General features: G+C 59.5%; 226 protein-coding genes, 4 tRNA genes and 1 pseudogene (2 of these 231 cut by a window edge). 87 read left to right on the forward strand and 144 right to left on the reverse strand.

What is annotated here, in order from left to right; all coding sequences use genetic code 11:
- Both ACG74X_RS07780 and ilvN read left to right on the forward strand, forming a co-directional pair.
- Positions 1-1,010 carry the 3' portion of an acetolactate synthase 3 large subunit gene (locus tag ACG74X_RS07780; protein WP_411233775.1) on the forward strand. Its footprint begins 745 nt before the window's first position, so only the last 1,010 of its 1,755 coding nucleotides appear in the window; its start codon lies off the left edge, out of view; its stop codon occupies positions 1,008-1,010.
- A gap of 247 nt (positions 1,011-1,257) precedes the next feature.
- Positions 1,258-1,818: an acetolactate synthase small subunit gene (gene ilvN / locus ACG74X_RS07785; RefSeq protein ID WP_411233777.1), complete on the forward strand. Its 561-nt coding sequence runs from the start codon at positions 1,258-1,260 to the stop codon at positions 1,816-1,818.
- A gap of 48 nt (positions 1,819-1,866) precedes the next feature.
- On the opposite strand, the gene ACG74X_RS07790 is transcribed toward ilvN, so the two are convergent.
- Entirely contained in the window at positions 1,867-2,238 is a 372-nt protein-coding gene (locus ACG74X_RS07790) for a hypothetical protein (protein ID WP_411233779.1), read from the reverse strand.
- Between the two features lie 259 nt (positions 2,239-2,497).
- Between ACG74X_RS07790 and ACG74X_RS07795 the strand changes: the two genes are divergently transcribed.
- The 3 genes from ACG74X_RS07795 to ACG74X_RS07805 all read left to right on the forward strand — a co-directional run bounded on the left by ACG74X_RS07795 (position 2,498) and on the right by ACG74X_RS07805 (position 4,748).
- Complete coding sequence (locus ACG74X_RS07795) at positions 2,498-3,292, forward strand: helix-turn-helix domain-containing protein (RefSeq protein WP_411233780.1); 795 nt, start codon at positions 2,498-2,500, stop codon at positions 3,290-3,292.
- A 98-nt stretch (positions 3,293-3,390) separates the two neighbouring features.
- Entirely contained in the window at positions 3,391-4,539 is a 1,149-nt protein-coding gene (locus tag ACG74X_RS07800) for an aromatic ring-hydroxylating oxygenase subunit alpha (RefSeq protein WP_411233782.1), read from the forward strand.
- Complete coding sequence (locus tag ACG74X_RS07805) at positions 4,536-4,748, forward strand: hypothetical protein (protein WP_411233784.1); 213 nt, start codon at positions 4,536-4,538, stop codon at positions 4,746-4,748. The genes ACG74X_RS07800 and ACG74X_RS07805 overlap by 4 nt, the downstream gene beginning before the upstream one ends.
- Before the next feature lie 12 nt (positions 4,749-4,760).
- Here the strand turns inward: ACG74X_RS07805 and ACG74X_RS07810 are convergent, their stop codons facing one another.
- The 5 genes from ACG74X_RS07810 to ACG74X_RS07830 form a co-directional block, all read right to left on the reverse strand.
- On the reverse strand, positions 4,761-5,552 hold the full coding sequence (locus ACG74X_RS07810; protein ID WP_411234193.1) for a DUF2189 domain-containing protein: 792 nt from the start codon (positions 5,550-5,552) through the stop codon (positions 4,761-4,763).
- Positions 5,553-5,677: 125 nt separating this feature from the next.
- A complete protein-coding gene (gene prfB / locus ACG74X_RS07815; protein WP_411234195.1) occupies positions 5,678-6,802 on the reverse strand; it encodes a peptide chain release factor 2 in 1,125 nt (374 codons plus the stop codon).
- 97 nt (positions 6,803-6,899) lie between these two features.
- The gene (locus ACG74X_RS07820; protein ID WP_411233785.1) at positions 6,900-9,452 is read right to left on the reverse strand and encodes a penicillin-binding protein 1A; all 2,553 of its coding nucleotides are present in this window, start codon (positions 9,450-9,452) and stop codon (positions 6,900-6,902) included.
- 113 nt (positions 9,453-9,565) lie between these two features.
- The gene (locus ACG74X_RS07825) at positions 9,566-10,783 is read right to left on the reverse strand and encodes an N-acetylmuramoyl-L-alanine amidase (RefSeq protein ID WP_411233786.1); all 1,218 of its coding nucleotides are present in this window, start codon (positions 10,781-10,783) and stop codon (positions 9,566-9,568) included.
- A gap of 76 nt (positions 10,784-10,859) precedes the next feature.
- Positions 10,860-12,014, reverse strand: a complete 1,155-nt coding sequence (locus ACG74X_RS07830; protein WP_411233788.1) for a pyridoxal phosphate-dependent aminotransferase — start codon at positions 12,012-12,014, stop codon at positions 10,860-10,862.
- 57 nt (positions 12,015-12,071) lie between these two features.
- On the opposite strand from ACG74X_RS07830, the gene ACG74X_RS07835 reads away from it, so the two are divergent.
- Together ACG74X_RS07835 and ACG74X_RS07840 are read left to right on the forward strand one after the other, a co-directional pair.
- A complete protein-coding gene (locus tag ACG74X_RS07835) occupies positions 12,072-13,409 on the forward strand; it encodes a M48 family metalloprotease (RefSeq protein ID WP_411233789.1) in 1,338 nt (445 codons plus the stop codon).
- 22 nt (positions 13,410-13,431) lie between these two features.
- Positions 13,432-14,190 (forward strand): DsbA family protein, encoded by a 759-nt coding sequence (locus ACG74X_RS07840; protein WP_411233791.1) that lies wholly within the window; start codon positions 13,432-13,434, stop codon positions 14,188-14,190.
- Here the strand turns inward: ACG74X_RS07840 and ACG74X_RS07845 are convergent.
- The 5 genes from ACG74X_RS07845 to hemA form a co-directional block, all read right to left on the reverse strand.
- The gene (locus tag ACG74X_RS07845; protein WP_411233793.1) at positions 14,187-14,723 is read right to left on the reverse strand and encodes a GIY-YIG nuclease family protein; all 537 of its coding nucleotides are present in this window, start codon (positions 14,721-14,723) and stop codon (positions 14,187-14,189) included. The two genes, ACG74X_RS07840 and ACG74X_RS07845, sit on opposite strands and share 4 nt — an antisense overlap.
- Positions 14,723-15,868: a DNA cytosine methyltransferase gene (locus ACG74X_RS07850; protein ID WP_411233795.1), complete on the reverse strand. Its 1,146-nt coding sequence runs from the start codon at positions 15,866-15,868 to the stop codon at positions 14,723-14,725. The genes ACG74X_RS07845 and ACG74X_RS07850 overlap by 1 nt, the downstream gene beginning before the upstream one ends.
- 60 nt (positions 15,869-15,928) lie before the next feature.
- The gene (ispG, locus tag ACG74X_RS07855) at positions 15,929-17,059 is read right to left on the reverse strand and encodes a flavodoxin-dependent (E)-4-hydroxy-3-methylbut-2-enyl-diphosphate synthase (protein WP_411233797.1); all 1,131 of its coding nucleotides are present in this window, start codon (positions 17,057-17,059) and stop codon (positions 15,929-15,931) included.
- 109 nt (positions 17,060-17,168) lie between these two features.
- Positions 17,169-18,677 carry a helix-turn-helix domain-containing protein gene (locus ACG74X_RS07860; protein WP_411233799.1) on the reverse strand — a complete coding sequence of 503 codons (1,509 nt, stop codon included), beginning with the start codon at positions 18,675-18,677 and terminating at the stop codon, positions 17,169-17,171.
- A 219-nt stretch (positions 18,678-18,896) separates the two neighbouring features.
- The gene (hemA, locus tag ACG74X_RS07865) at positions 18,897-20,120 is read right to left on the reverse strand and encodes a 5-aminolevulinate synthase (protein ID WP_411233801.1); all 1,224 of its coding nucleotides are present in this window, start codon (positions 20,118-20,120) and stop codon (positions 18,897-18,899) included.
- A 284-nt stretch (positions 20,121-20,404) separates the two neighbouring features.
- Between hemA and ACG74X_RS07870 the strand changes: the two genes are divergently transcribed.
- The 3 genes from ACG74X_RS07870 (at position 20,405) to ACG74X_RS07880 (ending at position 23,322) form a co-directional block, all read left to right on the forward strand.
- Positions 20,405-21,781 carry a M20/M25/M40 family metallo-hydrolase gene (locus ACG74X_RS07870; protein ID WP_411233803.1) on the forward strand — a complete coding sequence of 459 codons (1,377 nt, stop codon included), beginning with the start codon at positions 20,405-20,407 and terminating at the stop codon, positions 21,779-21,781.
- 129 nt (positions 21,782-21,910) lie between these two features.
- Positions 21,911-22,465 carry a hypothetical protein gene (locus ACG74X_RS07875; protein WP_411233804.1) on the forward strand — a complete coding sequence of 185 codons (555 nt, stop codon included), beginning with the start codon at positions 21,911-21,913 and terminating at the stop codon, positions 22,463-22,465.
- Positions 22,462-23,322 (forward strand): alpha/beta fold hydrolase, encoded by an 861-nt coding sequence (locus ACG74X_RS07880; RefSeq protein WP_411233806.1) that lies wholly within the window; start codon positions 22,462-22,464, stop codon positions 23,320-23,322. The genes ACG74X_RS07875 and ACG74X_RS07880 overlap by 4 nt, the downstream gene beginning before the upstream one ends.
- 15 nt (positions 23,323-23,337) lie before the next feature.
- Here ACG74X_RS07880 and ACG74X_RS07885 read toward each other — a convergent pair.
- Both ACG74X_RS07885 and ACG74X_RS07890 read right to left on the reverse strand, forming a co-directional pair.
- Positions 23,338-23,414: transfer RNA gene (locus ACG74X_RS07885), tRNA-Asp, on the reverse strand.
- Positions 23,415-23,441: 27 nt separating this feature from the next.
- Positions 23,442-23,518: transfer RNA gene (locus ACG74X_RS07890), tRNA-Asp, on the reverse strand.
- Between the two features lie 571 nt (positions 23,519-24,089).
- Between ACG74X_RS07890 and ACG74X_RS07895 the strand changes: the two genes are divergently transcribed.
- Positions 24,090-24,830, forward strand: coding sequence for a LytTR family DNA-binding domain-containing protein (locus tag ACG74X_RS07895; RefSeq protein WP_411233807.1), 741 nt, complete (start codon positions 24,090-24,092; stop codon positions 24,828-24,830).
- Between the two features lie 54 nt (positions 24,831-24,884).
- On the opposite strand, the gene ACG74X_RS07900 is transcribed toward ACG74X_RS07895, so the two are convergent.
- From ACG74X_RS07900 to tgt, 6 genes are all read right to left on the reverse strand, one after another.
- Positions 24,885-24,960 (reverse strand) — tRNA-Val (locus ACG74X_RS07900).
- 161 nt (positions 24,961-25,121) lie between these two features.
- Positions 25,122-25,196, reverse strand: a tRNA-Val gene (locus ACG74X_RS07905).
- A gap of 19 nt (positions 25,197-25,215) precedes the next feature.
- The gene (locus ACG74X_RS07910) at positions 25,216-25,608 is read right to left on the reverse strand and encodes an HU family DNA-binding protein (RefSeq protein WP_411233809.1); all 393 of its coding nucleotides are present in this window, start codon (positions 25,606-25,608) and stop codon (positions 25,216-25,218) included.
- 229 nt (positions 25,609-25,837) lie between these two features.
- The gene (gene lon / locus ACG74X_RS07915; RefSeq protein WP_411233811.1) at positions 25,838-28,249 is read right to left on the reverse strand and encodes an endopeptidase La; all 2,412 of its coding nucleotides are present in this window, start codon (positions 28,247-28,249) and stop codon (positions 25,838-25,840) included.
- A 275-nt stretch (positions 28,250-28,524) separates the two neighbouring features.
- Positions 28,525-29,619: a PRC-barrel domain-containing protein gene (locus tag ACG74X_RS07920; protein WP_411233813.1), complete on the reverse strand. Its 1,095-nt coding sequence runs from the start codon at positions 29,617-29,619 to the stop codon at positions 28,525-28,527.
- Positions 29,620-29,742: 123 nt separating this feature from the next.
- On the reverse strand, positions 29,743-30,870 hold the full coding sequence (gene tgt / locus ACG74X_RS07925) for a tRNA guanosine(34) transglycosylase Tgt (protein WP_411233815.1): 1,128 nt from the start codon (positions 30,868-30,870) through the stop codon (positions 29,743-29,745).
- 99 nt (positions 30,871-30,969) lie between these two features.
- Between tgt and ACG74X_RS07930 the strand changes: the two genes are divergently transcribed.
- The 3 genes from ACG74X_RS07930 to tpiA all read left to right on the forward strand — a co-directional run bounded on the left by ACG74X_RS07930 (position 30,970) and on the right by tpiA (position 32,711).
- Positions 30,970-31,332: an SUF system Fe-S cluster assembly protein gene (locus ACG74X_RS07930; protein WP_411234197.1), complete on the forward strand. Its 363-nt coding sequence runs from the start codon at positions 30,970-30,972 to the stop codon at positions 31,330-31,332.
- Positions 31,333-31,360: 28 nt separating this feature from the next.
- Positions 31,361-31,759: a HesB/IscA family protein gene (locus tag ACG74X_RS07935; RefSeq protein ID WP_411233816.1), complete on the forward strand. Its 399-nt coding sequence runs from the start codon at positions 31,361-31,363 to the stop codon at positions 31,757-31,759.
- A gap of 211 nt (positions 31,760-31,970) precedes the next feature.
- Positions 31,971-32,711, forward strand: coding sequence for a triose-phosphate isomerase (tpiA, locus tag ACG74X_RS07940; RefSeq protein WP_411233818.1), 741 nt, complete (start codon positions 31,971-31,973; stop codon positions 32,709-32,711).
- A 150-nt stretch (positions 32,712-32,861) separates the two neighbouring features.
- Here the strand turns inward: tpiA and ACG74X_RS07945 are convergent, their stop codons facing one another.
- The 6 genes from ACG74X_RS07945 to ACG74X_RS07970 all read right to left on the reverse strand — a co-directional run bounded on the left by ACG74X_RS07945 (position 32,862) and on the right by ACG74X_RS07970 (position 39,858).
- Positions 32,862-34,238 carry a TRAP transporter large permease gene (locus ACG74X_RS07945; RefSeq protein WP_411233819.1) on the reverse strand — a complete coding sequence of 459 codons (1,377 nt, stop codon included), beginning with the start codon at positions 34,236-34,238 and terminating at the stop codon, positions 32,862-32,864.
- 3 nt (positions 34,239-34,241) lie between these two features.
- The gene (locus ACG74X_RS07950; protein ID WP_411233821.1) at positions 34,242-34,931 is read right to left on the reverse strand and encodes a TRAP transporter small permease; all 690 of its coding nucleotides are present in this window, start codon (positions 34,929-34,931) and stop codon (positions 34,242-34,244) included.
- Positions 34,932-35,006: 75 nt separating this feature from the next.
- Entirely contained in the window at positions 35,007-36,011 is a 1,005-nt protein-coding gene (locus ACG74X_RS07955) for a DctP family TRAP transporter solute-binding subunit (RefSeq protein ID WP_411233823.1), read from the reverse strand.
- Between the two features lie 283 nt (positions 36,012-36,294).
- On the reverse strand, positions 36,295-37,518 hold the full coding sequence (locus tag ACG74X_RS07960) for a sigma-54-dependent transcriptional regulator (RefSeq protein ID WP_411233825.1): 1,224 nt from the start codon (positions 37,516-37,518) through the stop codon (positions 36,295-36,297).
- Positions 37,515-39,263 (reverse strand): ATP-binding protein, encoded by a 1,749-nt coding sequence (locus ACG74X_RS07965; protein WP_411233827.1) that lies wholly within the window; start codon positions 39,261-39,263, stop codon positions 37,515-37,517. The genes ACG74X_RS07960 and ACG74X_RS07965 overlap by 4 nt, the downstream gene beginning before the upstream one ends.
- Before the next feature lie 139 nt (positions 39,264-39,402).
- Positions 39,403-39,858, reverse strand: a complete 456-nt coding sequence (locus ACG74X_RS07970) for an Lrp/AsnC family transcriptional regulator (protein ID WP_411233828.1) — start codon at positions 39,856-39,858, stop codon at positions 39,403-39,405.
- Positions 39,859-40,006: 148 nt separating this feature from the next.
- Here ACG74X_RS07970 and cobA point away from each other — a divergent pair, with 148 nt between their 5' ends.
- The 6 genes from cobA (at position 40,007) to ACG74X_RS08000 (ending at position 44,894) form a co-directional block, all read left to right on the forward strand.
- A complete protein-coding gene (gene cobA, locus ACG74X_RS07975; RefSeq protein WP_411233830.1) occupies positions 40,007-40,789 on the forward strand; it encodes a uroporphyrinogen-III C-methyltransferase in 783 nt (260 codons plus the stop codon).
- The gene (locus ACG74X_RS07980) at positions 40,789-41,091 is read left to right on the forward strand and encodes a DUF2849 domain-containing protein (RefSeq protein ID WP_411233832.1); all 303 of its coding nucleotides are present in this window, start codon (positions 40,789-40,791) and stop codon (positions 41,089-41,091) included. Before cobA ends, ACG74X_RS07980 begins: the two co-directional genes overlap by 1 nt.
- A complete protein-coding gene (locus tag ACG74X_RS07985; RefSeq protein WP_411233833.1) occupies positions 41,091-42,764 on the forward strand; it encodes a nitrite/sulfite reductase in 1,674 nt (557 codons plus the stop codon). Before ACG74X_RS07980 ends, ACG74X_RS07985 begins: the two co-directional genes overlap by 1 nt.
- Positions 42,764-43,531, forward strand: coding sequence for a phosphoadenylyl-sulfate reductase (locus tag ACG74X_RS07990; protein WP_411233835.1), 768 nt, complete (start codon positions 42,764-42,766; stop codon positions 43,529-43,531). Before ACG74X_RS07985 ends, ACG74X_RS07990 begins: the two co-directional genes overlap by 1 nt.
- The gene (locus ACG74X_RS07995; protein WP_411233836.1) at positions 43,528-43,923 is read left to right on the forward strand and encodes a DUF934 domain-containing protein; all 396 of its coding nucleotides are present in this window, start codon (positions 43,528-43,530) and stop codon (positions 43,921-43,923) included. Before ACG74X_RS07990 ends, ACG74X_RS07995 begins: the two co-directional genes overlap by 4 nt.
- Before the next feature lie 110 nt (positions 43,924-44,033).
- On the forward strand, positions 44,034-44,894 hold the full coding sequence (locus tag ACG74X_RS08000; RefSeq protein ID WP_411233838.1) for a ferredoxin--NADP reductase: 861 nt from the start codon (positions 44,034-44,036) through the stop codon (positions 44,892-44,894).
- 68 nt (positions 44,895-44,962) lie between these two features.
- On the opposite strand, the gene ACG74X_RS08005 is transcribed toward ACG74X_RS08000, so the two are convergent.
- On the reverse strand, positions 44,963-45,763 hold the full coding sequence (locus tag ACG74X_RS08005) for a hypothetical protein (protein WP_411233839.1): 801 nt from the start codon (positions 45,761-45,763) through the stop codon (positions 44,963-44,965).
- A gap of 204 nt (positions 45,764-45,967) precedes the next feature.
- Between ACG74X_RS08005 and infC the strand changes: the two genes are divergently transcribed.
- Positions 45,968-46,513 carry a translation initiation factor IF-3 gene (infC, locus tag ACG74X_RS08010; RefSeq protein ID WP_411234198.1) on the forward strand — a complete coding sequence of 182 codons (546 nt, stop codon included), beginning with the start codon at positions 45,968-45,970 and terminating at the stop codon, positions 46,511-46,513.
- Positions 46,514-46,625: 112 nt separating this feature from the next.
- Here the strand turns inward: infC and ACG74X_RS08015 are convergent, their stop codons facing one another.
- The 4 genes from ACG74X_RS08015 to dksA all read right to left on the reverse strand — a co-directional run bounded on the left by ACG74X_RS08015 (position 46,626) and on the right by dksA (position 50,346).
- Complete coding sequence (locus ACG74X_RS08015) at positions 46,626-47,624, reverse strand: molybdopterin-binding protein (RefSeq protein WP_411233840.1); 999 nt, start codon at positions 47,622-47,624, stop codon at positions 46,626-46,628.
- Positions 47,621-48,589: an XdhC family protein gene (locus tag ACG74X_RS08020; protein ID WP_411233842.1), complete on the reverse strand. Its 969-nt coding sequence runs from the start codon at positions 48,587-48,589 to the stop codon at positions 47,621-47,623. Before ACG74X_RS08020 ends, ACG74X_RS08015 begins: the two co-directional genes overlap by 4 nt.
- Before the next feature lie 78 nt (positions 48,590-48,667).
- The gene (locus ACG74X_RS08025) at positions 48,668-49,849 is read right to left on the reverse strand and encodes an FAD-dependent oxidoreductase (RefSeq protein WP_411233844.1); all 1,182 of its coding nucleotides are present in this window, start codon (positions 49,847-49,849) and stop codon (positions 48,668-48,670) included.
- Between the two features lie 74 nt (positions 49,850-49,923).
- Positions 49,924-50,346, reverse strand: a complete 423-nt coding sequence (dksA, locus tag ACG74X_RS08030) for an RNA polymerase-binding protein DksA (RefSeq protein ID WP_411233845.1) — start codon at positions 50,344-50,346, stop codon at positions 49,924-49,926.
- A 166-nt stretch (positions 50,347-50,512) separates the two neighbouring features.
- Between dksA and ACG74X_RS08035 the strand changes: the two genes are divergently transcribed.
- Entirely contained in the window at positions 50,513-51,355 is an 843-nt protein-coding gene (locus ACG74X_RS08035; RefSeq protein ID WP_411233847.1) for an AAA family ATPase, read from the forward strand.
- 33 nt (positions 51,356-51,388) lie between these two features.
- Here ACG74X_RS08035 and ACG74X_RS08040 read toward each other — a convergent pair whose 3' ends face one another.
- Positions 51,389-52,504, reverse strand: a complete 1,116-nt coding sequence (locus tag ACG74X_RS08040) for a class I SAM-dependent RNA methyltransferase (RefSeq protein ID WP_411233848.1) — start codon at positions 52,502-52,504, stop codon at positions 51,389-51,391.
- A 284-nt stretch (positions 52,505-52,788) separates the two neighbouring features.
- On the opposite strand from ACG74X_RS08040, the gene ACG74X_RS08045 reads away from it, so the two are divergent.
- Genes ACG74X_RS08045 through ACG74X_RS08075 form a run of 7 tightly spaced genes read left to right on the forward strand, consistent with a single transcriptional unit; the run spans position 52,789 to position 57,730 of the window.
- Entirely contained in the window at positions 52,789-53,241 is a 453-nt protein-coding gene (locus ACG74X_RS08045; protein ID WP_411233849.1) for a GNAT family N-acetyltransferase, read from the forward strand.
- Positions 53,242-53,244: 3 nt separating this feature from the next.
- Positions 53,245-54,615 (forward strand): DUF2927 domain-containing protein, encoded by a 1,371-nt coding sequence (locus ACG74X_RS08050; RefSeq protein ID WP_411233851.1) that lies wholly within the window; start codon positions 53,245-53,247, stop codon positions 54,613-54,615.
- Positions 54,612-54,779 (forward strand): apolipoprotein acyltransferase, encoded by a 168-nt coding sequence (locus ACG74X_RS08055; protein WP_411233853.1) that lies wholly within the window; start codon positions 54,612-54,614, stop codon positions 54,777-54,779. Before ACG74X_RS08050 ends, ACG74X_RS08055 begins: the two co-directional genes overlap by 4 nt.
- Before the next feature lie 57 nt (positions 54,780-54,836).
- On the forward strand, positions 54,837-56,021 hold the full coding sequence (locus ACG74X_RS08060) for a vWA domain-containing protein (RefSeq protein ID WP_411233854.1): 1,185 nt from the start codon (positions 54,837-54,839) through the stop codon (positions 56,019-56,021).
- Positions 56,018-56,386, forward strand: a complete 369-nt coding sequence (locus ACG74X_RS08065) for a hypothetical protein (RefSeq protein WP_411233855.1) — start codon at positions 56,018-56,020, stop codon at positions 56,384-56,386. Before ACG74X_RS08060 ends, ACG74X_RS08065 begins: the two co-directional genes overlap by 4 nt.
- On the forward strand, positions 56,383-56,991 hold the full coding sequence (locus ACG74X_RS08070; RefSeq protein WP_411233857.1) for a DedA family protein: 609 nt from the start codon (positions 56,383-56,385) through the stop codon (positions 56,989-56,991). The genes ACG74X_RS08065 and ACG74X_RS08070 overlap by 4 nt, the downstream gene beginning before the upstream one ends.
- A 46-nt stretch (positions 56,992-57,037) precedes the next feature.
- Positions 57,038-57,730 (forward strand): M48 family metalloprotease, encoded by a 693-nt coding sequence (locus ACG74X_RS08075; protein ID WP_411233858.1) that lies wholly within the window; start codon positions 57,038-57,040, stop codon positions 57,728-57,730.
- A 22-nt stretch (positions 57,731-57,752) separates the two neighbouring features.
- Here ACG74X_RS08075 and ACG74X_RS08080 read toward each other — a convergent pair whose 3' ends face one another.
- Together ACG74X_RS08080 and ACG74X_RS08085 are read right to left on the reverse strand one after the other, a co-directional pair.
- A complete protein-coding gene (locus ACG74X_RS08080; RefSeq protein WP_411233860.1) occupies positions 57,753-58,898 on the reverse strand; it encodes a hypothetical protein in 1,146 nt (381 codons plus the stop codon).
- A gap of 3 nt (positions 58,899-58,901) precedes the next feature.
- Positions 58,902-59,681, reverse strand: coding sequence for an SDR family oxidoreductase (locus ACG74X_RS08085; RefSeq protein WP_411233862.1), 780 nt, complete (start codon positions 59,679-59,681; stop codon positions 58,902-58,904).
- Between the two features lie 137 nt (positions 59,682-59,818).
- Here ACG74X_RS08085 and ACG74X_RS08090 point away from each other — a divergent pair, with 137 nt between their 5' ends.
- The 4 genes from ACG74X_RS08090 (at position 59,819) to ACG74X_RS08105 (ending at position 65,515) form a co-directional block, all read left to right on the forward strand.
- Complete coding sequence (locus tag ACG74X_RS08090; RefSeq protein ID WP_411233863.1) at positions 59,819-60,301, forward strand: hypothetical protein; 483 nt, start codon at positions 59,819-59,821, stop codon at positions 60,299-60,301.
- Positions 60,302-60,364: 63 nt separating this feature from the next.
- Entirely contained in the window at positions 60,365-61,972 is a 1,608-nt protein-coding gene (locus tag ACG74X_RS08095) for a peptide chain release factor 3 (protein WP_411233865.1), read from the forward strand.
- 55 nt (positions 61,973-62,027) lie between these two features.
- Entirely contained in the window at positions 62,028-63,794 is a 1,767-nt protein-coding gene (locus ACG74X_RS08100) for a glycosyltransferase family 2 protein (RefSeq protein ID WP_411233867.1), read from the forward strand.
- Positions 63,795-64,018: 224 nt separating this feature from the next.
- Positions 64,019-65,515: a DEAD/DEAH box helicase gene (locus ACG74X_RS08105; protein WP_411233869.1), complete on the forward strand. Its 1,497-nt coding sequence runs from the start codon at positions 64,019-64,021 to the stop codon at positions 65,513-65,515.
- A 46-nt stretch (positions 65,516-65,561) separates the two neighbouring features.
- On the opposite strand, the gene gph is transcribed toward ACG74X_RS08105, so the two are convergent.
- The 37 genes from gph to ACG74X_RS08290 form a co-directional block, all read right to left on the reverse strand.
- A complete protein-coding gene (gene gph, locus ACG74X_RS08110; protein ID WP_411233871.1) occupies positions 65,562-66,215 on the reverse strand; it encodes a phosphoglycolate phosphatase in 654 nt (217 codons plus the stop codon).
- Positions 66,215-67,882: a ribonuclease J gene (locus ACG74X_RS08115; protein ID WP_411233873.1), complete on the reverse strand. Its 1,668-nt coding sequence runs from the start codon at positions 67,880-67,882 to the stop codon at positions 66,215-66,217. Before ACG74X_RS08115 ends, gph begins: the two co-directional genes overlap by 1 nt.
- A gap of 3 nt (positions 67,883-67,885) precedes the next feature.
- Positions 67,886-68,659: a type III pantothenate kinase gene (locus tag ACG74X_RS08120; protein ID WP_411233875.1), complete on the reverse strand. Its 774-nt coding sequence runs from the start codon at positions 68,657-68,659 to the stop codon at positions 67,886-67,888.
- 15 nt (positions 68,660-68,674) lie between these two features.
- Positions 68,675-69,409 (reverse strand): biotin--[acetyl-CoA-carboxylase] ligase, encoded by a 735-nt coding sequence (locus tag ACG74X_RS08125; protein ID WP_411233876.1) that lies wholly within the window; start codon positions 69,407-69,409, stop codon positions 68,675-68,677.
- A gap of 126 nt (positions 69,410-69,535) precedes the next feature.
- Positions 69,536-70,978 (reverse strand): NADH-quinone oxidoreductase subunit NuoN, encoded by a 1,443-nt coding sequence (nuoN, locus tag ACG74X_RS08130; protein WP_411233877.1) that lies wholly within the window; start codon positions 70,976-70,978, stop codon positions 69,536-69,538.
- An 11-nt stretch (positions 70,979-70,989) separates the two neighbouring features.
- Positions 70,990-72,534, reverse strand: a complete 1,545-nt coding sequence (locus tag ACG74X_RS08135; RefSeq protein ID WP_411233878.1) for an NADH-quinone oxidoreductase subunit M — start codon at positions 72,532-72,534, stop codon at positions 70,990-70,992.
- On the reverse strand, positions 72,534-74,606 hold the full coding sequence (nuoL, locus tag ACG74X_RS08140; protein WP_411233880.1) for an NADH-quinone oxidoreductase subunit L: 2,073 nt from the start codon (positions 74,604-74,606) through the stop codon (positions 72,534-72,536). The genes ACG74X_RS08135 and nuoL overlap by 1 nt, the downstream gene beginning before the upstream one ends.
- Positions 74,607-74,610: 4 nt before the next feature.
- Complete coding sequence (gene nuoK, locus ACG74X_RS08145; protein ID WP_072777106.1) at positions 74,611-74,916, reverse strand: NADH-quinone oxidoreductase subunit NuoK; 306 nt, start codon at positions 74,914-74,916, stop codon at positions 74,611-74,613.
- Positions 74,917-75,001: 85 nt separating this feature from the next.
- Positions 75,002-75,604: an NADH-quinone oxidoreductase subunit J gene (locus tag ACG74X_RS08150; RefSeq protein WP_411233881.1), complete on the reverse strand. Its 603-nt coding sequence runs from the start codon at positions 75,602-75,604 to the stop codon at positions 75,002-75,004.
- Positions 75,601-76,011, reverse strand: a complete 411-nt coding sequence (locus tag ACG74X_RS08155; RefSeq protein ID WP_411233882.1) for a carboxymuconolactone decarboxylase family protein — start codon at positions 76,009-76,011, stop codon at positions 75,601-75,603. The genes ACG74X_RS08150 and ACG74X_RS08155 overlap by 4 nt, the downstream gene beginning before the upstream one ends.
- 73 nt (positions 76,012-76,084) lie before the next feature.
- Positions 76,085-76,579: an NADH-quinone oxidoreductase subunit NuoI gene (gene nuoI / locus ACG74X_RS08160; protein WP_411233883.1), complete on the reverse strand. Its 495-nt coding sequence runs from the start codon at positions 76,577-76,579 to the stop codon at positions 76,085-76,087.
- An 11-nt stretch (positions 76,580-76,590) separates the two neighbouring features.
- Positions 76,591-77,619: an NADH-quinone oxidoreductase subunit NuoH gene (gene nuoH / locus ACG74X_RS08165; protein ID WP_411233884.1), complete on the reverse strand. Its 1,029-nt coding sequence runs from the start codon at positions 77,617-77,619 to the stop codon at positions 76,591-76,593.
- A 7-nt stretch (positions 77,620-77,626) separates the two neighbouring features.
- On the reverse strand, positions 77,627-78,028 hold the full coding sequence (locus tag ACG74X_RS08170) for a hypothetical protein (protein ID WP_411233885.1): 402 nt from the start codon (positions 78,026-78,028) through the stop codon (positions 77,627-77,629).
- 5 nt (positions 78,029-78,033) lie between these two features.
- Positions 78,034-80,052: an NADH-quinone oxidoreductase subunit NuoG gene (nuoG, locus tag ACG74X_RS08175; RefSeq protein WP_411233886.1), complete on the reverse strand. Its 2,019-nt coding sequence runs from the start codon at positions 80,050-80,052 to the stop codon at positions 78,034-78,036.
- Positions 80,053-80,248: 196 nt separating this feature from the next.
- Positions 80,249-80,644 (reverse strand): DUF5333 domain-containing protein, encoded by a 396-nt coding sequence (locus ACG74X_RS08180; RefSeq protein ID WP_411233887.1) that lies wholly within the window; start codon positions 80,642-80,644, stop codon positions 80,249-80,251.
- An 88-nt stretch (positions 80,645-80,732) separates the two neighbouring features.
- On the reverse strand, positions 80,733-81,065 hold the full coding sequence (locus ACG74X_RS08185; protein WP_411233889.1) for a hypothetical protein: 333 nt from the start codon (positions 81,063-81,065) through the stop codon (positions 80,733-80,735).
- A gap of 161 nt (positions 81,066-81,226) precedes the next feature.
- Positions 81,227-82,525: an NADH-quinone oxidoreductase subunit NuoF gene (gene nuoF, locus ACG74X_RS08190; RefSeq protein WP_411233890.1), complete on the reverse strand. Its 1,299-nt coding sequence runs from the start codon at positions 82,523-82,525 to the stop codon at positions 81,227-81,229.
- 4 nt (positions 82,526-82,529) lie between these two features.
- Positions 82,530-82,748, reverse strand: a complete 219-nt coding sequence (locus tag ACG74X_RS08195) for a DUF5337 domain-containing protein (protein WP_411233891.1) — start codon at positions 82,746-82,748, stop codon at positions 82,530-82,532.
- A gap of 19 nt (positions 82,749-82,767) precedes the next feature.
- A complete protein-coding gene (locus ACG74X_RS08200) occupies positions 82,768-83,592 on the reverse strand; it encodes an endonuclease (protein WP_411233893.1) in 825 nt (274 codons plus the stop codon).
- A 57-nt stretch (positions 83,593-83,649) separates the two neighbouring features.
- Positions 83,650-84,861 carry an NADH-quinone oxidoreductase subunit E gene (locus ACG74X_RS08205; protein WP_411233894.1) on the reverse strand — a complete coding sequence of 404 codons (1,212 nt, stop codon included), beginning with the start codon at positions 84,859-84,861 and terminating at the stop codon, positions 83,650-83,652.
- A gap of 10 nt (positions 84,862-84,871) precedes the next feature.
- On the reverse strand, positions 84,872-85,183 hold the full coding sequence (locus ACG74X_RS08210) for a hypothetical protein (RefSeq protein ID WP_411233895.1): 312 nt from the start codon (positions 85,181-85,183) through the stop codon (positions 84,872-84,874).
- Positions 85,180-85,467: a hypothetical protein gene (locus ACG74X_RS08215; protein ID WP_411233897.1), complete on the reverse strand. Its 288-nt coding sequence runs from the start codon at positions 85,465-85,467 to the stop codon at positions 85,180-85,182. Before ACG74X_RS08215 ends, ACG74X_RS08210 begins: the two co-directional genes overlap by 4 nt.
- Positions 85,464-86,693 (reverse strand): NADH-quinone oxidoreductase subunit D, encoded by a 1,230-nt coding sequence (locus ACG74X_RS08220; RefSeq protein WP_411234200.1) that lies wholly within the window; start codon positions 86,691-86,693, stop codon positions 85,464-85,466. Before ACG74X_RS08220 ends, ACG74X_RS08215 begins: the two co-directional genes overlap by 4 nt.
- The gene (locus ACG74X_RS08225; RefSeq protein ID WP_411233898.1) at positions 86,693-87,121 is read right to left on the reverse strand and encodes a GFA family protein; all 429 of its coding nucleotides are present in this window, start codon (positions 87,119-87,121) and stop codon (positions 86,693-86,695) included. Before ACG74X_RS08225 ends, ACG74X_RS08220 begins: the two co-directional genes overlap by 1 nt.
- Positions 87,121-87,732, reverse strand: coding sequence for an NADH-quinone oxidoreductase subunit C (locus ACG74X_RS08230; protein WP_411233899.1), 612 nt, complete (start codon positions 87,730-87,732; stop codon positions 87,121-87,123). The genes ACG74X_RS08225 and ACG74X_RS08230 overlap by 1 nt, the downstream gene beginning before the upstream one ends.
- Before the next feature lie 21 nt (positions 87,733-87,753).
- Positions 87,754-88,278, reverse strand: a complete 525-nt coding sequence (locus ACG74X_RS08235) for a NuoB/complex I 20 kDa subunit family protein (protein ID WP_411234202.1) — start codon at positions 88,276-88,278, stop codon at positions 87,754-87,756.
- Entirely contained in the window at positions 88,278-88,643 is a 366-nt protein-coding gene (locus ACG74X_RS08240; RefSeq protein ID WP_411233900.1) for an NADH-quinone oxidoreductase subunit A, read from the reverse strand. Before ACG74X_RS08240 ends, ACG74X_RS08235 begins: the two co-directional genes overlap by 1 nt.
- A gap of 251 nt (positions 88,644-88,894) precedes the next feature.
- Entirely contained in the window at positions 88,895-89,278 is a 384-nt protein-coding gene (locus tag ACG74X_RS08245) for a hypothetical protein (RefSeq protein WP_411233901.1), read from the reverse strand.
- A complete protein-coding gene (locus ACG74X_RS08250; RefSeq protein WP_411233902.1) occupies positions 89,275-90,051 on the reverse strand; it encodes a crotonase/enoyl-CoA hydratase family protein in 777 nt (258 codons plus the stop codon). The genes ACG74X_RS08245 and ACG74X_RS08250 overlap by 4 nt, the downstream gene beginning before the upstream one ends.
- Positions 90,048-90,905: a hydroxymethylglutaryl-CoA lyase gene (locus tag ACG74X_RS08255; RefSeq protein ID WP_411234204.1), complete on the reverse strand. Its 858-nt coding sequence runs from the start codon at positions 90,903-90,905 to the stop codon at positions 90,048-90,050. The genes ACG74X_RS08250 and ACG74X_RS08255 overlap by 4 nt, the downstream gene beginning before the upstream one ends.
- Before the next feature lie 2 nt (positions 90,906-90,907).
- A complete protein-coding gene (locus tag ACG74X_RS08260; RefSeq protein ID WP_411233903.1) occupies positions 90,908-91,576 on the reverse strand; it encodes a glutathione S-transferase family protein in 669 nt (222 codons plus the stop codon).
- Entirely contained in the window at positions 91,573-93,522 is a 1,950-nt protein-coding gene (locus ACG74X_RS08265) for an acetyl/propionyl/methylcrotonyl-CoA carboxylase subunit alpha (protein WP_411233904.1), read from the reverse strand. Before ACG74X_RS08265 ends, ACG74X_RS08260 begins: the two co-directional genes overlap by 4 nt.
- 66 nt (positions 93,523-93,588) lie before the next feature.
- On the reverse strand, positions 93,589-95,193 hold the full coding sequence (locus tag ACG74X_RS08270; protein WP_411233905.1) for a carboxyl transferase domain-containing protein: 1,605 nt from the start codon (positions 95,191-95,193) through the stop codon (positions 93,589-93,591).
- A 1-nt stretch (position 95,194) separates the two neighbouring features.
- Complete coding sequence (locus ACG74X_RS08275; protein ID WP_411233906.1) at positions 95,195-95,683, reverse strand: lysozyme inhibitor LprI family protein; 489 nt, start codon at positions 95,681-95,683, stop codon at positions 95,195-95,197.
- Positions 95,680-97,242 (reverse strand): AMP-binding protein, encoded by a 1,563-nt coding sequence (locus tag ACG74X_RS08280; RefSeq protein ID WP_411233907.1) that lies wholly within the window; start codon positions 97,240-97,242, stop codon positions 95,680-95,682. The genes ACG74X_RS08275 and ACG74X_RS08280 overlap by 4 nt, the downstream gene beginning before the upstream one ends.
- A complete protein-coding gene (locus ACG74X_RS08285; RefSeq protein WP_411233908.1) occupies positions 97,239-97,538 on the reverse strand; it encodes a hypothetical protein in 300 nt (99 codons plus the stop codon). Before ACG74X_RS08285 ends, ACG74X_RS08280 begins: the two co-directional genes overlap by 4 nt.
- A gap of 4 nt (positions 97,539-97,542) precedes the next feature.
- Positions 97,543-98,706, reverse strand: a complete 1,164-nt coding sequence (locus tag ACG74X_RS08290; RefSeq protein ID WP_411233909.1) for an isovaleryl-CoA dehydrogenase — start codon at positions 98,704-98,706, stop codon at positions 97,543-97,545.
- 141 nt (positions 98,707-98,847) lie between these two features.
- Here ACG74X_RS08290 and ACG74X_RS08295 point away from each other — a divergent pair, with 141 nt between their 5' ends.
- Both ACG74X_RS08295 and ACG74X_RS08300 read left to right on the forward strand, forming a co-directional pair.
- Entirely contained in the window at positions 98,848-99,318 is a 471-nt protein-coding gene (locus ACG74X_RS08295; RefSeq protein ID WP_411233910.1) for a pyridoxamine 5'-phosphate oxidase family protein, read from the forward strand.
- Positions 99,319-99,327: 9 nt separating this feature from the next.
- Entirely contained in the window at positions 99,328-99,783 is a 456-nt protein-coding gene (locus tag ACG74X_RS08300) for a CreA family protein (protein ID WP_411233912.1), read from the forward strand.
- Positions 99,784-99,870: 87 nt separating this feature from the next.
- On the opposite strand, the gene ACG74X_RS08305 is transcribed toward ACG74X_RS08300, so the two are convergent.
- On the reverse strand, positions 99,871-100,533 hold the full coding sequence (locus tag ACG74X_RS08305; RefSeq protein ID WP_411233913.1) for an HAD-IA family hydrolase: 663 nt from the start codon (positions 100,531-100,533) through the stop codon (positions 99,871-99,873).
- Between the two features lie 105 nt (positions 100,534-100,638).
- On the opposite strand from ACG74X_RS08305, the gene glmU reads away from it, so the two are divergent.
- Together glmU and glmS are read left to right on the forward strand one after the other, a co-directional pair.
- Positions 100,639-101,988, forward strand: a complete 1,350-nt coding sequence (gene glmU, locus ACG74X_RS08310) for a bifunctional UDP-N-acetylglucosamine diphosphorylase/glucosamine-1-phosphate N-acetyltransferase GlmU (RefSeq protein WP_411233914.1) — start codon at positions 100,639-100,641, stop codon at positions 101,986-101,988.
- A 4-nt stretch (positions 101,989-101,992) separates the two neighbouring features.
- A complete protein-coding gene (glmS, locus tag ACG74X_RS08315; protein ID WP_411233916.1) occupies positions 101,993-103,810 on the forward strand; it encodes a glutamine--fructose-6-phosphate transaminase (isomerizing) in 1,818 nt (605 codons plus the stop codon).
- A gap of 88 nt (positions 103,811-103,898) precedes the next feature.
- On the opposite strand, the gene ACG74X_RS08320 is transcribed toward glmS, so the two are convergent.
- Positions 103,899-104,390, reverse strand: a complete 492-nt coding sequence (locus ACG74X_RS08320) for a hypothetical protein (RefSeq protein WP_411233917.1) — start codon at positions 104,388-104,390, stop codon at positions 103,899-103,901.
- 80 nt (positions 104,391-104,470) lie between these two features.
- Between ACG74X_RS08320 and moaA the strand changes: the two genes are divergently transcribed.
- Positions 104,471-105,475: a GTP 3',8-cyclase MoaA gene (gene moaA, locus ACG74X_RS08325; protein ID WP_411233919.1), complete on the forward strand. Its 1,005-nt coding sequence runs from the start codon at positions 104,471-104,473 to the stop codon at positions 105,473-105,475.
- A 281-nt stretch (positions 105,476-105,756) separates the two neighbouring features.
- Here the strand turns inward: moaA and ACG74X_RS08330 are convergent, their stop codons facing one another.
- Positions 105,757-106,812, reverse strand: coding sequence for an anhydro-N-acetylmuramic acid kinase (locus ACG74X_RS08330; RefSeq protein WP_411234206.1), 1,056 nt, complete (start codon positions 106,810-106,812; stop codon positions 105,757-105,759).
- 95 nt (positions 106,813-106,907) lie between these two features.
- Here ACG74X_RS08330 and tyrS point away from each other — a divergent pair, with 95 nt between their 5' ends.
- Together tyrS and ACG74X_RS08340 are read left to right on the forward strand one after the other, a co-directional pair.
- Positions 106,908-108,158, forward strand: a complete 1,251-nt coding sequence (gene tyrS / locus ACG74X_RS08335; protein WP_411233921.1) for a tyrosine--tRNA ligase — start codon at positions 106,908-106,910, stop codon at positions 108,156-108,158.
- A 97-nt stretch (positions 108,159-108,255) separates the two neighbouring features.
- Positions 108,256-109,080 carry a GNAT family N-acetyltransferase gene (locus ACG74X_RS08340; protein ID WP_411233922.1) on the forward strand — a complete coding sequence of 275 codons (825 nt, stop codon included), beginning with the start codon at positions 108,256-108,258 and terminating at the stop codon, positions 109,078-109,080.
- Between the two features lie 166 nt (positions 109,081-109,246).
- Here ACG74X_RS08340 and ACG74X_RS08345 read toward each other — a convergent pair whose 3' ends face one another.
- Positions 109,247-109,795: a peptidylprolyl isomerase gene (locus ACG74X_RS08345; RefSeq protein WP_411233924.1), complete on the reverse strand. Its 549-nt coding sequence runs from the start codon at positions 109,793-109,795 to the stop codon at positions 109,247-109,249.
- Positions 109,788-110,294 carry a peptidylprolyl isomerase gene (locus ACG74X_RS08350; protein ID WP_411233926.1) on the reverse strand — a complete coding sequence of 169 codons (507 nt, stop codon included), beginning with the start codon at positions 110,292-110,294 and terminating at the stop codon, positions 109,788-109,790. The genes ACG74X_RS08345 and ACG74X_RS08350 overlap by 8 nt, the downstream gene beginning before the upstream one ends.
- A 126-nt stretch (positions 110,295-110,420) precedes the next feature.
- Between ACG74X_RS08350 and ACG74X_RS08355 the strand changes: the two genes are divergently transcribed.
- Positions 110,421-111,599 carry a phosphoglycerate kinase gene (locus ACG74X_RS08355; RefSeq protein ID WP_411233928.1) on the forward strand — a complete coding sequence of 393 codons (1,179 nt, stop codon included), beginning with the start codon at positions 110,421-110,423 and terminating at the stop codon, positions 111,597-111,599.
- A gap of 148 nt (positions 111,600-111,747) precedes the next feature.
- The gene (locus ACG74X_RS08360) at positions 111,748-112,050 is read left to right on the forward strand and encodes an FtsB family cell division protein (RefSeq protein WP_411234208.1); all 303 of its coding nucleotides are present in this window, start codon (positions 111,748-111,750) and stop codon (positions 112,048-112,050) included.
- A gap of 107 nt (positions 112,051-112,157) precedes the next feature.
- On the opposite strand, the gene ACG74X_RS08365 is transcribed toward ACG74X_RS08360, so the two are convergent.
- Positions 112,158-113,924, reverse strand: coding sequence for a type I secretion protein (locus ACG74X_RS08365; RefSeq protein WP_411233930.1), 1,767 nt, complete (start codon positions 113,922-113,924; stop codon positions 112,158-112,160).
- Positions 113,925-114,204: 280 nt separating this feature from the next.
- Between ACG74X_RS08365 and pdhA the strand changes: the two genes are divergently transcribed.
- The 4 genes from pdhA to ACG74X_RS08385 are packed head-to-tail and all read left to right on the forward strand — an operon-like array spanning position 114,205 to position 118,215.
- Positions 114,205-115,218 carry a pyruvate dehydrogenase (acetyl-transferring) E1 component subunit alpha gene (gene pdhA, locus ACG74X_RS08370; protein ID WP_411233932.1) on the forward strand — a complete coding sequence of 338 codons (1,014 nt, stop codon included), beginning with the start codon at positions 114,205-114,207 and terminating at the stop codon, positions 115,216-115,218.
- A complete protein-coding gene (locus ACG74X_RS08375; RefSeq protein WP_411233933.1) occupies positions 115,218-116,600 on the forward strand; it encodes a pyruvate dehydrogenase complex E1 component subunit beta in 1,383 nt (460 codons plus the stop codon). Before pdhA ends, ACG74X_RS08375 begins: the two co-directional genes overlap by 1 nt.
- Complete coding sequence (locus ACG74X_RS08380; protein WP_411233935.1) at positions 116,597-116,917, forward strand: hypothetical protein; 321 nt, start codon at positions 116,597-116,599, stop codon at positions 116,915-116,917. Before ACG74X_RS08375 ends, ACG74X_RS08380 begins: the two co-directional genes overlap by 4 nt.
- An 11-nt stretch (positions 116,918-116,928) precedes the next feature.
- On the forward strand, positions 116,929-118,215 hold the full coding sequence (locus tag ACG74X_RS08385) for a pyruvate dehydrogenase complex dihydrolipoamide acetyltransferase (protein WP_411233937.1): 1,287 nt from the start codon (positions 116,929-116,931) through the stop codon (positions 118,213-118,215).
- 80 nt (positions 118,216-118,295) lie between these two features.
- Here ACG74X_RS08385 and cysE read toward each other — a convergent pair whose 3' ends face one another.
- Positions 118,296-119,105, reverse strand: coding sequence for a serine O-acetyltransferase (cysE, locus tag ACG74X_RS08390; protein ID WP_411233939.1), 810 nt, complete (start codon positions 119,103-119,105; stop codon positions 118,296-118,298).
- 85 nt (positions 119,106-119,190) lie between these two features.
- Between cysE and ACG74X_RS08395 the strand changes: the two genes are divergently transcribed.
- Positions 119,191-119,529, forward strand: a complete 339-nt coding sequence (locus tag ACG74X_RS08395) for a TraR/DksA family transcriptional regulator (RefSeq protein WP_411233941.1) — start codon at positions 119,191-119,193, stop codon at positions 119,527-119,529.
- Between the two features lie 274 nt (positions 119,530-119,803).
- Here ACG74X_RS08395 and ACG74X_RS08400 read toward each other — a convergent pair whose 3' ends face one another.
- The 21 genes from ACG74X_RS08400 to ACG74X_RS08500 form a co-directional block, all read right to left on the reverse strand.
- Positions 119,804-123,712: a glycoside hydrolase/phage tail family protein gene (locus ACG74X_RS08400; RefSeq protein WP_411233943.1), complete on the reverse strand. Its 3,909-nt coding sequence runs from the start codon at positions 123,710-123,712 to the stop codon at positions 119,804-119,806.
- A gap of 5 nt (positions 123,713-123,717) precedes the next feature.
- Positions 123,718-124,161 (reverse strand): peptidase, encoded by a 444-nt coding sequence (locus ACG74X_RS08405; RefSeq protein WP_411233945.1) that lies wholly within the window; start codon positions 124,159-124,161, stop codon positions 123,718-123,720.
- The gene (locus tag ACG74X_RS08410) at positions 124,158-125,045 is read right to left on the reverse strand and encodes a DUF2163 domain-containing protein (protein WP_411233946.1); all 888 of its coding nucleotides are present in this window, start codon (positions 125,043-125,045) and stop codon (positions 124,158-124,160) included. Before ACG74X_RS08410 ends, ACG74X_RS08405 begins: the two co-directional genes overlap by 4 nt.
- Entirely contained in the window at positions 125,045-125,677 is a 633-nt protein-coding gene (locus ACG74X_RS08415) for a TIGR02217 family protein (protein ID WP_411233948.1), read from the reverse strand. Before ACG74X_RS08415 ends, ACG74X_RS08410 begins: the two co-directional genes overlap by 1 nt.
- A gap of 13 nt (positions 125,678-125,690) precedes the next feature.
- The gene (locus ACG74X_RS08420; protein WP_411233950.1) at positions 125,691-126,341 is read right to left on the reverse strand and encodes a phage tail tape measure protein; all 651 of its coding nucleotides are present in this window, start codon (positions 126,339-126,341) and stop codon (positions 125,691-125,693) included.
- Positions 126,328-126,537 carry a rcc01693 family protein gene (locus ACG74X_RS08425; RefSeq protein WP_411233952.1) on the reverse strand — a complete coding sequence of 70 codons (210 nt, stop codon included), beginning with the start codon at positions 126,535-126,537 and terminating at the stop codon, positions 126,328-126,330. The genes ACG74X_RS08420 and ACG74X_RS08425 overlap by 14 nt, the downstream gene beginning before the upstream one ends.
- Positions 126,534-126,854 carry a gene transfer agent family protein gene (locus tag ACG74X_RS08430; RefSeq protein ID WP_411233954.1) on the reverse strand — a complete coding sequence of 107 codons (321 nt, stop codon included), beginning with the start codon at positions 126,852-126,854 and terminating at the stop codon, positions 126,534-126,536. The genes ACG74X_RS08425 and ACG74X_RS08430 overlap by 4 nt, the downstream gene beginning before the upstream one ends.
- A 3-nt stretch (positions 126,855-126,857) precedes the next feature.
- Complete coding sequence (locus ACG74X_RS08435) at positions 126,858-127,274, reverse strand: phage major tail protein, TP901-1 family (protein ID WP_411233956.1); 417 nt, start codon at positions 127,272-127,274, stop codon at positions 126,858-126,860.
- A 36-nt stretch (positions 127,275-127,310) separates the two neighbouring features.
- Positions 127,311-127,721, reverse strand: coding sequence for a DUF3168 domain-containing protein (locus ACG74X_RS08440; RefSeq protein ID WP_411233957.1), 411 nt, complete (start codon positions 127,719-127,721; stop codon positions 127,311-127,313).
- Complete coding sequence (locus tag ACG74X_RS08445; RefSeq protein WP_411233958.1) at positions 127,718-128,053, reverse strand: head-tail adaptor protein; 336 nt, start codon at positions 128,051-128,053, stop codon at positions 127,718-127,720. The genes ACG74X_RS08440 and ACG74X_RS08445 overlap by 4 nt, the downstream gene beginning before the upstream one ends.
- Positions 128,050-128,643: a head-tail connector protein gene (locus ACG74X_RS08450; RefSeq protein ID WP_411233960.1), complete on the reverse strand. Its 594-nt coding sequence runs from the start codon at positions 128,641-128,643 to the stop codon at positions 128,050-128,052. The genes ACG74X_RS08445 and ACG74X_RS08450 overlap by 4 nt, the downstream gene beginning before the upstream one ends.
- Before the next feature lie 170 nt (positions 128,644-128,813).
- Complete coding sequence (locus tag ACG74X_RS08455; protein WP_411233961.1) at positions 128,814-129,995, reverse strand: phage major capsid protein; 1,182 nt, start codon at positions 129,993-129,995, stop codon at positions 128,814-128,816.
- A 28-nt stretch (positions 129,996-130,023) separates the two neighbouring features.
- Complete coding sequence (locus tag ACG74X_RS08460; RefSeq protein ID WP_411233963.1) at positions 130,024-130,566, reverse strand: HK97 family phage prohead protease; 543 nt, start codon at positions 130,564-130,566, stop codon at positions 130,024-130,026.
- 11 nt (positions 130,567-130,577) lie between these two features.
- On the reverse strand, positions 130,578-130,805 hold the full coding sequence (locus tag ACG74X_RS08465) for a hypothetical protein (RefSeq protein ID WP_411233965.1): 228 nt from the start codon (positions 130,803-130,805) through the stop codon (positions 130,578-130,580).
- Positions 130,798-131,970: a phage portal protein gene (locus ACG74X_RS08470; RefSeq protein ID WP_411234210.1), complete on the reverse strand. Its 1,173-nt coding sequence runs from the start codon at positions 131,968-131,970 to the stop codon at positions 130,798-130,800. The genes ACG74X_RS08465 and ACG74X_RS08470 overlap by 8 nt, the downstream gene beginning before the upstream one ends.
- Positions 131,971-132,238: 268 nt before the next feature.
- Complete coding sequence (locus ACG74X_RS08475; RefSeq protein WP_411234211.1) at positions 132,239-133,459, reverse strand: DNA-packaging protein; 1,221 nt, start codon at positions 133,457-133,459, stop codon at positions 132,239-132,241.
- Between the two features lie 21 nt (positions 133,460-133,480).
- The gene (locus ACG74X_RS08480; RefSeq protein WP_411233967.1) at positions 133,481-133,663 is read right to left on the reverse strand and encodes a hypothetical protein; all 183 of its coding nucleotides are present in this window, start codon (positions 133,661-133,663) and stop codon (positions 133,481-133,483) included.
- A gap of 453 nt (positions 133,664-134,116) precedes the next feature.
- A complete protein-coding gene (locus ACG74X_RS08485; RefSeq protein WP_411233969.1) occupies positions 134,117-134,860 on the reverse strand; it encodes a sulfite exporter TauE/SafE family protein in 744 nt (247 codons plus the stop codon).
- A gap of 25 nt (positions 134,861-134,885) precedes the next feature.
- Positions 134,886-136,046 (reverse strand): endolytic transglycosylase MltG, encoded by a 1,161-nt coding sequence (gene mltG / locus ACG74X_RS08490; protein ID WP_411233970.1) that lies wholly within the window; start codon positions 136,044-136,046, stop codon positions 134,886-134,888.
- Positions 136,047-136,049: 3 nt separating this feature from the next.
- Complete coding sequence (fabF, locus tag ACG74X_RS08495) at positions 136,050-137,312, reverse strand: beta-ketoacyl-ACP synthase II (protein ID WP_411233972.1); 1,263 nt, start codon at positions 137,310-137,312, stop codon at positions 136,050-136,052.
- Between the two features lie 181 nt (positions 137,313-137,493).
- On the reverse strand, positions 137,494-138,300 hold the full coding sequence (locus ACG74X_RS08500) for a glycosyl transferase (RefSeq protein ID WP_411233974.1): 807 nt from the start codon (positions 138,298-138,300) through the stop codon (positions 137,494-137,496).
- Between the two features lie 208 nt (positions 138,301-138,508).
- On the opposite strand from ACG74X_RS08500, the gene rsgA reads away from it, so the two are divergent.
- Positions 138,509-139,543: a ribosome small subunit-dependent GTPase A gene (rsgA, locus tag ACG74X_RS08505; protein ID WP_411233976.1), complete on the forward strand. Its 1,035-nt coding sequence runs from the start codon at positions 138,509-138,511 to the stop codon at positions 139,541-139,543.
- 62 nt (positions 139,544-139,605) lie between these two features.
- On the opposite strand, the gene ACG74X_RS08510 is transcribed toward rsgA, so the two are convergent.
- Positions 139,606-140,769: a M20 aminoacylase family protein gene (locus tag ACG74X_RS08510; RefSeq protein ID WP_411233978.1), complete on the reverse strand. Its 1,164-nt coding sequence runs from the start codon at positions 140,767-140,769 to the stop codon at positions 139,606-139,608.
- 481 nt (positions 140,770-141,250) lie between these two features.
- On the opposite strand from ACG74X_RS08510, the gene ACG74X_RS08515 reads away from it, so the two are divergent.
- Entirely contained in the window at positions 141,251-142,309 is a 1,059-nt protein-coding gene (locus ACG74X_RS08515; protein WP_411233980.1) for a YeeE/YedE family protein, read from the forward strand.
- A gap of 2 nt (positions 142,310-142,311) precedes the next feature.
- Here ACG74X_RS08515 and ACG74X_RS08520 read toward each other — a convergent pair whose 3' ends face one another.
- From ACG74X_RS08520 to scpA, 5 genes and pseudogenes are all read right to left on the reverse strand, one after another.
- A complete protein-coding gene (locus ACG74X_RS08520) occupies positions 142,312-142,692 on the reverse strand; it encodes a hypothetical protein (RefSeq protein ID WP_411233982.1) in 381 nt (126 codons plus the stop codon).
- A 31-nt stretch (positions 142,693-142,723) separates the two neighbouring features.
- Entirely contained in the window at positions 142,724-143,758 is a 1,035-nt protein-coding gene (locus tag ACG74X_RS08525) for an endonuclease/exonuclease/phosphatase family protein (protein WP_411234213.1), read from the reverse strand.
- The gene (locus tag ACG74X_RS08530; protein ID WP_411233984.1) at positions 143,758-144,441 is read right to left on the reverse strand and encodes a TerB family tellurite resistance protein; all 684 of its coding nucleotides are present in this window, start codon (positions 144,439-144,441) and stop codon (positions 143,758-143,760) included. Before ACG74X_RS08530 ends, ACG74X_RS08525 begins: the two co-directional genes overlap by 1 nt.
- 82 nt (positions 144,442-144,523) lie before the next feature.
- Positions 144,524-145,125: pseudogene (locus ACG74X_RS08535) on the reverse strand (VOC family protein).
- A 95-nt stretch (positions 145,126-145,220) separates the two neighbouring features.
- Positions 145,221-147,350 carry a methylmalonyl-CoA mutase gene (gene scpA / locus ACG74X_RS08540; protein ID WP_411233986.1) on the reverse strand — a complete coding sequence of 710 codons (2,130 nt, stop codon included), beginning with the start codon at positions 147,348-147,350 and terminating at the stop codon, positions 145,221-145,223.
- 290 nt (positions 147,351-147,640) lie between these two features.
- On the opposite strand from scpA, the gene ACG74X_RS08545 reads away from it, so the two are divergent.
- Entirely contained in the window at positions 147,641-148,108 is a 468-nt protein-coding gene (locus tag ACG74X_RS08545) for a DUF4174 domain-containing protein (protein WP_411233988.1), read from the forward strand.
- Positions 148,109-148,270: 162 nt separating this feature from the next.
- On the opposite strand, the gene ACG74X_RS08550 is transcribed toward ACG74X_RS08545, so the two are convergent.
- From ACG74X_RS08550 to ACG74X_RS08580, 7 genes are all read right to left on the reverse strand, one after another.
- Positions 148,271-149,173 (reverse strand): restriction endonuclease, encoded by a 903-nt coding sequence (locus tag ACG74X_RS08550; RefSeq protein WP_411233990.1) that lies wholly within the window; start codon positions 149,171-149,173, stop codon positions 148,271-148,273.
- Between the two features lie 5 nt (positions 149,174-149,178).
- On the reverse strand, positions 149,179-151,179 hold the full coding sequence (locus ACG74X_RS08555; RefSeq protein ID WP_411233992.1) for an acetyl-CoA carboxylase biotin carboxylase subunit: 2,001 nt from the start codon (positions 151,177-151,179) through the stop codon (positions 149,179-149,181).
- A gap of 123 nt (positions 151,180-151,302) precedes the next feature.
- Positions 151,303-151,518, reverse strand: a complete 216-nt coding sequence (locus ACG74X_RS08560) for a hypothetical protein (RefSeq protein ID WP_411233994.1) — start codon at positions 151,516-151,518, stop codon at positions 151,303-151,305.
- A 337-nt stretch (positions 151,519-151,855) separates the two neighbouring features.
- Positions 151,856-152,215 (reverse strand): hypothetical protein, encoded by a 360-nt coding sequence (locus tag ACG74X_RS08565; protein WP_411233996.1) that lies wholly within the window; start codon positions 152,213-152,215, stop codon positions 151,856-151,858.
- Between the two features lie 60 nt (positions 152,216-152,275).
- Complete coding sequence (locus ACG74X_RS08570) at positions 152,276-152,422, reverse strand: hypothetical protein (RefSeq protein ID WP_411233998.1); 147 nt, start codon at positions 152,420-152,422, stop codon at positions 152,276-152,278.
- Positions 152,423-152,636: 214 nt separating this feature from the next.
- Positions 152,637-153,362 (reverse strand): DUF6497 family protein, encoded by a 726-nt coding sequence (locus ACG74X_RS08575; RefSeq protein WP_411234000.1) that lies wholly within the window; start codon positions 153,360-153,362, stop codon positions 152,637-152,639.
- Between the two features lie 43 nt (positions 153,363-153,405).
- Positions 153,406-154,938: an acyl-CoA carboxylase subunit beta gene (locus tag ACG74X_RS08580; RefSeq protein ID WP_411234002.1), complete on the reverse strand. Its 1,533-nt coding sequence runs from the start codon at positions 154,936-154,938 to the stop codon at positions 153,406-153,408.
- A gap of 175 nt (positions 154,939-155,113) precedes the next feature.
- Here ACG74X_RS08580 and ACG74X_RS08585 point away from each other — a divergent pair, with 175 nt between their 5' ends.
- Positions 155,114-156,340 carry a multidrug effflux MFS transporter gene (locus ACG74X_RS08585; protein WP_411234004.1) on the forward strand — a complete coding sequence of 409 codons (1,227 nt, stop codon included), beginning with the start codon at positions 155,114-155,116 and terminating at the stop codon, positions 156,338-156,340.
- Positions 156,341-156,389: 49 nt separating this feature from the next.
- Positions 156,390-157,787, forward strand: a complete 1,398-nt coding sequence (locus tag ACG74X_RS08590; protein ID WP_411234006.1) for a helix-turn-helix domain-containing protein — start codon at positions 156,390-156,392, stop codon at positions 157,785-157,787.
- A 77-nt stretch (positions 157,788-157,864) separates the two neighbouring features.
- Here the strand turns inward: ACG74X_RS08590 and ACG74X_RS08595 are convergent, their stop codons facing one another.
- From ACG74X_RS08595 to gatC, 4 genes are read right to left on the reverse strand one after another with little or no spacing between them, the layout of a single operon-like run.
- Positions 157,865-158,479: an N-acetylmuramoyl-L-alanine amidase gene (locus tag ACG74X_RS08595; RefSeq protein ID WP_411234215.1), complete on the reverse strand. Its 615-nt coding sequence runs from the start codon at positions 158,477-158,479 to the stop codon at positions 157,865-157,867.
- 59 nt (positions 158,480-158,538) lie between these two features.
- A complete protein-coding gene (locus tag ACG74X_RS08600) occupies positions 158,539-159,246 on the reverse strand; it encodes a hypothetical protein (protein WP_411234008.1) in 708 nt (235 codons plus the stop codon).
- 29 nt (positions 159,247-159,275) lie between these two features.
- Positions 159,276-160,760 carry an Asp-tRNA(Asn)/Glu-tRNA(Gln) amidotransferase subunit GatA gene (gatA, locus tag ACG74X_RS08605; RefSeq protein ID WP_411234010.1) on the reverse strand — a complete coding sequence of 495 codons (1,485 nt, stop codon included), beginning with the start codon at positions 160,758-160,760 and terminating at the stop codon, positions 159,276-159,278.
- Positions 160,760-161,047 carry an Asp-tRNA(Asn)/Glu-tRNA(Gln) amidotransferase subunit GatC gene (gatC, locus tag ACG74X_RS08610; RefSeq protein ID WP_411234012.1) on the reverse strand — a complete coding sequence of 96 codons (288 nt, stop codon included), beginning with the start codon at positions 161,045-161,047 and terminating at the stop codon, positions 160,760-160,762. The genes gatA and gatC overlap by 1 nt, the downstream gene beginning before the upstream one ends.
- Positions 161,048-161,238: 191 nt before the next feature.
- Here gatC and ACG74X_RS08615 point away from each other — a divergent pair, with 191 nt between their 5' ends.
- A complete protein-coding gene (locus ACG74X_RS08615) occupies positions 161,239-162,540 on the forward strand; it encodes a Hint domain-containing protein (protein WP_411234014.1) in 1,302 nt (433 codons plus the stop codon).
- Here ACG74X_RS08615 and bchJ read toward each other — a convergent pair.
- Complete coding sequence (gene bchJ, locus ACG74X_RS08620; RefSeq protein ID WP_411234016.1) at positions 162,435-163,034, reverse strand: bacteriochlorophyll 4-vinyl reductase; 600 nt, start codon at positions 163,032-163,034, stop codon at positions 162,435-162,437. The genes ACG74X_RS08615 and bchJ overlap by 106 nt on opposite strands.
- Positions 163,027-164,691, reverse strand: a complete 1,665-nt coding sequence (bchE, locus tag ACG74X_RS08625; RefSeq protein WP_411234018.1) for a magnesium-protoporphyrin IX monomethyl ester anaerobic oxidative cyclase — start codon at positions 164,689-164,691, stop codon at positions 163,027-163,029. The genes bchJ and bchE overlap by 8 nt, the downstream gene beginning before the upstream one ends.
- Positions 164,692-164,832: 141 nt before the next feature.
- Here bchE and ACG74X_RS08630 point away from each other — a divergent pair, with 141 nt between their 5' ends.
- Positions 164,833-165,525, forward strand: a complete 693-nt coding sequence (locus ACG74X_RS08630; protein ID WP_411234020.1) for a metal-dependent hydrolase — start codon at positions 164,833-164,835, stop codon at positions 165,523-165,525.
- 56 nt (positions 165,526-165,581) lie between these two features.
- On the opposite strand, the gene ACG74X_RS08635 is transcribed toward ACG74X_RS08630, so the two are convergent.
- Positions 165,582-166,871, reverse strand: coding sequence for an O-acetylhomoserine aminocarboxypropyltransferase/cysteine synthase family protein (locus ACG74X_RS08635; protein WP_411234022.1), 1,290 nt, complete (start codon positions 166,869-166,871; stop codon positions 165,582-165,584).
- Between the two features lie 230 nt (positions 166,872-167,101).
- On the opposite strand from ACG74X_RS08635, the gene ACG74X_RS08640 reads away from it, so the two are divergent.
- Complete coding sequence (locus ACG74X_RS08640; protein WP_411234217.1) at positions 167,102-168,091, forward strand: NAD(P)H-quinone oxidoreductase; 990 nt, start codon at positions 167,102-167,104, stop codon at positions 168,089-168,091.
- On the opposite strand, the gene glpK is transcribed toward ACG74X_RS08640, so the two are convergent.
- Together glpK and glpD are read right to left on the reverse strand one after the other, a co-directional pair.
- Positions 168,088-169,584: a glycerol kinase GlpK gene (glpK, locus tag ACG74X_RS08645; RefSeq protein WP_411234024.1), complete on the reverse strand. Its 1,497-nt coding sequence runs from the start codon at positions 169,582-169,584 to the stop codon at positions 168,088-168,090. The genes ACG74X_RS08640 and glpK overlap by 4 nt on opposite strands.
- 156 nt (positions 169,585-169,740) lie before the next feature.
- Positions 169,741-171,342, reverse strand: coding sequence for a glycerol-3-phosphate dehydrogenase (glpD, locus tag ACG74X_RS08650; protein ID WP_411234026.1), 1,602 nt, complete (start codon positions 171,340-171,342; stop codon positions 169,741-169,743).
- A 238-nt stretch (positions 171,343-171,580) separates the two neighbouring features.
- Between glpD and ACG74X_RS08655 the strand changes: the two genes are divergently transcribed.
- Positions 171,581-172,348, forward strand: coding sequence for a DeoR/GlpR family DNA-binding transcription regulator (locus ACG74X_RS08655; protein ID WP_411234028.1), 768 nt, complete (start codon positions 171,581-171,583; stop codon positions 172,346-172,348).
- A 23-nt stretch (positions 172,349-172,371) separates the two neighbouring features.
- Here ACG74X_RS08655 and ACG74X_RS08660 read toward each other — a convergent pair whose 3' ends face one another.
- Positions 172,372-173,394, reverse strand: coding sequence for a substrate-binding domain-containing protein (locus ACG74X_RS08660; protein ID WP_411234030.1), 1,023 nt, complete (start codon positions 173,392-173,394; stop codon positions 172,372-172,374).
- A gap of 146 nt (positions 173,395-173,540) precedes the next feature.
- On the opposite strand from ACG74X_RS08660, the gene ACG74X_RS08665 reads away from it, so the two are divergent.
- The 10 genes from ACG74X_RS08665 to ACG74X_RS08710 all read left to right on the forward strand — a co-directional run bounded on the left by ACG74X_RS08665 (position 173,541) and on the right by ACG74X_RS08710 (position 182,106).
- The gene (locus tag ACG74X_RS08665; RefSeq protein ID WP_411234032.1) at positions 173,541-173,726 is read left to right on the forward strand and encodes a hypothetical protein; all 186 of its coding nucleotides are present in this window, start codon (positions 173,541-173,543) and stop codon (positions 173,724-173,726) included.
- Between the two features lie 22 nt (positions 173,727-173,748).
- On the forward strand, positions 173,749-174,897 hold the full coding sequence (locus ACG74X_RS08670; RefSeq protein WP_411234034.1) for a TRAP transporter substrate-binding protein: 1,149 nt from the start codon (positions 173,749-173,751) through the stop codon (positions 174,895-174,897).
- A 110-nt stretch (positions 174,898-175,007) separates the two neighbouring features.
- A complete protein-coding gene (locus tag ACG74X_RS08675; RefSeq protein ID WP_411234036.1) occupies positions 175,008-175,520 on the forward strand; it encodes a TRAP transporter small permease in 513 nt (170 codons plus the stop codon).
- Positions 175,521-175,532: 12 nt separating this feature from the next.
- On the forward strand, positions 175,533-176,861 hold the full coding sequence (locus ACG74X_RS08680) for a TRAP transporter large permease (RefSeq protein WP_411234038.1): 1,329 nt from the start codon (positions 175,533-175,535) through the stop codon (positions 176,859-176,861).
- A gap of 12 nt (positions 176,862-176,873) precedes the next feature.
- Entirely contained in the window at positions 176,874-178,181 is a 1,308-nt protein-coding gene (hisD, locus tag ACG74X_RS08685) for a histidinol dehydrogenase (RefSeq protein ID WP_411234040.1), read from the forward strand.
- Positions 178,174-178,935 carry an SDR family NAD(P)-dependent oxidoreductase gene (locus ACG74X_RS08690; RefSeq protein WP_411234042.1) on the forward strand — a complete coding sequence of 254 codons (762 nt, stop codon included), beginning with the start codon at positions 178,174-178,176 and terminating at the stop codon, positions 178,933-178,935. The genes hisD and ACG74X_RS08690 overlap by 8 nt, the downstream gene beginning before the upstream one ends.
- Positions 178,932-179,912, forward strand: coding sequence for an alcohol dehydrogenase catalytic domain-containing protein (locus ACG74X_RS08695; RefSeq protein ID WP_411234044.1), 981 nt, complete (start codon positions 178,932-178,934; stop codon positions 179,910-179,912). The genes ACG74X_RS08690 and ACG74X_RS08695 overlap by 4 nt, the downstream gene beginning before the upstream one ends.
- 30 nt (positions 179,913-179,942) lie before the next feature.
- Positions 179,943-180,356, forward strand: coding sequence for a universal stress protein (locus ACG74X_RS08700; protein WP_411234046.1), 414 nt, complete (start codon positions 179,943-179,945; stop codon positions 180,354-180,356).
- A gap of 20 nt (positions 180,357-180,376) precedes the next feature.
- Positions 180,377-181,483, forward strand: a complete 1,107-nt coding sequence (locus tag ACG74X_RS08705) for an alpha-hydroxy acid oxidase (RefSeq protein WP_411234048.1) — start codon at positions 180,377-180,379, stop codon at positions 181,481-181,483.
- Positions 181,484-181,530: 47 nt separating this feature from the next.
- Complete coding sequence (locus ACG74X_RS08710) at positions 181,531-182,106, forward strand: carboxymuconolactone decarboxylase family protein (protein ID WP_411234050.1); 576 nt, start codon at positions 181,531-181,533, stop codon at positions 182,104-182,106.
- Here ACG74X_RS08710 and ACG74X_RS08715 read toward each other — a convergent pair.
- Positions 182,094-183,101, reverse strand: a complete 1,008-nt coding sequence (locus ACG74X_RS08715) for a succinylglutamate desuccinylase/aspartoacylase family protein (protein WP_411234052.1) — start codon at positions 183,099-183,101, stop codon at positions 182,094-182,096. The two genes, ACG74X_RS08710 and ACG74X_RS08715, sit on opposite strands and share 13 nt — an antisense overlap.
- 212 nt (positions 183,102-183,313) lie before the next feature.
- On the opposite strand from ACG74X_RS08715, the gene ACG74X_RS08720 reads away from it, so the two are divergent.
- The 5 genes from ACG74X_RS08720 (at position 183,314) to ACG74X_RS08740 (ending at position 187,864) form a co-directional block, all read left to right on the forward strand.
- On the forward strand, positions 183,314-184,060 hold the full coding sequence (locus ACG74X_RS08720) for an amino acid ABC transporter ATP-binding protein (protein ID WP_411234054.1): 747 nt from the start codon (positions 183,314-183,316) through the stop codon (positions 184,058-184,060).
- Positions 184,061-184,906 carry an amino acid ABC transporter permease gene (locus ACG74X_RS08725; RefSeq protein WP_411234056.1) on the forward strand — a complete coding sequence of 282 codons (846 nt, stop codon included), beginning with the start codon at positions 184,061-184,063 and terminating at the stop codon, positions 184,904-184,906.
- Positions 184,907-184,954: 48 nt separating this feature from the next.
- Positions 184,955-185,788 carry a transporter substrate-binding domain-containing protein gene (locus tag ACG74X_RS08730; protein WP_411234058.1) on the forward strand — a complete coding sequence of 278 codons (834 nt, stop codon included), beginning with the start codon at positions 184,955-184,957 and terminating at the stop codon, positions 185,786-185,788.
- 54 nt (positions 185,789-185,842) lie between these two features.
- On the forward strand, positions 185,843-186,718 hold the full coding sequence (locus tag ACG74X_RS08735) for an amino acid ABC transporter permease (RefSeq protein WP_411234060.1): 876 nt from the start codon (positions 185,843-185,845) through the stop codon (positions 186,716-186,718).
- 99 nt (positions 186,719-186,817) lie between these two features.
- Positions 186,818-187,864, forward strand: a complete 1,047-nt coding sequence (locus ACG74X_RS08740) for a Rieske 2Fe-2S domain-containing protein (RefSeq protein ID WP_411234062.1) — start codon at positions 186,818-186,820, stop codon at positions 187,862-187,864.
- A gap of 27 nt (positions 187,865-187,891) precedes the next feature.
- Here ACG74X_RS08740 and ACG74X_RS08745 read toward each other — a convergent pair whose 3' ends face one another.
- The 3 genes from ACG74X_RS08745 to ACG74X_RS08755 form a co-directional block, all read right to left on the reverse strand.
- Positions 187,892-188,401 carry a flavin reductase family protein gene (locus ACG74X_RS08745; protein ID WP_411234064.1) on the reverse strand — a complete coding sequence of 170 codons (510 nt, stop codon included), beginning with the start codon at positions 188,399-188,401 and terminating at the stop codon, positions 187,892-187,894.
- A gap of 123 nt (positions 188,402-188,524) precedes the next feature.
- Positions 188,525-189,109 carry an HNH endonuclease gene (locus ACG74X_RS08750; RefSeq protein WP_411234066.1) on the reverse strand — a complete coding sequence of 195 codons (585 nt, stop codon included), beginning with the start codon at positions 189,107-189,109 and terminating at the stop codon, positions 188,525-188,527.
- Between the two features lie 167 nt (positions 189,110-189,276).
- Positions 189,277-190,641, reverse strand: a complete 1,365-nt coding sequence (locus ACG74X_RS08755) for a LysM peptidoglycan-binding domain-containing protein (protein ID WP_411234068.1) — start codon at positions 190,639-190,641, stop codon at positions 189,277-189,279.
- 112 nt (positions 190,642-190,753) lie between these two features.
- Between ACG74X_RS08755 and ACG74X_RS08760 the strand changes: the two genes are divergently transcribed.
- Positions 190,754-191,305 (forward strand): TIGR00730 family Rossman fold protein, encoded by a 552-nt coding sequence (locus ACG74X_RS08760; RefSeq protein WP_411234070.1) that lies wholly within the window; start codon positions 190,754-190,756, stop codon positions 191,303-191,305.
- On the opposite strand, the gene rarD is transcribed toward ACG74X_RS08760, so the two are convergent.
- The 4 genes from rarD to ACG74X_RS08780 all read right to left on the reverse strand — a co-directional run bounded on the left by rarD (position 191,212) and on the right by ACG74X_RS08780 (position 193,615).
- The gene (gene rarD, locus ACG74X_RS08765; protein WP_411234072.1) at positions 191,212-192,162 is read right to left on the reverse strand and encodes an EamA family transporter RarD; all 951 of its coding nucleotides are present in this window, start codon (positions 192,160-192,162) and stop codon (positions 191,212-191,214) included. The genes ACG74X_RS08760 and rarD overlap by 94 nt on opposite strands.
- Before the next feature lie 127 nt (positions 192,163-192,289).
- Positions 192,290-192,898: a superoxide dismutase gene (locus ACG74X_RS08770; protein WP_411234074.1), complete on the reverse strand. Its 609-nt coding sequence runs from the start codon at positions 192,896-192,898 to the stop codon at positions 192,290-192,292.
- 242 nt (positions 192,899-193,140) lie between these two features.
- Entirely contained in the window at positions 193,141-193,320 is a 180-nt protein-coding gene (locus ACG74X_RS08775; protein ID WP_411234076.1) for a hypothetical protein, read from the reverse strand.
- Between the two features lie 154 nt (positions 193,321-193,474).
- Positions 193,475-193,615 (reverse strand): hypothetical protein, encoded by a 141-nt coding sequence (locus tag ACG74X_RS08780; RefSeq protein ID WP_411234078.1) that lies wholly within the window; start codon positions 193,613-193,615, stop codon positions 193,475-193,477.
- A gap of 72 nt (positions 193,616-193,687) precedes the next feature.
- Between ACG74X_RS08780 and ccmI the strand changes: the two genes are divergently transcribed.
- Genes ccmI through ACG74X_RS08795 form a run of 3 tightly spaced genes read left to right on the forward strand, consistent with a single transcriptional unit; the run spans position 193,688 to position 195,633 of the window.
- Positions 193,688-194,917, forward strand: coding sequence for a c-type cytochrome biogenesis protein CcmI (ccmI, locus tag ACG74X_RS08785; protein WP_411234080.1), 1,230 nt, complete (start codon positions 193,688-193,690; stop codon positions 194,915-194,917).
- 49 nt (positions 194,918-194,966) lie between these two features.
- A complete protein-coding gene (gene ruvX, locus ACG74X_RS08790; protein WP_411234219.1) occupies positions 194,967-195,395 on the forward strand; it encodes a Holliday junction resolvase RuvX in 429 nt (142 codons plus the stop codon).
- 7 nt (positions 195,396-195,402) lie between these two features.
- On the forward strand, positions 195,403-195,633 hold the full coding sequence (locus tag ACG74X_RS08795) for a DUF1289 domain-containing protein (RefSeq protein WP_411234082.1): 231 nt from the start codon (positions 195,403-195,405) through the stop codon (positions 195,631-195,633).
- Between the two features lie 75 nt (positions 195,634-195,708).
- Here the strand turns inward: ACG74X_RS08795 and ACG74X_RS08800 are convergent, their stop codons facing one another.
- The 4 genes from ACG74X_RS08800 to dusA all read right to left on the reverse strand — a co-directional run bounded on the left by ACG74X_RS08800 (position 195,709) and on the right by dusA (position 200,047).
- The gene (locus tag ACG74X_RS08800; protein WP_411234084.1) at positions 195,709-196,167 is read right to left on the reverse strand and encodes a hypothetical protein; all 459 of its coding nucleotides are present in this window, start codon (positions 196,165-196,167) and stop codon (positions 195,709-195,711) included.
- A 100-nt stretch (positions 196,168-196,267) separates the two neighbouring features.
- Positions 196,268-198,085, reverse strand: a complete 1,818-nt coding sequence (locus ACG74X_RS08805) for a hypothetical protein (protein WP_411234086.1) — start codon at positions 198,083-198,085, stop codon at positions 196,268-196,270.
- Between the two features lie 161 nt (positions 198,086-198,246).
- On the reverse strand, positions 198,247-199,023 hold the full coding sequence (locus tag ACG74X_RS08810; protein WP_411234088.1) for a hypothetical protein: 777 nt from the start codon (positions 199,021-199,023) through the stop codon (positions 198,247-198,249).
- A 4-nt stretch (positions 199,024-199,027) separates the two neighbouring features.
- Positions 199,028-200,047, reverse strand: coding sequence for a tRNA dihydrouridine(20/20a) synthase DusA (dusA, locus tag ACG74X_RS08815; protein WP_411234090.1), 1,020 nt, complete (start codon positions 200,045-200,047; stop codon positions 199,028-199,030).
- Between the two features lie 208 nt (positions 200,048-200,255).
- Between dusA and ACG74X_RS08820 the strand changes: the two genes are divergently transcribed.
- Positions 200,256-200,471, forward strand: a complete 216-nt coding sequence (locus tag ACG74X_RS08820) for a hypothetical protein (RefSeq protein WP_411234092.1) — start codon at positions 200,256-200,258, stop codon at positions 200,469-200,471.
- 170 nt (positions 200,472-200,641) lie between these two features.
- Here ACG74X_RS08820 and ACG74X_RS08825 read toward each other — a convergent pair whose 3' ends face one another.
- From ACG74X_RS08825 to ACG74X_RS08835, 3 genes are read right to left on the reverse strand one after another with little or no spacing between them, the layout of a single operon-like run.
- Entirely contained in the window at positions 200,642-201,301 is a 660-nt protein-coding gene (locus tag ACG74X_RS08825; RefSeq protein ID WP_411234094.1) for a DUF3299 domain-containing protein, read from the reverse strand.
- 20 nt (positions 201,302-201,321) lie between these two features.
- Positions 201,322-202,716: an ABC transporter permease gene (locus tag ACG74X_RS08830; protein ID WP_411234096.1), complete on the reverse strand. Its 1,395-nt coding sequence runs from the start codon at positions 202,714-202,716 to the stop codon at positions 201,322-201,324.
- Positions 202,716-203,402, reverse strand: coding sequence for an ABC transporter ATP-binding protein (locus ACG74X_RS08835; protein WP_411234097.1), 687 nt, complete (start codon positions 203,400-203,402; stop codon positions 202,716-202,718). Before ACG74X_RS08835 ends, ACG74X_RS08830 begins: the two co-directional genes overlap by 1 nt.
- Positions 203,403-203,718: 316 nt before the next feature.
- On the opposite strand from ACG74X_RS08835, the gene ACG74X_RS08840 reads away from it, so the two are divergent.
- Genes ACG74X_RS08840 through ACG74X_RS08865 form a run of 6 tightly spaced genes read left to right on the forward strand, consistent with a single transcriptional unit; the run spans position 203,719 to position 210,550 of the window.
- Positions 203,719-204,207 (forward strand): MarR family winged helix-turn-helix transcriptional regulator, encoded by a 489-nt coding sequence (locus ACG74X_RS08840; protein WP_411234099.1) that lies wholly within the window; start codon positions 203,719-203,721, stop codon positions 204,205-204,207.
- A gap of 26 nt (positions 204,208-204,233) precedes the next feature.
- Entirely contained in the window at positions 204,234-206,150 is a 1,917-nt protein-coding gene (locus ACG74X_RS08845) for a TRAP transporter permease (protein ID WP_411234220.1), read from the forward strand.
- Complete coding sequence (locus ACG74X_RS08850) at positions 206,147-207,163, forward strand: TAXI family TRAP transporter solute-binding subunit (protein WP_411234101.1); 1,017 nt, start codon at positions 206,147-206,149, stop codon at positions 207,161-207,163. The genes ACG74X_RS08845 and ACG74X_RS08850 overlap by 4 nt, the downstream gene beginning before the upstream one ends.
- Before the next feature lie 37 nt (positions 207,164-207,200).
- Positions 207,201-208,571 (forward strand): amidohydrolase family protein, encoded by a 1,371-nt coding sequence (locus ACG74X_RS08855; RefSeq protein ID WP_411234103.1) that lies wholly within the window; start codon positions 207,201-207,203, stop codon positions 208,569-208,571.
- 29 nt (positions 208,572-208,600) lie between these two features.
- Positions 208,601-209,851 carry a carbohydrate porin gene (locus tag ACG74X_RS08860; RefSeq protein WP_411234105.1) on the forward strand — a complete coding sequence of 417 codons (1,251 nt, stop codon included), beginning with the start codon at positions 208,601-208,603 and terminating at the stop codon, positions 209,849-209,851.
- Positions 209,852-209,911: 60 nt separating this feature from the next.
- On the forward strand, positions 209,912-210,550 hold the full coding sequence (locus ACG74X_RS08865) for an META domain-containing protein (RefSeq protein ID WP_411234107.1): 639 nt from the start codon (positions 209,912-209,914) through the stop codon (positions 210,548-210,550).
- Positions 210,551-210,704: 154 nt separating this feature from the next.
- Here ACG74X_RS08865 and ACG74X_RS08870 read toward each other — a convergent pair whose 3' ends face one another.
- Complete coding sequence (locus ACG74X_RS08870; protein ID WP_411234109.1) at positions 210,705-212,177, reverse strand: amidohydrolase family protein; 1,473 nt, start codon at positions 212,175-212,177, stop codon at positions 210,705-210,707.
- Positions 212,178-212,493: 316 nt separating this feature from the next.
- Between ACG74X_RS08870 and ACG74X_RS08875 the strand changes: the two genes are divergently transcribed.
- From ACG74X_RS08875 to ACG74X_RS08890, 4 genes are all read left to right on the forward strand, one after another.
- Positions 212,494-213,471: an HAD family hydrolase gene (locus tag ACG74X_RS08875; protein ID WP_411234111.1), complete on the forward strand. Its 978-nt coding sequence runs from the start codon at positions 212,494-212,496 to the stop codon at positions 213,469-213,471.
- Positions 213,472-213,797: 326 nt separating this feature from the next.
- The gene (locus tag ACG74X_RS08880) at positions 213,798-216,569 is read left to right on the forward strand and encodes a S8 family serine peptidase (RefSeq protein WP_411234112.1); all 2,772 of its coding nucleotides are present in this window, start codon (positions 213,798-213,800) and stop codon (positions 216,567-216,569) included.
- Between the two features lie 12 nt (positions 216,570-216,581).
- A complete protein-coding gene (locus tag ACG74X_RS08885; protein ID WP_411234113.1) occupies positions 216,582-218,672 on the forward strand; it encodes a trypsin-like serine peptidase in 2,091 nt (696 codons plus the stop codon).
- On the forward strand, positions 218,669-221,920 hold the full coding sequence (locus tag ACG74X_RS08890) for a hypothetical protein (protein WP_411234115.1): 3,252 nt from the start codon (positions 218,669-218,671) through the stop codon (positions 221,918-221,920). The genes ACG74X_RS08885 and ACG74X_RS08890 overlap by 4 nt, the downstream gene beginning before the upstream one ends.
- A gap of 51 nt (positions 221,921-221,971) precedes the next feature.
- On the opposite strand, the gene ACG74X_RS08895 is transcribed toward ACG74X_RS08890, so the two are convergent.
- Positions 221,972-222,904 (reverse strand): 2-hydroxyacid dehydrogenase, encoded by a 933-nt coding sequence (locus ACG74X_RS08895; RefSeq protein ID WP_411234117.1) that lies wholly within the window; start codon positions 222,902-222,904, stop codon positions 221,972-221,974.
- A gap of 38 nt (positions 222,905-222,942) precedes the next feature.
- On the opposite strand from ACG74X_RS08895, the gene ACG74X_RS08900 reads away from it, so the two are divergent.
- Entirely contained in the window at positions 222,943-223,857 is a 915-nt protein-coding gene (locus tag ACG74X_RS08900; protein WP_411234118.1) for a LysR family transcriptional regulator, read from the forward strand.
- Here ACG74X_RS08900 and ACG74X_RS08905 read toward each other — a convergent pair.
- From ACG74X_RS08905 to ACG74X_RS08930, 6 genes are all read right to left on the reverse strand, one after another.
- A complete protein-coding gene (locus ACG74X_RS08905; RefSeq protein ID WP_411234120.1) occupies positions 223,854-224,528 on the reverse strand; it encodes an RraA family protein in 675 nt (224 codons plus the stop codon). The genes ACG74X_RS08900 and ACG74X_RS08905 overlap by 4 nt on opposite strands.
- A 7-nt stretch (positions 224,529-224,535) precedes the next feature.
- Positions 224,536-225,819, reverse strand: coding sequence for a TRAP transporter large permease (locus ACG74X_RS08910; RefSeq protein WP_411234122.1), 1,284 nt, complete (start codon positions 225,817-225,819; stop codon positions 224,536-224,538).
- A 3-nt stretch (positions 225,820-225,822) separates the two neighbouring features.
- Entirely contained in the window at positions 225,823-226,386 is a 564-nt protein-coding gene (locus ACG74X_RS08915; protein ID WP_411234124.1) for a TRAP transporter small permease, read from the reverse strand.
- Positions 226,383-227,381 (reverse strand): TRAP transporter substrate-binding protein, encoded by a 999-nt coding sequence (locus ACG74X_RS08920; RefSeq protein WP_411234126.1) that lies wholly within the window; start codon positions 227,379-227,381, stop codon positions 226,383-226,385. The genes ACG74X_RS08915 and ACG74X_RS08920 overlap by 4 nt, the downstream gene beginning before the upstream one ends.
- Positions 227,382-227,406: 25 nt before the next feature.
- Complete coding sequence (locus ACG74X_RS08925) at positions 227,407-228,216, reverse strand: creatininase family protein (RefSeq protein WP_411234127.1); 810 nt, start codon at positions 228,214-228,216, stop codon at positions 227,407-227,409.
- Positions 228,217-228,315: 99 nt separating this feature from the next.
- Positions 228,316-229,279, reverse strand: the 3' portion of a protein-coding gene (locus ACG74X_RS08930; RefSeq protein ID WP_411234128.1) for an ABC transporter ATP-binding protein. 44 nt of this gene lie beyond the right edge of the window; only the last 964 of its 1,008 coding nucleotides appear in the window; its start codon lies beyond the right edge, outside the window; its stop codon occupies positions 228,316-228,318.

Raw genomic sequence — 229,279 nt, forward strand, 5'->3', positions numbered from 1 at the left:
CGGCGTCTGGCAAAAACTGGGTCGGCATGTTGGGCATGCACGGTCTTTATGAGGCCAATCTGGCGATGCATGATTGTGATCTGATGATCAATATCGGCGCGCGATTTGATGACCGGATCACCGGCCGGCTGGATGCGTTCAGCCCGAAATCGAAAAAGGCCCATATCGACATTGATCCATCATCGATCAACAAGGTGATCCGTGTGGACATGCCGATCATCGGCGATGTGGGTCATGTGCTTGAGGACGTTCTCAAAGTCTGGAAGGCGCGCGGCCGCAAGGTGAATCGCGAAGGCCTGTCCAAATGGTGGTCGCGCATCGAGGAATGGCGCAAGGTTGATTGCCTGAAATACAAGCCCTCCGAAAAGACCATCAAACCGCAGCACGCGCTGGACCGGCTGGAAGCGCTGACCAAGGGGCATGATCGCTATATTTGCACCGAAGTGGGCCAGCACCAGATGTGGGCCGCGCAGTATCTTGGCTTTGAAGACCCGAACCGCTGGATGACATCCGGCGGTTTGGGGACGATGGGCTATGGCACACCGGCCTCGATTGGCGTGCAGGTGGCCCATCCAGATGCACTTGTGATCAACGTGGCGGGCGAAGCGTCATGGTTGATGAATATGCAGGAAATGGGCACTGCCGTGCAGTATCGCCTGCCGGTCAAGCAGTTTATCCTGAACAACGAACGCCTTGGCATGGTGCGCCAGTGGCAGGAATTGCTGCATGGAGAGCGCTATTCCCACAGCTGGTCCGAAGCCCTGCCCGACTTTGTCAAACTGGCCGAAGCCTTTGGCTGTAAGGGCATTTTGTGTGACAATCCGGCGGATCTGGATGATGCGATCATGGAGATGCTGGACTATGACGGTCCGGTGATTTTCGATTGCCTGGTTGAAAAGCATGAAAACTGCTTCCCGATGATCCCGTCGGGTGAGCCGCACAACAAGATGCTGTTGGGTGAAGCGAAAACGAAAGATGCCATCGGGACAAAAGGTGCCGTGATGGTGTGATGGTTTCGGACCGGCTTGCGCCGGTCCGACCGATTGGGGGGNAAAAGCATGAAAACTGCTTCCCGATGATCCCGTCGGGTGAGCCGCACAACAAGATGCTGTTGGGTGAAGCGAAAACGAAAGATGCCATCGGGACAAAAGGTGCCGTGATGGTGTGATGGTTTCGGACCGGCTTGCGCCGGTCCGACCGATTGGGGGGCACGCCCCCCAAACCCCCCTGCATATTTTTGAAAAGAAGAAGATCAGCATGTCCGCGCTCAAGATCAAAAAAGGCTCTACCAAACATTCGGCGTATAATTTGCGCCCGACATTTTCGGATGTTCAGGAAACCCATACGCTGGCGGTTCTTGTCGACAACGAAGCCGGTGTTCTGGCGCGCGTGATCGGTCTGTTTTCCGGGCGTGGTTATAACATTGACAGTTTGACCGTGGCCGAAATCGACCATGAAGGTGCTTTGTCACGGATCACAGTGGTGACGACGGGCACGCCGCAGGTGATCGAACAGATCAAGGCCCAGCTTGGGCGCATTGTGCCGGTGCATGCGGTGCATGATTTGACCGTCGAGGGAGGATCGGTCGAGCGCGAATTGGCCTTGATCAAGGTCGAGGGCGCGGGTGACAAACGTGTCGAGGCGCTGCGGCTTGCGGATATCTTTCGTGCGCAAGTGGTGGACAGCACACTGGAAAGCTTTGTGTTCCAGATTACTGGCACGCCGGAAAAGGTGGACGCCTTTGCCGATTTGATGCGCCCCCTGGGGCTTGCCGAAATTGCCCGCACCGGTGTCGCCGCGTTGTCGCGCGGTCTTTGAACCCAGACTCCTTCGCCGGGCCAAAACCAGGCCCGGTGTCAGACAGTGTCAGCCCATGGCGATTTTGCCGCCTTCGGGTTCGGCATCCTGATAATGCGACAGGTCAATGATATTCTGAGTGTCCGCCTCTGTCGCTGGTGAGGCCGCGCCAGAGGACGCAAGATTGCTGGCTTTCAGCTTTCGCGGCAAATCCGGTGAATGCGATTGCATCAACAGTTGCGGATTGCTTGCCTTGCGCACGTTTTGCTTGACCGTGACGTCGAATTGAACCAGATCGCCGGCGTCCAGTGACGGTGCCTCGTGAATACACTCTTCCGGTGTATAATAGGCCAGTTCCCCTTGATCTTCGCACCAAATAACGGCCTTCTGTGCTGTCGTGTCAGACCACAGCACAACGCCAAACATACTCTGCATTGTCATAATTTCAGATCCCCATCTTATGTGCCCAATGTGTTAAGTTTTGAAGCCTCAGAACATGATGAAGTCTGCGTCGTTCCATCGAATTTTGTGTCAATATCCATTGACCCTGACTCCATATGACGTCAAAAGCAATGCGTATCAGCGTCAAGAGTAGTTTGTAGCGACAGCGGCGGTGGCTTGAACAGCAAAGATCGTCACAGTGGCTGCTACAGTTTTCACTTAGCTTCGGCTGGAAACGACCTCTGGAAAAACGGCTGACATGCAACCGCCCACACCTTCAGAATTGCGCGATACCCTTGGTGCCAATCTGCGCGAATTGGCGAAATCCACGGCGTCAATATCTGCATTATGCAGGGACCTTGGCATCAACCGCACACAGTTTAACCGGTATCTTTCCGGCGAGAGCTTTCCGCGTCCGGATGTGTTGTTCCGGATTTGCAAATATTTCAACGTGGACGCCCGGATCATCCTGGAACCGTTATCCGAGATCGGGTCGGGCGCACGCACCGTGTTGGGGCATCCCGAGATTGCGGATTTTCTAGCAGCCGGGGTGTCGCAATTGCCAGAGCAGATCTTTCCCAGCGGGTTTTACCAATTTGCAAGGCGCAGTTTTCTGGATGAAACCATGTTCATTCAGGGGCTTGTCTATGTGTACCGGAAGGACGACGCGACGTTTATCCGCGGCTTTGAAGCGAAAGAAGCCATGGTGCAACAGGGTTTGCCAGCGGACCCGAAAACGCGGGAATTCCGGGGGATTCTGCTGGCGCAGGAAGGCGGGATTGCGGGACTGGTCAGTCGGCGTAATTCCCTGACGACATCGTTCAATTTCCTGGCACAGATCCCGTCTTTTCAGAACAATTATTGGGTTGGATATACCGTCAGAACCGTTCGGGAAAACATGAATGGATCGCGCGTGGCGCGGCTTGTTTACGAATATCTGGGAAGTGATGGTGCCAAAATACGCGCAGCGGCGCGCAATTCTGGCTTTTGTTGCGCCGATGATTTGATTCCCTTTCAACGCACGCAATTGCGCATAGACGAGCCGTTTACCTGACACGCGCTGTCCGTTGGCGGCATCGGATGTCGCGAACCGGCGCGACCATGGCCCATATCACAGCCGACGCTGCCTCATGTGCTTTGCGGGAGGCTGACATGACGGTACTGGACCCGGATCTTGCCGATATTCACAAACCAACAGCCCGCGCGCGTGGCTTGCTCAATGCGCATTATATCGACACTGAAAAGTACGACGAGGAACGCGACGCGCTGTTTGGGTCTGGCTGGGCAGGTTTGGCTGTGGCCTCTGATGTTGCAGACATCGGCGATGCCGTTCCGCTGACCTTTCTGGACATCCCTCTTTTGCTGATACGGGGCCGGGATGATGGTGTTCGGGTGTTTCAGAACATCTGCCGTCACCGAGGCATGATCCTGGTGGATCAGCCGCGCAAGATCGAAGGAGCCATTCGCTGCCCCTATCATTCCTGGTGTTACAGCACGCAGGGAAAGCTGGTCGCAACGCCGCATGTCGGTGGGCCGGGACGGAATACCCATGACGAGATTGATCCCGACACGCTGGGCCTGATCGAAGTTCGCAGCCATATCTGGCGCGATGTTGTCTGGATCAACCTGTCCGGCACTGCCCCCGCATTCGAGGACGCGATGTCCGATATCATCACCCGCTGGCGGGATTTTGATCAGCCGATGTATCACGGCGGCGCGGACAGCCGCTTTACCCTGAGTGTCGCGGCGAATTGGAAACTGGCGGTCGAGAATTACTGCGAAAGCTATCACCTGCCTTGGGTGCATCCCGGTCTCAACAGCTATTCACGGCTGGAAGACCACTACAATATCGAACAACCCGGCGTCTTTTCCGGCCAGGGCACGTTGGTGTATCGCCAGCTCAAGGATGAGGCGGGACACAGCTTTGAGGATTTTGGCGGGCTTGGGTCAAAGTGGGACGCCGGGGCCGAGTATCTGGCGATTTATCCAAACGTGTTGCTAGGCGTGCACCGCGATCATGCGTTTGCGATCATTCTGCAACCAGATGGCCCGAACCGGACGGAAGAACAGGTCCATCTGTACTATGCGACCGAAACACCCGATGACACGTTGCGTCGCCGCAATGCGGCACAGTGGAAAGAGGTTTTTGAGGAAGACATCTTTGTTGTCGAAGGTATGCAGCGCGGGCGTCGTGCGCCGGGCTTTGACGGTGGCCGGTTTTCACCGGCGATGGACGGTCCGACCCTTTGCTTTCACCAATGGGCTGCCGCGCGACTTGGGGCCTATAGGGACAGGACATGACACCGGATACCAACGCAGCGCTTTTGGAAGCCCATGACAGGGGCGATCTGGATGCGTTGGTTTCCGGCTACATGGCGGCGGCGGACAGCGCATCCGACCATGATGCGGCCTGCTTTTTTCTGACCCATGCCTATGTGTTCGCGCTGGAGGCGGGAGATGCGCGAGAAGACGCGCTTCGGGCAAAGCTTGCGGAAAACGGACGGATTTAGAGCAAAGAAGCGTTACGCTGAGGGTGCCGAGGGGCTGTCCTGATTAAGGATATCGTAAAGGTGCCATGTTGCGTGACCCAGCAAAGGCAACGCCACGAACAGGCCCAGAAAGCCCGGCAGCAATGCCAGAAAGGTCACAATAGCGATAAACGCCCCCCAGCCCAGCATCACCACCGGATGCTGCAGCACATACTGAAAAGATGTGATCATCGCGGTGACGAAATCCACTTCGCGATCCAGCAAAAGCGGCAGGGCAAGCACCGTGATGTTAAACAACAGGATCGCGAACAAGGCCCCGACAATCGTGCCAACCGTCAGCATCAACAGGCCGTTGCTCGACAGGTACACCTCGAACGAGGAAGATACATTGGTCATCGTGCTTAGCCCCAGAAAAAGCGCAAAGATCATGTGGCCGATGAAGAACCAGAATAAAAACACGATCACGATGATCGCACAGATCGACGGAAGTTGACGGCGCGACTGCTGAAGCACAACGCCAAAGATCTCCGAAGCGACCAGCGGATCACCGCGTTCGATCCGTCGGCTGACGTCATAAAGACCGACCGCCGCAAACGGGCCGATCAATGGAAACCCGATGGCGGCCAGAACCAACCAGAATGTCGTGCCCGAGCTGAGGGTGATCCAGGTGATCCCCCACCCTGCCAGAACGTAAAACCCGGCAAATACAAAGGCAAAGCCCGGCGCGCGTTTCATGTCCTGCCATCCCCGCCTCAAGGCCAGCTTCAGCGTCTCAACCGACACTGTGCCCAATGCGGGCACACCAAGTTCGGGGCTGTCATTCATGCCATTCTCCAACACCTGACCTTTGAATATGGCTATGAAATCCACTTGGGCGGCATTTGGCAATAACAAGCTGTCACAGACCGGCGCAACCGGCGGGTTTCAAGCGGCATCCCCCGCGGGTCGGGTCAGTCGCCCTGAGCTTCTGCGCGCGATTTGCCGGACACGTTCTGCGCAAGGGTTGCGGCCATGAACGGGTCAAGATCGCCATCCAAAACGCCTTTGGTGTCGGATGTTTCGTGATTGGTGCGCAGGTCTTTGACCATCTGATAAGGCTGCAGCACGTAAGAGCGGATCTGATTGCCCCAGCCGGCATCCCCTTTGGCTTCGTGGGCTGCGTTGATGTCCGCGTTGCGTCGGTCCAGCTCAAGCTGATAAAGCCGCGATTTCAACGCCTTCATGGCGATATCCCGGTTTTGGTGCTGGGATTTTTCGGAACTGGTGACAACAATCCCTGTCGGATTGTGGGTGATACGCACCGCCGAATCCGTGGTGTTGACGTGCTGCCCACCGGCACCGGAAGAGCGATAGGTGTCGATGCGAATATCCGCCGGATTGACCTCGATTTCGATATTGTCATCCACAACCGGATAGACCCAGACCGAACAGAATGACGTATGGCGTTTTGCGGCGCTGTCGAAAGGCGAGATCCGCACCAGGCGATGCACGCCGCTTTCGGATTTCAACCAGCCATAGGCGTTCGGACCAGAGATCTTATAGGCAGCCGATTTGATGCCCGCCTCTTCACCCGGTGTTTCGGATTGAAGCTCCACCTCGTAGCCGCGCCGTTCGGCCCAGCGGACATACATCCGCGCCAGCATGTTGGCCCAATCGCAGGATTCCGTGCCACCTGCGCCAGAGTTGATTTCGAGGAACGTGTCATTGCCGTCTGCTTCGCCATCCAGCAGCGCCTCCAGTTCTTTTTTGGCGGCCTTGTCCGCAAGCGATTTCAGCGCTTCTTCGGCATCCGTGACGACTTCCTGATCGTCCTCCATTTCGCCCAGTTCGATCATCTCGACATTGTCGGACAAGTCTTGCTTGATCGAGGTGTAGGTCTCGATCGCGTCCACCAGCATTTGCCGGTCCCGCATCAGCTTTTGCGCCGCTGCTGGATCGTCCCACAGGTTCGGGTCTTCGACACGGGCGTTGAATTCTTCCAGCCGATGCTGGGCCGTCTCCCAATCCAGACGCTGCTCAAGCAGATTCACGGATTTTTCAATCTGATCAACGATGTTCTGAATTTCAGCGCGCATTGGCGGTCCTGTTTGCTCGATCTTTGATATGGGCAAGTGATAGACCAGCCCCGCCGCCCCGACAAGGCAGCGCGCGGGCTGGATTTCATCGCAGTCGTTAGTAAAGCCCACCAGAGCTAAGCGTGCCGAACGTCGCTTTGGGTCCAACGATTGCCGTTCCACCGCTTGATGTGGTCACTTGCTTGGCCGCCTGATTGCCGCCTTCGAACAGCTCGAAATTCGAGCCCATGGCAAATCCGCCATCGAATTGGATGCCAAAAATCGGCTCTTCGCCCTGGCGGAAACACTCGGCCACAACGTTGGGGCCGCTGGCACTGTCAGACAGGCGCGCACCGGTTGTGCGGTCGATTTTGATGAAATCACAGCTGTCCGGCGGCCTGAAGGCACTGCCGCCATATTTGGCCACGGCCTTTTGCATAAACGAATTGAACACCGGGCCACACATGCCGCCCCCGGACGCGCCGCGTCCAAGGCTGCGGGGTTGGTCAAACCCGATATAGCACCCGGCCACGATGTTGGAGGTGAAGCCCACAAACCAGACATCCTTGGCATCATTCGTCGTACCGGTTTTGCCAGCGGTTGGGACCGGCAGGTTCACAGCACTGCGTGCCGTGCCGCGTTCCACCACGCCGGTCATCATCGAGGTCAGCTGATAGGCCGTCACCGAATCCATCACGCGTTCCCGGTTGCTGCGCACGGTTGGGCCCTGCCCCGCCTGTAGATTTGGCAACGTGCAATCTTCGCACACACGCTGATCATGCCTGTAAACCGTATTGCCAAACCGGTCCTGAACCCGGTCAACCAGCGTTGGCTCCACCCGTTCCCCGCCATTTGCGAACATCGCGTAGGCGGCGACCATTTTGTAAAGCGTGGTTTCATCCGCCCCAAGCGCGTTGGCCAGCACACGCCCCATATTGTCATACACGCCAAACTTTTCCGCATAGCGCGCAACCGTGTCCATGCCGACCTCTTGCGCCAGTCGAATGGTCATCAGGTTTCGTGATTGTTCGATACCCGTGCGCAAAGGCGTGGGGCCGTAAAACCGGTTGGACGCATTTTTCGGACGCCAGACACCTTGCGGTGTGTTGATCTCAATCGGGGCATCCACAACGATGGTGGCCGGGGAATAGCCACTGTCCAGCGCTGCGGCGAACACGAACGGCTTAAAGCTTGATCCGGGCTGGCGCTGTGCCTGTGTGGCACGGTTGAAGACCGAATGCTGATAGCTGAACCCGCCCTGCATCGCCAGCACCCGGCCGGTGTTGACGTCCATCGCCATAAAGGCACCCTGCACCTGCGGAACCTGACGTAGCGTCCAGCGAATAAAGCTGCCATCATCATCCGACGTCATCCGCCGCACATGCACAACATCGCCCACGTCAACCAGATCGCCCGCGACCTGGCCCTTACGTCCAAGCGTGCCGTCTTCGTTGCGCTTGCGAGCCCATTGGACGTCGCGTGCGGGCACCCAATGCCCGTCTTCGTCATCCAGTATGCCCTCGATCCCGATCCGCGCATCATTGGTGCCGACCTCAAGCACAACCGCCGGATACCAGGGATTCTCCAGCTGGATGTCGCGTGCGATGTTCACATTGTTAAGTGCGGCCCGCCAAGAGGCTTCGTCGGTCAATTGGTCTTGCGGAATGGTCTTGCCTGTCCCGCGCCAGACGCCTTGCGACCGGTCATAACGTTCCAGCGCCCGTTGCAGCGCATCCTCGGCTTCGACCTGAAGTTCCGGATCAAGTGTGGCGCGGACACTGAAACCGCCGGAAAAGAACTCACCTTCTCCAAAGTCGACGCTCAATTGACGGCGGATTTCATCGGTAAAATAGTTGCGCGGAGGCAGCGCTGCGCGGAACGGTTCGTAATCACCGTTCTGAACAGATTTCAACGGCATCGCAACCTCGACCTCGTAGGTGGCCTGATCAATGAACCCGTTTTCGTACATTTCCTTCAGCACAAAGTTCCGACGCGACAAAAGCCGGTCTTTCCGGCGCACCGGATGGAATTCGGATGGTGCCTTGGGCATGGAGGCCAGTGTCGCGGCCTCATGCGGAGCCAGTTCTGTCAGGGGTTTGTTGAAATATGTCTGCGCCGCGGCGGTCACGCCATAGGAGTTCTGCCCAAGAAAGATCTCGTTCATGTAAAGTTCAAGGATTTTCTCTTTGCTCAGCGTGTCCTCGATGCGGGATGCAAGAATGATCTCTTTGATCTTGCGCTCGACCCGGCGATCCCCGGAAAGCAGAAAGTTCTTCATCACCTGTTGCGTGATCGTTGACGCGCCGCGCACGTCCCGTCCACCAGAGGCCACCGCATCCACAGCCGCCGCCGCAATGCCGCGCAGGTCATAGCCTTGATGGCTGTAGAAATTCTTGTCCTCGGCAGAAATAAACGCCTGTTTGACCAGATCCGGTATTTCATTGGCCGGCGTGAACAGGCGGCGTTCCTGGGCGAATTCGTCGATGATCCGGCCTTCGACCGAATAAATGCGGCTGATCGTGGGCGGCGTATATTGTGCCAGGCTTTCATGACTGGGCAGGTCACGGCCATACATCCAGAACACCGCACCGACCGCAAGCGCCACCATCATGGCACCCAAGGTGATGAGGCTGAAAATCGCCCCGAAAAAAGACAGGATGAATCTGGTCACTCTGTGCCCCTGTACTGGTTCTTCAACCCCTACAAAACTGGAGGGGATTGGTCAAAACACAATGCCGCGTGGACCGGCATCCGGTTGCCTATGACGCAAGGTCACAGGGTGGTTTACTTGCGCCTGAGCGGCGCAAGGGCTGTGTCTTCGTCCCGCCAGGCCATCAGCCCGTCGCGGATGCCAGCCGCCATGCCCTGCCGCCAGATCGGATCGCTGAGGTTTCTGAGGTCTTCATCGGTAGACAAAAACCCGACCTCCAGCAAAACCGACGGAATGTCCGCGGCCTTGAGCACCGAAAACCCCGCGCTGCGCAAAGGCCGTTTGTGAACGCGTCCAACGGCGTTTTCGATCCCGCGCAGCATATGTTTGGCCAAGGCTTCGCTGCGCGGCGCATTTTGCAGCCGTGCCAGGCTCATCAATACGCTGGCCACGCGATCATCCGACCGGCTTAGATCCACCCCCGCCAACAGGTCATCGCGGTCATGCCGTTCGGCCAGGGCGGCAGAGGCGGCATCAGAGGCGGCGTCAGACAAGGTATAAACGGCCGCCCCCCGCGCCTGACCTTCAGCCAGAGCATCCGCGTGCAACGAAATGAACAGGTCTGCCCCCGCGTCCCGCGCTGCGGCGACACGCGCTTCCAGCGACACAAAGTAATCGCCGGTCCGGGTTAACGCCACGTCAAATCCACCCGCCCGGCGCAGCACGTCTTGCAGCTCTCGGGCGAACACCAGCATCAGATCGGCCTCGTTGACCGTGCCACGCTCGGCACCGGGATCAATGCCGCCGTGACCGGGATCAAGAACCACCATCAACCGATCAGGATCACGAGGCGGCACCGCGGTAACATCGGCGGCCTTTGGCAAATCCCAGCGCGGGTCCTGCGGGGCACCCGATGCGGCATCGAACGTGGCTTGGTCCGTGCTGTCGATCCGCACAGTGATGACCGCGCGGCCGGAGGTAACATCCGTCTCAAGCGCGGCGGTTCTGATCGTCATCGGTTCGGCCAGTTCGGCCACCAGACGCGACCAACCGGGACGATAGCCGCCCATACGCACAGCGGTCACTCGCACCCCGGCAATCAGGCTTTGGGGGTCAACATCGCCCCATTGCACCTCGCGAAAATCCATCACAAGCCGATTGGGCGCGCTCAGCGTGAACACACGCCACGGCACCCCCTGGCTGATCTCGAGCCGCAATTCGGCACCGCGCCTGATGTCCTGAATTGCGCCAGTTTCAAAGCGCGCCAAGGCCCCCAGATCCTGCGCGGCGACAGGCCCTGCCAGACCGGCGCACAGCACAATCGCCCAAAACCGCGTTAGAATACCGCTCATGTTCCTCCAAAGACCTCTGATCGGGTCATTGGCACATATATAGCGGATTCGGGCACCGCAGAACAGGTTCGATGCATCAGTCGATATGGCCATGTTTGCGCATGAACACCTGCAGCCGTTCCAGCCCCTCCACGATGTCTTTGGTGGATCGTGCATAGGAAAACCGCACAGTTCCGCCGCCCCGCATCGGATCAAAATCCAGCCCCGGCGTCACCGCAACACCGGCCTCGTCCAGAATGGCGCGGGCAAAATCGCGGCTGTCGGTGGTGATATGGGAGATATCAGCATAGACGTAAAACGCGCCATCCGGCGGTGCGATGCGATCAAACCCGGCCTTGGGCAGTCCGTCGATCATCAAGCGCCGGTTTTCACGGTAGATTTCCATGTTCAGGTTCAATTCCTCGGTGGCCTCCATCGCGGCCAAAGCCGCGACCTGTGACACATGCGGCGCGCAAATGAACATGTTCTGCGCCAAGCGTTCGACCTGGCGCACAGAGTTTTCCGGCAAAACCAGCCACCCCACACGCCAGCCCGTCATGCTGAAGAATTTGGAAAACGAATTGATGACGCACACATCGTCACTGATCTGAAGGGCGGTGACCGCCTTTTGTTCGTATTCGATCCCGTGATAAATCTCGTCCGACAAGAACGCCGCGCCGCGCGCCTGTGCGGCGTCGATCAGATCGGACAAGGCAGCTTTGCCCAGCATTGTGCCGGTCGGATTGGCTGGCGAGGCCACCATCATGCCCTCATAGTCCACCCCTGTCAGATCAGATGGCTCTAGCTGATAACGTGCCTCGGCGCGGGTCTGGATTTCGACCGGAACCAGATCGAGCGATTTCATGATCTGGCGATATGACGGATAGCCCGGCGCGCCCAAAGCGATGCGGTCCCCGCCATCGAACAAGGCAGAAAACGCTAGGATGAATCCGCCCGAAGACCCCGGAGTGACAACAACGCGCGCCGGATCAAGATCGACATTGTACCAGTCACCATACAGGCGTGCGATGCGCCGTCTGAGCGCCGGAAGGCCCAAAGCCACGGTGTATCCCAGCGGATCATCGCGCATGGCATCGGCCACCGCATCGCGCGCCCGTACCGGTGCCGGAGTGCCCGGCTGGCCCACTTCCATATGGATTATATGACGCCCGGCCTCTTCGGCGCGGCGCGCGGCATCCATGACATCCATCACGATAAAGGGATCAACCGCCCCACGGCTTGAGTTCCGCATCAATCTCTCCGTACCGTGTTTTGCGGCAGACCTATGGGCGAATACGGGGCAACGTCAATGTATAGAGCGACACTGCATCTTTTTCGAATGACGGGGCTGGGTCTTTGTCTGACAGCGCTGATCGCAGCGGCCCCCGCCAAGGCCGCACAGCTGTTGCGGGATGCAGATATCGAATACGCGCTCAAGCAACTGGGCATCCCGATCCTGCGCGCCGCTGGCCTTAGTCCAAATCAGGTGCGTATTCTGCTGATCAACGACAACACTTTGAATGCGTTTATCGTCGACACCAGCCATATTTTCATTCACTCGGGGTTGCTCTCCAAGCTGGACAGTGCCGCGCAAATTCAGGCGGTGATCGCCCATGAGGCCGCGCATATTGCCAATGGCCATATCGCCCGGCGGATGGGCAACATACGCACTGCGCGCACGGCGGCAGGCTTGGGCCTTGTGCTGGCCGCGGCTGCCGCGGCGGCCGGTGGGGGTCAGGCGGCTGCGGGGATTGCAATCGGCACCCAAACATCGGCGATGCGCAGCTTTCTGGCCCATACCCGCGCCGAAGAGGCCTCGGCCGATATCAGCTCTATCCGGTATCTGGTGCAGGCCGGTGTCGATTCGCAGGGCGCAATCGAGGTGCAGGATCTGTTTCGTGGTCAAGTGGCCCTGTCCGAACGCCGCCAGGACCCGTATATGCGCTCCCACCCTTTGACACGGGACCGATTGCGTGCATTGAAAGGTCTGGTTGCGGGTGTCTCGGCGAACACCGCCCCGGACCCGACCGCCAATTACTGGTTTGCCCGCGCCAAAGGCAAGCTGACCGCGTTCACACGCGCGCCCAGCTGGACGCTGCGTCGTGCCGATCAAAGCGGGTCTGCCGATATCGCACAGATGCGCAAGGCGGTCGCCTATCACCGGCAAAGCGATCTGCGCAACGCGCTGGCCAATATCGATGGCGCGATTTCGATGCGCCCCAATGATCCGTTTCTGCGCGAGTTGAAAGGCCAGATCCTGCTGGAATCGCGCCGCGCCTCGGATGCTGTGGCGGTCTATTCCGCCGCCGCCCGTCTGGCACCGCGCGAACCGCTGGTTCTTGGCGGGCTGGGGCGCGCCCATTTGGCCGCAGGCAATGCCGGTGAGGCGGTGCGGGTGCTGGAAACGGCGCGCGGACGGGATTTTGGCGATGCCCGTATCCTGCGCGATTTGTCGGTGGCCTATGCAAAAACCGGCAAAACCGCGATGGCCTCGCTCGTCACTGCCGAACGGTATGCCCTTCAGGGCAGATTGAAAGACGCCGCGATCCACGCAAAACGCGCCGAAGGGGCGCTGTCGCGCGGGTCAGGCCCATGGCAACGCGCGCAGGATGTGTTAATTGCTGCGCAACGCGCCACACAGCGCTGAAAATCCGATAATGGAGAGTTTGATGTTCAAATCCCGCCTTGCCTGTTCCCTCACAGCGCTTTTCATGGCAACCGGCGTTTCCGCCGCTGAATTCGACTTTGGCGCGATGACAGATGCCGAACGCGACGCATTCGGCGCGCAGGTTCGGGCGTATCTTTTGGAAAACCCGCAAGTCATCATGGAAGCGGTACAGGTTCTTGAAGACCGCCAGGCCGAGCAACAGGCGCAGGGCGATCTGGAACTTGTGGCCGCCCATTCCGAAGAGCTGTTCAATGACGGGTATTCCTGGGTCGGCGGAAACCCCGACGGCGATGTCACCATTGTGGAATTCTTTGACTACCGCTGCGGATTCTGCCGCAAGGCCCATCCAGAGGTGCAGGCGCTTTTGGAAAGCGATGGCAATATTCGCTATATCGCCAAGGAATTCCCCATTCTTGGCGAAAACTCGGTGATTTCAGCCCGCTTTGCCCTGGCCGTCCGAGAGGTTGCGGGGGATGACGCCTATAAAGCCGCCAATGAAGCGCTGATTGCGCTGAATTCGGACATGCAGGAACCCGTCTTGCGCCGCCTTGCCGACACGCTGGAACTTGATGCCGATGCTGTGATCGCCGCGATGGACGGTGATGACATCACCCAACAGCTGGCCCAAACCCGCGCCTTGGCAGAGCGGTTGCAAATCAGCGGCACCCCCAGCTTTGTCATGGGCGGGCAGATGATCCGCGGCTACCTGCCTTTGGATGCGATGCAAGAGGTGATCGCGGAGGAACGCCGGGACGGTTAAAGAAACCGCTGATGATATCGGACCAGCCGTTCGAAATGCGCCGCTAACGACTGTTTCAGGTGATCCGCGTTTTTAACGTTCAGGATGTAATCCACAAGCGTGTTATATTGCGCGATTTGCCGAAGCAGTCGTTGGTCCGGCAACAATCGGTTCAGGCGCTCTTGTTCATCGATGACCTGTACGCGCTGCATCTCGGGCACCGCAACATCCTGCATCGGCGCGTCCAGGGTTTTCCCGTTCATCAGCTTGTGAGACGCGTCAAACCGGTTAAATAAGTGCCGTTCAAGCGGTGTAATCTGGTCACGTGACGCAACCGGCCAGGCCCAGACAAACGCGATTTCCCACACATCAATCTGGCGATTGGCAATCACATCCGATCTGGCCGATGTCAAATGACGCTGGACCCGTGCGCGGATGCCATCGGTGGACTGGCCGACATAGATCGGGATCTCGTCCAGATCACACAACGCATAAACGCCGATTTCATTCGTCAGCGCCTTGAGCGCGGTGGCCCTGTATGCCTGTGCGGTCACTACGCCGCCTTTGACGATTTTTGCGCGATCTTCAAAGCCGGCTGAAAAATCGCAGCATCCAGATGGCGGACCAACGGCACCACAACGCCGTCGCCCGCAACCTTGTAGGCGCTGTTGTAATTGTCCGGAATGACATAGCTGTCCGCCAGGCCCATGAGCCTGACCGCTTCTCTGGAACTGAGCAACCGGGCTTTGACCGCCGCCCCCTCGACCACAACCAAAGTCTGGCGGGACGATCCGCCCGACGGCGTGCGCAAACATCCAGCCAGCCCGTCAAACCGGATTTCCGCCCGCTGGCGGGTTCTGCCGTGGGCATCCGGACGGCCCCGTTTATACAAAGTGCCTATTTCGATCCGGCCTGACTGCTGTGCCGCCTCAAGTCTGTGCCTGCTGGGGTCGCTCATCAAGGACACCAACCGGTCCACCTCGGCGGGGCTTAACCACTCAAGGCCCGTGTCGACCTCAATCAAACTCTGCAACTCCGGCACCCTGCGCGTGGGCAGGTCGATGCGCCACCAGCACCAGGATTGTTTGATCCGCCGAGGTGCCGTGGCGATAAAGCTGCGCAGGCGTTTGGTATGATAGACCGATGTCGGACGCGCATCACAAAGCGACATGGGGGCTACCGATTTATGCAATGCAATCACAAACAGACGCGGCCTGCTTTGCGGCACATAATGGCGGGCATCAATCTCTAGCGCACCGACATTGTAGCCCAGATCAATCAGACTGCGCAGAACCTCTTCAAAATCCTGACCGTTGCGGCGGGAAATCAAACCGGATACGTTTTCAAAGGCAATGATCGAAGGTGCAAATCCGTCTTGCACCGCCGGTGTGATTTTCTGAATCCAGGACCGGAACACACCACTGCGCTGGCCGTTCAGCCCCCGGCCCTTGCCCGCCAGACTGAAATCCTGACACGGGCTGGAGGCCCAATAGAGGTCAATGGGCTGGCGCAAAATCCCGTCCGGGATATCGCACACATCACTGACGACAAGACCGTCCTTGCCCCAGTTTGCCTCGTAAACATGGGCTTTCATGCGGTCGATATCATTTGCCAACGCGCAGTCCCACTGCGATTTCAACGCAGCGCGCACCATTCCACCGCCACAGAAGAATTCGGCATACTTGGGGGGATTTAACACGGGCGATACCATATCTATGGATACAATCACCCGTTTTAGGTGTCGATAGGAAATCCGAGCTTACTCGGCGGCCTCTTTCGCGGCGCTTTCGGCATCCAGTTCAGCGGCCTTGGCTTCGACCTGTTCGACAATATGTTCGATCATCTGTTCATTCGACAATTTGTGGCTTTGCGCACCGGCAAGGTAAACCATCCCTGACCCATTGCCGCCGCCGGTAAACCCGACATCCGTCATCAACGCTTCGCCGGGGCCGTTCACCACACAGCCGATGATCGACAGGCTCATCGGTGTCTTGATGTGCTCAAGCCGTTCTTCCAGTGCTTCCACCGTTTTGATCACGTCAAAGCCCTGACGCGCGCAGCTTGGGCAAGAAATGATATTCACACCACGATGGCGCAAACCCAGAGATTTGAGGATTTCATACCCCACCTTCACCTCTTCGACGGGATCGGCGGACAGAGACACCCGGATGGTATCTCCGATGCCCATCCAAAGCAGGTTGCCAAGGCCAATCGCCGATTTGATTGTCCCCGACATCAGCCCGCCCGCTTCGGTGATCCCAAGGTGGATCGGGGCGTCTGTTGCCTCGGCCAGTTGCTGATAGGCCGCCGCTGCCATGAACACATCCGAGGCTTTGCAGCTGATCTTGAATTCGTGAAAATCGTTGTCCTGCAAGATCTTGATGTGGTCCAGACCGGATTCAACCATCGCATCGGGACAGGGCTCGCCATACTTGTCGAGCAAGTGTTTTTCCAGTGACCCGGCATTCACGCCGATGCGAATGGAAGAATTGTGATCCCGCGCCGCTTTGATCACTTCCTTAACGCGGTCGGATGACCCGATATTGCCCGGATTGATGCGCAAACAGGCTGCCCCGGCCTCTGCCGCCTCGATCCCGCGTTTATAGTGAAAGTGGATATCCGCCACGATGGGAACCGGGCTTTCTTTCACAATTTCTTTCAACGCCCGCGAGCTGTCTTCATCCGGCACCGAAATCCGAACAATATCCGCGCCTGCGTCGGCTGCTGCTTGGACTTGTGCAATCGTAGCTTTGACATCCGGCGTCAATGTGTTGGTCATTGTTTGCACCGTGATCGGGGCATCCCCCCCAACCGGCACGTCACCGACCATGATCTGACGCGATGTCCGACGGTAGATGTTGCGCCACGGGCGGATGTGATTGAGGCTCATGCAGTGTTCCTCCGGCGGAATGTGTCAACCAAACTGTACAGCTTTTGCACGCGTATAGCTAGGGCCGCATGCGACCTGCTTCAAGCGCCAAATCTTTGACGGCATGTGCTTATTCAGCGGTCTCTGGCACGGCGAGTTCCGCAACAATCCGCGCCAGATCACTGTCGGCCTCGATCGAGGCGACCGAGTATTGGTTCGACAGTTCATCAACGGACAAGGCCAGGTTCGACGTGACCGATCCTCTGGGCCCCGCCGGGCCGTAGGTCTGTCCGTTCATCGCAAAATAAATGGCCCCGGATTCGCCCACACGCAGCGTCGGAGGCTGTTCTGTTGCAGGCACCTGATAGGTGTCACCGGCGTTCATGATCGTCTCATAAATCACGCTGCCATCCGCCGCGCGGACACGAATCCACGCAGGGCGCACCGCCACAAGGGTCACGCCCGGCGCAGTGTCTTCCAGGATCTTCGGTTGCCCAATACTTGGCTGCGACGGCACCGCGCCAAGATCGGCCAGAACACGGTTCAGATCCCCGTCGTTTTGCAGATTGGCCGGTTCCAGTGCCGCAGCCAGCGTCGGGCCATCCAGTGGCAGATCAGACGTCACTGTACCGGCAGGACCAACCGGACCCACCGTACGGCCGTTGACCGAGGCATAAATGGCCCCGCTTTCGCCGACATTCAAAAGAGCGCCGGTTTGCGATGCGGGCACCGTCCACGTCTCGCCTGCTGCCATCACACGTTCAAAGATCACGGAACGATCATCGCCGCGCACCCGCACCCAGGCTGGCCGCGCTGCGATCAAGGTCACACCCTCCTCCGACAGCCCTTGCGTCGACGCCAACTGGCTGCCGATCAGCCCACCGGCGGGTTCAAGATCAACCGATGGCAATGTCCGGCGTTCAGTTTGGGCAAACGCGCCCAGGCTGTTGGGATCAAGGGTGGAAATCGGCGCATCCCGCGCGACAAGAACCGGAACATCCAGCGCCTGCGGGCGGTAGAGCCGATCAAACGCGTCAACGCTTGGCGGTGGTGTGAACACACCCGCCCCGGCATCCGCAACGGTTTCATCCGATTCCGGGTTTTCCGACGTCGGCTGGATGGTGGTTTGTAACGGGTCAAGGTCCGACAGCACAACCGGCGTTTGATCGACCGGGGCCAATTGAACGCGCTGCACCTCTTGCAGAACCGAGTACCCGCCATAGCCCAGCCCGCCCAGGAGCATCACAAGAACAAGGGTCGATCCAATCGCGCCCGGCTCAATCCGAGACAAAAAGGAATCGCTGCTGGGAGCAAAGGGCAGAACCGGCTGGGAAAACGGGTCACGATCGGAAATCGGGCCGTTAAGCGCCGAAACATCCAGCTGTTTACGCGGCGAGGCGGCATGCGACATGCCATGCGCCGTTTCAAATCCGCTTTCGGCACAGAAGACGGCAAACGTGTCGTCCGGGTCCATGCCAAGATAGCGTGCATAAGAACGCACATACCCGGCGATAAAGCCGGGTGTGTCAAATGCTGTGGGATCGCAATTTTCTATAGCGGCGATATAGCTGGCTTTGATGCGCAATTCGCGCTGCACGTCCAGCAGGGATTTCCCGAGCGTGGCGCGTTCTCCGCGCATAACATCACCCAAACGCAATTCGAAATCATCGAAACCGCGCGGTACCTCTTGAGAAGTATCGTGCGTTTGTTTTGGGGGTTTACGCCCAATCATTCGCTGCCCCTTGCCGTTCTTACCGCTTACACGATGCCTGTGTTACACGTACCCGGTGAGTCGAGTCGCGCTTTTTATTGCGGTTACGTTAACACACGGCAAGGTTTAATGCACGGTTTCCGAACGTTAAGCACTCAATTCGGCACGATTTAGCGCACAATGCGACCAAAGCTCGTCCATGGCCTGGACCAGACGATCGATCTCTTTCGGACCATGCACAGGGGACGGCGTGAAACGCAGCCGTTCGGTCCCTCTGGGCACCGTCGGGAAATTGATCGGTTGCACGTAAATCCCAAAGCGTTCCAGCATCATGTCCGACATTTGCTTGGTGTGGACCGGGTCGCCGACCATCACCGGAATAATGTGGCTGCCATGGTCAACAATCGGCAATCCAAGCCCCTTGAGCCGCATCTTGAGGATGCGCGCCTGAAGCTGGTGCTGGTCCCGCAGGCTTTGATCGGTCTTGAGATGCGCCACAGATGCCGCTGCACCTGCCGCAACTGCGGGGGGCAAAGACGTGGTAAAGATAAAGCCCGGCGCATAAGAGCGGATCGCATCGCACATCTTCGCAGATGCCGCGATATAGCCGCCCATCACGCCGTAGGCTTTGGCCAGGGTGCCATTGATGATGTCGATGCGGTCCATCAGACCATCCCGTTCCGCCACACCGGCACCGCGCGGGCCGTACATGCCAACCGCGTGCACTTCGTCGATATATGTCAGCGCGTTGAATTCATCCGCAAGATCGCAGATTTCCTTGATCGGGCCGAAATCTCCGTCCATCGAATAGATCGATTCAAACGCGATCACCTTGGGCACATCGGGATCGTCCGCCGCCAGCAATTCACGCAGATGCGCGACATCATTGTGGCGGAAGATACGCTTGGCCCCACCATTGCGCCGCACGCCTTCGATCATCGACGCGTGGTTCAACGCATCCGAATAAATGATGAGACCCGGAAACAGTCTGGGCAGCGTCGACAATGTCGCATCGTTAGCGATATAGGCCGACGTGAACAGCAGTGCGGCTTCCTTGTGGTGCAGATCGGCAATCTCGGCTTCGAGCCGTTTGTGATATACGGTTGTCCCAGAGATATTGCGCGTGCCCCCCGATCCGGCACCCGTGGCGTCAAGCGCCTCGTGCATCGCGGCCAGAACCGCTGGATGCTGGCCCATACCAAGATAGTCGTTGCCACACCACACAGTGATGTTCTGCTCGGTTCCATCGGGCTTGCGCCATACCGCATGGGGGAACTGTCCCTTGGTGCGCTCGATATCAATAAACGTCCGGTAGCGGCCTTCGTCATGCAGGCGGTTCAGGGCTTCGTCGAGTTTGTCGGTATAGCTCACCGGCTTCTCCTTTTTGCCTGCGTTCTGAGTCGCTTACCCGTCAGTCGCTTGGCGCAATAAAACTTAAGTTTGGATATAGAGTGCATCCTTTGATGGCAATCTTTGTAGAGAACGACTTACCGTCGCAGCCTTGATCTGAATCAAGCCTTCAGGCCCCGCCATGCACTTGTGTTAAAAAACTGTATATTTCTCACATCATTGTAGCCGTGGAGGCCCGATCAGACGCTCTGGACAGTGCTTTTTGCGATGCTAGGCTTTGCGCAACTCACCAACAGGAGACCAAGATGTCTGTCGATCCCGTTCTTGCACGTATTGATTCTGACCTGCCCAACAGCCTCGACCGACTTCTAGAGCTGTTGCGCATCCCCTCTATCTCGACCGACCCGGCCTTCAAAAAAAATTGCGATCAGGCAGCCGATTGGCTGGTAGCTGATTTGCAGTCCATGGGGATCGACGCATCCAAGCGCGAGACACAAGGGCATCCGATGGTGGTCGGCCATAGCGACGGCCCCGGACCGCATCTTTTGTTTTACGGGCATTATGATGTGCAACCCGTCGACCCGCTTTCGCTTTGGCATCGCGATCCGTTTGATCCCGAAATCCAGGACACCCCCAAGGGAAAGGTCATCCGCGGCCGCGGCGCGGCAGATGACAAGGGGCAGTTGATGACCTTTCTCGAAGCCTGCCGCGCCTGGAAGGCCGAACACGGCACTCTGCCCTGCAAGATCACCTTCTTCTTCGAGGGCGAAGAGGAATCCGGCTCTCCGTCATTGATCCCGTTTCTGAAAGCCAACGCGGACGAGTTGAAAACCGACATCGCACTCATCTGCGATACAGGACTTTTCGACAGCCGCGTTCCGGCCATTGTCACCATGCTGCGCGGGATGTTGCAGGAAGAAATCACCATCACCGGCCCCGACAAAGACCTGCATTCCGGCATGTTCGGCGGTGCCGCGATCAACCCCATCCGGGTTCTGTCGCACATTATCGCGGCCCTGCATGATGAAAACGGACGTATCACGGTCCCCGGATTCTATGACGATGTGCCGGACCTGCCGGATGACATGATGGCACAATGGGAAAACCTTGGGTTTGACCACAAGGCATTTCTGGCAGAGGTCGGTCTGGACACCCTTGCGGGCGAAGCAGGACGCAGCGCGCTTGAGATGCTGTGGTCGCGCCCCACCTGCGAGGTCAACGGCATCGGCGGCGGTTATCAGGGCGACGGGTTCAAAACCGTGCTGCCATCCACCGCCAGCGCCAAGATCAGTTTCCGGCTGGTCGGACAGCAAGATCCCCATGTCATCCGCGACCGGTTTCGCGAAATGGTCTCGGCCATGCTCCCGCCAGATTGCACCATCGACTTCATAAGCCACGGCGCGTCACCAGCATCGGTGATGTCGGTGGACAACCCGGCTTTCGACAAGGCCCGCGCAGCGCTCAGCGATGAATGGCCCGATCCCGCCGCTTTTGTCGGCTCCGGCGGCTCTATCCCCGTGGCCGGGTATTTCCAGTCGATCCTTGGAACTGAATCAATGTTGATCGGGTTTGGCAAGGATGACGACCAGATACACAGCCCCAACGAAAAATACGATGTGGACAGCTTTCACAAGGGCACACGCAGCTGGGCGCGCATTCTGGCGGCGTTAACTCAAGGCTGACCGCCGTCACAACAAAACCGCAAAGTCCCAAGATCGCCGAATTTCATCACACCAATACCCCGTACCAGTCGCAGCAGGTCCAAATTGTGGTCACAATTCCTAGCGAATGGTTAACGCATGAAACGGATGATGAAAAAACAGGATCGCAACGATTTTTTGAGCCGCATCGAGCGGCTTGATCCAAAGTTTGCGGCCCTTCCCGAAGAAGCCCGATTTGAACGAAAACCCTGGGAAGTCGACAAGACCAGCTTTGCCAATGGCGATAAGCCGATCATAATGGCGGGACTGGGGTTTGCCATGGCCATCGCCGCGCTTTACGCGGTCCATAACCCATCGCAGGTTCAAAGCCTGCTGCTGACCTCTGGCTGGCCACCGCAATTCCTGACTTACGCCATGAACGGTGTGTCCCTCCTGGCCATTGGGCTGGCGCTTTTTTACGTGTTCAACATTTTCCGCATCCTGAACCCGCGCGCCACCGGCCGCTGGAATGCCACCGGGCTGGTCACGGGCGCCTGCGCCGCGCTTGGCATGACTTTTGTTCCGGACGCCTATATTCAAGCCGGGGTCGAATATGCCGGCTTTAGCAGCACAAACGACATTCTGGACTACGCCCAGCAGCGCACCCTGCAATTTGCAGGTATTGACTGGGCCAGCGTTGTGATGGTTTCCTCATCGGCGAAATGAGCGCGCCGCAGACGTTTAACACAAATTCTCAGACCATTGCATATGAGGTGACCGGGACCGGGCCACCTCTTTTACTGTTGCACGGCTTTCCCCAGACACGGGCCATGTGGCGTCCGATGGTGCCCGGCTTGGCCGAACAGTTCACAGTTGTGAGCGCTGATCTGCGCGGCTATGGCGACAGCACCAAACCAACGTCGGTGCAGGATATGTCCTTTCGCCTGATGGGCGCTGACATGGTTAACCTGATGACGGCGCTGGGGCACCCGCATTTCCACCTTGCCGGACATGACCGGGGTGCCCGCACGGCGCATCGTATCGCCCTTGATCATCCCAACGCGGTGGACAGCCTGACCGTGATGGACATTGTGCCAACTGAATATCTGCTGTCCAACATGACCACCCGGATCGCCCAAGCCTATTATCACTGGCTGTTTCTGGCGCAGCCCTACCCGTTTCCCGAAACCCTGATCGGTCACGATCCGGACGCCTATTTTGAACGCTGCCTTTTGGGATTCGGCAAGGCCAGCCTTGATCAATTTGATCCACACCTGTTGACGCTCTACCGCACGGCATGGCGCAGGCCTGACACCATCCGGGCCATGTGCCACGATTATCGCGCGGCGCTGGAGATTGATTGGGGCGACGACGCGGCGGACCTTGATCGGCGCGTCACCTGCCCCACGCTGGTTCTATATGGACAAGATGGCGCAATGGCGCGGCTTTTGGATGTTCCCGCAAGATGGGCGGATCGGGTATCAAACCTGACGTCAAAACCCATGCCAGGCGGGCATTTCTTCCCCGACCAGGTTCCAACAGAGACCCAAGGCGCACTGCTTGAATTTTTGAAATCTCTCTGACCTGAAAAGAAGAAGTGGCGCGGTTGACGGGGCTCGAACCCGCGACCCCCGGCGTGACAGGCCGGTACTCTAACCATCTGAGCTACAACCGCGCATAACGCTGATCCGTTTGGCAGTGGTGGCGCGGTTGACGGGGCTCGAACCCGCGACCCCCGGCGTGACAGGCCGGTACTCTAACCATCTGAGCTACAACCGCTCACTGCCGCCCGCATCTGGGCGTGTCGCGGGTTCTATGGATACGACACTGCCCCGTCAAGCGCTTTCAATACGATTTCGGTCGCAAAAGTACCGCCGGACAAAGACGTCGCCACATGCCCTCCTTATCTTTATGAAAAGCCACGCATTTTATGACGGGTAATTTCAAAACATGCCGGGAAAATCCGGCCTGACGTCATTCGCACAAGACGGCCCATGTCAGGTTGCTACGGCGATTCACCACCCCCGTCGCGCCCAAAGCGCCCCCATCCCGCCTTGAACACCAACAGGGAAACAAAGGAATACATTAAAATACAAACGAAATCCTGTATTTGGCTGTAACATTTTTAACGAACTGACGCTAAGTAACGCCAACACATCTTGATTTAATAGTCTTTTATATAGAACACCTTAACATTGAAACGCTCCACAATTGATAGTTTGAAATGAACGAAACGAATAGTTCGAAAACCTTTTTAACACGTGACTTGAACGTCTGGGACCCTTTGGGCGGACAGCATAGCTTTTCCTTTGCTTTTTTCTTCAAAGTCATAAGTGACCCGCGCTTTCTCTTGTTCGCCGGGCTTGCGCTCCTGCTGTTTTTTGGCACGGACCCCTCTGGCATCCGGCATTATGTGCCGCTTTGGACCAGCGCGGTGATTTGGCCCATGTCTTATGTCATCTACATGACCGCATTCGGCGTGATCCTTGCGCTGCAATCGCTGCTGACCGCGCAGTATCCCGGCTTGCGCGTACCAACATCACTGATCGGTTGCCTGTCGCTGATTCCCGCAGTCTACATCGCGGAAAACGTCATCATAGACTATCTGAGCGGTGGTCGATTTCCGGCGGATTCGGGGGCAAATTTTCTGTTCTACTTCCTGTCTGTTCAGGTCATCGAAGCGGTGTTCTTCAAATATGTGTTCCCGGTCCTGCATTCAGATTTCGCCAAGACAATATCCCGTGTTGAAACACCGCCGGAACCGGCACCGACAGCGCGTCAATTGATTATCGGCGGCGAACGCATCCCGCTGGACACGGTCAAAATGATCGAAGCGCAAGAGCACCATGTCGAAGTCACAACAAACGAGGGTCAAACCAGACTGCGCGCACGGCTGAGTGATATCGTGGCACAAACATCGCCATCTGACGGAATTCAGCCGCACCGCTCCTGGTGGGTGGCCCGCCACGCGGCCAAGGGGTTGGAACAAGAGGCCGGTCGCCCGGTTCTGCGCCTGCGATGCGATCAGCCGATTCCGGTGGCGCGCACCCGGATTGACCAGGTCAAAACCTGGGTGGACAATCACCTGTAATGCATTGATTTCACAGGTATAGTCCGCAAAACATCTGATGCAAAACTCGGGAAATGGTGGGTGATGAGAGACTCGAACTCCCGACATCTTCGGTGTAAACGAAGCGCTCTACCAACTGAGCTAATCACCCGCTGGCGTGGGGTTTAGCCAAGCCGCGCGCCTGCCGCAAGGGGGCATTTTGGATTTTTTCCATTGCGCGAAAATTGTGGTTTCGCGCCTTCGGTGTGGCGCTCAATCCCTTGTGATCCAAAGAATTCCAAGACGAAATATCGTCAAAGCTGGGACGGAAAATGGTGGGTGATAAGAGATTTGAACTCCTGACATCTTCGATGTGAACGAAGCGCTCTACCACTGAGCTAATCACCCAACGCAGATGGGTTTAGCTTTACTCTGCCGCCTGCGCAAGAGGGTCAATCGGGTCCGCTTGACGCGGTTCATTGCGCCGCAAGCGTGTTGTGATGATATGGGCCTTGGTTGTCTTTTTCATACGGGTGATTTTAAGCTTGCCCATTGGTGCCAGGTTCAATTCCCGCCCGTTTGCGATTGTTTCGCCCAACACGGCCAGCATTGCTTCGATCACCGGCTTGGCATCGCGTTTTTTTACACCGCTACGCGCCACGATCGTGTCGATCAGCTCTTTCTTCTTAAGCTCAGGCTCCGTGATTCTGGGTGATTCATTGACCACAACTTCCGGGTCCGGTGCTTTTGCTGCCGCCGGGGTCGCGCGGGCCGGTGTGGCTTTGCGCACAGCTGTCGATGTTTTGCGGGTGGTTCCCATGATGCTCTTCCCTCAGTATTCGAAATTTTAAGCGTCTTTTTGCGTCAGCATAACAAAAACCCATACTTTATCCAGTCGGCATATTGCGATTTACATCAACATCTTGATCCGCAACTATAATTAAGCGCAGGCCATCGGTGGCGAGGTCCGTTTGCGCAACGCAACCCGCGACAAAGAAAAAGGGCGCTCCGACGAGCGCCCTTTCCTGTTCAGTGCGATCAAAGACCGATCAATGTGCCACAGGGGCCGTCCCTTGTGCCGCCGCTTCGGCCGCACGCGCCGCCGCTGCGGCCTCTTCTGCTGCTTCGTCCCATTCGATTGATTTGGGCTTGTCCACCAACGCAATCTTAAGAACATCAGACACATGATTGACCGGGATAATCTCTAGCCCGTTCTTCACATTGTCCGGCAGCTCGGCCAGGTCTTTTTCGTTTTCCTGCGGAATCAGAACCGTCTTGATCCCACCCCGCAGCGCCGCAAGCAGCTTTTCTTTCAACCCACCGATCGGCATCGCATTGCCGCGCAACGACACCTCGCCGGTCATGGCAATGTCACGTTTGACAGGGATGCCTGTCAGAACAGAGACAATCGACGTCACCATCGCCAAACCGGCAGACGGGCCATCCTTGGGCGTGGCCCCATCCGGCACGTGGACATGGATGTCCATCTTGTCGAATTGCGGCGGTTTCACCCCGATCTGAGGTGAGATCGACCGCACATAGCTGGCCGCGGCGTCGATGGATTCTTTCATCACATCACCCAGCTTGCCTGTGGTTTTCATCCGTCCCTTACCGGGCAGTTTCAGCGCCTCGATATGCAACAGGTCCCCACCGACAGAGGTATAGGCCAACCCGGTCACCACGCCGACCTGATTTTCATCCTCGGCCAGACCGTAGCGGTATTTGCGAACACCAAGATAGTCGTCAAGGTTGTCCGGCGTGATCACCACCTTGTCTTCTTCCTTCTTGATGATCTTGGTCACCGCTTTACGCGCCAACTTGGAGATTTCGCGTTCCAGATTCCGCACACCGGCTTCGCGGGTATAGTACCGCACGACATCCGTCAGTGCCTCGTCCGCCAGCTCAAACTCGCCTTTTCTCAAACCATGGTTCTTAACCTGCTTTGAAATCAGGTGACGCTTGGCGATCTCGGCCTTTTCGTCCTCGGTGTAACCTGCCAGTGGAATGATCTCCATCCGATCCAAAAGCGGCCCCGGCATGTTATAGCTGTTCGCCGTGGTCAGGAACATCACGTTCGACAGGTCGTATTCCACTTCAAGGTAGTGGTCGACGAACGTGCCGTTCTGTTCCGGATCAAGCACTTCAAGCATGGCCGACGCCGGATCACCCCGGAAATCCTGACCCATCTTGTCGATCTCGTCGAGCAGGATCAGCGGGTTCGTCGTCTTGGCCTTTTTCAGCGCCTGGATGATCTTGCCCGGCATGGAGCCGATATAGGTCCGGCGGTGGCCACGAATTTCCGACTCGTCGCGCACACCACCCAGCGAGATGCGAATAAATTCGCGCCCCGTGGCTTTGGCAACCGATTTGCCCAGCGAGGTTTTACCCACACCCGGAGGGCCGACAAGGCACATGATCGGGCCTTTCAGCTTTTTCGAGCGTTGTTGCACCGCAAGGTATTCGACAATGCGCTCCTTGACCTTCTCAAGCCCATAGTGATCGGCATCAAGGATCTTTTCGGCACCGCCCAAATCCTTTTTCACGCGGGATTTCTTGCCCCACGGGATCGACAGCATCCAGTCAAGATAGTTGCGCACGACAGTCGCTTCGGCGCTCATCGGGCTCATGTTCTTGAGCTTTTTGATCTCGGCCTCGGCCTTTTCGCGCGCTTCCTTGGACAGTTTGGTCTCGTTGACCTTGGCTTCCAATTCCGCGACTTCGTTCTGGCCATCCTCGCCGTCGCCCAGTTCCTTCTGAATAGCCTTCATCTGCTCATTCAGATAATACTCGCGCTGCGTGCGCTCCATTTGGGATTTGACGCGGGTTTTGATCTTTTTCTCGACCTGCAGCACAGACATTTCGCCCTGCATCAGGCCATAAACCTTCTCAAGACGTTCGCTCACGGCAAGCGTTTCAAGCAATTCCTGCTTTTGATCAACTTCAATCCCAAGATGCCCCGCAACCAGATCGGCCAGCTTGGCAGGCTCCTCGGCTTCGGACACAGCGCCGAGCGCTTCTTCGGGGATGTTTTTCTTGACCTTTGAATACCGCTCGAACTCTGCGCCCACAGTGCGCACAAGCGCTTCAATGGCGGCAGGATCGCCCGGCATTTCGGTCAGATATTCGGCGTTGGCTTCAAAGAAGTCATCGTTTTCGATGTAATCGGTGATGCGCACACGGCTTTGGCCTTCGACCAGCACCTTAACGGTGCCATCGGGAAGCTTCAAAAGCTGCAGCACATTGGCCAGCACGCCGGCTTTGAAAATACCATCGGTTTGTGGATCGTCCTCGGACGGGTCCATCTGGCTGGCAAGCAGGATCTGCTTGTCATCGGCCATCACCTCTTCCAGGGCACGCACAGATTTGTCGCGTCCGACAAAAAGCGGCACGATCATGTGCGGAAACACGACGATGTCGCGCAACGGCAGCACTGGGTAAGATGCGTTAAGGGGCTCTTGCATGCTCGTTTCCTTTTCTTGGCAAGACCCGTCGTCCCTCTTTGAGGCAACAGACGCGTCTCCGGTCATGGAGGTTAAAGGTGGTGCAAGCATCACCAGATTTCAACCTATCGCGTGTCCACTCCACCATATTCGGTTGACCAACACCTTCAAGCCGCTTCTCGGCGAGGTGGTGTATTTTTCGTTTACCAGCATAACCTATGAAAAAAGGTCGCCCGAACAGGCGACCTTTCTTCTGTCATAGACGGGTTTGCCCTTTATCGACATGGCCCCACGGATCAATTGACCTGTGGCAACAAGTCACGAAGGCGTACCGTATCATCGGCAATGCGAACTTCGGTGGTGTCGTATTCCGGCATGTTTTCAAGCTCGGCTTCCGTGTGGCTTGGCACCAGGACGCTGCCGTCACGCATTTCCAGACGGTCAACAGGCACGGCAATGTCATGTTCGCCCAAACCAAGGAATCCACCAACACCGACGATGGCGACAATGGTTTCACCGCGCACACCGATATTGTCGATTTCACCGACATCGCTGCCGTCTTCGGTCATCACGTCCAATCCCAGCAGATCGCTGGTGGTGACATCGGCCATCGAGGTCTGCACAAACCCGGTTGCATAGGTCTCGCGGTCTTCCTCGGACTGCATATTGCCGGCGTCGTCCGCCTGATAATCAAGCAAGCGCACATCCGCTTCGGCCTGATCCACAGTCACATCCGCACCCTCTACGCCTTCGATCCGCACTTCAGGCTCTGCCTGGGACACTTCAACATTTGCGTCCTCGGATTGTTCGATGTTCACCTGCGGGTCGGCAGAGGATACTTCGATATTGGCATCAGCCGCCTCGTCGATTTCCACGTTCGATCCGGCATCCGCTTGTTCGACGCGAACCTGCGGTTGGGATTCCTCGATAGTGATGCGCGGTTCGGGACGGATGAAGTTGACGACCGGCTCAGGCGTTTCAACCTGCACGTTCGGGTCGTTCTGGCTAACATCGACATTTGGGCGCGGCACGCGGATTGTGATAATCGGCTCTGGGATGCGGACCGTCACAATGGGTTGTTCCTGTTCGATTGTCACGATCGGCGCTTGCTGCTGAACTGTGACATTCGGCTCTGGCACCTGCACGTTGATCTCGGGCTGTGGTTGTTCGACTGTCACCTCGGGCGCGGATTGGCTGACATCAACATCGGGTTCGTCGATTGTGACTGTGACTTTCGGCTCGCCCTGCTCGACCATGACGCTGCCGCCTGTGGGTGCAACCTGAGCTGTGGTGGTTTCGGTATTCTGGCTTGTGGACTGGGCCGCAACCGCACTGCTAAGCGCAATGGCTGATACCGCTCCAAGAATGGAGGATTTGAGAGTGAAGTACATGGAACATCTCCTTTCGATTATGGCGCGGCGAATTGACCGGCCTTGTCGAAATAAGCGTCTGCACTGAAAACAGTTCCCCGAATAATTTTCGGAACAAAATGCTGAACCTAGCGTTGCCGACGCCTACACGGGTTCAATGTCACCAGCGTCGCGCAGGGCGTGAAATCGCGCCTCAAAGTGTGCGAATGTTCCAGACGCAATCGCGTCTCGCAGACCCTGCATCAACTCCTGATAGTAATGCAGATTGTGCCAGGTCAACAGCATGCCCGAAATCATCTCTTGCGCGCGGAACACGTGGTGCAAATAGGCGCGGCTGTAATTGCGGCAGGCGGGACAGGTGCAGTGCTCGTCCAAGGGTCTTGGATCGTCCTGATGACGGGCGTTCTTGATGTTCACCTGCCCGCGCCGCGTCCACGCCTGCCCCGTGCGCCCCGACCGCGACGGCAGCACGCAATCCATCATGTCGATCCCGCGCTTGACGGCGCCGACAATATCATCCGGCTTGCCAACCCCCATCAGATACCGAGGCTTGTCTTCGGGCAATTGCCCCGGCGCGTAATCCAGACAGCCGAACATCGCCTCCTGCCCCTCGCCCACCGCCAGACCGCCAACCGCGTAGCCGTCAAAGCCAATGGCCCGCAATGCCTCGGCCGATTCCGCACGCAGATCTTCCTCCAAACCGCCTTGCTGTATCCCGAACAACATATGGCCGGGCCGGTCGCCGAATGCGTCTTTGGACCTCTCTGCCCACCGCGTCGAAAGGCGCATCGAGTCCGCAATCCGCGCACGATCCGCAGGCAAGGCCGGACATTCGTCAAAGCACATCACGATGTCCGATCCCAACAGCCGTTGAATGTCCATCGACCGCTCTGGCGTCAGCTCATGTTTTGACCCGTCAATATGAGATTTGAACGTAACACCCGTCTCCGTCAGCTTGCGCAGATCGGCGAGGCTCATCACCTGAAACCCGCCTGAATCGGTCAGAATGGGCTTGTCCCAGTTCATAAATTTGTGAAGCCCTCCCAATCGGTCAATCCGCTCGGCGGTGGGGCGCAGCATCAGATGATAGGTGTTGCCCAGCAGGATATCCGCCCCGGTCGCAGCCACGCTTTCCGGCATCATGGCCTTGACTGTCGCTGCTGTGCCAACAGGCATGAACGCCGGGGTGCGGATCACGCCTCGGGGTGTTTCAATCTGACCGGTCCGGGCAAACCCGTCGGTCGCATGCAGGGAAAAAGACGATTTGCTCATAATCAGACCCCATGCCCCAGCAATCCCCGATTGCCAACCCTTTACCCGGACCGTTGCTTTCCCTATATCTTTAGTCAGGAACTCATGGGAATGACTGACATGAACAACGCCAGCCCGCAAATCGAAGGCACGCCACTGATTGCGCCCTCTAGCACCGATCATCCACTGTATGATCAGGTGGTCGAGGCGTGCCGGTCTGTCTATGACCCGGAAATCCCGGTCAATATCTATGACCTCGGACTGATCTACACGATTGACATCACAGACGATAACGCGGTCAGCATTATCATGACCCTGACCGCACCAGGATGTCCCGTCGCAGGCGAAATGCCCGGATGGGTCGCCGAAGCGATTGAACCCCTGGCGGGGGTCAAACAAGTCGATGTCGACCTGACCTGGGAGCCGCCCTGGGGCATGGATATGATGTCCGACGAAGCACGGCTCGAACTGGGCTTCATGTAAGACCAGGCTCAAACCAAAGGATACACCCATGTTTGGCATCCCCGGAAAACAAGCTGTCACCCTGACCCCGAAAGCCGCTGCGCAAGTGCGCAAGCTGATGGAAGCAAAGGGCCATGCAGGCTTGCGCATCGGCGTCAAGAAAGGCGGCTGCGCTGGCATGGAATACACCATGGATTACGTCGATGACACTGACCCCCATGACGAGGTCGTCGAACAGGATGGGGCCACGGTGATGATCGCACCGATGGCACAAATGTTCCTCTTCGGCACCGAAATCGACTATCAGACATCGCTGCTGGAATCGGGGTTCCAATTCAACAACCCGAATGTCGAAGACGCCTGTGGCTGCGGGGAATCGATCAAGTTCAAGGATGTGGACGAACTTACCGAAGAGCATGCCGACGGCGCACCCAACCTCAAAAACTAACAGGCGTGCCGACATATGGCAGTTCTGCGCGCCTGTCACCGCACAGCTTTGACCAAAGCGTTATTTTGCTCGCGCTCTGCCCGACCCCCCTGTGATATCGGCCTATTTCGGACCGAAATGCACGGCCGCCGGACCCTTCGGCAACACCTCTTGACCTTGCCGCGATGCCCGCGATGATGCACGCAATTTTGATGACAACAGGAACGTGCTCATGCGCCGCAAACTCGCCGCCGGAAACTGGAAAATGAATGGCGTGACCGCCGCGCTGGGCGAACTTGACGCCCTGCAAGAGGCCGCCTCTGGACCGGCCGACGTCCTGATCTGCCCGCCCGCCACATTGATTGCGACAGCCAGCGCCAAGGCGGGGGATCTCGCAATCGGCGGCCAAGACTGCCACACCGCCAGATCCGGGGCCCATACAGGCGATCTGTCCGCCGAAATGTTGAAAGACGCAGGCGCCACCTATGTGATCCTTGGCCATTCTGAACGCCGCGCCGATCATGGCGAAACCGATGCGCTGGTGGCCGAAAAATCCCGCGCGGCATGGTCCGCCGGGCTGACCTCTATCATTTGCGTCGGCGAAACGCTGGACGAGCGTGAAGGCGGCAAAACCCTAGACATCATCGGCATGCAATTGGCCGCGTCCGTGCCTGACGGCTGCACTGCCGAAAACACAGTGGTCGCCTATGAACCGGTCTGGGCCATCGGCACCGGAAAAGTGCCCACAACGGCTCAGATTGCCGAAGTACACGCCTTCATCCGCTCCAGCCTGATCCAGAGATTTGGCAACAGCGTCGCAAGCGCAATTCCGGTGCTTTACGGCGGCAGCGTTAAGGCCGCCAATGCTGCCGAGATCTTTGCCGTTGATGACGTCGACGGCGCGTTGGTTGGCGGTGCCAGCCTCAAGGCCAGTGACTTTGCCCCCATCGTGCGCGCCTTGAACGCGGCGTGATTTCGCATATTTGGAAAAAGAAGACGTCAACCAGTCTTTAACGACCCATAGGCATCTTCTTTTCAAAAATATGCACACACAACCGCTGCAGACAAAAGCGACGCCCGGATAAGAGCGTCGCTTTTTTGCGTTTTCCCAGAGCGTGGCAGCCTATCTGGTGATGATCTCGGGGCCCATGAATGTCGTCGGCAAGAAGGTCGACAGCCATGGAATATAGGTGACCATGATCAGGAAAATGAACATGACGCCCAAAAACGGCAAGGCAGCCCGCACCACCCGCATCATCGGCATACCAGCCACCCCTGAGGTGACAAACAGGTTCAGACCCACCGGCGGCGTAATCATCCCGATTTCCATATTCACCACCATGATGATCCCCAGATGGATCGGATCAATCCCCAGCTCGATCGCGATTGGAAACACCAGGGGGGCCACGATGACAATCAGGCCGGAAGGTTCCATGAATTGGCCGCCAATCAACAGGATGACATTGACGATCACCAGAAACAGGATCGGCCCGAACCCGGCATCCAGCATCGCGGCTGCAATCGTCTGGGGGATTTGTTCATCCGTCAGAACATGTTTCAAAATCAGCGCATTGGCGATGATGAACATCAAAGTGACGGTCAGCTTGCCCGCTTCGAACAGGGTGTCTTTTGTATCTTTGTGAAAAAACGCGGTCACCAGGGCGATGGGTTTCTGAAGAAGGCTCAGATTGGCTGCGCCGTCTTTCCCGCTGAGCGGACCCATGTCCCGATAAACGAAACTTGCGATGAAAAATGCATAGATCGCGGCCACCGCTGCGGCTTCGGTCGGTGTGAAAATACCACCGTAAATCCCGCCAAGGATGATCACGATCAGGAACAAGCCCCACCCCGCATCCCGGCCCGAGGCCCAAACCTCGCCCCAGCCTTTCCAATCACCTTTCGGCAGGTTCTTGACCCGTGCGATGATATAGATTGTGATCATCAACATGGAGCCCGCCAGCAGTCCGGGAATTACGCCGGCCAGAAACATGCGTCCCACCGACACATCTGTGGCGGATGCATAAACGACCATGACGATGGAGGGCGGGATCAGAATGCCCAAAGTGCCCGCATTGGCAATGACACCGGCGGCGAAATCCTTGGTATAGCCCACCTGCCGCATCCCCGCGATCACAATAGACCCGATCGCCACAACCGTGGCCGGGGACGAGCCTGACAGTGCCGCAAACAGCATACAGGCAAACACACCCGCAATCGCCAGACCGCCGGGAAAATGCCCGACAATGGCAATGGAAAACCGGATGATCCGCCGCGCCACGCCGCCGGTCGACATAAAGCTGGACGCCAGAATGAAAAACGGAATGGCCAACAGCGTGTAATGTCCCGCCATCGCCTGAAACAGGGTCTGCGCGATCGAGGCCAGCGACGTGTCACTGAGCACCAGAAGAAACAGGATCGACGAAAAACCCAGGCTAACGGCGATAGGAACACCGATCAGCATCAACCCGATTACCAGGCCAAAGAGGATTGCAACTTCCATAAATCAATCCCCGCGATTCATCGCCGCGACGTCATCGACGGCGTCTTCGGCTTCGTGACTGACGATGAGGTTCTGCGCCTGTCCCGTCCAGATGCGCCAGGCCGCCTGGCAGAACCGGAACAGCAGCAAGGCCATCCCAAAGGGCAGCATCGCGTAGGGTATGAATCGGGGCAGTTTTTCGTATTCTTCGCCTTCGTTCATGATCGGCTCAATCCAGCGCAGCCACTCCGGAAAGGGAATATCGACCGTCTCGTACCATCCGCGATACGACGTGCGCCCCATCTCTTCGAGGCCGGTGGGAAACCAGCGGCCCGTGGTTTGCGGCAGATTGGCAAAATTGGCCCAGTAATCCCAGGCACCTTTCATCAACAGCATCGCGTAGATCACACAGACCGCAGCGGCCGTCAGACACATCGCGCGGCGCAGCGGGGCCGACACGATATTCAAAATCGCATCGACACCAAGATGCGCCGTGACCTTGACCGCATAGCTGACCCCGAACAGCACCAGCCAGGCAAACAGAAACGAGGTCATCTCAAGCCCCCAGATCAGGCCTGTGTTGAACCCGTACCGCAGCACCACGTTGATAAAGGTGATCGTCACCATAAGCCCAAGGATGACCGCAATCGCCGTCTCTTCCAGCTCGTGAACCATGCGGCCCATCAGCGACCGTGGTTGATATTGCGCAGACATGCCCGTCCCTCCCCAATAAGCGGGTCTTTGTAAAAACCCGGCCCATTCGGGGCCGGGTTGATTACGTGTCAGGTCTTAGTAATTCATGTTGATGGCTTGCGCCGCGTCGATGTTTTCCTGGCCAACATCCTCGCGGAATTGCTCCCAGACGGGCTTCATCACATCAACCCAGGCCTGCCGTTGTTCCGCGTCGAGTTCGCGCACCACGCTGCCTGCATCAATCACCGCTTGCTTGGCGTCTGCGTTCACTTTGGTGGACTCGGCGTTCCGCACCTCTGTGACTTCGGCAATGATGGTGCCCAGCTGATCGCGCACATCTTCCGGCAGGCTGTCCCACCAGTCGGTTCCGGTCACCACAAGATAGTCGATGATGCCGTGGTTGGTTTCGGTGATGCCGTCCTGAACCTCAAAGAACTTCTGGCCGTAGATGTTGGACCAGGTGTTTTCCTGCCCATCCACAACACCCGTTTGCAGCGCACCGTATACTTCCGAAAACGCCATTGGCTGGGGTGATCCACCCAGCGCTGCCATCTGCGCCTTGAGCACGTCCGAGTTCTGCACCCGGAATTTCAGACCTTCCGCATCGGTCGGAGAGACCAGCGGTTTGTTGGCCGACATCTGCTTCATGCCATTATGCCAGAACGCGAGGCCCAGAAGACCACGGCGGGTCATAGATTCCTTCATTGCCTGACCGGTTTCGGAATTCTGGAATGCATCGACCGCGTCAATGTTCTTGAACATGAACGGCAGGTCAAAAATGCGGAACTGCTTGGTGAACTGCTCAAACTTCGACAGCGACGGCGCGGCCAGCTGAACGTCACCTTGCAGCATCGCTTCGAGCACCTGATCATCGTTGTAAAGTGACGACTGCGGGAACACTTCCATGCAAGCCGTACCGTTCATTTCATCGTTCACCCGCTGCTGCAGCAAAGACGCGGCGATGCCTTTGGGGTGACGGTCGGTATTGGTCACATGGCTGAACTTGATGACAATTTCGCCATCGTCGCAGGCGGCCTGTGCCGCCGTGGCACCGGTCATCAGCGCGGCTATCGCGGCGGCAGACATCAGAAACTTTTTCATAACTTCCTCCCAGGGAGTGGTCAAAACGACAGGTCGAGCGCCCCTCCCACGCTGGCGCTCTCTGGTCGTCACAAAACCGTTAACGAAACGCGTCGACAAGCGTCGCTCAAATAAATTGGAAAAGACATAAAATTATTATTATTTAACAGATGATTGGTGTGTAAACTTCATGTTCAACCAAAATGCGCAAAGAATCCAATGTGCGGATTTCCGCACAAATAAGGCCGCTCAGAGTGCGGATTTTCGCACAATTGTCTTGATACGGTCGGTGATTCTGCCGGTGTCAACGAAAGTCTTCGGGACGAATGCCATATTTCGCCAGCTTGTCGTAAAACGTCTTGCGCGGAAGCTTCAACGCCTCTGCGGCAACCGACGCCTGTCCGTTTGCCTGTTGCAAGGCATCGGTCAGGATAGAGCGTTCAACCTGCGCCAACCGCTCGACCAGCCCGCCTTGCAGCAAAGGCCGGTCGGCTCTGTCAACACCAAGGACGAACCGCATGGCTTCGCTGGTCAGCGCGCGTGCATTGCCGGGCCAATCACGGGCCATCAGGCTGTCGATGATCTCGGGTGTGACGACCGGTGCCTCCAGCCCGGCCTGTTCCGCCGATTGCGCGACATAGTGGCGAAACAGGACCGGAATATCGCCGGGCCGTTCTGAAAGTGACGGAATGCGCACCTGCATCACGCTCAACCGATAGAACAGATCGGTGTGAAACTGGTGCTGCTCGGCAAGCGGGTGGAGCGGCTCTGTGGTGCCTGCAATCAACCGCGTGTCGTCCTGCCCCAACAGATCAAGCAGCGCCATCTGACTGTCGCTGGGCAGCTGCGCGATATTGTCCAGAAACAGGGTGCCGCCTGCACAGGACGCCCAAAGCGTTCCCAAACTGTCCCGCCCCAACTGTGCCGCAGAGCGTTTTACAAAGGGGCCGTTGATCCGTGGCGAACTGAGGTGAATAACCTCGGCCACCTTCGAAATACCGGTGCCCGATGCCCCCATGACCAACACATCCGTGCCGGATTTTGCCGCGCTGCGGACCTTGCGACGCAGCTCTTCTGCCTGTGGCGACGTGCCAAACAACATGCGCGCGGCCGGGTCACCGGATTCCAGTTGCGCTTTCAAGCGGCGATCTTCAAGAACAAGAGCGCGGGTTTTCAAGGCTTTGGCGATGACATCTGTCAGATCCCCCGGCGCGCAGGGTTTTTCCAGAAACCCGAACGCACCGCGCTCCATTGCCTTGACCGCCATCGGGATATCGCCCTCGCCAGTCAACAGGATGACGGGCAAGTCTTCATCCTGATCGCGTGTATATTCCAACAGATGAAACCCGTCTCGGCCGGGCATGCGAATGTCGGACAGGATCACCCCGTCGAACTTTTCGGTGATGTGATCCTTCGCCTCGACAAATGACCCGGCGGTGATGGCCTCATACGCCACCAACTCCAGCGTCTGCGCCAGCGCCTCGCGCACCGCAAGATCGTCATCGACCAAAAGCACACGCCCGTTCATGCCGCATCCTCTTCTATCCAGCGTTCAAGACTGACGGTGAAAACAGCCCCGCCCGTGTCACCATTCGCCCCCTTGATGGTGCCGCCAAAACTCTGCACCAGCCCATAGCTGATCGACAAACCCAGCCCCATGCCATCAGCCGATCCTATGGTTTTCGTGCTGTAGAACGGATCGAATATCTTTTCCGGCTCTTTGATACCGGGGCCCGTATCTGCCACCATAACAGACAATTGGCTGTCATTTTTGATCTGAATGTTCAGCTGCCGTTGTTTGCGTCCGATCATCGCGTCAGAGGCGTTGGAAATCAGATTGACAAACACCTGTGTCAGCCGCACCTCGCCCCCGCGCACCCAGATCGGTGTCGGCGGCGGCACCCAGCCAAGCGTGACATCCGCCGCCTGAAGCCGCGTCTCGGTCAGTTCCACAGCGCTCTGAATCACGGCTGCCAGATCGACACGGGTAACGGGTTCGCTTTCCTGCCGCGCAAAGGCGCGCAGGTTTTTGATGATCCGCGCCATGCGACGGGCCATGTCCGAGATCCTCGCAAGGTTCCGAGCGACCCGGTCTTGTTCGCCCCGATCCAGAAACGCCGATCCGTTATCGGCAAACGACCGGATCGCCATCAACGGTTGGTTCAATTCATGGCTGATCCCGGCTGACATCTGTCCAAGCGCCGACAATTTGCCCGCCTGAACCAAATCAGCCTGCGCGCGTTTCAAGGCAGCTTCGGCGTCCTGCCGTTCCTGAACCTCGCGCCGCAGGTCGGCATTGACCGCCTCAAGATCTTGGGTCCGCGCCGCAACACGGTCCTCCAGCACCAGATTGGCCGCCGCAAGGGCGCGGCGGCGCTCCGTGGCCAGAAACAACAACGCTCCAAAAAACAGGCAAACGGCAGCGACGGCCGCGGCCTGCAAGCGCGCCAACCGCAATGCCGGAGAAACATTCACCATGACATATCCCGTCATGTCGATCACCGGCAGTTGTGCCTGCAGCACCATCGCCCGCTGCGGAATATAGGGCGACCAGCTTTGTTCAAGAATGTCATACCCGGCCAGCGACCGCCGCTGTGCCGGACGGCGCGAGCCATCCGCAAATGCCAGCCCCGCATCCTCCTGCAATTGCGCCGACAGCAATTCCGACCGGTTGGTCACAAACACCCGACCGTCCTGTCCGGTGAAAAACACCGTCGGCTGCGTGCCGCGCCAGTCTTCCTCAAGATCGTCGATATCAACAACCGCGACCAACACACCGCGCACCCGTCCATCCGGTCCGAAAGACGGCGCGGCAAAACTGTAGGTCCGGTGCGCAAACCCGGCGGTTGACCCCTGTTCGGCCCCCAAGGCCCCGGTCACGGCGCGTTGAAAATAACGCCCCGCAGCCAGGGTCTCCGGCGCGACACCGTCAGAGGCCGCCAAAACCTGCCCCTCTGGATTGGCATAGAACACCGTGAGCGTGCTTGTCTTGTCCGCCGCCTCCAACAGAACGGCCGAGGCCGCTTGCGAAGATCCGCCTTCGTGCAATTGCGCCAGAACCGGGTGATCGGCGATCAGAACCGCAAATTCCCGATGACGCTGCAATTGCGCCATCAACCGGTCAGACGCCAAGGCCAGATCCGCTTTGCCCCGCGCTTCCAGCGGCTCCAGCGCCTGCACATATCCGTGCCGCCAGACACCGGCGGCCAACACCGCCACCAGCGCCAGAAACGTGGCGACAAAGGCAATTCGGGTCCAGGAATGTGACGTCATATCCAGAGTAAAGCCGCGATTCCCGCATATTGCCAGCGCCACATGGCGCGTTGCAGGTCATGCGACACTTCACCAGTCATTGATCAAACAAACGCACCATACCCGCATCTTCTTTTCAAAAATATGCATATTCCATCCGCTATAAGGGCAGCGCCGTGGTGGATTTGATTTCTTCCATCGACAAAAGCGCCGTGACATTGTGGACCCGAACCTCTGCAATCAGCGCCTGATAGAACACATCATAGGCGCGCGCGTTTTTGACCCTGACTTTCAGGATGTAATCTATATCCCCCGCCAAACGATGCGCCTCTTGCACTTCGGGACGATCCTGAAGCGCTTTGAGAAACGTGCGCTGCCATTCCGCCTCATGCTCGCTTGTGCGGATCAGGACGAAAAAACATGCCTCGAACCCCAGCGCATCCGCATCAAGGCGCACGGTCTGCGCGCCGACAATCCCGGCCTCCCGCAATTTGCGGATTCGGTTCCACACCGGTGTCTTTGATGACCCGACTTTGCGCGCAATATCGTCCAATGACTGCGCCGCGTCGGTTTGCAGCTCGATAAGGATTTTCCGGTCCGTTTCGTCGATCTTCACCACTGTTCCGCCTTTTCGATGTTTTCGCGATCAATCATCCTACCGCATCGCCCAGATAGAACAAATTTCCTTATTTCCGCAAGGCACTGGCCAAATATCGGAACGAAATTCTATCTTTACAGCAAGAAACGCGACCCAAGGACATCCGATGCCCCAGACCAGTTCTCATCCCACGATCCACCCGGTCGCCTTTGTCGGCGCGGGCCCGGGCGATCCTGATCTGTTGACACTCAAGGCCCTGCGCGCACTGCAGACGGCCGATGTTGTGATCCATGACCGTCTGGTCAGCGATGCCATCCTGTCCTGCATCGGCCCGCAGGCCCGCCTGTTGAATGCGGGCAAAGAAGGCTTCGGACCCTCGGTCACACAGTCCACCATCAATACCATGATCGTCTATATGGCCCAGACCGGGGCACAGGTGGTGCGGCTGAAATCCGGCGATCCGACGGTGTTTGGCCGCCTTGATGAAGAGCTTGACGCCCTGCACGCCGCGGACATCGCCTATACGATCGTTCCCGGCCTGACATCGGCATCGGCTGCGGTTGCCGCGCTTGGGCAATCCATGACCAAACGCGGGCGCAACACGTCGGTGCGGTTCATCACCGGTCATGACATGCAAGGCTATGCCGATCACGATTGGCAAACCCTGGCCGCCCCCGGCGAGGTCGCGGCAATCTATATGGGCAAACGCGCGGCGCGCTTCATGCAGGGGCGCTTGCTGATGCATGGCGCAAACCCGTCAACGCCGGTGACCATCGTCGAAAATGCGTCCCGCCAAAATGAGCGCATTGTCGAAGCCACGCTTGCAACGCTGCCGTCGGTTTTGGCCGAAGCCGGGCTAAGCGGACCGGCCCTGCTGATCTACGGCCTTTCCCCGCGGGCAGCCACCCCCGCCGCCGCCATGCCGAAACCCGTACAGGAGATGATCTGATGCCTGCGATTTACACACCCAAAGTTGTCACCGCCAATGATCTTCTTGACGGTGACGTGGTTTACCTGACCGCAAATGACGCGTGGTCGCGCCATCTGACGGATGCCGAGGTTTTGACCGACGAAGCCGATGCGCAGGTTCGGCTGATCGACGCCAGCGCGCGGACATCCGAAGTGGTGGGCGTGTATCTCGCCGATGTCGCAACAACCGAAACAGGCCCGAAACCCACCCATTTCCGCGAGGAGTTTCGCACCAAAGGCCCGTCCAACTATGCCCATGGCAAACAAGTGGAGCTTCGCTGATGTATCGCTACACCGATTTCGACGCCGCTTTTGTGGCCGAACGCAACCGCCAGTTCCGCGCCCAGGTCGAGCGCCGCATTGACGGCTCGCTGACCGAGGATGAGTTCAAACCCCTGCGTCTGATGAACGGGCTTTATTTGCAACTGCACGCCTACATGCTGCGCGTGGCTGTCCCCTACGGCACGCTGAGCAGTGCGCAGATGCGGCAGCTCGCAATGATCGCAGATACGTGGGACAAGGGCTATGGCCACTTCACCACGCGCCAGAACATCCAGTTCAACTGGCCGAAACTGCGCGACGTGCCGGATATGCTGGATGCGCTGGCCAAGGTGCAGATGCACGCCATCCAGACCTCGGGCAACACCATCCGCAACGTGACCGCCGACCATTTTGCCGGGGCAGCCGCCGATGAAATCTCCGATCCGCGCCCGGTGGCCGAATTGATCCGCCAGTGGTCGACAGACCACCCGGAATTCCAGTTCCTCCCGCGCAAGTTCAAGGTGGCCGTGACAGGTTCATCCACTGACCGCGCCGTCACCCGCGCCCATGATATCGGCTTGCGCATGGTGCTGAACGACGCAGGAGAGGCAGGCTTTGAAGTCATCGTCGGCGGCGGGCTTGGCCGCACACCGATGATCGGCAAGGTCATCCGCGACTTCCTGCCCGAAGCGGACCTGCTGCCCTATCTTGAGGCCATTGTCAGTGTCTGGAACCTGCTGGGGCGTCGCGACAACAAATATAAGTCGCGCATCAAGATCACCGTGCACGAACACGGGATCGACGACATCCGCGCGCGGGTGGAAGAGCGATTCAAGATGCTCAAACCCGCCTTCACCGGGATCGACCAGCAGCTTTACGCAGCGATCAAGGCCGATTTCGCCCCACCCGCCTTTGCAGACCGCGACACCGGTCCGTTTGACCAATTCTACGCCAATGACCCCGTCTTCCGCGCCTGGGTCGACAGCAATGTCACGGTGCACCGGGCCAACGGCTATGCCATCGCGCAGATCAGCCTCAAGGCACATGGCGCGACACCCGGCGACGCGACTTCGGATCAGATGCGGTTGATGGCCGACCTTGCCGCGCAATACGGGCATGACGAATTGCGGGTTAGCCACGAGCAGAACATCGTTCTGCCGCATGTCCACAAAGCCGATTTGCCCGCGATCCACGCCGCGTTGAAAACAGCCGATCTGGCAACCGCGAATATCGGCAAGATCAGCGATATCATCGCCTGCCCCGGCATGGATTACTGCGCGCTGGCGACCGCACGGTCGATCCCGATTGCGCAGGAAATCGCGACGCGCTTTGACGAATTGAAGCTTGAGAACGATATCGGCGATCTCAAGATCAAGATCTCGGGCTGCATCAATGCCTGCGGGCACCACCATGTCGGTCACATCGGCATCCTGGGCCTCGACCGCGCGGGGGTGGAGAATTATCAGATCACGCTGGGCGGCGATCACACCGAAACCGCCGCCATCGGTCAGCGCACGGGTCCGGGGTTTGCCTATGACGAGATCGTCCCGGCGATTGAACGCATCGTTGACACCTATCTCAGCGAACGCCGTGACGCAGACGAGTCGTTTATCGACACGTTCAAACGCACAGGCATGACCCCGTTCAAAACCGCGCTCTACGGCGAGCCTGAAAAACGTGCGAAAGCCGCGTGATGCTGACGCTTGACACCCATACCACCCAGGGCGATCTGCCGCTTGCCAGACGGATCGAGGGCCAAAACAGGGTTGACGCGCTTAACGCGCAATTCCGTCACTTTGGCACCTCATACTTTCTGGAGGCGGTGCTGACGCGCGGTCTTTTTGACCGCATCGCGATGGTGTCCAGCTTTGGCGCGGACTCGGCCGTGCTGTTGCACCTCATCGCCCATATCGACCGCAACTTGCCGGTTCTGTTCATCGACACGCATCTGCTGTTTCCCGAAACACTGGACTACCAGACGCAGCTTGCCGATCATCTTGGGCTGAGCAATGTGCAAACGATCCGTGCCTCGGAACGTACACTTGAAACGCACGACCCGTACGGTGCGCTGCATCTGAGCAATCCCGATGCCTGCTGCACCTTGCGCAAAACCAATGTGCTGAACGCGGCCCTTGCCGGGTATGACGCCTGGATCACCGGTCGCAAACGCCATCAGGCCAAGACCCGCGAAAACCTGCGCTATTTCGAGCTTGATGCGCAAACCGGGCGGATCAAGATCAATCCCCTGATCGACTGGAAACCCGCGCGCATCGCGGCGCATCTCAACACGCATAACCTGCCGCGTCATCCGCTGGTCACCAAAGGCTATCCATCCATCGGCTGCGCTCCCTGCACCGCTCCTGTCTCACAAGGTGAAGATATTCGTGCAGGGCGTTGGCCTGGAATGGAAAAAACCGAATGTGGATTGCATATCACGACACCCAAAGGACATCTGACATGACCACCCTGATCAATGACACAGGCTTCCTGTCCGAAGACCCCGCCCAGTGGATTCCCTCCGATCACATTGTCGATCTGGCCTCTGACACCGACCCCGCCAAGCTGCCCGATCTGCTGGCCGGTATGGAACTGGTGCGCGTCGACTTCCCCAGCTTTTCCGACGGGCGCGGCTTTACCCTTGCCCGCCTGATCCGCCAGCACGGCTTTCAGGGCCATCTGCGCGCCAAAGGCCATGTGATCGCCGATCAATACGCAATGGCCCGCCGGTCCGGTTTTGATGATGTGGAAATCGATGACGCGCTGGCCCGACGCCAGCCCGAGGACCAATGGCTTGCCCGTGCCGATTGGCGGGGGCATGATTACCAATCGCGCCTAAGGGGCCTTGCGGCCTGACAGCGGCACAAACCGGCGCTGCGACACCTGGGCCACCGCGCCCGGTTTTCGCATGATGTAAATCAAAGATAAATGTAAGGGTCCGGTTTAAAGAAAGCCGGAAGGACACCATGACAGAGTTGAGCCCCGTGACAGAAGCAACAGCCACCAAAGCGCCCCCCGCCCGCAAACTTGCCGTCCCGGACGCGCAAACCGTGACGTCGGTTACACATTGGACTGACCGCCTGTTTTCGTTCCGCGTGACGCGGCCTGCGTCTTTGCGGTTCCGGTCGGGCGAATTTGTGATGATCGGCCTGATGCAGACGGATGAGAAATCCGGCAAGGAAAAGCCGCTGTTGCGCGCCTATTCCATTGCCTCTCCCAGCTGGGACGAAGAGCTGGAGTTTTATTCGATCAAGGTGCAGGACGGCCCGCTGACCAGCCGATTGCAGCATATCCAACCCGGTGATGACATCATCCTGCGGCCAAAGCCCGTGGGCACATTGGTGCATGACGCATTGCTGCCGGGCAAACGGCTTTGGCTGTTTGCCACCGGCACCGGCATTGCCCCATTCGCGTCGATTTTGCGCGATCCGCAGACCTACGAGGATTATGACGAGGTCATCCTGACCCACACCTGTCGCGAAGTCGGCGAGCTTCAATATGGCAAGGAACTGATCGACACCATTCGCACCGATGAATTGCTGGCCGAACTCATGGGCGACGGCTTTCATGAAAAGCTGCGCTACTATCCGACCACCACGCGCGAAGACAGCCCCAAGATGGGCCGCATCACCGATCTGATGCGCAGTGGCGAATGTTTTGCTGATCTGGATGTGCCTGCTTTGTCACCGGACACGGATCGGGCAATGGTATGCGGCAACCTCGCGTTCAATCTGGAACTCAAGGATATGCTGGAAGAATATGGCTTACAGGAAGGCGCGAATTCGGACCCCAAACATTACGTGGTCGAAAAAGCGTTTCTTGACTGACGGTTTGTCACTACGCATGAAAAAGCCGCGCAAACCACTTTGCGCGGCTTTATTGTGATCGGGTGGCGTTACTCTATCCCAAGCTGCCCGCGCAATGTGTCCAACACGCCTTGCAGCATGTCTGGATTGTCCCGCGCTTGCTCAAGCGTTGTTTTGGTCGAGGTTTTGACAAACTCCGACATCTCGGACGCGTCAACATATGCGATCACCCGGTCGTAATCGAAACCGTCCACGGTCAACAATTCTGAGAGATCTGCAGCCGTTTCGGACGTGGCATCCGCCGTTTCAGACAGAGCGTCACCAGCTGTTTCGGACGCTGTGTCAGCGGCGTCTGCCGCAGTATCGGCAGCGTCCGCCGCAGTGTCGGACACAGCATCCGCCGCGTCGGTTGCGGTCTGCTCGGCCACGTTTGCGGCATCCGTTGCGGTATCTTCGACCGCATCGGCGGCCGCGTCCCCTGTCTCGGTTGCGGCTTCGGTGGCGTCATCGGCAGTGGCTGTGACCGACCCGATTGCGTCATCGACGGCGTCGTTGATTGCATCAACCGCCTCTTCGACAGCGGTGGTTGCCTCATCTGCAAGCGTGTTTGCCGCGCCTGTTGCGTCGTCGACCGCTGTATCCGCCGCCTGCGCGGCGTCCGAGGCCGCTTGATCGACGGCATCCCCGACCTCCTCGGCGCTTTCGGTGACCGCATCTTCCGTGGCTTCCAGCTCGGTGGCGACGTCTTGTGTTGTTTCTTCAACCGCTTGAGTCGTCTCATCGGCCTGCGGAACAACCGGTTCTGCAACCTCTGGTGCGGTATTCTGCGTATAGAACCAGACACCCGCGCCCAGTGCGACAACCACTGCAACAATGATCAGGTTTTTCATCGGATCTTGGACCCCCATTTTTATCTTTTACTCGGCCCGACCATCACGGCGCGGGCGTCAATGCTGCATGTGCGAACAAATGCGCCCATCATCAAGTCGATACCGGGGCGCATCGGCCCCTTTCCGCCTAAAAGCCGCTTGAAGTAAAATGGTATGACGTCTACTTTACACTCCTGATTTGAATTGCATCAAAGGAGCAATACCATAGCCCGCAGACCACACAACGCGCCTCCACAGCGCGACACCGGACCCCGCGTCAACGACCGCATTCGGTCAGCTGAAATTCGCCTGATCGGCGCAGATGGTGAAAATGTCGGGGTTGTTACACCCGAACGCGGCATGCAGCTTGCCGAAGAAGCTGGCCTTGACCTTGTCGAAATATCGCCGAACGCGTCACCGCCGGTCGTCAAAATTATGGATTTCGGCAAATTCAAATACGAACAGCAGAAACGCGAATCCGAAGCCCGCAAAAAGCAAAAGGTCATCGACGTCAAAGAGGTCAAGTTCCGGCCCGGGACAGACACCCATGACTATGATGTCAAAATGCGCAATGTTTTCAAATTTCTTGAAAGCGGGGATAAGGTCAAAGTCACCCTGAGATTCCGGGGCCGCGAAATGGCGCATCAGAATTTGGGGCGCGAGCTGCTGGAACGCATTGCAGAAGACACCAAAGAGCACGGCAAGGTTGAAAACATGCCGAAAATGGAAGGCCGCCAGATGGTCATGATGATCGGCCCGCTTCCTAATTAAGCTCTGACCCACCCGTTGACAGGAAAGCGGTCCCTATGGATCGCTTTCTTTGCCTGCCGCCCCAAACGATCGGTCAAGACGTCTGTCAGGCGATGAACAACGCGGACCGCGACTAGCTTTCGCGCGGTTTGGGTCTGGATGGCGGTTCTTTCAACAACCCGCCAACCCCCATTTGCATCACGTCCTGCGGGGCGACAGGGACAGAACACAGCATCCGTTCAAGCACCCAATCGGCCCCATTGATCGCTGGCGACTTGGCACAGCCCGGCAGTCCGATCACCGGCACCTCCCCCATGTGACCCCAGAACAAAAGATTGCCCGGATCGACAGGCATCCCGTAATGGACCACCTGCCCGCCTGCGGCGCGTACTGCTTCGGGGGCCACATCATACAGATCCGATGTCGCAGATCCGGTCAGAATGCAGACAATGTCATGGTTTGACTGCGCCGCGATCAATGCGGATTTCAGATCCTCAATCCGGTGCGGCACCATTGTTTTGGGCCCCAGCGCGATCCCCATGCGATCAAACCGCATCGCCATCGCCCGTTGCCCCTTTGAGCCGTCCTCGTTCCCACCGACACTGGTCTGAATCAACACCGCGCGCGTATGGGTCACAGGTCTCAACGCCAAAGCCCGGCTTGCGGCCTGACAGGCCTTTGTCAGTGCCTCTCCGGGTGCGGAATAGGAAATGATCTTTACCGTCGCAACCATCCCACGATCGGCCATGCGCTGCCACTCCGGTACAGTTGCGACCGTGATCATCGGATGAATAGCGTTCACCGCGTTGATTTTTGCGGCATCCACCGCCGCCACACCGTTCTGCGTCGCGTAAATATTCACCCTTCCGGTCGAGGCCGGGGCCACACGCAAGCCCACTGTTTCGGGCTCGGGGACCAACGCCTGCGCAAGTTGCGCGGCGGCGGTGTCTTCGTGAACATCCCCTGGCTCTAACTGCGCGACGGTGACTTGGTGGATATCATGGGCGCGCAACGTCTCAAGCGCCTTGGCATCCAGCGTCACACCCTTGCGCAAACGCCCCGTCGAAAGCGCGACCGAATGCGCAAGGATCGTGCCTTCGGCGGCGTTCAGGGGGAGTGGGCCAAACTTCATGCGCCCACCCGCAACACTTGGGTCATCTGTGCAAGGATCGCCACCGCAATCTCGGCCGGACCGGACGCCCCGATATTCAGCCCGATGGGACCGTGGATCTTGGCGATTTCATCTGCACTGAACCCGGCCTCTGTCAGCCGATCGACGCGCTTTGCATGGGTGCGTGTCGATCCCAAAGCGCCGATATAAAAACACGAGGCGCGCAGCGCTTGCTTTAACGCCGGATCATCCAGTTTCGGATCGTGGGTCAACAACACAAGCGCAGTGCGCGTGTCCAGCCCCAACTGCGCAATGGCTTCGTCCGGCCAATCATGCAAGATCGTCTCGCCCGGAAAGCGGCTGTCTGATCCAAATGCCTCGCGCGGGTCAATCAGGATCGGGTCATATCCGGCAATCCGCGCCATCGGCACCAGCGCCTGCGCGATATGAACAGCCCCCACCACGATCAACCGCAGAGGCGGATTATGGATCGCAACAAAGGTCCGGCTGTCCTCGAAAAAGCCGGACCGGTCCAGGCGAAAGGCATTGGCGTGGCCCTGTTCGGTCAATGAACGCGCGTTGCGATCAAGATCAACCACATAGGCCACTGGCCGCCGCGCCGCGCGATGGGCGACCAGTTCGGCCAACAGCGCCTCTGGCACAATTGTGCCAATCGGTTCGACCAGCACACGAATGGTCCCGCCACAGGCCAGACCCACGGCAAACGCATCCTGATCGCTGACGCCGAATTCCAGTTCGCGGGCGATGCCCTCTTCCAGGGCCTCCAACGCTTCGACCACAACGGCACCTTCGACACACCCGCCTGACACAGAGCCTTCGATCTCGCCCGTGCCAGAGATCGCCAGTTGCGACCCGACACGGCGCGGCGCGCTGCCCCAGGTTTCGATCACCGTCGCCAACACCGCCCCCTTGCCGGCACGATGCCACGCCAGCGCCGTTTCAGGACATTTGTCAAAACGCTCCATACTGGTGATCTCCTCCCAAAGTCATGCCAAGGATTCGCGCGCTGCGTCACGGTGTCCTGCCCGGTCGGCGATGTAAACCTAGCGCGGCCGGTCCTGAGTGACGTCATGGGTGTAGAGCCAGTCAAACCGGCCCAGCATTCGACCCGGTGCAAACCGGCTGAGCGCGCCAAGCGCGGTATGAGCCGCAAACCGGAACGGGCCCGGCGATAGATGGTAATTCCTGGCATTCTGGCTGGCCGCATTGATCACACGGGTCACGCGCGATTTGCGCTCGGACTGATAAGCGTGCAACCCGGCCTCCAACGCGTCATGCTGTGCCAGGCATCGGGCCAGCACCCACGCATCCTCCAGCGCCATATTGGCCCCCTGCGCCAAAAACGGCAATGTCGGATGGGCCGCATCTCCCAGCAGGACACAGCCGTCGCGATGCCAGTGCGCCGCCACGGGATGCCGGAACAGCCCCCAGACGCCCGGGGCCTCGACCTGAGACAGAATCTGATGCACCTCTGCGTCAAATTCCGAAAACGCCTTGCGCAAATTGTCGGGATCGTCCGTTTGGGACCAGCTTTCCGCCATCCAATCGGGCCGTTCTTCCACGGCCACCACATTCAGGCTTTTTCCATCCCGAAGCGGATAGGTGACCATGTGGCGCTTTGGACCCATATGCACACGCGCCTGCGCCGGATGACCGGTGACATTGGGCACAATCGCCCGCCACGCCACTTGGCCGGTGAAAAACGGCTTGGTGTGGTCTGTCACCAGCGGTCGAATGACAGAATGTATCCCGTCGGCCCCCACCACCAGATCGGTTTGGCGGTGATCGCCATTGGCCAGCGCGATCTGTGGCTGCGCCCCCGTCTGGACTGTTTTCGCTTTTTGCAAAAGGCGTAAGGGGATGCCCCTGTCGCGGGCCGCCGCAGACAAAAGATCAACAATATCCGCGCGGTGCACAAAGAGATAGGACTGCTCTTGCGGCAAGCGCGTCAGATCAAGCCGTGCCACCTCCGCGCCACTTGCCCCATCCCGCAGCGACACGGCCTGCCCGCGGACACATTTCGCGGCAAGCGCATCGGCCAGACCCAGGGCTTCGATCACGCGCAATCCATTGGGCGACACCTGAATGCCCGCACCGACCTCGGTGATGGCCTCTGCCTGCTCAAGCACCGTCACCTTAGCCCCGTGCTGGTGCAAGGCCAGGGCGCAAGACAGGCCGCCAATGCCACCGCCCACCACCGTGATGTCCAGAGTGCTTAAATCCACTGCCCTGCCCTCACATAAAAAAGGCGCCAGAGCTTTCGCCCTGACGCGCCTGTGTCTTGCATCCGCACCACATGTCAGTCGTCGCGATGCACTTTCTCGCGGCGCTCGTGCTTTTCCTGCGCTTCAAGGCTCAGCGTGGTTGTCGGGCGCGCCACCAGCCGCTTGAGCGAGATCGGCTCGCCGGTTGCCTGACAATATCCAAATTCACCTTCGTCAATGCGGCGCAGTGCTGCGTCGATCTTGGACACCAGCTTGCGCTGACGGTCCCGGATGCGCAGTTCCAGCGCGCGGTCGGTTTCTTCCGAGGCGCGGTCGGCAACATCAGGGATGTTGCGCGTGCCGTCCTGCAAACCGGCGATGGTGGATTTGCTGTCACTCAGGAGTTCATTGCGCTGTTCCAGCAATTCGCGACGAAACCATTCGACTTGGCGGTCATTCATGAACGGTTCATCTTCGGCGGGTCGGTAATCATCGGGCAGGAAAGTTTCTGCTTTCATTTCGGTCCCCTTTTCAAAGCCAGCATCTGCCATGGAATTTCCTTTGGATATCTGGCACCCCTTGCCGCACGACTTAACCGAAGCCCCAGGACTTGTCACTAGAGAATAGTCGCACAAATCAGTGACAGGTTTTCATCACAACACATGCAGGTGAGGCACAAAAACCATGAGATTCGAAGGCACAAACACGTATGTCGCAACTGACGACCTCGCCATAGCGGTCAATGCCGCCGTCACGCTGGAACGCCCGCTGCTTGTCAAGGGCGAACCCGGAACAGGCAAGACGGAATTGGCCCGTCAGGTGGCCGAGGGCCTGGGCCTTGAGATGATCGAGTGGAACATCAAATCCACGACCAAGGCCCAGCAAGGTCTTTACGAATATGACGCCGTCAGCCGATTGCGCGACAGCCAATTGGGCGATGAGCGCGTGAACGATGTGTCCAACTATATTCGCAAGGGCAAGCTGTGGCAGGCGTTTGAGGCCGACCAGAAGGTCGTTCTTTTGATTGATGAGGTCGACAAGGCGGATATCGAATTTCCGAACGATCTGCTGCAAGAGCTGGATAAGATGGCGTTCCACGTCTATGAGACCGGCCAGACCGTCACGGCGCGGCATCGGCCGATCGTGATCATTACGTCAAACAACGAAAAAGAACTGCCAGACGCGTTTTTGCGCCGCTGTTTTTTCCACTATATCCGCTTTCCCGATCCCGACACTTTGCGCCGGATCGTTGCAGTCCATCATCCCGGCATCAAAGAGGCCCTGCTGACCACGGCCCTGACACAGTTCTACGAATTGCGCGAACAGCCCGGGCTCAAGAAAAAGCCGTCAACCTCGGAAGTGCTGGACTGGCTGAAGCTGCTTTTGGCCGAGGATATGACACCCGAAGACCTCAAACGCGATGGCGCGAATGCGCTGCCAAAGCTGCATGGGGCCTTGTTGAAAAACGAACAGGATGTCCACCTGTTCGAACGGCTTGCCTTTATGGCGCGGCGCGAACGCCGCTAGAGCGGCGATTTATTCGACGCTACAGGCGGCGGATTATAGCCGACCGGTCTGAAACACCTGCACCTTCAGCCCGCCATGCGGGATGGGGGCGCTCACGTTTCGAAACTGCAGCCCGGTCGCCCGCGCCAGACCTTTGTCAGAGGTCACAATCCCGACGCGCCAGCCCTTGAACTGGTCTTTCATCACCGAACCAAAGCGTCCGTAAAGCGCAAATAGAAGCTTTCGGTTGCCGATCCTGCCGCCATAGGGCGGGTTCACAATCACCAGACCCGTGGGGCCATCCGGGGCCGTCAGATCGGCAACCGGCTGATGCCGGAACTGCGTCACGTCCGAAACACCTGCCCGGTCTGCATTGGCGGTCGCATTGGCGATTGCGCCTGCATCGCGGTCATACCCGTAGAAGGTTTCCTTTGTCGGCTGAGGGGCGAGCCGGGCCGCCTTCAGGGCACGCCACGCATCCGCGTCGAACGAGGCCAGAAGCTCGAACCCGAACGACCGATCCCGTCCAGGAGCCAGAGCTTTTGCCATTTCGGCGGCTTCAATGACAAACGTGCCCGACCCGCACATCGGGTCCAGCACGGGTTCTGTTCCGATATACCCGCAAGAGCGCAGCACCAATGCCGCCAGCGTCTCGCGGATGGGCGCTTTGCCAACGGCCTGTTTGTGCCCGCGTCTGTGCAAGGCCTCGCCCGAGGTATCCAGACTGATCTCGCACAGATCATCCTCTATCCGCACCCGCACAACCACCTGCGCCTGATCGCTGGGGCCTTGACCCAGCGCGTCGGTCAGCGCTGTTTCAACCCGCTGCGCGGCCGCACCGGCGTGATAGATGCGCGACTTTTTACAGCTCGCCTCAACCCGATAGGGCACATCCGGGCGCAACAGGTCGGTCCACGCAACCTTGCGCGACCGCTTGTCCAGCTGGGCCAGATGCATGGCGCGGAACCGCGCGATGCGGGCCAGCACCCGGCCCGCGCCGCGCAAAACCAGATTGGCGCGCCAGACTTCGGACCAGTCGCCCGCTAATGTCACGCCGCCAGGCACCGTTTGCGCATTGGCAAATCCCTTCTCTCGGGCCTCGTCACGCAAAAGCGGCTCTAGGCCCGGCGTACCGGACAAAAAGATCTCGATGGGTGCAGATGATGTCATGTCGATGCTTTATCCTGATTAGCCTCCCGGCGCGACCGGGCCGCATCAAACCTGCGCCAGATCGACGGAATCATCCCACCGAAACAGCATACTGTTGCTTCTTTGCACATATTAAAATCCTGAAATTAAGACATTTTTCACCAAAGCCGACCTATTCATAAAAAATGATTCGCGCTGATTCGTTCAGACTAGGTAAACGCCACCCTTTCGCCGTAAGTTGCCCCCACAGAGGACAAAATAATCGCGAAACATCACGTATTCGCAGAGGCAGGCAGGCTTTGAACATGTCCCAGACCGACATCATCGTGCGCGACCTGCGCGCGACAGACTACAATGCGTGGTGCGTCTTATGGCGCGCATATTTGGCATTCTATGAAACCTCGCTGACCCAGGATGTGTATGACAGCACGTTCGAGCGGCTTTTGGGTGATGACCCACAGGACTTTACCGGTCTGGTCGCTGAAAAAGACGGCAAGCCTGTTGGACTGACACATTTTCTATTCCATCGGCACTGCTGGAAAATCGAAAACACCTGTTATCTGCAGGATCTCTACGCATCAGAAGACGCGCGGGGCCTTGGTGTCGGCCGGGCACTGATCGAAGCCGTGTATACACGGGCAGACGCGGCCGGCGCGCCCTCGGTTTACTGGCTCACGCAGGAGTTTAACCACACCGCGCGGCAGCTTTATGACCGGATCGGCACTGTTACCCCGTTTATCAAATATCAGCGGGCGTAAGACATGCGGCGGCTTCTTCTTCCTGTGTATCTGTTTCTGGGGGCCTGTGTGCCAATGTCGGCATCCGAGCCGGCCACGCGCGCTGCGGTTGTGGATGTCGCCCTGCCCCCGATGAAGGTGTTTTCCGTCCCCCGTCCGCAAACGGTTGAAACCTCAAATCAGGACATCGCCCGCGATTTCATGGATTTGGCGATGGGTCTGGAATCCGGGCGCTCATTGGATGTGTTCACGCGATTTGAAGGCCCGATCAGCGTCCGCCTGATCGGCCGCGCCCAACCATCGGTTCCCAGCGATCTCAATCGTCTGTTGCACCGTCTGCGCACAGAGGCCGGGATCGACATCACCGCGACATCCTCGGAACAGGCCAATATCACGATCAACGCCGTCAGCCGCGCCGAAATTCAACGGTTTCTGCCGCAGGCTGCGTGCTTCGTGGTGCCCAATGTCTCGACCCTGTCGGAATATCGCAAGGCCCGCAGGTCCGCCCGCGTCAACTGGAGCAAGATCACCGACCGCACGCGGCTTGCGATTTTCCTGCCCAATGATTCCAGCCCGCAAGAAGCCCGCGATTGCCTGCACGAAGAGCTGGCACAGGCCTTGGGGCCGCTGAACGACCTTTACCGTTTGCCCAATTCGGTCTTTAACGATGACAATGTGCATACGGTCCTGACCGGCTATGACATGCTGATCCTCAAGGCCTATTACGACCCAGCCCTGCAAAACGGCATGACACGGGCGCAGGTGACCCGTCGCATCCCCGGTATCCTTGCGCGTCTGAACCCGCGCGGTGAAGGCGTGCCCGCGCGCCGCGCTGTGCGCACGCCGCGGCCCTGGATCGACGCCATTCAGAAAGCGCTGGGGCCCGGAACTTCGGCCACCGGGCGGCGCAATGCGGCCAATGAGGCGTTGAGCATCGCAAGCGCCATGGGCTGGCAAGATCACCGGCGCGGTTTCACACATTATGCCATGGGTCGCATTCTGCAAAGCGCGGATGCCGACGCCGCGCGCGAACAATTCATTCTGGCCGATGCGTTTTTTGCGCGTACTCCCGAAGCCGAACTGCATCGCGCCTATGTTGCCTCTCAATTGGCGGCGTTTGCCCTGACCGAAACCCGCCCCAATGAGGCCATCACCTTGACCGGGGTGTCCATTGATCTTGCCGCGCGCCACGAAAACGCCGCACTTTTGGCGACGCTGTTGATGCTGCGCGCCGAAGCCCTTGACCTGCTGGGGCGATCCTCTGCCGCGGCAGATGTGCGTCTGGACAGTCTGGGATGGGCGCGCTACGGGTTCGGCCCGGACTGGTCGGTGCGCGCCAAACTGCGCGAGGTCGGCGCACTCAATCCGCTCAACAGGGCGAGAGGCAGAATATGATCGTCATAGCGGGCGCTATCCTTGGTGCCATTATCGGCGCAGTGACCGCCAAGAAACGCAACGGCTCGCGGGCTGACATCTGGCAATACGGCGCTGTCTACGCGATTGCGTTTTCGCTGGGCGGGTTGATCCTGACCATTATCATTGAAAAGCTGGTGACCTGACGCCGATCAAGGCGCTGCCGACTGGTCAGAGGCGGCGCGCATTGCTACAGGTGGGCCATGTTTGTTCCATTTTTCGAAACGCTGCGCCGTACCGGCGTGCCGGTATCCCTTCGGGAATATCTAAGTTTTCTGGACGCCATGCGCGCGGGTCTGGCGACCTATGATCCCGAAGCGTTTTACTATCTGGCCCGCACCGCAATGGTCAAAGACGAACGTCACATCGACCGTTTCGACCGTGCGTTTTCAGAAGCGTTCAAAGGTCTGGAAAGCCTAAGCGCCGAAGGCGTGCTCGACGCGCTTGACCTGCCGGAAGACTGGCTGCGCAAGATGGCCGAAAAGCACCTGAGCGACGCGGAAAAGGCCGAAATCGACGCGCTGGGCGGGTTCGACAAGCTGATGGAGACGCTCAGGGACCGCCTGAAAGAACAGCAAGGCCGCCATCAGGGCGGCAACAAATGGATCGGCACGGCAGGCACCTCTCCGTTCGGTGCGTATGGTTATAACCCCGAAGGCGTCCGGATCGGCCAAACCGAAAGCCGCCATCAACGGGCCGTTAAGGTCTGGGACAAGCGCGAGTTCCGCAATCTGGACGACACGATCGAGCTGGGCACCCGCAACATAAAGGTGGCCCTCAAACGCTTGCGCCGCTGGGCGCGCGACGGGGCCACGGACGAGCTTGACCTGGACGGCACCATCCGGGCGACCGCCGAACATGGCTATCTCGACGTGCAAACCCGGCCCGAACGCCGAAATGCCGTGAAGGTTATTTTGTTTCTCGATGTCGGCGGGTCGATGGACGCGCATGTCAAAGTGGTGGAAGAGCTGTTTTCAGCCGCCCGCGCCGAGTTCAAACATCTTGAACATTTTTACTTTCACAACTGCCTGTACGAAGGTGTTTGGAAAGACAACCGCCGCCGCTGGGACGCGCAGACCAGCACGATGGACGTGCTGAACACCTATGGTCCTGATTACAAATGTATCTTTGTTGGCGATGCCAGCATGTCGCCCTATGAGATTGCGTATGCCGGAGGGGCCAACGAGCATTGGAACGCCGAACCGGGCCAGCTCTGGCTGCAACGGGCGCGCGATCAATGGCCGTCGAACCTGTGGATCAATCCCACCCCGGAACAGCATTGGAAATACACGCAGTCCATCTCGATGATCCGCGAGATCTTTGACGACGCGATGGTGCCCATGACGCTTGACGGACTCGAGCGTGGGATCAAGGCGTTGGCCAAGTGATTGCGCGGCTCAAATCGGCCTTTTCCGAGGCCCCGGTTTTGACATCGGCCTTTGTGGTCGCGTTTGCCGTGATGCTTTGGTTCGGCGGACATTTTGTTGCACGCGCCATATATTGGTCGGACCCGGACCACCAGAATCAAGAAATCGCAAGCTGGATGACGCTTGGGTATGTCGGCCAATCCTGGCAAGTGCCCCGCGAAGAGCTTGCCGCGGCGCTGTCTGACATCTGGACGCGCGACGGACCGGGGCGCCCTCCGCCGATCGAGAAAATCGCCCGGCAGGCCGGTGTGCCGGACGAGGAGATCATCACCTTGCTTGAGGCTGCCATTGACGCGCACCGCGCCACTGCGGCTGATCAGCCATGAGCGAGACGTTCCTCAGCCTGACCGCCACCTACGGCGTTTGGATCGTCGTCACTTCGGCCTATCTCTCATGCCTCGCGATCCCAATCCCGACGGCATTGGTCATGCTGGCCGCCGGAGCCTTTGCAGCGGCGGGGGATCTGGAATATTCGACATTGCTGCCGCTGGCCTGGATGGCGGCGGTGCTGGGGGACCAAACCGGATACTGGATCGGGCGCAAGGCGGGGGGGCGCATCGTGGATCTGCTGTCGACATCCGCCAAGCGCAAGGATCTGATCGCGCGCGCCCGGCAGACGGTTCTGGACAAAGGCGGGGTTGGGGTCTTTTTCTCGACCTGGCTTTTCGCACCGCTTGGGCCGTGGGTGAACCTGACGGCCGGAGTGGTCGGGCTTGGGTGGCTGCGCTTTACCGTCTGGGATGCCGCCGGAGAGGCGATCTGGGTGACGGGCTATCTGACGCTTGGCTTTCTGTTCGGGGATCAACTGGACGCGCTTGCATCGCTTATGAGCAACCTGTCAGGGTTCCTGGTTGCCGCACTTGTCACGCTTGGTCTGGGCTGGATGTTGCGCAATCGCCTATCCCGCGCGCACGCCAAGGCACCGCACTAGCGCCCGCACACTTGTCGCTATAGGCCAAACGCACCATATCAAGCATATGTTAAAGTTTACCCCGATCCTGCTGGCGATCCTTTATGCGTTGGCGATGTATCATTTTTCCGTCTGGCGCACGAAACGCGAACTGGACGATAAATCCACGGAACTGGCGGACCCGCGGCTCAAGGCCTTGACGGACCGTCTGGCACGGGCGCTCGATCTGGACCGCATCCGTGTGCATATCTACGAGATTGACCCGGTGAACGGATTGGCCGCGCCGGATGGGCGGATTTTTATCACCCGTGGATTTTACCGCAAATACCAGACAGGCGAAGTGTCGGCAGAAGAGCTGAGCAGCGTCATCGCGCATGAGCTGGGCCATGTTGCCTTGGGCCACACCCGGCGTCGGATGATCGATTTTTCCGGCCAGAACGCCTTGCGCACAGCGCTGGCGATGGTGTTGTCTCGCTTTCTTCCGGGTGTTGGTGTTCTGATCGCCAACAGCATTGCAACCCTGTTGGCGGCCCGCCTGTCGCGGCAGGACGAATACGAAGCTGATGCCTATGCCGCTGCACTTCTGCACAAGGCGGGCATCGGCGTTGGCCCTCAGAAAACACTGTTTGGAAAGCTGGAACAACTGACCCAGGCGCGATCCGGCGTTGTGCCTGCGTGGTTGATGTCGCATCCCAAGACAACGGAACGGATCGCGGCGTTGGAAAAGCTTGAAAACCGGTGGACAAACGCAACCTCGTGACCGGGCAATTGCCTATGCGGCTTTACGTCACGAAATCCACTCTCGCTGACGCGCGATCCCGCCCGTTGACCTGAACCACAACGGTGTGGGGTCCGGGATGCAGCGTAAAGGTCGACGCCGCCGCCTTGAGGCGGTGCGACTTTGTCAAACTGTGCGTCTGCCCTGCCCTGAGCTGTGTTGATGTCAGTTTATACACCTTTTCACCCCTGCGCCCGCCGGGGCGGTGGAACTGTATCCGGTAATCGACCAGCACCGGCATATCCTCTGGCGCGGTCAAAGACACCGAGATGTGCAGCGTCTCTCCTATCGTGACCGGGTCCGGGGCCAGTGTCAGTGCCACCGACATCGCCTTGTCCTGGTCATACCCCAAAAGACCCAGCGCGCCGGGATCACCGCGTTTTACAGCCGTGCGCAAGGCATGGCGCGTCATCCAGTTCAGCTCTTTGGCGGTCTGGCGTCCCTCTGCCGCCCAGGCCCGCAACCGGGCCACAACAACATCGGGAAGCGGTCGCGACAGATCGTTCATATGATTGGCCACTGACCGGGTGACATACCGGGTGGGATCGCCATGCAGCGCATCCAGATACCGCACGGGCACCACAGGAGACAGGTCGATATTGGCCGCCCAAGGTAAACGCGGCCGCGTGCCTTCGCTGACCAGGCGGCGCACATGATAATTGTCATGCGTCACCCACGCGTCCAAGCGGTGTAGCGTCTGTTCCGGCCAGCGATTGAGAAAGGGACGAATATAAAACTCCATCGAAAACCGCTGCGTGGCGGCCTCCAGCAGATCCAGGGCGCGATCCCGGTGATGCTCCAGCCCGTGCCGCACGGCAAGAATGCCCGGCACGGCATGAATGTAGCGCCCAAAATCATTGTCGGTCTTGTTCGGGTCCAGAATTGGCGGCATCGCCGCCTCCAGCGCCTCGGCCATGGCGGGAAACCGAGACGGCAGCTGGTGTTCCAGACAATCCGCCAGCCAATCCAGACGCGCCATCAACCCGCGGTCGGCGAATCCGCCCAACGCATCCCGCACAAACCGATCACGATCAAAGCCGGGCAGAACCGAAAACTCGGCGGCAAGTTCGGAAATTGTGGTGGCATTGAACAATTCGTCTTTCAACGAAAAGCCCTGTGCCTGCCCCTTGCCGTCCGGTCCCCGTGCCACGGATCAGATCGTTGCGTTGGTGGCACCGCCGTCGATCAGGATGTTTTGACCAACGATGAAACCGGCATGCTGCGAACACAAAAAGGCGCAGGTCTGTCCAAATTCCTGACGTGTCCCATAGCGTCTTGCGGGGATTGTTGCCTGACGATTTGCGCGCGCCGCCTCGATCGAGATGCCCTGCGCCTTGGACACGCCCCCATCAAGCGATTCCGCCCGGTCGGTGGCGTGTATGCCGGGCAGAAGGTTGTTCACCACCACGCCGTCCGGGGCCACCTGACGCGCCGTTCCGGCGACATAGCCGGTCAGACCGGTGCGCGCCGCATTGGACAATCCCAGCGCCGGGATCGGTGCCTTGACCGACTGTGACGTGATGTTGACCACACGGCCCCAGCCACGGTCGATCATGCCGGGAATCACGGCCGTCATCAGCGCGATGGGCGTCAGCATGTTGGCATCCAGCGCCTTGAGAAAATCCTCGCGCTCCCAGTCAGACCAAAGCCCCGGAGGCGGCCCACCGGCATTTGTGACCAGAATGTCCACATCCCCCGCCGCAGCAAGCACCTTTGCGCGCCCCTCTTCGCTGACAATATCGGCGGCAACGGTGGTCACGGTGACGCCATGTGCCTCGCGGATTTCGGCGGCTGTTGCCTCCAGCGCCTCGGCACCCCGTGCGTTCATCACCAGATTGACGCCTGCTTCGGCCAACGCTTCGGCACAGCCGCGCCCTAGCCCTTTGCTTGATGCACAAACCAACGCGGTCTTACCGCTGATCCCAAGATCCATCTGTCACTCCCCGATATGTTGACAAGCCTGCGTAATACCACGCGGCCTCCTTACGACTGACACATTTGCAAGCAATCTTAAAGACGTACCCGACATGTGTGTTTGCCGGATTTACCAGGATCAATGAGTGATATGTTATGACCGTCGACTGCGCCAAGCCAACCGCGTACCTTGCCTGCCCGGCCCAAAGCTTTTGTGTCGAGCATGGTGTCTATTTTGGCGAAACCATCGAACAGATCAACAATCTCAATCTTGGTGACGTTTACTATCTGAAACCGCACACGAAATGGACCCCCGTTTCAGCGACAGATGGTGATGCAAAAGCGTTCGATCTTGACGTGGCGGCTAATCTGCCCGTGCGCAAGCTGACCACCCTCGCCCACCTGATCTTTATGACAACCACCGGACGCCGCGCGGATGTCTGTGTCACGATCAGCGACGGGCACGCCTATCTGGTCTGTGACAAGGAACTTCAGACCGGTCTGGAATATGTGCTGATCGACATTCAGAAACGCGATGTGGAATTCACACCGGTTGTGGTTCCAACCCCGCGGGTCGCGGTGAAACCGGCCACGGTTCACATCACATCCAACGGGCACAGCACGCGCCTGCTGGGTTAAGCGCATCCCGTCATCTGTCGCCGCTTATGGACAAGCCGTCATGCGCCGCCTATATGCGCGACCATGCTGGACACCGTTTCAAATCGCCCTGACCTGCCCGCCGAAATCGCCCGGCGGCGCACCTTTGCCATCATCTCGCACCCGGATGCGGGCAAGACCACACTCACCGAAAAATTCCTGCTCTACGGCGGCGCGATCCAGATGGCCGGACAGGTGCGCGCCAAGGGTGAAGCGCGCCGTACGCGGTCGGACTTTATGAAAATGGAGCAGGATCGCGGGATTTCGGTCTCGGCCTCGGCGATGTCGTTTGATTTCAAGGACTTCCGCTTTAACCTTGTCGACACGCCCGGCCACTCGGACTTTTCCGAAGACACCTATCGCACGCTGACGGCGGTGGATGCGGCTGTCATGGTCATTGACGGCGCGAAAGGTGTGGAAAGCCAGACGCAAAAGCTGTTCGAGGTCTGCCGCCTGCGCGATTTGCCGATCCTGACTTTCTGCAACAAGATGGACCGCGAAAGCCGCGACACGTTCGATATCATCGACGAAATTCAGGAAAACCTGGCCATCGACGTGACGCCAGCAAGCTGGCCCATCGGGGTGGGTCGCGATTTCCTGGGCTGCTACGACCTGCTGCGCGACCGGCTGGAGCTGATGGATCGCGCGGATCGCAACAAAATCGCGGAAAGCATCGCCATCGAAGGGTTGGATGATCCGAAACTGGCTGAAAACATCCCCGCGCATTTGCTCGAAAAACTGCGCGAAGAGGTTGAGATGGCGCGCGAATTGCTGCCCAGGCTTGATCCGCAAGCGGTGCTTGAAGGGCATATGACCCCGATCTGGTTCGGCTCTGCCATCAACTCGTTTGGGGTGCAGGAATTGATGGATGGGATCGGCGATTTCGGCCCGGAACCGCAGCCGCAATCGGCCACCCCGCGACAGATTTCTCCGGATGAAAAAAAGGTCTCGGGATTTGTGTTCAAAGTGCAAGCCAATATGGACCCGAAACACCGGGATCGTGTGGCGTTTCTGCGCATGGCGTCGGGCCATTTCAAACGTGGCATGAAACTGACCCATGTGCGGTCTAAAAAGCCGATGTCGATCACCAATCCGGTGCTTTTTCTGGCCGCCGACCGCGAATTGGCGGACGAGGCCTGGGCCGGTGACATCATCGGCATCCCAAACCACGGCCAGTTGCGCATCGGTGATACGCTGACCGAGGGTGAGGCGCTCAAGGTCACAGGCATCCCGTCCTTCGCGCCCGAGCTTTTGCAAACGGTGCGCGCGGGCGATCCGCTCAAAGCCAAGCATCTGGAAAAGGCCCTGATGCAATTCGCCGAGGAAGGGGCCGCCAAAGTGTTCAAGCCGATGATCGGTTCCGGCTTTATCGTTGGCGTCGTCGGCGCATTGCAATTCGAGGTGCTGGGCAGCCGGATTGAATTGGAATACGGCCTGCCTGTGCGGTTTGAAGCGTCGCAGTTCACCTCTGCCCGCTGGGTGCATGGCGACAAGGCCGCCGTGGACAAACTGGTCAACGCCAATAAGCAACACATGGCCGAGGACAATGACGGCGATGTCGTCTACCTGACCCGCCTGCAATGGGACATCGACCGCATTGCGCGGGACTATCCGGATGTGACCCTATCGGCGACGAAGGAAATGATGGTGTGAAACAAGCCGGATCAAACGGCTTGATCCAGACAGGTCAAACCGGCACTCTACTGGCATGAGCAGGGACACGCCGCCAAATCCGGCCTATCCGCAAGGGCTGACAGGCATACTTGACCAAATGAACGCGCGCCGCGCGCCGTTGGGCTTTGCCCCCGGCGAAGCGTTGCCGCCATTGGATTGCGATCTGGACAAGCTCGCGGCGACCACGGTTGAGGTGCCGCCAAGCAGCACCAAAAAACGTTCGGATCATGCGCGCAAAAGCTGGGAAATTGCCAATGAATTGAAGGGCCAGAACGCGCTTCTTCATCTCAATGGCCTGCTGATTGCGCATCTTCGCAAACGCAGCCAGCCGGCCCATACCGCAGACCTGTTTCAACGGCTTTGGGCCGAACATTCCGATCTGCTTTTGCAGAAGATGGATTTGCGCTGGAAGGTGTCCAGCCTGACAACCTTTGGCGATCACGGTAAAGCGGTTGCCCAACGCAGTGCCGGTCTGGGCTTTTCCACACTGTTCGGCACCATGAAGCTTTATGAAAGCGAACGACTGTTTTCAGGCCGCGATCCGGATCGTCCGTTCACGCTGGATGGTCGGTCGCAAGCGCCACTGCCGCTGGACATGAACGCGTTTTCGCTGACCGATGGCGGGTTGGACGTCAATATGCTGGGTCGGCTATGGGAAGAGGCAGAGACAGACGACGTGATCCGCCCGCTGGCCCATGACATGCTGCAACGCGTGATCGACGACCCGGGTACCGTGTTTCGCCGCCTGCACAGACTGCGCGCGCGCAAGCTGCGTCGGACGAAGGAAGAGCCTGTTCCGGTTCCGGAAAAGAACGGTGTCGTTTTGCCCGTTCCAAAACACGTCATAAACCGGGCTTCTCCCTCGGCCAGCTGGGGTCTTGTCTGCACGACAAATGCACCGCTTTTGGACGTGGCCCGCTTTGTTGCGCATCACCTCGATATCGGGGCCACGCATATCTACCTGTATCTGGACCAACCGGATGCCGACATCGTCGGCCTTTTGGCAAACAACCCGATGGTCAGTGTGACCGTCTGCGATGCCGCATATTGGCAATCGTTTGGCAAAGAGCGCCCTGACGCGCATCAATTGCGTCAGGCGTTCAATGCGACCCGTGCCCTGCGCAATGCCGACGGTGTGGTGGATTGGCTTGGCCATATCGACACCGATGAGTTTATCCTGTCATCGACACGGTTTGCGACTGCATTGAACACGGTTCCGCAAGACAGCGCCGCCGTGCGCGTCAGCCCTGCCGAAGCATTGGCCGTTCGTGTTCCGGGCGATATGCCCACACATTTCAAATTGAAAACAACCGCAGCCCGGGTCGCGGACAGCGCGATCTCTGACATTTATCCCACCTTTGGCAGCTACGTGCGCGGTGGTTTTCTAAGCCACCTGGCGGGCAAGGTGTTTGCTCGCCCCGGATTGGGCGATGTGCGTCTGGCGATCCATCGACTCCGCCAGAAAGGTCAGGATATCCTGAACACATTCGACCTAGAGGACGTCTATATCGGCCATCTACACGCGCCGGACTGGGACACATTCGCGGCCAAGCTTGAATTTCGCCAGTCGAAAGGATCGTACCGGATCAAACAGGACGATGCCGCCAAATCGGTTGGACGCTTGCTGGATTATCTGCAAGACGAAGAAGGCCAGGATGGGCTGCGCATGTTTTTTGACGAAATGTGCCTTGATACCTCAGAGCTGCGCGCGCGTCTTAAACGCCACGATTTGCTGCTGGCCCCGCCGTTTGATCCCGATGCCGCACTCGAACGGGTGTTTGGCATCCGCGTTGGCGGGTAAGCCAAGCGGTCAAAACCGGCCCAAAAGCCGGTTTTTGTTGCGAAATCACCACCAAAACCGCGCGAACCCAGGCACATCCGCACAGGTAAGCTGCCTTGCGTTGACCCCCAAGCAGAACAACGATACACAGCACATCAAGATCACAACTGTGAAAAATGCAGGGCCAAACGGGCCAGATCTCATCAGACGCACGGGCGCAGCTAGTCCGTGAATAACGGATACACATGACAAAATTCTCTGAGTTGAACCTCAACCCGAAAGTCCTGAAAGCTGTTGAAGAGGCTGGCTACGACACGCCGACCCCTATTCAGGCAGGTGCAATTCCCCCTGCTTTGGAAGGTCGCGATGTGCTTGGTATTGCGCAGACCGGCACGGGGAAAACCGCAAGCTTTACGCTGCCGATGATTACATTGCTGGCGCGTGGCCGCGCCCGCGCCCGGATGCCCCGCAGTCTGGTTCTATGCCCGACGCGCGAATTGGCGGCACAGGTGGCGGAAAACTTCGATATCTACGCCAAGAACGTCAAACTGACCAAAGCGCTCCTGATCGGCGGCGTCAGCTTTAAGGAACAGGATGCGCTGATTGACAAGGGCGTGGACGTTCTGATTGCCACTCCGGGGCGTTTGCTGGATCATTTCGAACGCGGCAAACTGCTTTTGACCGGTGTTCAGGTGATGGTTGTCGACGAAGCCGACCGCATGCTGGACATGGGATTCATTCCCGACATCGAACGCATTTTCAGCCTTACACCGTTCACCCGCCAGACGCTATTTTTCTCGGCCACCATGGCCCCCGAGATCGAGCGGATCACCAACACCTTCCTGTCGGCCCCCGCCCGCGTCGAAGTCGCGCGTCAGGCCAGCGCGTCTGAGACGATTGAACAAGGCGTAGTCATGTTCAAGGCCTCCCGCCGCGACCGGGAAGGCACCGAAAAACGCAAGCTTCTGCGCATGATGATTGACGGCGAAGGCGACAAATGCACCAACGCCATCGTGTTCTGCAACCGCAAGACGGATGTGGATATCGTGGCCAAATCGCTCAAGAAATATGGCTATGATGCGGCCCCGATCCATGGTGATCTGGATCAGTCGCAGCGCACCAAAACACTTGACGGGTTTCGCGAAGGCGACCTGCGGTTCCTGATCGCATCGGATGTCGCGGCACGCGGGCTGGATGTGCCCGCGGTCAGTCACGTTTTCAATTACGACGTGCCCAGCCATGCCGAAGACTATGTCCACCGCATCGGTCGTACCGGCCGCGCCGGACGTGATGGCAAGGCGATGATGATTTGCAGCCCGAAGGACGAAAAGAACTTCGACGCCATCGAGCGGCTGTTGCAAAAGGACATCCCGCGGATCGACAATCCCCTGGCACAGGCACAACCTGCATCCAAGGACGACACGTCCGACGATAACAAAGACAGCAAGCCGCGCCGATCCCGTGGCGGGCGCGGACGCAGCAAAGCCGCAGAGGCCCAAACACCCGAGACACCTGCAGCCAAAGATCAGGACGCACCTGTCGAGGCACAGGCCGAAAAGCAAAAGCAGCCCCAGTCGGACAAGCAGTCCCAGTCCGACAAGCAAACACAGTCTGACAAATCACGTGGCGGCAATCGCAACCGTCGCAATGATCGTGGCGGTCGCGATAACACTGTTGTTGGGATGGGCGATCACATGCCGTCCTTCATCGCCAAAAGCTTTGACGAACGCCGCGCCGGGTAAGGCCGCTTTACCCTGATTTGAATTGCCACCTGACCGCGCCCCGCCCTTACAGCGGGCGCATCAGATCCTTGCAGATGGCAGGCAGTTTGGTGAAATCATCGAACGCGACATCATGCGGAATGTTGTCTTGTGATGTGACCCGGATGCCTTCGGTGAAAAACGCGAATGCCACCCCGGCCCGCTGCGCCGTTTCGGCATCAACATCGCTGTCACCGACATAAACACCCTGAGTTGCCGCCAATCGGTCAAAAACATACCGCAAGGGTGCCGGATCGGGTTTTCGCGATCCGAGCGTATCCCCGGCCACGGTCACGTCAAAAAACCCATCCAACGCCACCGCCTTCAGAACCGCTTTCATCGGTGCGGTTGGCTTGTTGGTGCATAAGCCCAAGACATAGCCATCCTCCCGCAGCGCCTGAAGCACCTCATGAACATGCGGGAACACCTCGGTCCGGTCCGTTGCGTTTACATAAAGCGCCATGAACCGCGCCATCAGGCTGTCATACTGTGCAGCGGACAGATCGGTTGCCGCGATCAACCGGTCCATAAAGACCCGCACGCCACAGCCGACAAAGCCCGCAACCTGCGATTTGTCCAGCGCCGGCAATCCGTGATCGGCCAATAAGCTGTTGGCCGAAAACGTGATATCCGGAAGGCTGTCGATCAGCGTTCCGTCAAGGTCAAAGACAATCGCCTTCATCAGGCCAACCGCGAAATCACGACCGACACTTCCGGTTTTTTCCCGATCTCGTTTTGCGTCGTCTGGCGGGCAACACGGCGCAGACCGTCTTCCAGCTTGTCATCATCCGTGACGGTTTTCACGCCCGCCCGGCCCATGAACTGCGACAGGTCTTCCTCCAACGCGTCCACCAAAGACGCATTGTTGCGGCCCATCTCGGGCAAACCCATGACCTCGCACCACGGCTCGCCCAGCATCTCGTCATCTTCGTCCAGGATCACCGTCACAATCACATGCCCGTTCAGCGCCATGCGAATACGGTCACGCACAACCCCATCCAACGCGCCGATTTTCACCGACCCATCCAGATAGGTCCGCCCGGTTTCGACATATTCGGCCACAGTCGGTGAATTGCCGCTCAGATCCATCATCATGCCATTGACCGCCAGAACACCTGTGCGCCCAGCTTGCCCGGCCAATTTCACATGTTCGCGCAGATGCCGGTGTTCGCCATGCATCGGAATCACAACCTGCGGGTTCATCAGGCGATGCATCTCAAGGATATCGGGCCGGTTCGCGTGCCCTGATACATGATACAGCCCCGAGCTGTCATCAATGACATCTACACCCTGCTCTGAAAACTGGTTCATGATGCGGATCACGCCTCGTTCATTGCCCGGGATGGTCTTTGACGAAAACAGGAACGTGTCGCCGTCTTTCAACGTGATTCCGTTATATTTGCCTCGGGCCAGCTGCGCCGAAGCCGCCCGGCGTTCGCCCTGGCTTCCGGTGACGATCAACATCACATTCTCGCGCGGGATTTGCGTGGCCTCTTCCGGGCTGATCACGGTTGGAAATCCGGACAAGACACCGGTCTTGATCGACGCTTCGATCATGCGCCGCATTGCACGGCCCAAAAGGCACACCGATCGTCCGGCCCTCTCCCCGGCTTCGGCCAGCGTTTTCACGCGCGCGACATTCGACGCAAAGGTCGTGGCAACCACCATGCCCGATGCATCGCGCACAAGCGTTTCAATCTCGGGCCCGACGCTGGCTTCTGACCGACCGGCATGTTGGGAAAACACATTGGTCGAATCGCAGACCAGCGCCTTGATCCCCGGTGTCGCAATATCGCGCCACAGCGCACGGTCGAATGCTTCACCGACAACCGGCGTCTCGTCGATCTTGAAATCGCCCGTATGCACCACCCGCCCCTGCGGCGTGTCGATCACCAGACCCGAACTTTCCGGGATAGAATGCGAGATCGGCACAAAGCCCACCTTGAACGGCCCCGCCTCAACCGTCTCGGGCCAAGGCGACACGGTGCGCACCGTGTCTGCGGAATGGCCGTGATCCTCCATCTTGAGCCGCGCGATATGGGCAGTGAACGCGCGGGCATACACCGGCGCGCCCAGCTCTTCCCAGAAATGCCCAACCGCGCCGACATGGTCTTCATGGGCATGGGTGATAAACACCGCATCAAGCCGATTTCGACGCTCTTTCAGCCAGCTGATATCGGGCAGGATCAAATCAACGCCGGGGGTCCCGTCCATATCGGGAAAGGTGACCCCCAGATCCACCAGGATCAGACGCTCTTTGCCGGGTTTGCCATAGCCATAGACATAGGCGTTCATGCCAATTTCGCCGGCCCCACCCAAGGGCAGGTAGATGATGCGTTCACCGCTCATGATTTATCCGTTTTCTTTGTTGTATCTGTGGATGACCGTCAGCCCATGCATGGTCAGGTCATCTTCAATTGTGTCAAATAGCATCTCCCCCTGCGCGAACAAGGGTGCCAGCCCGCCAGTGCCGATGACGGTCATCGGTTTGCCGTATTCCGTTCTGATCCGCGTCGTGATCCCCTGGATCAGACCGATATAGCCCCAAAACACACCCGATTGGATACAGGCCACCGTATTGGTGCCGATCACCTTGTCAGGTTGCGAAATATCCACATGCGGCAACGCCGCAGCCCCCTGGTGCAATGCTTCGAGTGACAGGTTCACCCCCGGCGCAATCACGCCCCCCACATAGGCCCCGTCTTTGGCCACCACATCAAAATTGGTCGCGGTTCCAAAATCCACCACAACCACATCTCCGCCATGCCGATCAAAGGCCCCCGCGGCATTGGCAAGACGATCCGGCCCCACACCGGCCCCCGCATCGACCCGCGGCGGATGCGGCAACAGGCACTCGGGCTTGCCCACCACCAGAGGCCGCAATCCGAAAAACCGATCCGAAAACACCCGCAGGTTCCATACGACACGCGGCACTGTCGACGAGATAATCACATCCGAGATATCCGCCTCGATCCCGTAATGTTTGATCAGCGTTGAAAACCAGGTGAAATAGGCATCCGCCGTCCGGCCGTGATGGGTTGACGTGCGCAGCGTGCATAAAAACACATCACCATCCCAAATTGAAAACACGGTGTTGGTGTTGCCGCAATCAATACACAGAAGCATGTCGCTCGCCCCGTCTCAAAAGAAAATATCCGCCGCCGCAATCGCCTGGCGGCCCTGATCCGTGCTCAGCACGATGCGGCCCTCAGGGTCAATCGTCTCGAACCGGCCGGTCACAGACCTGTCTGCCATCCGGGCCGTCACAGTCTCGCCCAAGCGGGCCGCACGGTTTAACCAATCGGCGCGCACAGGGGCAAACCCATAGGTCTGGAACTGCAGCTCGTGCCGGGCATAGGCGATGGCCAGATGATCCAGCAACACCTCCTGGCCCACTTCGACCCCCAGGACCGACAGAACAGACACTGGCGGCACGGCATGCGCCTCCAGATCGTCCAGCGCCGGGGCCGCCACCAGATTCACACCGATGCCGATGGCCAGATGGTCACCCAGACTTTCCAAAAGTATACCCGCCACCTTGCCACCGGCCAGCAGCACATCATTCGGCCATTTCAGCGCCAATGCATCGACACGCCCCGACACAGCAACCAGCGCATCAAACAGCGCCAGTGCGGCTACGAAACTGCGCAACGCCCGCGTTTCCGGCTTATCCGACACCGGCATCACCAAAGTCGCGGAAAAATTACCCACCGGATTGACCCAGGCACGCCCCCGGCGCCCGCGCGCAGCGGTCTGTGTTTCCGCCAGAATCCATTTCGGCCCGGCCAAACCCGGTGCCTGCCGCGCCGCCTCCAGCATGGTGCTGTCCACCTCAGACAAAACCTGACGCGCATATCCCTCCGGCCACACACTCATGCGATACCCGGCCTTCTTTGGGCAATAAATACCTCCGCCGGAGGCACCGCGACCCGCGCAGGCGGGGCGCAAAAAACAAAGCGACGCGCCAATGGCGCGTCACATATGTTACCGCTATCTGCGGGCTTATTCGACAAGGGTTGCCGCTGCGGCTGCCGCAACGCTTTCGATACCGAAAAGGTTCACAACCCCCACAACCATAATCACCGCGCTGGCCATCAACATGCCGTACAGAACCGGCGACCTGCCACCATCAAGCGCGTCATCCCGCTCTTCGCCAAAATACATGTAGAACACGATCCGCAGATAGTAGAACGCCCCGATCACCGACGCGATCACACCGGCAATGGCAAGCCAGGCCAGCCCGGCATCATACGCTGCCCGCAACACATACAGCTTGCCGAAAAATCCGACCAGCGGCGGCACACCCGCAAGGCTGAAGAGCAGCACCAGCATCGCCAATGCCTTGCCCGGTTCACGCTTGGAATACATGTTCAACGACGCGATGTTCGACACTGGCTGCCCGTCCCGCTCCATCGACAGGATAAAGGCAAAGGTGCCGACATTCATCGTCACGTAAATCGCCATATAGATCAGCATCGCCTGCACACCCAAAACTGTGCCGGCCGCCAGCCCCATCAGCGCATATCCCATATGGGCGATAGACGAAAACGCCATCAGACGTTTGATGTCGGTCTGACCGATGGCCGCAATCGCGCCAAGGAACATCGACAGAACGGACAGCAGCGCGATGACCTGAGACCAATCGCTGACCGCACCACCAAAGGCGTCATGCATCACGCGCGCGAACAACGCCATCGCGGCCACCTTTGGCGCTGTGGCAAAGAAGGCTGTGACCGGCGTCGGAGAGCCTTCATAGACATCCGGTGTCCACATATGGAACGGCACTGCGGACACTTTGAACGCCAGACCCGAAATCAGGAACACCAGACCGAACAGAAGCCCCAGCGACAGATCGCCATGGACCGCCGTCTGGATGATGCCCGAAAACAGCGTTGTGCCGGAATACCCATAGACCAAAGACGCCCCGTAAAGCAGCATGCCAGAGGACAGCGCGCCGAGCACAAAATACTTCAGACCCGCCTCTGTCGATTTCAGGCTGTCGCGGCGCAGAGACGCCACAACATACAGTGCCAGCGATTGCAGCTCCAACCCCATGTAAAGCGCCATCAGGTCACCGGCTGACACCATCATCATCATGCCAACCGTCGCCAGCGCGATCAGCAACGGGTATTCGAACCGCAGCAGCCCCTTGCGCGTCATATATCCTTCGGACATGAGCAGCACAGACGCCGCAGACACAAGGATCACCACCTTGGCAAAGCGGGCAAACCCGTCATCGACAAACATGCCGTTAAAGGCAATATTCGTGCCCGCCCCGTTCAGTCCGATCCAGACCGCAATGGCCAGAAACAGCGCCGATGTGACCCAGACCAACAACGACGCCGCACCATCCTTGATGGTGTAGACCGCGCCCAGCAGCGCCAGCATCGCGTAAACGGCCAGAACGATCTCTGGCAGGATGACCATCAGATCTGCAGTCAGCATATCCGTGCCCCTCATTGGTTAACAGCGACTTGCGTGGCCGTTGCGGCCTCCGCAAGAGCTGTCTGGTAATTGGAAACAAGCGCCTCGACCGACGGCCCGATCGTATCAAGGATCGGGGCCGGATAGACGCCAAAGAGGATCGTCGCAATGACAAGCGGCGCAAAAATTGCCCGCTCGCGACGGCTCATATCGGTGATGGTCTTGAGGCTTTCCTTGATCAAATCGCCCAGAACCACACGCCGGTACAGCCACAGCGCATAAGCCGCCGACAGGATCACGCCCGAGGTCGCAAACACCGCCACCCATGTGTTCACCTGGAAGACACCCACAAGCGTCAGAAATTCCCCGATGAACCCGGACGTGCCCGGCAGACCGACATTGGCCATGGTGAACAGCATGAAAATCAGCGCATAGGCCGGCATCCGGTTCACAAGACCGCCATAGGCGTCAATGTCGCGGGTGTGCATCCGGTCGTAAATCACGCCAACGCATAGGAACAGCGCGCCCGAGATAAAGCCGTGGCTGATCATCTGGAAGATCGCGCCGTCAATCCCCTGCTGGTTGCCCGCAAAGATACCCATCGTGACATAGCCCATATGGGCGACCGACGAATAGGCGATGAGCTTTTTCATATCCTCCTGCACCAGCGCGACCAGCGAGGTGTAGACAATGGCAATCACCGACATCCACAAGATCAACGGCGTCAGCACCTCTGCGCCCACAGGGAACATCGGCAAGCTGAACCGCAGGAAGCCGTAGCCGCCCATCTTGAGTAGGATCGCCGCCAGAACCACGGACCCGGCTGTCGGAGCCTGAACGTGCGCGTCAGGCAGCCAGGTGTGCACCGGCCACATCGGCATCTTGACGGCAAAACTGGCAAAGAACGCGATGAACAGCAGCGTTTGCAATCCGCCAACGATCTGAACGCCAAGGATGCTGAACGTCTCGGACCCGAACTGGTGCAGCATGAGCTGTTCAATATCCGTGGTCCCGGCATCCGAGAACATGCCGACCATCGCCACCAGCATCAGAACCGAACCAAGGAAGGTATACAGGAAGAACTTGAACGACGCGTAAATACGGTTCGCCCCGCCCCAGATGCCGATGATCAGGAACATCGGGATCAGACCAGCCTCGAAGAACAGGTAGAACAGGACCAGATCCAGCGCCATGAACACGCCAAGCATCAGCGTTTCCAGCAGCAGGAAGGCAATCATGTATTCCTTGACGCGGTGCTTTACGTCCCAGGACGCCGCAATGACCAGCGGCATCATGAACGTGGTCAGCATCACGAACAAAACAGAGATCCCGTCGACCCCCATCTTGTACTGCATCCCCAAAAGCCATTCACCCTCTTCCACCATCTGGAAGCCGGTATTGGACGGGTCGAACTGGAACAAGATAAACAACGAAATCAGGAACGTCGCGCTGGTGGCAATAAGCGACAGCCACTTGGCGTTTTTGTTTGCCGCCTCGTCGTCTCCACGCAGGAAAACCAAGAGGATCACCGCTGCCAGCATGGGCAGGAACGTGACGATGGACAGAAGGTTATCCATTATTCAATCCCTCCGCCGATAGACATCCATGTGATCAGCGCGGCGATGCCGATCACCATGAAAAAGGCGTATGTAAAGATGTAGCCGGACTGCGCCCGGCCTGCGAGACGGGTCAACATCGGGATGAATCCCATCGCGATCGCATTCAGCGATCCGTCGATGGCATTGCCGTCTCCGCGCTTCCAAAGAAGGCGGCCCAGCATGCTGGCGGGTTTGACAAAGATGAAATCGTAGATCTCGTCAAAATACCATTTGTTCAGCAAGAACAGGTACAGCGGGCGCTGGTTCTCGGCCAGCCGCTTGGGCAGCGACGTGTCGCGGATGTAGAACAGGTAGGCGGTGCCAAGCCCCAGAAGCATCGCAATGAACGGGCTGAGTTTCACCCAAGTCGGCACATAATGCGCCTCATGCAGGATGGTGTTTTCCGGCGCCATATAGATCGCGGACTCGCCCGGCGCATTCTCCATCACATAATGCAGCTCTGACGCGTTCGGACTGCGCTCTGCCACTTGCTCGACAAGCTCTGCAGTGGGTTCGCCATAGCTGCCGCCAAAGAATGTGACGACCTCGTTGACCTTGCCAAAGAAGCTGCCGTACCAGATCGCCCCGGCAAAGACCGCACCGATCGCCAGAACACCCAGCGGGATCAGCATGACCTTTGGACTTTCATGCGCGTGCTCATGCGTATGCTTGTCGCCGCGCGGTTTGCCGTAGAACGTCATGAACATCAGACGCCAGCTGTAGAAGCTGGTGAACAGCGCCGCGATGACCAGCATCCAGAAGGCATAGCCGCCCATCGTAGCCGCATAAGCGGATTCGATCACCGCATCCTTGGAGGCGAACCCGGCAAAGCCGATCCAGCCGGTGAGCGGGATACCCACACCCGTAATCGCCAGCGTGCCGATCATCATCGCCCAGAACGTATAGGGGATTTTCTTGCGCAGGCCGCCGTAGTTGCGCATGTCCTGCTCGTGATGCATTGCGTGGATGACCGACCCCGCGCCAAGAAACAGCATCGCCTTGAAGAACGCGTGTGTGAACAGGTGGAACATCGCCACAGGGTAGACACCGACGCCCGCCGCCACGAACATATAGCCCAGCTGCGAACAGGTCGAATAGGCGATGACGCGTTTGATGTCGTTCTGCACAAGGCCGACGGTTGCGGCAAAAAAAGCGGTTGTGGCCCCGATGAAGGTGACAAAGGCCATCGCTTCGGGTGCGAACTCCATGATTGGCGACATGCGGCAGACAAGGAACACGCCCGCCGTGACCATCGTGGCCGCGTGGATCAGCGCCGATACCGGTGTCGGTCCTTCCATCGCGTCGGGCAGCCATGTGTGCAGGAACAATTGCGCCGATTTTCCCATCGCGCCGATGAACAGCAGGAACGCGATCAGGTTCGCCGCGTTCCAGTCTGTCCACAGGAAGGTCAGCTGCGTTTCCGCAAGTGTCGGCGCATAGGCGAAGATGTCGTCAAAGCGGACAGAGTCGACGATGAAATAGAGCGCGAAGATGCCCAGCAGGAAGCCGAAATCGCCGACACGGTTCACCACAAACGCTTTGATGGCCGCCGCGTTGGCGCTTGGCTTGCGGTAGTAGAACCCGATGAGAAGATAGGATGCAACGCCCACGCCTTCCCATCCAAAGAACATCTGGATCAGGTTGTCAGCCGTCACGAGCATCAGCATCGCGAAGGTGAAGAACGACAGGTATGCAAAGAAGCGCGGCTTGTAGCTTTCGCCCTCTTTCCACTGCGGATCGCCCTCCATGTAGCCAAAGCTGTAAAGATGGACCAACGCCGAAACCGTGGTGACAACAATCAACATGATCGCTGTCAAACGGTCCAGCCGGATCGCCCACTCGGTGCTGAATGTACCGGATTCAATCCAGCGCAGGATATTGATCGTTTCAGTCACACCGTCATGGGTCAGGAACACGATCCAGGACAAAACGCACGAGAAAAACAACAACCCGGTGGCGACCCATTGCGCAGCGGTTTCGCCGATGAATTTCCAGCCAAAGCCGCACAGCAGCGCACCGACGAGGGGCGAAAAGAGGATAAGCGTTTCCATGATCTTAGCCCTTCATCACGTTGACATCTTCCACCGCGATGGACCCACGGTTGCGGAAGAAACAGACGAGGATGGCCAGACCAATCGCAGCCTCGGCAGCCGCGACTGTGAGAACGAACAGCGTGAACACCTGCCCCACCAGATCGCCCAAAAAGCTAGAGAACGCGACAAGGTTGATATTCACCGCCAAGAGCATCAGTTCGATGCTCATCAGCAGAATGATCACGTTCTTGCGGTTCAGGAACAGCCCGAAAATCCCGATCACAAACAGCACTGCTGCCACTGTCAGGTAATGCTCAAGTCCTATCATCATGTCCCTCCGGGGTGTGCCCCGTCGTTTTCTTTGTCCATTGTGCCCTGGGCAATTACCAAGGCTGCACCAGTGGCGCGGAAGGCTAGAGCCCCTGCCCCGGTTTCACATCTTTCAATTCCATCGCCTTGGCCGGATCACGATACATCTGCGCCAGCACGTTCTGGCGTTTCACATCCGAACGATGCCGCAGCGTCAGAACAATCGCACCGATCATCGCGACAAGCAGGATCAGGCCCGCCAGCTGAAACAGCAGGAAATACTGGTCATACAAGATCAGCCCCAGCGCCTCGGTGTTGTGCCGATCCACCGGCATCACCTGCGCCCGCAAGCTTTCGGCAGCTGCGTTGCTTTCCCACGCGCCAAAAGCCAGCGCAAACTGCATCAGGATGATTACCCCAAACAGCAACGCCAACGGCACATAGCGCGCCATCTCGGCCTTCAACTCGGCGAAATCCACATCCAGCATCATCACGACAAACAGGAACAGAACCGCGACCGCGCCGACGTAGACGATGACCAGAAGCATCGCCACGAACTCGGCCCCCAGAAGGACGAACAGCCCCGCGGAAGACAGAAACGCCAGGATCAACCACAACACCGAATGCACCGGGTTGCGGCTGATCACCGTGAACAGCCCGCCTGCAATCGTCGACAGGGCAAAGAGATAGAAGGCAAAGACACTCATGTCTCGTCATCCTTTTTGTCGTCTTCCATCACCTCGCGCGCAAGCTCCATCGCGCGGGTCATGGCTGGAATGCCGGCAAACATCGACATCTGTGCGATGGTTTCGGCGATTTCGTCTTTCGTGGCCCCGGCCTCTGCGGCGTGGCGCACCGTCATACGAAACGGTGTTTCCGCCTGCGCGCCCTGCATGGTCATGCCGGCAAGCGTGAGCAACAGCCGTGTTTTGGAATCCAGCCCGTCTTTTGACAGGCCTTTTCCAAACCACATTTCCATGGCGTCTTTGCCCATGGTTGGCCACATCTTTTCAAACCCCTTGGGGTCAAACGATGTCAAAGACGGATTAAAGGCTTTCGCCATTTCCTGCGCCTGGGTCATCATCAGTTCGAACGGGGTTTTGGCGTCGGTCATATATACGTCCTCGGGCCAAGGCTTTTCGAAAAGCCTTGGGAAAAAATCTTCAAAGATTTTTGCCACGCGTGTGTCATCGGTAGGGCGCGTCCAGTTCTAGGTTGCGCGCGATCTCGGCTTCCCAGCGCTCGCCATTGTCCAGCAGTTTCTGCTTGTCATAGAACAACTCTTCGCGGGTCTCGGTCGCGAATTCGAAATTCGGACCTTCGACAATCGCATCCACCGGGCAGGCCTCTTGGCAGAAACCGCAATAGATGCATTTGGTCATGTCGATGTCATAGCGCGTTGTCCGGCGAGACCCGTCATCCCGTGGTTCGGCATCAATCGTGATCGCCTGCGCGGGGCAGATCGCCTCGCACAGTTTACACGCAATGCAGCGCTCTTCGCCATTGGGATAACGACGCAGCGCGTGTTCCCCCCTGAATCGGGGCGACAGCGGCCCTTTTTCGTGCGGATAGTTGATCGTCGCCTTGGGCGCGAAGAAATATTTCAGGCCAAGCTTCATGCCCTGGTAAAAGTCTTGCAGCAGGAAGTATTTTGCCGCGCGTCCGTAGTCGATCTGCGTCATGTCTACTCTCCTTATACCCAGCGCGCGAATGCGCCCCAGAACCAGTCGAATTTCGCCGCAAAGGCCACGAACACCACCCAGATCAGGCTGAACGGCAGGAACACTTTCCAGCCAAGGCGCATCAGCTGGTCATAGCGGTAGCGCGGCGTGATCGCCTTCACCATCGCAAAGATGAAGAAGAAGAACGCCATCTTGGCCACCATCCACAGCGCGCCATCGGGCAGACCAGGGATCGGCGACAGCCACCCGCCGAAGAACAGCAGCGACGTCAGCGCACACATCAGAAAGATCGCGATGTATTCCCCGGCCATGAACAGCAGGAACGGCGTTGCCGAGTATTCCACCTGATAGCCCGCGACCAGTTCGGATTCCGCTTCGGGCAGATCAAACGGAGGCCGGTTGGTTTCCGCCAAGGCACTGATAAAGAACAGGAACACCATCGGGAAATGCGGCAACCAATACCACGAGAAGAACCCGAAATCCCCATCCTGCGCGCGCACGATATCGCCAAAGTTCATCGACCCGGTGGAAATAATTACCCCAATGATGATCAGACCAATCGACACCTCATAGGAAATCATCTGCGCGGCAGAGCGCAAAGACCCAAGGAAGGGATATTTAGAGTTCGACGCCCATCCGCCCATGATCACGCCGTACACCTCAAGCGAGGACACTGCGAACACGTAGAGGATTGCCACATTGATGTCGGACAGAACCCAGGTGTCATTGAAGGGAATCACCGCCCACGCAATCATCGCCAGAACAAAGCTGGTCATCGGGGCCAGCATAAAGACCGGCTTGTCAGCCCCGGCGGGCACCACCACTTCCTTGACGACGTATTTCAACGCGTCTGCCACGGTTTGCAAAAGACCATAGGCCCCAACCACGTTTGGTCCGCGCCGCATCTGAACGGCCGCCCAGATCTTGCGGTCGCCGTAAACGAGGAAAAGCAGGCTCACCATCACGAAACCCAGTACCGCAAGGCACTGAGCGACGATGATCACGCCGATCCCTAGGGGGGTGGTAAAGAAGTCAGCCATCACGTCCTCAAACCATCGGTATTCCGTTTTCTACGCAAGAGGCGGACACGACTTCGGCGTCGATGGTCCGCACTCCTCGGGGTAGTGCCGGCGAAATGGTGTAAACCGCATCTCCGCGCCACAAGCCACCCTCTTCGTATACATTTGTGCGCAAATGCCGCGCAAAGCCGTAGCCCCGGATCAGGGCATATTGGGCCGCTGCACAGCGCGCATAGTCCTCAACATCCTCAGCGCTGCGCGCACCGCGCATCGCAACATCAAATTTCACCAGATCGCCATCCAGAAGCGCTGTGTCAACGCCCTCATACGTCGGCGCAAACGGAAGGCTGGCTCGCTGTTGCACATCACATGCCGACAGACCGCCCGCCATCAGCAGGGCCATTGGAGATAGTGTCGCCATCCGGCGCATCCCGCCTACTCCGCCGCGATCTTCGTGTCCTTGCGGGCTTTGACCCCCGCCGACAACTCCGCCATCAACGAACTGGCCCGCGCTATCGGGTTGGTCAGATAGAAATCCTGAATGGCATTGCGGAAATCTGCCTGCCCAAGCGGGCCCTCGGGCTCGGCCTGCCACACGTTTTCCGGCACCGCTCCGATCTGTGCCAGATGCGGCGCGTCCGCAACCAGCGCCTGACGCAACTGCGCCAGCGAGTCGAACGGCAGCGTGGCGTCCAGTTCGGCGGACAACGCTCGCAGAATGGCCCAGTTTTCCTTGGCCTCCCCCGGCGCAAAGCTGGCGCGCAGCGCAAGTTGCGGGCGGCCCTCGGTGTTGACGAACAGGCCCTGTTCTTCGGTGTAAGCGGCCCCCGGCAGGATGATGTCCGCGCGGTGCGCGCCACGGTCGCCATGGCTTCCTTGGTAGATAACGAAAGCACCGTCGGCGATGTCCACCTCATCCGCGCCCAGGTTGTAGATCACTTCGGCCCCGTCGATGGCTGCATCAAGCCCGCCTTCGGTGGTGCAGCCTGCATCCATCGCGCCGACGCGGCCTGCCGCTGTGTGCAGGACCATGAACCGGCCCTTGGCTTTCTCGGCGATATCCATGGCAGTACCAAGAACAGCCGCGCCGTCAGCTTCGCGCAATGCACCCTGCCCAACGATCACAACCGCGTTTTTGTCATGCAAGGATGTCATATCAAGGCTTGCCACATGCGCGAGCGCTGCCCGGTCGGTGCCCATATGTTCATAGTCGTAGGTCAGATCGACCGCTTCACCGACAACGATCACATCGGCCCCAGCCGCCCACGCCCTACGGATGCGCGCATTCAGCACCGGCGCTTCGTCGCGTGGGTTGGTGCCGATCAGCAGGATCTTGTCTGCCGTGTCGATGTCTTCGATCGCAGCTGTGCCGACATAGCCCGAGCGGTTGCCCGCTGGCAGCTTTGCCCCATCGGTGCGGCATTCAACGTTGCCGCCCTGCCCTTCGATCAATTGCTTGAGCGCGTAGGCGGCTTCGGTCGGAACGAGATCACCGACGAGACCAGCGACTTTCTTGCCCTTCATCGCTGCCGCGGCTTTGGACAACGCCTCACCCCAGTCCGCAGGGCGCAGCTTGCCGTTCTCACGAACGTAAGGGCGATCCAGCCGTTGCTTGCGCAGACCGTCCCAGACAAAGCGCGTCTTGTCGGAAATCCATTCCTCGTTCACACCGTCATGGTTGCGCGGCAAAAACCGCATGACTTCGCGGCCCTTGGTGTCCACGCGGATATTGCTGCCAAGCGCGTCCATCACATCAATGGATTCGGTCTTGGTAAGTTCCCACGGACGGGCGGTAAAGGCATAAGGCTTGGACACCAACGCGCCGACCGGGCACAGATCAATGATGTTGCCCTGCATATTGCTGTCGAGAGTCTCGCCAAGGTAATTCGTGATCTCCGCATCCTCGCCGCGGCCAATCTGACCAAGTTCGGGAATGCCCGCCACTTCGGTGATGAAGCGCACACAGCGGGTGCAGGAAATGCAGCGCGTCATATGCGTCTCAACCAACGGGCCAAGATCCAGATCCTCGACCGCGCGTTTGGGCTCACGGAAGCGGCTGAAATCAACGCCATAGGCCATGGCCTGATCCTGCAGATCGCATTCGCCACCCTGATCACATATCGGGCAATCCAACGGGTGGTTGATCAGCAGAAACTCCATCACCCCCTCGCGCGCCTTTTTCACCATGGGCGAATTGGTCTTGACGACGGGGGGCTGGCCCTCTGGTCCGGGACGCAAATCCCTGACCTGCATCGCACAGGACGCGGCAGGCTTTGGAGGGCCGCCGACGACTTCGACAAGACACATGCGACAGTTGCCCGCAATACTGAGCCGCTCATGGTAGCAAAAGCGCGGGATTTCGATTCCCGCCTCTTCACAGGCCTGGATCAGCGTCATCGCGCCGTCCACCTCTACCTCGTTTCCGTCGATGATAACTTTACGCAAGTCAGACATGCCCGAGCCCTTTGTTCCCTTTTGGCTGGCGTAGTCGATCCCGCGGCAAATCGGCGACCGGCTGACGTCGACCGCGTTTTAACGTGGCTCTTTCGATTAAGCCAGATGTTGAGGCAAAAAGAAAACGGGAAATATCGACGCGGGGGTGCGGGTTCTAACAGCAGCGACATGACCCCTGTCTTCGCCCCGAGGAAGATCACCTGAGCAGTTGGCCGATATCCGTCTGAGACTGAATTTGCTCGCGGCCAAACCGGCACAGCGCGGCATCATCATCCGCCTGCACGCCCTTGTCTTGCAAAAACCGTTCGGCCTTGGCACGCATACGGTCTTTCTCGGCTTTTGAGGTCACGTATCTCTCGACTTCTTTTTCTGTATACCCTTTGTCGCGCGCCGTCTCTTTCAGCGCCGTCAACGCGGAATAGGCGCGGATCAAACGTGGATTGATGTCATCGCAAGTCTTGCGGATCGCATCTGCTATGGCCACGATCATCAAACCGTCGTCAATTTCAGACACCTCGCGCAATGGCGGTTTGGCCAATGCCGCCGATCCCACCATCAGGCCAATTGTCAGGGTTGAGGCAATGATACGCATGTCTTGTCCAACGATCGTGTCCAGATATATGGGCAAGCTGTCCCCTGATATTCAATATCCGACATTGAAATAGATGAATTTCAGCCGTTTACGGCTCAATACAGCGCCCGGACAGCACAACCCTGTCGTCCTGGATCACTAAATCAGCGTCCTCCACATCCGGCCCGTTGGCCCAAGCCACATCAGAACTGCCCAGATACGCAATGCAATGCTGCACAACCTGATAAGACGCCGCGCGCTTGGCCCCTTCCAGGCTGACCGAGGCTGGTCCCCCTGTTGCAACAAACGCCGCTCGATCGCCGCGCTCAAAACTCAGATCGCCGGCGAACCGAGCCCCCTCATACGTAACGGTATCCAACTCGTCCCGACCACAGGCCGCCACGATCAAAAGAACTGCGGCCGCTGCCCATGCTGCTTTCATCACTATCCCTCGTGAAACCTGTTTGCGCCACAATGCGCCCAGAGATGCAGGGCTTGCAAGCCCCTGTGCACAAACGCCATGTTCCGAAAAAGCAAACGGCGCTTGAAAGCGCCGTCCTACTCAATTTTCAAATTGAGTTTTCGAATTTGCTTCCAAGCAAATTATTCCGCCGCAACTGCGCTCACACGCCCGGTCTTCTGTGCCTTGATCCGATCCTCGATCTCGTCGCGGAAATTCTTGATCAGGCCCTGAATAGGCCAGGCCGCCGCATCGCCAAGCGCGCAGATCGTGTGGCCTTCGACCTGTTTGGTCACATCAAACAGCATGTCGATTTCCTCGACTTCGGCCTCGCCGCGCACCAGACGATCCATGACGCGCATCATCCAACCGGTGCCTTCGCGGCACGGTGTACATTGGCCACAGCTTTCATGCTTGTAGAAGGCCGACAGCCGCCAGATCGCCTTGATGATGTCAGTCGACTGATCCATCACAATCACCGCAGCCGTCCCAAGACCCGAGCCCAGCTCTCCGCGCAGATAGTCGAAATCCATGATGGCGTCTTTCATGTCTTCGCCGCGCACGCAGGGCACCGAAGACCCACCGGGGATCACCGCTTTCAAATTGTCCCAGCCACCGCGAATCCCGCCGCAATGCTTTTCGATCAATTCTTCGAACGAGATGCTCATCGCTTCTTCAACCACACAAGGTGTGTTGACATGGCCGGACACCGCGAACAGCTTGGTGCCTGCATTATTCTGACGACCAAAACCTGCAAACCACGCGCCGCCACGGCGTAGGATGGTGGGTACAACGGCAATGGATTCCACGTTGTTCACCGTCGTCGGACAGCCATACAGCCCCGCCCCCGCCGGGAAAGGCGGCTTCATGCGCGGCATGCCTTTTTTGCCCTCAAGGCTTTCCAGAAGTGCGGTTTCCTCGCCACAAATATAGGCCCCCGCACCGTGGTGCAGGTAAAGGTCAAAATCCCATCCCGACCCGGCGGCGTTCTTGCCCAACAGACCGGCATCATACGCCTCGTCAATGGCGGCTTGCAGCGCTTCTTTTTCGCGGATGTATTCACCGCGAATGTAGATGTAACACGCATGCGCCTGCATCGCGAACGACGCGATCAGGCAGCCTTCGATCAAAGTGTGCGGATCATGGCGCATGATCTCGCGGTCCTTGCAGGTGCCCGGCTCGGATTCGTCAGCATTCACAACAAGATAGCTGGGCCGCCCATCGCTTTCCTTGGGCATGAAGGACCACTTCAGACCGGTCGGAAAGCCCGCGCCGCCCCGGCCGCGCAGGCCCGAGGCTTTCATCTCTTCAATGATCCAGTCGCGCCCTTTTTGAAGAAGGCCGGCCGTGCCATCCCAATGGCCCCGCGCCTGCGCGCCCTTCAAACTGCGGTCGTGCATCCCGTAGAGGTTGGTAAAGATCCGGTCCTGATCGCTCAGCATCACTTTAATCCTTGTCGGTCTGGCGTGCCCGCCAGAGTTGGTATGTCATCCAGAGGCCCGCCCCAAACCCCACCAGTGCGGCGAGATCAAAAAGCGCTCGGGTCCGTTGGCTCCAGCCATATTCGGCCCCGATGGCCGTTACCAAAATCCAGAGAAGGCCCACTCCGGCAATGAACACTGCAATGCGCCGTCCTTTGCGCGCCTCTTCTGAATCCCGGCTCATGTTGTTGTCTCAAACCCCGTCAGTACACATCGCCCTTGTCGACGCGTTTGGAGAATTCGGTATCGCCACCAGAGGCCAGGATCTTGGCCTGCTCGACCCAGTCATCCCGGCTGACGCGGCCTTTGAACCCTTCAAGATTGGCATTCACCCAGGCGATTTCATCGGCTGTCCAATTGGCAATCTGGTCGAAGTGATAAAACCCCATGGAGTTCAAAAGCTGTTCCAGCTTTGGCCCAACGCCCTTAATCTCCTTGAGATTGTCCGCACCCCCCTCGCGCGCTTCGGTCAAGGTCGCAGGTTTCGTGCCTTCCTCTGTGCCTTCTTTTACACCATCGCCATCATAATCAGACGATGTGTCGGCTGCCGGGGCCTTTTGCCCGGCGTCTTTGGTATCCTTGGACGCCTGATCATCGGACGCTTGATCATCGCCTGCGGTATATGTCCATTCCCCTTTGCGCGCAGCAAGATCGTCCTGACCCGGAAGCGCAGCGGACGGTTTGACACCCGAAGATGACGCCGTCGCCGGCGAGGTCGCCTCGGACGCAACAGGGGCTGGTGCTGCCGACGGAGGTGCGGCACTGGGTGCGGAGGCGCTCGGCGCTTTTGCCGAAGGCGGTGCCGCGTTTATCGGGCTTTTGTTGCCCGTGTCGATGTTTCCAGGGCCTCGTGGGGCAGGCAATTCACGACAGAACAGCCATCCGAACACCACGCCCAAAACGGCAAAGGCAACAGCCGCCATGAAGATAGACCCAAGCCACCCCCAGTCGCCCACGACGAGCAGCATCACGAAGACCAAAAGGCCAACCCCCGCAGCCAAGGCCCATGACCCGAGCTGGCAGCTCATTCCGGATTTCTGTTGTTGCATAAGATCTCTCCCTGTCGGTTTTCAGATGTCCTGGTGTCAGACATCGCCTTTCGTGACACGTGAAGAAAACTCGGTCTCGCCGCCTGTGGCAAGGGTCTTGGCCTGTTCGACCCAATTATCGCGGGAAACCCGCCCTTTGAAGCCCTGCAGATTGTCATCCACCCAGGCGACTTCGGCGTCGGTCCAGCTGGCAATCTGGTCGTAATGATAAAATCCCAACGCGTTGCACAGCGCCTCAAGTTTGGGTCCGACCCCCTTGATCCGCGTCAGATCATCCGCCGATCCGTCGCGCGGCGCGCTCAGCGTTTCTGGCTTGGTGCCCGGAGACGCCACATCCGTCGCCGGAGTGACCGGCGGTTTGGCAATCGCTTCGACGCCCTCTGCCTCGCCCGGTGCCTCGGAGCGTTTGTCAGACGCATCGCCAATATCACGCGGTGCCTCATCCTCGCCCTTTGCGCGACCACCCTGCGGTCCGTCCGGTCCGGCGGGGGGCATCATCGCATCCGGGCCCGGTTTGGGCGGCTGCGCCGTGTTGGCCGCCTTGCCGATCCACGGCGTGATCAACGGCACTTCTGTCCCATCAATCCGTTTGACGGTGTCGCCAATATCAGTGGCCAGTTGAACCGATGCGTTATACTGGTGCCGACCGGCTTCGAATTCGGTCAGCGTGGTCAGGCCGGATTTCGGCTCTGACGCATACCGACCGTTTTGAGGACCCGGGGTCGGCACGTTACCGGCCACCAACTCATCCAGGATCTCGCCCAAACGCTCCGCGGTCAGGTCTTCGTAATAATCCTTGCCGATCTGGGCCATCGGCGCGTTTGCACAGGCCCCCAGGCATTCCACCTCTTCCCAGCTCAGCTTGCCATCCGCCGACAGCATATGCGGCTTGGGAGCGATCTTTTCCTGACAGACCGCCACCAGATCCTCGGCTCCGCAGATCATGCAGGATGTTGTGCCACAAATCTGGATATTTGCAACGCTGCCAACCGGTTGCAGCTTGTACATAAAGTAAAAAGACGCCACTTCCAGCGCCCGCATATAGGCCATGCCCAGCATATCCGCGACGGCTTCGATCGCCGGGCGGGTCAGCCAGCCCTCTTGCTCTTGCGCGCGCCACAGCAACGGAATAACCGCGCTGGCCTGACGGCCTTCGGGGTATTTGGTAATCTGTGCGTCCGCCCAGGCCTGATTGTCAGGTGTAAAGGCAAAACTGTCAGGTTGTTCGGGATGCAGGCGTCGTAGCATATCTCAAGTCCTATTGCGTCATTACGCAGACAACGGGAATATTCGGAACAGAGCGATCTTCGTTTTCGCCGTCCAGTTCGGTCAAAAGGGCGGCTTGCCGTGTGCTTTGGTCGGTGGGTGAATCCAGCAGGAAACACAGGTAGATGTCGGACCGATTGGTCATGCCAAAGACCGTATTGCCCGACCCGCCGGTGCCAAATGCCTCAAACCCGTCAGCGGCAAGTTCGGAGGCGAATTTGTATTCAGACATCCCGACCTCAACCGCCATCGCCATAGGCGCGGCACAGGCCAAAAGCCCGGATATCAAACTAGCCCGCATCATGATGTGGCGCAGGCACCCGTGGTCAGGCGGATACCACCGTTTTCAAGCTGCACCGCCCCTTCTGTTGCCAGACGAAACTGCGCTGTCTGGATCACCTGTTCACGGCTCAATCCAGTTTGCAGCTCGACCGGCAGGTAATCGCTTTCGCCCACAAGATCACAGCCAATCGACGCAACCGCCGCGTCGAAATTGGCCAGATCGGACTGCGACACGCCTTGCGGCGGCATCGCGCAGGCGGTCAGGACACCAAGCGCGGTCACACATGAAAGACCCCGTGCCGTCATCGGTCAATCTCTCCAAACACGACATCCATCGTGCCGATAATTGCCGCAACATCTGCCAATTGGTGGCCGCTGGCAACATGGTCCATCGCCTGCAGATGCAGGAATCCCGGCGCACGTAGCTTGGCGCGATACGGCTGATTGGTGCCATCAGCCACCATATAGACGCCAAATTCACCTTTCGGCGCTTCGACGGCGGCATACACCTCGCCCGCGGGCACATGGAACCCTTCGGTGTAGAGTTTGAAATGATGGATCAGCGCTTCCATCGAGGTCTTCATATCGCTGCGTTTCGGCGGCGTGATCTTGCCCCGGGCCAGGATGTCGCCCTGTCCTTCGGGGGCGCGCAGCTTTTCGATGGCTTGTTTAATGATCCGCAGCGACTGACGCATCTCTTCCATACGCACCAGATAGCGGTCGAAACAATCGCCGTTCTTGCCAATCGGGATCTCGAAATCGAACTCGTTATAGCATTCATAGGGCTGCGCCCGGCGCAGATCCCACGCCATGCCAGAGCCGCGTACCATGACCCCGGAAAAACCCCAGTCCAGCACTTCTTCTTCGCTCACAACACCAATATCGGCATTGCGCTGCTTGAAGATGCGGTTTTCGGTCAACAGCCCGTCAATATCATCCAGAACCGCCGGGAATTCATCCGCCCATTGGTCAATGTCGTCGATCAGGTCACTGGGCAGATCCTGATGCACACCACCGGGACGGAAATACGCCGCATGAAGCCGCGCACCGCAGGCCCGTTCGTAAAAGATCATGAGCTTTTCACGCTCTTCAAAGCCCCAGAGCGGCGGTGTCAGCGCACCCACATCCATCGCCTGTGTCGTGACGTTCAGCAGGTGGCTAAGGATGCGCCCGATTTCGCAATACAGAACCCGGATCAGCGACGCGCGGCGTGGCACCTCAACGCCTGTCAGTTTTTCAATCGCCAGACACCAGGCATGTTCCTGGTTCATCGGCGCGACGTAATCCAACCGGTCAAGATATGGCAGGTTTTGCAGATAGGTCCGGCTTTCCATCAGCTTTTCGGTGCCGCGATGCAGCAGCCCGATATGCGGATCGCAGCGTTCGACGATTTCGCCGTCCAACTCAAGAACCAGCCGCAAAACCCCATGCGCCGCAGGGTGTTGCGGGCCAAAGTTGATGTTGAAGTTACGGATTTTCTGTTCACCCGACAGCGCGTCGATGCTGCCGTCGTCAAACTTGGAGCCGTCCATCATGTCGCTTCTCCTCCGGGGGCGTACATGGCGAAAACCTCCGCCCCGGTCATAGACTTCGAGATTCCGGCAAGGTCATAGCTTGCGGGCTTCTCGTCGATGAATATTTCAGTCGTCACAGGCAGTTTGTCTGGTTCGTCAAACGCGCCAAACGACAAGATCTGATCGGTGTCTGCGGCATCGAGCATATGATACGACAAGTTGCTGCCACAGGTTCCGCAAAACATCCGCTCTGCCCATGCGCTCGACTTGAAACGTTTCAGCGGGGCGTCTGCGTTCCACGTCACATCCGTACATTCCACCGCAATGTTGACCCCACCCGACCACTTGCGACACATGTCGCAATGGCATGCCCCGGCCTGCATGTCTTTCGGTGTGGCCGAAAACGTGCAGGCTTTGCACAGGCAGGAGCCGGTCATCATGGGCATCAACCCGCCTTCTCTTCGGTCTTCTCGTCACCCGGAAGCACGTATTGCGCACCTTCCCAGGGGGACATGAAATCAAACTGGCGATATTCCTGCACCAGCTTCACCGGCTCATAGACCACGCGCTTCTTTTCTTCATCATAGCGCACTTCGGTGTAGCCGGTTGTCGGGAAATCCTTGCGCAGCGGGTAGCCGCGGAATCCGTAATCGGTCAGAATGCGGCGCAGGTCGTGATGGCCGGAAAACAGAATGCCGAACATGTCAAACACTTCGCGTTCAAACCAGTTGGCACTGGAATGCACACCGGTGATCGACTGCACCATTTCCTCGTCGCGGATGCTGACCCGCAAGCGGATGCGTTGGTTTTGGTACATCGACAGAAAGTGATACACGACATCGAACCGCTTTGGCCGATCGGGGTGATCCACTGCCGTGATATCGACCAGCGTCGAAAACTTGCAGGTCTGGTCGGTTTTCAAGAACTCCACGAACCCGGCGATGTTCGAAGGGGCCACGTCCACCGTCAACTCGTCCAGCGTCACATCCCAGGACAACACGCAATCGGGACGCTTCAGCTCGATATGCTGACCAAGTTCGTTCAGGGCTTCACTCATGTGTCTGTCCTCGTCCGTGCCTTAACGCACAATCGTTCCGGTCCGGCGGATCTTGCGCTGCAACGCCATAATCCCGTACATCAGTGCCTCTGCCGTCGGCGGGCATCCCGGCACATAGACATCGACCGGCACGATCCGGTCGCAGCCCCGTACAACCGAATAGCTGTAGTGGTAGTACCCGCCCCCATTGGCGCAGGACCCCATTGAAATCACATAGCGCGGCTCTGGCATCTGGTCATACACCTTACGCAGCGCCGGGGCCATCTTGTTGGTCAGCGTGCCGGCCACGATCATCAGATCGGACTGGCGCGGACTGGCGCGCGGCGCAGTGCCGAACCGCTCAAGATCATATCGCGGCATCGCGGTGTGCATCATTTCCACCGCACAGCAGGCCAGACCAAACGTCATCCAGTGCAGCGATCCGGTCCGCGCCCAGTTGATGATGTCTTCGGTCGACGTCAGCAAAAACCCCTTGTCCGACAATTCGGAATTCAGCGCCTGCGTGGCAAACTCCTTGTCTGCGCCCGCAGTATTGGCTCCGGTCATCACTCCCATTCCAAGGCTCCCTTTTTCCACTCATAGGCGAAACCGATGGTCAGAACCCCCAGGAAGATGATCATCGACCAGAAACCGGTCATGCTGATATCCTGGAACGCAACGGCCCATGGGAACAGGAACGCGATCTCCAGATCGAAGATGATGAACAGGATGGCCACAAGGTAAAAGCGCACGTCGAATTTCATCCGTGCATCATCAAAGGCGTTGAACCCACATTCATATGCCGACACTTTTTCCGGATCAGGATTGCGAACCGCAAGCACAACAGCCGCCAGGATCAGAACAAGACCCAAGGCAATCGCGATGCCCAAAAAAACGAGGATCGGCAGGTATTCCCGCAGCATGTCTTCCAAGACGTGGCTCCTTTTGCTTCGCGCAGCAATGCGCGCGCCCTCAAGTGGCGAGCTTAAGACACTTTCTGACTTACTCCTGCCAAAGGTTGGGGTCAACCTCGGCTCTTGGCCTTGTAACCTAGCATAAGGTAATAAATTTCAATGGTTTGTATGTAGAATCGGGACAAAACCGCCCCAGATGCGGCAATCCGTCGAACCAGAGGCGGCTTCACACAGGCACAGCCCGCACCGTAGGCGATTTTGCACGCGCGTCAGTCCGGCACCGGGGCGGTCATCACCACCAAGGCAAGCGCCGCCATAATCGTGGTGATCGGCCCCCAGACAGCACGTTCTGGCTGACTTGGGGTCATCCAGTTCAAAATCATGATGCCGGTCTGCAAAACCACCACTGCCCAGCCCGTCCAGCGCGGCCAGTCCAAGCCCGGAAACCCGGCAGCCGACACAATCGCCAACCCCATCAGCACCAGAGCCGGGATCGCCGCCGCCGCTGTCAACCGACCGCGCAGAGGCAAAGCGCCCCGATAGCGGCCGCCTTGCGTATAGCGCCCCAAAGGCGCGCCGCCGATCAGGGCGATCTGGAAAAACACGATGGCCAGACACCCGGTCGCATAAAGATGCGCGATCTGCGTGGTCACTGCCAGCTGGGCTTGCGCTTGTCGAAAAACGCGCCGACGCCTTCGCGCGCCTCGTCGGTCTGCCAGCGCGCCGCCAAGGCATCAATCGCCACGTCCACCTGTTGCTGGGTCACCGGCCCGGACAAGGCGCGCATCAGGGCCTTGGCCTCGGCGACCGCCCCCGGCGCACATGACAGGTAGGGCGTAATCTCTGCGTCCACCGCGCTGTCCAGATCCGAAGGTGCCACCGAGCGGGACAACAGGTTCAGGCGCACCGCCTCTACGGTGTCGAAGACGCGCGCCGACATGAACACCTCGGACGCCCGCGTTCCCCCCATCCGCGCCAAAACATACGGCCCGATATTGGCAGGCAGCAGCCCCAACCGGGTCTCGGTCAGGCCCAGCTTGGCGGTTTCAACCCCGATGGCGACATCACAGACCGAGATCAAGCCGACGCCTCCGCCAAACGCATTGCCCTGAACGCGCCCAATCAGCGGTTGGGGCAAGTCGTAAAGTGCGCCCAGCATCGTGGCAATCCGACGGCTTTCCATCCGGCGCGTTTCCGGGTCCATATCGAATTGCGCCCGCATCCAGGCCAGGTCTCCGCCGGCACAGAACGACGGGCCCTCTGCTGCCAGAACAACCACGCGCACGGATTTGTCCGCCGCCAATGCCCGCGCGGTCTCTTCCAGCTCTGACATCATAGGGGCCGATAACGCATTATGCTTATCCGCGCGTGCCAATGTCACAACCGCAACCCCGCGCGCATCTGTCTCTGTCCGGATCAAACTCATGACGGCTCCTCTCGCATTGCTCGTGCCAGTGCGGCGGCCCTCTCGACCACAGCCAAATCCAGCCCGTGCGCATATCCCAGCGCGGTCAGCCGCGCGGCCACCGCTTCGGTCGCCACATTGCCCGCTGCCCCCGGCGCATAAGGGCAGCCGCCCAAGCCGCCAACCGCCGCGTCAAACACCCGCAGACCAAGCTCAAGCGATGCCTCGACATTGTCACAGGCCAACCCGCCTGTATCATGATAATGCCCTGCAAGCCGCGCCGCTGGCATCTCGTCCAGCACCGCGTTCAACATCGCCGCGATCCGGTCCGGCGTGGCCCGCCCGATCGTGTCACCCAGCGACACTTCATAACATCCCATGTCCCGCAATGCCGCCACGACCCGCGCCACATCCACCGGGTCAACCGCCCCGTCATACGGGCATTCAACCACGCACGAGACATAGCCCCGCACCGGAATGCCCTTGGTCTGCGCCGCAGCCGCCACCGGTGCAAAACGCTCAAGACTTTCGGCAATCGTCGCGTTGATATTGGCTTTGGAAAACCCTTCGGATGCCGATCCGAAAATCGCCACCTCATCGGCCCTGGCGGCCAACGCTGCCTCAAATCCCCGCATATTGGGTGTAAGTGCTGCATAAGACACACCATCGCGTCGGGTGATCCCGGCCAGAACCTCGGCCGATCCCGCCATCTGCGGCACCCATTTCGGCGAGACAAAGCTTGCACATTCGATTCTGCGAAACCCCGCATCCGACAAGCAATTCACCAGCGCGATTTTCTCGGCCAACGGAATCAAGCGCGCTTCGTTCTGCAACCCGTCGCGCGGCCCGACTTCAAAGATCTCGACCTGGTCCATCGTCACGCCTCGGGCACCGGGTAAAAGGGTTTTGCATAAAACCGTTGCGGCCCTTCCCGCGCCACCGCACGTTTATGCGCCGCCCGGTCCGACACCCGCTGCGAATAGGCCCGCAGCCCGGGGAACGGCTCCATGTCCACGTAAAACGGCAGCGCAAACAGATTGAAGCCCATCATGATATCCACCGCGGAAAACCCAGAGGCCAGCAGCCATGGATGATCACCCAACCGCGCCTCCAGACCGCGCATGGTCTGCCTGAGCCGCGCCACCGTCAGTTTCACCACCACCGCCGATGGTTTAGCCGGAGGCCGCAGGAACACCATTTGCAGATTGAGGTTTTCGATCAAACTGGCCTGCGTTTCCGCGTAACCCATCCATTGCAAATAGGCGGCGCGGTCGGGATGATCGGCCGGTCGATCCAGGTCGGGTGCATAGCGTTCGGACAAAAGCTGAACGATGGCACCGGATTCGCTCATCTCAAGCCCGTCCATCTCGATCGCCGGGATACGCAATGCGGGCGACACGCGCGCCAGATCGCTTTCCGCCATCTCGGGGCTGCCGATCCGATGCTCCACAATCTCCAACGGGCCGATCCTGTCCAGGCCGATCTCTTCCAGCAACCACAGAACCCGGAACGACCGCCCGTATTGCACATGATGCAACCGGATCATGCGGCGGCCTCGGTATCGCTGTCCAGACGGATCAAGGCCGCCCCTGCCTCAACCTGCGCGCCTTCGGCAACCATGACTTCGGCCACAACCCCATCGCGTGCCGCCAGAAGCGCGTGCTCCATTTTCATGGCCTCTAATACGGCAAGCCGATCGCCGCGTGACACGCTGTCGCCCGCCGTCACAAAAACCGACCGCACCAAGCCCGGCATCGGGGCCTCAATCACATCCCCGCTTCCGCCTGCTCCGGTTTCGACATCCAGCGGATCAATACGTCGCACGATCAAAGACTGCGCCCCAAACACCGTCACAGTGTCGCCCTCGACAAAGACCGACCGCCCCGCCTGCCCGTCAAACCGCCAGCCATTCGGGCCGAACCGGGCTTCGACATCGGTATCATCCACGGTCACATGGATCACCTCCGGCTGCCGCACGGACAGACGCACAGCGTGGCGCGTCTCTCCGACCGCGACCGGGATCTCCTGGTGCAATGGGGCCCAAAGCGAAAACCCATTCAAAGACTGTGGTTCGGCATCCAGACCGACCAAAGCCAACACCGCCTGCGCAATCGCCGCCGGTGCCGGGTCCGAGATCGCCGTCAGCGCGTCAAGATCGCGTCCGATCAGACCGGTGTCCACATGACCTTTCGAAAAACCGTCATGACAGGCCAGTGCGCTCAAAAAAGCCAGGTTGGTTACGGTGCCCGCAACCTCGGTATCGGCCAAAGCCTGCCGCAGCCTGCGCAGCGCCACGTTGCGCGATCCGCCATGCACCACGACCTTGGCGATCATCGGGTCATAATACGGACTGATCACATCGCCGGACCGCACGCCGGTATCGGCGCGCACCGTCTCGGGGAAAGCCAGATGCGACAACCGACCGGTGGCCGGCAAAAACCCTGCTGGCACATCCTCGGCATAAAGCCTCGCCTCGAACGCGTGCCCTTTAAGGCTCAGATCCTCTTGCGCACAGGGCAGCGGCGACCCGGCGGCAACCCGCAATTGCCATTCCACCAGATCAACGCCGGTGATGGCTTCTGTGATCGGATGTTCCACCTGCAGACGGGTGTTCATCTCCATGAACCAGAACCCGTCAGGCCGCAGCCCGTCCGAGCCGTCGACGATGAACTCGACCGTGCCTGCGCCCTTATAACCAATCGCCTCTGCCGCCCGTACAGCCGCCGACCCCATGGCGTCGCGCATTTCGGGTGTCATGCCGGGAGCAGGCGCTTCCTCGATCACCTTCTGATGGCGGCGCTGCAACGAACAATCGCGTTCAAACAGATGCACCGCGCGGTCCCCGTCGCCAAAGACCTGTACCTCGATATGGCGCGGAGAGGTGATGAACTTCTCAATCAGCACATGCGCATTGCCAAACGCCGCCTGCGCCTCGGACTGGGCCGAGAGCAGCGCATCAGCAAATGCCTCCGCCGTTTCGACCAACCGCATCCCCTTGCCGCCACCGCCCGCAACGGCCTTGATCAGCACCGGATATCCGATCTTGGCGGCCTCCGCCGCCAGATGATCCGCGCCCTGTTCGGCCCCCTGATAGCCCGGCACCACCGGTACACCAGCCTCTGACATCAGCGCCTTGGCCGCGTCCTTGAGCCCCATCGCGCGGATCGCACCCGCCGAAGGCCCGATAAACACCAACCCCGCCGCCTCTACCGCCTCAACAAAGTCCGGATTCTCCGACAAAAACCCGTACCCTGGATGGATCGCCTGCGCGCCGCTTCTTAACGCGGCCTCAACGATCGCATCCCCGCGCAGATAACTGTCGGCCGGTGTGGCCCCGCCCAGCGACACCGCCACATCCGCCATCGCGACATGACGCGCCGAGGCGTCCACATCGGAATGCACCGCAACCGTGCGCACGCCCAGACGTTTGCACGTGTCGATCACGCGGCAGGCAATCTCGCCCCGGTTGGCAATCAGGATCGTGTCAAACATAGTGTTCTGCCTTTTTCGCTTCCTCTTGCCCGAAATACCTCGGGGGTTTGGGGGCTGGCCCCCAATTTACATCCGGAACACACCAAAGCGCGTCTCCTCGACGGGCGCGTTCATCGCGGCTTGCAGCGACAGCGACAACACAGACCGCGTTTTGCGCGGATCGACGATCCCGTCATCCCAAAGCCGCGCCGACGCATAAAGCGGGTGGGCCTGTTCCTCGAACATGTCGATGGTTGGCTGTTTGAAGGCCGCTTCTTCCTCGGCGGACCATGTTCCCCCCTTGGCTTCGATCCCGTCGCGTTTGACCGTGGCCAGAACCCCCGCCGCCTGTTCGCCGCCCATGACGCTGATCCGGCTGTTGGGCCAGGTCCACAAAAACCGGGGCTGATACGCCCGCCCGGCCATGCCGTAATTGCCCGCGCCGAACGACCCACCCACCAGCATGGTGATCTTGGGCACAGAGGTGCAGGCCACAGCCGTGACCATCTTGGCCCCGTGCCGCGCGATGCCTTCGTTTTCGTATTTCCGGCCCACCATGAACCCGGTGATGTTCTGCAGGAACACCAGCGGGATCTTGCGCTGCGAACACAGTTCGACGAAATGCGCGCCTTTCTGGGCGGCCTCGGAAAACAGCACGCCATTGTTGGCAACAATCCCGACGGGCCAGCCATCGACATGGGCAAAGCCCGTCACCAGCGTCTCCCCGAAGCGCGGTTTGAATTCATCAAAGCGCGACCCGTCCACCATCCGCGCGATCACCTCGCGGATGTCATACGGCGTGCGCAGATCCCCCGGCACCACGCCGAATATCTCGTCCGGATCATAAGCCGGGTCTTCCGAGGTCTGCCGTAGGCCGGGCTTCAGCCCGGCACCCCCCAACGACCCCACCGCACGCCGCGCCAGCGCCAGCGCATGGGCGTCATCCTCGGCCAGATAATCCGCCACACCCGAAAGCCGCGTGTGCACATCGCCGCCGCCTAGGTCTTCTGCCGTGACAACCTCACCCGTTGCCGCCTTGACCAAGGGCGGACCGGCCAGAAAGATCGTGCCCTGCTCTTTCACGATGATCGCCACATCCGACATGGCCGGCACATAGGCTCCACCGGCGGTACACGACCCCATCACCACGGCAATCTGCGCGATCCCCTTCGCGCTCATCCGGGCCTGATTGTAGAAAATGCGGCCAAAGTGATCGCGGTCGGGGAAGACCTCGTCCTGATTGGGCAGGTTCGCGCCGCCGCTGTCGACCAGATACACGCAGGGCAGATGGTTTTCCTCGGCGATCTCCTGCGCGCGCAGGTGTTTCTTGACCGTCATCGGATAATAGGTGCCGCCCTTTACGGTGGCGTCGTTACACACAACCATGACCTGCCGCCCGTTGACCAGCCCGATCCCGGCAATCGCCCCCGCACAGGGCGCGGCCCCGTCATACATCCCGTGTGCGGCAACCGCGCCGACCTCCAGAAACGGGCTGCCAGGATCAAGCAGGTTGGCCACCCGGTCCCGCGGCAGCATCTTGCCGCGCGACATGTGCCGGTCGCGGGACCGTTCACCACCGCCCGCCGCAGCCCATGCCGCCGCGTCCTGTACCACCTTCAACGCCTCCAGATGCGCGGCTTGGTTGGTTTTGAACTGGTCCGACGATGGGATCGCCTGAGAGTGCAATTTCATCTTAAAATCCCCGCATATCCCGCAGTTGAACGGCGCGTGACGCCGTCATGGTCAAATGGCAATTGGCCCCGACAATGGTGCGGATGGTTCCGTCCTGCCAGATCGCGTAACGCGCCGCACAATCGGCATCCCGAAAGGCGATCCATGCGCGCTGGGCATCGCGCAAGGCGTCGGTGCGGTCAAGGATCGACGACCGCCCCTCTCTGTCGTTGGCAGCATTGACCGCCTGTGTTGCCTTGTATTCCTCGTTCAAAATGGCGTCCCACTCTGCCGTTTCAGCCACGATACACTCGGCCATGCCAGCCGTTGTTGACCCCTCTGGCCCGTCCTGACACTGCGCAGATGCCTGCCCCAGACAGGAAGGGAAAAGCGCTCCAACCTCGGTGGCCTCAAAACATGTTCGCACAATCGCGGGATCTATCTTCAGATCCTGTGCCCAGCCCGCAGCGGGACTGCAGGCAAATATCACGGCAGCAACACCTCGCTTCATTCCATTCCTTCCTGCGCCGCACGGGCCTTCAATTCCTTGCGGATCACCTTGCCGGTCACAGTCATTGGCAGAGCATCAAGGAATTCGATTTCCCTTGGATATGAATAGCTTGCAAGATGCGTCTTGACCCAATCCTGAAGCTCTTTTTGTGATACATCCACCCCGTCTTTGCGCACCACATAGGCCTTGACGATCTGGGTCCGCAGCGCATCGGGCTTGCCCACCACGCCGCAGGTGGCGACGCCCGGATGTGACAGAAGGCAATCCTCGATCTCGGCCGGGCCGATGCGATAGCCCGAAGACGTGATGACATCATCCTCGCGCCCGACAAAGCGGATCGTGTCACCGTCTTTGACACCGCGATCCCCGGTCAACATCCAGTGGCCCCGGAACTTTTCGGCAGTCTGGGCCGGCTTGCGCCAGTATTCCAGAAACATCGACGCCGATCCGCGCCGCACCGCGATGTCGCCTTCGCCCTCGCAGGGCTGCCCGTTGTCGCCGATCACCGCAACCTGATGACCCGGCACCGCGCGGCCCATGGCCCCCGGTACGGGATCGAAGGACGCGGCACAGGACGACACGATCATGTTGCACTCGGTCTGGCCGTAGAATTCGTTGATTTTGCAGCCAAACGCGTCCTGCCCCCAGGTCAGCATTTCAGCCCCCAATGGCTCTCCGCCGCTGGCCACGGAACGCAATCTGTCAATCCGCGCATTCTCTGCTTTCAACATGCGCAATGCGGTTGGCGGGAAAAACACGTTTCGGATTCCCGCGCGTGCCACCAGGCTTTGGCACTCTGACACATCGAATTTCGGCATCCGCGCCGCGACCACCGGCACGCCGATGGCCAGTCCCGGCATCAGCACATCGAACAAGCCGCCAATCCACGCCCAATCCGCAGGCGTCCAGATCACGTCGCCGTCCTGGCCTAGAAAATCATGGCTCATCTCGACACCCGGCAAATGCCCGGTCAGGACGCGGTGCCCGTGCAGCGCGCCCTTCGGTTTGCCGGTTGTGCCAGAGGTATAGATCAGCGTCGCCGCGTCCTCTGGCCCGGTTTCGACCATCGCGCGAGTTCCGCCAGAGGCCCCCAGATCGCTGCGGGTGATCGTTGCCACCCCCAGCCCGGCCAGTTGCACGACGCCTTCCAGATCGGTCACAACCACACCCAGATCCGCATCTTCGATCCGGGTCTTCAGCGCCTCTTCCCGAAACAGTTTGAACAGCGGCACCGAGATCGCACCCAGCCGCCACGCCGCGATATGCGCCGCAGCACAAAGGGGCGATTGCGACAACAAAACGCCCACACGGTCGCCCTTCATGACACCGCGTTCGATCAGCGCGGTTTCCACCTGCCGGGATCGATACCAAAGATCTCCGTAGGTGATTTTGCGGATATGGTCCGGGGTCACGTCGATGATGGCCAGCTTATCCGGCTCGGTCACAGCCCAGCTGTCACAGACCTGCTGCGCCATATTCAAAACCGGCGGCAGATCCCAGTCAAAGCCTTTGCAAAGCTGCTCGTAAGGGGCGGCACGCAGCGTTGGGCGGCGGGTCATATCGCGGGCCGCGCTGATGCGGGATCGGTTGAAATCACCGCCCCAAACTGGTTGACATGATAGGCCAGCGCCCCGCAGCGCACCGTGATCCACGCGCCGTCCACTTGACCGGGCACCCCGACACAATCCGCGATGCGCGCGTTTGCGCCTCCGTCCTGGGTCACATAGCGATTGGCAACCGCGTTGATCACATCCGTCTCCGTTATCGTGGCCGCTATCCATCCATATCGAAACGCCATCAACGCACCAACCAGCGTGGCAAGGCCCAATGGAACGAACCAGACCCAATACGGCATGGCGCTAGGCCATCGCCGCCAGCATTTCGCGCCCAACCAGCATACGCCGGATTTCGGACGTGCCGGCCCCGATTTCCATCAGCTTGGCATCCCGGAAGATGCGCGCCACCGGTGCATCGGACAGGAACCCTGCCCCGCCCATCGCCTGCACCGCCTGATGCGCCTGTTTCATCGCCTCTTCAGAGGCGTAAAGACAGCAGGCGGCAGCATCCTGACGGGTCACGTCGCCCCGGTCACAGGCCTTGGCCACCTCGTAAACATAAGCCCGCGCGGAATTCATCGCGGTATACATATCGGCCATCTTGCCCTGCATCAGTTGAAAGCTGCCAACCGGCTGGCCGAATTGTTTGCGTTCGGCCATGTAGGGCATGATCTCGTCCAGACAGGCGGCCATGATGCCCAATCCGATGCCCGCCAGCACCACGCGTTCGTAATCCAGACCAGACATCAGAACCCGCACGCCCTTGCCTTCGTCACCCAGCACGTTGTCGAACGGCACTTCGACATCCTCAAAGATCAGCTCTGCGGTGTTGGACCCGCGCATGCCCAGCTTGTCGAAATGAGGTGACGTGCTGAACCCCTTGAAAGTTTTTTCGATCAGGAACGCCGTGATCCCCTTGGACCCGGCATCAGGATCGGTTTTGGCATAGACCACCAACGTGTCGGCATCCGGGCCATTGGTGATCCAGTATTTATTGCCGTTCAGCCGGTAATGGTCGTTGCGCTTTTCCGCGCGTAGCTTCATCGAAACCACGTCAGACCCGGCCCCCGGCTCGGACATGGCTAATGCGCCGACATGCTCGCCCGAGATCAGTTTCGGCAGGTACTTGGCCTTCTGTTCCGCAGTCCCGTTCAGCTTGATCTGGTTCACACACAGGTTCGAATGCGCACCATAGGACAGCGACACAGACGCAGACGCCCGCGCGACCTCTTCCACAGCGACGGTATGGGCGAGATAGCCCATGCCCGCCCCGCCATAGGCGTCGTCCACGGTGATTCCGTGCAGGCCCAGTTCGCCCATCTCGACCCAAAGCTCTGGCGGGAAAGTGTTTGAGCTGTCGATCTGCGCGGCCATCGGCTTCACCCGCTCCTGCGCCCAGCGATGCACCATCTCGCGCAGGCTGTTGACGTCGTCTCCAAGATCAAACTGCATGGTCGCGTTGAACATCCGCTTCTCCTCGGCGCGCATTTATTGAACACTTGTTCAAATCTTAGGGGAAGACCCCACGTCAGGTCAAGCGCAAGGAACTGTTGGTCCTGCGCCGCGTTGTCCGTCTGAAACGCACTTTAACAGCGAAAGGACCGTCTGATGACTGACACTCTGACCGACACATTCTGGAAAAACATGAGCAAGATCCACGTCATTCTGCTTGGGACAGATAACGGCAATCCGGTTCCGATGGCACCGCTTGCGCGGCAAGACGACAACGCCATCTGGTTCATAACATCCGCCGATCACGACACCTTTAAGGCTGCAAAGACCGGACAGGAGGCTAAAATCTATCTTGGCGATTCGGCGGGCAACATGTACGGCACGATCAAGGGCCACCTGTCGGCCTCTGATGACAGCGACAAGCTGGATGATCTGTGGACACCCATGGCCGGGGCCTGGTTCGAAAACGGCCGCGAGGATGACTCGGTCCGTCTGATGAAATATACTCCAACCGAAGCCGAAATCTGGGCCAGCGACGGCATGGCCAAACATCTGTTTGAAACCATCAGGGCAAACATCACCGATGACACACCGGATTCCGGCGAATACGGTATCATTCACTTCTAAGGATCATATATGACACGTTTGGGAACAGCCTGCCTTTTGGGTCTTCTTGCGATGACACCGGCACATGCCGAACAGGTGGGCGAGGTTGGCGTGGACTGGGTTGGTAATGACATCGTCATCGAAGCCATTGCCGACCCGGATGTCAGTGGCGTCACTTGCCACATCGCCTATTTCGAACGCGGTCTGATTGACCGTCTGAGCAAAGGCAACTGGTTCGAAGATCCCTCGAACGCGTCGATCTCGTGTCGCCAGACTGGCCCTATCGAGATCGGCGATATCGACCGGGATGATGATGGAGAGGACGTGTTTCGCGCGTCGCGCTCCATCATCCTTAAATCCTTGCGGGTCAAGCGCATCTTTGACGAGGCAAACCAGACCCTGATCTATATCGCCCATGCCGCCGAATTGACGGATGGGTCGGCCAAAGTGTCGATGTCAACCGTTCCGCTCTACGGGTCCAAATGATCCTCTGACATCTTCGGGCCTGCCCCGAGGATGTCTTGGCCCAAAAGCCCCCATCACGGCAAAGGATAATGCCGCTCAGGCCGTGCGCTATCCCAGCAAACGCGCCGCGACGCCGGGCAATTCGTCGAAATGGTCGATGATGGCGTCCGGCTCCAGCGCTGCCATGTCGCCGCCCGACGGCCCGAACCCAACCAGCACACAGGCCACCCCGGCCGCGCGCGCGGTGTCGCGGTCGGTGACAGTGTCGCCGATCAGACAGCTTTGCGTGACCGCCCCGCCCGCCTGCTCGACTGCGGCAACAAATGGCGCGGCATCGGGTTTGCGCGTCGCCAATGTGTCGGCACCGATCAATGACCCGAACGCATCGCGCACGCCAAGCCGCGTCATCAATGTCTGCGCCAGCCCTTCGGGTTTATTGGTACAGATCCCCACCCGCATCCCCGTCGCTTTCAAAGCCTCGACAGCCTCCATCGCGCCGGGATAGAGAACGGTGTGAACATCCAGCGCATCGCCATATGCGGACAGCAATTCCGGATACCACTGCTCGACCTGATCGGCGGAATACTGCTCAGCCCGCTGCAATCCCAGCGTCAGCATCGCCTTGCCCCCCCGCAGCGCCGTTCCCGCATCCAGCGCCGGATCAAGCCGCGTTGCAAGCCCCATACGATCAAAGCAGTGATTGGCCGCCGCAATCAGATCACCGCTGGTATCGGCCAATGTGCCATCAAGATCGAAAATTACCGTTCGCACTGCCTGTCTCCTGTCACAACCCGCAACCATGTGTGAAATCTGCTGCCTTGCGGCACTGCTGCGAACCGATAAAAGGAGCGTAACAAAAACACAAAGAGAAACCTGATGAGCATAGCACTGGTCCTTCTGGCAGCGGGCAAAGGCACCCGAATGGACTCTGACATTCCCAAAGTCCTGCATAAAATCGGCGGAGCCCCCCTGCTGCACCATGCGATGCTGTCGGCCTCCGCGCTAGAACCGGAGCGGATCATCGTGGTCACCGGCCACGGCGCGGAAGAGGTCGAAGCCGCCGCGCGGGCCTTTGACGCAGACGTTGTGACCGTGCGCCAGGACGTGCAGCATGGCACGGCACACGCCGTTGCGCAGGCAAAAGAGGCTCTTTCCGATTTTGCCGGTGATGTGATCATCCTTTACGGCGACACGCCGTTTATCTCCACCGAAACGCTTGACGCGTTGCTTAGCAAACGCAGCACCCATGATGTGGTTGTCCTGGGCTTCAACGCCGCCGATCCCGGCCGATACGGGCGCTTGATCATGGATGGAACCACCTTGTCCAGAATTGTCGAATTCAAGGATGCATCACCCGAAGAGCGCGCGATAACACTCTGTAACTCTGGTGTTATCTGCGCAGATGCGTCGCATCTTTTTGACCTGATCGACGCGGTGGACGCCAATAACGCATCTGGTGAATACTATCTGACAGACATCGTTGCCATTGCCCATGATCGCGGTTTGAAAACAACCGCAATCACCTGTGACGAGGCCGAAACGCTGGGCATCAATTCCCGAGCTGAGTTGGCCGCCGCCGAAACCGTGTTTCAGCACCGCACCCGCGCGGCCATGCTGGAAAATGGCGTGCAGATGCAAGCCCCGGACACGGTATATTTCTCGTTCGATACTGTGATCGGCCGCGATGCCGAAATTGACCCCCATGTGGTCTTCGCACCGGGCGTGACGGTGGAATCCAACGCCCGCATCCGCGCGTTCAGCCACCTCGAAGGCGCGCATGTCAGCCGCGACGCCACGGTCGGGCCCTATGCCCGGCTTCGCCCCGGAGCGGAATTGGCCGAACATGTGCATATCGGGAATTTTGTCGAAATCAAAAACGCGCGCATCGACGAAGGCGCGAAAGTCAATCACCTGAGCTATGTCGGTGACGCCGAAATCGGCGCGCGCACGAATATCGGTGCCGGGACGATCACCTGCAATTATGATGGTGTGATGAAACACAAGACAACCATCGGCCAAAACAGCTTTATCGGCTCCAACACCATGCTGGTGGCCCCGGTAAATGTGGGAAACGACGCCATGACAGCCACGTCCACAACCGTCACCAAAGACGTACCGGACGGTGCCATGGCCATCGCCCGGACCGAACAGATCAATAAAAAAGGCTTTGCGCGCAAATTGTTCAGCATCTTGCGCGCCAAAAAAGCAAAACAGGCAAAGGACTAATCCTATGTGCGGTATCGTCGGTGTTCTGGGGCAGCACGAAGCAGCCCCTCTGCTGGTCGAAGCTCTCAAACGGTTGGAATACCGCGGATATGACAGCGCTGGCATTGCCACTGTGAACAACGGCGCGCTGGATCGCCGCCGCGCGGTCGGCAAGCTGGTGAACCTCTCGGACCTGTTGGTCCACAATCCCCTGCCCGGCAAATCGGGAATCGGCCACACGCGCTGGGCCACGCATGGCGCACCCAACACCGCAAACGCCCATCCGCATCAATCCGGCCCTGTGGCGGTGGTTCACAACGGGATCATCGAAAACTTCAAGGAATTGCGCGCCGAACTGGCCGATCATCAGATCACACCGCAAACGGAAACAGATTCTGAAACCATCGCTTTGCTGACGCATCACTACATGCAGCAGGGCATGAGCCATGTCGATGCGGCGCGCGCCTGCCTCTCACGGCTCGAAGGGGCCTTTGCCCTGGCCTTTTTGTTCGACGGAGAAGACGACCTGATCGTTGCCGCACGCAAGGGCAGCCCGCTGGCCATCGGTCATGGCGAGGGCGAAATGTATGTTGGCTCGGATGCCATCGCCCTGGCCCCGCTGACCGATCGCGTCACCTATCTTGAAGAAGGTGATTGCACGATCTTGACGCGTCAGACCCTTGATATCTTTGATGAAAGCGGAAACCGTGTCACGCGCGATATGCGCCAGATCAGCATGGATGCCGCCCGAGTCGACAAGGCCGGATTCAAACATTTCATGGCCAAGGAAATTGCCGAACAACCCACGGTTCTGGCCGACGCGCTGCGCGCCTATCTGGACGGCAACCGCATCGTTCTGCCAGAGGCATTGCCCGATTTTGCAAAGGTCGACCGCCTGACCATGGTGGCGTGCGGCACGGCCTTTTATGCCTGCCTGACCGCGAAATACTGGTTCGAACAAATCGCGCGCCTCCCGGTCGAGGTCGACGTCGCCTCTGAATTCCGCTACCGCGAACCGCCGATCCCCACTGGCACAACAGCCGTTTTCGTGTCTCAATCCGGTGAAACGGCAGACACTCTTGCCGCTCTGCGCTATTGCCGAACCAAAGCCGACACCATCGTGTCCGTCGTCAACGTGGCAGAAAGCTCGATCGCGCGCGAAAGCGATGTTTCGCTGCCCATCCATGCCGGTGTCGAAGTCGGTGTAGCCTCGACCAAAGCCTTTACATGCCAGCTCAATACATTGCTGCTGCTGGCGTTGCACGCTGCCACTCAGCGCGGAACATTGACCAAAGACGCCTTGCACACCACCCTCACCAACCTGCGCGCCTTGCCCGGCCTGTTCAACGCCACGCTCGATCGCGACCCCGCAATAGCGCGCACTGCACAAAAAATAGCGGAAGCCCGCGATGTCCTGTTTTTGGGCCGCGGCCTGATGTATCCCCTCGCACTTGAAGGCGCATTGAAACTGAAGGAAATCAGCTATATCCACGCCGAAGCTTATGCGTCAGGCGAACTTAAACATGGCCCGATCGCGCTGATCGACAAAACCGTTCCGGTGGTTGTCATGGCCCCGCGCGACGCGCTGTTTGAAAAGACCGTGTCCAACATGCACGAAGTCATGGCCCGCGGTGGCAAAGTCTGCCTGATCACTGATGCCGCCGGCGCAGAGGCCGCTGGCGAGGATGTCTGGCGCACTCTGATTATGCCGGAAATTGACCCGATCCTATCGCCCCTGCTCTATGCGCTGCCCGCCCAATTGCTGGCCTATCACGCGGCGGTCGCCAAAGGCACCGATGTGGATCAACCGCGCAACCTTGCCAAATCCGTCACCGTCGAATGATCCCGTCACCCCGGTCAGTCGATCCAGGCGGACCCTGACAATACGCGCCAGGTTCAGGCCCGGCGCTGTCTTTTTCGGATACCAACCGCTATCCGCCCGTAAAGACCTGCACCTCAACCAGCCCGGTCAGCGGCACACCGATCAATCGCATCGCGGACAAGGACATCCGGCTGCCGCCGGTTTCTGGTCCGTCAATCGGGATCAACGTAACCTGCGATGATTGACCGGTCTCACCATAGACCACGCGCCCCTCATCGGGCGACGACACCAGCGGCGTTTCGATCCAGAACCCCGGTCGTGCCGGATCTCCCAAAGACACAATTGTGCTGCCAAGCGCGCGCTCTGCGCCCGTGTTTGCCGATGCGGCGGCGGCACGTTCCTCGGCCGTTGTGGTGTCAAACTCCTCAACCGTGCGGGCCATCGGCGGCGGTGTGCGTGCCGACACATCACGCTCGGACGGCCGCGCTGTGGGACGGGTCTGGCCATCTGATGTCTGTCCAGATGTGCGCGGCTCCATCACCAGGGGCCCACAGCCCGCCACAGCCAAACACATCCCCAAAACCCAAATCTTTTTATACACTTGCGCCTCCGGCCTTGGTCCCAGCAAAGATTGATGCCATATACTTGCCCACCTGATGACGAAAGGCTAGGCTCACCGGCATGACACCGCTTATTGACCCGTTCCAGCGCGCGATCAATTACCTTCGCGTCTCCGTCACCGACCGCTGCGACTTCCGCTGCGTCTATTGCATGTCTGAAAACATGACCTTCCTGCCAAAGAAGGAACTGCTCACCCTCGAAGAACTCGACAGGATGTGCTCGACCTTCATTGGCATGGGCGTCGAAAAGCTCCGCATCACCGGCGGCGAACCGTTGGTGCGTCGCGATATCATGACGTTCTTCCGCGCCATGAGTCGCCATCTTGAGGCGGGCACGCTGAAAGAACTGACGCTGACCACCAACGGATCACAGCTTGAACGCTTTGCGGGTGACCTGTTCGATGCAGGGGTGCGCCGGATCAACATTTCGCTCGACACCTTGGACGAACAGAAATTCGCCGACATCACCCGCTGGGGCCGCCTGCCGCAGGTGCTCAAAGGCATTGATGCCGCACAGGCCGCGGGCTTGCGCGTAAAAATAAATACGGTTGCACTGAAAGGCTTTAACGAAGACGAACTCTTCACATTGACCAACTGGTGCGCCGAACGCGACATGGACCTCACCTTTATCGAGGTGATGCCGATGGGCGATATCGGCAATGAAGACCGCCTTGGCCAATATTGGAAACTCAGCGAACTGCGCGACGAACTGCGCAAGAAGTATACGCTGACCGATCTGCCAGAACGCACCGGCGGCCCGGCCCGCTATGTGCGGCTCGAAGAAACCGGCCAGAAGATCGGCTTTATCACCCCGCTGACGCATAATTTCTGCGAAAGCTGTAATCGCGTCCGGCTGACCTGTACCGGTGAATTGTTCATGTGTCTGGGACAGGAAGACAATGCCGATCTCAGGTCCGCCTTGCGCAACCACCCGCACAGCAATGAACCGCTTGAAGCCGCCATTCGCGATGCCATTGCACACAAGCCAAAAGGCCATGATTTCGACTATTCCCGTCAAACCGTTGATGGCAGAGTGTCGCGTCATATGAGCCATACCGGCGGCTGACAGGTTCGGCGACGAGGGGCCAGCCCCTCGTGCTCCCCGAGGTATTTAGAGCCCAAAGAAACATCAATGATCTGTAATGCCCGCCACGCAACCTGCGCGGCGGGACATGAAGCAAACTGGGTTGCCAGCGGCTTCTTCGGGCACGGTCATCGGCCCCTCGGCCTGTACCGTGTCTCTTGGTTAGGCGTTAATGATTAACAAGCCGTTTCTTTGGGCCGCAAATACCTCGGGGGTTTGGGGGCTGGCCCCCAAGGCGCAAGCAAATCCACGTGCGCCACGGCTCAAACACGCGAAATCTGCCCCCCTCCGACGGGTGCCCGCACGCCGGTTGTCCCCGGCGCAGAGGTCGGCATCCCCCGCATCACGCGCACCGCCAGATAGGCAAATGCCTGCGCCTCCAGCATATCCCCGTCCAGCCCCACTGTCTCGACCGGAACCACCGGGCAGTCCAATGCGGTCCCAAGCATTGCCATCAAAACCGGATTGTGTCGCCCGCCCCCCGTCGCCAGGATGCGGCTTGGCGCAATCGGGCAATGCTCTAGTCCCTGCATCACAGCCGCAGCGGCCATCGCCGTCATGGTTGCCGCGGCGTCGGCATCTTCCAGCTCTCGAACCAGATCCAACATCACGGAAAAATCATTCCGGTCCAGTGATTTAGGCGGAATTTTTCGAAAATACCCTTCCTCCAGAAACAACTCTAGCGCCCCTTCAACAACCTGCCCCTGGGCGGCCAATGCGCCGTCCTTGTCACAGGCAAGACCGCGCCGCGTTGCCATCAGATCATTCAGCGGCGCATTGGCAGGACCGGTGTCAAAGGCCAACAAAGCCCCATCCGCTTCGGGGGCCGGTGAAGAAGGGTCCACCCATGTCAGGTTTCCCACACCGCCCAGGTTCAAAAATGCCAACGGCTCGGATGCACCGATCCATTTTGCACAGGCCCAATGAAAAAACGGGGCCAAGGGTGCCCCTTCGCCCCCAAGCTCCACATCGGAGGACCGAAAATCCCAGACTACGGGCCACCCTAGCGCATGCGCCAACGCCGCCCCATCCCCCAATTGATGTGTGCCGCGTCCGCGCGGCTCATGCGCTAGCGTCTGACCATGAAACCCGACAATCTCGGCAGTCTCAAACCGAGCCAGAACATCGATATGCGCCCGCATGACAATATCGCCTGCCGCTGCAACATCCTCGCCGGGCCATGCCCCAAGGGCCGCCCGCAATATCTCTTGCTCGGCCGCGGAATACGGGCGGTACGCTGTTGCGCCAAAGTCTGAAATCGTCACGCCGTCGGTCAGAACCAACGCCGCATCCACTCCGTCCAGGGACGTCCCCGACATCGCGCCCAATGCCCAAACCGGATGTGCCAACTTGCCCTTCACCTTTTCCCCTGCCCTGCGTATAGCTGCCGGACCAAACTGTACGAGGCATTCCTATGACCTACCATCCCAAATCGGACTTCATGCGTGTCATGATGGAGCGGGGCTTTCTGGCCGATTGCACCGATTATCAAGGCCTTGACGACGCATTGGTCCAAGGGGTGGTGCCGACCTATATCGGCTATGACGCGACTGCAAAGTCGCTGCATGTGGGTCATCTTCTTAACATTATGATGCTGCGCTGGTTGCAGAAGACCGGGCACAAGCCGATCACCCTGATGGGCGGCGGCACCACCAAAGTGGGCGATCCCAGCTTTCGCGCGGACGAACGCCCCTTGCTAACCCCGGATCAGATCGACGCCAATATCGACGGCATGAAACAAGTGTTCGCCAAGTACCTGACCTATGGCGCCGGGCCGACCGATGCTCTGATGCTCAACAATGCCGAATGGCTGGATGGGTTGAACTACCTCGATTTCCTGCGCGACATCGGGCGGCACTTCAGTGTCAACCGCATGTTGTCGTTTGACTCCGTGAAATCGCGACTGGATCGCGAACAGTCTCTGTCATTTCTTGAATTCAACTACATGATTTTGCAGGCCTATGATTTTCTTGAACTCAACCGGCGATATGGCTGCCTGTTGCAGATGGGCGGGTCTGATCAATGGGGCAATATCGTCAACGGCATCGACCTGACCCGCCGCGTTCTCGATCACGAAATTTATGGGCTGACATCTCCCCTGCTGACCACCAGCGATGGGCGCAAAATGGGCAAAAGCCAGGGCGGTGCGATGTGGCTGAATGCCGATATGCTCAGCCCCTATGAATTCTGGCAATTCTGGCGCAACACCACCGATGCAGATGTCGGCCGCTTCCTCAAGCTCTATACCGAACTGCCGGTAGACGAGTGCGACCGCCTTGGCGGCTTGAGCGGCTCAGAGATCAACGCGGCCAAGATCATTCTGGCCAACGAGGTGACAACCCTGTGCCACGGTGCCAAGGCCGCCCGGGCCGCAGAGGACACAGCCCGTCAGGTGTTCGAAAAAGGCGGCATCGGAGATGATCTGCCCACCATTTCACTGAGTGTCGATGACATCGGCGATGGCATTTCAATCGTGCAATTGATCGTTAAAAGCGGTCTGGCCAAATCCGGCAAGGAAGCCAAACGGCTGATAGCGGAAAACGGTGCCAAACTCGACGATGCGCCGCTGACCGATGCCGGTCTGATGATCGACGCAACGGCTTTGTCACACCCGATCAAACTCAGCGCGGGCAAAAAGCGGCACGCTCTGGTTAAACTGGAATAATGTCGCTGAGCCGACCGCACCCAACAAAAGATTGCCCGCAGCCATTAACCGAACGGAAAGACCGGACTGACATGGTCCGGTCATGTGCCCCTGCCCCTTGCAACAATCGACGGCTTTTGCCCGCACCCTGACGGCGCTGGGAACGGATGTTCAGTTTGTCGAAACATCTTCCGGGCCCGGTCGCGTCCTGATCCAGACCCGCAAGCTGCCGTTGATCGGGTCGGTGCATCTGATCACTCGCGCGTTTGGAACCGCTGATAAAGCGGCGCTCATGTCCGGCCTCCGCGGCCTTGATCTTCGGGGCGCTGTGATCGTCAACACGGCGGCCCCTCACCCCAGACCGCCGGGATATGTCCGGCTTGCCAAACCCCGGGATATCGCGCTGCTGCCGCTTGGGCCGGAACCCACCATGCGCGCCGCGCTGCATCAGAAATGGCGCAACACGTTGCGCCGCACCGAACATACCGGTCTAACCTGCGACATATGCACGTATGATGCTGAAAAACACGCCTGGTTCATCACCGCCGAACGCGCCCAACAAAAGGCCCGTGGCTATCGCAACTGGCCGCTGGTGTTCCTGTCTGCTTTTGCGGCGCAAAACCCGGGTCAGGCGGTCGTTGTAACCGCACACAAAGATCGTCACCCCATCGCCGCAATGCTGATTTTGTGCCACCCACCCTGGGCCACATATCACATCGGGTTCACCACCCCCGAAGGCCGACAATCCGCTGCTCACACGGCCATACTCTGGCAGGCAATGATATGGCTGGCGGATCGCGGCTTTACCATGCTTGATCTGGGCAGTTTGACAGGACCGCCCGGTCTGGACCGCTTCAAATGCCGCAGCGGGGCAATGCCCCAGCGTCTTGGCGGAACATGGCTCAGACTGCCGTTCAAACGCGGCATGTCATCCGTCCAATAAGCAACCCGCCGCTACGGTAGACACCACGCCCTTCTTCTTTTCGTAAATATGCACTCTGACGCAGCCACATCGCGGATCGCTGATCCACAAGAGACCCCAGCGCCACAAGCCCGACAAAGCGATTGATGCACGGTTGCGTGCGGCCCGGCAGGCCGCAGCTGGGATGTCACTCTATAACGGTGACCTCGGCCATCCTGTCCGGTTGGCCAACCACCTCGCCATTGCGCCCCTGACCGCGTTTGATGGCGTCCACCACGTCCATGCCGTCAGTAACCGCACCGACCACGGTGTAATCGCCGTTCAGGAAATGACCTTCCTGGAACATGATGAAGAACTGCGAATTGGCAGAATCCGGATCTTGCGACCGCGCCATGCCCACAACCCCGCGATCAAACGGTATATCGGAAAATTCGGCTTCAATATCGGGCCGATCCGATGCACCCCGTCCAGCCATGCGCATGTCACCACTGTCGATCTTGCCAAATTTGACATCGCCGGTTTGGGCCATGAACCCGTCAATCACCCGGTGAAAGACCACATCGTCATACGCCCCCTCAGCGGCCAGCTCGGTGATCTGCGCCACATGGTTCGGCGCAACATCTTCGAACAGGTCGATGGTCACCGTACCATTGGCCTCTCCGGCCACTTCGATCTGCAACCCACTGGCCAGTGCTGGCGACGCCAATACTGTGAACGCGATGGCCAGTTTACGCATCAGACGCCACCTTCACCGAAATCATCCGGTCCGGGGACGCTGGCGGCTCGCCACGGGTGATCGCATCAACATGATCCATGCCCGACACCACGCGGCCGTAGACCGTATATTGACCATTCAAAAAATGATTGTCCGAGAAATTGATGAAAAACTGCGAATTGGCAGAGTTCGGGTTTTGCGACCGTGCCGCACCCAGAGTACCGCGGTCATGTGGCAGTTTTGAAAATTCCGCGGGCAGATCGGGCAGATCAGATCCGCCCGTTCCGGCGCGGCGAATGTCGAACCCGTCTTCCATATCGCCATGCTCCACATCCCCGGTTTGCGCCATGAACCCGTCAATCACGCGGTGGAAACAGACATTGTCATACGCGCCGGAGCGCGCAAGCTCTTTCATCCGTTCGGCATGCTTTGGGGCCACATCCGGCAGCAGTTCGATGGTGACAGTGCCATCTTTCAGCTCGATCAGGATGGTGTTTTCGGGGTCTTTGATGTCGGCCATGCCGCACTCCTTTGCGTAAATCGTTGCGCCAAGACTTAAGGCGGGACAGCGCGATTGCCAAGGACTGCATTGACCTCTGCGCCTTGCCCCGCCATCACACCCACAAAACCTGAACTGGAGGGACACATGGCCTGGAAAACGCTCGATGACATGGACCTGACCGGCAAGCGCGTGCTCACGCGGGTCGACATCAATGTGCCGGTCGATGACGGGGGGGTCACGGATGCCACAAGGATCACCCGCATTGTGCCGACTGTCACCGATATTCTGGCCAAAGGCGGCACGCCGATCCTGCTGGCGCATTTCGGCAGGCCCAAGGGCAAACCAGTGCCCGAGATGAGCCTGCGCATAACCCTCCCCGCGCTTGAAACCGCACTTGGCCGGGCTGTCACATTTGTCGACGACCCGTCCCGCGACCAGATCGACGCATTGCCCATGGATGCCGTTGTGTTGCTGGAAAACACCCGGTTTTCCCCGCTGGAAGAGGCCAATGATCCTGAATTTGCCCAGTTTCTGGCAGCACTTGGAGACGTGTTCTGCAACGATGCGTTTTCGGCAGCGCATCGCGCGCATGCCTCGACCACCGGAGTGGCAGAGCTTTTGCCCTCTTGCGCCGGACGGCTGATGGAGGCCGAACTGCGCGCATTGGACACCGCGCTTGGCACGCCCGAACGCCCGGTTATCGCAGTGGTGGGCGGGGCGAAGGTGTCGACCAAACTGGATTTGCTGTCCAACCTGATTGAAAAGGTCGATATGTTGGTGATTGGCGGCGGCATGGCGAACACCTTTCTTGCGGCTCAGGGGGTCGACGTGGGCAAATCGCTCTGTGAGCACGATTTGGCAGACACCGCCCGGCCGATTGCGGACAAAGCGGCGCAGACCGGCTGCGAAATATTGCTTCCCACCGATGTTGTGATCGCACGCAGATTTGAAGAAGGGGCCGCGTCGGAGATTGTTAACGCCAAAGATTGCCCGCCCGACGCCATGATCCTTGATGCGGGCCCCGATAGCGTGGCGCGCATTTGCCAGGGGTTTGATCGCGCCCGGACGCTGATCTGGAACGGCCCGCTTGGCGCGTTCGAAATCCCCCCGTTCGATGCCGCAACAAACGCCGCCGCCGCCCATGCCGCCGCCCAAACCCAGGCCGGCAAACTGATCTCGGTCGCCGGGGGCGGCGATACTGTTGCGGCGCTGAACAAGGCGGGTGTCGCGGATGATTTCACTTATATTTCAACGGCGGGAGGTGCGTTTCTGGAATGGATGGAGGGCAAAACCCTGCCCGGTGTCGCCGCGTTGGAGCGCTAGCACCCTGCCGCCAACGACTCCCGAAAGACACAGGTTTGCGGAAACACGCCCAGAATCCGGGTCTTTGCACCACACCCAATTCCATCCGCGATGTTGCTATGTCAGTTTACCGGCACGCGTTCATCAAGAAACGTGATCGAGGCAGATGATGACACAAAACCGCACCCGTCCGGCCCTCGGAGGCCTTTTGTTCTTTGCAGGGTCTTTCTGTGTAGGGGCTTATTTTGTATTCGCCGCCGTACAAGGCGATTATGGCGTCTTTCGGCGGGCGGAAATCGTGGTTGAAACGCGCGATCTTCAGGCAGAGTTAAAAGAGCTGAAAGTCGAAGTGGCGCGGATGGAAAACCTCACTCGGCGTTTGTCGGACACCTATCTGGATCTTGATCTGCTGGACGAACGCACCAGAGACATGCTGGGCATGATCCGCACTGACGAGATTGTCGTGCGCTAGACCGGCGCAATTAAACCGGCGCAAAAGGTTAACAATATTAACGGTTACCCATGGGTAACCATGCTCGCGCCGCTGCTCTGCTGCGGTCTGGCTGCCACATGTCTCGGTCACATAAAGACAGCAAGCAGACCAAGAAACGGCAACGCCGCCATCAGATCGCCAAGGCCGCCCATGACATCGTCTGCCTCGGTGTCATTGGCATCCTCAAGCGCCGCTGCCTCTTCCGCCGCCAGAAATTCCTCTTCTGCGGTATTGAACGGGACGGTTGGAATCACCGCGTCCAGTCCCACAAGCGATGCCTCCTCGGCGCTTGTTTCGGTGAAAGCGTCGATGATCGGGGGGGGCAGGTCATCGGGAAATTCCTCTGAAATCACGGATTGAAAATCGCGTGACGGGGTAAAGCCGAACATCCGAACCTGCATGATTTCGCCCTCTGTCATGGCGATTGTCAGGTCTGTTCCCTGCATAACAACGTCCGGGTCCAGATCCTGCACCACAGCATCCGACCGGTTAGAGCCGACAGCGTCGCCTTCGGCCACGCCAAGACGCGAAATTTCCACGCGACCCACGTCACTGACCAGACCCGAGAAATCAATTGTGGTCTCTGCCCCCTGCGGATCGGTCGCGGCCACATAAAACAAAAGCTCGTCCGGTTCCCAGAACCCGTGTACGGCGACGCCGTTTTCTTCCACTTCGGTGTCCGCGCCGCGCTCTGGGGTCAGGTCAAGCGCCGTCTTGCCGGGCAGTGCGTCCTGCATCATGTTGAACATTGCGCCGCCTGGCGTCAGATCGGCCTGGCCGTTATCGACGCTGAGCGTGTTCGGCGTGTTCTGGATCAACGGCCAGACATGCGCCTGCCCGACATCGAACCGGAGGAATTCTTCCATCACGTTCAGCATCTCGTGCGACTGGTTCAAACCGTAATCGGTGTTGCGATCCAGCGCGTTGCTGTTGCCGGCCGTGTTCCATTCGGTGACCGAGATTTGCGCATCCGGGATCTGCTCGCCCCAGGTGTCATCGGTGGCATTGAGGAAAAAACTGCGCTGGCCCTCGTTTACCTGACCGCGCGAATAGACATGAACCGCCACCTGATCGACAGCCGCCTGCTCGGCCGCTGTGTCGAATTCCGACAGGATCATTTCATTGGCGACATGGGTCCAGTTGACCGCCCCCGAGCTGAACAGACTGTCCTGCCCCAGATTTAGCCCATAGCTGCTGTTTAGATCGGCAAGTATCTCCTCGCTCGACATCTCATCGCTGTAGACCGCTGACAATCTTGCAAAGTTGAAATTGGTGCCGGATTGCACAATGATATCCGCATCGGAATTCAGGCTGTCGAGCTCATCATTCACGATGACCGCCATTTCGCTGGCCAACCGTCCGTATTCGATCGACGACATCTGGCCGCTGCCCCAGTATTCGTTGCCCAGCTCGAACGCTTCGATGTCGGCCGAACCATGCACGCCTGAGACCGTGTCCCTCACAAAACCGCGCAGCGCGTCCTCGTCTATTGCCGCAAAGCGGTCCCCATTGGTGTCGACTATATCGGACAAAAGATTGCGCGTCGGAATGACAATGGTGACAGACAACCCCTGCTCTCCGGCATAGGTCAGCGCGTCGTTCAACGGGATGAAATCGCGCATTTCGCCGGTATCGCGGTCGGTGACGACGGTGGCATTGGGATCGGTGATGTCAAAATACCGTTCCGTCAAAGACCCGCCGGGATACCGGAACGATCCGACGCCCAATTCCTCGATCAAGCGGTCATAATCGCCGCCCTGTTCCAGTGTTGAACGCGTCGCCAGAACATTGGCCCCAAACAGCGATTGCGATGCGGTTGATCCCATGAATCCAAATGCGGAAATTTCTGGCATAAATATGGTCCCGAAAGCTGTAATGGCCTTAATCTCTCCTTATTTGCGCCCTGATGTCTGTAGATTTTCTTAAATCTGCCCAATTTGGGTCACAATTGTACGGTGCGTCAAAACAGTTGGGTGAACGCTGTGCCATTGTTTTGACAAAATGCCCGTTGCGACGTTGCCAAACTGCGAATCGGCAATGCTTTGCCGCGCGCCCCTTGCGTTCCGCCGGAAGATGATCGTAGGCTTGAAAAAAGGTTTAGCTCTAAACCAGTTTTCTCGGGGAGAGGCGGATATGGCGGCACGCAAAACCACGTCCAAGGCGGCAAAGAAACCAAATGTGTCTACCGAGGATTTGACGAGATATTACAAAGACATGTTGTTGATCCGCCGCTTCGAAGAGAAAGCCGGACAGCTTTATGGAATGGGGCTGATCGGGGGGTTTTGCCACCTGTATATCGGCCAGGAAGCCGTTGTTGTCGGGCTGGAGGCCGCCGCCAGCGACGGTGACAAGCGCATCACGTCCTATCGCGATCACGGGCATATGCTGGCCTGTGGCATGGACCCCAATGGCGTGATGGCCGAACTGACGGGCCGCGAAGGGGGCTATTCCAAGGGCAAGGGCGGCTCTATGCACATGTTCTCGAAAGAGAAGGATTTTTACGGCGGCCACGGGATTGTCGGCGCGCAGGTTCCGATCGGGGCCGGATTGGCCTTTGCCGACAAGTATAAAGGCACCGATCGCGTGACCTTTACCTATTTCGGCGACGGGGCCGCCAATCAGGGCCAGGTTTACGAGACATTCAACATGGCCGCGCTTTGGGAATTGCCGGTGGTGTTTGTGATTGAAAACAACCAGTACGCCATGGGAACGGCGATGCAACGGTCAACCTCGACGCCGGATTTGCACACCCGCGGGGCGGCGTTTGGCATCCCCGGAGAGGCGGTGGACGGGATGGATGTGCTGGCTGTGAAAGCCGCGGGCGACAAGGCCGTGGCCCACTGCCGGGCCGGGAACGGGCCCTATATTCTTGAAGTCAAAACATACCGCTATCGCGGGCATTCGATGTCGGACCCGGCCAAATACCGCACCCGCGAAGAGGTACAGAAAATGCGCGAGGAACGGGACGCCATCGACCATGTCCGCGAGATGCTTCTGACCGGAAACCACGCCACGGAAGACGACCTCAAGACCATCGACAAAGAGATCAAGGCCATCGTCAACGCCAGCGCCGATTTCGCGCGCGAAAGTCCGGAACCCGCGCTGGACGAATTGTGGACGGATATCTACGCAGAGGAGGCCGTGTGATGGCGACAGAAGTTCTCATGCCCGCGCTTTCGCCCACGATGGAAGAAGGCACGTTGTCCAAATGGCTGGTCAAGGAAGGCGATACCGTCAGCGCCGGTGACATCATGGCCGAGATCGAAACCGACAAGGCCACCATGGAATTCGAAGCGGTGGATGAAGGTATTGTTGGCAAGATCCTGATTGCCGAAGGCACCGAAGCGGTGCCTGTGAACACGCCGATTGCCGTGCTGATCGAAGACGGCGAAAGCGTGGACGACGCGACACCCTCTGCCCCCTCCCAACAGCTGGCCCCGGCCGATAAGGCGCAAAGCTCGGAAGATCAGCCCGCCGCAGGGCTTGACCATCCCACTCCGCTCAAGGCGGTTGCCAAAGCCGAAGCCCCCTGGCCGGATGGCACAAAGACCAAACAGATGACCGTCCGCGAAGCCTTGCGTGACGCAATGGCCGAAGAAATGCGCCGGGATGAAGACGTGTTTCTCATGGGTGAAGAGGTGGGCGAATACCAGGGGGCCTACAAGATCAGTCAGGGTCTGCTGGACGAGTTTGGCGCGCGCCGGGTGATGGACACACCGATCACAGAACATGGCTTTACCGGCATTGCCGTTGGGGCCGCCTTTGGCGGGCTGCGTCCGATTGTTGAGTTCATGACGTTTAACTTCGCCATGCAGGCCATTGATCAGATTATCAATTCCGCGGCCAAAACGCTTTATATGTCGGGCGGCCAGATGGGGGCACCGATGGTGTTTCGCGGGCCAAACGGGGCGGCCGCGCGCGTGGGTGCGCAGCACAGCCAAGATTACGCGGCGTGGTATGCGCATATTCCGGGGCTGAAGGTGGTGATGCCCTATTCGGCCTCGGACGCCAAAGGCTTGCTCAAGACCGCCATCCGCGATCCGAACCCGATCATCTTTCTGGAAAACGAAATCCTCTATGGCAAGTCCTTTGATGTGCCGCTGATCGACGACTACACCGTGCCCTTTGGCAAAGCCCGCGTGTGGCGCGAAGGCGCGGATGTGACCATCGTCAGCTTTGGCATCGGTATGACCTATGCGCTGGACGCGGCTGAAAAGCTGGCGTCCGACGGTATCGAGGCCGAGGTGATCGACCTGCGCACCCTGCGGCCCATCGACTATGACACGGTGCTGGCGTCAGTGCAGAAAACCAATCGCTGCATCACGGTCGAGGAAGGCTGGCCGGTTGGAGCGATTGGCAACCATCTGTCCTCGGTCATCATGGAGCGTGCGTTTGACTATCTGGATGCGCCGGTGCTGAACCTGACGGGCAAGGACGTGCCCATGCCGTATGCGGCGAATCTGGAGAAACACGCGCTGGTGACCACCGCCGAAGTGATCGAGGCGGCAAAGAAGGTCTGCTACCGATGAACAAATATCTCTTGGGTTTCACTTTTTGCATATTGGCTCCGAGCCTCTATGCAGATCCACCTCGGTATCCGGTAGAAAAGTACTGCAAAAGTGTGGCCGACATTAGTGGAGGCAGCGCGATGATCTTCAATGGCTGCATCGAAATGGAACAAAGTTCCTACAACGTTTTGAAGACGAACTGGGATCGATACGCAGCTCAATCACGCAGTTATTGCGCTGAAGTGGCACAGTTTAGTGGCGGATCTTATTCGATTCTAGAAGGTTGCATCGAAATGGAAGAAGGCGCGCGTGGCAACACGAGCACCTTCCAATATTGAGGACCGAAGATATGCCGATCAATATTCTGATGCCCGCCTTAAGCCCAACGATGGAAGACGGCACATTGGCGAAATGGCTTGTGAAGGAAGGCGATGCCGTGTCCTCGGGCGACATCCTTGCCGAGATCGAAACTGACAAGGCCACGATGGAGTTCGAAGCGGTCGATGAAGGTGTGATCGGCAAGATCCTTGTGGCCGAAGGTACCGAAGGCGTGAAGGTCAACGATCCCATCGCGGTCTTGCTGGAAGACGGCGAAAGCGCCGAAGATATCGGCAGCGCCCCCGAACCGGCCCCAGTAGCGAAGGCCGCACCCGAAGCCGCGCCCCCTGTCCCGGACCCTGCCGCTGCGGCCCCGATTGCCAAATCCGGGGATCGCATTTTTGCCTCACCGCTGGCGCGCCGCATTGCCGCCGACAAGGGGATTGATCTGGCCCAGATCACCGGCTCTGGCCCCAGAGGCCGGATCATCAAGGCCGATGTCGAAGGCGTTTCCGCACAAGACGCCCCAATGGCCAGCGCAGCCGCAGCCGCCACACCGGCACCGGCTGCTGCCGCGCCGGTGGCGCAGGCCGATCCGAATGCAATCGCCAAGATCTACGCAGATCGCAGCTATTCCGAAGTGGCACTGGACGGCATGCGCAAGACCATCGCCGCGCGGCTGACCGAGGCGAAACAATCCATCCCGCATTTCTACCTGCGCCGGTCGGTGCAAATCGACGATCTTTTGGCGTTCCGATCGCAGATCAACACACAGCTTGAGCCACGCAAGGTGAAGCTGAGCGTGAACGACTTTATCATCAAGGCCTGCGCCAATGCCTTGCAACAGGTTCCAGAAGCGAACGCGGTGTGGGCGGGGGATCGTATCTTGCAACTTGATCCATCAGACGTGGCTGTGGCCGTCGCCATCGAAGGGGGCTTGTTCACACCGGTGCTGAAAGACGCGCATCAAAAGTCGCTCTCTGCGCTGTCTGCGGAAATGAAGGATCTGGCCGGCCGCGCGCGGGATCGCAAACTTGCCCCGCATGAATATCAGGGCGGCAGTTTTGCGATTTCAAACCTTGGGATGTTCGGGATTGAGAACTTTGATGCTGTCATCAACCCACCCCACGGAGCCATCCTTGCGGTTGGGGCCGGGCAGAAGAAACCTGTGGTCGGGGATGATGGCGCAGTGACCGTGGCTACGATGATGTCCATGACGCTGTCAGTCGATCACCGCGTCATTGACGGGGCCTTGGGGGCAAACTTGCTGCAAGCGATTGTGGATAATCTGGAAAATCCGATGGCGATGCTGGCCTGACGCCACCGGGTGCGGTCTGACTTGCCCCTGGTCATCCCGTGGGCGTTCGCAGACACCCCAGGAACGACCCCGCGCCAGGCTTATCCGCTGGAGTGCAGGATCTGATCCATGCTCATCGACGGCTGGTCGCAGCCGGCTTCGCCGACAATCCGCGCAGGTACTCCGGCAACCGTTTTGCATGGCGGCACTTCGGCCAGCACAACAGACCCGGCCGCCACGCGCGAACAATTGCCCACACGGATATTGCCCAGAACCTTGGCCCCCGCGCCAATCAGCACGCCGTTGCCGATCTTGGGATGGCGATCTTCCTCTTCCTTGCCGGTCCCGCCCAAAGTGACGGAATGCAGCATCGACACGTTGTCCCCTACAACAGCCGTTTCGCCGATCACGATGGAATGGGCATGGTCAATCATGATGCCCTTGCCGATGCGGGCCGCCGGGTGAATATCCACGCCGAACGCCTCAGAGCAGCGCATTTGCACGAAATACGACAGATCCTGCCGCCCCTGCCGCCACAGCCAGTTGCCAACGCGATAACATTGAATTGCCTGAAAGCCCTTGAAAAACAACAAAGGTTGCAAAAACCGATGGCAGGCCGGGTCACGCTCGTACACTGCCATGATGTCCGCCCGGGCCGACATCGCCAGATTGGGATCAGATTCGAACGCCTCGTCACAGATTTCGCGCAGGATTTGCTCGGTCATCTCGCCATTGGCAAGCTTGAGCGAGATGCGATAGCTCAGTGCGCGCTCCAGACTTGCGTGGTGCAAGACCGAATAATGGATCAAACCACCCAAAAGCGGCTCTTTCGCGACCGCCTCGTCGGCTTCTTTGACGATCCGGGCCCAAACCGGGTCCACAGATGCAAGTTTCGCGCGGGTCTCTGCCATGCTGTCTGTCTCCTTTAACGGGATGTTTATACCAGATAAATTGGACAGGGAAAAACGCAAAGCTGTGATAAGGTGGATCAGCAGCATGGATGAAGCAGATATAGCGGCCTTTCGATCTTTGATCCTGTCACGGCGAGAGGAACTGGCCCGCGAAGACGCCCTTGGACGCGACGGTCAGTCCACCGTTTCGCTGGACCAACAGGCCATTGGCAGGCTGTCGCGCCAGGATGCGTTGCTCAACCAGTCCATGGCCAAAGCGACGCAAGCCAGACGCGATGCACAGCGCAGCGCCTTACAGGCCGCACTTGGCCGGATCGACAGCGGTCTCTTTGGTTACTGCGACGATTGCGGAGACCCGATTGCCCGCAAACGATTGCAGCTTGATCCAACCGCCTTGCGGTGTATCAGCTGTGCATCCGGCTGACCCAATGATGCCTCGAGTCCCGACAAAACGCAGATCCAGGCATCAAGGCTATTCGCGCTCTGAAACCCGACGTCTCCGTGCAGCCCGTATCGGCGGGCCGCTGACATCAAGCTGCCATCGCCCCAGTCGGGATGTATCCCGCCATGATCGTGCCGATACTGATTGGCCTGCCGCGCCTGCCCGATAAGGTCAGCCACAAAACACATGCGCCGTGCAGGCGGCTGCCCGGCCACACAGGCAACAGCCGCAAGGACATCGTTGTAAATCACCGGGATCATGACGCGATACTCACGCGCGCGGCAGGACCCGGACCGTAGCGGGCCGATATCTGGGCCACATCAATATGACCGCCCGCGCCAAACCCATCCTGCATCTGCATTTCGGACGGGTAGAGCCATGTGCTGGTCTCAACTTCGACAGTCCGCACACGCCGCCCGTCTGCCGCCGTGACCTGAACAAGATAGGCCTCCCGGTCTTCGCCAAGGGGGATCTCGCTCAAATCCCATGTATCGGCATCACTGCGCCCCCGCCGCACCCAACTGACCGTCAGATCGTCGTCGGTCCACTCCGACCGCATATGCACAGGACGGTACGGGCGCAGCCCCACTCCGCCAAAGGTCCGGTCCAGATGACGATAGGCGGCATGATCAATCGACGACCGCGCCGGGCCAATCCGGAAATGGCGGGTCTGATTGCGCAAGGCCGATGCAAAATCAATCTGCTGCGGCGTGCCGTCCATCAACACAAAATACGCACCCGCCTCCAATACAGGCGGAATAACGCCATCCGTTCCCTGCTGACCGCGCAGCAAATGCGTCAAGCGCCATGTGTTCGCTTCTATTAGTTGCGCATCGCGAAACTGGATAAGCTCCCACGCGCCGGGTTCCCCATTTCCGATCGCCGCAAGGTTTGCGCCGCCCAACAGGCCGGCCTCCCCGACCGAAGACAACACGCCACTGGTCAGCCGCACCTCAAGCGCATGTCCATAATCCACCAGCCCCGCCGGGGCCGGTCTAATGTCGTTCATCGTGACCCCGATGGTCGCCGCACTCGGAACCACAGTGTTCAGCTCATAGCCGGCATCTTCGGCGGCATCATAGACGGCAACATCCCCCGGCCACGGATCGGCTGTGACCGCGATAAAGGGCGCATGCGGCACCTCGTCACCGCGCATCAAGGGCAGATCAAGGAACAACGGCAATACCGGTCCGTTCGCCACAAACCGGTGCGACGGCGTCGGATCATCGGGAAAGTCCGCCGGCTGATAAACTGCGGGCTCTATGCGCACCGCCTCCACCAGCTGATGCGAGGTCAGCTCGACACGATCAATCCGCGCGGTCAAATCCCCCTGGGCCCCCGCCAACGCCACCACGTCACCCGCCCCCAAATTGTCGTTTGACAATGGCAAGGCAAACCGCACCGTATCTCTTGAAACACGGGCCTCGGCCAACCACCGCTCCACGGCCTGCCGTCCTTCGGGACGCGTCAGAAGCAGCGGCACTTCGCTTTCGGCCACCGCATGCGTTTCTTCATCCGGCAGAACGGATTCTTCGGCAATGTTTCGATAATCGCCGTTCGCTTCAACAAAGTTCAGGCGCACCCGGCCCGACATCTCTGCCGCCGAGCTGCGCGCATGCGTCACTTCGGACCCCAGTTCATCATGCAGGGCAAGCGCATCGCGACCCAACGCGGTTATCCCCGCCGAGCTGCGATTGCGAAACACAAGCTGGCCGTCGCGTTCAATCGCATCAAAGCCGTACGCCATCATCAACGGTTGCAACGCACGGCGCGCATCGGCCACATCGGGGGCCAGATATCCGCGCACAAACCCATGCAAATCGCTCACATCATAGGCCGTGAGACTGGATCTTTCGCAGATTTCCGACACCACCGACGCCAGCGTGCGCCCAGACACCCGACCATTCAGCCAATGCCCGCGCCGGTAATTTGGCCCGTCTGACCACATTTCATCAACATTGGGAAACCACGGGTAAGGCCGCGCATCCCACGCCCAGACAAACACCCGGTCCATATCAATCATCGGTGCATTGTAGACGGTCGAAACCGGATTATTGTCGGGATCGGTCCAATAGCGTGTCAACGCCCGCAGGTATTGCCTCTGGATCAACTCGTCACGCAGACCGTTTGAATACGCAGGTAGCGTGCTCTCCGACGATTTAGGATCAAGGAATTTATTCGGCTCATTGGTTGCTTTATCGACAGCGGCACAGCCGATTTCGGTAAACCAGATCGGCTTTGATTGCGGCACCCAGTCCGTCGCCGTCGCCTGTCTGACACCGCCGATCCGATTATGATGCGGCTGCGACCACCAATTCAAAATATCCTTGTAGCGATAAACCCAAGGCTCCCCATACGCGCCATCGGTGATCGCCATACGGTCTTGCACATCCCGCGCCTCTTGCGATGGATAATACCAATCATATCCTTCACCGCCCGCGACATTGGCTTCAAGGTAGTCAAGATTGTAAATCGACCCCCAATCCGCATCCGCATGCGCGTCACCCTCGCGCCAATCGGACAACCGCATGTAATTATCAATGCCAATAAAATCGATATTTGCGTCCGCCCAAAGCGGGTCGAGGTGAAAATACACATCACCGCTGTCATCCGCCGGATGATAGCCGAAATACTCTGACCAATCCGCCGCATACCCGATCTTGACGTCGGCCCCAAGAATGGCACGACATTCCGCGGCCAGCTGTTTCAAAGCATCGACCGCCGGAAATCCCGACGCCCCTCGCAGCTGGGTCAGGCTGCGCATCTCAGAACCAATGCAAAACGCCGTAACACCCCCGGCCAACGCGCAAAGATAAGCCTGATGCAAGATAAAGCGCCGATAGCCCCAGTCATTCGGCCCAGAATAAACCACCGCACCGTCTTCCAGCGCAAAGTCCTGCACCCCGACCGTTCCAAAGAACGCCGCCACCTCATCGTCAATGACAGAGGTGCCCGTCACATCGCCGGTTTGTCCCGGCGCAACCGACGCGGTGATCCGCCCCCGCCAGGGCAATTTCGGTTGCTCTCCCCCGCCGGACCAGGGATCAGGCAACCCGTTACCCGGCATCTGCTCCATCAAAATGAACGGGTAATAAACCACGTCCAACCCGTTGGCGCGCATTTCGGCAATGGCCTGAACCACCGAGGCATCGCAGGGCGTGCCGCCATAGACAGGCCGACCCTCGTCTTCGGGCACCCGCCCTGCGTCTGTGCGGACCAGACCGCTCACAGACCACGGCATCTCCGGGCTGTCGAGGCTATTTTGCTCAACCTTGGGCGCAATCCGGCACGCACCGCAGCGCAGATCATCGCCAAACCAGCTCACAACCAAAGACACAGCTCCGCAATCGGGCATTTCATCCTGCAAATGCTTGAGCGATGTTGTGAAATCCGGTCTGTCCGACGGGCTGTTCACATTGACCACCTGCGACCGCCCGCCCCCTGAATCAAGGCTCACCGGCTCGGTCGCCAATGAATACTCTCCGGTGCCGGGGATCATCGCCACCGCGCGCAGATTGAACGGCACATCCTCGGCATCGTCCTGCACAGGGCGTGTGACTTCGAAACTGAATTGCGGAACCCGATTGCCAAACCGCCCCAGATCCAGATCTTCCAGAACCACGTAAGCCGTCCCGCGATAGGCCGGAACCGCACCGATCCCTTCAACCGCCTCCATCTTGGAATCAACCGGCTGATCATAGCTTCCCGGATAAACCCGCATGGTGACATCGTGAATCGAAATTTCCGCACCATCCGCCCAGATGCGGTTCACGCTTGTGATCTCTCCTTCACACAGCGCCAAAGCCAGGCTCACCGAATAGCTGTATTCCTTGACCGTCGGACGCCGCGACGCCCCTTTGCCGCCACCCCCTGATTTCGACACGGTTTCTTCAAACTGCGTCGCCCAGATAAGATGCCCCCCAACGCGCATGCGCCCATAGACCTGCGCAATCGGTTGCCCCTCACCCGCAGTGCTCAGCCGCAACCGGTCCAGCCGCCCGGTTTCAATCGTTTGCCCACCAGCCCCCAGAATACGCTGGTCAATGGCGCGCCCCAACGTCGCCCCGGCAAACCGCCCGACAGCCGTCATCGAAAGCCCAAGCACCGAACCGCCAAGGCTGCTACCCAGCGCAGCCCCGGCGGCAGAAAGAACCAAAGTCGCCATACGCCCTACTCTTCTTGTTCAAATGGAAAGGCAAACCGCGCCACGATGCGCCGTCGCCAGGGAAATCCAAGCGCTGTCTCGACCACCCCGTGACCGCGATAGGCATGGACAAACGCGGCATCAGCCCCGATCCGGGACTGAACGCCAACATGCTTTGCCACCGCCCGATCCCGCATCCGGAACAGAATGACATCGCCGACATCTTCGTCATCGACATCTTTGCCAATCAGCGCGTCCGCCAAAGCCGCCCACAGCACCTCGTCCCTCTGCGGCTCCGACCAGTCGAGGGAATAGGCCGGGATATCACCCGGCTCTTCGCCGAAAAGATGTCGCCAGATGCCACGCAACACCCCAAGACAATCCGTCCCTGCCCCTCTGACACTTGCCTGATGAACATAAGGTGTCCCAATCCAGGAGCGGGCCACCGTCACAACCTCGGCCCCCGTCACCGCAACGACCCTCCGTCACGCGCGCGGGCCAGTGTTGGGTGAACCAACATCCATTCTTCCTGGGGAATATCCGGAAAGCCCTGAAAATTGACCAGATTGTCGAATTTTGCCCGGCATGTCTCAAACCGCTTGTCACAGCCTGCAACCAATTCGACCTGCGTTCCCACGTCCAATGGGGCCCGCAACGGTTCCCAAAACTCGACCTGTCGTGTGCCGTCCGCCAATACCACATCCCGCTTCAAAACGGCCCACAGCCCAACCGCTTCTCCGTCCAGCACGTTCAACCGCCCCCGCTGAAACCACCCCGCCTCAAACGCGCCGGACACCGACAGCACGACGCCCCCGGTCTCCGTCACCTCTGACACTGTCGCCCGGGCCTTCATCCCCGGCGCGTCCAGATCCACACTGCACGCCCTGTCGCCCAGAACCGCCGAACACGGGGCCTGAAACACCCGCCCCACCGGACGGTTCAAAACTTCCGTCAATCCGCGCAGCTCGGCCGAAAACCCCCCGCCAGACCGCGTGATCTCGCCCAGAGATCCGCGAAACAACACCTTGCGCGCCCCGACATCGGCCCAGTTCACCAACCAGGCCGTCACCTCCGCCCCGTCAAAGCGCCCCGCCGCGATATCCGCCTCCGTCACCGACGCATCGCTCAGCGCGCCAATCGCTTCCGAATTATCAACCGCCAGCCCTGTTCCCTGCTGCAACGCGGCCGCCGACATCCCGGTATCGGCGCGAAACGTCAGATCGTCAAAGGCCAGATCAAGATCATGATCCGTAAATCCAAACCGCCGCCCATCTTTGCGACGCACCTCCCAACACCGCGCAACCGTTGTCAGCCCCGTGGCCAAATGCGCGCTCAGCGCCTCAGACCCCGCCATCAGACCCGCACCTCGATCACCGGCACATCCGGCACATCACCGGCCTGAAAAGTCGCCGCAGACGTGTGAATGCGATCCGTGTCAAACCGCACCGGCACATCAAATTCAAATCCGGCAGTAACAACCACACCCACCAAAGGCTCGGCAAAAATCGTGACACGTCCCGTCAACGTATCCACCTCGAAATCGTCACCCTCGATTTGCTCCACCCCGTCCAAAGCCACCCGCACGCTGCCCGCAACCGGCTTGACCACAGGCCGCGCATAGGCCGCCTCTCCCGACGCGTAGGCCTTCACCACAGGAAACACAGACGCGACACCATCGCCGATGCCGATCACCTGATCCGCCGCTGACACCGCTTCAGATGGCTTGCACGACTTGAAATCCGACCAGTCTTTCCATCGAAACCCGTACATCTGCCCGCGCCGCGCCTCGAAAAAGGCGATCAGCGCGTCAATGTCGTCCATCGACCGCAAGCCAATTCCGGCATCATAGCGCCTGCGCGAATGCGCCCAGGGCGTGTTACGTTCCTCGAACCCGCTCGCCAGCGTCACCACATCCGTGCGTCGCTCAGGTCCGCCAATGGACCCAAAGCTCAACGCCGTCGGAAACCGCACCTCATGAAACTGCATGAAAAAAAACTCCTCAAAGGTTGCGCTGACCTGCGCCAATCACCCGGCCCATCTGCGCCGCGATCTGGCTCTGTGACCGCCGGAACCCCTGCACATCCGGGGTCGAGATGTTCATGACCACATTCACAGGTCGCCCCCCGCCGCCCGCACGCACACCCAGCTTGCCATCCGGCCCGCGCGCCAGCGGCATGATCGCCTCCGGCCCCGCTTCGCCCATCAGGCCCATACCCCCGCGCATTGGAAAGGTGGTCGGCCCGCTCACCACTCCGCCATCCGCAAACGGCATCACCCGGCCCTGACTAAAGCTTCCGCCATTGGCAAAGGGCAGCAAGTTGCTGATCCCCGACATCACCATCCCGCTCAAATGCTCTTTCACCGGGTTGACCGCCGACCGATAGCTCTGCGACATCATCGACTTGGCAATCCCCCCCAGCGCATCCGACAGCTTCATCCCGTCAAACACCACACCATCAATCGCCCGACTTAACCCCCGGCTCAACGCGCCCTCCAGCTTCGCGGCCCCCTTGCCGGTCTGCACCAGCGACTCCCGAACCTTCGTCATTTCACTTTGAAAGCCGCCCGCAATTCCGGTCGCCCCGACCAGCGCCTCACTCAACGCATCTACCTGCGCCTCGAACCCGTCCAACGCCTCAATCTCGATCATCACCCGTCCCTTTCGTCCTGTCCGGATACGCCGCCATCAGCGCATCCAGCCCGTCCCGCCGCATCGGGGATGCGCCGCTGTCCTTGCCAATCAGCAAGTGCAGCTCTGCCGGGGTCAGTGCCCAAAAATCGTCAGGCGTCAGCCCCAGTCCGCGCATCCCCGCGCGCATCAAGCCCGGCCAGTCAAAGCGGCTCACGCCTCACCCACCGGCGTGAACGCCCGCGCCAGCAACTCCGCCGCCACCTTCGCGGCCCCCAAAGGCCCGCCCTCGATCTCGGCCGCCAACAAATCCCGCGCCGTGCCCTGCCAGCCCCCACCGCGCAAGCCCGCCACGACCAAAGCCATCACATCCCGGCTCGAGCAGGCCGCGCTTTCAAACCGCGCCACAAGATCGACCAAAGACGCCTCACCCAGCCCGACCTCCAACTCGGCCAACGCCCCCAGCGTCAGCCGCAACACACGCGGCTCTCCGTCGATCACCAACGTCACCTCTCCACGCCAGGGGTTCGCCATCGCTTACACCGCCGCCGTAAAGGTCACGGCCCCGGCCGACGCCAAAGACAGCTCATACGTCGCCTCACCATTATGCGACCCGGCATATTCCAGCCCCGTCACCTGAAACGGCGCTTCGACAATCCCGAAATCCGGAATGATCACCTGAAACCCCGGCGTTTCACTGTCGAAGAAAATCTGCCGCGCCCGCGCATCGGTGGCAGCGTCCTTGAACACACCGGCCCCCGAAATCCCGACGCTGCGCACGCCAGCCCCCGCCAGCAATTCACGCCATCCACCTTCGCTCTCCAATGAGGTTACATCCACCGTTTCCGCATTGAAACTCACCCGCGTCGCCCGCAAACCTGCCAAGGTTTCAAACGTACCGCTGCCATCCACATCGACCTTGATCAAAAGATCTTTCCCGTTCTGAGCACCCATCGCCCACACTCCTGTCTAAAAAACCTGCGACACGCCTCAGCCGTCGTCTTCCACCCGCGCCCGAAAGATCAGATCGACCCGCCGTCGCCCTGCCTTTTCCCGCTGCGCCTGCGCCCGCTTGAAGTTCAGCGCCACCAATCGCCCGCGCTCCAACGCCATGTCTGCGTCGATCAACGCGTCACACACCGCCGCCGAAACTTCTTTGGCCCCCTGAAACCCCGCGTCATCCGAGATCACCGACACCGCGAATTCATGCCACGCCCCGCGCCCGGTCTTGTCACTCGCGTCCAAAGCCTTCTCGGGCCCAAGCGCGATATAAAGATCCGGCAACCGCCCCTTGGGCACCGCGTCGTAAATCCGGTTGCCCACCAGATCCCCAACACCCGCATCGTCGCGCAGCACCTGATACACCCCGGCCTGCAACGCTGCCGCCACAGCGTAACTCATGTCGCCACCTCCTCGTCACAGATGCACATCAGAAACCGCGCCTCCGGGTCCGCCTCCGTGACCGAGTTGATCCGAAACACCCGTTCGCCATTCCGAAACCGCTGCTCGGGCAAAGGCCGCGCCGAATGCCCGACCGGATGCGCCCGCACCACAATCCGAAACCCGGTCACAGACACCTGCCCCGTCTCGCCAACACTCTCGCGTCCGGTCCGGGGCCGCACCTCACCCCAAAGCGTCCCCAACGCCTCCCAGGTCTCGTGCTGCCCACCCGCCCCATCCGGCACAGCAACCAACCGCTCCAGCACCAGCTTTGATGTCAAACGGCAGCTCATGCGCCGAACCCCAGCCGCACAGGACGATACCGTGCAATCAGGCTGCTCACCCCGAAGGGCATGCACCCGGCACTCAACGCCGTCTCGTCCCGGTATTCGTAGTAATGCGCTGCCAAAAGCATCACCGCCTGCGCCAGATCAGCCGGCAAATCCCCAAACGCCACCGCCATCCCGGCTGTGAACCGCACCTCAACACTGCCGTACTGCGGCACCGGCGGCAAAACCGTTCCAACCGGGCGCAGTGAAGGCGCTTCGGAATCCACCGCCAACATATACCGGTCCGACGGCACAACTGTGCCCGCCCCAAAACGATCCACCAGCGTCACTTGGCTGACCGCACCCACCGGTGCAATCGGCAACACCTGCCCGGTCACATCCCGCCACCGCTGCAAGCTGCACAAAAAGTCCCGCACAATCAGCGCCTTGCCCGTCCGCGCCTCAACCGCTGCAATCGCCGCCCGCAGAAATCCCTCCAGCAGGTCGTCCTGCAAACTGTCCTCCGTAAACCCGCTGCCCAGCCGCAGATGGTCGCGCAACCGTGCCACGGGCAAAGCCGCGTCCGGTATCTGGCTTTCTTCAATCAAATACATCTCATGTTCCCCGCAAACCTGTCCCGTGTTCCTCGGTCAGAGGAAGGGTCGGACGCGCGCCACCGCCGTTGCTCGGACGGAGGAGAGCGGCTAGACAACGCCAGTCACCGGCGCGCGCCCCATGGGAAGGACAGCCCGCAAACTGCCCCGCCCATCTCCGCCATCAGCCCTTAGGCCGTGGCGAAGCGCAGCAGCTTGATCGCCGCAAAATCGCTCACATCGCCGCCCACACGCTTTGTCGCGTAAAACAGCACATGCGGCTTGGCGCTGAACGGATCACGCAACACGCGCAGGTCCGGGCGTTCGGCAATGGTGTAGCCCGCGCCAAAATCCCCAAAGGCAATCGCGTCCTCAGCCGTGCCAATGTCCGGCATGTCCTCGGCAATCAGCACCGGATAGCCCAGCAACCGCGCAGGCTCACCACTGGTAAAGCCGTCTGACCAAAGATGGCGCCCATCCGCATCCTTCAGCTTGCGCAGCGCGCCAGCGGTCTTGGAATTCATCACAAACGTCGCATTGGCCCGGTATTCAGCCCCCAGCGCATAGACCAGCTCGATCAGCGCATCCCCGTTGCCGATGCCCCCGTCAACACCCGTCGGCACATAACCAAGATTGCCCCAGACCCAGACATCGTTATCGACCGCCGGATGGTTCAGAATGCCACGCGGCTTGTCTTGGCCATCGCCTGTGATAAACGCCCCCGCCTCGGCCCGCGCGAATGTGTCCGCGATACGGCCCGCCAGCCAGGTCTCAATGTCAAACGCCGTATCATCCAGCAGACGCTGAGACGCCTTCGGCATCGCACTCAACTCGTGCAGCTTGATCGAAATGCGATCAATCGTCGGCGTCCCTGTCTCGGTGCGCGCGGAAATCTCATCCGCCCAACCGGCCCCGCCATTGCCCTGATCAATCAGCACGTCATAGCTCGACGCCTCGACATTCACGACAGACGCAACCGCCCGGATCGACGCGCTCGACGACAGCACACCCTGAATGGTCTCCGATGTTACAGGGTCTACCAGAAACCCACCATCGCCATTCACCGTGGTCGACATGGATTTCACATCCAGTTCCAGCCCACGCAAACCATCATCATCCCCGGTGCGCAGATAGGCATCGAACGCCTCAAAATGCACATCCGTCTGGGCCACACCGCCCGCCAAAGCCGGTCGCCCGGTCACTGCTGTTTTTCGATCAAGCATCGTCATCCGCTCTTCCTGTTCCTGTAGCTTTCGATTGAAGTCGTTCCGCTGGCGGCGCACATCGCCGACCAACCCTGCCAGCGCGGCCCCCACCTGGGTGAACGGAGACACATCTTCCCCGATCCGCGACTCTGTCCCGGTCTCACTCATCCACATTTTCCCGTGTTAAAAGTGGCCCTTAGCCGTCCACCAATGTCCGGCGCGCATCCTCGATCATGCACGCCACTTCCCGCAGCCCGGCCACCTCGGGGTCTTCCCCCTTGGCCGCCACCCGCGCACTGGGCAGCATCGGGAACGTCACCAGCGACACCTCCCAAAGCTCCAGTTCCGTCAGAACCCTGCGGCCCTGCTTGTCCTTTGTCGCGGCCTTCGTGCGATAGCCGATCGACAACCCGTCAATCGCGCCTGCCGCCACCAGTGCCGCCGCCTCGCGGCCCTTCTCGACGCTGTCCAGAATACGGCCCTTCACATAAAGCCCGGTCGCATCCTCGCGCACCTCGTCCCAGACCCCGATGGGCTGCGCCGGATCATGCTGCCACAGCATCTTAACCGCACGCCCACTCTCGGCCAATCGCTTCAACGACGCACCATAAGCGCCTGACAACACAACATCATTGCCCTGATCACACTGCCCGAACCGCGACGCGTAGCCTTCGATCACACAGCCATCCGCAACCGTTACATCCGCCTCAAACGAACAAAACTTCCGTTCCAAATCCATCCCAATCTCCCTCATGGCGTCACCTGAACAAACTTCAAAAAGAAATCCGCCAAAACCGCTGCCGCCACGCCATACACCGCCAACCAGACCCGCTTTTCCAACCGCTCGATCATCACCTCGATCCGGTCCAGCCGCGATGAGATCCCCTCGAAGCGCAACTGCGTCACCCGCTCATGCGCCTCCAACTTCAGCCCCGGCGCACAGTCAAACGCTTCAAAACCGACACGTCCCTCACTCATCGCTGGCCACCGGCAATCCCAACAACGCCCGCTTCTCCGCATCCGTCAAAAATGACGCCCCAGACACCCGCGCCCACTGCGCATCCCGCTCTGTCGCCAGTGCAGGCACCTGATCCAAGTCGGGCTTCAGAACCAAATCCTGCCCCACATGCCCCGACAACCACACCGACACCGCCGCCGACACCCGCGTCACCAGGGGCAACACCGTCAGCCGGTAAAACGCCCGATGCGCCTCGGCATAATTGGCAAAGGTCGCCTCACCCGGGATGCCCAGCAACATCGGCGGCACCCCGAACGCCACCGCAATCTCGCGCGCCGCCGCTTCCTTGGTCTTCTGGAACTCCATGTCCGAGGGCGAAAACCCCATCGGCTTCCAGTCCAACCCACCTTCCAGCAACATCGGACGCCCCGCATTCCGCGCGCCCATATGATGCGACTCGATCTCATCGACCAAACGGTCGTATTGATCCGTGCCCATGCCCGACACACCATCCGTTCCACGATACACAATCGCCCCAGACGGCCGCGCCGCATTGTCCAGCAACCCCTTCGACCAGCGACTGGCGGCGTTATGCACATCCAAAGCCTGCGCCGCCGCCACCATCGGGCTCAGCCCATAATGATCGTCCTGCGGATGAAACGCCTTCACATGACAAATCGGTGCCGCCCCGTCGCCCATCGCAAACCGATGCGCCTTGCCACCGACCCCGTACTCATAAGCCACAGGCCAGCCATCCGGCCCCGGCACCAGCTTCATCCGGTCCGACCGCAGCACATGCAGCTCAGACGGCGCACCGTCCCCAACAGCCTCGAAATACCCATCGCCAGACAACAAGAGCTGCCCGTAAAACGCCTCGAACAGTTCCGCCTGCCCCTGCGCCGGGTTCGGACGCCGCAACAGGTCCAGCACCGGATGCACCTCATAACGCCGCTCCGCGTCCTGCAACACCAACGGCACCGCCGCCGACGCCTCCGCAATCAACTTGACCGCGCGAAACCCCACCGGATTCCCGGTGAACCCGGTCCGCGTCAAAGACACGGTGTCCCGCGCCGACCATGCCACGCGCCCCATGTTCTGCCAGGACACAAGCGGCCCGGTCGCACTCGCCTTGGCCTCGGCCACACCTTCGTCCTTACGTTCCCGTCGAAAGACATTCCAAACCATGCCAAGCGCTCCTCGCATCTCTCTATTTCCAGCGCGGTTGAACAGGTCTCTCGAACCCGCCCAACCGCGCCGCGCCAAAGACCCAAGCCCCCAAAGGCCCCCGGCTTCCCCAGACACAGCATCCCCACGCACAGTCCCCGCCATTGCGGCTGTGCTCCCAAATGCTGATCTGTTTCCAATCCCTTGCGCGTCCCCGTCCCGCGCCTCATTCCGTCGATGAAACCAACCTACCCATCAAAGGTTAACGTGGGTTAAGTACACCGCACGGTCATCGCACCAGCGTACGCACACGCGGCTGACGCCACTCCGCCGCCCGCGCAATCACCAGATCCGTCAACGCCCAAACCAGCGCATCCACACGGTCCGGCGATCCCGTTCCCTGAAAGCCCGCGCGCGTCATCTGCCCCATCTCGTCCTCCAACGCATCAAACACACCGAGATGCGCCACGCGCCCCTGCTCGTACAAAGCCGCCACAGGCTCCGCCCGCGCGCCCTTGGATTTCGACGCATGCACCCGGATCACCGGCACCATCGGATCAACCTGCCGCAACACGGTCTCCACCATGTCACCGCCCTGGTTGACCTCGGCCACCACCGCCTGCGCGCCCCAGCGCTCTGCCGCCGTGATCGCCCGCCGCGCCCACACAAGCGGCGATACCCCCTGCACCGACGCATCCTCCAACACAACCGCCCGCCAATCCTGAGGCGGCCCGTCCGTCACCACTCCGGCAACGACAATCCCACAGGCATCCGACCGCTTGGTCGATCCGGCAGGCGGATCAACCGCCACGACAATCCGGTCAAACTCCGGCACAGCCTCGCAGCGCGACCGCTCCAAAATCTCCAACGGCCAAAGCGCCCCCTCCACCTCGTCCAGCAAATCGCCATCCAATTCCTGCCGCGCCAGCCGCGACCCGGCAAACCGCGCCCGTACCTCGTCCAAAAACGATGAAGCCAAATACGCCGCATTCGCCTCGGTCGGCGCGCGCGTCACAACCGTGGACGGCGCGGCCAGCACATCCTTCAAAACGCCCACATTGCGCGGCGTTGTCGTCACGCACACGCGCGGATCATCCCCAAGGCGCAAGGTAAACTGCAACATATCCCACGCCTCTTGCGCGCGCCTCCACTTGGCCAATTCATCCACCCAGGCCCCATCAAACTGCGGCCCGCGCAATGTCTCCGGGTTATGCGCCGAGCACACCTGCGCCACCGCGCCATTCGGCCACTCAAGCCGCTTGCGCGTCGCCTGCCACTCCGGCATCCGGTCCGGCGGCGAACAGGCCATGATCCCGCTATCGCCGAAAATCATCACTTCCCGCACCTGCTCGATGGTCTCACCGACCAACGCAATGCGCCGACAACGCCCCGCATCCATCGGGCGCGCGCCTTCCACCTGCGCGCGCACCCATTCGGCACCGGCGCGGGTTTTCCCCGCGCCGCGCCCACCAAGGCAGACCCAATTGCGCCAGTCCCCCTCAGGGGGCAGCTGATGCGGATGGGCCCAGAACTAGAACAGATACGGCAACGCCAAAAGCGCCCCCGGCACCTGCTCCAACTCACTCAGAAATGCGTCCTTCACGGCAGCATCTGCGGAGGCGATCCAATCGGCACCCGACAACATCGCGCGCCGCATCAAGGTCGAGCCCGTAGCTTCCGCTGATCCGTGCAGTTTCCCTGCGGTGTCGAACAATGTTCACCTCCGTTTCCTTGGCGTGTTTCAACCAGGTCCGCAAATCGGTCAAAGCCTTGCCAGCCTCCCCCGAATGGCCCAACTCCCCGGCCTCCACCGTTTCCCGCAGGCGCGCAACCATCTCCCGAATGGCCCGCAATTCCTGCGCTATGGCAGCGCGCTCTGCCTCAAGCGCATTACCGTCTTCATCCGCAGTTATGAGTATCACCCAGTCCCCGCCTCCTGTACTGAATGGATCTCCGTCCATTGACGCACCGGCAGGCCACGAAACATGTCGCAGTCTGTAGATGCCTAGCAGGCACGGAACAATTGACTGCAAAATCGGTAAAACAACCCTAATGCACCGCCCGCAGCCTTAACATCCGGGCAAGGGCTCGGCATTTGCGGCACAACATCCATGAGCCAGCCACAAAATAGAGTGATTCATCTTTCTGAAACCACATCGCGCCGTGCTTAAAAGACACCCTTGCGCAACAGGTTCAGCCCCAAAAGCAAGAACACATACAGCAAAACCCGCCGGAACCGCGCGTTCGACAAGCGCGCCCTGACCCGCGCGCCCATGGCAAACCCCAGCAATGTGGGCACGATCAAAAACACCGACATCATGGCAAGCTCGGCTGTCAGCAAACCTTCCATGACGTAGCCCGCCGACAGCGGCAACGATCCGATAAAAATCAGCATCCCCGTCGCACGCACAAATTCGTCCTTCGGCACCCGCCGTGCGGCCAGGTAGATCACTTGCGGCGGCCCCCAAACCCCTGAAAGGCCACCCAAAAGACCCGAAATGCCCCCGAACACAACCTGCCCCGCACGATCAAACCGATCCGGCAAGGCCGGGGCATCAAACCTCAGATTGACAATCGAAAACGCAACGATCGACACCCCAAGCGCCAGAAAAATCACCCGGTCCGACACCTCCGCCGCCATCGAAACAGTCGCAAAAATACTGACGGCAAGCACAGCGGCAAACACCCAATAGCGCCGCAAGGCCGGACCAATGTCACCCGCCTGCCAGACCTGCCACGCGTTCGAAACCACCATAGGCGCAAGCGTCAAAGCAATCGCCACCCGAGGCTCCACCGTCAATGTCAGCAAACTGATCGCAGCGGTCGGCAATCCAATACCAACCAATCCCTTGATCGTTCCTGCCAGACCGAAAACCACCGCGCTCAGGGCAAAAAGCTCGATCAGGCTCATACCCCTCCCTCACGAATCACAGCGTTCAATTGTCCCGCTGCGCCTCCAGCGCCCGATACGCCGCCACGTTTTCGTTATGCTCGGCCAAGGTTACCGCAAAGTTATGCCCGTCCGCCGGGTTCAGCGTTTTGGCCACAAAGAAGATATACGGCGTCTCATCCGGGTTCAGCGCGGCCTCAATGCTCGCCCGCCCCGGGTTGGCAATCGGTGTGGGCGGCAAGCCGTTGATCACATAGGTGTTCCACGGCGTCTCTCGCCGCAATTCGCTCTGCCGCAATCCGCGCCCCAAAACACCCTCGCCACGGGTGATGCCGTAGATCACGGTCGGGTCGGTCTGCAGCCGCATCCCTTGCCGCAATCGGTTGGTAAACACACTGGATACCAGAAACCGCTCATCCGCCGTGCCGGTTTCCTTTTCGATGATCGACGCAAGGATCAGTGCCTGCTCGGGGCTTTCCAACGGCAATCCGTCCTGCCTGTCCGCCCAGGCTTCGGCCAGAATCTGATCCTGCGCCGCTGCCATCCGCGCAATCAGGGCGCTCCGCTGCTCGCCTGGACTCACCTCGTAGCTGTCTGGGGCCAGAGACCCTTCGGCCGGTACCTCCGCCACGTCACCCTCAAGAATATCAATCTGCCCAAGCTCTTCGACGATTTGCCAGCTGGTCACACCCTCCGCCAGGGCAACGCGATACCGCGTATCGGCTTCGGATTTGACCAGCGTATAGGCCTCCGGTGCCTCGGCCTCCGCCGGATCAAACGCCACCAGTTCCTCAAACCGCCCGGTCGCCGGATCAAGCTCGCGCACCTGAACCGTCGCGCGGGTCACTCCGATCCGGTACACCACTTCGGTCCCACAGGTGCTCGCCCCTCCCCGGGTCACGATATCGACAATCTCCGACATCGACGCACCTTCCGGCACAAGAAACGATCCCGCTTTCAGATCGCCGGTCTTGCCCGCATACTCTGCTCCGATCCGCAAGAGCGCGGCACTGGACACCGCCCCATCCTCGGCCAGCGTTTCAGACACCCGCCGAAAGTTGCTGCCCCGATCAACCTGCACACAGATCGGCTGCGTCAACGGCCCTTCTGAGACATATTGGTTTTGCCCCCAGATCAGTACGCCGCCGAACAGGAACACCAAAACAACCAGAAATGTCAGTGCGTTAGACGCAATGTGTCGCCACATGAGTTAGCCGTCCATCCGCCCGAAAACAACGCTTGCGTTGGTCCCGCCAAAGCCAAACGAATTCGACAACGCGTATTTGATCTCGCGCGCGCGTTTTGCGTTCGGTGCCAGATCGACCTCCGTTTCCACCGCCACATTGTCCAGGTTGATCGTCGGCGGTGCCACCTGATCGCGGATCGCGAGAATCGAGAAAATTGCCTCGATCGCCCCCGCCGCGCCAAGCAAATGCCCTGTCGCGGACTTGGTCGACGACATCGTCACCTTGGACGCGGCCTCCCCCATCATACGTTCAACCGCCCCCAATTCGATCACATCCGCCATGGTCGACGTGCCATGCGCGTTGATGTAATCCACATCCGCCGGGGAAATCCCGGCATGGTTCAACGCCGCCCGCATCGACCGCTCGCCGCCTTCACCATCCTCAGAAGGCGCAGTGATGTGATACGCATCGCCAGACAGCCCATAGCCGCAAACCTCGGCATAAATCTTCGCACCCCGCGCCTTGGCGTGGTCATACTCCTCCAATACGACAACACCGGCCCCTTCGCCCATCACGAACCCGTCCCGATCCGCATCATAGGGCCGACTCGCCGCCCTAGGATCATCGCCGCGTTTCGTTGACAAAGCCTTACACGCGTTGAAACCGGCAATCCCGATCTCGGAAATCGCGGCCTCTGCCCCACCTGCGATCATCACATCCGCATCGCCAAACATGATCAGCCGCGACGCATCCCCAATTGCATGCGCGCCGGTCGAACAGGCGGTGACAACCGAATGGTTCGGCCCCTTGAAGCCGTATTTGATCGACACATTGCCTGAAATCAGGTTGATCAACGCGCCCGGAATAAAGAACGGCGACACCCGCCGCGGCCCTTTATCGCGGATCAAAAGCGCTGTTTCGGCTATTGAATTCAGCCCGCCAATCCCCGATCCGATCATCACACCGGTGCGCAACCGGCTCTCTTCATCCTCGGGCATCCAATCGGCATCGCGCACCGCCTGATGCGCCGCCGCAAGGCCGAACTGGATGAACTCATCCACCTTCCGCTGCTCTTTCTTGTCCAGATAGCTGTCGGGATTAAACGTGCCATCCGATCCATCGCCATAGGGCACTTCGCAGGCATACGTCGTCGCCAGATGGCTCGCGTCGAATTTGGTGATCGTCCCGGCCCCGGACTGACCCTCCAGAATACGGCTCCAGCTGGCCTCTACCCCATCCGCCAGAGGTGTCACCAATCCCAAGCCTGTCACAACTACTCGACGCATGTTGTCGCCTTTCCCTCAATTCGTCTTTTTTGCTCATACCGCGTTCGCGCGCGCCGGGGCAAGAGCACAGCCGCCCGTCCGCAGACTTCTTCTTTTCACAAATATGTCGGGGGTCTGGGGGCTGGCCCCCAGATGGCGGTCGCGCGCGCAAACCGCGCCGTTCCGGCGCTGCACCGCACCCTTACCCCCACCGCGCGCCCAGATCCTGCCGGGTACGATCGACCCAATGGTCCTGCAACCACGGCGTCGGCTTTGCATATCTGATCAGCGATCCGCGATACCCCTCAATCGCCTCGGGCATCTTGGGCCGGCCATGAAAACACACAACCCTGGCGGCCTCGGGCAACCGGGCCGGGTGCAGGTAATTGCCGGGAAACGGATTGCAGTCATACTTAAAACTAACCACCCAATCCTCTGGAATATATGTGAAAACTGAATTCTCCATCGCTTTATGCGAGGTATAGCGCTGTTCGGACCCACGCGCCGTTTCAACCTCCGCATAAGCATCCGCCGCCAAATCTTCGTACAAAAACCCGTGCTGCGCCGGATCATACCGAAACACGGACCCATGCCCGGTCGGACGCCCCTTGCGCGCCTCCACCCAATCATGGCGCATAACAACATGCCCCGGTGCCAGCGCCAAGATTGCGTCCAAAGATCCGGTGATCACCACATCCAGATCAAACCCCAGCACAGGCCCCTCCAGATCGGCAATCAGCCCCGGTTTGAACAGCGAAACCTTGCGCATCGCGCCCTGCCGGTTCGCAACCTGCAACGCCGCGCGCATTGGCTCGGCGAAAGGCTCAACCGGCAGATCAAGAATTTCAATATCGGGGTGCAAACCGTCGGCCTGCTCGGTCATACATAAAAACCGCACCGGCATGGACAGGTTGCGGCGCACCCCCGAATACAGCCTGTTTACATATTCCGGTCCAAACAGCGTTCCCCATTTGATACAGGCAACCGTGGCATGAGATGGCAAAATCATGGTGTCCGCTTAGCAACGCGCCAGCGGAATGACCAGACGGTGCTTGTCCACCCCGGCGCGACGCGATATCTTAACCTCCGTCTTTCATCAGCCAAGAGGCCGTCATGATCCGTGTCTGCACGGTGGACATCTGCCCAAGCGTATTGCGCCGCAACCGCGTCTTGCCGCGCATCGGGCTGACCTTTGCACGTATCGCAGGATCTCTGTGTTGAACCGCGACGCGCTTGCCCAGCTTGGCTGGTCAAACCATTTCGCACAGCAACTGACCAAAGCCGACGCCGCTCTGACCCCGGCGCGGATCTCCGAAGTGCATCGCAGCCAATTGGTGGCCATGTCGCCCAAAGGCGAGCTCCGCCTGACCCCCACCGAGGTGACCAGCGCCTATGCGGTCGGGGATTGGGTGATGACCGATGGCAGCTCTGCCATACACCGCCTGACACCGTACACCGATCTGCACCGCAAAGCCGCCGGTCACAGCGCGACCGAACAACGGATCGCCGCCAATGTCGATACCGTCGGACTTGTGACCAGCTGCAACGACGATTTCAATGTCGCCCGGATAGAGCGTTATCTGGCCATGGCTTTGGCCTCGGGTGCTGTGCCGCTTGTCATCCTGACCAAAGCCGACCTGACCGACACAGCCGACACCTATCGCAAACAGGCCGAGCATGTGTCGCCGCTGGTCACGGCGATCACCATCAACGCCAAAGACCCGGACGATGTGCAGCGGCTCTTGCCGTGGTGCCGGGCCGCACAGACCCTTGCCCTGCTGGGGTCGTCAGGTGTCGGAAAAACCACGCTGCGCAACGCGCTGACCGGCGAAACCGCATCAACACAGACCGTTCGCCAGGACGATGCCAAGGGCCGCCACACCACCACACACCGCGCGCTGCGTCCCACGCAAGGCGGCGGCTGGTTGATCGACACCCCCGGCATGCGCGAATTGCAATTGTCCGGCACCGGCGACGGCATTGATGAACTGTTCGAGGACATCGACGCGCTTGCCACCCGATGCAAATTCTCGGATTGCGCCCATCACTCCGAACCGGGTTGCGCGGTCAAAGCGGCCTTGTCAGATGGAACTCTCGATCACGCCCGCTTTCACCGGTGGCAAAAGCTGAAGCGCGAGGATCAGTACAACTCCGAAACGCTGGCCATGTCCCGGTCACGCCAAAAGGCGTTCGCAAAGACGGTCAATGCGGCGGTGTCCGGCGCAGCGCAGAAAAAGCGTAACAAACGCTGAAAACGGCAAATGGCAAGTGGCAGGCCCGATCAGCCCGCCAGTGCCAGATCCTCCGCCCAAATTCAGGCGGCGGGCATCCGCTGTTCCACAATCTCGGCCCACCAGCTACAGCCCGCCGGGATCGCGTCGTCATTAAAATTATACTCCGGATGATGCACCGCCGCTGAATCCCCATTGCCGACAAGGATATACGCGCCTGGGCGCTCTTCGAGCATAAAGGCAAAATCCTCGCCTCCCATGACCAATGGCGCATCGTCACATCCGCCCGACACCGACGCCGCCACCTTGGCCGCGAACGCGGTCTGTTCCTCGTGGTTCACCATCACCGGATATCCCTTGTGATAACTCACATCCGCTGTGCCGCCAAAGGTCGCCGCCACTCCCTCGCAAACCGCCATGATCCGCTCTTCGGCCAGCGCGCGCATCTCGTTCGACATGGTGCGCACGGTGCCCTTGATCTGCACCCGCTGCGGGATCACGTTGAACGCTTTGGACGATGTTTCAAACGATGTGACGGACACCACGATCTGATCGGTCGGGTCCGCGTTGCGGCTGGCAATCGTCTGAAGCGTCAACACCGCCTGAGACGCCATCACGGTTGTGTCCACAGTTTCCTGCGGCTTGGCCGCATGTCCGCCACGCCCCTCGAACGTGATATCGAACTGGTCGGTCGCGGCGAAAAACGCTCCCGGCCGGATCGAAAAGCTGCCCACCGGTTTTCCGGGCCAATTGTGCATTCCATATACTTCCTGAATGCCCCAGCGGTCCATCATGCCGTCATCGCACATTTCCTTGCCGCCGCCGCCACCTTCTTCGGCGGGCTGGAAAATGACGACAACCGTGCCATCGAAATTGCGCGTCTCGCTCAGATATTTCGCGGCCCCCAAAAGCATCGCCGTATGTCCGTCATGTCCGCACGCATGCATCGCGCCATCGGTTTTTGACGCATAGTCCAGCCCCGTCTGTTCATGAATCGGCAACGCATCCATATCGGCGCGCAATCCGATCACCTTGCCGGATGTATCCGTCTTGCCCTTGATCACACCAACCACGCCGGTGCGGCCGATGCCTGTCACGACCTCTTCACAGCCGAACGCTTGTAACTTTTCGGCCACCAAAGCGCTTGTGCGATGCGTATCAAACAAGATTTCGGGGTGTTCATGCAGATCCCGTCGCCACGCGGTGATTTCAGTCTGCAATTCTGCAAATCGGTTTTTTACGGGCATGTCGGTGTTTCCTTTTGATCAGGTCGCGGCGGGCATCCGCCGCTCGGGACATTGGGCACACCAGCAGCACTTTGCCGGGATTGCCGTGTCCGAAAGATGATAGGCCGGGTGATGGCACGGGGCCATGATCCCGTTGCTTTGAAACCTATACGCTCTCTGTGTGGCTTCAAGCATATATCAAAGATGCGCCGCCCGACATCCCGGCGAAAGGCCAGATACCGATGTTGATCGGCGCATCCGCTTCAAATTTGCACAACACACGTAGAAACCGACTCTGTATGCAATTAAGGATGGTGTCATTGCCGGGCCATCTGGTCGGAAACCTGCGTTTGGCGTGCGCAGCACAGGCAGAACAGGATGCGCCCGATCTGGGATCAAGGGGAACACTGTTCCCGCGCACCCGATAAACAGACAGCGTCAACACCTTGCCCGGCGGGTTTTCCTCCTCCATGTGGAACGCTGTTCCAGTTCGGAGGCTGTCATGTTCGAGTCGTTTGGTTTTGAAACCCTCACCGCACCACAAGCTGCGGTCGGGCTTGCGGTGCTGCTTGGCCTGCTATTTGGCGGTTTGGCTGAACGCACCCGGTTTTGCTTTCGCCGCGGCCTTGTCGGCGATGACCGCCGTCAGGCCATGGGGGTCTGGCTGACCGCGCTGGCCGTTGCGGTGCTCGGCACGCAAGCCGCCGTCCAGGCTGGTTTGATCAGCTTCGACGCCCACCGCTTTATGACCGCCGATATCCCGTGGCTTGCGATCCTTGTCGGCGGCCTGATGTTTGGCGCTGGCATGGTTCTGACCCGTGGTTGCGTCTCGCGCCTCACCGTGCTGTCGGCCAGCGGCAACCTGCGCGCGGTTTTTGTTCTGGTGGTCTTTGCCATCACCGCACATGCCACTCTCAAAGGCGTTCTGGCCCCGGTTCGCACCACTCTGGGCTCTTTCACTCTGCCGCTTGGTGATTTTGTCACACTGGCCGCGCTGCCCGCTGGCGGGATTTTCTGGTCGGTGATCATCGCCGCTGCCGCATTGGTCACTGCCGTGACATCGGGCAATCGCACAACGACGCTCATTCTGGCAGCCCTGATTGGCCTTTTGGTGCCTGCAGGCTGGGTCGGAACCGGCTTTGTGCTGTTTGACGATTTCGATCCGGTCGCCCTGCAAAGCCTGTCCTTCACATCGCCGTTTGCCGATACATTGTTCTGGACCATCGCCTCAACCTCGATCCCGGCCAATTTCGGCGTGGGCCTTGTGGGCGGCGTGATTGTCGGCGCATGGATCACATCCATCGTCTTTGGCAGCTTCCAGTGGCGCTCGTTTGAAACCCCGTCCGAAACAGGTCGCTATGCCGGTGGTGCCGTGCTTATGGGGATCGGCGGCGTTCTGGCAGGCGGCTGCACCGTAGGAGCCGGTCTTGCCGGTGTTCCAACCCTGTCGGTTGCAGCGCTGATGGCGATCCTGTCCATCGCAGCAGGGGCGTTGGCGGCGCATGCGGTGCTCACCCGCACCCCGACCCGCACACGCCCCGTGGCACATCCGGCAGAATAAGTTCAGATCTCGATCTCATCCGTCTCCGCATCCGGCGCGGGAACCGCGTCGGGTGTTGGTGTTTCCGGCTTTCGCTTGATCAGAATATCACCATTGGGCAGAATGATCGGCGGCTCATAGGCCGACCAATCCTCGACCTCGTCCTGCAATGATCGCAGCGCCGGACCAAGGTCATCCGCAAATTCGCGCAACACCGGTCCGATCTCATCCGCCAGCCCCTCAAGCTGTTCCAGCGCCGGGTCCAGCTCGTCCATCAGCCCGCGAAAGAAAAGCTCGGCCCCCTGCTCCATCAGGTTTGACCCCTCTTCGGAATCGGACCCCTCCTCGGATAAGGCGGGGGCTGCGGCAAGGGTGACGATCAGGGCGGCGACAAACTGTTTCATACAGCCCATATAAGGGCGCGGCCCGCAAATTTCACGTCAGTTCCAGATCAAGCGTCACCGGAAAGTGATCAGACGCGTTCAAAAGCGCGTCGCACAGGTCCGGCGTATTCCAACAGACCGGGTCATCGAACGGATGCCAAATGCGCCAGCGTTTCGCCTTGGCGCGCAAATCCGGCGAAACCATCACGTAATCCAGCAACGCCTGCAAATAGCGGTGTTCCGTCGAAATAAAGAACCGCGCAGAGGTCGGTTGCCCCCCAAGCCGCCGCTCCAGCGCTTGCGCCGCATGCGGATCGAACAGCGCGGTATCGCCAGTGCCAAGAATGATTTCAACAGAGCTGCGCCCAAACAGATGTTCATATTCATCCAGCCCCGGACCATCGTTCAGATCCCCCAGAACCATCAACGCATCGCCCGCCGCAAGATGCTCGTCCACGCGTCTGCGCAGCCAGATCGCCTGTGCCAGTTGCTTGCGCCGGTTGGCAATCGACAGCCGCATGATCTCGTCGCGCGATGTCGCGCCATGCGGTGCCTTGGATTTCAGATGCGCGCCGATCATCCGCATCTGCTGCCCCGACGCCAGATGCGTCACCGCCACTTCCAACGGCGGCTTGGAAAAGACAACCTTGTCCTCGGTCGCATCAATATCAAGATCAATCCGAAAGGTGCCATCAAAACGCGGCGCGCCGTCGCCGGGCGGTGCCCCGGCCAGCGGAGCAGGCCCGCGCGGGTCGTGCCGGGCCGCCACCACATCCGGATCATACATCAGCGCGATCTCTTGCTGAGTGTCATTCGAAAACCCCATCAGCGCCTTGCGCGCGCGCAACTCAAACGCCGCGGCAAACGCCTCCAGCGCCGGAACCGTCTTGCGCGATCTGCTGGTGTCCGGCGCTTCGATCACCATCACCACATCCGCATCCAGCGCCGTAAAGACGATCCCCAGCGCCTCGACCTGCATCGCCTTGGTGATATTGTGGCGCGCCGACCAGCTGTCCTCGACCAGCACCCGTCCGGCATCGTCGAACAAGCTATCAAACCATTCGACATTATAGGTGGCAACGCGCATCAGGCCGGTTCGCGGGCCGAGATTTCCTCCCACGCGCGATTGATGTCGATCAGGCGCTTTTCCGACAGCTTCACCGCCTCTTCCGGCACGCCCCGCGCAATCATCACATCCGGATGACTGTCCCGCACCAGCCTGCGCCAGACCGCCCGGATCTCCTCAAGCGGCATGCCGGGGTCAACCCCAAGCACGTCAAACGGATCAGGCTCGGCATCCGGGACAAAACGCGATTTCAAACGCCGGAAGGATCCTTCGGGCAATTCGAATATATCGGCCACCTCTTGCAAGAACGCGTCTTCTCCGGGGTGATAGGTGCCATCCGCCATCGCGATATGAAACAGACCCTCCATGAGGTCACATAAGGTTCCGTTCTCCTCGCCGAACATCGACCTGATCCGCCGCGCATAATCCTCGAACCCGGCCACATCCTGCCGCGCCAGGTTGAACACCCGTGCCGCCCCAGCCTCATCCTCGGGTGCAATGTTGAACACTTCCCGAAACGCCATCACCTCGTCGCGCGTGACCAGACCGTCGGCTTTCGCCATCTTTGCCGACAACGCAATCACCGCAATGGTAAACGCAACGGTTTTCTCGGGCGGGGTGCGCAACCTGTCGAACACTTGCGTCAGGCTTTCACCCTTGGCAAGTGCCGCAACAGCGTCGGTTATGCGGGTCCAGATCGACATGCGGCGCAGTGTAAATCACGTCGCGGGATTTGTCAGTGCGGCATCCCTGTAGGGTAAGCCGCTAAACCGGATCGCACCACCGCTATCGCAAAATCCGGGGGCCCGCGCTGGTCTCAAAAGCCGCCGTCAAAGACGGGATCGGGCCAGTTTCAAATCTGACACGGGCGTCGGAAAAATGCGGCTCAAGCAGCGCCGCAAGCTCTTGTGCGTCCGGCGACACGATCTCAAGCGTGCTCAGGCGCAAATCCGTCGCCGGCAGGCTTTGCCCCGGAGGCATATCCGTATGCCATTGAAGTATTGCCGGAAACAGCCCGTCAAAGGGCAATTGGCCATCCTGTGGCACAATCATCGTCCAGCGCACATCACCCCGCGTCATGTGAACCGGCGCTCCTAGATCGGGAAACAGATCAAGTGCCGCCTGAATGTCGTCACAGCGCAGAATCCACTTATCCAGCCGCGCCGGCCTTTAAAGCGGTCCAACCTGAACCAGCGCGGATATGGCGGTTTGGGTTGCGACGGGTCCACGGCAATCGCCTCGAAATACATCCCGTCCGCAAGGCCCAGCAACTGGTTGTGGGTCGCCTGCCCCCCAGGCCCCAAAGCCATGCCAAGCGCCGCTTCGCTATGCGCAACCGCCTCGGCCAACGTCTCACCAGCAACCGCAATGTGATCCAGCTCGAACATCTCTGCCTCTTTCTTCTTGCGTCAAATATCCCTGGGGGGTGTGGGGGGACAGCGTCCCCCCACCCGGTCAAAGCGGCCCTGCCGATCCGAAAAGATCACGCCCGCGCTTCGCGGATCAGACGCAGAATATCCTGCGCCGCTTCGGGAATGTTCGTCCCCGGCCCAAAGATGGCTTTGACCCCGGCATCATACAGGAATTTGTAATCCTGCTGCGGGATCACCCCGCCGCAAATCACCAGAATATCCCCCGCCCCCTGCGCGTTAAGCTCTTTGACAAGCTCCGGTGCCAGCGTCTTATGTCCGGCGGCCTGAGACGAGATGCCAATCACATGCACATCATTGTCAATCGCGTCCTGCGCGGCTTCGGCAGGCGTCTGGAACAAGGGCCCCACATCCACATCAAAGCCAATATCGGCAAACGCCGTGGCAATCACCTTGGCCCCCCGGTCGTGCCCGTCCTGCCCCATCTTGACCACCAGCATCCGCGGGCGGCGGCCCTCATCCTCGGCAAAGCCTTCGACAGCGCGCTGGATGGCGGCAAAGCCTTCATCGCCCTCATAGGCCGCGCCATAGACCCCGGCCAATGTCTTGACCTCGGCCCGGTGACGGCCAAACACTTTTTCCATTGCCATGCTGATTTCCCCGACACTTGCCCGCGCCCGCGACGCTTCAACGGCTGCTTCCAACAAATTGCCACCCTCGGCGGCCCGCCGACCAAGCTCGGCCAATGCCGCATCACAGGCTGCCTGATCCCGGCTGCTGCGGATCTGCTCCAGCCGCGCGATTTGGGACTGGCGCACCTTGGCGTTGTCGATATCAAGGATGTCGAGGTCATCCTCCTTCTCCAAACGGTACTTGTTGACGCCCACGATGACATCCTCGCCCCGGTCAATCTGCGCCTGACGAGTCGCGGCGGTCTCTTCGATCCGCAGCTTCGGCATGCCAGAGGCCACCGCCTTGGTCATGCCGCCCATCTCGTCCACTTCCTCGATCAGCTTCCACGCCTCGGTGGCCAGATCATGCGTCAGCTTCTCAACATAGTAAGAGCCCGCCAACGGATCGACCACATTGGTCACGCCCGTTTCTTCCTGCAAAATCAACTGCGTATTCCGCGCAATTCGCGCAGAGAACTCAGTTGGCAAAGCAATCGCCTCGTCCAGCGCGTTGGTGTGAAGCGACTGTGTGCCGCCCAGAACCGCGCTCATCGCCTCATAGGCGGTGCGGATCACGTTGTTGTAGGGGTCCTGCTCGGCCAATGTGACGCCAGAGGTCTGGCAATGCGTGCGCAACATCTTGGAGCGGTCGTTCTTGGCTCCCAGATCATCCATGATCCGATACCACAGCATCCTGGCTGCCCGCAGCTTGGCCGCTTCCATGAAGAAGTTTTTGCCAATCGCAAAGAAGAACGACAGCCGCCCGGCGAACGTGTCCACATCCATGCCCCGGTCCATCGCCGTTTTCACATATTCCTTGCCGTCCGCCAGCGTATAAGCCAGCTCCTGCACAAGGTTCGCGCCCGCCTCCTGCATGTGGTAGCCCGAGATCGAGATCGAATTGAACTTCGGCATCTCGTTCGAGGTGTATTCGATGATATCCGCAATGATCCGCATCGACGGCTCGGGCGGATAGACATAGGTGTTGCGGACCATGAACTCCTTGAGGATGTCGTTCTGAATGGTCCCCGACAAGACGGAACGGTCATGGCCCTGCTCTTCTCCCGCCACGATGAAATTCGCCAGGATCGGAATCACCGCGCCGTTCATCGTCATCGACACCGACACCTTGTCCAGCGGAATACCGTCAAACAGGATCTTCATGTCCTCAACACTGTCAATCGCCACCCCGGCCTTGCCGACATCGCCCACAACCCGCTCGTGATCGCTGTCATAGCCCCGGTGCGTCGCCAGATCGAAGGCCACCGACACCCCCTGCTGCCCCGCTGCAAGGTTCTTGCGGTAAAACGCGTTCGATTCCTCGGCGGTGGAAAACCCCGCATATTGCCGGATCGTCCAGGGGCGGCCTGCATACATGGTCGCCTTCACCCCACGGGTGAACGGCGCTTCACCGGGCAAGGTGCCCAGATGCGGCAGGTCTTTCACATCTTCTTCGGTGTAAAGCGGTTGCACCTCGATGCCTTCCAGCGTCTGCCACGTCAGATCGTCCAGCGGACGTCCGCGAAGTTCCTTTTCAGCAAGGCTGCGCCATTTATCTGTCTTGGCTGTCATTGTCCTGTGATCCTTTGATTGTCTTTGACACCGGGTCTGCGCGGATCGCAGCGGCCTGTGCCGGGAGTGTGTGAAACTGCGCCAAATCGTCCACCTGGCTGCGCAAACCGGCCGGTCCCACGGCGTCGCATGGGCACATTCGGCACGTTCCGCACCGAAAACCCCTGCATATCATTCAAAATCGCCCTCATAATGCGCCTGCCTTGGCTGCCGGTTGGATGCCGAAAATATGTTGACCAGCGGCCTGTCGCCTCTTCGCTTTGGAGATCAGACGCACTATGTCTTTGGTTATGAACAAGAACTGGCCCGCCACTTTGGCACTTGCGGCATTGGCCCTGTCCATGCCTGCTTTTGCAACCGACGTATCCTCGCAGACCGCGCCTGCGGAACCAGATGTCGTTCTAAGCGCCGATGAGGTGTCTTTGGATGACTTTCTGTGGATCAACCGCCCCGTGGTGGTGTTTGCCGACACCCCCGCAGACCCGCGCTTTGTGCAGCAGATGCAGCTGCTCTTGCGCGAATATGATGAACTAGAGGTCCGCGACGTGGTTGTCATAACCGACACCGACCCCGACGCGCAAAGCGAGCTGCGCACCAAACTGCGCCCAAGGGGCTTTATGTTGGCGCTGATCGGCAAGGACGGGCAGGTCAAACTGCGCAAACCCCTGCCCTGGAGCGTGCGAGAACTAAGCCGCACCATCGACAAAATGCCCACGCGGCAACAGGAAATCCGGGACCGGCGGGTCAGCAACTTCTGACCCAGCCCGTTGCGCCGACACCGGAAAAACCCTATATTAACGGTGTGCGGCCAAGATACGCCGCCAAGCAGAGGTTTTGACATGTCGAACAAACCCATCAAACACAAACCCCCGATCACTGGTCAGACGGGGCCGCGCCCGGGCTATTGAGCTTAATACGCATCATGTGAAGAAATCCTCTTCAATCTCGCGCAGTTTGTAGACCTCCCTGACACGGCAACCAACTTCATGTGTGAGCATCAGCTTACCAAGCTGCGCACCGTCTATCAGAATAATTCGTGCGCCAAGCTTTTCCGCCGTGTGCAGGGCACCTTGGGTGAAACGCGATGTCGTGACGAAGATACCTTTCTGAACGTCTTTCAAGCTAAGTGCGCCGAAGAAGTCCCTGATCTCACCGCCGCCTACAGTGTTCTCAGATGAGTATCGTTTCGCCTGAATGTAGACTTGGTCGACGCCAAGCCGATCCATGTTGATGACACCATCAACCCCATTGTCGCTGGATTGCCCAAGAACACGGCCCGCATCAGCACCATGGCCGTAGCCCATTTTCATCAAAAGCTGCACAATTGCTGCCTCGAAGAAGGCTGGTGGAGCGGATTGCACCCGCTCGACCAATTCTTCCGCAAGAGCCGTGTCAATTTCCGATACAGATAGTTTCAGCAACTCTTCAGGGGTCGCCTCACTATCTGACGATGTTCCCCTAGTCGCAGATGCATCATCCTGCTTTGTCCGTAACCTGAATTGGTTGTACTCCGGAAACTGCTGAAGAAATCGCTTGTCGATTTTTTGAGGTTTGGCAGCAACCACCGCCCGTCCCGCATCAGTAATCCGGGCAAACCCACGCTGCGGAAAGGTCAACAAACCTGCCTGCTTGAGATACGTGCGTGCCCAACCAATCCGGTTTTTCAGACGTGTTTGTTTACCGCTCGGAAGAAGTGCATGTCGATCATCTTCAGATATCGAGAAGCGTGTGACGATACCTTCCTCAAGCTCGTCCATTGAAAGCTCTCCCTCGTGGGCAAGCTCCAAAACAGGCAACATCAGTGTCTGAAAATCGGGCACCATCTTGGCTATTCAAACTCCATGATGATGTCATCCACAGCAAGGCTATCGCCGGCGCCCGCGTTGATCTTGGACACCGTGCCCTTGCGCTCGGCGCGCAGAATGTTCTCCATCTTCATCGCCTCAACCGTACACAGCGCCTGCCCTTCCTGCACCTCGTCGCCGGCCTGCACATCGACTTTCACGATCAAACCGGGCATCGGACACAGCAACATTTTCGACGTATCGGGCGGCAGCTTTTCCGGCATCAGCCGCGCCAATTCCGCCTGACGCGGCGTGCGCACATGCACCTTGAGCTCGGCCCCGCGGGTCCGGATGCGGAATCCACCCGACACCTTGCCCACCTTCATCACCAATGGCGCGTCATCCACCATCATACGCGCCAACTGATCGCCGGGGGTCCAGTCACCGCTCACGCGCAGTTCGGCCCCATCGGCAAAGCGCACGGTCGATCCGGCCTTGTCGGCGGCGATGGTTACATCGAAATCCTGCCCCTGCAACGCGACGTTCCAGTTTTCCCCGACATGGCGTTCGTGATTGTCCAACGTACCCGAGATCCGCGCCCGCCGGATTTCCGCGACCCGGTTCATCGCCGCACAGGCCGCCGCCACCCGTTTCAGATCGGCATCATCCAGCGTCACACCGTCAAACCCGTCCGGGTATTCCTCTTCGATAAACGCAGTTGTCATATCGCCCGAGATGAATTTCGGATGATCCATGACCGCCGCCACAAAGGGCAGGTTATGCCCGATGCCCTCGACCTCGAAACTGTCCAGCGCATTGCGCATCGTTTCGATCGCCGTGGCGCGATCCGGCCCCCAGGTACACAGCTTGGCGATCATAGGGTCGTAATACATGCTGATCTCGCCGCCCTCAAAGACACCGGTGTCATTGCGCACGATCCCGTCGCCTAAAGCGCCCTCTTCCGGCGGGCGATAGCGGGTCAAACGCCCGATAGACGGCAGGAAATTACGATACGGGTCTTCGGCATAAAGACGGTTCTCAATCGCCCAGCCGTTGATTTTCACATCGTCCTGGCCGATCGACAGCTTTTCTCCATGCGCCACGCGGATCATCTGTTCGACCAGATCGACGCCGGTGATCAGCTCCGTCACGGGATGCTCCACCTGCAAACGGGTGTTCATCTCAAGGAAATAGAAATTTTTGTCCCCATCGACGATAAATTCGACCGTCCCGGCACTGGCATAGCCCACCGCCTTGGCCAAGGCGACCGACTGCTCGCCCATCGCGCGGCGCGTGGCCTCATCAAGAAACGGGCTGGGCGCCTCTTCCACAACCTTCTGGTTGCGCCGCTGGATCGAACATTCGCGTTCATTCAGGTAAATCCCGTTGCCATGCGCATCGCACAGTACCTGAATTTCAATGTGGCGCGGTTGGGTAACGAATTTTTCGATGAAAATTCGGTCATCGCCAAAACTGCTCGCCGCCTCGTTCTTCGACGACTGGAAGCCTTCGCGCGCCTCGTCATCGTTCCAGGCGATGCGCATCCCCTTGCCACCGCCGCCCGCAGACGCCTTGAGCATCACCGGATAGCCGATCTCGTTCGAGATCTTCACCGCCTCGTCGGCGTCCTCGATCAGCCCCATGTAACCGGGCACCGTCGACACGCCAGCCTCTTGCGCGATCTTCTTTGAGGTGATCTTGTCACCCATCTTTTCGATTGCACCGACCGGGGGTCCGACGAACGCCACGCCTTCGGCCTCCAACGCCTCGGCAAATTTGGGGTTCTCGGACAGGAACCCATACCCCGGATGCACCGCCTGCGCGCCGGATTGGCGGATGGCCTCCATCACCTTGTCGATGACGATATAGGACTGGTTGGCAGGCGACGGACCGATATGAACCGCCTCGTCCGCCATTTCGACATGCAGCGCGTTCTTGTCAGCATCCGAATAGATCGCCACCGTCTTGATACCCATCTTATGGGCCGTTTTGATCACCCGGCAGGCAATCTCGCCCCGGTTGGCAATCAGGATCTTGTCGAACATGGATGTCCCTTTCCGTCAGTCATGTCTTGGCCCGGGGATGCCCCCGCAGCAATGGCACAAAAAAGACCGCTCAGGCGCACAGCCCAAGCGGTCGAAGTTCGTGAGTGGTTTTTTAATGATGTGTCAGCAGCGTTCCGGGTAGGTCTGACAATACGCGACGTTGGCCGCGCCTCCGACCGCCGCACCGGTGAGCGGGTCGCCCCCAGTGGCCACTGCGGTGCCGGCCCCGGCCGCACCGCCCAAAAGCGCTTGCTCGCCCAGCGTGTCACCGCAGGCCGCAAGCCCCAACAAGACGCATATGGCAAGCGCCGGTTTCGGTATGCGTGTGGTCCAACCCATGTCTCTGCTCCTTCAAAATTCAGTGCCTGTAGACCATAAACACCCCGGATCGGCTCCGGGTTCCAGTCACAGACGCGCGAAGACCGATTTTTGGCGGAACTCTGCCAAAACCTGCAAGACAATGATCTGCAAAAGAAAAAGTCGGGCGCTTGGCGTGGGGTGTTGCCAAGACGCCCGACAGGGGAAGGGTAACGGTGAACATACGGCGCAATCTGCCAACGCCGTGTCACTAGGAACATCGCCACACTGTCAGAACCACGCGGCAGGTCAATCACCGATCCAATACAACCCAAGGTATCGGCCCATTCCCGCCCAAACTGACCCTGCGTAAGCGGCATCACGCCCATTCCCCGCCGTCAAACGCGTCTGGAAAGGCTGCCCGTGCCGCGGTTTCGTCAATGATCAGCAGCGCCTCATAGCTTTCGGGATCGAACGGATCGTCATAGGCCAGCACCTCGCGGCCAAACAGCCAGCTCAGCCGCCCGGCATCCAGATTGCCCCGTTCGAACGGTTCGGTCCCGAACTGCCGCCATAGCGCGGCCATGAATGCCGTATCCGCCCGACGGTCCGGTGCGCGGCGGTCGCGGTAGCGTTCGCGCATCGTGATCGGTGTCACACCTTTGGGATTCGGTCTGCGGATGGTGAATTGGAAATCCGTACCCGGAAGCCGCCCGGGAAAGCCGCGATGTTTCAGCATGGGACCCCCATGCAGCCAACGCGGGAAAAGGGGGCGAGCGGTGCCCGCCCCGTATTCAGTTCACTTGTATTTGCCGGTGTGTTTGGGTTCGTAGCTAATCGGCTCTGGGTCGATAACCACAAACTCTTCTTCGGCCTGTTGCTGGGCGCACGCTGAAAGCGCTGCCAAGAAACCGACCGCGGCAAGAAGCTTGATGCTCTTGGACATCTTGTTCTCCTGTCAGGTTCAAAGGACCCAACAAGACCTGATGGCCCTGCCTGTCCTCGGTTCGAGGTAGTGACTGCTTGGGTGCAGTCGCACCAAGGATAACGTGACTCCGGTGCAAAAAGATATCCACAGCCTGACAGATGAGCGGGTTGTGTCTCAAAAGACTCAACCCCGCCCTGCAACCGCAAGCGACCCCCAAGATATTGTGCAGACATCAGAAAAACTCCAAGATGCAGGTCTCGTTTTCGACACGATAGGCCTCGAAAAACTGGATGACATCGGGATTGGCCTCGCCAAAGGCGATTTCGGACTGGCTGAATGAAATCACGATCTGCTGCGGCTGTGGGTCGCTCTCGGCCAGCTGCGGCAATGCAAATGTCTCGCATAAATGCTGCATATCGCCCTCCACATCCTCATACGCGCGCCCCTCCTGCCCGATCTCTGGCGCAATAAACCGAAAGCGATGGATCGGCCCGTCACCGGGCTGATCCGAAAGCATTTCATGGAAACTCACAGCCTGGCCCGACGGCACCTCAAGCGGCGCTTCGGCAAAGACCGACCCAGCAAAAAAAAACAGTGCAACGACGTAGGGTGCGTGCTTGCCCGCACCGGCCCATTTCAGCCAACGCGACCGCGCTTTGGGGTTGTTCAGCACATCCTCCAACCGCGCCCGCACTGACGCGGACTGGCTCGATGCAGGCACCCGCCCCCCCGCTGTCACGCGCAGCCCGTCTGCCAGACGGTCCACCCGCACAACGGGCGAAAACCCCCGCACGTTCTGCAACGCCCGCCACAGATCCTGACGCACCTGCCGCGCCAGACGCCCCGCATCACAGATCGGAAAATCTGCCACTGCCGACACATCAAAGCGCGCAGGCAAATGCCGGGCCAAAACCAACCCGTCCGCATCGCGCAACATATGCCAGCCGTTCCGTGCCATCAGGTCCAATCCGTAGGGTGCGTGATTTCACGCACCGCGCCCCTTAAAGCGGAATATTGTCGTGTTTCTTCCACGGCATCTCTTGGCTCTTTGACCGCAACGCCGCAAAGGCCCGCGCGACCCGTTTGCGTGTGCTGTGTGGTTGGATCACCTCGTCGATGAAGCCACGTTCTGCCGCCACAAACGGGTTGGCGAACCGGTCTTCGTACTCGGCTGTATGGGCTGCGATTTTGTCCGGGTCGCCAAGGTCAGCGCGATGGATGATCTCGGTCGCGCCCTTGGCCCCCATCACGGCGATTTCCGAGGTGGGCCAGGCATAGTTCACATCCGCCCGCAGATGTTTGGACGCCATCACCACATAGGCCCCGCCATAGGATTTGCGGGTGATCACTGTCACCTTTGGCACCGTGGCCTCGCCATACGCAAACAGCAGTTTCGCGCCGTGCTTGATCACGCCGTTATATTCCTGACTGGTCCCCGGCAGGAAGCCCGGCACGTCCACCAGCGTCAGGATCGGGATCGAGAAGCAGTCGCAGAACCGCACAAACCGCGCGGCCTTGCGGGCGCTGTCAATGTCCAGAACACCCGCCAGAACCATCGGCTGATTGGCAACAACCCCAACGGTCTGCCCTTCCAGACGGATGAATCCGGTGATGATGTTCTTCGCGAAGTCTTCCTGAATTTCGTAAAAATCGGACTCATCCGCGATCTTGTGGATGAGTTCCTTCATATCGTAAGGCGTATTGGCGTTTGCCGGAACCAGCGTATCCAGGGACGATTCAACCCGGTCCACATCATCAAAAAACGGCCGCGTCGGCGCGGGCTGGCGGTTGTTGAGCGGCAGGAAGTCCACCAGACGGCGCACCTCGGCCAGCGCCTCAACGTCATTCTCGAACGCGCCATCGGCGACCGAGGACTTCTTGGTATGGGTCGACGCCCCACCCAATTCCTCCGCCGTCACCTGTTCGTTGGTGACGGTCTTCACCACATCCGGGCCGGTGACGAACATATAGCTGCTGTCCTTCACCATGAAGATGAAGTCCGTCATCGCAGGCGAATAGACCGCCCCGCCCGCACACGGCCCCATGATCACGCTGATCTGCGGCACGACGCCGGATGCCATGATGTTGCGCTGGAACACCTCGCCATAGCCCGCAAGGCTGTCCACGCCTTCCTGAATGCGCGCGCCACCGGAATCGTTGATCCCGATCACCGGCGCGCCGTTCTGCATCGCCATGTCCATGATCTTGCAAATCTTCATCGCGTGGGTCGCGGACACCGATCCGCCCAGCACGGTGAAATCCTGAGAGAAGACATAAACCATCCGCCCGTTGATCGTGCCCCAGCCGGTAACAACCCCGTCGCCTGCCGGCCGGTTCTTCTCCATGCCAAAGTCGGTGCAGCGGTGGGTGACGAACATATCGTATTCTTCAAAGCTGCCCTCATCGAGCAGAAGCTCGACCCGTTCCCGCGCCGTCAGCTTGCCGCGCCCGTGCTGCGCGTCGATGCGTTTCTGACCGCCCCCAAGGCGCGCATCGGCGCGGCGAATTTCCAGCTCTTGCAGAATATCTTTCATGGACCGTCCCTTTTTCGCTTTGCGCGACCATACTGCGCTGCGGCATTGCCTCAAGAGTAAATCAGCAAATTTGCAAACCGTGCATATCACCCTGTCTGCAATATGCAAATTTGCAAAATGCACCGCTACGCCAACGAATATGGACATTTCTCAAACACAGGCGTAGCGACATAGCATGAGCTACGCCGCAAAGGTCCGATTTCTGGACCGCGCCACGCCACCGCATATTGTCACATTGATCCTGCTTGCGGGTCTTTCGGCGTTGGTGATGAACATCTTTCTGCCGTCCCTGCCAAACATGGCCGCGCATTTCCAGACCGATTACAGCATCATGCAGCTGTCTGTCGCGGTGTATCTGGGTGTGAACGCGGTGCTGCAATTGGTGATCGGGCCAATCTCGGACAAGATGGGCCGCCGTCCAGTGATCCTTTGGGGGATCGCCGGGTTTTGCGCCGCCACCTTGGGCTGCATCTATGCACCCAGCATCGGGTGGTTCCTGTTTTTCCGCATGACCCAGGCTGTGATTGTGACCGCAATGGTGCTCAGCCGTGCGGTGGTGCGCGATTGCGTGCCGCAAGATCAGGCCGCGTCGATGATCGGCTATGTGACCATGGGCATGGCGGTGGTGCCGATGATCGGCCCAGCCTTCGGCGGTGTTCTGGATCAGGCCTTTGGCTGGCAGTCGAATTTCTGGCTGCTGTTCATCCTTGGCGTTGGCCTTTACTGGCTGACCTGGTCCGACCTTGGCGAAACCGCCGCGACCAGCGGCCTGACATTAGGGGCGCAGTTCAAGCAATATCCCGAACTTCTGACCAGCCCACGGTTTTGGGGCTACGCGCTGGCCTCCGGCCTCGCTTCGGGCGCGTTCTTTGCCTATCTTGGCGGCGCGCCGTTTGTTGGCACCGAGGTGTTCGGAATGTCGCCCGCCACGCTTGGCTTTTTCTTCGGAGCCCCGGCCATCGGATATTTCGCAGGCAATTTCGTTTCGGGCCGCTATTCCGCGCGGATCGGCGTGAACCGCATGGTCTATATCGGCTCCTTGATCAACGGCACCGGAATTTCGCTGTCGATCCTCGTGTTCTGGCTGGGGCTTGGCACTCAGTGGACGTTTTTCGGCTTCATGACCTTTGTCGGCCTTGGCAACGGCATGATCATCCCGAACGCCACAGCAGGCATGCTGTCGGTGCGCCCGCATCTGGCCGGGACAGCCTCTGGGCTGGGCGGGGCAATCATGCTGGGGGGCGGTGCCGCGTTGTCGGCGCTGGCGGGTGTTCTGCTGGTGCCGGGCTCTGGCCCGTGGCCGCTGCTGTGGATCATGCTGGCCACCGCCCTGGGGGCAATCATTGCGATCCGGTTTGTCATCTGGCGCGCGGCCCGGCTGGCAGGGCTGGACAGCGGCTGACGGATTTGCAAACTCGGCACCCAAAGCTGCAAACTTGCAAAGGGATGTCATGGCGACCCAAAAACTCTATGCCGGTGCCAAGCTGCGCGAAATCCGCACCCGGCTTGGCATCACCCAGCGCGATTTTTCCACCAAGATGGGCGTGTCCCTGCCCTATCTCAACCAGATGGAAAACAACAAGCGCCCGCTCTCCACCACGGTGGTGCTGGCGCTGGCGCAGGAGTTTGGCGTTGATGTTACCGAGCTGGGTCAGGGCGATGCCGAGAGGATGATCTCGGATATGCGCGAAGCGCTGGCCGATCCGGTCTTTGCCGATGCCGCGCCGCCGGTGGCCGATCTGCGGCTAACGGCCTCGAACGCGCCGGGTCTTGCGCGGGCGTTTCTTGAACTGCACCGCGCGTATCGGCAGACCCATGAACGTCTGGCCTCTCTGGATGAGGCCCTGGGCCGCGAGGGCGCGCAATTGCAGCCAAGCCCCTGGGAAGAGGTGCGCGATTTCTTTCACTATTGCGACAACTATATCGACGCCGTCGACCGCGCGGCAGAGCGCGTGGCCACGAAACTCACCGGCTCTGACCGGGTGCGCGCCGCGATCCGGGGACTTGAGTCAGAAGGGCTGCATGTGCGCTTTGCCAACACCGCCGATCTGCGCCGGTTCGACGCGTTGCGACAGGAACTGACCCTGTCTTCTTTGGCGGCACCGGAAACCCAGACCTTTCAGATGATGCTGCAACTGGCGCTGGCCCGGCATGGCAAGCTGCTGGATGCGACGCTTGATCTGGCGCGGTTCCAATCCGACGCCGCCCGCGACATCGCGCGGCTGGGGCTGGCCAATTACTTTGCCGGGGCGGCGGTCATGCCTTACGGGCAATTCCTGCAAGCCGCCCAGGACACGCGGCACGATCTGGAACTGATGGCGCGACGGTTTGGGGCCTCGATCGAGCAGGTGGCGCACCGTCTGTCCACCCTGCAACGGCCCGGGGCCAAAGGGATTCCGTTCTTCTTTGTCCGCGTCGATCAGGCGGGCACGATCACCAAGCGCCATTCGGCCACGCGGCTGCAATTTGCGCGTTTCGGCGGGGCCTGTCCACTGTGGAACGTGCATCGCGCGTTTGAAACGCCGGGGCGGTTCCTGCGGCAATTGGCCGAAACACCCGACGGGGTGCGCTATATTTCCCTTGCGCGCGATGTGTCAAAAACCGGCGGTCATTTCGGCGCACCAGTGCGGCGCTATGCGATTGCGCTGGGATGTGAGGTGAAACATGCCAGCGCACTGGTCTATGCCGATGGTCTGGATCTGAGCCGTGACGGTGCCTTTGAACCTATCGGCATTTCCTGCCGCATCTGCGAGCGGTCCAATTGCCACCAACGCTCGGTCCCGCCGCTGGAACGCAAATTGACGATCCAGACGCATCGGCGGGGCATTCTGCCTTATGAGTTGAACTGACGCATGCTGCGTTGAGGTATCGGGATGTTTCCGATGCCGGAAACATATGAGGCGCTGCCTCAAACTCCGAGGTATTTTCAGCCCAAAGAAGCCATATCCTGCGCGACAGGCCAGCGCTGCGCCAGGTTTGCCATCAGGGCGCGATCTGTGTCATCACAGGGGCCCTTTGCCGAGGGGCGGAACCGCAGGCGGAAACTGTGCAGAACATCATCATGCGGCACATCTGCGGTGTAGCCGAACCGGCGGGCGTTTTCGTCAAAGCAGCCCGATCCCTTGGCCTCTGGCCAGATCGACAGGCCCTGTCGCGCCAAGCGTTGCCAATCAAACCGCGCGCCGGGGTCGATTTTGCGACCGGGGGCCATATCGGAATGACCGATCACACGGTCCGGCGGAATGGCGTGGCGGTTCAGAATATCAGCAAGCAGCGCATCCAGCGCATCCATCTGGCGGGCGGCGAATGGGGTAAAGCCGGTGTTTGAGATCTCGATCCCGATCGAGCGCGAATTGACATCGGTCACATCGCCCCATCGCCCCGCCCCGGCATGCCAGGCGCGATCGGCCTCATCGACCAGATGCCAGACCGTGCCGTCCGGGGCGAGCACGTAATGGGCCGAGACCTGGGCCTCGGGGGTGCAGAGCCAGTCGCGCGCTTTGGCCGCGCAGTCCATCGCGGTGTAATGCAGCACCACCATATCCGGCACGGCACCATTGCGGCGTGGGCCGCAATTGGGTGATGGGTGCCAGAGAGGCGTCAGTTGCGCACCGCACGGAACGGTGCCGGATCCCAGCCACAGGCAAAGCCGTCGCCATCGGGATCAAGCGTCTGCCGGTCGCGTTCTGGCCCACCAGCGGCCAAAAACGCCTCTTGCGCCAGATCAGAGGACGTGAAGGCGGCACAGGCGCGTTGATGGCGGGCTTCGGAGGCAAAAGCGGACCGCCGATAGATTGGCGCGCCTTTGGGGTTTGTGGTTTGCAGGGCGTAGGCCACGATGTTGGGGGTGTCACTGCCAGGACGTGTGGGCAGGGCTTCGGGGGCGATGACCTGATAGCGGGCGCGATTCTGCGCGATCAGCGCAGCGTCGCTTTCGATTGACCGCGAATTGGACACCGCGTCGAAATCATTTTCGCCCGACAGCCCGGCTTCGTTGCGCACGATTTGCGGCGCGGGGTTGCTGGGAGAGGCCTGCACCGGGTCGATCCCGGAATTGGCCGCGCGGGCGTCGCGTTGGGCTTGATCCTCGGGGCTGAGGGCCGAGAGCGGCGCGCCAGCTACGGTTGGGGGGGCACCGATGGTGGTTGGCCGGGCGCGGCCTTCGAGAACTGCATCGCGTTGCTGTTGGTAATTGTCATAGCGATCAAAGCCGACGCCCTGCGCGCTATCGGGGATTTCCGAAGTGCAGGCCGCCAGTGCAAGCAAAGCGGCCCCACTGGCCCATCTGCGAAAGGATGCTGGTTTCATAATCCTGTCCTGCCTGTTTTCGGCGCGGTTTACCACCATTTCGCAGGTTTTGCCACGAAGCCCGCAGCCTGTTCCAGCGCGTAAGCGGTATTTAGCAGGTCGCCCTCTTCCCACGGGCGGCCAATCAGTTGCAGCCCCAGCGGAAGACCATTCTTGTCGACACCGGCGGGAACCGAGATCCCCGGCAGGCCCGCCAGATTGACGGTCACGGTGAACACATCGTTGAGATACATCTCGACCGGGTCGGACACGTCTTTGCCCAGCTCAAACGCCGCAGAGGGGGTGGCCGGTGTCAGAATGGCATCGACGCCTTGTGCGAAGACATCTTCAAAGTCTTTCTTGATCAATGTCCGCACCTTGCGGGCGCGGTTGTAATAGGCGTCGTAGAAGCCGGCGGACAGCACATAGGTGCCCACCATCACGCGGCGCTGCACTTCGGGGCCAAAGCCTTCGGCGCGGGTTTTCTCGTACATCTCGGTGATGCCGTCGCCCTGCGCCAGCTTGGCCCGGTGGCCATACCGCACGCCGTCATAGCGCGCGAGGTTGGAAGACGCCTCGGCGGGCGCGATCACGTAATAGGCGGGCAGCGCGTATTTGGTGTGCGGCAGGGAGATATCTACGATCTTGGCCCCGGCCTCTTCGAGCATCTTGCGGCCCTCGGTCCAGAGCACCTCGATGGCGTCGGGCATGCCGTCCATGCGGTATTCGCGCGGGATGCCGATGGTTTTGCCTTTGATGTCGCCGGTCAGCATTGCTTCGAAATTCGGCACCGGCAGGTCCGCCGACGTGCTGTCTTTCGGGTCGTGCCCGCACATCGCCTCTAACATGATGGCAGCGTCGCGCACGTCTTTCGTCATGGGCCCGGCCTGATCGAGGCTGGAGGCAAAGGCCACGATGCCCCAACGCGAACAGCGCCCGTAGGTTGGCTTGATCCCGGTGATGCCGGTAAAGGCCGCAGGCTGACGGATCGACCCGCCGGTGTCGGTGCCGGTGGCGCCAAGGCACAGGTCTGCCGCAACCGCGCTGGCCGAACCACCCGAGGACCCGCCGGGGGTCAACGCGGTGTCGTCATTGCCGCGCCGCCACGGGTTGACCGCATTGCCATAGGTCGAGGTCTCGTTCGACGAGCCCATGGCAAACTCGTCCATGTTGAGCTTGCCCAGCATCACCGCGCCCGCATCGAACAGCTGGCCCGAGACAGTGCTTTCGTATTCCGGCTTGAACCCGTTGAGGATCGCGCTGGCGGCCTGGGACGGTACGCCTTTGGTGCAGAACAGATCCTTGATGCCCAGCGGGATGCCGCACAGGTCCGGCGCGTCGCCCGCCTTGATCCGGTCATCGGCAGACCGCGCCTGCCCCATCGCCACTTCGGGCGTTTTGTGAACGAATGCTCCCAATGCGTCGGCCGCGTCGATCGCTGTGAGACAGGCCTCGGTCAGCTCGACCGAGCTTACATCGCCAGCGCGCAAAGCGTCACGGGCTTCGGCGATTTTCAGTTTTGTCAGATCCGTCATTATTCAACCACCTTTGGCACCGCAAAGAACCCCTCGCGCGCGTCTGGCGCGTTGGCCAGAACCTTGTCCTGATATCCGCCATCCGTGACGCCATCTTCGCGGCGTTTCAGGCGCATCGGCGTGACCGACACCATCGGCTCTACGCCGTCGACATCGACCTCGTTCAGCTGCTCGATGAAGCCAAGAATGGTCGAAAACTCTTGCGCCAAAGCAGGCAGGTCGTCGTCTTCAACGCGGATGCGCGCCAGTTTGGCCACGCGTGCGGCGGTTTCGATGTCGATGGACATGGTCGGGTGCCCCCTGAAAGTGCCAGAAAGTGAATGTCGCGAACTTGGGGCAGCGTTTAGCCATGCATCCCGATGCGCGCAAGGGATAGCGGCAACACAGTGATGCAACGTGATGGCGCAGCGGTGCCGCAAATTTGCCTCTTTGTTTATCTAAATTGGACATGTCCCGAATACGAGCAAAGCGACATTCCATGCCCGATACACTGCTGGGTGGCATTGCAATCAACGAAGTGCTTGTTGATCCGAATGGTCCCACAAACAATTTTGATACAGATGGAAACGGCGCGGCACGCGGCCGGGACGAATTCCTTGAACTGGTGAACCTCTCGAACACAGCCATCGACATCTCGGGGCTGGAGCTATGGGATCAGGGGCGGGACAATTGGTTTACGTTTCCGCCCGGCACCATCCTTGAGGCCGGAGCCGTAGCGGTTGTGGTGCGTGACGTTCAAAATGGCGGCAGTCTTCCAGCGGTCACGGGCGATAACCTGGCCTTTGACGCCGATTATAATCGAAACGTGTTCAACAATGGCGGCGACAATATCGTTGTCTACGATCCGGCCAATGACGAATATATTCAGGCCACCTATAACGGCGATGCCCTGCTTGATCCGACAACCTCATCCGGGTTTTCAGGGTTTTCCAGCACCGCAACCCGGTCTGGCTCAAGCGAGGATTTCGGCAACGATATCGACGGGATTTCCATTCAGCGCCTTGCGACGGGATTTACGAATTCCGAACCGCCCACGCCGGGATCGTTGATTTGCTTTGCAACCGACACCCTGATCGAAACCGAAAGCGGGCAGCGCCCGGTTCAGGATTTGCGGGCGGGCGATCTGGTGCGCACTCTGGACAGCGGGGTGCAGCCGATTGTCTGGGTGTTCGGCACGCCGGTGTCGCAAAGGGACATGGCGCGCGACAGGCTGTTGCGTCCGGTTGTCCTGCCCTGCATTGACGGCTTTGCGCCGCTGTCCCTGTCACGCCAGCACCGGGTGGTGATGTCGGGAAAAACCGTGTCGCGGATGTTTGGCCACAGCGCCGTTTTGGTGCCTGCCAAAGATCTGCTGTCGGCACGCGCTGTGCGGCAAAACCTGCCACGACACAGCATTGCCTATTATCACATTTTGCTGAACGGTCATCATATCCTGAACGCCAACGGCTATGCGGTTGAAAGCCTGTTTGCCGGGCCACAGGCCCGCGACGCACTGTCGTGGCACGCGCGGCAAAACCTGCGCGCCTGCCGCGACAGAGAGGCCGCGCGCGTCTTGCACAACCCCTGCCCGCCGGCCCGTCCATTTGCGTCGGGGGCCAAAGCCCAGCGATTGGTGTTGCGTCACGAAAAGAACGCGCGACCGATTGGCACCCGCTTTTCCGAGGCGTTGGCCGATTATCGTACCAGCGCGCGGGTCACGGCAAAGGTACACACGCCATCCGATTGCGCGGCGCAACAGCTGATCTCGCGGCAGGTGCAGCTTGGATGCACCAGAACCTGATATAGCCGTGCAAACACCTCGGCATGCCAGTGACACAGGGGTGTGTCACTGTGTTCACCGCGCACAATCGGGTTCTGCGCGATCTCGAACCGCCAGGGAGAGACAACCCGAAAATTCCCCGAACCCGCAAAGGTCCAAGCATGTTTGGCAATCGCAGCCGACAGGGCACGTGCGGCAAGCCCCGCCGGAAGCGCCTTGAGCACATATTGCGCCAGGTTCGGAATGCGGTGGGCCAGGATGTAATTGGCCGTCTCACGCCCGGCTTTGGCCGCGAGTTGGGGGGCCAGTTCGGGCTCTTCACGGCGCAACACCTGATGCAACCGCATGGCATCCGTTTCCGGAATCATATGGCTGCCATCGGGCACATCAAAGATGCCCGCCTGAGCAAGCATCTGCGCCACCCGCTCCTCGCCTCCGATACGTTCGATCTGGGGCAAAAGCTGCAGGATGGCGTTGGGGCCGATCACGGCCCCGGTATGCGCCGCTTCAGACATCTTCCATTTGCTGCGTACCACCCCCACAGGCGCGCACCTCAGCCCCGTTCGGCATCTTGAAGCCCTGTGTGCGTGTCGCTGAGCGTTCCTTCATCTGGGCCTTCACCGCTTCGCGGCGCTCTGCGGCTTTGGCGGCCTTGTCGGCTGACGCTTCCCAATCGTCCATCTGCGCCTCGGCGATGGTGCGGGTCTCGTCGAATTTGAAGTCCAGCTTGTGCTTGGATTGCGGGCCAGTATAGCCGACCTTTCCAAGATCATAGAACGTGCGCCCCACGCCGGCCTTGAGGAAGGCGTAAAGACAGCCCAGCAGATACCGCCGCCGGAACCCGGTGCCGCGCCACGGATAGTGGAACAGCGCCTTTTTCATGTAGAAGCGGCGGTAGTTGTTCATCACGCCGTCGAGCAATTCCCCTCGCTCCATCGCGGCGGGCTTCATGATGGGTGTGACAAAGTTATAGCGACTGAAATCAAAGACTTCGACTTGATCCTTCATCTCTTGGAACAAGGGCGTGAAGGGCCAAGGCGTATACATCGACCAGTTGGCCAGATCAGGCTGCCAGTCCCAGGCCATCTTGTAGGTCTCTTCCAGCGTTTCGGGCGTCTCATTGTCGAGACCCACGATAAACTGCGCCTCGACCAGAATGTCGGCCTCGCGCAAGAGGCGGATCGCTTCCTTGTTTTCCTCGACCTTGGTTTCCTTGTTGAAAATGTCGAGCTTCATCTGCGCCGCAGCCTCGGTGCCCAAAGACACATGGACCAGACCGGCCTTGCGATAGAACTTGAGCAGATCACGGTCGCGGTAGATATCCGTGACCCGCGTGTTGATGCCCCACTTCACCTTGTCCGGCAGGCCCCTGTCGATCAATTCCTGACAGAAGGCGACAAATTTCTTCTTGTTGATCGACGGCTCCTCGTCGGCCAGGATGAAGAAGCCGACACCGTGATTGTCCACCAGATCCTCGATCTCGTCGACCACATCCTTGGGGTCGCGCACGCGGTAGTCGCGCCAGAATTTCCACTGTGAACAGAACGAACAGGTGAACGGACAGCCGCGCGCAAGGTTGGGGATCGCGACGCGTGTGCCCAGCGGGATGTAGATGTATTTTTCCCACTCCAGCACCGTCCAGTCGGGCTTGATCTTGGACAGGTCTTTGACCGTGCTGGCGGCGGGTGTGGCAACGATCTTGTCATCCTCAAGAAAGGCAAGACCTTTGATCTTGTGCTTATCCGCAGGCCAGCGCCCGTCTTCAATGGCCAGCATCAATTCGGTGCAGATCTCTTCGCCCTCGCCGCGCACGATCACGTCGATCCAGGGCGCCTCAGAGAGAACCTGCTTATACATAAACGTCGCGTGAACACCGCCCATGACCCGCACCGCACCGGGGACCACGTCGCGGGCAATTTTCAACACATCTTCGGCGCGATAGATCGACGGTGTGATCGCCGTCACGCCAACCACATCGGGATTGACCTCTTCCATTTGACGGGCAAGCTCGCCATCGTCGATATTGTCGGTCATCGCGTCAATGAAATGGATATCGTCAAATCCGGCACCACGCAGATGGCCAGACAGATAGGCCACCCAGGCCGGGGGCCATGTTCCTGCAATCTCAGCCCCGCCAGAGCGATAATTTGGATGCACAAATAAAATCCGCATCGGACGACTCCCTGTGTTGTGTCAGGTTAACTTGACACTTTGCACGTCACGTTGTGTTGACATAGATCAAATCACGCGTCGCTCTTCCCGATTTGTGCGGATGTGCTAGCCTGCATTCCACAGGAAAGAGGGAGACTCCACATGAATATCGTCTGGCTGGGACACGGTTCATTCCGCATTGAAATTGGCGATCAGGTGCTGCTGATCGACCCTTGGATAAACGGCAACCCGATGATGGAAGGACACGATGCCAAAGCCGCGATTGCGGGTGCGACACATATTCTTGTCACCCATGGGCATTTCGACCACAGCACAGATATTGTCGAAATCTCCCAATCGACCGGGGCACCGGTCTCGGCCATTTTCGAACTGGCCAAAAAGCTCTTTTCACTCGGCGCGGTGGAAGGGCATGCATTTGGCAAAGGCGGAACCATCACGCTGGGCAATGTGGCGGCCACGCTGGTGCCTGCGACCCACTCCTCTTCGATGGAGGTCGATGGACAGGCCACATATATGGGCGCGGAAACCGGGTTCATCCTGCGCGGCGAAGGACATACGATCTACATTTCGGGCGATACCGGCATTATGGCCGATATGGAGTGGATCGGGGATTATTACAAACCGAACATCGGCATCCTGTCGGCGGGCGGCTATTTCACCATGGACATGTCCGGTGCCGCCTATGTCGCCAAACGCTATTTTGATTTCAAAACGCTGATTCCGTGCCACTACCGCACGTTCGAGCTGTTGGAACAATCCGCAGACGGCTTGGCCCGCGCCCTGCCAGAGGTTGACGTGATCGAACCGCAGGTGATGCAGGCGATCACGTTGTAACCGGGTGCCAAGCGCCTTCACAGGCGCTTGGCACGACTTTTCGAAAAGCCGTCGCCCTAGCTCACGGCCTTGAGCGCGCGATCCAGATCGGCAATCAAGTCCTTCGCGTCTTCGGTCCCGATGGAGATCCGCACGACGTTAGGTCCGGCTCCTGCGGCGTCCTGTTGCTCGGGCGTCAGCTGCCGGTGCGTGGTCGAGGCCGAATGGATCACCAGACTGCGCGTGTCGCCGAGGTTGGCCACATGGCTGAAAATCTCAAGCGCATCCACAAATTTGATGCAGGCCTCATACCCGCCCTTCAGAGCAACCGTGAACAAGCCGCCCGCGCCTTTGGGGCAGATCTTTTCCACACGGTGATTATAGGGCGACGAGGGCAGGCCCGCATAAGTCACCGATTCCACCGCGTCATGCCCTTCCAGCCAACTGGCCACCTCCATCGCATTCTCGACATGTTTCTGCATCCGCAAACTGAGCGTTTCGATTCCCATCAGCGTGTAATGCGCCGCCTGCGGGTTCAGCGTCATGCCCAGATCGCGCAGGCCGATGGCGATGCCGTGGAAGGTAAAGGCCAGCGGGCCGAAAGTTTCGGCGAATTTCAGGCCGTGATAGGCGGGTTCGGGCTCGCTGAGCGACGGGAATTTGTCATTCGCAGTCCAGTCGAACTTGCCGCTGTCCACCACGGCACCGCCCATGACCGTGCCATTGCCCGTGAGGAACTTGGTCATGGAATGCACCACCAATGTGGCACCATGTTCGATGGGCCGGCACAGGTACGGCGTGGCCGAGGTGTTGTCGACGATCAGCGGAATGCCCGCCGCGTCGGAAATCGCAGCGATCGCATCCAGATCGGTGATGTAGCCGCCCGGGTTTGCGATGGATTCGCAGAACACCGCGCGGGTGTCGTCGTCGATGGCGGCCTTGACCGCGTCCAGATCGTCGAAATCGACAAAGGTCGCGGACCAGCCAAAGCGCTTGATCGTCTGGCTGAACTGCGTGACCGTCCCGCCATAAAGCCGGGTTGAGACAACGATGTTCTTGCCCGGCCCCATCAGCGGGAAAAGCGCCATGATCTGCGCCGCATGCCCCGAGGAACAGCACACCGCACCTGCCCCGCCTTCGAGCGTTGCCATACGTTCCTGAAGCGCCGCCACCGTGGGGTTGGTCAAACGCGAATAGATGTAGCCGACCTCTTGCAAGTTGAAGAGCGCTGCCGCGTGATCGGCATCCCGGAACACGTAAGCGGTGGTCTGGTAAATAGGCGTTTGCCGCGCGCCCGTGGCCGGATCAGGCCGGGCACCGGCGTGGATTTGAAGCGTGTCGAAGCCGTAGTCGGGTCCGTCGGTCATGGTGGTCTTCCCCTTGGGTCAGTGACAGTTGCGCACAGGATTAGGGCATGAACGGGAGCGTCACAACTGTTGCCGCTGGCGAAAAACCGGGACGTCTCGCTTTCAGACCGTCGCAGTGAACGAAATTCGCGCGGCGGGTCGCAGATGAAAACACCGTTCCAACAGGCTTGCGATCCGGTATCAATCTGCCAAAGATGCGCGCGATCCGCACCCTGACAGAAAGCCCCGACATGCCCCTGCCCGACCAGATGACCGCGATTGACATTTCGGAACATGGCGGGCCGGAGGTTTTGAAACCCGTCACGCTTGCGGTGCCCAAGCCGGGGCCGGATCAGATTTTGATCAAGGTGGCCTATGCCGGGGTCAACCGTCCGGATGCCCTGCAACGCGCGGGCAGCTATGCGCCCCCGCCCGACGCGTCACCGCTTCCCGGCCTTGAAGCCTCGGGTCATGTGGTTGCTGTTGGCGAAACTGTGGCGCGCTGGTCTGTCGGGGATGCCGTCACCGCACTTTTGCCCGGTGGCGGGTATGCCGAATATGTCACAACCTTTGCCGATCACGCCCTGCCGGTCCCGGATTCCATGCCAATGGATCAGGCCGCTGCGCTGTGCGAAACCTTTTTCACCGTCTGGTCCAACGTGTTCAACCGAGGCGGGCTGCAAGCGGGGGAACGCTTTTTGGTGCATGGGGGATCGTCCGGCATAGGCACCACGGCGATCCAGCTTGCCGCGCTGCGTGGCGCGCGCGTGTTCACCACCGCCGGGTCTGACGAAAAATGCGCCGCTTGTGTGGCCCTGGGGGCTGAGCAGGCATGGAACTATAATACGGTTGATTTTGTCGATGCGATGCGCGGTGAAGGCGGTGCAAATGTCATCCTCGACATGGTGGGCGGGCCGTATATTCAACGCAATATCAAGGCGTTGGCAGATGAGGGGCGGCTTGTGCAGATCGCTTTTCTGCAAGGCATGACCGCCGAGACAAATTTTGTGCAGATGTTGGCCCGGCGGCTGACATTGACCGGATCAACCCTGCGCCCGCAATCTGTTGCCGCCAAGGCGGGGTACGCGCGCGCGTTGGAATCCGAGATCTGGCCACATCTGGAAACAGGACGGATCGCACCCGTTATGGACAGCACATTTGACCTGACCGACGCGGCCAAGGCGCATGCACGGATGGAAGCCTCCCGGCATATTGGCAAGATCGTTCTGAAGGTCGGCTAGGGGGTCTTGGCAAATTCAATTGTCGCCGCAACCGCCTGTTTCCAAGCCCCGTATTTGCGATCACGGATGTCATTGGTCATGTCCGGATCAAATCGTGCATCGGCGTTCCAGCCTGCGGCAAAAGCGGCCATGTCGGGCAATACGCCTGCCTTGTAGCCGGCCAGCCAGGCGGCCCCCATCGCCGTTGTCTCTAACACCTGCGGGCGTTCAACCGGGGCGTCGATGATGTCTGACAGGAATTGCATCGTCCAGTCAGACGCGCTCATCCCGCCGTCTACGCGCAGCGCATTGTCGCCTGGGGCAGTCCAGTCGGCTTTCATTGCTTCCAGCAGATCCCGCGTCTGGTAGCCAACGCTTTCCAACGCCGCGCGCGCAAATTCCTCTGGCCCGGAATTGCGCGTCAGGCCAAAGACAGCGCCACGGCATTCGGCATTCCAATAAGGCGCGCCAAGCCCGGTGAAGGCGGGGACCAGAACAACATCCTGCGTCGGGTCCGCGTTAAGCGCCAGGGGCTGTGTTTCCGAGGCCTCCCGAATAATTTTCAATCCATCGCGCAACCATTGCACGACGGCACCTGCAATAAAAATCGACCCTTCCAAGGCATAGGTCGGTCGTCCATCAAGTTGATAGGCAATGGTTGTTAACAAACGGTTTGTGGATGTAACCGGCGTCTCGCCGGTGTTGAGCAAGGCGAAACATCCGGTTCCGTAGGTCGATTTCATCATTCCGGGTTCAAAGCAGGCCTGCCCCACGGTTGCCGCCTGCTGGTCGCCCGCAATGCCCAGGATCGGAATCGGTCGGCCAAAGAGATCAGAGCGCGTTTCCCCGAACTCGGCCGCGCAATCCTTGACCTCGGGCAGCATGGACATGGGAATGTTCAACCTGTCACAGATCGTCTGTGACCACCGCCCTTTGCGGATATCGTAAAGCAGCGTTCTTGCGGCATTTGTGGCGTCAGTGACATGCGCCTTGCCGCCGGTCAGGTTCCAGACCAACCAGGTATCGACGGTGCCAAAGGCCAGATCTCCGGCTTCGGCACGGGCGCGAACTCCGTCAACATTGTCTAAAATCCAAGCCAGTTTTGTACCGCTGAAATACGGATCAAGCAGCAACCCGGTGCGGTCGGTAACGGTTTCTTCAAACCCGTCGGCTTTAAGCGTTTTGCACAACGCGGATGTTCGTCTGTCCTGCCAGACGATTGCGTTAAAGACAGGCTTGCCTGTTTTTCGGTCCCACACCAGCGTTGTCTCGCGCTGGTTGGTGATGCCAATGGCGGCGATGTCGTCGGGTCCGCTGCGGGCTTTTTCGATTGCAGCCCGGCATGTGGCGGCTGTGGTCGACCAAAGGTCGGATGGGTCATGTTCGACCCAGCCGCTGTTTGGGTAATATTGCGGGAACTCTTTCTGCGCTGACGCCACTGCCGTCAGTGTTTCGTCAAACAGGATCGCGCGGCTTGATGTGGTGCCTTGATCAATGGCTAGAATAAAGGTCATAAAAACGCCTTTTCTGACTTGGTTTTCCTGCAGTGTTTCAAGACGGGCCGCATTTTTCAAACGGGATGATATGTGGACCGGCAAAGTAGGTGTTGCGATATGTCCGCCCGCCTCTGGCGCGATCCCGGTTTGCGCGCCAGGGCTTCATTGACAGGGTTAACCCGCATGCGCGGCAACAGGTCCGGTGGCACGCTGCGCGGCCATCCATCTGTCCAGCGCGGCAATCTGATCCTGGCTCAGACGCAGACCCAGTTTGTTGCGTCGCCAGACCACATCCTCGGCCGTTCTGGCAAATTCATGCGCCATCAGCCAACGGACTTCGGCCTCGGTCAGTGTCGCGCCGAAATCGCGGCCCATATCCGTGATCGTTTTGGCGTCGCCAGCAATATCCTTGGCCTCGGTTCCATAGGCGCGGACCAGGCGGCGTGCCCAGAACTCTGACAAAAACGGATATGTATCAGCGAGTTGACGCACATTGGCCTCGATCCCGTCGACTGCGAAATCACCACCGGGAAGCGGCACACCCGCCGTCCATTTGCCCGAAACGTCGGGCAGATGCTCGGCGATCTTTTCAAGAGCGGTTTCTGCAAGACGGCGATAGGTGGTGATTTTACCGCCGAACACGTTCAGCACCGGCGCCCCACCCTGCGTGTCGACTTTCAGCGTATAATCCCGCGTCGCGGCCGTCGCGCTGGATGCACCATCATCGTAAAGCGGCCGCACGCCCGAATAGGTCCAGACCACATCGTCATTGCCAAGGTTTTGCTTGAAATACTGATTTGCGAAATTCAGCAAATAGGATTGCTCTTCCGGGGTACAGGTTGGCGGGTTTGACGGATCGTCATGTTCGGCATCCGTTGTCCCGATCAGCGTAAAATCGGTTTCGTAAGGTATGGCAAAGATGATCCGGCCGTCAGTGCCTTGAAAGAAATAGCATTTGTCATGATCATAAAGCCTGCGGGTGACAATATGCGAGCCGCGCACCAGACGGACGCCTTCGGTCGCATTCAGGCGCATTTTGGTGTGGATGATGTCGCCGACCCAGGGTCCACCGGCATTCACCAGCATTCTGGCGTGATGAATTTGCGTCTCGCCATTTTCGGTATTTTGCGTTTCGATACACCACAGATCGCCCTCGCGCCGGGTCGACAGCACCTTGGTGCGGGTCAGGATCGTGGCCCCCCGGGCCTGCGCATCGCGGGCGTTCAAAACCACCAGCCGCGAATCTTCGACCCAGCAATCCGAATATTCATAGGCGCTGGCAAATCTGTCCTCTAGCGGTGCCCCCTCTGGCGTGCCGTTCAAAGACACAGTCGACGTGCCCGGCAGAATTTTGCGCCCCCCCAAATGGTCATACATGAACAGCCCAAGCCGGATCAGCCAGGCGGGGCGCCGGCCCTTCATCCAGGGCATGACAACGCTGAGCAAACGGGATGTCGGCGTGTCGGAGTCGAACCGCATATCCTTATGATACGGCAGAATAAATCGCATCGGCCAACTGATATGCGGCATCGCGCGCAGCAACACTTCCCGTTCAACCAAGGCTTCGCGCACCAGCCGGAATTCAAAATACTCCAGATATCTCAGACCGCCGTGGAACAGCTTGGTCGACGATGACGAGGTGGCCGAGGCCAGATCGTTCATCTCCGCCAGGGTGACAGACAGCCCCCGACCTGCCGCATCGCGGGCGATGCCGCATCCATTGATGCCGCCACCGATGATAAACAGATCTGTGGCTGTGATGTCTGGGGTGCTCACCGGACGGGTCCTCCGCAGGCTTGTTTGGCCCAAACTATCGCAAGACAGGGGCGGCAACGCAAGGCATTTACGTTCGCAATTGTTCGTATAATCACAATTCTGAGGACAAGCGAAAAATTCCGCGCTGTTCATTTTCTCATGACACAGGTTAATTTGACAACACCGGTGCCGAGTCACGATGCCGGATCTGTCCCTGACCGCACGGTGATGCGTGCGCCACCCAAACCGAGCAGCGCCTATGTCTCATGCCTTTCGCCACCGGGAAATCCTTGAAATCGCGCGTCAGGACGGGAAAGTCACTGTCGAAGGGCTGGCACGGCATTTCGGTGTGACCCACCAAACAATCCGGCGCGACCTGAGCGATCTGGCCGATACCGGTCAGGTCGAGCGCGTGCATGGTGGCGCGATGCTGCCCTCCGGGACCAGCAATATCGGCTATGAGGAACGCCGCCGGCTGAATTTCGATAGCAAAACCGCAATGGCCAAAGCCTGCGCCGCGCGTATTCCTGACGACATTTCGCTGTTTCTGAACATCGGCACCAGTACCGAGGCCGTCGCCAAAGAGCTGCGCTCGCACCGGAACCTGCTTGTGGTGACGAACAACATGAATGTGGCAACCATTCTTGCCACGAACCCGGACTGCCAGGTTGTGGTCACCGGCGGCAATTTGCGGCGGACCGATGGCGGGCTGGTTGGCAAACTGGCGACCGACACCATCCTGCAGTTCAAATTCGATCTGGCCATTATCGGGTGTTCGGCTTTGGATCAGGATGGCGATCTGCTTGATTTCGACATTCAGGAGGTCGGTGTCAGCCAGGCCATATTGCAGCAATCGCGACAGACCTTTCTGGTTGCGGATGCCTCAAAACTGCGGCGCAGCGCACCGGCGCGGATTGCATCGCTGGAACAGGTGGCCTGCCTGTTCACCGATGCCGATCTGCCCGGCGATCTTCCGGAACAGTGCCGCGACTGGGGCACCGAAGTGGTGATCACCCCACCCCAATAGTGCCGTGATACGCGTTGCCCGGCCTAAGCGGACACCGCACTCAGGGACGCGCGCAGCCTGAGAGAGCTTTGCACTTCGATGACCCCGCCGGTGCTGCGCTTTTCGACCATGTCGATCAATGCGGCGGCTGCGCGTTTGCCCATTTCACGGTGCGGCACATGCACCGTGGTCAGCGGGGGGGTCACGATCCGCGCCAGTTCGATATCGTCAAATCCGGTGATGGACACATCCTCGGGCACGGACAGGCCCATTTCGCGCACCTTGCGCATCGCACCAGCCGCCAGAACATCATTGCCACACATGATCGCCGTTGGCGGATCGCCCATGCGCAACAGCTCTTCACAGGCCGTGGCCCCGTTTTCTATCTCGTAAGGTGTTTCGATGACCCTGAGTCTATCCGTCGCGATACCTGCCTTGCACAGACCGTCATAGATGCCCGCCAAACGATCACGGGCCCGGTCATTGCCGCTGGTGATCCCCGAGATGACCGCGATATTGCGGTGGCCCATCCCGGTGACCGCTTCGGTAAGCGCCCGCATGGATGCACGATTGTCGAACCCGACGGTGGGATGATCGCTTTCGGGATGATAGGCCCAGGCCGACAAGGATGGCACGCCCTGACGTTGCAGGTAGCGGTACAAGGCGGGGTCACGGTCATATCCGATCAGTAGCAAACCATCCGCACCCCGGGCCACAAGCGCCCGGATCTGCTCTTCTTCGATCTTTGGCTGATACGCCGAGCTTGAGACAAGCAGCGTGTAGCCCTTTTCATGCAGTTCTTCCTGAAAGGCCTGAAGACCGCGCGCGAAAATCGCGTTTTCCATGGTCGGAATAATCGCCCCGATTGTGAAGGTGCGCTTTGCCGCCATCACACGGGCCCCGAAATTCGGCGTATAGCCAAGCTGTTCCACCGCAAGCATCACGCGCCTGCGAGTACGTTCGACAACCCGGTCCGGCGAATTCAGACAGCGCGAGACAGTCGCCGTCGAGACTCCGGCGGTTTTCGCCACATCGTCCAGTGTTGGGACAGAACGCATGTCACTCATCTTTGGTCCTTTGCACACACCCACTTGGAACAGACTACCATGAAGCTCGGGATAGGAAAACGCGACCAAAATGTAAGCGCTTGCATGAATCGAATGTAAGGGCTTACACTCGATGCAGAATCAGCATTTTCTTACGAGGGGCCAGGATGTTTTTGTACGCAGCACTTGTGGTCTTTGTCGTGTATTTCGCCAATGTCGCTTTGGGCGCATTCGCGAATGCCGCCATTCTGGGGGACGTGGGCGAAATGCTGGTTCTGTTCGCCGCGTCAATATTGTTCGTCGTGGCCATTCTTCAAAAAGAGGCTGACCGAAACAACAAAAACGGCAGCTGAACGTCTATCGGGAGGAGACCAGATGACTGAAGATCGCAAAGAGCTCGAGTCTGTCGAGCGCCGCAACTTTCTGAAAATTATGGGCACAAGCGGGTTTACCGCCGCTGTGGTCGCTGGTGCCGGCGGTCTGCTTTGGTCGTCAGAGGCAGCGGCACAATCCGCAAATGAAGAGCGCGAGCGCGAAAACGCGGCCGAGCACACGATGGTGATTGCAACAGCTTATGTGCTGGGCGCGTCGCGCAGCTATCCGATCATGCAGCTGGACCTGAAGGAAAACATTCAGAACGCCACCAATGGCAAGGTCTATGTCAAACTGGCTCCGGGCGGTCAGCTGGGTGCGGGTGGCGCGCTGGTGCAGGCGGTTCAGGGCGGCACCATTCAGGCCGCGCAGCACTCGCTGGCCAACTTTGCGCCGTTCGCCTCTACGGTGGACCTGATCAACATGCCGTATCTGTGCGGCTCGAACCAGCGGTTTACCAATCTTGTAACCTCTGATTTCTGGAACACCGAAGTTCATCCAAAGGTCGAAGAGGCAGGATTTAAGGCATTGTTTTATGTCAATATTGACCCGCGCGTTGTGGCAGTTCGCAAAGGCGGGGCCGGTGCGGTGCTAAGCCCCGGCGATCTGGACGGCGTGAAATTCCGCGTTCCCGGCTCCAAAATGTTGCAGCAATATTACCGCATGGTTGGCGCAAACCCGACCCCGGTTGCCTGGGGTGAGACACCATCGGCCATCAAGCAAGGTGTGGCAGACGCGCTTGATCCATCGGTTGGCGCGCTTTACGTGTTTGGTTTCCAGGACATCCTGAGCTATGTGACCTTCACCCAGGCCGTGCCGGACAGCCAGGTTTATTCCTGTAACCTGGAATGGTTCAATTCCATGCCCGCCGACATTCAGGAAGGCATCATGTGGGGTTCTGAAATGACCGCCCATCAGAACCTGTCCAAAGTCCCCTCTGCGCGCGCCTATGCGATGGCAGAGCTGTCAAAAGCGGGGGTCGAATTCCATTCCCTGAGCGATGATCAACTGGCGGAATGGAAAGACGCCGGTGGATACCAGCGGCCGGAATGGGATGAATTCAAGACCGAACTGGCCGGGTCCATGGAGGCGTTTGCCAAGATGGAAGAAGCGGCCGGGACGCAAGGCAAGTATTTCGTCCACGACGCCTGATCTGACGGGCGCGCCCTGACACCGGGGCGCGCCGTTTTTCTGTCCCAGCATAGAGACCGAACACGCAGCGCGGCGTGACGCAGGATCTATGCGCAGCGAAAGGACATTTTATGTCGATTTGGCGTCGAATTGATCGGGATGCCGAACGGTGGTTGCTTCTTGTGTTCTACGTGATGCTCGTTGCCACAATGGCCATCGAAGTGCTGCGCCGCGAGGTCTTTTCCTACTCCTCTATCTGGGGCGAAGAGATCGTCCGCTATTCATTTATCTACCTGGCATGGGTCGGGGCCGCCGCAGCGGTCAAGGAACGCGCCCATATCCGCATTGACGTGATCATGCACTACCTTGGGCCACGCACCAAAGCGGTGCTGTATATCTTTGGCGATCTGGTCATGTTCGGCGTCGCGATCATCGCGCTCATCTGGTCATTAGAAACCGTCCACGTCTCCTATAAATTCGGCTCGGTGACGCATGGACTGCGTATTTCGAACGTGTGGTTCCTGATGGCGGTGCCGTTGGGATTTGCCCTGATGATCTGGCGGCTGATCCAATCCCTGCTGCGCGATGTGCGGTCTCTTCGTGACGGAACCCCCGTCTACGAAGGCGACAAGCTGTTTGATTGAGGAGCCGCACCGATGCTTTGGCAAACCATGAACCAAACAGTCGAGCTGGGCTGGGATTTCTACGCGCCCGTGATCCTGTTTGTTGTGCTGATCGCGCTGGCGGTGCCGGTCTGGGCGGCGATCGGAACATCCGCCATTACCATGCTGTTGATGTCCGGCGATCTGCCTCTGAGCCTTGTGGGCGAGCGCCTGTTCACCGGGATCGACGCGTTCGCGCTGACAGCGGTGCCGCTGTTCATCCTGACCGGGGACGTTCTGGTGCGCACCGGCCTGTCGCGCAAATTTCTGGATGTGGCCGAAGCGTTGACCTGTTTTGCCAAGGGGGGCTTTGGGTCAGCAACCGTTCTGGTCTGTGGCATGTTCGCCGCGATCTCGGGATCGGATGCGGCGGGCGCGGCAGCGGTGGGTCGGATGACCATCGCCCGGCTTGTTGAAAGCGGCTACCCCCGCCCCTATGCCTGTGCGCTGGTGGCAGCCGGGGCCTGTACCGGCATCCTGATCCCGCCGTCGATTGCCTATATCATCATCGGGCTTGTTCTGGGCATTTCGGCCTCAACGCTGTTTCTGGCCGCGCTGATCCCCGGATTGGCAATTCTGATTTCAATCCTGATCACCAACATCATCATGAACCGCATCTACAAATACGAAGGCGGCGGCAACATGTCGATGGGCGAGTGGGCGGGCAATCTGGCTCGTGCGCTCAAGTCCGGATGGTATGCGTTCATCGTGCCCGGCATCATCTTTTACGGCATCTTTTCAGGCCGCCTGACCCCAACCGAAGCCGGAGCGACAGCGGTGGTCGTGACCATCATCATGGGCTTCATCCTGCGCACCCTGTCCTTTGCCGATTTTCCGGCGATGCTGGTCAGTTCGGCCAAGGTCAACGGGGTGATCCTACCCATCATCGCATTCTCGGCCCCGCTGGCCGAAGCATTGGCCATCATGGGGGTTCCGCAAGGCTTTGTGGCCGCCGTGACCGGCCTGACCGAAGAGCCGTGGATCTTGATCCTTTTGATGATCGGCATCCTGATCGCGGCGGGCTGCGTGATGGAGACCACACCCAACATCGTAATCCTTGCGCCGATCCTGCTGCCTTTGGCGGAAAACATCGGAATGAACGAAATTCAGTTCTGCATCATGATGATCACTGCCTTGGGGGTCGGGTTCATCACACCGCCCCTCGGACTGAACCTTTTTGTTGTTTCGGGAATAACCGGTGAATCGATCCTCAAGATCGCTGTCTATGCTGTTCCCTTCGTGCTTTGCATGTTTGTTGTGGTGCTTCTGATCGCGTACATCCCGTCGATCTCGACCACGCTCTTGCCTGATATCTACAAGTAGGACCTTCCTCACATGACACGTGAATACCTGAAAAAAGCGACCCTGACGGCGAAATCGGATGCCTCCGAAGTGCATGAGACGGTCAAGTCGATCCTGGCGGATATCGAGGCAGGCGGCGACGCAAAAGCGATGGAATACGCGGCCCGGTTCGACAAATACGACGGCAACGTCCTGTTGACAGCCGAAGATATCGAAGCGGCCTGTGCCTTGGTGCCGGACAAGCTCAAGCGCGATATCGAATTTGCCCATGCCAATGTGAAACGGTTCGCCGAAGCGCAGAAAGCAACGGTATCGGATGTCGAGGTCGAGATCGTGCCGGGCATGATTGCCGGTCAAAAGGCGATCCCGGTGGATGCGGCGGGCTGCTACGTGCCCGGCGGGCGCTACAGCCACATCGCGTCGGCCATCATGACCGTCACCACCGCCAAGGTTGCGGGCTGCCATCACATCACCGCCTGTTCCCCGCCCCGCCCCGGCGTGGGTGTGGCTCCGGCCATCGTGTTTGCCGCGCATATCTGTGGTGCCGACAAGATCATGGCGATGGGCGGTGTGCAGGGCGTGGCCGCGATGACCTTTGGCCTGTTCGGTCTGCCCAAGGCCAATATCCTTGTTGGCCCGGGTAATCAGTTTGTGGCAGAGGCCAAGCGCATCCTGTTTGGCCGCGTCGGCATTGACATGATCGCCGGCCCCACCGACAGCCTGATCCTTGCCGACAAAACCGCCGATCCGCATATCGTCGCCACGGATCTCGTGAGCCAGGCCGAGCATGGCTACAATTCCCCCGTCTGGCTGGTCACCGATGATCGCGCGCTGGCCGAGACCGTGATGGACATGGTGCCCGGTCTGATCGACGACCTGCCCGAGCTGAACAGCCAGAATGCCGCCGCCGCATGGCGCGATTATGCCGAGGTGATTGTCTGCGACACGCGCGAAGAGATGGCCGCCTGTTCCGACGATTACGCGCCCGAGCATCTGACTGTTCAGGCCGAGGATCTGGATTGGTGGTTGGACCGCCTAACCTGCTACGGATCGCTGTTCCTTGGCGAAGAAACCACCGTGTCCTATGGCGACAAGGCGACCGGCACGAACCACGTTCTGCCCACTTCTGGCGCGGCCAGCTACACCGGCGGCCTGTCCGTTCATAAATACATGAAGATCGTCACCTGGCAGCGCGCCACCCGCGAAGGATCGCGCGCCGTGGCGGAAGCAACGGCGCGGATTTCGCGGCTTGAAGGCATGGAGGGCCATGCGCGTTCGGCAGATGTCCGGCTGGCAAAATACTTTCCCGGCGTGAATTTCGACCTGACCGCCGATGGCTGACGCGGCCCGATTGTTTGACCTGACCGGGCGCGTTGCCGTGGTCACCGGGGCCAGTTCCGGCCTTGGTCGTCGCGCTGCGGTGACACTGGCTGCGGCAGGGGCCCAGGTTGTCGGCGTCGCACGGCGCAAGGATGCGCTGGCCGATCTGTGCTCCGAGATTGGCAAGGCGGCAGCCTATGTCGTGGCCGATGTGGCCGATCGTGCTGCCCTCGGTGATTTGGTCACTGCCCTGACAACCCCGTTTGGATCACCTGATATCGTGGTCCACGCCGCCGGGATCAACACGCGTGAAGCCGCCGACGATGTGACGCCAGAGGCCTGGGACACAACGCTGGCGCTGAACCTTTCGGCACCGTTTTTTCTGTCTCAGGCGCTGGTTCCGGCGATGAAAGCCAAACGCTGGGGGCGGATCGTCAATTTTGCCTCGCTCCAGACCACGCGCGCCTTTCCGGGGGGCATCGCCTATGGCGCAACCAAAGCCGGGATTGGACAGCTGACCCGCGCCATGGCCGAAGCGTGGTCACGCGACGGGATCAACGCCAACGCCATCGGACCGGGCTTTTTTCCAACCGAGCTGACCGAAGCCGTCTTTTCCGACCCGGACCGTGCCGCGCGCAATGCCGCTCAAACCTGCATGCAGCGCAATGGAAGGCTGGAGGATTTGGACGGACCTTTGCTGTTTCTCTGCTCGGACGCGTCATCTTATGTCACCGGGCAGGTGTTGATGGTCGATGGGGGGTTCACCGCAAAATGAAAGCCTTGGTCTATGACGGGGTCGAAACCCTGACCTATCGCGACATGCCCGACCCCGAACCGCAGGCAGGTGAACACCTGATCCGCGTTGAGGCCGTCGGGATCTGCGGCTCAGACATGCACGCCTATCTGGGCCATGATGACCGCCGCCCGGCCCCGTTGATCCTTGGTCACGAAGTGGCAGGCGTGATCGAGACAGGGCCTTTGGCGGGCAAACGGGTGACGGTCAATCCGCTTGTCACCTGCGGCACCTGCCCCGCCTGTAGCAGCCAACGCGAAAACCTGTGCCCGAGCCGCCAAATCATCTCGATGCGGCCGCGCGAGGGCGCGTTTGCGCAATATATTTCGATGCCCAAAGCAAATCTGGTTGATGTGCCCGATGGCATCCCGTTGACCAGAGCCGCGTTGGCCGAACCTCTTGCTGTCAGTTGGCATGCCGCGCGGCTTGCGCTTGACGCGCTTCATCCCGGGATGGAGCGCAAGGCACTGGTCATCGGCGGCGGCGCCATCGGCTTGGCGGCGTCACTGGCGCTTAAGGCGATGGGTGTGCCGGACGTGACGCTTGTCGAACCCAATGACGCGCGGCGTGCGTTTCTGGCGGACGCCTGTGATGAGACGGTTGTGACCCGAACCGACGCGGCGTTCCCGCTGGTGATCGACGCGGTGGGCTATGCCGCAACGCGGGCCATGGCCTCGGCGCAGGCGCTGCCCGGTGGGGTGATTGCCCATGTCGGATTGGGGGAAGACCTTGGCGGGCTTGATGTACGGCGCATGACGCTGCAGGAAATCACCTTTATCGGCACCTACACCTACACCGCGCAGGATTTCCGCGACACAGCGCAAGCGATTTTTGACGGTCGGCTTGGACCTCTGGATTGGGTTCAGACACGGCCCCTGCACGACGGTCCCGCCGCGTTCAACGATTTGCGGGCCGGTCAAGTCGCCACGCCAAAGATCGTTTTGACGCCGTGGCAGTAACCGCCGACCGCGCAGATAAGGAGAGGCAAAATGTATAAAAAGATACTGGTTCCCATGGCGCTGGATCATGGGATATCACCGCAAACGCTTGAAATTGCGCGTGTGCTGAACGTACCAAACGGCGAAATCATCGCCATTCATGTGTATGAGGCCGCGCATGGGTCGGTGAATGCCTTTCTGGACGAAGAGGTTGTCAAAGCCGGGTTCGAACACGCCCGCGCGCGCATGACGGACAAGCTGCGCGGGTTGGAGGGGATCACCCCGGCATTGGTCAAAGGCCATTCGTCGCGCACCATTATCGACTATTCGAACCAGCATGACATCGACTGTATCGTGATCGGGTCGCACAAACCGGGCCTCAGCGATTTCTTTCTGGGTTCGACGGCGGCGCGGGTGGTGCGGCATGCCAAATGTGCCGTTCACGTCCACCGCGACGCGGCCTGATCCAAAGGGTCGTTGGTCTGATGCCCCGCGCGGATCATATCCATTCGGCCCAGGATGCCCGTCGGCTTGCCCGCAGGCGCTTGCCCTGGATGGTGTTCGACTACATCGACGGGGCCGCTGGAGGCGAAACCGGGGCGGCACGCAATCGGGCGGCGCTGGACGCGCTGACCTTACGCCCACGGATCTTGCGCGATGTCAGCGACCGGTCGCTTGCGACCACGCTGTTCGGGGTGCCTGTGGACCGGCCCTTCGGCATCGCCCCGATGGGCATGTGTAACCTGTCCTGCCCCGGGGCTGACCTAATGCTGGCGCGGTTGGCCGCCGATTTCAAAGTGCCTCACGGTGTTTCGACCGTTGCCTCAACCCCGCTGGAAAAGATCATCGAGGTCGCGCAGGGGCATGCATGGTTTCAACTTTATTTCAGCGGCGATGGCAGCGGGACGTTCCAACTGGTCGAGCGGGCGCGTCAGGCTGGGTATGACACGCTGGTGATGACAGTGGACGTGCCCGACGTCGGGCGCAGGCCGCGCGAATTGCGGCATGGCTTCAAAATGCCGTTCAAGATTGGACCCCGGCAATTTGTCGATTTTGCCCTGCACCCGCATTGGTCGCTGGCCACGTTGATGCACGGCAAGCCGCAGATGGCCAATTTCGCAATGCCCGGCTACACGTTTGACCGCACCGAAAGCCGCGCCAAAGCCAATTGGGACACACTTGCGCGGATGCGCGATGTCTGGCCCGGCACGCTGGTGGTCAAGGGGGTGCTGGACGCCGAAGACGCGACGGCCCTGAAAGACGCAGGCGTCGATGCGATCCAGGTGTCCAGCCACGGGGCGCGCCAATTGGAAAGTGCGCCGACACCGATTGACGCGCTGCACGAAATCCGGGCGGCGGTGGGTGAGACGTTCCCGCTGTTCTTTGACAGTGGTCTTAGATCCGGGGAAGACGCGTTGAAAGTCCTTCTGAACGGGGCGGATTTCTGTTTCTTCGGGCGTGTTTTGCTATTTGCCATGGCCGCGGGCGGGGAACCCGGATTGCGACAATTGTGGCGCGTGTTAAGCGATGAGATGAGTATCGCAATGGCGCAAACCGGGATGCGGACGCTTTGTGGTTCTGATCCGGCGTGACCTGTCCTAGCATCCGGCCAAATGACGCCGAGCGTAGGAGCTTTTGAATGACAGCCTGGATCGACATGATAGCGGATGAGGACGCCTCGCCGAGACTGAAAGCCATTCTTGACCAGGCGCGCACGCCGCACGGCACGGTGGATACCGTGATGCGTGTGCATTCGTTGCGGCCCGAAACGATGCAGGGGCATGTCGCCTTGTACCGCGCGGTTCTGCATTCCAAGGACAACACGCTGCCGTTCTGGTTTCTGGAGGTTGTGGCCAGCTACACATCAATCCTGAATGATTGCACCTATTCGCTAACCCATCACTTTATGAACGTCCGCAATTTGCTAAAGGATCAGCCACGATCTGATCGGATTTTCACCGCATTGAAAGCGCACCGGCCCGAGGATGAATTCAGCGGCAAAGAGCTGGCGCTGCTGCGCTATGCGGCCAAACTCACGACGTCTGTGGGAAAAATGGTTAAATCCGATATCGAAGCCCTTCGGATAGCGGGATGCGACGACGGCGAGATCCTGGAGATCAATCAGGTCTGCGCATATTTCAATTATTCCAATCGCTTACTGAACGGTCTTGGCGCAACGACCGACGGCGATGTCGTGGGGTACTACACAGCCTGATCCACGTCTTGCACGATCAGGAGCAGCAATTCGCCCCGCCTGACAAATCCGCGATTGGTATGCGCGAGCACCAGACCGCCCTCGGGCAGGATCAGCGTTCGAGAGGCGCGCTCGGGTTCGGTGATGTGATGAAACATTCCCGCAGCCTGCCCTTTGGCACCCTCTTGTCCGGCAGACATGGCCCTGTCGAAAATGCCTTCGGACGGCGCATAAAGCGATGCGGCTGGTGATGTGATTTCGACACTCCGTGCAGGTTCTGACGGGGCTATATCGCCGTCGATCATGCCCAGATGTTTGAGGATATTGCGCAGGCCCGTTTCGGCCTGATCGGTGATCTGCGGATCAACACCGCCACCGCCGCCCAGTTCGGTCGCGATCATTGGCACGCCCGCACGCTCGGCGGCTGAATTGACCGATCGGTTGTCGTTATGCGGCCCAAGACGCCAGATCAGCGGCAGGCCAAATGCGCGCGCCAACGCCATGTTTTGATCGGCCAGTTCCGGATCAGCGGTCTGCGTCGGCAAGGCACAGGGGGCAAAGACCGCGGCTTTGCCGCCGGAATGCAGATCAATCGCCGCGTCGCATAAGGGCAGAATATCCTGTTCCAGAAATTGCGCGATCATTGCAGTGGGTCCGCCATCGGCATCCCCCGGAAACGCGCGGTTCAGGTTCGCCCCATCCAGCGGCGACACCCGCGCAGAGGACTGCACTGCCGGAGCGTTGAGCGCCGGAAAAGCGATCACCCTGCCCCGCAGCTGTGCGGCTGACAGCGACGCCACGATCCGCATAATGGCGCAAGGGCCTTCAAATTCATCCCCATGCGTACCGCCCGTCAGCAACAGCGTCGGCCCAACGCCTCCATTGATCGAAATCACCGGGATCGGGTGGTAGCCCAATGGATTTGCATTGTCGGACCAGCGCAACATCGCATCACCAAAATGTGTGCCGGGCTGGTCGAGATCAATTGTAAGTGCGATGCGGCTTTTGTGGGTCATCAACATACCTTGCCAGTGTCGGGATCAAGCCTATCTGACCCGGTTCGGGAACACCTGCAACGAAAACGGATCGGAAACGCCGCCAATGACGACAAATGGCACCATTCTTTTGACTGCTGCGTCGTCAAGCAAATATTTGCCTTGCGTCCATAACGGCTTCCTTGGTTTGTTCGGCGCAACTTTTGGAAAGAAAACAATGATGGCAAATCTGTATGTCGGGTGACCGCCCGATCATCACCTTTGACCATGTCGACAAGTTCTACGGCGAGTTCCACGCCCTGAAGGACATTTCGATCAGCGTTCGCGAAGGCGAACGCATGGTGGTGTGTGGCCCGTCGGGATCGGGCAAATCGACCTTGATCCGCTGTATCAACGGGCTCGAATTTCACAATTCGGGCGTTTTGACGGTGGACGGTGTCGAAGTGTACGAGACGTCAAACGACATCTACCGCCTGCGCCAGGAAGTCGGGATGGTGTTTCAACAGTTCAACCTGTTCCCACACCTGACCGTTCTTGAGAACCTCACCATTGGCCCCATCAAGGTCCGCAAAGTGTCCCCGTCGCAAGCAGAGGCGACAGCACGCAAATATCTTGAGCGTGTCCACATTCCCGAACAGGCCGACAAATACCCAACAGCCTTGTCCGGAGGCCAGCAACAGCGCGTGGCCATCGCCCGGTCTTTGTGTATGGAAAGCCGCATCATGCTGTTTGATGAGCCCACATCGGCGCTTGATCCCGAAATGATCAACGAAGTGCTCGACGTGATGGTCGAACTGGCCGACACCGGTATGACGATGGTTGTGGTCACGCATGAAATGGGGTTCGCTCGCAAGGTCGCCGATACGATGGTGTTCATGGATCGGGGCGAAATCGTGGAAACAGCCCCGCCAGAGACGTTTTTCACCAACCCTGCCAGTGCGCGCTGCCGTGCGTTTCTGGACCAGATCCTGAACCACTAAATGGCGATAGCGGAGCCCATCTACACGCCGAAAGGCCGCCCATTGCCGCAGCGGCAACCCATCGCGCGGGTCATCGACTCCGTGGTGTTTGCGATCATTCTGTATGCTGTGATCGTAGGCGGTATTATCCTGCTGGCCTATAATGGCGCGCAGGCGATGGGCTATAATTGGCAGTGGTATCGCATTCCGCAGTATTTCTACACCGTCACCGATGACGGATTTCAATGGGGTGAAATCAGCACAGGGCTGGTCAAGACCCTGACCCTGTCAGCCACCGCCTTTGCCCTGGCGGTGGCGCTCGGGTTGATAGTCGCCCTGTTGCGGCTGTCCGGGCTGGTAGTGTGTACCGCCGTCGCCATCGGCTTTCTGGAGCTTATCCGGAATATTCCGCTGCTGGTGTTGTTATACCTGTTTTACTATGTGCTTGGTCCGATCTTCGGCTTTGATCGCTATTGGGCAAGCATCTTGTGTCTGGCGGTGTTCCATTCTGTCCTGATCTCAGAGATCTTCCGCGCCGGGATCAATGCTGTGCCAAAGGGACAATGGGAGGCCGCGACCTCGATCGGCATGTCCAAAGGCCAGGCGTACCGCTATATCATATTGCCACAATCCATCCGCTTCATGCTGCCGCCGATGACCGGCGAAGCAGTGCATATGGTGAAATCCTCGGCCATCGTCAGCGTGATTGCGGTGGCCGAATTGACCACCATCGGGCGCAACATCATCTCTGACACATTCATGAGTTTCGAAATTTGGTTCACCATCGCCGCCGTTTACATGGCGGTGACGTTGATCCTGTCCGTTGGCGTGTCCTTTTTAGAAAAACGATACGCCGTTGACACATAGCCCGCGCATCCCAGGTGGTGCGCACAGTTCAGAACAGGGAGTTCGACAATGACTATCACCAGACGCTTTATGGGGGCCGCCCTTGGCCTTGCATTGGCGACCACAGCCGCGCTGCCCGCGCTGGCGCAAAGCACGACGCAACAGATCGCCAATGAAAGCGTGATCGAAACGATCAAGGAACGCGGTGTGATCAAGATTGGTCTGTCGCTGTTCAAACCCTGGTCGATGCGGGATCTGAATGGCGACCTGATCGGGTTTGAACTCGATGTGGGCCGGCAGTTGGCCGAAGACATGGGGGTCGAGGTCGAGTTTGTGCCAACCTCCTGGGACGGGATCATCCCGGCACTGGTTTCGGGCAATTTCGACACGATCATCAGCGGCATGACCATCACGCCGCAGCGCAACCTGACGGTCAACTTTACCGTACCCTACGCCTATTCCGGCATGACCATTCTGGCCAATACGGCCATGACCGAAGGCTTCACGCTTGAGGATTACAACAGCCCCGACGTGACCTTTGCCGCCCGCCGTGGTGCAACCCCGGCAACGGTGATTGCGGATATGTTCCCCGAAGCCGAATTGCTGCTCTTCGACGAAGATGGCGCGGCCACGCAGGAAGTGCTGAACGGCAATGCGCATGCCACCATGTCATCCGAACCGACGCCATCGACCGAAGCGCGTCTGAACCCCGACGTGCTCAGCGTGCCGTTCGATCAGGCCTTCCAGGCCGGCGGTGAAGGTTTTGCCGTGCGCAAGGGCGATCCAGACGCGCTGGCGTTTTTCAACAGCTGGATCACCGCCAAGACCAACACCGGCTGGCTGAAAGAACGCCACGACTATTGGTTCCGTGGCAATGAATGGGCGTCAGAAGTCGCCGAATAACCCGCTCAGGCTCTCCGGCTCTGCCGGAGAGCCAGTTTTGGAACCGGACGCAATATGCTGAACAAACTCAAAAAACTCCATTGGCTCGACTGGCTGGTTTTGGCCGTCGTCGTGGGATTTTTTGCGTATGTTTGGTGGAAGATCGAAGGCACGCTGAACTACAATTGGCGCTGGCACCTGATCCCCAACTATATCTTCCGCTATCACACTGTACGCGAAGAATGGTTTGCGAATGTGCTGATGCAGGGCCTGATCACAACCGTTCGCATCTCGATCTATGCCAGCATCCTTGCGGTCATCCTTGGCACGATCCTTGGCATTGCGCGCTGTTCAAAGAACCTGACCATCCGCATGCTGGCCCGCACCTATCTTGAAGTGCTGCGCAACATTCCCCCGGTTGTTGTCATTTTCATCTTCTTTTTCTTTCTGTCGCAGCAACTCATCACCGCGCTCAACATAGAAAGCTGGGCGCGCGAGATTGCCCGCTCTGACAATACCGCCGTGTGGGAGTTTTTCTTTGGCGATATGCGCCGGTTTCCCTCTTTGATCTCGGGGGTGATCGTTCTTGCGCTGTTCGAAAGCGCCTTTGTCGGGGAAATCGTCCGCGCCGGGATCCAATCGGTGGATAAAGGCCAACGCGAAGGGGCGCGCTCTATCGGGATGAACCGCTATCAGGAAATGCGCTATATCGTGTTGCCGCAGGCGATGACCAAAGTCTTGCCCCCGATGGCCAATCAATTCATCACACTGATCAAGGACAGCGCCATTATTTCGTTGATTTCGGTTCAGGAATTGACGTTCAAAACCGTCGAACTGGTGGCGTCCACCCGCCTGATCTTTGAGGCATGGATCACCACAGCGGCATTTTATTTTGTGATCTGTTTCGGCTTGTCGATGCTGTTCCGCAAGCTGGAAAAACGGAAATCCTAGATCGCTGTCGTGACCCACGCCTTGGATGACGGAGGGTTATAGTGCGGCCAGTTCATTTGGGCAAAGATAGGATCACCGGACTGAACAAAGAGGCTGTGAATGTTCATCAAAAACGCGTGGTATGTGGCGGGCTGGTCAAAAGACTATGGCCGAAAGCTTTGCGCCGAGACCTATCTGGGCCAAGACATTGTGATCTTTCGAACCAGGACTGGCGACCCGGTCGCATTGGAAAACGCCTGCCCGCACCGCAAGCTGCCGCTGTCGGATGGCACCCTGAAAGGCGACACGGTTGAGTGCGGCTATCACGGGCTGACCTTTGATTGCACCGGCACCTGCGTTGACTCCCCAACCCAGCGCGGCCAGATCCCGCGTCGCGCCGTGGTGAGATCTTATCCTGTAGTGGATCGGTACCGGTTGCTGTGGATCTGGATGGGCGACCCCGAAAAGGCCGATCCGGATCTGATTTTCCGGGTCGAGAATTTTGACAATCCGGATTGGGGCTATACCGATGGCGGTGTTCTTGACATTGCGTGCAACTATCTTTGGGTTTGCGACAATTTGCTGGACCCCAGCCATGTGGCTTGGGTGCATGTCACATCCTTTGCCGGGGCGGGCACAGATGACGGGCCGCTTGAGGTGCGCAAAACCGACAGCGGTGTGGTTGTGACACGCTGGATCTATGGTCAACCGCCGTCACCCTACTATGCCAATCTGGTCAAATTTGACGGGGTCTGTGACCGCTTGCAACATTACGAGATGCGGTTGCCGGGGATCGGGTTGAACAAATCCATCTACACCCCGCCCGGCACGGGCGGCCCGAACAGCACCCCGGTCACGGACACACTGATCAACATTTCCTATAACTTCATGACCCCGATGACCGAAGACAAAACGCGGTATTTCTGGTTTCAGCACCGTAACACCGACCCGCATGACGCAGCGATGTCCGAGCAGATGAACAAAGGCGCGCGCATGGCGTTCGAGGAGGACCGCGCCGTTCTGGAAAAAGTCCATATCGGGATGAAAAATCCCGACACGCCGCCTATTGACCTGGGCCTTGATCGAGGGGCGAAACAATTTCGTTTGATGGTATCCCGCAGCATTGCTGCAGAACGGGGCTCTCAGGCCTCTGACACGCTAGGCTAAGGCAAGCGGACCACCCGCCCCGTTAAGTCAAAGCGTGGTGCCCAGGGTCGCGAATTGCCCGCGATGAAACACAAGCGGGTCCCGGTCGTTATGATCAATCCGCAATACGCGGCCGATATAGATTTCGTGATCGCCAGAGACAATCCGATCCTGAGTTTCACATTCAAGCGTTGCCATCGCGTCTTCGAGAACCGGGATACCAAAATGGCCTTCGTGCCAATTCACGCCGACAAATTTGTCATCCGAGGATTTGGCAAAGTTCAACGACAGCTCTTTGCTGTCCTTGCACAGAATGTTTATCGCAAAACCGGCGTGACGGCGATACGCGTCGCGCGACCGTGCCTTGAGGTTGATGCTCCACAGCACCAGAGGCGGATCAAGCGACACTGACGAAAACGAATTGATGGTCATGCCCACAGGCTTGTTTCCATCGCCGACCGACGTGACAATACACACGCCTGTCGCAAAACACCCCAACGCATTGCGCAGTTCGCGGGGGTCGATCTTGGGGGTGTTTGGCGTGCTTTGCATGTTCATTGTCAGTCCTCTCGGGCCTCCGTCGCGCTTAAGAGAGAATATGTGGCAAAACCCGGTCAGAACAACTGATCCAGCCAAATTCTTATTCTGCCGGGTCGCAAACAGCTTTGTTGCGCGCCTGTCCTAAGCTTCCAGCTCTGCATCCCAATAGAGAAAATCCATCCAGCTGTCATGCAGATGGTTCGGCGGGAATTTGCGGCCCATGTTCAACAGCTCTTGCGCGCCGGGCTGGCGGGGCGGTTTGCGCAGGGAAAACCCGACCTGGCGCAGGCTTTTGGACCCTTTGCGCAGATTACAGGGCGCGCAGGCGGCGACCACATTTTCCCATGACGTGATCCCGCCAGACGCGCGTGGCACCACATGGTCAAAGGTCAAATCGCCCTTGGCCCCGCAATACTGGCAGCAAAACTGATCCCGCAGGAAAAGATTAAAGCGCGTGAAGGCCACGCGCTTTTGCGGTTTTACATAGTCTTTTAACACCACAACACTGGGAATTCGCAGTGTCATCGACGGGCTTCGGACCACGTCATCATATTCGGCGACAATATCCACCCTGTCTAGAAACGCGGCTTTAACGGCATCCTGCCAGGACCATAAGGAAAGCGGATAATAACTCAGCGGTCTGTAATCGGCATTCAACACCAAAGCTGGATGATGTCGCAGTGCGCCCGGTTCACGCACAAAAGCGGTTCTGAAAGTGCCTTCCATCGGCGGATTCGTCTCCTCGCCTGCCTGCCTCGATCCAGCATCAGGACGGGAGCCCCGCCCCAATCACGTGATGTAACTATATCTCGCGGAAGCTGATCGGCAACCCCCCCAGATATGCAAAGGCCATGGCTGCGTCAGCGGGTGTTTGCCAAGGGTCGCAATACCGTTCAATCCGGCACCTGAAAGACCTGACCAGGATAAATCAGATCCGGGTTGCGGATACGATCGCGATTGGCCTCGAAAACTTTGACATAGGCCGGACCTTCGCCATAGCGGTCGCGGGCGATGGCCCATAATGTGTTTCCCGGCTGCACCGTGACAACCGTCACGTCGGGCGCGCCGTCCGTGTCATCAACCACGGCGGCAAGGGCTTCCGGGTCTTCTCGTCGGAAGGGGCTTTCCACGCGCGACGTCACCGTGCCTGTGTCGTCAACCGCGTCCACCCGCAAGGTATAGGTCCCGCTGTCGATCTGTGGAAGATCAGCCGTCCAGCGCCCGTCTTCGCCCACTTCGGTGGTCAGGATCGGATCGTTATCAAGATAGATCCGCACAAATTCGTCCACCGCCCCGCGCCCCGTCAACGCAACATCACCCGCCGTTTCGTATGTGATGGCATCAAGCGCGATCTGATCCAGAACCTGAGGAACAGCCCCCGAGGGCTGCAACACTGCAACGCCCTCTTCGGTTGACAGGATCACAGCCGGTGTCGATGAAGCCTCGGAAACCGCTTGCGGGCTGGGTACAGGCGCTTCGGTTGCCAATGTTTCAGACGGGTCCGCCGGCCCAAGCGCTGCCGATATGCTGTCTTGCGGCCCGGCATCCGGATCACGTTCTACGATATCGGTAGTGATGTCCGAGAATGCCTCCGGCTCTGTGGTCCGCGCTGTCCTTGTCTGGTCTGTGGTCACCGGTTCTGGTGCCGCGGCACTCTGGACCGATGGCGCAAGGATGACCTGATCAGCGCTTTCCACCCGGCCCAGTTCCCCATCCGACACCAACCCCACCACGCGGGGACTGTCGCTGCTGGGCAGGTCCAGGAAGGCGACAAACTTGCCCGAGGCATCGACCTCGGCGGTTCCGGCCTTGACCGCATCAATCAGGATCGTCACATCCCGCGCGCCGGGGGCGGTGCCCGCAAGCAGGGTTTGCCCATCAGGAGCGACGCGCACGATATCAAAGCTGGGCGGTTCGGGATCTGGTGCAGGTGCGTCCTCTGGATCAAGTCCGCCGTTTACCCCTGGCGCGCTTTGCTCCTCCGGCAGATCGCTGCCCGCCACGTCCGACGGTTTTTCCCGCTCCACAGGCGCGGGGGCCTCTTGCTCCAAAGCGGCAGCCGTCTTTGGGTCAACCGCGCGGTCCGCATCAAGGGCGATTGCACTCTCAGGCACCGCGCTGTTGTTCACACTCGGCGCAGATTCTGGCGACGGAAACAAAATGCCGCTGGCGTAAAGCCCGACACCCAGGGCCACAATCGCGGCGGCCCCGCCCAAAACCACGCCCGATGCGCCGTGTGTCAAAGAAAATCTGGTCATTTTTCCCCAAGTCTTTGCACGGACACGGCATTTGGCCATTGCTACGGTTGAGCGTCGGTATCGACGCACGTATCACGCAGCAAGTTACATGCTCTTGTCAAGGACAGCACTCATGCACACCAAGTCAATCTGTGTCTATTGCGGGTCACGCACCGGTCAAAACAAGACGTTTGCCGATACGGCAGACGCGCTGGGGCGGGCAATTGCAGATGAAGGCTGGAGATTGGTTTACGGGGCCGGGGATGTCGGGCTGATGGGTTTGACGGCGCGCGCGGCGCAAAAGGCGGGTGGCGATACGTTTGGTGTGATCCCGGCACACCTGCTTGAATGGGAAGTCGGCAAACGCGATCTTACCAGCTTTATCGTCACCGAAACCATGCATGAACGCAAAAAGGTGATGTTGATGAACGCCGACGCCATCGTCGTATTGCCCGGCGGTGCGGGGTCTCTGGACGAATTTTTCGAAGCGCTCACATGGCGTCAGCTGGGCCTGCACAGCAAGCCCATCATGTTGTTGGACGTTGACGGCTACTGGGCCCCTTTGTCAGGTTTGTTGCAACACGTCGTCGATCAGGGCTTTGCAGACGCGTCCCTGCTTGATTTTGTGGCCACCACAACTTCGGCCTCGGACACCATCCTTGCCTTGCGGCGCGCGCTGTCCTGACGCAAGGCGCTGGTCGAGTAAATCGCCAAGGCCGTCCAGATCAACGCAAAGGCACTCAGGTGAACCGGGCCGAAAGGTTCGCCAAAAATCACCACCGCGCACAGAAATTGCAGTGTCGGGTTGATGTATTGCACCACCCCCACCGTCGCCAGCGCAAGCCGTCGCGCGCCGTAGGAAAACAGGATCAGCGGCATAGCGGTGACGGGTCCGGACGCAATCAACATCGCGGTTTGGACCAGATCATCGCCGAACACACCGCCGGCCCCTGTGTGCAGATAGATCAGCCACCCCACCGCAATGGGGGACAGGAAAAGCACCTCGGCCGTGACCGACACCACTGGCCCCAGCTCGAGCCGTTTTTTAAGCAATCCGTACAGGCCAAAGGTCGTGGCCAAAACCAGCGAGATCCACGGCACGATCTGCAAGCCGATTGTCAGGGTCAGCACCGCAAACCCCGCCAATGCCACCGCACTCCATTGCGCCCGGCTCAGATGTTCGCCCAGGATCACCCGGCCAATCAGCACCGCCACCAGGGGAAAGATGTAATACCCCATCGACGCTTCGGTCGCGCGCCCCACCTGGATCGACCAGATAAAGAAAAACCAGTTGGTCGAAATCATGACAGCCGCAAGCGCAATCACCCCAAGCGATCCGCCGCTAAAGAACGCGCGCCACAACACCCGCAAGCGCCCTTGCACAGCCAGAACGCCGGCGAAAAACAGCAACGACCACATCGTGCGATGCGCCAATACCTCAAGCGGGGCAACATCGCTTAACGCTTTGTAAAACAGTGGAGACAGGCCCCAGATCACGCAGGCCGCGACAAGGGCTACGACGCCTTTTTGAGTTTCAGTCATGCCGGTTCCTTCCGCCGAACCGGTAAAGCCCACCGCTGTGAAGAACAAGGTATGGTCGCAGACATCCGCACATCAGACGCAAAAAAGCCCCGCCGGTCTGGCGGGGCTTTCTTTGAACTCAGACCAATCAGGCGTTGGACAGACGTTCTGCCACGTTTTCCCAGTTGACCAGATTGTCAAGGAAGTTGGTCAGATATGCCGGCCGTTTGTTGCGGAAGTCGATGTAGTAGCTGTGCTCCCAAACGTCACAGCCCAGCAGGGCCGTCTGATCAAAACAAACAGGGTTCACGCCGTTTTCGGTTTTGGTGACCTTGAGCGTGCCGTCGGTGTCGACCACCAGCCATGCCCAGCCGGACCCGAACTGGCCTGCCCCTGCGGCGCTGAACTCTTCCTTGAACTTGTCAACGCTGCCAAACGCATCCTTGATCCGCGATTCCAGCTCGCTCGGCATAGAGTTGTCACCCGGCCCCATCATTTCCCAGAACTGGTTGTGGTTCCACAGCTGGCTGATGTTGTTGAAAATGCCGCTTTGCGCCACTGCACCTTTGTCATAGGTGCCCTTGATGATCTCTTCCAGCGACTTGCCGTCCCACTCGGTCCCGGCGATGGCCTTGTTGCCGTTGTCGACATAGGCTTTGTGGTGCAGGTCGTGGTGATATTCTAGTGTCTCTTTGGACATACCTTTGCTGGCAAGTGCGTCATGGGCGTAAGGCAGATCAGGAAGTTCGAAAGCCATGGGGTGTCCCTTCTTTGGTGCGTCAAATTATACAAGGCCATACGTGATGCTGACCGCGCGTAAGGTCAAGCCCACCACCGGGCGTATCAGCAATAAACCGGCTTTGTCAGGCAAATAACGCGCAAAGAGGAGAATGGTTCAAACGCCATCAGGTTCTGCAGTGAACAGCGCCAAATCCGGTGCCGTTTTGCAGAATTGGCAGGCCCGGAGAAGTGTGGCGCACTTCCCCCGGCCTGTCGCTTTTATCCGCCAGTGTTGACGTCCGGCTCCACGACATCTGCTCCGGCGCCGTCCTCTGTGTCTTCCATTTCAAGTTGTTCTTCGACGCCGAACACCTCGTCGCCGCCATCGCCGGAAAAGGCGACAATCGCAACAATCGCGACAACCGCCGCGCCGACCAGTAACCAGAGTCTGCTGCCCATGACATATGCTCCCTTTGATCATGTGAGCTAAAGGTGGGCCGTTGGCCGTCACACTGCAACGGCGCGCCCGAGCGCGTCGGCGGTCGGGTGCCGGTGGAATCGGCGAAATACCGCAACCTCGACTAAATGATAAATTTTTCCAGGGAGTTACAGTTCAGGCAATTGCAAAACCCGGTTGGACAATCCCCGCCACCTTGCGTGATATCTGCCACCATGTTGATCGTGCCAAGCGTGCGGCAAAGACCATGTCGGTCACATACATCCCCAAAGAAATCGCGCCATGGCGGTTTGTCACGGTGCTTTGCCCTTTTTTCAAGCGGGGTGCGACTATACATGTCGTGCAAACAGCAGATGGATTTTACGGCAAATGACGTTTTTCTGGATTATTACCGGTGTGTTGGCTGTGGCTATGACAGGGCTTCTGGTGCTGGCATTGATACGCGGACAGCGCCACACAGGGCCATCCGAAGTGTTTGACGTCAAGGTTTACCGCGATCAGCTGACCGAGGTGGACCGGGATCTGCAGCGCGGCGTTATTTCCGAAGAAGATGCAGAGCGGCTGCGCACGGAAATCTCGCGCCGGATCTTGTCTGCTGATGCCAAAGTGCAGGAAAACGACGAAGGCAGCCGCCAACCGCGCATGCTTGGGTATGTTGTGTCGGGGATTATGGCGATCACGTTGATCGGCGGCACGTTCTGGGTGTATTCGGCCATCGGGGCGCCGGGATATGGCGATCTGGGCCTGAAATCGCGGATGGAAATGGCCGAACTGGCTCGCGAAACCCGCCCGTCGCAATCCGAGGCAGAGGCGCAGGTGCCTGCGACCGAAAACCCCTCTGTGCAACCGGAATATGGGGATCTTGTGCAGCGCTTGCGTGCGGCCGTGGCCGAACGCCCGAATGATCTGCAAGGGCATATCCTGTTGGTGCGGTCCGAAGCCGCCTTGGGCAATTACGTTGCCGCCTATGAGGCGCAGGAACGTATTTTGTCGCTGAAAGGCGACGATGCCACTGCAGATGATTATGCCGATTTGGCCGACATGATGGTACTGGCCGCTGGCGGATACGTGTCGCCCGAAGCTGAACGCGTGCTTGAAGCGACCCTGACCCGCGATCCGCAAAACGGCGTGGCGCAATATTACATGGGTCTGATGCTGTCACAAACTGGGCGTCCGGACATTGCGTTCCGGCTTTGGGACAGGTTGCTGCGCGAAAGCCCGTCAGATGCGGTCTGGTTGCCTCCGATCCTGGCGCAGATCGAGGAAATGGCCTTTCGGGCGGGTGTAAGCGACTATCAGGTGCCGCAAATTGCCGGGATGCCCGGACCAACTGCTGACGATGTGGACGCCGCCGAAGAGATGAGCCCGGAAGAGCGCCAGGAGATGATCCGCGGCATGGTGACAAGCCTGTCCGACCGCCTGGCCACAGAAGGTGGCCCGCCTGAGGATTGGGCGCGGTTGATCACGTCTCTGGCGGTGCTGGGCGATCAGGCGCAGGCAATTGCGATTTGGAACAACGCGCAAGAGGTGTTCAGCGACAATCCCGACGCGTTGGAGATCGTGCGCGACGGTGCCCGCGCTGCCGGGCTGGTGTTGTAAGGCATTGATCTACGACGATATCACCAAGCTGCTGGGTGCTCTGCCCCCGATGCGCGCCATAGCCGGTCTTGATTTGGGCACCAAAACCATCGGTGTTGCCGTGTCAGACGGAATGCGCAGCGTGGCTACGCCTTTGGAAACCATCAAACGGCGCAAATTCGGTCAGGACGCCGAGGCGCTGCTGGCGATCCTGTCGGCCCGCGATATCTGCGGCATTGTGTTGGGATTGCCCCGCAACATGGACGGGAGCGAAGGCCCCCGATGCCAGTCCACCCGCGCCTTTGCCCGGAATTTCAGTGCCTTATGGGATGGGCCGATCGGATTTTGGGACGAACGGCTGTCCACAGTTGCGGCAGAAAGAGCACTGCTTGAGGCGGATACGACCAGAAAGCGTCGCGCAGAGGTGATCGACCACGTCGCTGCGTCCTATATCCTGCAGGGGGCGCTGGACCGGATGCGCCATATACAGGCTGAGTGAGGCAACCATGACCGATGACATCTGGCAGCGCGACGAGATCGAAAGCCCTTGTGTGAAGGTCTGCGTCATACACCCGGACAGCCGGTTGTGTACCGGATGCTTGCGCAGCATTGACGAAATCGGGGCCTGGTCGAAAATGTCACCCGAGGCCCGTCGCGCTGTTATGGCAGAGCTTCCGAGTCGCACCGGACAGCTCAAAATCCGCCGCGGCGGACGGGCGGCACGGCTGTTGCGGTGATGCGCCAGGGACGCTGTGATTAACGACAAAAGCCGGAGCGATATACTCCGGCTTTTTGCTTTGGTTTTCGATACCTCAGTCCAGTCCAAACACGCAGATACAGAAGTGCTGACCGCGCTTGACCGCTTTGTGGCTGTGGACGTTTCGCGAAAATTGCGCCTGAAATTTTCCGTTTCTTTCGACACAGTGCAATGACACCTGGTCAATCTTGTACGGAACCTTGGCGCAGAATTTCCGGCCCAGCTTGTACATCTCAGGATCGACCAACTTGTTGAACCTGACTTTGCGCTTGCCATCCTCGTCGAAATAGCAGTTCAAACCGGGATGCATGACCTTTGGTGGAGGCGTCACAACCGGTGTCACCGGACGATCCGGGCCGTCATTGGGTCGATCAGGTCTATCCGGCCGGTCGGGCCTATCGGGCCTGTCTGGTCTGTCGAATTCGGGTTTGTCGTAGGTGGGTTCGTTTGGCGGAAGATCGTTCGCCAAGACCGGAGTTGCGAGCAGAGCGAAAATCAGCAGGGCGAGTTTCATTTTGTTCCCCTTATGGGACCGCGATACACTGCGGGCGTTGTTACGGACTACATGCTGTCTCACGACAGTGCCGCAAGACAGCATGTAAATTCAAAGGAAATTATGTAACGGTTTCCGGTGATCTGACTGGAATAACCGGGGTGTCGCTATCCCCGACGATCACATCCCCAGCCGCATCATCGGCACCGGCCTCACCTTCAGCTTTCTCGGCTGCCGCCTCCTCTGCCACAGGCTCATCTGCCGCAGGTTCGTCTGCCACTGGCTCGTCCGCTACAGGCTCGTCTGCCACAGGCTCCTCCGCCACAGGCTCGTCGGCAACAGGTTCATCCGCTACCGGCTCGTCCTCAACAGGCTCATCCGCCACAGGTTCGTCCGCCACCGGCTCGTCCTCAACAGGCTCATCCGCTACCGGCTCGTCCTCAACAGGCTCGTCCGCTACCGGCTCGTCCTCAACAGGCTCGTCCGCCACCGGCTCGTCCTCAACAGGCTCGTCCTCAACAGGCTCATCCGGCACCGGCTCGTCCGCTACAGGCTCGTCCGCTACCGGCTCGTCCTCAACAGGCTCGTCCGCCACCGGCTCGTCCTCAACAGGCTCATCCGCCACCGGCTCATCCGCCACCGGCTCGTCCTCAACAGGCTCGTCCGCTACAGGCTCGTCCGCTACAGGTTCGTCCGTCGCAGGTTCGTCCGTCGCAGGCGGTTCACTACTATCGGTTGATGTATTGCCAGTTTCACTGTCCAGGCTTTCAACCAGGATAATCTGATCCACAGTCACCGGACCAGCCCCAGCCGCGATCACCACCACGGTTTGACCATTCGCCTGAACGAGTGAATCGCCAGTGGTGTCATCGGTTTCGATGGCGATCGACGTGTCTGTCGCAGTGCCTTCCGGAACGGCTACGATGACAACTTCATCCTCTTCCAGATCAAACACCACCGGTGCCGCCGCAGGATCAACCCAGGTTCCGGTGAAGAAAACGTCGGCTCCGGTGCCACCATAGGCCATGTCGCCGGTGCCAAGCTGGATGTCATCGTTTCCGTCACCGCCCAACAGCATATCGGGATCGTTTTCGTCTTGGGCTGAAATCACATTGCTGCTGAAGCCGTTATAGATGCCGAACAGCTGGTCATCGCCGGCACCGCCATCAAGCGTATCCGCACCACCCTGTCCGATAAGCGAGTCATTGCCCTCATCACCGGTGATAGAATCGTCGCCGTCGCTACCGAACAGCGAGTCGTTCCCGGCACCACCGGACACCACATCGTCGCCATCGCCGCCAACGATCTGATCAGCACCCGCCTCGCCGCGAACGGTGTCATTTCCCTCGTCTCCGAACAGCGTATCATCGCCATCGCCGCCAAGCACAAGGTCATCGCCAGAACCGCCTGCGCCAAGATCGCCACCGGCACCGCCGGTCAGGCTGTCATTGCCCGCGCTGCCAAAGACCTGATCGTCGCCAGGGCCACCCGACACGGTATCGTCACCCAATTGGCCATCCAAAATATCATCGCCGCCCAAGCCATCAATGACATCATTGCCCCCGGCCCCGACAATAGTGTCCACTCCGTCGGTCCCGGTCAGGCTGTCAGCGCCATCCGTTCCGAACAAGACGCCGTCAGACACGATGGGACCGTCTGTATCCGTCCCGCCATCTGTACCAGTGTCACCACCATCCGTGCCAGTATCACCACCATCGGTACCAGTGTCACCACCATCGGTGCCAGTGTCGCCACCATCGGTGCCAGTATCACCTCCGTCGGTACCAGTATCCCCGCCGTCCGTGCCGGTGTCGCCGCCCTCGTCGGTGTCACCGCCGGTGCCTGTATCAGGCTCGTCGTCGTCATCATCATCAGAATCCACGAAAATGCTCGCGGAAATTCCCAACAGGGTAAGTGCCAAAAGCGCTGCAAGTTCCATAATCCTGAATCCCATTAGTACCGAACAGACGTAAAGCTACCTCTGGACAGTGATTGCCCATAAGGAAATCAACAATTTTCGCGGTATTGTCCGGGATTAAGGAACAGTTAATTCGCCCAGGCCAGCATTGTCGCGATTTCCACGCAACAATGTGGCATGCCTTATTTTTGCCTTATTTTACAACGGCTTGATTCGGATGAAACTGGCCGAAAATAGGCGATCATGCGGCCGTGTTTAGACGCCGATGCCGTTTGGCTCCAGGGGGCGACACCGTGGAGCAAATAAGGATGCAGCAAAACCGCTTCTCCGGGGCGCGAGAAAAGCACGCGGCGTTGGCAGGTCTCGAACACTGTCTTGCGCGCAGAAACGTAGATATCGGTGATATCGACATCGTCCCAGTCCGACACTGGATACGGATCAAGCGCAGCCTGCAGGGCCGCTTGCAAGATTCGATGGCTGCCCTCCCAAACCACCAACGGGCTTGCATTCGGGGTGGTTTCCGTCAACGGAATCCCCAAAATCCAGTCATGCCGTTCGCGGAAAAACCGCCGCTTTGGCGTTCCTTCGGCAAGCACACCATCCATATGCGCCGCATCGCGATTGCGGCGATAGCGAAACCCAGCGTCGCTTTCTCCGGCGCGGGGACGGGGATAGCCGGGATATGTGATCGACAGCTGCGCCGGATGCAGATCCGTGCGCTGACCGATCTGTTCAAGAAACGGCCCCTTGAGATCACATCCGGCAATTGCCCCCGTACCGTCAGACGGCAAAGCATCCACCCCGACAAACCAGGTGCCTTCGCACTGAAGCCAAGTTTCAATCATCTTTGGGTCTTGCGCCACAGCCTGCCCAACCACGCGCGCCGCCTGCGACCAGCGATATGTGTCCGCATCCCAGGGATAAGCGATGTATCCGCTCTCGGGCCATGACACAGACATCCCATCACCCCGCAAGACTGTCGGGCTGGCTCATCAGGTCCAGCGCCTGATCCAGCACCTCTACCCCGGTGCCGGGGCGATTGGCCCGCTCTGACAGCACCCTCCGCCAGATCCGCGCGCCCGGCTGGCCCGCGTACAAGCCCAGCATGTGGCGGGTCACATGGTGAACCTTGCCGCCCCTATCCACATGCGCCTGAATATAGGGGCGCATGGCATCGACCACCTGGCTTCGGGTTTTCGCTGACGCGGCATCGCCAAACAGCCGTTCATCAACCCTGGATAACACGTCCCAGGGGCGATGATAGGCCGCCCGCCCGATCATGACCCCATCAAGACCCAGCGCAATCTGGGCCTCGGCCTCGGACAGCGTGTCAATGCCACCATTGATCGACATCGGAATGTCGGGAAACCGCGCTTTCATGCGCTGCACCAGTTCGTAATCCAGCGGCGGGATATCGCGGTTCTCTTTCGGCGAAAGCCCCTGCAACCACGCCTTGCGCGCATGCACAATCAAATAATCGCACCCGGCATCCCGCACCCGCGCGATAAAATCCGGCAGAATGTCTTCGGGGTTCTGATCGTCCACGCCGATCCGGCATTTAACCGTGACCGGCACATCGACCGCATTTTTCATCGCCGACACGCACTTTGCCACCAAAGGCGCAGATTTCATCAACACAGCCCCAAATGTTCCCGACTGCACCCGGTCTGACGGGCAGCCCACATTAAGGTTGATCTCATCATACCCGACCTCTGCCCCCATGCGCGCAGCCTCGGCCAATTCCTGAGGATCAGACCCTCCAAGCTGCAAAGCAAGCGGATGTTCCGGGTCGGAATACTCAAGCAAATGCGCCGCCCCACCCCGCACCAAAGCCGGTGCCGTAACCATCTCGGTATACAAAAGCGCATGCCGGGTGATCTGACGGTGGAAATGCCGGCAGTGGCGATCGGTCCAATCCATCATCGGGGCCACCGAAAGACGCGCCGGATTGAGGACGGTATGGTTTCTCTCCTTATCAGCCATTTATCGCCTATTGCACGGTCTTGCTCGTGTCTCGTTACCTGTGATTTTCGCCCATGTCCGGCATGGTTTACAACAAATGTTGCAACACAAGCCTCATGATGTAACGCCATGGGTAACATCATCAATCGCCGGCCGAAAGACGGCTCCGTCGCCTGGCGCTCTGGAAAAGCTGTCAAGTGTTGTTACGCGTCGCCCCACCTGCGTCCGCATGCGTCGCGGTATCGCCATCGCGAACGGCTTGACCCGCCTGCCTGTCAGTGCAGGGGCTGCAGCCTATGTCACCGCCAGACTGAACACCATCTGGATCGCGCAGATCGTCGGTTTGGCTGACGCTGTCTCAGGCATCGTGTCGCCGACACGTCCTTCGCGCATGCATCGCGCGGATGTCATCTTGAACACATGGCGCAACAGACGATTTTCCTGAAATCGACCGTCACGGTTATTGGAATCGGTTCAATGGACCCGTTGTCACAAAATATATGAATGGCAGGTCTTGGTAGCTCAACCGGCCGCTGCGCCCTGATCAAAGACGCACGACGGATGGGCGAGACAGCCCTCATAAACCGCGTTGATGCATGACCTACGGTTTCGGTGTCATCCGCCGTAGGCTTCGACATGCTTTGGCTGCATCGCATAACTCACCGAAACCGGGGCCCGTCCATCGACATAGCCCACCGTGACCTGCGCGCTCTCGGCTTGCATCACCCCGTCAATCCAGACCGGGTTGAAAAGACCGGTGACCTCGATGCCTTCGGGATAGTGCACATGCACGACCTGGTTGGCGGGTGGTGGGGGCGTATGGACACAGGCCCCAACCGTGGGAACCAGCAGAAACTCGACCGCCTTGCGCCCCTCAAAGGCAAGCGGAAGAACATATCCGGGCATGCGCACATGGGTGCCAACCAGGTCCTGGTTTACGCGTGACGCCGCCTGCTGACGTGTCTCCATGATCTTGACGCGCGCTGCGAAAAGCGCATCCGCGTCGATCCCGTCTGCCGTCAGCGATTGGCGCAACTCACGTGCCCGGTCGATTTCACTGTCATCGCCGGTTGCCTCGGCACGGGTCTCGGCCCGCAGGATAAGGCGCAGGCTATCCATCTGGGCCGGGGTCAACCGCTCGAACGGATTTTCTATCTCGGGTGCCGGTGGTGCCAGCGTTGCCCATCCAATCTGGCGCGCGTCCTCCGCGCCCGCCGCAGCAGGCAAAGCGGCAAGCAGCAACAGCGCACCGATCCGCACCAATTTCCCCGTCATCATATACACCTCTTTTTGGTTCAGTTGCGGATCGCCAGCCCATCCGCCAATGTCATGCGATACACCCGCATGGCCGGCGCACAGGATGCGGCCAGTCCGGCACAGAAAATCAGCGCCATGGCCGAAAGCGCGTCAGGTGTCACCGGTGCGGCGTCAAGACGAACACCAAACCGGGCCGTCAAAACCGGCTCGGCCAGCAACGTGACAAGCGCAAGAAGAGCGGCCCCCAGCACCAGCCCGGCAATCATAACCAACGCCGCCTCGGTGACGATCAGGCCAAAAATGCGTGCAGGGGTCGCCCCGATTGACCGCAGAATCGCAAACTCGCGTCGTCTGGCGTCAAGCGCCGCAGAAAGCATGGCGATCATCCCCAAGAGGCCCGCCGCAGCCACGCACCATGCCATCAGCCGCATCGCCCGCTCCGCGGTACCGGTCAGGCTCCAAAGCTCGGCCAGCGCCGCAGCCGGGAGCACAGCACTCAACGCATCCGCAGGACGTTCGTTGATCGCTCTTTGCAAGCTCAGGACGGCGGTCCGATCGGTCAGACCGACATACACCGCGTTGATCCGGTCGGGGACATGTCCGTGATCGTGCCCAGGGCCGGGATCGTTATGGGATACGTGGTAATGCCCGTCATGATCGTCATGCCCGTGGCCCGCTTCTGACGCGTGATCTTCTGTGCTGTCATGCGCTTCCTGATCCGCGTGCGCCGCACTCCCGGCAAGGTTGGCTTCGGCCAATGCCTCTTGACTGAACGGATCAACAGGGGTTGGTTCCGGCTGCGCATGGATCGCATCAAATCCTTCGAGCGTGACAAACACCATTCGATCGACCGCTGTGCCAGTGGGGGCCAGCACCCCGCTGATCGTGAAGGGTGCGTCGTCATGTACGTGGAACGACACCGATCCCATGCCGTGGGTGTTGACGATGACATCTCCGGGCACGTAGCCGAAACGCGATGCAACTTCGGCACCGATCACCGCCACGTCGGGCACCGTTCCATCAAAGACATGGCCCAGGGCCAGCACAAGGCCCTGCCCCCCCGAATGGCGGAAATGCTCGAAATATGCAGCTGAGGTGCCCAGCACAGGATACCCGCGATGTGTGTCGCCCATCTGGATCGGCACCGCCCAGGCCACCTCTGGCCGCGTTTCAAGCCATTCGTAGCTGTCCCAGGTCATCCCGGTGCCCGTGCCACCGATGCCAAAGACCGTGGCCATCAGGATCTGCACCGAATTGCCGCGCGGTGCCACAATCAGGTCGATGCCCGATGCGGAGTTGGTGAAACTGTCACGCGCGCCGTCGCGCAGCCTTTCCACCCCGAGGATCAGCGCGACGCTCAGGCTGATTGCCAGGATCGTCAGACCGATGGAAAACCGTCGGTTCCAGAGACTGCGAAGGCTGAACACGAGCATCATCGCAGCCCCGCGTTCAGTTCGCGAAAATCGACGCTGCGGTCAAAATGGCCTTCCAGGCTGCGGTCATGGCTAACAAAAAGCAGGGCGGCACCGGCTGATCGGGCCTCGCGCGTCAGCAGGTGCACAAACCCGGTCTTGGTGTCGTCATCAAGCGCTGCCGTTGGTTCGTCCGCCAGGATCAGGTTTGGGCCACCGATCATGGCGCGGGCAGCCGCCACGCGCTGTTGCTGCCCGACACTGAGGGTGCGGGACGGCTGTGCCATCAGCGCGGGCTCGGCAAGGCCCAACTCTGACAAAAGCCGTTGCGCCGCCCCTGCGGTTGGCATGTTGGCAAGGTCGCGGCGGCGGGCCGAAAAGGTACAGGGCAGCACGACATTTTCAAGCGCGCTCAGCCAGGGGATCAGGTTGAACATCTGGAAAATGATCCCGATGTGATCGGCCCGAAACCGGTCGCGCGTGCCGCCTTTCAATTCGCCGACATCCTGCCCCATGACCCGAATGGCACCCGGTGCAATATCCACCACGCCCGCGATTGCCGACAGCAAGGTCGACTTTCCGCATCCGCTTGGACCGTATAGGAACACGCTTTCGCCCGGTTCAAGCACAAGCGCGTCGATGGCAAGCGTTGGTCCACCGGCACCGGGCCATGCATAGGCGAGGTTCTCGATCTTGAGGGCTGTCATGTCGGGTTCATTCGTTTGGACGCCGCATGCGATGCATCATTCTCGCCTTTACCACCGGGTTGACGGGCTGTGCCCCGCGCCATTGCGCGGGCGGACCTCATGTGGTGAATACCTACATACATTGTTGACTTATTCAACTCATTCGTCAATTCATTGATAGCCTTGCAGGGTTGAGGCGGCACCCGGGGTTAAAATTCCACGTGGAAACGACAAAAAGGATCGCCGCGCGAAACGGTCGATGGTATGGAATTGTTGATGATATCAACGCACAATCCGAATATACCGACAACGAGGGTTCTCCAAATTGACTGAGAGCATGCAGAAAGACCAGGTTTCGGCACATCCAGACATCACGCAGATCACCGATGCGCTTAGCTTCAAGATTGCGCGCCTCGATGCCATAAATGCGCGCGCGGGCGGCTACCTTTTCAAGCAGCATCACGACATCACCCTCAATCAGTGGCGTATCCTCGGGCTGGTGACGGCAATGGGCCCGGTGCGGTCCCGCACGGTCCGGGAACAGCTGTGGATGGACAAGGGACAGTTCAGCCGAGTGGTCAAGCAGTTGGTTGATCGCGGCCTGATACAAACCACGCCGCTGGCCAGCAACGCAAGCGCGCTGACATTGGACGTGACACATGAGGGGCGCAAACTGCACAAGACGCTTATCCACTTCACCGCACAACGCAACGCGCGCACGGTCGGCACGTTGAGCAGGCAAGAGTGCGAGACGCTGCTGCGCCTGCTGGACAAGGTGACCGATCACGCCGACCACCTGCAAAGGGAGCGTGAAAGCAAGGTATGATGCAAGGACCGGCGAGCTTGTCCAATATGCCTGCGCCCAAAGGGACGCAGGCTGCGGCAGGACGATTGGCAGCCGGGGTTTTCTCGCTCCTCGTTATCTACAATATCGCGGTGTCCGCACTGGACGAGGCGACGGCCCGCTTTGGCGCGGTCGCAATCGCGGTTCTGGTTGTGGCTCTGGCGCGACCGGCATCGCGCAGCGGGCTATTTTACCGCACACCACGCGCCGGACGGGCGGCCGATCTTGCCCTGGTTGCGGGGCTGGGGTTCGCCGGATGGTGGTTCCACAAAGTTCAGGCCGACCTCTGGAGCGGCTTTTTCACGCCTACGCCTGTCACGGTCGCGGCCGGTTTGACGGGGCTGGCCGTGGTGCTGATCCTCAGCATACGGGCTTGGGGACCGGCGCTGGCGATCATGGCGCTTTTCGCTGCCGGCTTCGCCTTTGCCGGTCCGCACCTGCCACCAATGCTGGCGCATTTCGGGGTCGGACTGGGCAGTTTCGTGCAGATCACCTGGTACAGTTTCGATGGCGTGTTCGGTCGCATGACCGGCCTGGTGGCAAGCAACCTGCTGATTTTCCTGATCTTCGGGGCCGTGCTGAAGCAAACCGGTGCAGGCGAAAGCCTGATCCGCATGTCAACCGCGCTTTTGGGCAGGGTGCGCGGCGGCGCGGCCCATGCCGCGATTGCCGCAAGCGCGATCTTTGGCATGATGAACGGCTCGGTTGCGGCCAATGTGGCAGGCACCGGCATCATAACCATCCCGATGATCCGGCGACAGGGGTTCTCGGCGCGTTTCGCAGGCGCAGTGGAAACGGCGGCCTCCTCCGGTGGACAGCTTACCCCCCCGATCATGGCGGCGGCGGCTTTTGTGATGGCCGATCTGCTTGGCCTGCCGCTTCTGATGGTCCTTGCCGCTGCAACCCTGCCGGTGGTCTTCAAGTATCTGGGTCTTTTTGCACAGGTCTATGTCGAAGCGGTTCGACAGAACATTCAACCGCTCCCTGAACACGAAATCCCCGTTCTGACCCGACAAGACAGGCTCAATTCCGCGCTTGTCATCGTTCCGTTGCTGGCGCTGATGGCGTCCTTTCTGGCAGGCATGTCGACGGGCCTCGCGGGGCTGATCGGGGTCGTGACGGCGCTGGCCATGGGGCTGTTGCTGACGCCGGATGTGCGGCGCGACCCGCACCGCATTTGGCAAGCGCTTTGCGATGGCGGCATATCGTCGGCGCAGATCATGCTTTCGGTTGCGGTCATCGGTATCGTGCTGGCCGTGGTCAATGAAACAGGTGTGGCGATCCGGTTCGGCATTGCCTTGTCACACTTCGGAGAAACCCATCTTTTCGTGACACTGATCATGGCGATGCTGGGGGCGCTGGTGCTTGGCATGGGGTTGCCGACTTTGCCGGCCTATCTTGTGGTGGCGATCATGATCGCACCGACACTGATCACGGCCGGGGTCGATCCGCTGGCCGCGCATATGTTCGTGCTCTACTTCGCTGTCTTTTCCTCAATCATGCCGCCTGTGGCCTATGGTTGTTTCGTCGCCGCACCGATTGCCGGAACAGAGCCGCTGCGCATGTCGCTGACCGCTTTGCGGCTGTCTGCGGTGGGGCTGATCGTGCCGTTTATGTTCGTCTATTCCCCGTCCCTGCTGCTGGTCACGCACGGGTTCAGCTGGGCCGAGTTGCTGACAACCGTGCTGCGCCTCGGCGTGGCGGTCTGGCTGCTTGCCACCGCCCTTGGCGGTGCCACGACGCGGTCCACACGTCTGCCCCTTGCCAACCGACTTCTGCGCGGGGGCCTTGCCTGCGGGCTGGTCGCGCCGCTTTCCGTCATCTGGGGCCCCTCCCTGCTGGCGGCATTGTGCATCGGGCTGTCCCTTGCCTGGTTCCGGTCATTGCGCCCCGCCCCTTTAGAACAAGGCGCGCCACATCCATGACAACAGGCGTGTCGCAAATACTGACGGTCGCGATCACTCTGGCCATGGCGATCTACAGCGCCTCGGATCGCGCAATGGCGGACACGTACAAGGTGAAATCCCTTGCGCCGGGTCTGACGCCCTTTGTGGTCAACAGCGCGATCACCAAAGTGGTCAACACCCACGCCAATGACGTGACCTTTCAGCTCAGCGCGACCGGCACCGCGACCCGGCATATGCTGGATGCCGCGCGCGGAGAGGTAGATTTCCTGTTCGGGTCGCCCACGATCAACTGGATGATGGTCAATCGCCTCGGCCCCTATCGGGACGTGGCCGATGCGCCCGAACTGGAGCAACAGGTGGGCATGATCTTTGCCTATCAAATGGGGCCTTACCATTACATCACCGACGCCAATTCCGGGATCAAGCAGCTTGACGATCTCCGCGGTCGGACCGTTTTCGCGGGGCCGCCTGGCGGGGCTGCGACGCAGGTGGTTCTGCGCGTGATCGAGCAATCCACCGGGATCACGCCAGACGCGATGAAACTGCAGGCATTCGGCTTTGATGCTGCCATCCAGGCCTTTCAGGATGGCAAGATCGACGTCATCGTGCTGCAAACGAACTTACCAAGCGGCGCGGTCCGCCAGTTTGCGCTGACGCGCAAGATCAGATTGCTGGATGTGGACATGACGCACGTGACCGTGCGGCAGGACACCGGCGGAACCTTCGACATGATCCCGCCCGATACCTATGGATCAAACCAGGTCAACGACACAGCCATTCAGACCCACGGCTCCATCGTGAATTTCAGCGCCGGACTGCATGTCCCCGATGAGGTCGTCTATCAAGTGACCAAGGCAATCTGGGAAAACCTGGAGGACATCCACGGCGTTGCCGAATGGCTTCCGAATGCGCTTACCCGCGACCGCGCCCTGTCTTTAATCGCAGGCCGCCTGCATCCCGGTGCAGAACAATATTACCGCGAACAGGGCTGGGACATCCCGGCCCCCACGACGTTCACCCCAATGCAATGACGGACCTCACGAAATACTCAGGAAAGGTTTCGACCACATGATTAAAACCGACCACACCGCGCTCGATCGCCGCTCTCTTCTTGTCGGGCTTGGCGCGCTCGGGCTTTCGACCACCCTGCCCCGCCGCGCATTTGCTCAGGAAGGCCCATCGCCCATCGTCATCAAGGGGGCCGCGATTTTCGATGGCACATCGGAAGACCTGATCACAGGGTCTGACGTGCGCATCGAGAACGGCATGATTTCTGCGGTCGGGCCGGACCTGTCGACGGAGGACGCAGAGATCATCGACGCCACCGGGCTGACGCTCACCCCCGGGCTGACCGATGCGCACACCCATATCATGTGGCACGACGAGATCGAGGAACTGATCTATGGCTCGCCCCATGAATACACCGGCGTGATGGCCGCAGAGGGCGCACACCGCATGTTGATGCGCGGCTTCACGACCGTCCGCGACGCAGGCGGGCCGTCCTTCGGCCTGAAGAAAGCCATCGACGCAGGCGTCATTGCAGGGCCTCGCATCCTGCCGTCGGGGTTCTTCATCTCGCAAACCTCCGGACATGGCGATTTCGAGCCCCGGATGAACTATCTGTCGCCCTATTTCACCGGCCAGCTCGATCCGGCCTATCTGCGCGGCTGGACGATCACCGGCGATGGCAAGGCAGAGGTCATGAAGGCCGCGCGCGAGGCGCTGCGCTATGGCGCGAGCCAGATCAAGATCATGGGCTCGGGTTCGATCACCGGGGCGCATGATCCGTTGGACGTGACCGAATATACGCTGGAAGAGCTTCAGGCCATCGTGGGCGAGGCGCAGAAATGGGGCACCTACGCCAAGATCCACGCTTATTCCGACGCCTCGGTTCAGAACGCGATCACGGCCGGGGTCCGGTCGGTCGAGCATGGGCTCTTTGCCTCTGAGGAGTCCATGCAGATGATGAAGGACAATGACGTGTTCTTCTCGACCCAGTACCTGACCTATTCGGTGCCCGCCGATCAAACCGGGCTGACCGGTGATGCGCTGCCCAAATTCATCCAGGCCCAAGAGGGCGCGACCGCGGGCTATGAACGTGCCAAGGCGTTCGGGCTGAAAGTCGCCTGGGGCACCGATATTCTGGGCACGATCGACAAAGGGCCTTCGCAATCGCTCGAATTCGTGGCGCGCACGCCGTATTACACCCCGCGCGAGATCCTGATGCAGGCGACATCCGGCAATGCCGAGCTGTTCGAACGCAGCGGCTTGCGCCACCCCTATCGCGATGGGCCGCTTGGGGTGGTCGCTCCGGGGGCATATGCCGATCTGTTGTTGGTCAATGGCAACCCGCTGGACGATATCTCGGTCCTGACGACACCCGACACCTCGCTGGCCCTGATCATGAAGGGCGGCATCATTCACAAGACCTTGCTGTGACGCGCGATGGGGACCAGACCATGAAACGCATGACCACCACACCATATCGATCGGCGCGACGCCGGCGCAGTGCCCTGCTGGCCGGGTGCGCTTCTGCGCTTCTGCTGACGCATCCCGACGCCCTGATGGCGCAAAGTTCCGCTACGGACCTTGCAGGCCCCGATGCGGCCGGTCGCCTGATCGCAAGCGACACCCCGTCATTCGCCGAAGACTGGCAAAAGTCCAAAGCGCTCCTTGCGGAACGTACAGGGCTGGAGCTTGCTTTCGACTACAACGCGCTCGGTTTTGCCGCCTCCGCGAGCCTTGGAGAGGACAGTGCGGCAGGCGGCGTGTTCCGCATGATCGGGAAATGGTCCTTGCTCAATCGGGGCGGCCCCGATACCGGCAGCCTCGTTTTCAAGCTAGAGCACCGCCATGCCTATCGCGATGTCGCGATCACCGATTTCGGCAATGAGCTGGGCTATATCGGGCTGGTGAATTCGGTCTACAACGATCAAGGCTGGCGCGCCACGAACCTCTACTGGCAACAGAACTTTGCCGGTGGTCGGGCGACCGCCTCGCTGGGCTGGCTCGACGTGACGGATTATGTCGATGTCTATGCACTGGCCAGCCCGTGGACCGGCTTTTCCAATCTCGCCTTCCAGACCGGGTCAGGCACCATTGCCGGACTGCCCGACGGCGCATTGGGCCTAAGTGCTGCGGGGTTTGTGACCGACACCATCTACGTTGCCGCAGGCATCGTCGATGCAAATGCCGATCCCACCGATATCGGGGCTGGCATCGACAGCCTTTTTGACGAAGGCGAGACCTTCAAGTCCGTCGAGATGGGATGGACGTCTGGCCCCAAGGCGGTCTTTATCGACAATGCCCATCTGACGTTCTGGCAGATCGACGCGCGCGAAGAGGCCGGTTCCCCCGAAAGTCATGGCGTTGCTTTCTCGCTGACCACCGCGATCAACGATCAATGGATGCCCTTCTTGCGCGGCGGCTGGGCCGATGGCGGCGGCAGTCTTTATGAGGCATCGGTAAGTGCGGGCTTTGGCTATACCAAAAATCCCGGCCAGCAACTGACCGGCGTGGGCCTTAACTGGAGCAGGCCCAACAGTGAAACCTTTGGCGACGGTCTGGATGAACAGGTCACGGCAGAAGTGTTCAGCCGTTGGCAGCCGCTTGATGGCGTCGAGATCACGCCAAGCCTGCAGTTTATCAAAAATCCCGCCCTCAATCCCGATGAGAACGTTCTCGGCATTTTCGGACTGAGACTGCGCGTGGTCTTCTAGACCCTCAGCAAATCCCGTCGGATCGGGATCTGCGCATAACGGATGACAAGGAAACATATGATGAGACTGATCACCCGAAACCTGTCGGGCCTTGGCCTGGCAATGATGATGGCCACCTCTGCGCAGGCGGACATGACGCAAACAGTGCCGTTTCAGTGCGACGATGGCCGCATCCTGACCGTTTCCTTTGCCGATGGCCGCGCCGAGATCACCATGTTTGTCTCTCTTGAGGCGCAGCCCAGCGGATCGGGGTTTTTGTATGAGGGCGATGCGGGGGTGCTGCGCGGGCAAGCAGACGAAATCACATGGCAAGACAGCGCAAGCGGCGCGCTTGCCTGTAACGCCGTGCCGGGCGGCGCGGCTTTGGTCGGCGGCACTTGGGAATTGATCCGAATGGACGACAAGGAGGCCGACATGCCGGAACGGCACACGGTCACCTTCCTGGCCGATGGCACAGCGCATCTGCGCGCCGATTGCAACAACGGCCGCGGCGCGTGGCAAGCCACGCCAGCGTCGGAAACAGACGGGGCGCTGGCCCTTGGCCCGTTCGCTGTGACCCGCGCCGCCTGCGCCAATGATCCGTTTCCTGCTATGGCCGCCGATTTGTCCGACGTGACCGGATACAAGATTGACAACGGCGGCTTGCACCTGGACGCGGCAAGCGGTGCCAAATACGTGTTTCGCGCAAACACCCGTTAGAGCACACCGAAACTGGGGAAACGCGAGCCAACAGCCTGAAAACCCGTGAGTGGTTTTGCTGGCAAAACTGCGGTCGATCTTGGGTCGTGGATGATCCGGGATCACACAACCCGCGCCGCCCCTCTTTATAAAAGGGGCGGCTGAAAAGCAGACCTTACTCCATCGTGTTCTTGAAAATTTGTCCGTCCTTCATGACCAGTTCAATCTTGACGCCGTTGTCGCCAAGCACAGTGATATCTTCCATCGGGTTGCCGTCCACCAGAATGATATCGGCATAGGCTCCTGCCTCGATCACGCCAAGCGGACCTTCCTGATAGGGATTGCGCGGCCCGCTGAGGGCGACGATTTCGGCATTGGTCGATGTGATCATGCGCAGCATTTCGACATTGCTGAACCATGTCCCGAACCGCGCAAGATAATCTGCCTGTTCGTGGTTCGTGCCCGGCGAGAATACAAGGTCTGTCCCAAAACCCATTTTGACGTTGTGCTTCTTGAGCAGCTCAACGGTGCGCGCCCAACCTTCGACCACTTGGGTGTACTTTCCATACTGGATCGGATCGGCGATCGCCTCCAGCTGCGGTTGCGGCTCAAACGGCTGCGTGATGAGGTAAACACCCTTGTCGGCCATGGCTTTGGCAGCTTCGTCATTCATCAACTGGCCGTGCTCGATGGTCTTCATCCCGGCATTGACAGCACGCAGAACACCTTTGGGCGTGTAGACATGAGATGTCACATAGGTGCCCCAGTCGGATGCGGCCTGAACGGCCGCTTCGATTTCCTCGACGGTGAATTCGGTCACGTCGAGCGGATCGTAGAGCGAATAAATCCCGCCGCCGACAGCGATCTTGATCTGTGTGGCTCCCTGTTTGAGGTTCTGGCGCACGGCGGCCAGCACCTCTGCCCGGCCATTCGCGACGCGGTCCAGCTTCATCACGCTTTCGCCCACCGGAACGCCACCACTGAAGATCCGCGGCTCCTCAAAGGGCAGCGTGCGATCCGCATGACCCGAGGTCTGTGTGATAAGCGTCCCTGACAGATACATGCGCGGCCCAGGGATCATGCCGGCATCAACAGCCTTCTTGATGCCGAAACCCGGACCTGCGGTGTCGCGGATCGTGGTGAAGCCACGCTGCAGCAGCCTGTTGGCCTCAAGCACCATCGTGGCATGGGTGTAATCCGGTTGCTCCAGACGCCAGGCGTCGCCTTCGCTCGCCGCCAGCATCAGGTGGTAATGGGTGTCAATCAGGCCGGGCATCAGGGTGCGGCCCTGGCCGTCGATCACATTGACCGCCACCTCCTGCGTTTCAGTCTGAATGCCATCCGCATCCAGGATCGTGACCGTATAGCCGTTCACGCCGGACCCGGGCAGTGCCTCCACGCGCTGTAACTCTCCGGTGGTCACTTCAAGCTCGTAGGTGCCTTCGGTCGGGATATCCTCGGCGATTTCCCGGATCAGGTTTTCGACAACCAGAACATCATAACCTTCAAGCATCTCCTCGTTGACGCCGTCAAAGATGTTGACGTCCTTGAAAAGCGTGACTTCTGCCGGAACATCCTGTGCGTGCGCGGCCGTGCTGATCAAGGCCGAAACGGCGACAGCGCCAAGGAGAGTGGTTTTTAGCTTCATTATGAATCCTTCGGTTTTTTGGCTTTTCGTGGTACGTGTTCAGCGGGTAGTCTGATGACACTGTCAACGACGCTCTTTCGAAATTTCCCCACTTACGGGGAGGCGGTTCAGGGTGGTGACAGCATCCGGGACACCATACACAGCGGTGTCCTAGACGCATCACCAAAAGGGTCTAGCATCCAGACTTCAAAGAGATCTTTCAACAATGGATGTTTATAGTATCGTCTTTTGTTGACAAAATCAACACAATCGTGAATGAACGATCCTGTCCCACTGCGTAGACGTCGCAAGGATTCACTTTGCAGGAGACCCAGTCATGCACCGCTTTGTTATCGCCTCGATTGCCGTTTTCGCGCTGCCGCTGGCTGCTCTGGCGGACCCGCTTCCCTCATGGAAGGCGGGCGCTGCGAAAGATTCTATCATCGCATTTGTCGAAACCGTCACCGATCCCCAGTCCGAGAATTACGTGCCCATGTCGGACCGCATCGCGGTTTTCGACAATGACGGAACATTATGGGCCGAACAGCCGCTGACGTTTCAATTGGCCTACGCCCTGGACATGGTCCGGCAGCGCGCAGAGGACGACCCGTCGATCCTCGGCTCGGAGGCCCTGTCCGCTGCCGCGAACGGTGATTTTGCCGCCATCAGGGAGGCCGGATCTGAGGCCATTCTGGAGGTCCTGAACGTGTCGCACGCCAATGTCACGCCGACGGCGTTCATGGCTTCTGTGCATGAATGGCTCACCACTACAGAACACCCGACATCCGGCATGGTCTATGCCGACATGACGTATCAGCCCATGACAGAACTTCTGCGCTATATGCGAGACGAAGGGTTCTCTACGTATATCGTCTCTGGTGGCAGCCTCTTTTTCATGCGCGCCATCACGGAAGAGATTTATAACATCCCGCCCTCGCAGATCATCGGCAGTATCGGCAACATGGAGTATTCGGTTGTCGATGGCGAACCGACCCTGACCAAGCAAAGCGGTGCCTTATTTTTCGACCGGAGTGCCGGCAAACCGGTCGGGATCATGAACCACATTGGCCAGCGTCCAATCTTTGCCGCCGGGAATACGGATGGGGATTTCCAAATGCTTGAATGGGTCACCGCAGGGGAAGGCGCTCGTTTTGGCATGTTGATCCACCACACAGATGGCGAACGCGAATTCGCCTATGACCGGGAAAGCGCCGTTGGCTCTCTGAACCGGGGGCTTGACGAGGCAGACACGCGCGGATGGCTTCTGGTCGATATGGCCAAGGATTGGCGACGGGTCTGGTCCGGCGCTGAGTAAGGGTTTGGCCGCAGGCCAGAAAGACGAAATGCGACATGCGCAGGCCGTTTCAGACGTCAGCAGCCGGGGTTTTGTAAGACCGCCACTCCCTGAGCGACCATCTTTTTGCCAATTCGGACCCGAACGGGTCGGAAGACCGATCCGCCGGTGTCAAACGGACGGGGCGCGCTGACACGCGGATCAGGTCAAGTATGTCTTGCTCGATGCTCTTGTAGCTTGCAAACTTACCGTAGGGACTCCGAACGGGATGGCCCGTTCGATGGAAAGTGCGGCGATGGCGACCGACAGCGCCAAACCCACCCGACGTCCTACGGAGTGTGTGCATCATGTTCGAGCTACTGAAAGCCGCCGCAGCTGTGGGCACTGCCACAGAAACCACCGCCCTGCCCCCCGATATCCTTCGGTTTATCCTTGATTATCCCGGTTTGCCGGATGTGGCCCTGGAACGACAGCGGATCGCGCAGCTGTTGGGCGGCAGCGGGTTTGACCTTTTCGCCTATTCGGATGAGGAACCGACACTCCTGATCCTGCAATTCCCCGGCGTCAAACGCGAGCAATCTCCCGATTACCTGTTTGAAACCGCAGATGAATTGGTTGACGCGCTTGGCCTTGTCTCTGCCGAACCAGAGATCGGCCCGTCCTATGCCGATGTCGAAACCAGTGATCCAACAACCGAGGCTTTGGGCAGTATCCTGTCGGCCCTCTGCCGGTCGCATGCCACCCCACCGGACGCAGCGCTGTGGCCTGTTCGCCTTGTCAGGGCTGATGTCGCGGCACAGACATTCAATGTCTCGGGCGCGGGGGTTCTGATTGGTCAGCCTGATACCGGCGTTGCGGATCACAACGAACTGACCGCCGGTATCGACATGGCACGCGGATACGATTTCCTGGCGGACCGGGCCGACCCGACCGACCCGCTGTCACGCTCCATGAGATCCCCCGGACATGGCACCGGCACGGCGAGCGTGGCAATCAGCCGACCGGCTGGACAGATATCCGGGTCCGCTCCCGGTGCGACCGTGATCCCGATCCGCTGCGTGAACAGCGTGGTCATCGGCGGCGGGACAGCGGTGGCCAAGGCCATTGATCACGCGCGGGCACAAAAGTGCCGGATTGTATCCATGAGCCTTGGCGGTCCGTTCGCAGGGCGCGCACTGCGCCGCGCCGTGGCACGGGCTGTCCGAGACGACATGATCGTTCTCGCCGCTGCGGGCAATTGTGTGAAGATGGTCACCTATCCCGCATGGGACCGCAATGTCATTGCTGTGGCAGCCGTGGACGAGCGAAAACGGCCGTGGAAAGGCACCTGTCGGGGTCCGGAGGTCGACATCTCGGCCCCCGGGGAAAACGTGCACATTGCCCGCCGCGAAGCCGTGGGTGCAGGCCACGTTCCCACACCTGATGAGGTGTCCCGGGTCGACAAGGATGGGCAAGGTACATCCTACGCGGTGGCGCTGACCGCCGGAGTGGCGGCTTTGTGGATTGAGCGATTTGGCTTCGATGCCATTCGCGCCGAAGCCCGCCAGCGCGGCAACCTTCCCGTACAGGAATTGTTTCGCGCAGCACTTCGGGCGACGGCGCAGCAAGGCAATGGGCTTGATCCGGAAAAAATGGGCGCAGGGATCGTCGACGCCCAGGCGCTTCTCGAAATGCCGCTTGCTGATATCACAAGTGGCGATGCCTTACGCCCAGAGGCCGGTCCGGTGATCAGCATGGCCGGATCGGTGTCCGATATGATCCGGCATGGCGCAGAGGCTGAATTTGTTGTCTTCGACCGGCAAATGCGGGCTGATCCCGAACAGGGCGGTGTGCCCGAAACCCCTTTCGCGGCAGAACCTTCGCCACGGCTGGCGCGGCTGCTGCGGCTGCCAGAGGTCGCCCCATTGTCTGCTCCGGCGGCGCTGGCCATGCCAGCAACCCCGCCTGTGCCGTTATCCGACGCGCTGCGGCGGCTTGGTGCCGGGCGCGGCGAAGGTCTGGAGGCAGCGGCCTCGATATCAGCCGAAGATGCGTTGCAGCGCATCACATCTGAGGGACCGGGTAACATCCTTGCCAATGTCGACTCCGTTCTGAACGACCGCCGCGCCAAAGCCCCGGGTGTCGATGGCGCGCTCCAACAAGAGGCGCTGAACCGGATGGAGCGTGCTCTCGCCAAGATCATCGCAGCCGACACACTTGACGCAGCGTCCGAAGGCGAGCAACGCTTTGCCCTGGAAGCGCTTGTCCGGCTCACGGGTCGACCGGCGATCCGGATCACGGATGACGATGCAGAGCTGGCCACCAACGCAAACCTTGGGGTTTGGGCCGGACATCTGATGCCGAACCGGGCAAAATGGCGGCCCAAGGTCGATGCCGTGGGGCGGATCGACGTCACCGACTCTGCCGGGCGCTGGGTGCATGGGGGTACGGGGTTTGTGCTGCCGGGCAACCGCATCATGACCAACCGCCATGTGCTCGATGTGTTCGCCGAATCGCTGCCCGGCGCAGGTCATGACTTCCGTCTACGCCGCCGCGCCTCAATCATCTTCGACCCCGATGCCCAGGACGAGACCCGACGCTTCGAGATCACCGGCATCGTCTCGGCCGGAGGTGCGCGGATCGGCCGACGCGTCGATCTGGCCAAGCTCGACATGGCGATCCTGAGTGTCGATCCCGACACAGGCCACGCCCCCCTACCCGACCCGATCCTTTTGGCCGACACTGTATCGAGCACTGACCCGAGCATCCAGAACCTCTTGGTCGTCGGCTATCCGGCACGGCCCGGCTTTTCCCAGGCCCCCCGGGATGCAGGCAATGCCTTGCGGTTCTGGGACCGTGTGGGCGAATTGTACGGGGATGAATTCGGCGTCAAATACATCAGCCCCGGAGCCATCATGGAACGACCCGGCGGGATCGCAAACGATGCCAGGAAATGGGCGTTCACACATGACGCAACCACCTTGGCCGGCAGTTCCGGGTCCCTGATCCTCACGCTGCACGGCGGCATGACAGCGTGCGGTCTGCATTTTGGAGGCGCGCCGCTGACGATGAACCTCGCGCATGACATCGCAGCCGTCCGGGCCGTGGGCGACGGTGTTTTCGACGCCGCGTTGCTTTAGGGCGGCAAGCGGATGGAGGGACCGGTTCAGGATTTAAGCGGCCTTGTCCGACAGCTCCAAAGGGGTAGCGACCGGCTTTACTTTTCCCGCGATCAGTTTGCCGTGTTTTACGACGCATGGGTCACAGAACGCGCGATTGCTCCGGGGTGCCGCTCCATGATGCACGCTGTGGTGTCAACCGCCAACGCCTTGCTGGCCAAAGGAACCACCCCGCCGAACCCGGCCGAAAACGGAGCGGCCCTGGCACTGGCGCTGGCAGCCCTTGGAGAGCGCAAGGAGATCATCATCTGCCTCAGCGCCGGCGTTGGTGGCGGTCTGTTTGACCAAAGCTATCCAACGCTGCAACCGCATGTCGCGCGAAAGCAGATCATGGACCACTTCGCCAACGTGCTTGGCATCAGACCAGACGCGGGCACCGCATCAGGGCCAACACTGCGCGCCGAAATGCAGGCAGCCGAATTTCATAAACTGACATCCCCCGAAGCCATCTGGACCGATCCGGGTCATCTTGTCCCTGCCTTATTGCTTGCGCGCCGCAGGCTCTGCGTGGTCCAGACCTTCAGGGAAAACGGGGATCGGGACAAGACCGGCACCGGCTTTCTGATCGGCCCCTCAACGGTGCTGACAAATCACCACGTGGTCGACGGCCTGCCCAAGCACCTGAAGCATCCGGAAGACAGGCTGGAACTGCGCTTTGACTATTCGCCCACAACCGGGCTTGCCGATGCCGAAAGCTCGGTTCATTTTGCTGAAAGCGATTGGTGCGTCGCTGACAGCCGTCCGGGGCCGCTTTCGCCGGACGGAGCGCAGGACAATTGGTGGCGCGACCGATCCCGGCGCGAGGCATGGCGAGAGAGCGTCGAAAACAGTCTCGACTATGCCGTGATCCAGCTGTCCTCAACGCCCGGCCATATGCGCGGCTGGTACGATCTCAATGACGTTGGCAACCCGCGATACAATCGCGGCTGCTGGGTGTTGCACCACCCGTCAGGGCAATCGCACACGGTGACCGAAGGCGAGATCCATTACGCGCGTCGCAAGGTCGCGCGCATGTTCCACTCTGCCTCAACGGTCAAGGGATCGTCAGGCGGTCTGGTTCTTGACGCAACCGGGACGCCGGTTGGTTTGCACCATCTGGGGCTGTCGCACCTGCCAATCACCCAAGACGGCGGGGATCTGGGGGGATACCGGGTGCCCGACGAGGTCGTGAACTGTGCCGTGGTGCTGCAAAGCATCGCGTCAGATCTGAAAACCAAAGGGGTGTTCGCCCAGCTTTCGGCGTCACGCTATCCGATGCCGTTCCGCGGCTGCCTTGACGGTGTCCGGCCAGTGTTTGGCCGCGCACCACTGCTGCACGACCTTGCCGCGCTGTATCAGGGCGACACACCCGTGATGCGCGTTCATGTGGCCGAGAGCGCCAAACATGTCCTGAAACCTGGCAAGACATTCACCATTGACGTAGTAAGGGCGCTCTTCCGCCCGCCGGAACACCATCACATCGTGGTCAATGCCGAGGACATTCAACATGACGCGCTGACCCAGACCAAAGCGGTCCTGCGCGGGTTTGCACCGGATCTGATCGACACTCTGCCCCGCACGCCGAACAGCACAACACCGGCCTTTGTGGCGCGGCTGGTCAATCACCTTGGCAGCGCCATCCAGGACCGGTTGGGAAATAATACGGTCTGGCTGATGATTGACAGCCTCGACCGCCACACATTGTCAGACGCATCAGGACGCGAATTCCTGGCAACGCTTTATGCGCAGGTTCACACCATCAAGAACCTGCGCATCATTCTGATCGGCTTGCCGGTGGACATCACCATTGGCGGCCTTGATCCAAATGACGTGATATACAGTTCGATATCCTCCGAGGATATCGACAACACAAGCGCGCTGTTTGACACTTGGCTGGATCAGCGCGGTGCCCGGCAAAAGCCCATGGGCACAGACGCCCGCGCGCTTTTGAGCCAGACCGTTGCGGCCTATGCGGGCAAGGACATGCCGCTGGCGCGAATGGCGAACTTTACCGAAACCTACATGCCGGATGTGCTAAAAGCGGTGTTTGGCAGCGCCGACCTGACCACGGATGATCGAACATGAGCAGCGCCTTGCTTGACCTGGCCTTGCGCAATGCCAGCCTGTGCGGCCCGTTCGACCCATTGGCGCTCAGCGACAGTCTTGGTCTTGCGGCGGTCGATGCGCCAACCCGCGATGCGGTGCTGGGCGCGCTTGGTCGCTGTTCGATGGAACGGATACTGACCGGTCCGAACGGCGCTCCGCCGCGATACTGCTGGATGCTTCACCCCGACGCGCGCCGCCGCGTGTTGCAGGGCCTGCTCAGCGCGCAGATGATCCAAGCGGCACTCGCCACGGCACCGGACCCGCTGCCGGGCGATCAGTTGGGCCCGTTGCTCCGCGCCGCGCTGCGGTGCCAACTGCCTCAAGACCCCAAACGCAGCGATGAGGAAAGCAGCGACGTTTTTCTGCAACGACAGATAAACCATTGGGGTGCAGTCTACACCGCACTGCAATGCGCCCGCGACAGTCCAGCCGCCGACACCCCCTGGATCGAAACACACATTGATGCCGCCGCCATCAAAATCAAAGCCTTGCAGCGCCAACGCGACATCCAGATTGTCCTGCCCAGCATCAGAACCGACACCGCGTCGCGACCAATCCCGCTTCTTGGACGCGACCATGTCAAACGCAAGCTGTCGGCACATCTTCGTGGACTGGACGACGACCCGCGCCCGATCCTCATGACGTCTGTCGACGGGGCGGGCAAATCCGCACTTCTGGCAAGCCTGCTTCATGGCTGGACCACCCGTCGGGGCGGGCCAGATGTGATCGTGATACTGGATTTCGACCGTCACCAGCTTGTGACAGCTGAACCGATCCAGATGCTGCAGGAAGTCTTGCGCCAACTGGACACGGGTTTGGTTCAAAGCGATGTCATCCCGCAGGCGCAACTGCCCTCTGTGCGTGATCACCTGCGCCGCCTTCGCGCCGACATTCCGAACCTGCTGGCAACCGGAACGCCGCGCGACTTCGGCTCGCAGCTTGGCTATCTCCAGTCTGCGGTGTTCCCGCGTCTTGGGGATTCGGCGGCCCTGCCGCTTGGCCAGCTGTCGATCGCGCTGATCATGGACAGCTTTGAAGCAATTGACCAGCAGGGGGCATTTGCGGTGCGACGGCTTTTGGATCTGGAGGCCGCGTTGCGCACCTATGGGCTGTCGGGGCTGCGGACGGTGGTCAGCGACCGCGCGCCGCCCCTGCCGGAACCGGACCTGACGCAGCTATTCGGCCAGAAAGATAGGCGCATCCAGATCGGTGGACTTGGCAGAACCTCGGGCGGGCGGCTTTTGAAAAAGCATGACACAGCCGGGGTTTTTCGCACAGTCGCGCAACGGGAAACAGCAAGCGCAGCATTGGGCGGCCACCCGTCAGCACTGATCGTTCTTGGCCAATACGCAGCCACCCATAAAGCCGATGCCAAGGCCCTGATAAAAGAAATCTCCTGTGAAAACGGCTTCAACGCCGAGTCCGCACAAACCGAACTCTATGACCGAATTCTGCAGCGGATCGACGACCCCGAGCTGCGTGCAATGGCCTATCCCGGGCTTATCCTGCGGCACCTGAATGCAGACATGATCCGGCTTGTCCTTGCCAAAGCGTGTTTCCGGACCGACATCAGCCCCGACACATCCCGCCAATTGAGGGACCGGCTTGGCAAGGAATACTGGCTGACCGAGCCCGCCGGGGATCTGTTCCCACTCCGCCACCGGCCGCGTTTGAGACGCCTGATGCTGCCGGGCCTTTTGGCTGACCGGACCGAACATGACGATGCAGACAAGGCCGCGCGCGACATGTCTCAGGCGGAAAACGCACGCGTGCTTTGCAACGTCGCTGCCGAGTTTTTTGCCAACGGCCCAGCAGTTGCCGACCCGGCCCACCGATGGTGGCGCGCGATGTCCGCCATCGAACGCAACGTCGAGTCCACCTATTACCGCGCCCTTGGAAACACCATAACGCCCTGGTTCGACCGCACATTCGCAAATCATCTGTGTCTCGTTTTGGGATCGGACCTGGACACGCTGCCGCCATCCTGGGCTGCGCGCGCCAAGGCGGTGCGGGGCGAAACGCTGCAAGATACGGACTGGGACGCGCTGCCCGAGGACACACGCGACGCAGCGGCTGACAGGGCTTTCCAGATCAAGATCCGTCAAGAGGGATTCGCGCACGCAGGCGCGACATTCAAACCCGATCCAAAGACCGGTATTGCACCCGACAGCTCCGTTCCTGATATCAATTCCCCGCCTCATCCCTTACGCCACGTCTCGCCCCACGCGATATCCCGTGACATTGCCTCGTTTTTTCTAGCGGCCGATTTTGCTGCGGTCGCCAATCTGACACCTGCCTATCTGGACGCTATGTGCGGCAGCAGTCCCGGATTACCGGCTGGCGATGACCTGTTCCTGTCTGCAGAGTGGTACTGTGTGCTGGCGGCAAGTGTGTGTTCCGACGGCGCACCAATGGCCCACCCATTGCCAGAAACCACCCCCGAACAAGGCCCATACCATAGCCTCGTGATGGCCTTGCGGGCGATCCAGACGCGCGGCGCTTTACCCGCTGACCATCCTGCCCAAACCGGTGATGCGTTGCGGACACTCTTGCCCGATGCCGCCGGCTGGATATCCGCCGATCAGGCCCCCCTGCGGACCTTGCGGTATCATGGCGCAGACGTGATGGCAGGGCTGACACGCCCCAAAACCAGGCAGCCGCAGGATATCCGGCTTGCGGCGCGCGCGCTGGCGTTGGCTGTGTGCCCTCAAACGCCGTCTGATCTGACATCGCAAACGCCGGAGCTTCCCGGCAATCTGCCGACCCTCGTTGAGCCGCTTTATACAACAAAATCTCCGGCTGATCTTGCTTTGATCCAAAGGCTTTACAGACACAGCGAGCCGTTCCACGTCAGCGTGCGCGATGTCACTGGACTGTCTGACCCAGGTCGCAAGATGTTCACCCGGATGCTGCGGGGTCTGTCACCGGAATTATACGGCCCGACCCGGCGCGTGTTGACGGATCTGGGTGCTGAGACCGCAATCAGCTGCGCCGAACATCTCGCGGCCACCTGTGCGCACTGGCCACGGGATCTGTCGTTTGAAAAAACCAGCGCCTATCATGACGTACAAGCCGCAACAATTGTCGAGACAAGCGATCAATGCGGCGCATTTGGCGCACTTCTGGACCTGCTCGCACCCATGGATTCCCGAGCCCGGCACCTGGCCATGATGCATGCACGGATCGGTCACTGGTTCTTTGCACTGCATGGGCCTGCGGTGCCCTGACAACCCGAAAGTTTGAGACCCACGCCAGCCGCCACCCTAGGGTCCGGTAGATCAATACCCACGGGCCGCATCAGCCATATCCGGGCAGGTGCCCGTTTCGGCAAATGACTTGAGATTGGCCGCGATGAGCCGTCCTCCCGTGGCCGCATCAATTTGCGACGCGACATGCGGGGTGACGGTGATGGCCGGGTGATCCCAGAACGGATGATCGGTTGGCAAGGGTTCGATATGAAACACATCCAGCGTGGCCTGCTTGATATGGCCCGATTTCAGCGCCGCCAGAAGATCGTCATCCACCAGATGCCCGCCACGCGCACAGTTGATGACACAGGCCCCTGGTGCCAGCTTGCCAAACAGATCGGCTTTCAGGATGCCGGTGGTTGCATCGGTCAGCGGCAACAGGTTTACCAAAATTTCGCACCCGGACAGAAACGCGTCCAATGTCCCCGCCCCCGCATAGGTTTCGACGCCTTGGATGGTTTTTTCCGATTTCGACCAGCCACGGGTGGCAAAGCCTAGCCCTGACAGGGTTTCAGCCGCTGCCGCGCCCAGATTGCCCAACCCCATCACGCCAACCGTGCGGTTCGGGGCAACAGGGACAACGATGGCATGCCAGTCCTTTTCCGCCTGCGCCTGCAACTGACGCGGCATATCGCGGTGATGGCGCAGCACATGCAGCGCCACATATTCGCGCATGCGCTGGGTCAGATCGTCGCCCACGGTGCGAATGATCGGTACATCTGCGGGCAATTCAGGGTCCGCCAGAACGTGGTCGATCCCCGCCCCGATGGAAACGATCACCTCAAGATGGGGAAATGTGGCAAGATCGCCGGGGCGCGGTCGCCAGACAACGGCGTGTTTCACCGCCGCGCGGTCTTTTATGTCTTCAATCGACGCGATATCCCATCCGGGCAGCAACCCTTGCAGCATTTCCACCCACCAGTGGGTCTTTTCTTCTGAGGGCAAGTAGACAGCGACGGTCATAAGTGATCCTTTGATCCGGGTGTAATGATGGTTTGGCGATGAATTTCAAGCAGCTTGAAGCGTTTTACTGGCTTTGCCAGATCAAGAACTATCGCAAGACGGCCGAGCGGCTGAGCCTGACCCAACCTGCGGTTTCGGCGCGGATTCAGGGGCTTGAGCGCGACCTGGGCAAAACCCTGATAGATCGCGACGCACCTGAATTCCAGCTGACCGATCAAGGCGTCGAAGTGGCGGAATTCGCGCTGAGCTTTCTGAACCTTCAGGATGCCATGAACAGCCGTCTGCAAGACAAAAAGAAGCGACGGATTTCTGTGGGTCTTGCCGGAATGGCAACGATCACCTGGGGCCCGGCCTTGCTGGATCGCCTGCGTTCCGAGCATCCGGATATGATGCTCGACATCTTTTCGGGATCGGATTTGCAGTTGAGCCGATTTATCGAGGCAGGCACCCTGGACATCGCGTTCACGGCCAGCGGCGACAAGGTGCCGGACGCGGATTTCTCGGTCACCTATAATGTGGGATGGGTGGCGCGGCCCAAGCTGATCGAGGCGCAAACCCTGCCGATGACGCCTGGAACCCTGCGCGATCTGCCGCTGGTGCTGTATCCGAAAACATCGCCGCTTTTTAATCCGGTGGCTGATTATGTCGACGAAATGTCGTCGCGCGCCGCACCGCGTCACTATGGCAATTCTCTTGCCACCATCTGCGAAATGGTGCGCAAAGGCTATGGCGCGTCGGCCTTGGCGCTCAGCGCACTGGAAGATGAAATTGCCGACGGAAGCCTTGTGGAAATCCCGGTCACCGAACCGATCAGCCCGCTGAATGTCGCGTGCAGCTACGCCAATCGCACCCGCCGCAAAGAGATCGGCACAGTGCTTGACATGGCCCGCGAGGTTGCGCGGGAGTGGTGCTCGGCCCATCATCGCTACAGCTCCTTTGCCCCCCTGCCCTAGCCCAGCTTGTCCTGAACCATTTTCGTGGCCCCCGACAAGGTGCCAAGATGGGTGCCGTCGCTGACCTTGGCCTCCGATATCCGGCCGCGTTCGGTCTTGATTTCGCCCTCAGCCAGAACCGCGTCCAAATCGTCGGGCGCGATGAACAAAACACCGGAATCGTCAGCCAGCACCGCATAGCCCGGCAGCACCGCCGCCCCGCCGATACACACCGGTACGTTGAACCCGCCGCCCGTGTTGTAAAGCCGCGTTGTCACCGGCGACGGGCCGCGCGACCACATGGCAAACCCTTGCTCTTCGACTTCGGCAGTGTCGGTATGAGGCCCATCGACACACGCGCCCTCAAGCCCCATCATCGCCGCCATCCGCGTCACGCCACCGCCCCAACAGGCGTATTTGGTATCGCCCAGCCGATCCACCGCCACAAAATAGCCGGGTCCGACCAGTGACAGGCAATGATGCAGCAGGGTGGAATCCAGCCCAGGAATGGCCAGCGTCGCCACCGTGCCCGTCACCACCTTGCCGGTGATCACCGGCTGAATTGCCGGCGCGACAAAGCCGAAATGATAGAAATGCCCAATCGTTGCGGTTTCGAGTTTTGCCAGACGGTCCAGCTTGTCCTGCGCGATCTTCTCGGGCATCGGGTTCATTTTGTAGGTCAGGTTGGTCATGTCGGTCCTATTGTTTTCCAAGAACAAGGTCGGGAAGAAACGTTGATATCTGCGGAATGTAAGTGAGCATGAGCAGCACCACGATCAGCGGCACCAGCATCGGCAGAACCGCCATCGTCACTTTTTCAAACGGCACGCGGCCCACTTCGGCAACGATATAAAGACCGATCCCCATCGGCGGGGTGGCGATACCGATCAGCAGGCCCAGCTGGATGATGATGCCAAAATGTACCCGGTCGATCCCGTAGGCGTCGATCAGCGGCAAAAGCGTTGGCACAAGGATCAGCTTGGCCGGAACCCCCTCGACCACGCAACCCACAAGGATGATGAACACCAAGAGCAGCCCCAGAAACACGTTCCGGCTCTCGGTCAGCGAAAAGGTCCATTCCGCCAGCTTTTGCGGTGTCTGGTCGATGGCCAGAAGCCAGCCCATCGCAATGGAAAACGCGATGATGATCATGATCACCGATGTCATCATGGCCGTATCGCTCAGCGCGCCAAAAAAGCCCTTCCAAGTCAGCTCTTTGTACCAGACGCCCAGCAGGATGCAGTAGAGACAGGCCAGCACGCCCGCCTCGGTCGCGGTGACGAAACCGAACATGATCGAGCCAAGAATGATCGCAGGTGCCATCAACGCCGCAAAGCCATGCCGCGCGCTTCCGGCCACTTGCTTGACCGTGGCGCGAGGTTGGGTCGGAAAGTTCTCGAACCCGGCCCGAAGGCGCACATAGATCATCAGCGACATCCCAACCAGCAAGCCTGGAACAAGCCCCGCCAGAAACATCCGTTCGATGGATTGCTGGGCAAGGAACGCATAGATCACCAGCCCGATGGACGGCGGGATCAGCGGCCCGATCACCGATGACGCCACGGTGATCGCAGCGGCAAAGGCCGGTTTGTACCCGGCTTCGCGCATCGCCTTGATTTCAATCGCTCCAAGCCCCGCGCAATCGGCCACGGCAGCCCCGGAAATCCCAGCGAAAATCATCGACGACAGAACGTTCACCTGCGCCAACCCGGCCTTCATATGCCCCACCAGCGCGTTGGCGAATGTGAAGATGCGCTCGGTCACCCCTGTCGCGTTCATCAGGTTGCCTGCCATGATGAAGAACGGAACGGCGGTCAGCGACGCCTTGTTCACGCCCTCCAGCATTTGCTGCGGGATGATCTGCAACGCGTTTGAAAAATCCGAGGTCAGAAAGGTCAGCACAACGGCGGTGCCGATGGCAATAGAGATCGGCACACGCATCAGGATAAGCACAATGAACGTGCCGAACAAAATCCAAGCCATACCCTATTGCTCCGGATGATAGGTATTGATGTTTTCGGGCATGCCTGCGGCCATCTTGGCAAGATCCAGCACCGCGCTGAACGCCACCAGAACCGTCGAAATCATCAGGGGAACAGACAGCGCAAGACGCGGCAGCTCAAACCCGCCTGGCAGGATGGCACCATCATAAACGCCGCGAGATGTCGCGATGACGGTGGGAATCTGCGAAATCAGGATGCCCGTGACCAGCAAGGTCGCAACATCGGTCAGTATCCGGGTCAAGGCGAACGCTCTTGGTCCCAGCATATTGGCCAGAAAATCAACCCGCACATCCTTGAGCCGGGCGTAAAGTGCAAAGAAGCCGAAGAACGACAGCCAGATGAAAAACACCATCGTCCAGGGCCACATCCAGTAAAATGAAATGTCAAACGGGCGCAGAAGAATTGTGGCGGTGGTCAGCCCGAGCATCACCAGAAGACAGATGTTGGACAGCCATAAAAACGCGCCACCCAACGACCAGTTGAACCGGTCCGCAAGGTTGAGGGCCCGCTGAAGCGGACCCTCGGGAGTATATTCGCTCGGGATCAATTGGAGGCTCGTGATGCTTCGATGGCGTCAACGAACCCTTCGGGAAGTTCCCCCTTCTCGGCCATCTCTTCGTAGTAAACCCGCATTTTTTCGACCAGCGGCGCGGTGTCGATGACGGTATAGGTCGTGCCCGCCGCCTTCATCCGCTCGATGCCTTCTTCGGCGACACTGAACATCAGATCCTGGGAATATGCGCCTGCCTCGTTATAGGCCTTCATCAACCCGGCGCGTGTGTCGTCGTCCAGCGCGTCCAGCGCCTGTTGATTGACCATAAAGCCAATCGACTGCCAATATTCATCATGGCGCGCGATATAGGGCGCGACTTCGTTAAACCGCATGGATTCAACCAGCGCGATTGGCGAATTGACAGCTTCCACGATCCCTTTTGAAATGCCCTGATACACTTCCGTCCAGGGCAACGTGATCACCTCTGCACCCAGATTGTCCCAGGTCTCAATGGCGACCTTGTTCTCGTGCATGCGCAGTTTAATGTTTTCGATATCAGCCGCCGAATTTACCGGTTTGTTCGACACCATCACCCGAAACGGACCGCGCAGGATCTGCGTCGGGTCGCCCAAGGGCCGCACGCCAGACTGCGCGGCCGCGCTGTCAAACCACCCCGACACCGTGTCAGAGGTCATGAAGCGTTGCCAATGGTCATAATCGTCGAAGGCAAACGCGGCAGAGGTCCAGGCAAGCGCGGGCTCCCACTTTTTCATGTAGCCGAAGCCTTCGGCATAGATCTGGACGATGTTGGCCTGCAACTGCTCTAACACCGCGTCTTCCTTGCCAAGCTGTTCGTTGGGAAAGACATCAACCTTCAACGCGCCATTGGTGTATTCGGCGGTCAGGTCCGAGAACCGGCTGAACACTTTGCCCTCGGGGCTGTCCACCGGCATTTTTGTTGCCATGCGCCAGGTGGTCTCGGCCTGTGATGCAGTGGCAAAGCTCAGGGTCATGGCGACGGCCAGACCAAGTTTTGTGATTGTTTTCATGCTGTTTCTCCCCAGTAAGATGTGATTAGTCGTGCAAGCCGCGCGCAACGTGGTCGCGCACGAGGCCCGCACCAATTTTCGCAAGCCGCGTGACCAGCTTTTCACCGGTTTCGGCACTGCTGAGCGTCGGATCACAATTGTAGGCCCCGGTTTCGGTGGCCTCCAACGCCTCGATCGGGGCCTGAATGTTGACCCCGTCATAGCGCAGGGTTGAAAACCCAGAGACATCCAGCCCCTTGACTTTGGCCCCGGTGGGGGACGGACGGATCAGATCCTCGCGCAGCAGGTTCGGATAAAAGTGCAGGCCCACAGATGTCAGCGGATCGCCCCCATGCCCAGACACTTTTGCCGCTTTTTCCTTGCCGATCATGTCAGGCAAAAGACCATATGCGACCTGCCACAGATACATTGACGGCACGAACAGCCCCGCCTTGTGCCGCCAGCGCAGCGCAACCTCTGTGATCACCGGAACATTGCCGCCATGGCCGTTGACGATCATGATCTTACGGATCTTGTGCCGCGACAGGCAGGCAAACATATCGTCAATAATGGCCGCAAGCGTCGCATGACTGATGGAAATGCCGCCATGACTGGAATCAAAGTAGTCGCGCCCGCCAAACGGAATAACCGGGGCCACGAATGTGGCGACACCGTCGGCCCGGGCCGCCTTGGCGATCTCGATCGCAACCAGATCAGCCGCCATATAATCGCCCATGGGGGCATGGATACCCTGATCCTCAAGCGAGCCCATGGGCAGCAGAACAACGGCGTCTTCGGTCAGGTTCTGGCGGGCTTCTTCGGATGTCAGTTCAGCCATGCGGATCTTGTCGATCATTGGCGCACTCCTGCGATTGTGTTGCATCAGTTGCCGTCAATCAAACGATTGCAGATGCCCGACGTCCAATCGAAAAGCCTTGTCAGGCGATAGAAATTTTTATGCTGGCACCGGCACTTTCACCGGACCCGCCTTGATACAGGCGACACGCCAATTGGGCCCTTGCGAGGCCAGCGGCGGCACATCCTGCGCGCAAGCGGCCTCGGCGATGGGACATCGGGTGCGGAACGGGCACCCCGATGGCGGGTTCATCGGGCTGGGCAATTCGCCCGGCAGAACGCGATCCTCCAGCGATGTCTCGCGCGGTTTAAGCGACGGCGTCGATTCCAGCAGCGCGCGGGTATAGGGATGCGCCGGGGTTCCAAACACCAGTGCAGCGGGGCCTTCCTCAACGATGCGGCCCAGATACATGACCACGATCCGGTTACACAGATGGCGCACCACATGCAGGTCATGGCTGATAAACAGCATCGCCAGATCCAGATCGCTGCGCAGATCCATCAGCAGATTGACCACCTGCGCCTGAATGGACACGTCCAACGCCGAAACCGGCTCGTCGGCGACGATGAAATCCGGCCGGGTGGCCAAGGCCCGCGCGACCGCGATCCGCTGCCGCTGACCACCGGAAAACTCGTGCGGACGGCGGTGGATCGCATCACGCGACAGGCCCACCTGTTCGGTCAGCCTGACGACCTCGGCCGCGATCTCGGTGCGTGGCACGATGTTATGGATGCGCAACCCATCGGCCAGTTGCGCGCCGACGCTGCGGCGCGGGTCCAGCGATCCGAACGGGTCCTGGAACACCATCTGCATCCGCCGCGCCAGCCGCCGCCGGTCGGCCCCCTGCACCGTTGACAGCTCACGCCCGTCAAATGCAACAGTGCCGGTCGTCGGCGCGTCCAGCCCCATCATGATGCGGCCCAGGGTCGATTTCCCGCATCCGGATTCCCCAACCACACCGACAGTTTCGCCCTTCGATATGCTCAGATCAACATCGCGCACTGCCCAGACATCACGGGGACGGCCCAAAAGCCCTTTTCGCATGGGAAAATTGCGCCCCAAA

The sequence above is a fragment of the Marivita sp. S0852 genome (genome assembly GCF_046591575.1).
GTDB lineage: Bacteria > Pseudomonadota > Alphaproteobacteria > Rhodobacterales > Rhodobacteraceae > Marivita.

Coding starts and splice junctions, on each gene's coding strand:
- glmS (WP_411233916.1), top strand. CDS start 101,993: ATGTGCGGTATCGTCGGTGTTCTGGGGCAGCACGAAGCAGCCCCTCTG.
- ACG74X_RS08040 (WP_411233848.1), bottom strand. CDS start 52,504: ATGACATCATCTGCACCCATCGAGATCTTTTTGTCCGGTACGCCGGGC.
- ACG74X_RS08730 (WP_411234058.1), top strand. CDS start 184,955: ATGACTATCACCAGACGCTTTATGGGGGCCGCCCTTGGCCTTGCATTG.
- ACG74X_RS08035 (WP_411233847.1), top strand. CDS start 50,513: ATGAGATTCGAAGGCACAAACACGTATGTCGCAACTGACGACCTCGCC.
- ACG74X_RS07910 (WP_411233809.1), bottom strand. CDS start 25,608: ATGGGAACCACCCGCAAAACATCGACAGCTGTGCGCAAAGCCACACCG.
- ACG74X_RS08280 (WP_411233907.1), bottom strand. CDS start 97,242: ATGACCCGCCGCCCAACGCTGCGTGCCGCCCCTTACGAGCAGCTTTGC.
- ACG74X_RS08885 (WP_411234113.1), top strand. CDS start 216,582: ATGGAGGGACCGGTTCAGGATTTAAGCGGCCTTGTCCGACAGCTCCAA.
- ACG74X_RS07835 (WP_411233789.1), top strand. CDS start 12,072: ATGTATAGAGCGACACTGCATCTTTTTCGAATGACGGGGCTGGGTCTT.
- ACG74X_RS08670 (WP_411234034.1), top strand. CDS start 173,749: ATGACTGAAGATCGCAAAGAGCTCGAGTCTGTCGAGCGCCGCAACTTT.
- ACG74X_RS08845 (WP_411234220.1), top strand. CDS start 204,234: ATGCCTGCGCCCAAAGGGACGCAGGCTGCGGCAGGACGATTGGCAGCC.
- nuoK (WP_072777106.1), bottom strand. CDS start 74,916: ATGATAGGACTTGAGCATTACCTGACAGTGGCAGCAGTGCTGTTTGTG.
- ACG74X_RS08530 (WP_411233984.1), bottom strand. CDS start 144,441: ATGTCGATCTGGACCCGCATAACCGACGCTGTTGCGGCACTTGCCAAG.
- ACG74X_RS07990 (WP_411233835.1), top strand. CDS start 42,764: ATGCTGACGCTTGACACCCATACCACCCAGGGCGATCTGCCGCTTGCC.
- ACG74X_RS08235 (WP_411234202.1), bottom strand. CDS start 88,278: ATGACCGGAGCCAATACTGCGGGCGCAGACAAGGAGTTTGCCACGCAG.
- nuoF (WP_411233890.1), bottom strand. CDS start 82,525: ATGCTGAGCGATCAGGACCGGATCTTTACCAACCTCTACGGGATGCAC.
- ACG74X_RS08520 (WP_411233982.1), bottom strand. CDS start 142,692: ATGAAACAGTTTGTCGCCGCCCTGATCGTCACCCTTGCCGCAGCCCCC.
- ACG74X_RS08375 (WP_411233933.1), top strand. CDS start 115,218: ATGGCGACAGAAGTTCTCATGCCCGCGCTTTCGCCCACGATGGAAGAA.
- ACG74X_RS07795 (WP_411233780.1), top strand. CDS start 2,498: ATGCAACCGCCCACACCTTCAGAATTGCGCGATACCCTTGGTGCCAAT.
- ACG74X_RS08450 (WP_411233960.1), bottom strand. CDS start 128,643: ATGTATTTGATTGAAGAAAGCCAGATACCGGACGCGGCTTTGCCCGTG.
- ACG74X_RS07960 (WP_411233825.1), bottom strand. CDS start 37,518: ATGAACGGGCGTGTGCTTTTGGTCGATGACGATCTTGCGGTGCGCGAG.
- ACG74X_RS08435 (WP_411233956.1), bottom strand. CDS start 127,274: ATGGGTGCTCAGAACGGGAAAGATCTTTTGATCAAGGTCGATGTGGAT.
- ACG74X_RS08055 (WP_411233853.1), top strand. CDS start 54,612: ATGATCGTCATAGCGGGCGCTATCCTTGGTGCCATTATCGGCGCAGTG.
- ACG74X_RS08205 (WP_411233894.1), bottom strand. CDS start 84,861: ATGCTACGACGCCTGCATCCCGAACAACCTGACAGTTTTGCCTTTACA.
- ACG74X_RS08595 (WP_411234215.1), bottom strand. CDS start 158,479: ATGGTGGTGCTGCATTACACCGCGATGGACTGCGCGGCCAAAGCGCGC.
- ACG74X_RS08500 (WP_411233974.1), bottom strand. CDS start 138,300: ATGATTTTGCCATCTCATGCCACGGTTGCCTGTATCAAATGGGGAACG.
- ACG74X_RS08635 (WP_411234022.1), bottom strand. CDS start 166,871: ATGACCGACGGACCCGACTACGGCTTCGACACGCTTCAAATCCACGCC.
- ACG74X_RS08260 (WP_411233903.1), bottom strand. CDS start 91,576: ATGATCCGGTTGCATCATGTGCAATACGGGCGGTCGTTCCGGGTTCTG.
- tpiA (WP_411233818.1), top strand. CDS start 31,971: ATGCGCCGCAAACTCGCCGCCGGAAACTGGAAAATGAATGGCGTGACC.
- ACG74X_RS08550 (WP_411233990.1), bottom strand. CDS start 149,173: ATGGTGCCCGATTTTCAGACACTGATGTTGCCTGTTTTGGAGCTTGCC.
- ACG74X_RS08720 (WP_411234054.1), top strand. CDS start 183,314: ATGTCGGGTGACCGCCCGATCATCACCTTTGACCATGTCGACAAGTTC.
- nuoI (WP_411233883.1), bottom strand. CDS start 76,579: ATGACGCAGATCGACTACGGACGCGCGGCAAAATACTTCCTGCTGCAA.
- ACG74X_RS08100 (WP_411233867.1), top strand. CDS start 62,028: ATGAGCAGGGACACGCCGCCAAATCCGGCCTATCCGCAAGGGCTGACA.
- glpK (WP_411234024.1), bottom strand. CDS start 169,584: ATGACCTTTATTCTAGCCATTGATCAAGGCACCACATCAAGCCGCGCG.
- ACG74X_RS08590 (WP_411234006.1), top strand. CDS start 156,390: ATGGCGACCCAAAAACTCTATGCCGGTGCCAAGCTGCGCGAAATCCGC.
- ACG74X_RS07955 (WP_411233823.1), bottom strand. CDS start 36,011: ATGAAAAAGTTTCTGATGTCTGCCGCCGCGATAGCCGCGCTGATGACC.
- ACG74X_RS08195 (WP_411233891.1), bottom strand. CDS start 82,748: ATGAGCCGGGATTCAGAAGAGGCGCGCAAAGGACGGCGCATTGCAGTG.
- ACG74X_RS08770 (WP_411234074.1), bottom strand. CDS start 192,898: ATGGCTTTCGAACTTCCTGATCTGCCTTACGCCCATGACGCACTTGCC.
- ACG74X_RS08135 (WP_411233878.1), bottom strand. CDS start 72,534: ATGGATAACCTTCTGTCCATCGTCACGTTCCTGCCCATGCTGGCAGCG.
- mltG (WP_411233970.1), bottom strand. CDS start 136,046: ATGTGGCGACACATTGCGTCTAACGCACTGACATTTCTGGTTGTTTTG.
- ACG74X_RS08150 (WP_411233881.1), bottom strand. CDS start 75,604: ATGAGTGTCTTTGCCTTCTATCTCTTTGCCCTGTCGACGATTGCAGGC.
- nuoH (WP_411233884.1), bottom strand. CDS start 77,619: ATGGCTGACTTCTTTACCACCCCCCTAGGGATCGGCGTGATCATCGTC.
- ACG74X_RS07805 (WP_411233784.1), top strand. CDS start 4,536: ATGACACCGGATACCAACGCAGCGCTTTTGGAAGCCCATGACAGGGGC.
- rarD (WP_411234072.1), bottom strand. CDS start 192,162: ATGACTGAAACTCAAAAAGGCGTCGTAGCCCTTGTCGCGGCCTGCGTG.
- bchE (WP_411234018.1), bottom strand. CDS start 164,691: ATGCGGATTTTATTTGTGCATCCAAATTATCGCTCTGGCGGGGCTGAG.
- ACG74X_RS08740 (WP_411234062.1), top strand. CDS start 186,818: ATGTTCATCAAAAACGCGTGGTATGTGGCGGGCTGGTCAAAAGACTAT.
- ACG74X_RS08875 (WP_411234111.1), top strand. CDS start 212,494: ATGCACCGCTTTGTTATCGCCTCGATTGCCGTTTTCGCGCTGCCGCTG.
- ACG74X_RS08045 (WP_411233849.1), top strand. CDS start 52,789: ATGTCCCAGACCGACATCATCGTGCGCGACCTGCGCGCGACAGACTAC.
- ACG74X_RS08775 (WP_411234076.1), bottom strand. CDS start 193,320: ATGGGCAGCAGACTCTGGTTACTGGTCGGCGCGGCGGTTGTCGCGATT.
- ACG74X_RS08410 (WP_411233946.1), bottom strand. CDS start 125,045: ATGGCGGGGTCTGAGGCGCTGAGCGCGCATTTGGCCACGGGGCTGACA.
- ACG74X_RS08125 (WP_411233876.1), bottom strand. CDS start 69,409: ATGAGTGTGTGGCCGGAGGGATATGCGCGTCAGGTTTTGTCTGAGGTG.
- cobA (WP_411233830.1), top strand. CDS start 40,007: ATGCCCCAGACCAGTTCTCATCCCACGATCCACCCGGTCGCCTTTGTC.
- ACG74X_RS07830 (WP_411233788.1), bottom strand. CDS start 12,014: ATGCGGAACTCAAGCCGTGGGGCGGTTGATCCCTTTATCGTGATGGAT.
- ACG74X_RS08660 (WP_411234030.1), bottom strand. CDS start 173,394: ATGAGTGACATGCGTTCTGTCCCAACACTGGACGATGTGGCGAAAACC.
- ACG74X_RS07875 (WP_411233804.1), top strand. CDS start 21,911: ATGAAAAAACAGGATCGCAACGATTTTTTGAGCCGCATCGAGCGGCTT.
- ACG74X_RS08755 (WP_411234068.1), bottom strand. CDS start 190,641: ATGACCAGATTTTCTTTGACACACGGCGCATCGGGCGTGGTTTTGGGC.
- glmU (WP_411233914.1), top strand. CDS start 100,639: ATGAGCATAGCACTGGTCCTTCTGGCAGCGGGCAAAGGCACCCGAATG.
- ACG74X_RS08460 (WP_411233963.1), bottom strand. CDS start 130,566: ATGGATTTGGAACGGAAGTTTTGTTCGTTTGAGGCGGATGTAACGGTT.
- ACG74X_RS08230 (WP_411233899.1), bottom strand. CDS start 87,732: ATGAGTGAAGCCCTGAACGAACTTGGTCAGCATATCGAGCTGAAGCGT.
- ACG74X_RS07930 (WP_411234197.1), top strand. CDS start 30,970: ATGAACAACGCCAGCCCGCAAATCGAAGGCACGCCACTGATTGCGCCC.
- dksA (WP_411233845.1), bottom strand. CDS start 50,346: ATGAAAGCAGAAACTTTCCTGCCCGATGATTACCGACCCGCCGAAGAT.
- ACG74X_RS08095 (WP_411233865.1), top strand. CDS start 60,365: ATGCTGGACACCGTTTCAAATCGCCCTGACCTGCCCGCCGAAATCGCC.
- ACG74X_RS08385 (WP_411233937.1), top strand. CDS start 116,929: ATGCCGATCAATATTCTGATGCCCGCCTTAAGCCCAACGATGGAAGAC.
- ACG74X_RS08725 (WP_411234056.1), top strand. CDS start 184,061: ATGGCGATAGCGGAGCCCATCTACACGCCGAAAGGCCGCCCATTGCCG.
- pdhA (WP_411233932.1), top strand. CDS start 114,205: ATGGCGGCACGCAAAACCACGTCCAAGGCGGCAAAGAAACCAAATGTG.
- ACG74X_RS08105 (WP_411233869.1), top strand. CDS start 64,019: ATGACAAAATTCTCTGAGTTGAACCTCAACCCGAAAGTCCTGAAAGCT.
- ACG74X_RS08220 (WP_411234200.1), bottom strand. CDS start 86,693: ATGGACGGCTCCAAGTTTGACGACGGCAGCATCGACGCGCTGTCGGGT.
- ACG74X_RS08800 (WP_411234084.1), bottom strand. CDS start 196,167: ATGAAACTCGCCCTGCTGATTTTCGCTCTGCTCGCAACTCCGGTCTTG.
- ACG74X_RS08570 (WP_411233998.1), bottom strand. CDS start 152,422: ATGTCCAAGAGCATCAAGCTTCTTGCCGCGGTCGGTTTCTTGGCAGCG.
- ACG74X_RS08515 (WP_411233980.1), top strand. CDS start 141,251: ATGTTCGAGTCGTTTGGTTTTGAAACCCTCACCGCACCACAAGCTGCG.
- ACG74X_RS08900 (WP_411234118.1), top strand. CDS start 222,943: ATGAATTTCAAGCAGCTTGAAGCGTTTTACTGGCTTTGCCAGATCAAG.
- gph (WP_411233871.1), bottom strand. CDS start 66,215: ATGAAGGCGATTGTCTTTGACCTTGACGGAACGCTGATCGACAGCCTT.
- ACG74X_RS08925 (WP_411234127.1), bottom strand. CDS start 228,216: ATGATCGACAAGATCCGCATGGCTGAACTGACATCCGAAGAAGCCCGC.
- ACG74X_RS08600 (WP_411234008.1), bottom strand. CDS start 159,246: ATGAAACCAGCATCCTTTCGCAGATGGGCCAGTGGGGCCGCTTTGCTT.
- nuoL (WP_411233880.1), bottom strand. CDS start 74,606: ATGGAAACGCTTATCCTCTTTTCGCCCCTCGTCGGTGCGCTGCTGTGC.
- ACG74X_RS08580 (WP_411234002.1), bottom strand. CDS start 154,938: ATGAAAGATATTCTGCAAGAGCTGGAAATTCGCCGCGCCGATGCGCGC.
- ACG74X_RS08395 (WP_411233941.1), top strand. CDS start 119,191: ATGGATGAAGCAGATATAGCGGCCTTTCGATCTTTGATCCTGTCACGG.
- scpA (WP_411233986.1), bottom strand. CDS start 147,350: ATGACAGCCAAGACAGATAAATGGCGCAGCCTTGCTGAAAAGGAACTT.
- ccmI (WP_411234080.1), top strand. CDS start 193,688: ATGACGTTTTTCTGGATTATTACCGGTGTGTTGGCTGTGGCTATGACA.
- ACG74X_RS08275 (WP_411233906.1), bottom strand. CDS start 95,683: ATGAAGCGAGGTGTTGCTGCCGTGATATTTGCCTGCAGTCCCGCTGCG.
- ACG74X_RS08920 (WP_411234126.1), bottom strand. CDS start 227,381: ATGAAAACAATCACAAAACTTGGTCTGGCCGTCGCCATGACCCTGAGC.
- ACG74X_RS08090 (WP_411233863.1), top strand. CDS start 59,819: ATGACCGTCGACTGCGCCAAGCCAACCGCGTACCTTGCCTGCCCGGCC.
- ACG74X_RS08615 (WP_411234014.1), top strand. CDS start 161,239: ATGCCCGATACACTGCTGGGTGGCATTGCAATCAACGAAGTGCTTGTT.
- ACG74X_RS08400 (WP_411233943.1), bottom strand. CDS start 123,712: ATGGCGACTTTGGTTCTTTCTGCCGCCGGGGCTGCGCTGGGTAGCAGC.
- ACG74X_RS08285 (WP_411233908.1), bottom strand. CDS start 97,538: ATGCCGTATTGGGTCTGGTTCGTTCCATTGGGCCTTGCCACGCTGGTT.
- ACG74X_RS08255 (WP_411234204.1), bottom strand. CDS start 90,905: ATGGACCAGGTCGAGATCTTTGAAGTCGGGCCGCGCGACGGGTTGCAG.
- ACG74X_RS08655 (WP_411234028.1), top strand. CDS start 171,581: ATGTCTCATGCCTTTCGCCACCGGGAAATCCTTGAAATCGCGCGTCAG.
- ACG74X_RS08905 (WP_411234120.1), bottom strand. CDS start 224,528: ATGACCAACCTGACCTACAAAATGAACCCGATGCCCGAGAAGATCGCG.
- moaA (WP_411233919.1), top strand. CDS start 104,471: ATGACACCGCTTATTGACCCGTTCCAGCGCGCGATCAATTACCTTCGC.
- ACG74X_RS08085 (WP_411233862.1), bottom strand. CDS start 59,681: ATGGATCTTGGGATCAGCGGTAAGACCGCGTTGGTTTGTGCATCAAGC.
- ACG74X_RS08465 (WP_411233965.1), bottom strand. CDS start 130,805: ATGAGTGAGGGACGTGTCGGTTTTGAAGCGTTTGACTGTGCGCCGGGG.
- ACG74X_RS08380 (WP_411233935.1), top strand. CDS start 116,597: ATGAACAAATATCTCTTGGGTTTCACTTTTTGCATATTGGCTCCGAGC.
- ACG74X_RS08510 (WP_411233978.1), bottom strand. CDS start 140,769: ATGCCCGTAAAAAACCGATTTGCAGAATTGCAGACTGAAATCACCGCG.
- ACG74X_RS08365 (WP_411233930.1), bottom strand. CDS start 113,924: ATGCCAGAAATTTCCGCATTTGGATTCATGGGATCAACCGCATCGCAA.
- ACG74X_RS08870 (WP_411234109.1), bottom strand. CDS start 212,177: ATGAAGCTAAAAACCACTCTCCTTGGCGCTGTCGCCGTTTCGGCCTTG.
- ACG74X_RS08640 (WP_411234217.1), top strand. CDS start 167,102: ATGCCCCTGCCCGACCAGATGACCGCGATTGACATTTCGGAACATGGC.
- ACG74X_RS08760 (WP_411234070.1), top strand. CDS start 190,754: ATGCACACCAAGTCAATCTGTGTCTATTGCGGGTCACGCACCGGTCAA.
- ACG74X_RS08170 (WP_411233885.1), bottom strand. CDS start 78,028: ATGCGCCGGATGGCGACACTATCTCCAATGGCCCTGCTGATGGCGGGC.
- ACG74X_RS08750 (WP_411234066.1), bottom strand. CDS start 189,109: ATGGAAGGCACTTTCAGAACCGCTTTTGTGCGTGAACCGGGCGCACTG.
- ACG74X_RS08000 (WP_411233838.1), top strand. CDS start 44,034: ATGACAGAGTTGAGCCCCGTGACAGAAGCAACAGCCACCAAAGCGCCC.
- ACG74X_RS07800 (WP_411233782.1), top strand. CDS start 3,391: ATGACGGTACTGGACCCGGATCTTGCCGATATTCACAAACCAACAGCC.
- tyrS (WP_411233921.1), top strand. CDS start 106,908: ATGACCTACCATCCCAAATCGGACTTCATGCGTGTCATGATGGAGCGG.
- gatA (WP_411234010.1), bottom strand. CDS start 160,760: ATGACGGATCTGACAAAACTGAAAATCGCCGAAGCCCGTGACGCTTTG.
- dusA (WP_411234090.1), bottom strand. CDS start 200,047: ATGGCTGATAAGGAGAGAAACCATACCGTCCTCAATCCGGCGCGTCTT.
- ACG74X_RS07790 (WP_411233779.1), bottom strand. CDS start 2,238: ATGACAATGCAGAGTATGTTTGGCGTTGTGCTGTGGTCTGACACGACA.
- ACG74X_RS07810 (WP_411234193.1), bottom strand. CDS start 5,552: ATGAATGACAGCCCCGAACTTGGTGTGCCCGCATTGGGCACAGTGTCG.
- ACG74X_RS08330 (WP_411234206.1), bottom strand. CDS start 106,812: ATGTCGGGGACGTCCCTGGACGGAGTGGATGCGGCGTTGGTTCTGACC.
- ACG74X_RS08880 (WP_411234112.1), top strand. CDS start 213,798: ATGTTCGAGCTACTGAAAGCCGCCGCAGCTGTGGGCACTGCCACAGAA.
- ACG74X_RS08215 (WP_411233897.1), bottom strand. CDS start 85,467: ATGACGGCACGGGGTCTTTCATGTGTGACCGCGCTTGGTGTCCTGACC.
- nuoG (WP_411233886.1), bottom strand. CDS start 80,052: ATGTCTGACTTGCGTAAAGTTATCATCGACGGAAACGAGGTAGAGGTG.
- ACG74X_RS08855 (WP_411234103.1), top strand. CDS start 207,201: ATGATTAAAACCGACCACACCGCGCTCGATCGCCGCTCTCTTCTTGTC.
- lon (WP_411233811.1), bottom strand. CDS start 28,249: ATGCAAGAGCCCCTTAACGCATCTTACCCAGTGCTGCCGTTGCGCGAC.
- gatC (WP_411234012.1), bottom strand. CDS start 161,047: ATGTCCATCGACATCGAAACCGCCGCACGCGTGGCCAAACTGGCGCGC.
- fabF (WP_411233972.1), bottom strand. CDS start 137,312: ATGCGTCGAGTAGTTGTGACAGGCTTGGGATTGGTGACACCTCTGGCG.
- ACG74X_RS08350 (WP_411233926.1), bottom strand. CDS start 110,294: ATGGCCGACATCAAAGACCCCGAAAACACCATCCTGATCGAGCTGAAA.
- bchJ (WP_411234016.1), bottom strand. CDS start 163,034: ATGTCTGAAGCGGCGCATACCGGGGCCGTGATCGGCCCCAACGCCATC.
- ACG74X_RS08820 (WP_411234092.1), top strand. CDS start 200,256: ATGCGTCGCGGTATCGCCATCGCGAACGGCTTGACCCGCCTGCCTGTC.
- ACG74X_RS08575 (WP_411234000.1), bottom strand. CDS start 153,362: ATGGCACGGAACGGCTGGCATATGTTGCGCGATGCGGACGGGTTGGTT.
- ACG74X_RS08545 (WP_411233988.1), top strand. CDS start 147,641: ATGAACAAGAACTGGCCCGCCACTTTGGCACTTGCGGCATTGGCCCTG.
- ACG74X_RS08225 (WP_411233898.1), bottom strand. CDS start 87,121: ATGCCCATGATGACCGGCTCCTGCCTGTGCAAAGCCTGCACGTTTTCG.
- ACG74X_RS08695 (WP_411234044.1), top strand. CDS start 178,932: ATGAAAGCCTTGGTCTATGACGGGGTCGAAACCCTGACCTATCGCGAC.
- ACG74X_RS08715 (WP_411234052.1), bottom strand. CDS start 183,101: ATGACCCACAAAAGCCGCATCGCACTTACAATTGATCTCGACCAGCCC.
- ACG74X_RS08070 (WP_411233857.1), top strand. CDS start 56,383: ATGAGCGAGACGTTCCTCAGCCTGACCGCCACCTACGGCGTTTGGATC.
- ACG74X_RS08295 (WP_411233910.1), top strand. CDS start 98,848: ATGACTGACACTCTGACCGACACATTCTGGAAAAACATGAGCAAGATC.
- ACG74X_RS08705 (WP_411234048.1), top strand. CDS start 180,377: ATGCCCCGCGCGGATCATATCCATTCGGCCCAGGATGCCCGTCGGCTT.
- ACG74X_RS08710 (WP_411234050.1), top strand. CDS start 181,531: ATGACAGCCTGGATCGACATGATAGCGGATGAGGACGCCTCGCCGAGA.
- ACG74X_RS08290 (WP_411233909.1), bottom strand. CDS start 98,706: ATGTTCAACGCGACCATGCAGTTTGATCTTGGAGACGACGTCAACAGC.
- ACG74X_RS08265 (WP_411233904.1), bottom strand. CDS start 93,522: ATGTTTGACACGATCCTGATTGCCAACCGGGGCGAGATTGCCTGCCGC.
- ACG74X_RS08525 (WP_411234213.1), bottom strand. CDS start 143,758: ATGCGCGTTGCCACCTATAATGTCGAATGGTTTGATAGCTTGTTCGAC.
- ACG74X_RS08680 (WP_411234038.1), top strand. CDS start 175,533: ATGCTTTGGCAAACCATGAACCAAACAGTCGAGCTGGGCTGGGATTTC.
- ACG74X_RS07880 (WP_411233806.1), top strand. CDS start 22,462: ATGAGCGCGCCGCAGACGTTTAACACAAATTCTCAGACCATTGCATAT.
- ACG74X_RS07950 (WP_411233821.1), bottom strand. CDS start 34,931: ATGTCTGCGCAATATCAACCACGGTCGCTGATGGGCCGCATGGTTCAC.
- ACG74X_RS08830 (WP_411234096.1), bottom strand. CDS start 202,716: ATGCTCGTGTTCAGCCTTCGCAGTCTCTGGAACCGACGGTTTTCCATC.
- ACG74X_RS08560 (WP_411233994.1), bottom strand. CDS start 151,518: ATGGGTTGGACCACACGCATACCGAAACCGGCGCTTGCCATATGCGTC.
- ACG74X_RS08115 (WP_411233873.1), bottom strand. CDS start 67,882: ATGAGCGGTGAACGCATCATCTACCTGCCCTTGGGTGGGGCCGGCGAA.
- ACG74X_RS08155 (WP_411233882.1), bottom strand. CDS start 76,011: ATGACCGACGCCAAAACCCCGTTCGAACTGATGATGACCCAGGCGCAG.
- ACG74X_RS08565 (WP_411233996.1), bottom strand. CDS start 152,215: ATGCTGAAACATCGCGGCTTTCCCGGGCGGCTTCCGGGTACGGATTTC.
- ACG74X_RS07840 (WP_411233791.1), top strand. CDS start 13,432: ATGTTCAAATCCCGCCTTGCCTGTTCCCTCACAGCGCTTTTCATGGCA.
- ACG74X_RS08300 (WP_411233912.1), top strand. CDS start 99,328: ATGACACGTTTGGGAACAGCCTGCCTTTTGGGTCTTCTTGCGATGACA.
- ACG74X_RS08485 (WP_411233969.1), bottom strand. CDS start 134,860: ATGAGCCTGATCGAGCTTTTTGCCCTGAGCGCGGTGGTTTTCGGTCTG.
- ACG74X_RS08270 (WP_411233905.1), bottom strand. CDS start 95,193: ATGAAATTGCACTCTCAGGCGATCCCATCGTCGGACCAGTTCAAAACC.
- ACG74X_RS08665 (WP_411234032.1), top strand. CDS start 173,541: ATGTTTTTGTACGCAGCACTTGTGGTCTTTGTCGTGTATTTCGCCAAT.
- ACG74X_RS08020 (WP_411233842.1), bottom strand. CDS start 48,589: ATGGAGCGTTTTGACAAATGTCCTGAAACGGCGCTGGCGTGGCATCGT.
- ACG74X_RS08910 (WP_411234122.1), bottom strand. CDS start 225,819: ATGGCTTGGATTTTGTTCGGCACGTTCATTGTGCTTATCCTGATGCGT.
- ACG74X_RS08825 (WP_411234094.1), bottom strand. CDS start 201,301: ATGACGGGGAAATTGGTGCGGATCGGTGCGCTGTTGCTGCTTGCCGCT.
- ACG74X_RS08795 (WP_411234082.1), top strand. CDS start 195,403: ATGACCGATGACATCTGGCAGCGCGACGAGATCGAAAGCCCTTGTGTG.
- cysE (WP_411233939.1), bottom strand. CDS start 119,105: ATGGCAGAGACCCGCGCGAAACTTGCATCTGTGGACCCGGTTTGGGCC.
- ACG74X_RS08455 (WP_411233961.1), bottom strand. CDS start 129,995: ATGAGTGAGACCGGGACAGAGTCGCGGATCGGGGAAGATGTGTCTCCG.
- ACG74X_RS08185 (WP_411233889.1), bottom strand. CDS start 81,065: ATGAAAGCAGCATGGGCAGCGGCCGCAGTTCTTTTGATCGTGGCGGCC.
- ACG74X_RS08415 (WP_411233948.1), bottom strand. CDS start 125,677: ATGCAGTTTCATGAGGTGCGGTTTCCGACGGCGTTGAGCTTTGGGTCC.
- ACG74X_RS08675 (WP_411234036.1), top strand. CDS start 175,008: ATGTCGATTTGGCGTCGAATTGATCGGGATGCCGAACGGTGGTTGCTT.
- ACG74X_RS07980 (WP_411233832.1), top strand. CDS start 40,789: ATGCCTGCGATTTACACACCCAAAGTTGTCACCGCCAATGATCTTCTT.
- ACG74X_RS08630 (WP_411234020.1), top strand. CDS start 164,833: ATGAATATCGTCTGGCTGGGACACGGTTCATTCCGCATTGAAATTGGC.
- ACG74X_RS08445 (WP_411233958.1), bottom strand. CDS start 128,053: ATGAGCTGCCGTTTGACATCAAAGCTGGTGCTGGAGCGGTTGGTTGCT.
- tgt (WP_411233815.1), bottom strand. CDS start 30,870: ATGAGCAAATCGTCTTTTTCCCTGCATGCGACCGACGGGTTTGCCCGG.
- ACG74X_RS08180 (WP_411233887.1), bottom strand. CDS start 80,644: ATGCGTATCATTGCCTCAACCCTGACAATTGGCCTGATGGTGGGATCG.
- ACG74X_RS08440 (WP_411233957.1), bottom strand. CDS start 127,721: ATGAGTTACGCTGTGGCGGCAGCGTTGCAGGCCGGGGTGTATCAGGTG.
- ACG74X_RS08700 (WP_411234046.1), top strand. CDS start 179,943: ATGTATAAAAAGATACTGGTTCCCATGGCGCTGGATCATGGGATATCA.
- ACG74X_RS08690 (WP_411234042.1), top strand. CDS start 178,174: ATGGCTGACGCGGCCCGATTGTTTGACCTGACCGGGCGCGTTGCCGTG.
- ACG74X_RS08345 (WP_411233924.1), bottom strand. CDS start 109,795: ATGCGTAAACTGGCCATCGCGTTCACAGTATTGGCGTCGCCAGCACTG.
- ispG (WP_411233797.1), bottom strand. CDS start 17,059: ATGAGCCTCAATCACATCCGCCCGTGGCGCAACATCTACCGTCGGACA.
- ACG74X_RS07920 (WP_411233813.1), bottom strand. CDS start 29,619: ATGTACTTCACTCTCAAATCCTCCATTCTTGGAGCGGTATCAGCCATT.
- ACG74X_RS08895 (WP_411234117.1), bottom strand. CDS start 222,904: ATGACCGTCGCTGTCTACTTGCCCTCAGAAGAAAAGACCCACTGGTGG.
- ACG74X_RS08865 (WP_411234107.1), top strand. CDS start 209,912: ATGAGACTGATCACCCGAAACCTGTCGGGCCTTGGCCTGGCAATGATG.
- ACG74X_RS08200 (WP_411233893.1), bottom strand. CDS start 83,592: ATGAGCTGCCAGCTCGGGTCATGGGCCTTGGCTGCGGGGGTTGGCCTT.
- nuoN (WP_411233877.1), bottom strand. CDS start 70,978: ATGCTGACTGCAGATCTGATGGTCATCCTGCCAGAGATCGTTCTGGCC.
- ACG74X_RS08210 (WP_411233895.1), bottom strand. CDS start 85,183: ATGATGCGGGCTAGTTTGATATCCGGGCTTTTGGCCTGTGCCGCGCCT.
- ACG74X_RS08470 (WP_411234210.1), bottom strand. CDS start 131,970: ATGGTTTGGAATGTCTTTCGACGGGAACGTAAGGACGAAGGTGTGGCC.
- ACG74X_RS08745 (WP_411234064.1), bottom strand. CDS start 188,401: ATGAACATGCAAAGCACGCCAAACACCCCCAAGATCGACCCCCGCGAA.
- ACG74X_RS07870 (WP_411233803.1), top strand. CDS start 20,405: ATGTCTGTCGATCCCGTTCTTGCACGTATTGATTCTGACCTGCCCAAC.
- ACG74X_RS08430 (WP_411233954.1), bottom strand. CDS start 126,854: ATGGCGAACCCCTGGCGTGGAGAGGTGACGTTGGTGATCGACGGAGAG.
- ACG74X_RS08890 (WP_411234115.1), top strand. CDS start 218,669: ATGAGCAGCGCCTTGCTTGACCTGGCCTTGCGCAATGCCAGCCTGTGC.
- ruvX (WP_411234219.1), top strand. CDS start 194,967: ATGCGCGCCATAGCCGGTCTTGATTTGGGCACCAAAACCATCGGTGTT.
- ACG74X_RS07985 (WP_411233833.1), top strand. CDS start 41,091: ATGTATCGCTACACCGATTTCGACGCCGCTTTTGTGGCCGAACGCAAC.
- ACG74X_RS08850 (WP_411234101.1), top strand. CDS start 206,147: ATGACAACAGGCGTGTCGCAAATACTGACGGTCGCGATCACTCTGGCC.
- ACG74X_RS07860 (WP_411233799.1), bottom strand. CDS start 18,677: ATGCGCGGAGAACGCGCCACGCTCGGGAAATCCCTGCTGGACGTGCAG.
- ACG74X_RS07965 (WP_411233827.1), bottom strand. CDS start 39,263: ATGACGTCACATTCCTGGACCCGAATTGCCTTTGTCGCCACGTTTCTG.
- ACG74X_RS08060 (WP_411233854.1), top strand. CDS start 54,837: ATGTTTGTTCCATTTTTCGAAACGCTGCGCCGTACCGGCGTGCCGGTA.
- ACG74X_RS08250 (WP_411233902.1), bottom strand. CDS start 90,051: ATGAGTTTGATCCGGACAGAGACAGATGCGCGCGGGGTTGCGGTTGTG.
- ACG74X_RS07935 (WP_411233816.1), top strand. CDS start 31,361: ATGTTTGGCATCCCCGGAAAACAAGCTGTCACCCTGACCCCGAAAGCC.
- ACG74X_RS08120 (WP_411233875.1), bottom strand. CDS start 68,659: ATGCTTCTGTGTATTGATTGCGGCAACACCAACACCGTGTTTTCAATT.
- ACG74X_RS08840 (WP_411234099.1), top strand. CDS start 203,719: ATGCAGAAAGACCAGGTTTCGGCACATCCAGACATCACGCAGATCACC.
- ACG74X_RS08355 (WP_411233928.1), top strand. CDS start 110,421: ATGGCCTGGAAAACGCTCGATGACATGGACCTGACCGGCAAGCGCGTG.
- prfB (WP_411234195.1), bottom strand. CDS start 6,802: ATGCGCGCTGAAATTCAGAACATCGTTGATCAGATTGAAAAATCCGTG.
- ACG74X_RS08050 (WP_411233851.1), top strand. CDS start 53,245: ATGCGGCGGCTTCTTCTTCCTGTGTATCTGTTTCTGGGGGCCTGTGTG.
- ACG74X_RS08555 (WP_411233992.1), bottom strand. CDS start 151,179: ATGTTCGACAAGATCCTGATTGCCAACCGGGGCGAGATTGCCTGCCGG.
- ACG74X_RS08015 (WP_411233840.1), bottom strand. CDS start 47,624: ATGAAGTTTGGCCCACTCCCCCTGAACGCCGCCGAAGGCACGATCCTT.
- ACG74X_RS08360 (WP_411234208.1), top strand. CDS start 111,748: ATGACACAAAACCGCACCCGTCCGGCCCTCGGAGGCCTTTTGTTCTTT.
- ACG74X_RS08005 (WP_411233839.1), bottom strand. CDS start 45,763: ATGAAAAACCTGATCATTGTTGCAGTGGTTGTCGCACTGGGCGCGGGT.
- ilvN (WP_411233777.1), top strand. CDS start 1,258: ATGTCCGCGCTCAAGATCAAAAAAGGCTCTACCAAACATTCGGCGTAT.
- ACG74X_RS07995 (WP_411233836.1), top strand. CDS start 43,528: ATGACCACCCTGATCAATGACACAGGCTTCCTGTCCGAAGACCCCGCC.
- ACG74X_RS08860 (WP_411234105.1), top strand. CDS start 208,601: ATGACCACCACACCATATCGATCGGCGCGACGCCGGCGCAGTGCCCTG.
- ACG74X_RS08585 (WP_411234004.1), top strand. CDS start 155,114: ATGAGCTACGCCGCAAAGGTCCGATTTCTGGACCGCGCCACGCCACCG.
- ACG74X_RS08420 (WP_411233950.1), bottom strand. CDS start 126,341: ATGATCGAGATTGAGGCGTTGGACGGGTTCGAGGCGCAGGTAGATGCG.
- ACG74X_RS08075 (WP_411233858.1), top strand. CDS start 57,038: ATGTTAAAGTTTACCCCGATCCTGCTGGCGATCCTTTATGCGTTGGCG.
- ACG74X_RS08835 (WP_411234097.1), bottom strand. CDS start 203,402: ATGACAGCCCTCAAGATCGAGAACCTCGCCTATGCATGGCCCGGTGCC.
- ACG74X_RS07825 (WP_411233786.1), bottom strand. CDS start 10,783: ATGAGCGGTATTCTAACGCGGTTTTGGGCGATTGTGCTGTGCGCCGGT.
- ACG74X_RS07945 (WP_411233819.1), bottom strand. CDS start 34,238: ATGGAAGTTGCAATCCTCTTTGGCCTGGTAATCGGGTTGATGCTGATC.
- hisD (WP_411234040.1), top strand. CDS start 176,874: ATGACACGTGAATACCTGAAAAAAGCGACCCTGACGGCGAAATCGGAT.
- ACG74X_RS08805 (WP_411234086.1), bottom strand. CDS start 198,085: ATGGAACTTGCAGCGCTTTTGGCACTTACCCTGTTGGGAATTTCCGCG.
- ACG74X_RS08810 (WP_411234088.1), bottom strand. CDS start 199,023: ATGTCTGTGTCATGGCCCGAGAGCGGATACATCGCTTATCCCTGGGAT.
- ACG74X_RS08735 (WP_411234060.1), top strand. CDS start 185,843: ATGCTGAACAAACTCAAAAAACTCCATTGGCTCGACTGGCTGGTTTTG.